This window comes from Stenotrophomonas sp. MH181796 (assembly GCF_009659995.1).
Lineage (GTDB): Bacteria > Pseudomonadota > Gammaproteobacteria > Xanthomonadales > Xanthomonadaceae > Stenotrophomonas > Stenotrophomonas riyadhensis.
Genome location: NZ_RAHU01000008.1, coordinates 1 through 230686, shown reverse-complemented (window position 1 = coordinate 230686; position 230686 = coordinate 1). Strand labels below are relative to the sequence as shown.

At 66.6% G+C, this 230686-nt stretch carries 196 protein-coding genes and 1 pseudogene (1 of these 197 cut by a window edge); 86 read left to right on the top strand and 111 right to left on the bottom strand.

Annotated elements, in window-relative coordinates:
• The 3 genes from D5301_RS20325 to D5301_RS20315 all read left to right on the top strand — a co-directional run.
• A protein-coding gene (locus D5301_RS20325; RefSeq protein ID WP_153856702.1) for a uroporphyrinogen-III synthase crosses the window boundary here: on the top strand, positions 1–661 show its 3' portion. The gene continues 149 nt to the left of window position 1, outside the view; 661 of the gene's 810 nt are visible here — the last part of the coding sequence; its start codon lies beyond the left edge, outside the window; it ends in the stop codon at positions 659–661.
• Positions 662–765: 104 nt separating this feature from the next.
• The gene (locus tag D5301_RS20320) at positions 766–1743 is read left to right on the top strand and encodes a uroporphyrinogen-III C-methyltransferase (protein WP_110710702.1); all 978 of its coding nucleotides are present in this window, start codon (positions 766–768) and stop codon (positions 1741–1743) included.
• A 6-nt stretch (positions 1744–1749) separates the two neighbouring features.
• Positions 1750–3045 carry a heme biosynthesis HemY N-terminal domain-containing protein gene (locus D5301_RS20315; RefSeq protein WP_110710701.1) on the top strand — a complete coding sequence of 432 codons (1296 nt, stop codon included), beginning with the start codon at positions 1750–1752 and terminating at the stop codon, positions 3043–3045.
• A 118-nt stretch (positions 3046–3163) separates the two neighbouring features.
• Here the strand turns inward: D5301_RS20315 and D5301_RS20310 are convergent, their stop codons facing one another.
• Positions 3164–4459 (bottom strand): acetyl-CoA C-acetyltransferase, encoded by a 1296-nt coding sequence (locus D5301_RS20310; protein WP_153856701.1) that lies wholly within the window; start codon positions 4457–4459, stop codon positions 3164–3166.
• Positions 4460–4552: 93 nt separating this feature from the next.
• Between D5301_RS20310 and D5301_RS20305 the strand changes: the two genes are divergently transcribed.
• Positions 4553–5440 carry a hypothetical protein gene (locus tag D5301_RS20305; protein WP_110710700.1) on the top strand — a complete coding sequence of 296 codons (888 nt, stop codon included), beginning with the start codon at positions 4553–4555 and terminating at the stop codon, positions 5438–5440.
• Positions 5441–5764: 324 nt separating this feature from the next.
• Positions 5765–6013, top strand: coding sequence for a hypothetical protein (locus tag D5301_RS20300; RefSeq protein ID WP_153856700.1), 249 nt, complete (start codon positions 5765–5767; stop codon positions 6011–6013).
• Positions 6014–6343: 330 nt separating this feature from the next.
• On the opposite strand, the gene D5301_RS20295 is transcribed toward D5301_RS20300, so the two are convergent.
• The 4 genes from D5301_RS20295 to D5301_RS20280 form a co-directional block, all read right to left on the bottom strand.
• The gene (locus D5301_RS20295; RefSeq protein WP_110710699.1) at positions 6344–6970 is read right to left on the bottom strand and encodes a superoxide dismutase family protein; all 627 of its coding nucleotides are present in this window, start codon (positions 6968–6970) and stop codon (positions 6344–6346) included.
• A 32-nt stretch (positions 6971–7002) separates the two neighbouring features.
• Positions 7003–7572 (bottom strand): superoxide dismutase family protein, encoded by a 570-nt coding sequence (locus D5301_RS20290; RefSeq protein WP_110710698.1) that lies wholly within the window; start codon positions 7570–7572, stop codon positions 7003–7005.
• 93 nt (positions 7573–7665) lie between these two features.
• Positions 7666–9114, bottom strand: coding sequence for a nitrogen regulation protein NR(I) (gene ntrC / locus D5301_RS20285; protein WP_153856699.1), 1449 nt, complete (start codon positions 9112–9114; stop codon positions 7666–7668).
• Complete coding sequence (locus tag D5301_RS20280) at positions 9107–10168, bottom strand: ATP-binding protein (RefSeq protein WP_110710696.1); 1062 nt, start codon at positions 10166–10168, stop codon at positions 9107–9109. Before D5301_RS20280 ends, ntrC begins: the two co-directional genes overlap by 8 nt.
• Before the next feature lie 385 nt (positions 10169–10553).
• On the opposite strand from D5301_RS20280, the gene D5301_RS20275 reads away from it, so the two are divergent.
• The 3 genes from D5301_RS20275 to D5301_RS20265 all read left to right on the top strand — a co-directional run bounded on the left by D5301_RS20275 (position 10554) and on the right by D5301_RS20265 (position 14498).
• Positions 10554–12380: an ATP-binding protein gene (locus tag D5301_RS20275; RefSeq protein WP_065195982.1), complete on the top strand. Its 1827-nt coding sequence runs from the start codon at positions 10554–10556 to the stop codon at positions 12378–12380.
• A gap of 226 nt (positions 12381–12606) precedes the next feature.
• Positions 12607–13128, top strand: a complete 522-nt coding sequence (locus D5301_RS20270; protein ID WP_075675693.1) for a hypothetical protein — start codon at positions 12607–12609, stop codon at positions 13126–13128.
• Positions 13125–14498 carry a hypothetical protein gene (locus tag D5301_RS20265; RefSeq protein ID WP_139319637.1) on the top strand — a complete coding sequence of 458 codons (1374 nt, stop codon included), beginning with the start codon at positions 13125–13127 and terminating at the stop codon, positions 14496–14498. Before D5301_RS20270 ends, D5301_RS20265 begins: the two co-directional genes overlap by 4 nt.
• Positions 14499–14572: 74 nt before the next feature.
• On the opposite strand, the gene D5301_RS20260 is transcribed toward D5301_RS20265, so the two are convergent.
• Together D5301_RS20260 and D5301_RS20255 are read right to left on the bottom strand one after the other, a co-directional pair.
• Positions 14573–15280 carry an AbiV family abortive infection protein gene (locus D5301_RS20260; protein ID WP_075675695.1) on the bottom strand — a complete coding sequence of 236 codons (708 nt, stop codon included), beginning with the start codon at positions 15278–15280 and terminating at the stop codon, positions 14573–14575.
• Between the two features lie 342 nt (positions 15281–15622).
• The gene (locus D5301_RS20255) at positions 15623–15916 is read right to left on the bottom strand and encodes a metalloregulator ArsR/SmtB family transcription factor (protein ID WP_049441866.1); all 294 of its coding nucleotides are present in this window, start codon (positions 15914–15916) and stop codon (positions 15623–15625) included.
• 171 nt (positions 15917–16087) lie between these two features.
• Here D5301_RS20255 and D5301_RS20250 point away from each other — a divergent pair, with 171 nt between their 5' ends.
• The 8 genes from D5301_RS20250 to D5301_RS20220 all read left to right on the top strand — a co-directional run bounded on the left by D5301_RS20250 (position 16088) and on the right by D5301_RS20220 (position 21048).
• Positions 16088–17029, top strand: a complete 942-nt coding sequence (locus D5301_RS20250) for an MBL fold metallo-hydrolase (RefSeq protein WP_228756464.1) — start codon at positions 16088–16090, stop codon at positions 17027–17029.
• Positions 17026–17466, top strand: coding sequence for a hypothetical protein (locus tag D5301_RS20245; RefSeq protein WP_005420838.1), 441 nt, complete (start codon positions 17026–17028; stop codon positions 17464–17466). The genes D5301_RS20250 and D5301_RS20245 overlap by 4 nt, the downstream gene beginning before the upstream one ends.
• Positions 17463–17894, top strand: coding sequence for a YeeE/YedE family protein (locus D5301_RS20240; protein WP_075675696.1), 432 nt, complete (start codon positions 17463–17465; stop codon positions 17892–17894). Before D5301_RS20245 ends, D5301_RS20240 begins: the two co-directional genes overlap by 4 nt.
• Complete coding sequence (locus tag D5301_RS20235) at positions 17891–18328, top strand: TIGR01244 family sulfur transferase (protein ID WP_075675697.1); 438 nt, start codon at positions 17891–17893, stop codon at positions 18326–18328. The genes D5301_RS20240 and D5301_RS20235 overlap by 4 nt, the downstream gene beginning before the upstream one ends.
• Before the next feature lie 18 nt (positions 18329–18346).
• Positions 18347–19108, top strand: a complete 762-nt coding sequence (locus D5301_RS20230) for a sulfite exporter TauE/SafE family protein (RefSeq protein ID WP_083663114.1) — start codon at positions 18347–18349, stop codon at positions 19106–19108.
• Positions 19109–19112: 4 nt separating this feature from the next.
• Complete coding sequence (locus D5301_RS24305) at positions 19113–19454, top strand: hypothetical protein (protein WP_228756463.1); 342 nt, start codon at positions 19113–19115, stop codon at positions 19452–19454.
• A gap of 26 nt (positions 19455–19480) precedes the next feature.
• Positions 19481–19654: a TonB-dependent receptor gene (locus D5301_RS24515; RefSeq protein ID WP_232463067.1), complete on the top strand. Its 174-nt coding sequence runs from the start codon at positions 19481–19483 to the stop codon at positions 19652–19654.
• 371 nt (positions 19655–20025) lie between these two features.
• The gene (locus tag D5301_RS20220) at positions 20026–21048 is read left to right on the top strand and encodes a serine hydrolase domain-containing protein (RefSeq protein ID WP_269767708.1); all 1023 of its coding nucleotides are present in this window, start codon (positions 20026–20028) and stop codon (positions 21046–21048) included.
• Positions 21049–21139: 91 nt separating this feature from the next.
• Here D5301_RS20220 and D5301_RS20215 read toward each other — a convergent pair whose 3' ends face one another.
• The 3 genes from D5301_RS20215 to D5301_RS20205 form a co-directional block, all read right to left on the bottom strand.
• A complete protein-coding gene (locus D5301_RS20215; protein WP_083663081.1) occupies positions 21140–22384 on the bottom strand; it encodes a DUF2254 domain-containing protein in 1245 nt (414 codons plus the stop codon).
• A 122-nt stretch (positions 22385–22506) separates the two neighbouring features.
• Positions 22507–24486 (bottom strand): choline BCCT transporter BetT, encoded by a 1980-nt coding sequence (gene betT, locus D5301_RS20210; RefSeq protein ID WP_049468424.1) that lies wholly within the window; start codon positions 24484–24486, stop codon positions 22507–22509.
• A 51-nt stretch (positions 24487–24537) separates the two neighbouring features.
• Entirely contained in the window at positions 24538–25635 is a 1098-nt protein-coding gene (locus D5301_RS20205) for a hypothetical protein (RefSeq protein ID WP_075675700.1), read from the bottom strand.
• Positions 25636–25887: 252 nt separating this feature from the next.
• Between D5301_RS20205 and D5301_RS20200 the strand changes: the two genes are divergently transcribed.
• Positions 25888–26256: an H-NS histone family protein gene (locus D5301_RS20200; RefSeq protein WP_075675701.1), complete on the top strand. Its 369-nt coding sequence runs from the start codon at positions 25888–25890 to the stop codon at positions 26254–26256.
• A gap of 674 nt (positions 26257–26930) precedes the next feature.
• Here the strand turns inward: D5301_RS20200 and D5301_RS20195 are convergent.
• The 15 genes from D5301_RS20195 to glnA form a co-directional block, all read right to left on the bottom strand.
• Complete coding sequence (locus D5301_RS20195; RefSeq protein ID WP_139319639.1) at positions 26931–28160, bottom strand: hypothetical protein; 1230 nt, start codon at positions 28158–28160, stop codon at positions 26931–26933.
• 112 nt (positions 28161–28272) lie between these two features.
• Positions 28273–29211 carry an AAA family ATPase gene (locus D5301_RS20190; protein WP_228756461.1) on the bottom strand — a complete coding sequence of 313 codons (939 nt, stop codon included), beginning with the start codon at positions 29209–29211 and terminating at the stop codon, positions 28273–28275.
• A gap of 320 nt (positions 29212–29531) precedes the next feature.
• Complete coding sequence (locus D5301_RS20185; RefSeq protein WP_049441968.1) at positions 29532–30533, bottom strand: AAA family ATPase; 1002 nt, start codon at positions 30531–30533, stop codon at positions 29532–29534.
• Complete coding sequence (locus D5301_RS20180) at positions 30533–32953, bottom strand: DDE-type integrase/transposase/recombinase (RefSeq protein ID WP_075675703.1); 2421 nt, start codon at positions 32951–32953, stop codon at positions 30533–30535. The genes D5301_RS20185 and D5301_RS20180 overlap by 1 nt, the downstream gene beginning before the upstream one ends.
• 1563 nt (positions 32954–34516) lie before the next feature.
• Positions 34517–35095, bottom strand: coding sequence for a histidine phosphatase family protein (locus D5301_RS20175; RefSeq protein ID WP_075675705.1), 579 nt, complete (start codon positions 35093–35095; stop codon positions 34517–34519).
• Positions 35096–35410: 315 nt separating this feature from the next.
• The gene (locus D5301_RS20170; protein ID WP_049435403.1) at positions 35411–35725 is read right to left on the bottom strand and encodes a hypothetical protein; all 315 of its coding nucleotides are present in this window, start codon (positions 35723–35725) and stop codon (positions 35411–35413) included.
• 108 nt (positions 35726–35833) lie between these two features.
• Positions 35834–37000, bottom strand: coding sequence for an MltA domain-containing protein (locus D5301_RS20165; protein ID WP_110714237.1), 1167 nt, complete (start codon positions 36998–37000; stop codon positions 35834–35836).
• Between the two features lie 67 nt (positions 37001–37067).
• Positions 37068–37814, bottom strand: coding sequence for an N-acetylmuramoyl-L-alanine amidase (locus D5301_RS20160; protein WP_110710695.1), 747 nt, complete (start codon positions 37812–37814; stop codon positions 37068–37070).
• Between the two features lie 122 nt (positions 37815–37936).
• Positions 37937–38245 carry a hypothetical protein gene (locus tag D5301_RS20155; RefSeq protein WP_153856697.1) on the bottom strand — a complete coding sequence of 103 codons (309 nt, stop codon included), beginning with the start codon at positions 38243–38245 and terminating at the stop codon, positions 37937–37939.
• A 163-nt stretch (positions 38246–38408) separates the two neighbouring features.
• Complete coding sequence (locus tag D5301_RS20150; protein ID WP_075675710.1) at positions 38409–38915, bottom strand: hypothetical protein; 507 nt, start codon at positions 38913–38915, stop codon at positions 38409–38411.
• A gap of 51 nt (positions 38916–38966) precedes the next feature.
• Complete coding sequence (locus D5301_RS20145) at positions 38967–39383, bottom strand: DUF1629 domain-containing protein (protein ID WP_324187365.1); 417 nt, start codon at positions 39381–39383, stop codon at positions 38967–38969.
• A gap of 54 nt (positions 39384–39437) precedes the next feature.
• Positions 39438–39950, bottom strand: a complete 513-nt coding sequence (locus D5301_RS20140; RefSeq protein ID WP_153856696.1) for a hypothetical protein — start codon at positions 39948–39950, stop codon at positions 39438–39440.
• A 173-nt stretch (positions 39951–40123) separates the two neighbouring features.
• Positions 40124–41554 carry an ammonium transporter gene (gene amt / locus D5301_RS20135; RefSeq protein WP_153856695.1) on the bottom strand — a complete coding sequence of 477 codons (1431 nt, stop codon included), beginning with the start codon at positions 41552–41554 and terminating at the stop codon, positions 40124–40126.
• Positions 41555–41575: 21 nt separating this feature from the next.
• A complete protein-coding gene (locus D5301_RS20130) occupies positions 41576–41914 on the bottom strand; it encodes a P-II family nitrogen regulator (RefSeq protein WP_004134334.1) in 339 nt (112 codons plus the stop codon).
• A 350-nt stretch (positions 41915–42264) separates the two neighbouring features.
• A complete protein-coding gene (gene glnA, locus D5301_RS20125; RefSeq protein WP_004153533.1) occupies positions 42265–43674 on the bottom strand; it encodes a type I glutamate--ammonia ligase in 1410 nt (469 codons plus the stop codon).
• 224 nt (positions 43675–43898) lie between these two features.
• On the opposite strand from glnA, the gene D5301_RS20120 reads away from it, so the two are divergent.
• From D5301_RS20120 to D5301_RS20110, 3 genes are all read left to right on the top strand, one after another.
• Positions 43899–44693, top strand: coding sequence for an undecaprenyl-diphosphate phosphatase (locus D5301_RS20120; RefSeq protein WP_110710690.1), 795 nt, complete (start codon positions 43899–43901; stop codon positions 44691–44693).
• Between the two features lie 73 nt (positions 44694–44766).
• Positions 44767–45594 (top strand): META and DUF4377 domain-containing protein, encoded by an 828-nt coding sequence (locus D5301_RS20115; RefSeq protein ID WP_110710689.1) that lies wholly within the window; start codon positions 44767–44769, stop codon positions 45592–45594.
• Positions 45595–45729: 135 nt separating this feature from the next.
• On the top strand, positions 45730–46263 hold the full coding sequence (locus tag D5301_RS20110) for an NADPH-dependent FMN reductase (RefSeq protein ID WP_110710688.1): 534 nt from the start codon (positions 45730–45732) through the stop codon (positions 46261–46263).
• A 64-nt stretch (positions 46264–46327) separates the two neighbouring features.
• Here the strand turns inward: D5301_RS20110 and D5301_RS20105 are convergent, their stop codons facing one another.
• The 9 genes from D5301_RS20105 to D5301_RS20065 form a co-directional block, all read right to left on the bottom strand.
• On the bottom strand, positions 46328–46936 hold the full coding sequence (locus tag D5301_RS20105; protein WP_110710687.1) for a YbhB/YbcL family Raf kinase inhibitor-like protein: 609 nt from the start codon (positions 46934–46936) through the stop codon (positions 46328–46330).
• Positions 46937–46946: 10 nt separating this feature from the next.
• Positions 46947–49016, bottom strand: coding sequence for a tetratricopeptide repeat protein (locus D5301_RS20100; protein WP_110710686.1), 2070 nt, complete (start codon positions 49014–49016; stop codon positions 46947–46949).
• 56 nt (positions 49017–49072) lie between these two features.
• Positions 49073–50062, bottom strand: a complete 990-nt coding sequence (locus tag D5301_RS20095) for an alpha/beta fold hydrolase (protein ID WP_180855027.1) — start codon at positions 50060–50062, stop codon at positions 49073–49075.
• A gap of 52 nt (positions 50063–50114) precedes the next feature.
• Complete coding sequence (locus D5301_RS20090; protein ID WP_110710684.1) at positions 50115–50906, bottom strand: lysophospholipid acyltransferase family protein; 792 nt, start codon at positions 50904–50906, stop codon at positions 50115–50117.
• A gap of 119 nt (positions 50907–51025) precedes the next feature.
• Positions 51026–51460, bottom strand: a complete 435-nt coding sequence (locus D5301_RS20085; protein WP_010487227.1) for a hotdog fold thioesterase — start codon at positions 51458–51460, stop codon at positions 51026–51028.
• Positions 51461–51470: 10 nt separating this feature from the next.
• The gene (locus D5301_RS20080) at positions 51471–53522 is read right to left on the bottom strand and encodes a phospholipase D family protein (protein WP_324187361.1); all 2052 of its coding nucleotides are present in this window, start codon (positions 53520–53522) and stop codon (positions 51471–51473) included.
• Positions 53519–54136, bottom strand: a complete 618-nt coding sequence (locus tag D5301_RS20075; RefSeq protein ID WP_153856694.1) for a YceI family protein — start codon at positions 54134–54136, stop codon at positions 53519–53521. The genes D5301_RS20080 and D5301_RS20075 overlap by 4 nt, the downstream gene beginning before the upstream one ends.
• Before the next feature lie 4 nt (positions 54137–54140).
• A complete protein-coding gene (locus D5301_RS20070; RefSeq protein ID WP_110710681.1) occupies positions 54141–54617 on the bottom strand; it encodes a histidine phosphatase family protein in 477 nt (158 codons plus the stop codon).
• A 49-nt stretch (positions 54618–54666) separates the two neighbouring features.
• The gene (locus tag D5301_RS20065) at positions 54667–55296 is read right to left on the bottom strand and encodes a ParA family protein (protein ID WP_005420986.1); all 630 of its coding nucleotides are present in this window, start codon (positions 55294–55296) and stop codon (positions 54667–54669) included.
• 123 nt (positions 55297–55419) lie between these two features.
• On the opposite strand from D5301_RS20065, the gene D5301_RS20060 reads away from it, so the two are divergent.
• Positions 55420–56904: an AAA family ATPase gene (locus D5301_RS20060; RefSeq protein ID WP_153856693.1), complete on the top strand. Its 1485-nt coding sequence runs from the start codon at positions 55420–55422 to the stop codon at positions 56902–56904.
• Positions 56905–57459: 555 nt separating this feature from the next.
• Here D5301_RS20060 and D5301_RS20055 read toward each other — a convergent pair.
• Entirely contained in the window at positions 57460–58095 is a 636-nt protein-coding gene (locus D5301_RS20055; RefSeq protein ID WP_153856692.1) for a tetratricopeptide repeat protein, read from the bottom strand.
• A gap of 168 nt (positions 58096–58263) precedes the next feature.
• Here D5301_RS20055 and D5301_RS20050 point away from each other — a divergent pair, with 168 nt between their 5' ends.
• A complete protein-coding gene (locus tag D5301_RS20050; RefSeq protein ID WP_153856691.1) occupies positions 58264–61950 on the top strand; it encodes an indolepyruvate ferredoxin oxidoreductase family protein in 3687 nt (1228 codons plus the stop codon).
• Positions 61951–62023: 73 nt separating this feature from the next.
• Here D5301_RS20050 and D5301_RS20045 read toward each other — a convergent pair whose 3' ends face one another.
• Complete coding sequence (locus D5301_RS20045) at positions 62024–62638, bottom strand: DUF938 domain-containing protein (RefSeq protein WP_153856690.1); 615 nt, start codon at positions 62636–62638, stop codon at positions 62024–62026.
• Between the two features lie 791 nt (positions 62639–63429).
• Between D5301_RS20045 and D5301_RS20040 the strand changes: the two genes are divergently transcribed.
• The 10 genes from D5301_RS20040 (at position 63430) to D5301_RS19995 (ending at position 78196) form a co-directional block, all read left to right on the top strand.
• Positions 63430–65061: a TldD/PmbA family protein gene (locus tag D5301_RS20040; protein ID WP_180855265.1), complete on the top strand. Its 1632-nt coding sequence runs from the start codon at positions 63430–63432 to the stop codon at positions 65059–65061.
• 30 nt (positions 65062–65091) lie between these two features.
• Positions 65092–66726 carry a TldD/PmbA family protein gene (locus D5301_RS20035; protein WP_110710676.1) on the top strand — a complete coding sequence of 545 codons (1635 nt, stop codon included), beginning with the start codon at positions 65092–65094 and terminating at the stop codon, positions 66724–66726.
• 21 nt (positions 66727–66747) lie between these two features.
• A complete protein-coding gene (locus tag D5301_RS20030) occupies positions 66748–68082 on the top strand; it encodes a TldD/PmbA family protein (RefSeq protein ID WP_153856689.1) in 1335 nt (444 codons plus the stop codon).
• Complete coding sequence (locus D5301_RS20025; RefSeq protein WP_049398588.1) at positions 68082–68789, top strand: DUF4159 domain-containing protein; 708 nt, start codon at positions 68082–68084, stop codon at positions 68787–68789. The genes D5301_RS20030 and D5301_RS20025 overlap by 1 nt, the downstream gene beginning before the upstream one ends.
• A 16-nt stretch (positions 68790–68805) precedes the next feature.
• Positions 68806–69789, top strand: coding sequence for a MoxR family ATPase (locus D5301_RS20020; protein WP_153856688.1), 984 nt, complete (start codon positions 68806–68808; stop codon positions 69787–69789).
• A gap of 7 nt (positions 69790–69796) precedes the next feature.
• A complete protein-coding gene (locus D5301_RS20015; protein WP_248858634.1) occupies positions 69797–70693 on the top strand; it encodes a DUF58 domain-containing protein in 897 nt (298 codons plus the stop codon).
• Positions 70690–71811, top strand: coding sequence for a BatA domain-containing protein (locus tag D5301_RS20010; protein WP_153856687.1), 1122 nt, complete (start codon positions 70690–70692; stop codon positions 71809–71811). The genes D5301_RS20015 and D5301_RS20010 overlap by 4 nt, the downstream gene beginning before the upstream one ends.
• Positions 71808–73976: a hypothetical protein gene (locus D5301_RS20005; RefSeq protein WP_153856686.1), complete on the top strand. Its 2169-nt coding sequence runs from the start codon at positions 71808–71810 to the stop codon at positions 73974–73976. Before D5301_RS20010 ends, D5301_RS20005 begins: the two co-directional genes overlap by 4 nt.
• Positions 73973–75814 (top strand): hypothetical protein, encoded by a 1842-nt coding sequence (locus D5301_RS20000; RefSeq protein ID WP_153856685.1) that lies wholly within the window; start codon positions 73973–73975, stop codon positions 75812–75814. The genes D5301_RS20005 and D5301_RS20000 overlap by 4 nt, the downstream gene beginning before the upstream one ends.
• A gap of 249 nt (positions 75815–76063) precedes the next feature.
• On the top strand, positions 76064–78196 hold the full coding sequence (locus tag D5301_RS19995) for an IgaA/UmoB family intracellular growth attenuator (RefSeq protein WP_153856684.1): 2133 nt from the start codon (positions 76064–76066) through the stop codon (positions 78194–78196).
• Positions 78197–78205: 9 nt separating this feature from the next.
• Here D5301_RS19995 and D5301_RS19990 read toward each other — a convergent pair whose 3' ends face one another.
• Positions 78206–78724, bottom strand: coding sequence for a hypothetical protein (locus D5301_RS19990; protein WP_153856683.1), 519 nt, complete (start codon positions 78722–78724; stop codon positions 78206–78208).
• Positions 78725–78936: 212 nt separating this feature from the next.
• On the opposite strand from D5301_RS19990, the gene D5301_RS19985 reads away from it, so the two are divergent.
• Genes D5301_RS19985 through D5301_RS19975 form a run of 3 tightly spaced genes read left to right on the top strand, consistent with a single transcriptional unit; the run spans position 78937 to position 82816 of the window.
• Complete coding sequence (locus D5301_RS19985) at positions 78937–81426, top strand: DEAD/DEAH box helicase (RefSeq protein WP_153856682.1); 2490 nt, start codon at positions 78937–78939, stop codon at positions 81424–81426.
• A complete protein-coding gene (locus D5301_RS19980) occupies positions 81423–82442 on the top strand; it encodes a ribonuclease H-like domain-containing protein (RefSeq protein ID WP_324187360.1) in 1020 nt (339 codons plus the stop codon). The genes D5301_RS19985 and D5301_RS19980 overlap by 4 nt, the downstream gene beginning before the upstream one ends.
• Positions 82443–82501: 59 nt before the next feature.
• Positions 82502–82816, top strand: a complete 315-nt coding sequence (locus D5301_RS19975) for an I78 family peptidase inhibitor (RefSeq protein ID WP_153856681.1) — start codon at positions 82502–82504, stop codon at positions 82814–82816.
• Between the two features lie 67 nt (positions 82817–82883).
• Here the strand turns inward: D5301_RS19975 and D5301_RS19970 are convergent, their stop codons facing one another.
• From D5301_RS19970 to D5301_RS19950, 5 genes are all read right to left on the bottom strand, one after another.
• The gene (locus D5301_RS19970; RefSeq protein WP_153856680.1) at positions 82884–84848 is read right to left on the bottom strand and encodes a M56 family metallopeptidase; all 1965 of its coding nucleotides are present in this window, start codon (positions 84846–84848) and stop codon (positions 82884–82886) included.
• 3 nt (positions 84849–84851) lie between these two features.
• A complete protein-coding gene (locus tag D5301_RS19965; RefSeq protein WP_153856679.1) occupies positions 84852–85238 on the bottom strand; it encodes a BlaI/MecI/CopY family transcriptional regulator in 387 nt (128 codons plus the stop codon).
• A 105-nt stretch (positions 85239–85343) separates the two neighbouring features.
• Entirely contained in the window at positions 85344–87599 is a 2256-nt protein-coding gene (locus tag D5301_RS19960) for a TonB-dependent receptor (protein ID WP_153856678.1), read from the bottom strand.
• Between the two features lie 17 nt (positions 87600–87616).
• Positions 87617–88837 carry an MFS transporter gene (locus D5301_RS19955; RefSeq protein ID WP_153856677.1) on the bottom strand — a complete coding sequence of 407 codons (1221 nt, stop codon included), beginning with the start codon at positions 88835–88837 and terminating at the stop codon, positions 87617–87619.
• Entirely contained in the window at positions 88827–89219 is a 393-nt protein-coding gene (locus tag D5301_RS19950; RefSeq protein WP_223224697.1) for a hypothetical protein, read from the bottom strand. The genes D5301_RS19955 and D5301_RS19950 overlap by 11 nt, the downstream gene beginning before the upstream one ends.
• A gap of 127 nt (positions 89220–89346) precedes the next feature.
• On the opposite strand from D5301_RS19950, the gene D5301_RS19945 reads away from it, so the two are divergent.
• Positions 89347–90294 (top strand): AraC family transcriptional regulator, encoded by a 948-nt coding sequence (locus D5301_RS19945; RefSeq protein ID WP_110710663.1) that lies wholly within the window; start codon positions 89347–89349, stop codon positions 90292–90294.
• A 145-nt stretch (positions 90295–90439) separates the two neighbouring features.
• Positions 90440–91507 carry a serine hydrolase domain-containing protein gene (locus D5301_RS19940; protein ID WP_153856676.1) on the top strand — a complete coding sequence of 356 codons (1068 nt, stop codon included), beginning with the start codon at positions 90440–90442 and terminating at the stop codon, positions 91505–91507.
• Positions 91508–91540: 33 nt separating this feature from the next.
• Here D5301_RS19940 and D5301_RS19935 read toward each other — a convergent pair whose 3' ends face one another.
• Positions 91541–92647, bottom strand: a complete 1107-nt coding sequence (locus D5301_RS19935; RefSeq protein WP_153856675.1) for an SDR family oxidoreductase — start codon at positions 92645–92647, stop codon at positions 91541–91543.
• A 215-nt stretch (positions 92648–92862) separates the two neighbouring features.
• Here D5301_RS19935 and D5301_RS19930 point away from each other — a divergent pair, with 215 nt between their 5' ends.
• Complete coding sequence (locus D5301_RS19930) at positions 92863–93171, top strand: hypothetical protein (protein ID WP_099552786.1); 309 nt, start codon at positions 92863–92865, stop codon at positions 93169–93171.
• Here the strand turns inward: D5301_RS19930 and D5301_RS19925 are convergent.
• On the bottom strand, positions 93149–94204 hold the full coding sequence (locus D5301_RS19925; RefSeq protein WP_153856674.1) for a DNA topoisomerase IB: 1056 nt from the start codon (positions 94202–94204) through the stop codon (positions 93149–93151). The two genes, D5301_RS19930 and D5301_RS19925, sit on opposite strands and share 23 nt — an antisense overlap.
• A gap of 111 nt (positions 94205–94315) precedes the next feature.
• Between D5301_RS19925 and D5301_RS19920 the strand changes: the two genes are divergently transcribed.
• The 3 genes from D5301_RS19920 (at position 94316) to D5301_RS19910 (ending at position 100842) form a co-directional block, all read left to right on the top strand.
• Complete coding sequence (locus D5301_RS19920) at positions 94316–94705, top strand: I78 family peptidase inhibitor (protein WP_153856673.1); 390 nt, start codon at positions 94316–94318, stop codon at positions 94703–94705.
• Positions 94706–94880: 175 nt separating this feature from the next.
• A complete protein-coding gene (gltB, locus tag D5301_RS19915) occupies positions 94881–99335 on the top strand; it encodes a glutamate synthase large subunit (RefSeq protein WP_153856672.1) in 4455 nt (1484 codons plus the stop codon).
• 61 nt (positions 99336–99396) lie between these two features.
• Positions 99397–100842 carry an FAD-dependent oxidoreductase gene (locus tag D5301_RS19910; RefSeq protein ID WP_110710660.1) on the top strand — a complete coding sequence of 482 codons (1446 nt, stop codon included), beginning with the start codon at positions 99397–99399 and terminating at the stop codon, positions 100840–100842.
• On the opposite strand, the gene D5301_RS19905 is transcribed toward D5301_RS19910, so the two are convergent.
• On the bottom strand, positions 100828–103233 hold the full coding sequence (locus tag D5301_RS19905) for an ATP-binding protein (RefSeq protein WP_164162284.1): 2406 nt from the start codon (positions 103231–103233) through the stop codon (positions 100828–100830). The two genes, D5301_RS19910 and D5301_RS19905, sit on opposite strands and share 15 nt — an antisense overlap.
• Before the next feature lie 168 nt (positions 103234–103401).
• On the opposite strand from D5301_RS19905, the gene D5301_RS19900 reads away from it, so the two are divergent.
• The gene (locus D5301_RS19900) at positions 103402–104268 is read left to right on the top strand and encodes a methylglyoxal synthase (protein WP_110710659.1); all 867 of its coding nucleotides are present in this window, start codon (positions 103402–103404) and stop codon (positions 104266–104268) included.
• Positions 104269–104597: 329 nt separating this feature from the next.
• Here the strand turns inward: D5301_RS19900 and D5301_RS19895 are convergent, their stop codons facing one another.
• The 3 genes from D5301_RS19895 to ttcA are packed head-to-tail and all read right to left on the bottom strand — an operon-like array spanning position 104598 to position 107299.
• Positions 104598–105377, bottom strand: a complete 780-nt coding sequence (locus tag D5301_RS19895; RefSeq protein ID WP_110710658.1) for a SprT family zinc-dependent metalloprotease — start codon at positions 105375–105377, stop codon at positions 104598–104600.
• A 59-nt stretch (positions 105378–105436) separates the two neighbouring features.
• Positions 105437–106342, bottom strand: coding sequence for a recombination-associated protein RdgC (locus D5301_RS19890; RefSeq protein ID WP_005411825.1), 906 nt, complete (start codon positions 106340–106342; stop codon positions 105437–105439).
• Positions 106343–106378: 36 nt separating this feature from the next.
• On the bottom strand, positions 106379–107299 hold the full coding sequence (gene ttcA / locus D5301_RS19885; protein ID WP_180846548.1) for a tRNA 2-thiocytidine(32) synthetase TtcA: 921 nt from the start codon (positions 107297–107299) through the stop codon (positions 106379–106381).
• Positions 107300–107390: 91 nt separating this feature from the next.
• Here ttcA and D5301_RS19880 point away from each other — a divergent pair, with 91 nt between their 5' ends.
• Entirely contained in the window at positions 107391–107594 is a 204-nt protein-coding gene (locus D5301_RS19880; RefSeq protein WP_004153435.1) for a YdcH family protein, read from the top strand.
• 88 nt (positions 107595–107682) lie between these two features.
• Here the strand turns inward: D5301_RS19880 and plsB are convergent, their stop codons facing one another.
• The 4 genes from plsB to D5301_RS19860 all read right to left on the bottom strand — a co-directional run bounded on the left by plsB (position 107683) and on the right by D5301_RS19860 (position 113380).
• The gene (gene plsB / locus D5301_RS19875) at positions 107683–110319 is read right to left on the bottom strand and encodes a glycerol-3-phosphate 1-O-acyltransferase PlsB (RefSeq protein WP_153856670.1); all 2637 of its coding nucleotides are present in this window, start codon (positions 110317–110319) and stop codon (positions 107683–107685) included.
• A complete protein-coding gene (locus tag D5301_RS19870) occupies positions 110319–111272 on the bottom strand; it encodes a hypothetical protein (protein WP_153856669.1) in 954 nt (317 codons plus the stop codon). Before D5301_RS19870 ends, plsB begins: the two co-directional genes overlap by 1 nt.
• Before the next feature lie 462 nt (positions 111273–111734).
• Positions 111735–112460, bottom strand: coding sequence for an orotidine-5'-phosphate decarboxylase (gene pyrF / locus D5301_RS19865; RefSeq protein WP_075675752.1), 726 nt, complete (start codon positions 112458–112460; stop codon positions 111735–111737).
• Positions 112457–113380 (bottom strand): 5'-nucleotidase, lipoprotein e(P4) family, encoded by a 924-nt coding sequence (locus D5301_RS19860; RefSeq protein WP_126930504.1) that lies wholly within the window; start codon positions 113378–113380, stop codon positions 112457–112459. Before D5301_RS19860 ends, pyrF begins: the two co-directional genes overlap by 4 nt.
• A gap of 101 nt (positions 113381–113481) precedes the next feature.
• Here D5301_RS19860 and D5301_RS19855 point away from each other — a divergent pair, with 101 nt between their 5' ends.
• Entirely contained in the window at positions 113482–114135 is a 654-nt protein-coding gene (locus D5301_RS19855) for a DUF480 domain-containing protein (RefSeq protein WP_153856668.1), read from the top strand.
• Positions 114136–114210: 75 nt separating this feature from the next.
• Here D5301_RS19855 and D5301_RS19850 read toward each other — a convergent pair whose 3' ends face one another.
• From D5301_RS19850 to D5301_RS19840, 3 genes are all read right to left on the bottom strand, one after another.
• A complete protein-coding gene (locus D5301_RS19850) occupies positions 114211–114528 on the bottom strand; it encodes a hypothetical protein (protein ID WP_024958820.1) in 318 nt (105 codons plus the stop codon).
• A 159-nt stretch (positions 114529–114687) separates the two neighbouring features.
• Positions 114688–115227, bottom strand: a complete 540-nt coding sequence (locus tag D5301_RS19845) for a GNAT family N-acetyltransferase (RefSeq protein ID WP_164162857.1) — start codon at positions 115225–115227, stop codon at positions 114688–114690.
• Positions 115228–115575: 348 nt separating this feature from the next.
• Entirely contained in the window at positions 115576–117552 is a 1977-nt protein-coding gene (locus D5301_RS19840; RefSeq protein ID WP_110710649.1) for a UvrD-helicase domain-containing protein, read from the bottom strand.
• Between the two features lie 101 nt (positions 117553–117653).
• Between D5301_RS19840 and D5301_RS19835 the strand changes: the two genes are divergently transcribed.
• Positions 117654–118274, top strand: a complete 621-nt coding sequence (locus D5301_RS19835) for a thymidine kinase (RefSeq protein ID WP_153856666.1) — start codon at positions 117654–117656, stop codon at positions 118272–118274.
• A 522-nt stretch (positions 118275–118796) separates the two neighbouring features.
• On the opposite strand, the gene D5301_RS19830 is transcribed toward D5301_RS19835, so the two are convergent.
• The 5 genes from D5301_RS19830 to D5301_RS19810 all read right to left on the bottom strand — a co-directional run bounded on the left by D5301_RS19830 (position 118797) and on the right by D5301_RS19810 (position 123620).
• The gene (locus tag D5301_RS19830; RefSeq protein WP_012509627.1) at positions 118797–120401 is read right to left on the bottom strand and encodes a glucan biosynthesis protein D; all 1605 of its coding nucleotides are present in this window, start codon (positions 120399–120401) and stop codon (positions 118797–118799) included.
• A gap of 104 nt (positions 120402–120505) precedes the next feature.
• Positions 120506–121318 carry a bifunctional DNA-formamidopyrimidine glycosylase/DNA-(apurinic or apyrimidinic site) lyase gene (mutM, locus tag D5301_RS19825; protein ID WP_153856665.1) on the bottom strand — a complete coding sequence of 271 codons (813 nt, stop codon included), beginning with the start codon at positions 121316–121318 and terminating at the stop codon, positions 120506–120508.
• 52 nt (positions 121319–121370) lie between these two features.
• Positions 121371–122021, bottom strand: a complete 651-nt coding sequence (locus tag D5301_RS19820; RefSeq protein WP_153856664.1) for a hypothetical protein — start codon at positions 122019–122021, stop codon at positions 121371–121373.
• A gap of 67 nt (positions 122022–122088) precedes the next feature.
• Entirely contained in the window at positions 122089–122421 is a 333-nt protein-coding gene (locus D5301_RS19815; RefSeq protein ID WP_248858571.1) for an EF-hand domain-containing protein, read from the bottom strand.
• Complete coding sequence (locus D5301_RS19810) at positions 122418–123620, bottom strand: fatty acid desaturase (RefSeq protein ID WP_153856663.1); 1203 nt, start codon at positions 123618–123620, stop codon at positions 122418–122420. The genes D5301_RS19815 and D5301_RS19810 overlap by 4 nt, the downstream gene beginning before the upstream one ends.
• 151 nt (positions 123621–123771) lie before the next feature.
• On the opposite strand from D5301_RS19810, the gene D5301_RS19805 reads away from it, so the two are divergent.
• Positions 123772–124593, top strand: coding sequence for an ATP-binding cassette domain-containing protein (locus D5301_RS19805; protein ID WP_110710645.1), 822 nt, complete (start codon positions 123772–123774; stop codon positions 124591–124593).
• 128 nt (positions 124594–124721) lie between these two features.
• Here D5301_RS19805 and D5301_RS19800 read toward each other — a convergent pair whose 3' ends face one another.
• Both D5301_RS19800 and D5301_RS19795 read right to left on the bottom strand, forming a co-directional pair.
• The gene (locus D5301_RS19800) at positions 124722–125924 is read right to left on the bottom strand and encodes a DUF4785 domain-containing protein (protein ID WP_153856662.1); all 1203 of its coding nucleotides are present in this window, start codon (positions 125922–125924) and stop codon (positions 124722–124724) included.
• Between the two features lie 11 nt (positions 125925–125935).
• Entirely contained in the window at positions 125936–126814 is an 879-nt protein-coding gene (locus tag D5301_RS19795) for a hypothetical protein (protein ID WP_153856661.1), read from the bottom strand.
• A gap of 261 nt (positions 126815–127075) precedes the next feature.
• Here D5301_RS19795 and D5301_RS19790 point away from each other — a divergent pair, with 261 nt between their 5' ends.
• On the top strand, positions 127076–127915 hold the full coding sequence (locus D5301_RS19790) for a phosphatase PAP2 family protein (RefSeq protein ID WP_153856660.1): 840 nt from the start codon (positions 127076–127078) through the stop codon (positions 127913–127915).
• A gap of 189 nt (positions 127916–128104) precedes the next feature.
• Here the strand turns inward: D5301_RS19790 and D5301_RS19785 are convergent, their stop codons facing one another.
• Positions 128105–130375, bottom strand: a complete 2271-nt coding sequence (locus tag D5301_RS19785) for a TonB-dependent receptor (protein WP_153856659.1) — start codon at positions 130373–130375, stop codon at positions 128105–128107.
• Between the two features lie 158 nt (positions 130376–130533).
• Here D5301_RS19785 and D5301_RS19780 point away from each other — a divergent pair, with 158 nt between their 5' ends.
• Both D5301_RS19780 and D5301_RS19775 read left to right on the top strand, forming a co-directional pair.
• The gene (locus tag D5301_RS19780; RefSeq protein WP_153856658.1) at positions 130534–131547 is read left to right on the top strand and encodes a TIGR00266 family protein; all 1014 of its coding nucleotides are present in this window, start codon (positions 130534–130536) and stop codon (positions 131545–131547) included.
• A 183-nt stretch (positions 131548–131730) separates the two neighbouring features.
• Entirely contained in the window at positions 131731–132723 is a 993-nt protein-coding gene (locus D5301_RS19775; RefSeq protein ID WP_019337382.1) for a patatin-like phospholipase family protein, read from the top strand.
• A 39-nt stretch (positions 132724–132762) separates the two neighbouring features.
• Here D5301_RS19775 and D5301_RS19770 read toward each other — a convergent pair whose 3' ends face one another.
• Together D5301_RS19770 and D5301_RS19765 are read right to left on the bottom strand one after the other, a co-directional pair.
• Complete coding sequence (locus D5301_RS19770) at positions 132763–134763, bottom strand: hypothetical protein (RefSeq protein WP_153856657.1); 2001 nt, start codon at positions 134761–134763, stop codon at positions 132763–132765.
• An 87-nt stretch (positions 134764–134850) separates the two neighbouring features.
• On the bottom strand, positions 134851–135333 hold the full coding sequence (locus D5301_RS19765) for an Lrp/AsnC family transcriptional regulator (RefSeq protein ID WP_004153377.1): 483 nt from the start codon (positions 135331–135333) through the stop codon (positions 134851–134853).
• A gap of 125 nt (positions 135334–135458) precedes the next feature.
• Between D5301_RS19765 and phhA the strand changes: the two genes are divergently transcribed.
• Complete coding sequence (gene phhA, locus D5301_RS19760) at positions 135459–136352, top strand: phenylalanine 4-monooxygenase (protein WP_110710638.1); 894 nt, start codon at positions 135459–135461, stop codon at positions 136350–136352.
• 110 nt (positions 136353–136462) lie between these two features.
• Here phhA and D5301_RS19755 read toward each other — a convergent pair whose 3' ends face one another.
• Complete coding sequence (locus D5301_RS19755; protein ID WP_153856656.1) at positions 136463–137515, bottom strand: LacI family DNA-binding transcriptional regulator; 1053 nt, start codon at positions 137513–137515, stop codon at positions 136463–136465.
• Between the two features lie 239 nt (positions 137516–137754).
• Here D5301_RS19755 and D5301_RS19750 point away from each other — a divergent pair, with 239 nt between their 5' ends.
• The 4 genes from D5301_RS19750 (at position 137755) to D5301_RS19735 (ending at position 140745) form a co-directional block, all read left to right on the top strand.
• The gene (locus D5301_RS19750; RefSeq protein ID WP_088023016.1) at positions 137755–138345 is read left to right on the top strand and encodes a cysteine dioxygenase family protein; all 591 of its coding nucleotides are present in this window, start codon (positions 137755–137757) and stop codon (positions 138343–138345) included.
• A gap of 116 nt (positions 138346–138461) precedes the next feature.
• On the top strand, positions 138462–139100 hold the full coding sequence (eda, locus tag D5301_RS19745) for a bifunctional 4-hydroxy-2-oxoglutarate aldolase/2-dehydro-3-deoxy-phosphogluconate aldolase (protein ID WP_057501592.1): 639 nt from the start codon (positions 138462–138464) through the stop codon (positions 139098–139100).
• A 96-nt stretch (positions 139101–139196) separates the two neighbouring features.
• Positions 139197–140225, top strand: coding sequence for an alcohol dehydrogenase AdhP (adhP, locus tag D5301_RS19740; protein WP_153856655.1), 1029 nt, complete (start codon positions 139197–139199; stop codon positions 140223–140225).
• A 127-nt stretch (positions 140226–140352) separates the two neighbouring features.
• Complete coding sequence (locus tag D5301_RS19735; protein WP_153856773.1) at positions 140353–140745, top strand: hypothetical protein; 393 nt, start codon at positions 140353–140355, stop codon at positions 140743–140745.
• A gap of 71 nt (positions 140746–140816) precedes the next feature.
• Here the strand turns inward: D5301_RS19735 and ligD are convergent, their stop codons facing one another.
• From ligD to D5301_RS19720, 3 genes are all read right to left on the bottom strand, one after another.
• Complete coding sequence (gene ligD, locus D5301_RS19730) at positions 140817–143303, bottom strand: DNA ligase D (protein WP_110710634.1); 2487 nt, start codon at positions 143301–143303, stop codon at positions 140817–140819.
• A 3-nt stretch (positions 143304–143306) separates the two neighbouring features.
• Positions 143307–144212, bottom strand: a complete 906-nt coding sequence (locus tag D5301_RS19725) for a Ku protein (protein WP_110710633.1) — start codon at positions 144210–144212, stop codon at positions 143307–143309.
• 164 nt (positions 144213–144376) lie between these two features.
• The gene (locus tag D5301_RS19720; RefSeq protein WP_032954739.1) at positions 144377–144775 is read right to left on the bottom strand and encodes a hypothetical protein; all 399 of its coding nucleotides are present in this window, start codon (positions 144773–144775) and stop codon (positions 144377–144379) included.
• A 146-nt stretch (positions 144776–144921) separates the two neighbouring features.
• On the opposite strand from D5301_RS19720, the gene D5301_RS19715 reads away from it, so the two are divergent.
• Entirely contained in the window at positions 144922–145266 is a 345-nt protein-coding gene (locus tag D5301_RS19715) for a hypothetical protein (RefSeq protein WP_110710632.1), read from the top strand.
• Between the two features lie 605 nt (positions 145267–145871).
• Here D5301_RS19715 and D5301_RS19710 read toward each other — a convergent pair.
• Entirely contained in the window at positions 145872–147962 is a 2091-nt protein-coding gene (locus tag D5301_RS19710) for a TonB-dependent receptor (RefSeq protein WP_153856654.1), read from the bottom strand.
• A gap of 171 nt (positions 147963–148133) precedes the next feature.
• On the opposite strand from D5301_RS19710, the gene D5301_RS19705 reads away from it, so the two are divergent.
• The 3 genes from D5301_RS19705 (at position 148134) to D5301_RS19695 (ending at position 151434) form a co-directional block, all read left to right on the top strand.
• On the top strand, positions 148134–149336 hold the full coding sequence (locus tag D5301_RS19705) for an amino acid aminotransferase (RefSeq protein ID WP_088022996.1): 1203 nt from the start codon (positions 148134–148136) through the stop codon (positions 149334–149336).
• A gap of 265 nt (positions 149337–149601) precedes the next feature.
• Positions 149602–150618, top strand: a complete 1017-nt coding sequence (locus D5301_RS19700; protein WP_014035428.1) for a class 1 fructose-bisphosphatase — start codon at positions 149602–149604, stop codon at positions 150616–150618.
• Between the two features lie 108 nt (positions 150619–150726).
• Positions 150727–151434 carry a 2OG-Fe(II) oxygenase gene (locus tag D5301_RS19695; protein ID WP_153856652.1) on the top strand — a complete coding sequence of 236 codons (708 nt, stop codon included), beginning with the start codon at positions 150727–150729 and terminating at the stop codon, positions 151432–151434.
• 357 nt (positions 151435–151791) lie between these two features.
• Here the strand turns inward: D5301_RS19695 and D5301_RS19690 are convergent, their stop codons facing one another.
• Positions 151792–152388 (bottom strand): hypothetical protein, encoded by a 597-nt coding sequence (locus D5301_RS19690; RefSeq protein WP_228756459.1) that lies wholly within the window; start codon positions 152386–152388, stop codon positions 151792–151794.
• A 315-nt stretch (positions 152389–152703) separates the two neighbouring features.
• Between D5301_RS19690 and D5301_RS19685 the strand changes: the two genes are divergently transcribed.
• Positions 152704–153009, top strand: a complete 306-nt coding sequence (locus D5301_RS19685) for a hypothetical protein (RefSeq protein WP_153856651.1) — start codon at positions 152704–152706, stop codon at positions 153007–153009.
• Positions 153010–153157: 148 nt separating this feature from the next.
• Here D5301_RS19685 and D5301_RS19680 read toward each other — a convergent pair whose 3' ends face one another.
• From D5301_RS19680 to dnaA, 15 genes are all read right to left on the bottom strand, one after another.
• A complete protein-coding gene (locus D5301_RS19680; RefSeq protein ID WP_153856650.1) occupies positions 153158–154249 on the bottom strand; it encodes a PA0069 family radical SAM protein in 1092 nt (363 codons plus the stop codon).
• A gap of 142 nt (positions 154250–154391) precedes the next feature.
• Positions 154392–155135: a pyridoxine 5'-phosphate synthase gene (locus D5301_RS19675; protein WP_153856649.1), complete on the bottom strand. Its 744-nt coding sequence runs from the start codon at positions 155133–155135 to the stop codon at positions 154392–154394.
• 9 nt (positions 155136–155144) lie between these two features.
• The gene (locus D5301_RS19670; protein WP_153856648.1) at positions 155145–155414 is read right to left on the bottom strand and encodes a hypothetical protein; all 270 of its coding nucleotides are present in this window, start codon (positions 155412–155414) and stop codon (positions 155145–155147) included.
• Positions 155415–155454: 40 nt separating this feature from the next.
• Positions 155455–156915 (bottom strand): cardiolipin synthase, encoded by a 1461-nt coding sequence (gene cls, locus D5301_RS19665; protein ID WP_153856647.1) that lies wholly within the window; start codon positions 156913–156915, stop codon positions 155455–155457.
• Between the two features lie 160 nt (positions 156916–157075).
• Positions 157076–157489 carry a biopolymer transporter ExbD gene (locus D5301_RS19660; protein ID WP_005411740.1) on the bottom strand — a complete coding sequence of 138 codons (414 nt, stop codon included), beginning with the start codon at positions 157487–157489 and terminating at the stop codon, positions 157076–157078.
• A 3-nt stretch (positions 157490–157492) separates the two neighbouring features.
• Positions 157493–157918 carry a biopolymer transporter ExbD gene (locus D5301_RS19655; RefSeq protein ID WP_005411739.1) on the bottom strand — a complete coding sequence of 142 codons (426 nt, stop codon included), beginning with the start codon at positions 157916–157918 and terminating at the stop codon, positions 157493–157495.
• Between the two features lie 62 nt (positions 157919–157980).
• A complete protein-coding gene (exbB, locus tag D5301_RS19650; protein ID WP_153856646.1) occupies positions 157981–158742 on the bottom strand; it encodes a TonB-system energizer ExbB in 762 nt (253 codons plus the stop codon).
• 94 nt (positions 158743–158836) lie between these two features.
• Positions 158837–159394: an energy transducer TonB gene (locus D5301_RS19645; RefSeq protein ID WP_176433112.1), complete on the bottom strand. Its 558-nt coding sequence runs from the start codon at positions 159392–159394 to the stop codon at positions 158837–158839.
• 254 nt (positions 159395–159648) lie between these two features.
• The gene (locus D5301_RS19640; RefSeq protein WP_049447424.1) at positions 159649–160836 is read right to left on the bottom strand and encodes a tetratricopeptide repeat protein; all 1188 of its coding nucleotides are present in this window, start codon (positions 160834–160836) and stop codon (positions 159649–159651) included.
• A gap of 132 nt (positions 160837–160968) precedes the next feature.
• Positions 160969–161775 carry a M48 family metallopeptidase gene (locus tag D5301_RS19635; RefSeq protein WP_153856645.1) on the bottom strand — a complete coding sequence of 269 codons (807 nt, stop codon included), beginning with the start codon at positions 161773–161775 and terminating at the stop codon, positions 160969–160971.
• Positions 161776–161846: 71 nt separating this feature from the next.
• Complete coding sequence (locus D5301_RS19630) at positions 161847–162692, bottom strand: CPBP family intramembrane glutamic endopeptidase (RefSeq protein WP_153856644.1); 846 nt, start codon at positions 162690–162692, stop codon at positions 161847–161849.
• Positions 162693–162759: 67 nt separating this feature from the next.
• Positions 162760–165219: a DNA topoisomerase (ATP-hydrolyzing) subunit B gene (gyrB, locus tag D5301_RS19625; RefSeq protein ID WP_110710622.1), complete on the bottom strand. Its 2460-nt coding sequence runs from the start codon at positions 165217–165219 to the stop codon at positions 162760–162762.
• Between the two features lie 112 nt (positions 165220–165331).
• Positions 165332–166426 carry a DNA replication/repair protein RecF gene (gene recF, locus D5301_RS19620; protein ID WP_153856643.1) on the bottom strand — a complete coding sequence of 365 codons (1095 nt, stop codon included), beginning with the start codon at positions 166424–166426 and terminating at the stop codon, positions 165332–165334.
• A 994-nt stretch (positions 166427–167420) separates the two neighbouring features.
• Positions 167421–168521 carry a DNA polymerase III subunit beta gene (dnaN, locus tag D5301_RS19615; protein ID WP_005411731.1) on the bottom strand — a complete coding sequence of 367 codons (1101 nt, stop codon included), beginning with the start codon at positions 168519–168521 and terminating at the stop codon, positions 167421–167423.
• 275 nt (positions 168522–168796) lie between these two features.
• Positions 168797–170128, bottom strand: coding sequence for a chromosomal replication initiator protein DnaA (dnaA, locus tag D5301_RS19610; protein ID WP_005411730.1), 1332 nt, complete (start codon positions 170126–170128; stop codon positions 168797–168799).
• A gap of 255 nt (positions 170129–170383) precedes the next feature.
• On the opposite strand from dnaA, the gene rpmH reads away from it, so the two are divergent.
• The 6 genes from rpmH to D5301_RS19580 all read left to right on the top strand — a co-directional run bounded on the left by rpmH (position 170384) and on the right by D5301_RS19580 (position 178243).
• Complete coding sequence (rpmH, locus tag D5301_RS19605) at positions 170384–170524, top strand: 50S ribosomal protein L34 (protein ID WP_005411729.1); 141 nt, start codon at positions 170384–170386, stop codon at positions 170522–170524.
• 5 nt (positions 170525–170529) lie between these two features.
• Positions 170530–171024 (top strand): ribonuclease P protein component, encoded by a 495-nt coding sequence (gene rnpA / locus D5301_RS19600; RefSeq protein ID WP_080355007.1) that lies wholly within the window; start codon positions 170530–170532, stop codon positions 171022–171024.
• Complete coding sequence (gene yidC / locus D5301_RS19595; RefSeq protein ID WP_153856642.1) at positions 171024–172739, top strand: membrane protein insertase YidC; 1716 nt, start codon at positions 171024–171026, stop codon at positions 172737–172739. The genes rnpA and yidC overlap by 1 nt, the downstream gene beginning before the upstream one ends.
• Positions 172740–172854: 115 nt before the next feature.
• A complete protein-coding gene (locus D5301_RS19590; RefSeq protein ID WP_153856641.1) occupies positions 172855–175527 on the top strand; it encodes a polysaccharide deacetylase family protein in 2673 nt (890 codons plus the stop codon).
• A gap of 3 nt (positions 175528–175530) precedes the next feature.
• Complete coding sequence (gene mnmE / locus D5301_RS19585; RefSeq protein ID WP_153856640.1) at positions 175531–176880, top strand: tRNA uridine-5-carboxymethylaminomethyl(34) synthesis GTPase MnmE; 1350 nt, start codon at positions 175531–175533, stop codon at positions 176878–176880.
• Between the two features lie 247 nt (positions 176881–177127).
• Positions 177128–178243, top strand: a complete 1116-nt coding sequence (locus tag D5301_RS19580) for a glycerophosphodiester phosphodiesterase (protein ID WP_110714226.1) — start codon at positions 177128–177130, stop codon at positions 178241–178243.
• A gap of 110 nt (positions 178244–178353) precedes the next feature.
• Here D5301_RS19580 and D5301_RS19575 read toward each other — a convergent pair whose 3' ends face one another.
• Together D5301_RS19575 and D5301_RS19570 are read right to left on the bottom strand one after the other, a co-directional pair.
• Entirely contained in the window at positions 178354–179124 is a 771-nt protein-coding gene (locus D5301_RS19575) for a rhomboid family intramembrane serine protease (RefSeq protein ID WP_153856638.1), read from the bottom strand.
• Positions 179125–179230: 106 nt separating this feature from the next.
• Positions 179231–180193, bottom strand: coding sequence for a TerC family protein (locus D5301_RS19570; protein ID WP_010487446.1), 963 nt, complete (start codon positions 180191–180193; stop codon positions 179231–179233).
• A gap of 349 nt (positions 180194–180542) precedes the next feature.
• Here D5301_RS19570 and D5301_RS19565 point away from each other — a divergent pair, with 349 nt between their 5' ends.
• The 3 genes from D5301_RS19565 to D5301_RS19555 all read left to right on the top strand — a co-directional run bounded on the left by D5301_RS19565 (position 180543) and on the right by D5301_RS19555 (position 182876).
• Positions 180543–181712 carry a class I SAM-dependent rRNA methyltransferase gene (locus D5301_RS19565; RefSeq protein ID WP_032128500.1) on the top strand — a complete coding sequence of 390 codons (1170 nt, stop codon included), beginning with the start codon at positions 180543–180545 and terminating at the stop codon, positions 181710–181712.
• Positions 181713–181833: 121 nt separating this feature from the next.
• Positions 181834–182514 carry a YafY family protein gene (locus D5301_RS19560; protein ID WP_153856637.1) on the top strand — a complete coding sequence of 227 codons (681 nt, stop codon included), beginning with the start codon at positions 181834–181836 and terminating at the stop codon, positions 182512–182514.
• Positions 182515–182573: 59 nt separating this feature from the next.
• Positions 182574–182876, top strand: coding sequence for an antibiotic biosynthesis monooxygenase (locus tag D5301_RS19555; RefSeq protein WP_153856636.1), 303 nt, complete (start codon positions 182574–182576; stop codon positions 182874–182876).
• A gap of 18 nt (positions 182877–182894) precedes the next feature.
• Here the strand turns inward: D5301_RS19555 and D5301_RS19550 are convergent, their stop codons facing one another.
• Positions 182895–183773 (bottom strand): hypothetical protein, encoded by an 879-nt coding sequence (locus D5301_RS19550; protein WP_153856635.1) that lies wholly within the window; start codon positions 183771–183773, stop codon positions 182895–182897.
• Positions 183770–184579 (bottom strand): protein klaA, encoded by an 810-nt coding sequence (locus tag D5301_RS19545; RefSeq protein ID WP_153856634.1) that lies wholly within the window; start codon positions 184577–184579, stop codon positions 183770–183772. The genes D5301_RS19550 and D5301_RS19545 overlap by 4 nt, the downstream gene beginning before the upstream one ends.
• A gap of 154 nt (positions 184580–184733) precedes the next feature.
• On the opposite strand from D5301_RS19545, the gene D5301_RS19540 reads away from it, so the two are divergent.
• Positions 184734–185975: a dipeptidase gene (locus D5301_RS19540; RefSeq protein ID WP_153856633.1), complete on the top strand. Its 1242-nt coding sequence runs from the start codon at positions 184734–184736 to the stop codon at positions 185973–185975.
• A 92-nt stretch (positions 185976–186067) separates the two neighbouring features.
• Here D5301_RS19540 and D5301_RS19535 read toward each other — a convergent pair whose 3' ends face one another.
• The 5 genes from D5301_RS19535 to D5301_RS19515 form a co-directional block, all read right to left on the bottom strand.
• Positions 186068–187495, bottom strand: a complete 1428-nt coding sequence (locus D5301_RS19535) for an amino acid permease (RefSeq protein ID WP_153856632.1) — start codon at positions 187493–187495, stop codon at positions 186068–186070.
• 177 nt (positions 187496–187672) lie between these two features.
• A complete protein-coding gene (locus D5301_RS19530) occupies positions 187673–188362 on the bottom strand; it encodes a suppressor of fused domain protein (protein ID WP_153856771.1) in 690 nt (229 codons plus the stop codon).
• 5 nt (positions 188363–188367) lie between these two features.
• Positions 188368–188796: a hypothetical protein gene (locus tag D5301_RS19525; RefSeq protein WP_153856631.1), complete on the bottom strand. Its 429-nt coding sequence runs from the start codon at positions 188794–188796 to the stop codon at positions 188368–188370.
• Positions 188793–189422 carry a leucine efflux protein LeuE gene (gene leuE / locus D5301_RS19520; protein WP_005411716.1) on the bottom strand — a complete coding sequence of 210 codons (630 nt, stop codon included), beginning with the start codon at positions 189420–189422 and terminating at the stop codon, positions 188793–188795. The genes D5301_RS19525 and leuE overlap by 4 nt, the downstream gene beginning before the upstream one ends.
• Positions 189423–189437: 15 nt before the next feature.
• Positions 189438–190409 carry a LysR family transcriptional regulator gene (locus D5301_RS19515; protein WP_110714220.1) on the bottom strand — a complete coding sequence of 324 codons (972 nt, stop codon included), beginning with the start codon at positions 190407–190409 and terminating at the stop codon, positions 189438–189440.
• A 91-nt stretch (positions 190410–190500) separates the two neighbouring features.
• Here D5301_RS19515 and D5301_RS19510 point away from each other — a divergent pair, with 91 nt between their 5' ends.
• On the top strand, positions 190501–191508 hold the full coding sequence (locus D5301_RS19510; protein ID WP_153856630.1) for a zinc-binding alcohol dehydrogenase family protein: 1008 nt from the start codon (positions 190501–190503) through the stop codon (positions 191506–191508).
• Positions 191509–191575: 67 nt separating this feature from the next.
• On the opposite strand, the gene D5301_RS19505 is transcribed toward D5301_RS19510, so the two are convergent.
• Positions 191576–192181, bottom strand: a complete 606-nt coding sequence (locus tag D5301_RS19505; RefSeq protein WP_153856629.1) for a glutathione S-transferase N-terminal domain-containing protein — start codon at positions 192179–192181, stop codon at positions 191576–191578.
• A 45-nt stretch (positions 192182–192226) separates the two neighbouring features.
• Here D5301_RS19505 and rmuC point away from each other — a divergent pair, with 45 nt between their 5' ends.
• The 3 genes from rmuC (at position 192227) to D5301_RS19490 (ending at position 194930) form a co-directional block, all read left to right on the top strand.
• A complete protein-coding gene (gene rmuC / locus D5301_RS19500) occupies positions 192227–193777 on the top strand; it encodes a DNA recombination protein RmuC (RefSeq protein WP_110714217.1) in 1551 nt (516 codons plus the stop codon).
• A 71-nt stretch (positions 193778–193848) separates the two neighbouring features.
• Positions 193849–194247, top strand: a complete 399-nt coding sequence (locus D5301_RS19495; RefSeq protein ID WP_153856628.1) for a hypothetical protein — start codon at positions 193849–193851, stop codon at positions 194245–194247.
• Between the two features lie 137 nt (positions 194248–194384).
• A complete protein-coding gene (locus tag D5301_RS19490; RefSeq protein WP_324187359.1) occupies positions 194385–194930 on the top strand; it encodes a glutathione peroxidase in 546 nt (181 codons plus the stop codon).
• Between the two features lie 107 nt (positions 194931–195037).
• Here D5301_RS19490 and D5301_RS19485 read toward each other — a convergent pair whose 3' ends face one another.
• The 6 genes from D5301_RS19485 to D5301_RS19460 are packed head-to-tail and all read right to left on the bottom strand — an operon-like array spanning position 195038 to position 199137.
• Positions 195038–196054 carry a VacJ family lipoprotein gene (locus tag D5301_RS19485; RefSeq protein WP_153856627.1) on the bottom strand — a complete coding sequence of 339 codons (1017 nt, stop codon included), beginning with the start codon at positions 196052–196054 and terminating at the stop codon, positions 195038–195040.
• Between the two features lies 1 nt (position 196055).
• Positions 196056–196367 carry an STAS domain-containing protein gene (locus D5301_RS19480; RefSeq protein WP_008266246.1) on the bottom strand — a complete coding sequence of 104 codons (312 nt, stop codon included), beginning with the start codon at positions 196365–196367 and terminating at the stop codon, positions 196056–196058.
• Positions 196357–197019 carry an ABC transporter substrate-binding protein gene (locus D5301_RS19475; protein ID WP_088028135.1) on the bottom strand — a complete coding sequence of 221 codons (663 nt, stop codon included), beginning with the start codon at positions 197017–197019 and terminating at the stop codon, positions 196357–196359. Before D5301_RS19475 ends, D5301_RS19480 begins: the two co-directional genes overlap by 11 nt.
• The gene (gene mlaD, locus D5301_RS19470; protein ID WP_153856626.1) at positions 197016–197540 is read right to left on the bottom strand and encodes an outer membrane lipid asymmetry maintenance protein MlaD; all 525 of its coding nucleotides are present in this window, start codon (positions 197538–197540) and stop codon (positions 197016–197018) included. The genes D5301_RS19475 and mlaD overlap by 4 nt, the downstream gene beginning before the upstream one ends.
• Before the next feature lie 59 nt (positions 197541–197599).
• Entirely contained in the window at positions 197600–198349 is a 750-nt protein-coding gene (locus D5301_RS19465; RefSeq protein WP_005414955.1) for an MlaE family lipid ABC transporter permease subunit, read from the bottom strand.
• Entirely contained in the window at positions 198349–199137 is a 789-nt protein-coding gene (locus D5301_RS19460) for an ATP-binding cassette domain-containing protein (RefSeq protein ID WP_153856625.1), read from the bottom strand. Before D5301_RS19460 ends, D5301_RS19465 begins: the two co-directional genes overlap by 1 nt.
• 189 nt (positions 199138–199326) lie before the next feature.
• Between D5301_RS19460 and recC the strand changes: the two genes are divergently transcribed.
• Genes recC through recD form a run of 3 tightly spaced genes read left to right on the top strand, consistent with a single transcriptional unit; the run spans position 199327 to position 208228 of the window.
• On the top strand, positions 199327–202674 hold the full coding sequence (gene recC / locus D5301_RS19455) for an exodeoxyribonuclease V subunit gamma (protein WP_153856624.1): 3348 nt from the start codon (positions 199327–199329) through the stop codon (positions 202672–202674).
• Positions 202671–206351, top strand: coding sequence for an exodeoxyribonuclease V subunit beta (gene recB / locus D5301_RS19450; protein WP_153856623.1), 3681 nt, complete (start codon positions 202671–202673; stop codon positions 206349–206351). The genes recC and recB overlap by 4 nt, the downstream gene beginning before the upstream one ends.
• Positions 206348–208228, top strand: coding sequence for an exodeoxyribonuclease V subunit alpha (recD, locus tag D5301_RS19445; protein ID WP_153856622.1), 1881 nt, complete (start codon positions 206348–206350; stop codon positions 208226–208228). Before recB ends, recD begins: the two co-directional genes overlap by 4 nt.
• Positions 208229–208334: 106 nt before the next feature.
• Here the strand turns inward: recD and D5301_RS19440 are convergent, their stop codons facing one another.
• From D5301_RS19440 to D5301_RS19415, 6 genes are all read right to left on the bottom strand, one after another.
• Positions 208335–208733 (bottom strand): hypothetical protein, encoded by a 399-nt coding sequence (locus tag D5301_RS19440; protein WP_153856621.1) that lies wholly within the window; start codon positions 208731–208733, stop codon positions 208335–208337.
• 93 nt (positions 208734–208826) lie between these two features.
• A complete protein-coding gene (locus D5301_RS19435; RefSeq protein WP_153856620.1) occupies positions 208827–210866 on the bottom strand; it encodes an FUSC family protein in 2040 nt (679 codons plus the stop codon).
• Between the two features lie 3 nt (positions 210867–210869).
• Positions 210870–212330 carry an efflux transporter outer membrane subunit gene (locus tag D5301_RS19430; RefSeq protein WP_324187358.1) on the bottom strand — a complete coding sequence of 487 codons (1461 nt, stop codon included), beginning with the start codon at positions 212328–212330 and terminating at the stop codon, positions 210870–210872.
• Positions 212327–213244 (bottom strand): HlyD family secretion protein, encoded by a 918-nt coding sequence (locus D5301_RS19425; protein WP_324187357.1) that lies wholly within the window; start codon positions 213242–213244, stop codon positions 212327–212329. The genes D5301_RS19430 and D5301_RS19425 overlap by 4 nt, the downstream gene beginning before the upstream one ends.
• Positions 213241–213450, bottom strand: a complete 210-nt coding sequence (locus D5301_RS19420; protein WP_010487502.1) for a DUF1656 domain-containing protein — start codon at positions 213448–213450, stop codon at positions 213241–213243. Before D5301_RS19420 ends, D5301_RS19425 begins: the two co-directional genes overlap by 4 nt.
• 108 nt (positions 213451–213558) lie before the next feature.
• Positions 213559–214014, bottom strand: coding sequence for a MarR family transcriptional regulator (locus D5301_RS19415; RefSeq protein WP_012481667.1), 456 nt, complete (start codon positions 214012–214014; stop codon positions 213559–213561).
• Between the two features lie 598 nt (positions 214015–214612).
• Between D5301_RS19415 and folE the strand changes: the two genes are divergently transcribed.
• The 4 genes from folE (at position 214613) to D5301_RS19395 (ending at position 220891) form a co-directional block, all read left to right on the top strand.
• Positions 214613–215224, top strand: a complete 612-nt coding sequence (gene folE, locus D5301_RS19410; protein WP_004141296.1) for a GTP cyclohydrolase I FolE — start codon at positions 214613–214615, stop codon at positions 215222–215224.
• A gap of 112 nt (positions 215225–215336) precedes the next feature.
• The gene (locus D5301_RS19405; RefSeq protein WP_107380760.1) at positions 215337–216806 is read left to right on the top strand and encodes a DUF3375 domain-containing protein; all 1470 of its coding nucleotides are present in this window, start codon (positions 215337–215339) and stop codon (positions 216804–216806) included.
• Positions 216793–217494 (top strand): DUF4194 domain-containing protein, encoded by a 702-nt coding sequence (locus D5301_RS19400; protein WP_153856618.1) that lies wholly within the window; start codon positions 216793–216795, stop codon positions 217492–217494. Before D5301_RS19405 ends, D5301_RS19400 begins: the two co-directional genes overlap by 14 nt.
• 16 nt (positions 217495–217510) lie before the next feature.
• The gene (locus D5301_RS19395) at positions 217511–220891 is read left to right on the top strand and encodes an SbcC/MukB-like Walker B domain-containing protein (protein ID WP_049446864.1); all 3381 of its coding nucleotides are present in this window, start codon (positions 217511–217513) and stop codon (positions 220889–220891) included.
• Positions 220892–220987: 96 nt separating this feature from the next.
• Here the strand turns inward: D5301_RS19395 and D5301_RS19390 are convergent, their stop codons facing one another.
• Positions 220988–221767 carry a TSUP family transporter gene (locus D5301_RS19390; protein WP_164162829.1) on the bottom strand — a complete coding sequence of 260 codons (780 nt, stop codon included), beginning with the start codon at positions 221765–221767 and terminating at the stop codon, positions 220988–220990.
• A 102-nt stretch (positions 221768–221869) separates the two neighbouring features.
• Here D5301_RS19390 and D5301_RS19385 point away from each other — a divergent pair.
• Positions 221870–222262, top strand: a pseudogene (locus tag D5301_RS19385) (YchJ family protein).
• A 3-nt stretch (positions 222263–222265) separates the two neighbouring features.
• On the opposite strand, the gene D5301_RS19380 reads toward D5301_RS19385, so the two are convergent.
• Positions 222266–223546, bottom strand: coding sequence for a GGDEF domain-containing protein (locus D5301_RS19380; protein ID WP_153856616.1), 1281 nt, complete (start codon positions 223544–223546; stop codon positions 222266–222268).
• A gap of 149 nt (positions 223547–223695) precedes the next feature.
• On the opposite strand from D5301_RS19380, the gene egtB reads away from it, so the two are divergent.
• From egtB to D5301_RS19355, 5 genes are all read left to right on the top strand, one after another.
• Positions 223696–224967, top strand: coding sequence for an ergothioneine biosynthesis protein EgtB (gene egtB / locus D5301_RS19375; protein ID WP_153856615.1), 1272 nt, complete (start codon positions 223696–223698; stop codon positions 224965–224967).
• The gene (gene egtD / locus D5301_RS19370; protein WP_153856614.1) at positions 224964–225938 is read left to right on the top strand and encodes an L-histidine N(alpha)-methyltransferase; all 975 of its coding nucleotides are present in this window, start codon (positions 224964–224966) and stop codon (positions 225936–225938) included. The genes egtB and egtD overlap by 4 nt, the downstream gene beginning before the upstream one ends.
• A gap of 84 nt (positions 225939–226022) precedes the next feature.
• Positions 226023–227291, top strand: coding sequence for a lytic murein transglycosylase (locus D5301_RS19365; RefSeq protein WP_153856613.1), 1269 nt, complete (start codon positions 226023–226025; stop codon positions 227289–227291).
• 40 nt (positions 227292–227331) lie between these two features.
• Positions 227332–228198, top strand: a complete 867-nt coding sequence (locus D5301_RS19360) for a D-hexose-6-phosphate mutarotase (protein WP_153856612.1) — start codon at positions 227332–227334, stop codon at positions 228196–228198.
• A gap of 51 nt (positions 228199–228249) precedes the next feature.
• Entirely contained in the window at positions 228250–229023 is a 774-nt protein-coding gene (locus tag D5301_RS19355) for a DUF2628 domain-containing protein (RefSeq protein ID WP_110714199.1), read from the top strand.
• Between the two features lie 6 nt (positions 229024–229029).
• On the opposite strand, the gene D5301_RS19350 is transcribed toward D5301_RS19355, so the two are convergent.
• Positions 229030–230217 carry a benzoate/H(+) symporter BenE family transporter gene (locus D5301_RS19350; RefSeq protein ID WP_110714198.1) on the bottom strand — a complete coding sequence of 396 codons (1188 nt, stop codon included), beginning with the start codon at positions 230215–230217 and terminating at the stop codon, positions 229030–229032.
• Between the last annotated feature and the right edge of the window lie 469 nt (positions 230218–230686).

The following is a 230686-nucleotide window of genomic DNA, read 5'->3' as shown; positions in this document are numbered from 1 at the left end:
GTGGCGGTTGCAGCGCCTGCACGGCACGCCAGTGGTGCGCCAGCTGCAACGCGCGCTGAACTGCGATCGGGTGGTGTTCACCAGCCCGGCCGCCGTTGCCGCGGCCGCTTCCCTGCTGCCGCTGGCCGAGGCGCAGCGCAGCCCGTGGCTGACCGTGGGCGAAGGCACCGCGCGCGCATTGCAGGCGCACGGCATCACCGATGTGCACGCACCGCAGCGGATGGACAGCGAAGGCCTGCTGGCGCTGCCGGTACTGGCGCACGTGCAGGGCCTGCGGATCGGCCTGGTCACCGCCCCCGGTGGCCGCGGACTGATTGCCGCGCAGCTGCAGGCGGCGGGCGCCACGATCGAACGCGCCGACGTCTACCAGCGCCGCCTGCTGCGCCTGCCGCCCCGCACGCTGGCTCGATTGGCGCATTCCGCGCAGCCGTGGGTACTGGCGGTGAGCAGTGGCGAAGCGCTGCAGCATTTCTGGCAGCAGCTTCCGCCCGCATTGCGGCAGCGATTGCAGGCGCGCGCGGCTGCGGTGGTGGCCAGTGATCGCCTCGGCGAACAGGCCCGGGCACTCGGCCTGCAACACGTTGTGCGTGCGGCCGGCCCCACCACCGCGCAGCTGGTGGCGGCTGCACACGCCACGCTCACCGTCCCGGCAGCGACCTGAACAGGGACGTGGGTCACGCTTGCCGCTGCCGTCGGCAACAGTGATGCTGTGCACAACGCGGCCTGCCGGCCCTCGACCGGCGACGTTGCCGACAAGGAAGCCCGATGAACGACACTCCGCCCGTTTCCCCGCCCCGTCGACCCGTGCGCTGGCTGCTGCCGCTGGCCGGTGTGGTCGTGCTTGGCGTGGGCGGCTATGCCGGCTGGTACGTCTGGCAGCAGCAACAAAGCGAACAGGCGGCGCAGGCACAGACCACCGCCGTGCAGCTGCAGGGCCTGGAGGCCACGCTGGACGCGCTGCGCCGCGACCAGCGCGCCAGCAGCCAGCGCCTGCAGGACGCAGCCGCCACCAACCGCGTGCTGCGCGACGAGATGCTGGGCCTTTCCCAGCGCAGTGCATTGCTGGAAGAGAACCTGGCCAAGCTGGCCGACAGCGCCAACCAGGGCCGCCAGGCGGTACAGCGCGATGAAGCCGAACTGCTGTTGACCCAGGCGGCGCAGCGCTTGAACTACGCCGATGACGTGGAAGGCGCGCGCCGCCTGTATGCACAGGCCGCCACCGCACTGGCCGATCTGCCTGACAGCGACGGCCTGAACCTGCGCCAGGCACTGGTACAGGAACGCGATGCACTGGATGCGCTGGGCACCGGCCCGCGCGTGCAATCGCTGCAGCGGTTGGATGCGCTGGCCAAGGCCTTGCAGGGCCTGCCCTCGCAGGTGAGCGGCAGCGCTGCGACCAACACCGCCAGACCGTGGTGGCAGTCCACGCTGGCACCGTTCGTGGACATCACCCCGAGCCGCCAGAATGGCCCGCTGACCGCCGCCGAACGCCGCAACGCCGACGACGCGCTGCAGCTGGAACTGACCCTGGCGCGCGCCGCGATCGAACGCGGCGACCGCACCGGCCGCGATACCGCACTGGAACGCGTGGAGCACTGGGCGCAGCGGCGCTGGCCGGATTCACCGGCCCTGCGCGCGCAACGTGCTGAACTGAAGGCCTTGCGCGAGCTTCCGCTGCAGGCCAGCAACAGCATTCTTGGCAGCACCCTGCAGCAACTGCGCACCCAGACCGACCGGAGGTAATCCCGCATGAAACCCCTGCAATCCCTGGTCGTGCTGTTGCTGGCCGTGGCCATCGGCGTGGTGGCCGCGCAATGGCTCGGCGCCGATGACCTCAACCGCTTCGGCGAAGTGACCCTGCGCTACGGCGGCTACGACTACCACAGCAACCTGCCGAAGGTGGCGCTGCTGTCGGTGATCGCGGTGCTGGTGCTGTGGCTGCTGTGGAGCCTGATCGCCGCACCGTTCCGTGCCTGGGGCCGCTACCGCCGCAAGCAGGGCCGGGTGCGCCTGATCGACGGCCTGCAGGCCTATGAGCATGGCCAGTGGCAGCGTGCGGAGAAGCTGCTGGACGGCGCCGCCAAGGATCCGGAAGTGAGTGCGGTGGCGCTGGCCAATGCCGTGCGCAGTGCACAGGCACGTGCCGATGGCCCCGCTGGCGAGGCGCTGCTGCAGCGCCTGGGTGAGAGCGATGCCACCCTGCAGGCGCTGCTGCGTGCAGAACAGCTGCTGGCGCGCGATCTGCCGGTGGATGCGATCAACGCGCTGGACGTAGCCGCGATCCAGCCGCTGCCGCCGCGTGGTCTGTGGCTGCGTACCGAAGCGCTGGCACAGGCCGGCCGCGCCCACGAGGCCTATGGCCAGCTGGGTGCACTGCGCCAGAGCAAGGTGCTGCCGGCCGACGCCAACAGCGAACTGGAAGCACGCCTGGCCGCACAGGCGCTGCTGGAAGCAGCCGACGTCAATGCGCTGGCCGCGCAATGGGAAGCCACGCCGAAGGCACTGCGACCGACCCCGGACGTGGTGGGTGCGTATGCCAGCCGTGCGGTGGCCCTGAACTGGGATGAGCCGGCGCTGCTGGCACTGGAACACGCTCTGGACCAGCGCTGGGACGATGAGCTGGTGGCCTTGTATGGCCGTCTGCCCGCCGAGCGCCTGGCGACGCGCCAAGCCAACCTGGCGCGCTGGCGCAACGTGCACGACAGCTCGGCCGCGCTGCGCCTGGCACAAGGCCGCGTGGCACTGGGCCAGCAGCAGTGGGATGCCGCCGATGCGTTCCTGCACGAAGCCATTGCCGCGGGCGCGGGTGCACCGGCATGGGAAGCGCTGGGTGAACTGTTTGCGCAGCGTGGCGATCATGCGCTTGCCGCGCAGTGCCTGGCCAATGCGCTGCGCCTGCAGCGCGGCGAGGACAGCGTGGAGCTGGTGCGCGGCACTGAAGCGCCGCTGCGTGCCACGGTGGAGGAGCAGCCGGTTACGGTGCAGCCGCCGGTGTATGACGCCAACGAAGAGCGCGACGAGTTCGGCAATCCGCGGTTGCCGTGAAGCGTGCCGACCCACGGTCGGCACCCACCGGAGCAAGAAAAAACGCCGCCCATCGGGCGGCGTTTTCATCTGTGGAACCCGGTAGTCGCCAACCTTGGTTGGCGCGCGGTCGCAGCGATCAGCGCTCGACGATCGCCACTACGCCCATGCCGCCGGCGGTGCAGATCGACACCAGCGCGCGGCCACCGCCGCGTTCGGCCAGCTGCTTGGCTGCGGTAGCGATCACGCGCGCGCCGGTGGCGGCAAACGGGTGGCCGGTGGCCAGCGACGAACCCAGCAGGTTGATCTTGTCCGGGTCGATGCGGCCCAGCGGTGCATCCAGGCCCAGGCGGGTGCGGCAGTAGTCCTCGCTCTCCCACGCACGCAGGGTGCACAGCACCTGCGCGGCAAAGGCTTCGTGGATCTCGTAGATGTCGAAGTCCTGCAGGGTCAGGCCGTTGCGCTTGAGCATCTCCGGCACCGCCACGGTCGGCGCCATCAGCAGGCCTTCGCCATGCACGAAGTCCACCGCAGAGACATGCGCATCGCGCAGGTAGGCCTGCGGCTCATGGCCGTGTGCACGCGCCCACTCTTCGCTGGCCAGCAGCACCGCGGCGGCACCGTCGGTCAGCGGGGTGGAGTTGGCGGCGGTGAGCGTGCCGCGGCCGGAGACCTTGTCGAACGCCGGCTTCAGCGTCGCCAGCTTTTCCAGCGAGGTATCCGGGCGCAGCATGTTGTCACGCTCGACGCCACGGAACGGTGCGATCAGGTCGTTGAAGAAGCCGCGCTCATAGGCCGCGGCCAGCTTCTTGTGCGACGACACCGCCCACTCGTCCTGCGAGTCACGCGAGATGTTCCATTCCTTGGCCATGTCCTCGCAGTGGTCGCCCATGCTCTTGCCGGTGCGCGGCTCGGCCACGCCCGGGAACTCGGGCTTGAGCTCGGAGAACTTGAAGCCAGCGGTCAGCGCGCGGATCTTGTCGCCAGTGCTCTTGGCACGGTTGGCGGCCAGCAGGCGCGCGCGCAGCTTCTTGCCGTAGACGATCGGCACGTCGGAGGTGGTATCCGAACCGCCACCGATACCCGATTCGATCTGGCCCAGCGCGATCTTGTTGGCGACAGTGATGATGCTGTCCAGCGAGGTGCCGCAGGCGCGCTGCAGGGTGATGCCCGGGGTCAACGGCGACAGGCCGGAAGACAGCGTGGCTTCACGGCCCAGGTTCCAGTCGCTGGAGTGCTTGATCACCGCACCCATCGCCACTTCACCCAGCTGCTGGCCATGCAGGCCGAAACGTTCGACCAGCGCGCCCAGCGTACGGACCGACATGCCGAGGTTGCCGACATCCGAATACGCGGTGTTCTGGCGGCAGAACGGAATGCGGACGCCACCGAGGATGGCGACGGGACGAGCGTTGGGCATGGAGATACCTGGCATGGATGAGGGTGTCTGCAACATGGCCTGCACGACGGAGCAGGCATAATGGAGCCAAGTGTAGCTGCCGCCCTGTGATGGGCCAACCGTGGAACCATGAGCAAACCCGACCCCGCGATGAATGCCCTTGGCGTGCTGGCCCTGGAACTGGCCGGCGGCGAAATCCCCCGCCAGGCGGTGCTCAGCGCTGAACAGGCCGGTGAACTGGCCGAACGCGTCGGCCGTGACCTTTCCAAGCTGGTGCCGCAGGTGGCCGAGCTGGACCTGGTGTTCGCCGCCGCCCATTTCGACCCGGCCGAAGTACTGCGCCCGGGCTGGCCGATCCATCGCCGCCTGGAAGAACTGCAGATGCGTGCCCCGGGCCGTAACCAGGGCCCGCGCCTGCTGGCCTTCGGTACCGATGCCAACGGTGACGTGCCGCTGCCGTTCCAGGCCGATGCCAGCCTGGTGGGCGGTGGCCTGCGCGTGGTGCCGTTCCTGCTGACCGGCAGCGACGTGGCCACCACCAACGCAGTGGCCAATGCGCTGGAAGAAACACTGCTGGCCAACGGCATGGCGCATGCCGATACCGCATTGATGGCGCAGAACACCTTCGGTGCGCGCATCGAGCATGCGCGCTATTTCACCGTGAACGACCTGGCCGCGATGATGTCGATGCAGTACGACAACCAGGGCCTGGCCGCGCTGTGGCCGCTGATCGAGACCGCGATCATGGCCCCGGGCGAGGACGAATGGCTCAACGCCGCGCCCGAGCCGCTGCTGCGCTACACGCACGGCGAGGCACGCATGGCGCTGTTCGATCCGGCCGGCTGGTGCGCCCACTACAACCACGGCAAGAACGACTGTGACCGCCTGAAGGGCATCTACGAGCAGTTCCTGATGCGCCAGCGGCAGATGGCCGCGGTGCTGGAAGCGCACGGCGTGCCGGTGCTGTTCGTGCACTGCGAGGCCGGGCAGGACGCGCGCGAGTTGCTGGCGCGCTGATCCGGGTGGCCTGTTGGTAGTGCCGGCCGCTGGCCGGCAACGTCCGGATCTGCGATTGCCGGCCAGCGGCCGGCACTACCGATCAGGAAAAACGCCGGCTTGCGCCGGCGTTTTCCATTTCCAGCAGAAATGGCCGCAGTGCTGTTCGTGCACTGCGAGGCCGGGCAGGACGCGCGCGAGTTGCTGGCGCGCTGATGCGGGTGGCCTGTTGGTAGTGCCGGCCGCTGGCCGGCAACCTCCGGATCTGCGATTGCCGGCCAGCGGCCGGCACTACCGATCAGGAAAAACGCCGGCTTGCGCCGGCGTTTTCCGTTTCCAGCAGAAATGGCCGCAGTGCTGTTCGTGCACTGCGAGGCCGGCCAGGACGCGCGCGCTGCTGGCGCGCTGAAGACGGGTAGTGCCGGCCGCTGGCCGGCAACGTCCGGATCTGCGATTGCCGGCCAGCGGCCGGCACTACCGATCAGGAAAAACGCCGGCTTGCGCCGGCGTTTTCCATTTCCAGCAGAAATGGCCGCAGTGCTGTTCGTGCACTGCGAGGCCGGGCAGGACGCGCGCGAGTTGCTGGCGCGCTGATGCGGGTGGCCTGTTGGTAGTGCCGGCCGCTGGCCGGCAACCTCCGGATCTGCGATTGCCGGCCAGCGGCCGGCACTACCGATCAGGAAAAACGCCGGCTTGCGCCGGCGTTTTCCATTTCCAGCAGAAATGGCCGCAGTGCTGTTCGTGCACTGCGAGGCCGGGCAGGACGCGCGCGAGTTGCTGGCGCGCTGATGCGGGTGGCCTGTTGGTAGTGCCGGCCGCTGGCCGGCAACCTCCGGATCTGCGATTGCCGGCCAGCGGCCGGCACTACCGATCAGGAAAAACGCCGGCTTGCGCCGGCGTTTTCCATTTCCAGCAGGAGCGCTCTTACGGCGCCTTCTGGATCACTGCGCAGGCCAGGCGCGCGCCGGCGTTGCCGGTCGGTTGGGTCTTGTAGTCGTCCGCATCGGCGTGGACGATCAGGCCGCGGCCGATGATGTCGAAGTCATCGCCCTTGCCGATGTTGACGTTGCTCGACACCGGGCCGTCGATGGTGGCCACGCCCTTGTCGTCGGCCTTGATGTTGGGCATGTCGCCGCCGTGGTGCGGATCGGTGGCCACATTGCCATGATCCTGGTGACCCGGGTTGAAGTGGCCGCCGGCGCTCATGCCGTCCGGCGCGCTGCAGTCGCCCTTTTCGTGGATGTGGAAGCCGTGCTCGCTGCCCGGCTTCAGGCCACTGATCTGGCCGGTCACGTGGACCTTGCCGTCGACCACCTTGAAGGTAACGCTGCCCTTGGCCTCGTTGCCCTGGGTCGGTGCCAGCTCGGCGGTGGCCGACGCATCGGCCGCCGGGGCGGCAGCAGGTGCCGGGGTTGCAGCCGGTTCGGTGGTTGCACCCTCGGCCGGCGCGGCCGGCGGGGTTTCAGTCTGCGGAGCGGCCGGCTGCTGGCCGCAGGCCGCCAGGCCCAGCGCGGCGATGGCCGCAAACAGCGAAGTGTGGATCAGACGCATTGGAATCTCTCCCTGGATGAAGCCTGCGGTGATCAGCGGACAACCCGGATCACGCCACAGGCGATGCGGACACCGGCATTGCCGGCGGGCTGGCTGCGATAGTCGTCGGCGTTGGCATGCACGACCAGTGCACGTCCGGCGATATCGGTGGCGGCGCCTCCGCCAAGGGTAACGCCCTTGAGGTGGATATCGACGTTGGCGCGGCCCTGGGCATCGGCACGCAGGTTGTCCATGTCGCCCAGGTGGTGCTTGCCGGTGCCGGCGCGACCATGCGCGGCGCCACCGGGGTTGAAGTGGTTGCCGGCACTGCTGGCATCCACCGCGCTGCAGTCGCCGCGCTCGTGGATGTGGAAACCGGCCTGCTGCATCGGCTGCAGGCCACCGATCAGGCCGGTGATGTGGATGCCACCGGGCTCCACCATCAGCGCGATGCGGCCACTGACGATGCTGGCCGAGGCCGGCGACAGGTTGGCCTCGCCCTGTTTCGCGGCGCTGACCACGGTCGGCGGCGGCGGGGTGGGCCCGGCCTTCTTCGGTGCGCTGCCACAGGCAGAGAGCAGCACGGCGGCGGACAACGGCAGGATGGCAAAGGACAGACGCATCGAAGACTCCTTGCAGGTGACACTACGGACGGCATCGTCCATGAACGATCAACGGTTCGGCAAGCGGGCGCGAGGATCGCGTGCAGGGACCGTTCAATGGCCCCCGCGGCGGCGCCCGGCGCCCAGCTTGCGGGTAAGGGTATTGCGACCGAGACCCAGGCGGGCAGCGGCTTCGGCACGGCGGCCGTGGGTGATCTGCAGCGCGGCCTCCAGCAGGGCATGGTCGACCCGCTCGCGCACCTGCGCGTGCAGCCCTTCCACGCCTTCGGCCAGCTGACGGCGCGCCCATTCGGCCAGCAGCGCTTCCCACTGGCCCGGATCGGCTGCGCTGGCACTGTTGCGGCGGCCCCGCGCGCGGTTCAGCGCGGTATCGACATCGGCCACGCCGATGGTGTCGGCGGCGGCCAGCGCAGCCATCCGCCAGCACACGTTCTCCAGCTCGCGCACGTTGCCCGGCCAGTCGTGTTCGCGCAGCGCCTGCAGGGCCGCAGCGGTGAGGCGCTTCGGCGGCGTATCCAGCTTGCGCGCGGCGGCCGCCAGGAACGTGCTGGCCAATTGCGCGATGTCCTCGCGGCGCTCGCGCAGCGGCGGCAGCTGCAGGCGCACCACGTCCAGGCGGTGCAGCAGATCGGCGCGGAACTTGCCCTGCGCGACCAGGCCTTCCAGGTCCTGGTGGGTGGCGGCCACCACGCGCACATCGACGCGGATCAGTTCACGGCCACCGACGCGGAAGAACTCGCCCTGCGCCAGCACGCGCAGCAGGCGGGTCTGCAGTGGCAACGGCATGTCACCGATCTCATCCAGGAACAGCGTGCCGCCGTTGGCCTGCTCGAAGCGGCCGATATGGCGGCGTTGCGCACCGGTGAAGGCACCCGCTTCGTGGCCGAACAGCTCACTTTCCAGCAGTTCGGCCGGAATCGCGGCGGTATTGAGCGCGACGAACGGGCCCTGCGCACGCGGCGATTCGCGATGCAGCGCATTGGCCACCAGTTCCTTGCCGGTGCCGGTCTCGCCGGTGATCAGCACCGCCAACGGCGCCTGCGCCAGGCGGCCGATGGCACGGAACAGCGCGCGCATCGGCGGGGTATCGCCCACCAGTTGCGGCGGCTGGTCGCTGGGAGTTTCAGCTGCGGGGCTGGGGGCAGCCAATGCCGGCGCCACCGCCGGCAGCACACGCTGCGCCAGCGCCACCGCGTCGTCCAGGTCGAACGGTTTGGACAGGAATTCATGCGCGCCACCGCGGAACGCACCGGCCGTGCTGGCCACATCGGTGTAGGCCGACATCACCACCACCGGCAGCTGTGGCAGCGCGGCCTTGAGCTTGTCCAACAGCACCAGGCCATCGTCGCCGGGCATGCGCACATCGGTGAACAGCAGCGCCGGCGGCGGGCCTTCGCTCAACGCCTGCAGGGCGGGAGCGGCACTGTCGAAATCGACGACCTGGTAGCCGGCTTCGCGCAGCGCGGTACACAGCACGAAGCGCACGGCACGATCGTCATCGACCACCCAGATGCGCTGTGCGACGGTGGAAGGTTCAGACATCGCGCGGGGCCTCCTCGGCCGGGGCGGCGCCGCTGATGATCGGCAGCAGCAGGGTGAACACGGTATGGCCCGGGCGCGAACGGTAGGTCAGCGTACCGCGATGCTCGCGCGCGACCTGCTGGGCCAGCGCCAGGCCCAGGCCAGTGCCTTCGGCGCGGCCACTGACCAAGGGCAGGAACAGGTGCTCGGCCAGCTCCTCGGGCACGCCACGGCCGTCGTCGGCGATCTCCAGGCGCAGCGCCAGCGTGTGCAGCTGCTCGGCGATGCGCACGCCATGCTCCACGCGGGTGCGCAGGGTGATGCTGCCGGCGCCGGCCTGGATCGCATTGCGCACCAGGTTCCACACCGCCTGGGTGAGGCGGTCGGCGTCGCCGTGGAATTCGGGAATGCTGGGGTCGTAGTCGCGCTGCAGGCGTACCGCCCAGCCGGCCTCGTTCTCGGCCAGGCGCAGCACGCGTTCCAGCGCGGCGTGGATGTTCAGTTCGGCATGCGGTGCAGCCGGGGCCGGCGACAGCAGCTGGTCGAGCAGGCCGTTGAGGCGCTCGATCTCGGAGCCGATCAGTTCGATCAGCTCACGTTCGCTGGCGTCGCGCTGGGCCGCGCGGCGGGCCAGCAACTGGGCCGCGCCCTTCAGCCCGGCCAGCGGGTTGCGCAGCTCGTGGGCCAAGCCCTTCAACGCCGCACTGAGCGCGCTGGGCAGGGCCTGGGTCGGGTCCAGCCCGGGGAATTCATCGACCGGATGCGCCTCCAGCAGCCAGCCGCCATCGTCGCGGCGGCTCATCCAGCCCTCGGCGAAGCGCGGCGCCTCGCCGGGCACCGCCAGCGCCAGCCGGTTCAGGCGCAGGCTGTCGCGCTCATCGCGAGCCAGGAAATGGGCCAGTGCCTCGCCCTGCACTTCCAGTGCGGCCAGCGGCCGCCCCAGCAGGCGCCGGACGCTGACGCCCAGCCAGCGGGCGAAGGCCGGATTGCAGCCGGCGATGCAGCCATCGGCCCCGGCCCAGGCCAGCGGCGTGCCGAGGGCATCGAGGGACGGTGGGGGCGCGGGGTCGGACATTGCACCAATGTAGTGCAAAACGCGGATCCGGGGTCGGATCCCTTTCCGTCAGGAAAGTGGACGCTTTGGCAAAGTCAGTGCTGTAGGCACCAACTATGGCGAATCGCATGAGTACGAACTATGCCGAACTGTAGTTTCAGGGTGGGTTCCCAGATTCGACAGTTCAGGGAACTGCGGAACCAGCTGAGAGCGTACGCCTGTTTGGCCAGCCAAGAACGCATTCGTGAGAATGAAGCGTTAAGACTAGCGGGCCATCTTAGGTGCCGAAGGCTAGCGCCCTTGCTCAGGCCCTCAGATTGCCTCGGTTGCCGCTTCCGCAGCCTCGAGGCACTATCTAGTGGCGGCTGGCTTGGCTGCATGGAAGGCGCTCAGGGGGAGCGAAGATATGCGCTTGGAAGCAATCAGCATTACCAACTTTCGTTGCTATGGGGATGAGATCCGGGTCGAACTGGACGACTTGACTACTTTTGTCGGCCGGAATGACATCGGCAAGTCAGCGATTCTGGAAGCGCTAGAAATATTCTTCAACGCAGACGTGGTGGCCATGGAGCAGGGAGATGCTCATGTTCACAGCGTAGACAAGACCGTTTCGATCACGTGTGAGTTCTCGGAGCTTCCGCCAACACTGACGTTAGACGCGGGGGCAGATACCACGTTGGCCGATGAGTATCTTTTGACCTTGGACGGCCGGCTGAAAATTCGTAAAACCTACGACTGCACCAGCAAGAAGCCATCCGCAGAAGTGCTGGTGCTTGCGTTTCACCCCACTGCGGCCAATTACGACAACCTGCTGGAATTGAAGGAGAAGGAGCTCCAGAAGAGGGTGAAAGATCTTGGCTTGGCGGTTGCATTGAAGGGCAACCCTGGCATGCGCCGCGCACTTTGGGCGGCCGCTGGCGACCTCAAGCTTCAAGAGGTCGCAATCGCGGTCGGCAAGTCCAAGGAGGACGTCAAACGTATCTGGGACCAGATTGAGCCTCACTTGCCGATGTTCGCTCTCTTCCAAAGTGATCGGAGCAGTCGGGACTCGGACAGCGAGGTCCAAAGCCCGATGAAGGCAGCCGTCGCTGCTGCCATTGCAGAGGTCCAAGATGACATTGCTCGAATCCAAACAAAGGTTCGCGAGAAGGCCGAAGAGATTGCGAAGAACACGCACAGAGCTTTGACCACGATCGATCCCAACCTTGCCAGCGAACTTACACCAGAGTTCAGCCCTCCCACCGCCGCCAAGTGGCAGGGACTGTTTTCGCTCGGCTTGAGCACCGACGATGGCATACCGTTGAACAAGCGAGGCAGCGGCGTCAGGCGGCTTGTGCTGGTGAGCTTCTTCAAAGCCGAAGCGGAGCGACGGCTCAAAACCAGCACCAAGCGCAGCATCATCTACGCGATCGAGGAGCCAGAGACGGCTCAGCACCCCAGCAACCAACGGATTCTCATCGACTCCTTCAAGGTGTTGTCAGAAGACCCCGGCTGTCAGGTCATATTGACCACTCACAGTCCCGGATTTGCCTCGGCGCTACCCCAGCAGAGCATTCGTTACATCTCTCGCCACTCCGACACGAAGAAGCCGCAGGTTGAGTCGGGGGTCGACGTGTTCGGTAAGGTGGCTGAAGCATTGGGCGTAACGCCTGACAGCCGGGTCCAGGTACTAGTGTGCGTCGAAGGTCCAACCGATGTACTAGCCTTGAAAGCCCTTTCCAAAGCGCTCCACGAGGTCGACTCCAACCTGCCAAATCTTTCATCCGATGAACGACTTGCATTTGTTGTCCTAGGCGGTGGAACGCTGGAGCACTGGGTCAATCACCACTACCTGCGGGGCCTAGGCAAGCAGGAGGTGCACATCTACGACGGCGATGTCCCGGCATATGCCCTAAGCGCGCAGCAGGTCAATGACCGTGGGGACGGGTCATGGGCTGTCGTCACAACCAAGCATGAGATTGAGAGCTACTTGCACAAGGACGCAATTGCGCTCGCGTTCGGATTTGAGATTGAAGTCACTGATCACCCCATGGCGGGCAAAGCTGTTCCAAAGGTCTTCGGGGAGGCTTTTGTCGCCCACGCTGGCGTAGGCAGTCCGCTTAAAGACTCCAACGCCAAGAGAAAGTTGGCTCAGCATGCGTTCCCTTGCATGACAGCAGCCATGTTGGAAGAGCGTGATCCCGATGGCGAAGTTCGTGGTTGGATGCGTCGGCTAGGCGAGATGTTGGCTTAAATGCCCCTTTGGGTCGGAAACTGGCCTTCGTTACCCCCGATAAGAGTCCGTAGATCCAGAATTGGATATCTGCTCCCCAAGCCTAAGCTTTGGCAAATGCCCCCTTCCGGCCAGAAGCGGACACGCGGTGAGGGCGGGCCTGTCTACTGCATCCTGTCAAATTCAGTGTGGTGTGGTGTTGGCCGGTTAAGCCGCTAGACTTGTCACGTCTATGGAGGGGAGGGCTATGGCTGGCTTAGTCGAAATCTTGGTTCTTATACTCCTTAGTGTGGTGCTGTTCTATGTCGTGGCGTCCAGGGAGCGGGTCATCCGAGAACTGCGCGATCAGGCAAGTCAGCAGGGCAGGGATATCGCCGCGTTGCGACAGGTGATGGATGCAGTTGCGGATAGGGTGCTTCTCAGCCGCGAGCAACGTCGCGTCAAGTGGTTTGACGAACTGCCACCTCTCGCATTGGAAGACTTCAAATCACTCACTACGGGAGCCGAGCGCGAGCTGATCTTGGCGTGCGGGGGGGGCGATGACGCTGAAGTCCTAGGCTTGCACTACCGGCATGCCCACCTTGAATTTCGTTCGGATGGGGAAAAGGATGCGGTTGCCCACGGTTTCGCCCGCGAATGGGCGAAGGCTGAGACCGACCGTCCTGTTAAGATCTATTTGAACCAGTACGCGCTGACTTCCAAGATTGTTGGATTGAATCAAGATGGCTTCGTTAAGATCGCGCCGTACCGTGCGCGGCTTCCCGAATGAGTACATTGTCCGTTGATGAAGAGCTGGCGCTATTGCTAGCCGAACTTGAGAGAGCGAACGGCGGAAGCGTCGATTTCGATTGGAGCGAGGAGTTCGACTTCCCGAGCTTTGTAACAACAACCAATGGTCAGCAGTGTCACTTCACTCGATCAGCGCTCGCAAGCCTGCACAGGTTGGCGAGGTTGCTCCATAAAAGTAGAAGTCCGTCGGCCACACGAATTGAACTTCCAGAATTCACCAAACAATTGCGGCGCGTGACTGCAAATGCGTTCGCTGATGGTCTTTTGAGTCGCGACGACGAGCAGTTATTGCGCGCAAGCAAGCGAGTACTGAAGAATATTTTAGACACGAGCATCGAAACTGCAGCAGGACGCGTTACGCACTATTTTCCAGCATGGACGACGGGTTTCGTAGCGAATAAGTATTTCTCACTTGGCCCACTTATCATCACCGATATTCGAGGCTGGCTGAAGTTGGTGGAGATATACTCCGGCATTGACGATGAAGTCCTCGATCCGACTTGGAAGGACGCTCTCCTTGGTAGTGCGCCTCGACCGAGCGCAAGTCGCACAACAAATTTATTGCATGAAATCGAGGAGGCGCTCGGCACCTGTGACGCAGTGATCGTCGTCCCCGTGGTCGGCTTTGAGATGGAGTACTCCCGCAAGTTGGCCAGGATCGTCAGCAAGACCTGTCTCGACGCCGTTTCTCTGTTGCATCAGAGTATCGAGGTGTTCCAGCGCCAGAGTCTTTACGATGAACGTTTGAGTCCATTGGACAGTCGTACGCTGTTTGAGGTTGACGGATATCTGGAAATCTCAGGCAAGATGAATCTGCGCCATAAAATGGGACCACGCCAAAATTCGTTCGTGACAGAGGAGGTCAACAGCCATCGGAGGGCTATTGAAAAGGTAGTGGACGGCCTGTTGAGCGAACGCACTGCAACGCATCCAAAGTTGTCTGCACGATGGGCGACGGCACTCAACTGGTTTGCCGAGGGATGCAGAGAGCCTGACGATGCGGTAGCGCTGGCGAAGATCGGTACGGCTCTCGATGTCCTCTCGTACGTCGGTAAGAAGGAAGGCATTATTCAAATGGCATGCAATTTCATCAATGCCGAACGAGGCAGTGTCGTTACGTCCGGGGCGCTCAGCATGACTATGGAGGGTCTCATCAAGCGCATTTACGAATATGGACGCTCTCAAGTGCTGCATGGCAACCATGTTGACCGTCTCAAGTCATTTGCAGACGATCGGCGTGTCGCTTCTCAGTTGACTGGGCACGTGCTGCGTGAAGCCTTGATCCGCTTTGGGAAGTACGAAGGTGCAGACGCCGATGATGCGTTTCGGGCAATGCCGTCGCGAGACTAATGATCTTCTTCTAGAAGTGAGTTGCGATTTCGCACATGCCTCTCGATGAAAGAAGCCACTCATCCTATTAAGAACTAGCTCCCAGTTTCGGGGTGTTTTTCAAGCTGCAGGCGCATCTGTTCAACAATGGTCTCGATGATGGCCTCATCGTTCAACTGGCCCTTAAAGTCCATTGCCTCAGTATTGTCTAAGAAAGCTCTTGCCACCATCGCGAATCGCCCTGGATCCGCCTCGATTCGCTTTAGTAAGCGAATAAAACCCTCCCCTCGGCGGAGGAAGTCCGCATTTAAGTACATGCATGCAGAGGCAATTTCCTCGTTAATAGTATTAATTGGAGCGCTGAAAGAGCCGTCCTTATAGTCTACGTACAACCCTGTGTTTTTTATTTCGTTCATTTCCTTGTGAAATTTGTCCTGGAACTTTTTGAATTCCGCGCGGGCGGCATCCCAGTCGCGACACTCGCGTGCAGATCGTTCTTCGTCCGTTGGCTCTGCGTTGTACGCGTTTGCGTGGTTCTTTACTTTGTGGTCGCGAAAGCTCCTCGTGAGCTGAGCCTCATTGAAGTCGTTCCCTGTGAGGATCGATACAACCGCGCCACCTAAAATGTCCACTTTAGAACACTCCTCCATCGAAATTTGGTGGAGTGTAGCGGCGCGGGCGAAGGCACCGCTTTTCCCAAGAGTCTGTGCCTCCGAGTACAGAGCGATAGCATTCGTGTGGATCAATTCCGCGCCCACGATCAAGCTCTGCATGCGCGACATCGTGTCCTTAGCAACGGTCATGTTCTAATCTTTTAGGTTGGCAAGTCGCTTGGCGACTGAATAGTACATGAGTGGCTCCTCGCGCAAGAGAGGAAGATAAGCAGGTGTCCCAACAAAGCAAGAAGCTTTGGCGCACATAAAGCTGTGCAATAAATCGCACAGGATGCAGTGCGCAGCCCCCTCTCGGGGTGTCTGCTTTCGGCCATAAGCAGACATCCACCCCATCCCTGATAAACATCCCTAGGCCGCAGCAGACCTCGAGCCTGCTGCGGTCAATTGGTTTTGGGGCAGACTACGCCAATGGCCTAAATTCCCCTAGGTCAGTGAGTCTAGCTCGTCCCTTCTAGGACGCCTTAGGCCACTTCAAGTTGATGCATCGTCCGCACAGAAAATCCCATGCATCGCGCCCAGCAGTGCTGCAACGCGCGGGTCTGCCATGCGGTAGATGATCGACCGCGATTCCCGCCGGGTCGCTACAAGCTTTCGTTGGCGGAGTTCGGCCAGTTGCTGGGAGAGCGCCGGCTGTCGAATGCCAGTTGCGTCCTCAAGTCCGCCCACCGTCATTTCACCTTGCGCGAGCTGGCATAGCAGCAACAGGCGCGAGGGGGTGGCCATGAAGCGCAGCAACTCGGCCACTTCGGGCACGCGCTCCTTCATCGTGGCTAGGTCAGACGGGCTGAATGGGGGGCTGGTCACAGGCAATGGCAACTTGGGCGGCTGAGGTGATGCGAACACCATGGGTAACCCGTTCAATCTAGCATGTTTCAATAGTTGCACATATTACGTAACTATGTAATTCTCAGGCCACGAAGCCTCCTGGAGCCAGTCATGATCCCATCCGTAGAGACAGACGCCCCCCTGGAGCAGGCTGTGCGCCTAGTCAGCGATGCGCGTGCCGGCCTGCTTCCCTCGCCTTCCGTGAAGACGTTCTTCGATCCTGCTACGTTCACTGCCAGCCACGTCGTACGCGATCCAACGTCTTCAGCGTGCGCCATCATCGACAGTGTCCTGGACTTCGACATGGCCGCAGGCCGCACGTCCACGTCCTCCGCATCGGCGTTGGTGGACTACGTACGTGCCGAGCGCCTGCAGGTTCAATGGTTGCTGGAAACCCACGCGCATGCCGACCACCTGTTCGCGGCTCCATGGCTGCAGGAGCAGGTGGGAGGCGCGCTGGCTATTGGCGAACACATCACCGCAGTCCAGGAAACCTTCGGCAAGGTCTTCAACGCCGGCACTGCATTCAAGCGGGATGGCAGCCAGTTCGATCGCCTGTTCGCCGACGGTGCCTCCTTCCGCATCGGTAATCTGCAGGCGATGTCGCTGCACGTGCCAGGCCATACCCCCGCTTGTCTGGCGTACGTGATCGGCGACGCCGTATTTCCTGGAGACACGCTGTTCATGCCGGACTACGGCACCGCCCGATGCGACTTTCCAGGTGGCTCGGCGCGCCAGTTGTATCGCTCGATCCAGCGCCTGCTGTCCCTGCCCGACGCCGCCCGCGTATTCCTGTGCCATGACTACAAAGCCACCGGCCGGGACCATTTCGCATGGGAAACAACCATCGGTGCCGAAAGGACAACAAACATGCATGTGCACGAGGGCGTGAGTGAAGCCATGTTCGTGGAACTGCGGGAGGCTCGTGATGCCACGCTTCCGATGCCACGGCTGATCCTGCCGTCAGTGCAGGTCAACATGTGCGCCGGCCATCTGCCCGAACCCGAAGAAAACGGCGTGCGCTACCTCAAGCTGCCGGTGGACCTGCTATGACGCTCTCTCATCTGGCCTGGTATTGGCCGCTCGCTGGCGGTGCCATGATCGGAACAGCGGCCGGAGCCTATCTACTCCTTCTCGGGCGCGTTGCTGGCATCTCGGGTCTGCTTGCCAGGACACTGGGCATGCCGGGTGACGGCGGACGCAGCAGTGCTGCCCTGTTCCTGGCGGGACTTGCCCTGGCGTCAGGCTTGGCAATGGTGGCCAGGCCCATACCCCTGCCGGCGCTCTCCGCAAACGGAGCAGTGGTATTGGTGATTGCCGGACTGCTGGTGGGTTACGGAACTCGCCTTGGCGCTGGCTGTACCAGTGGGCACGGTGTCTGCGGACTAGGCCGGGCATCGCCGCGTTCGGTGGTGGCGACCTGCGTGTTCATGCTCGTGGGCATGGCCACGGCAACCCTGGTACAGATTGCGACCGGAGGCCCGGCATGATCCGTCCTGCCGCGTTCCTGTGCGGCGCACTCTTCGGATTGGGCCTGGTCGTATCCGATATGGCCAACCCAGCCCGCGTGCTTGCTTTCCTGGATGTGAGCGACGCCTGGGACCCCTCCCTGGCCCTGGTCATGCTGGGCGCACTGATTCCTTCCGGCGCAGCCTACCTGTGGATACGCGCCCGAGGAACACCACTGCTTGCCGCATCGCTGCACATTCCCACCCTTCGCATCATCGATCGGCGCCTGGTCATTGGTGCGGCGATATTCGGCCTGGGTTGGGGACTGGCTGGCGTGTGCCCCGGCCCAGCCATTGCGTTGCTGGGAACCGGCCAGCCCTTCGCGATCATCTTCGCCACGGCAATGATCGCTGGTGTGCTCCTGCATGGCCTCATTCATCGCCCCACTACAACTACGGGACAACCATGAACCTCAAGCCACTATCTGCCAGCCTCAAGGTGTCCGGCCAGCTCCTGCCAGGGAATATTGAAGCCCTGAAGGAGCAGGGCATTGCGAGCGTGATCTGCAACCGGCCCGACGACGAACAGCCGGAGCAGCCCAGTCACCATGCGCTGCAGGCTGCCTGCCACCAGGCGGGCATGCAGTTTGCCTATCTCCCGGTGGTGCCTGGCGTCATTACCGATGATCAGGTGAAGACCTTTGCCAAGTTGATCGACGCGCTGCCGCGCCCTGTTGCCGCCTACTGCAGAACCGGCACCCGTGCTGCGATGCTTTGGGCGCTGTCGGAAGTCGTTCACAATGGAGCGGCGTTTGCCGACGTCCTGTCTGTTGCTTCGGACGCAGGCTATGACCTTTCCTCCATCGCAACACGGCTGCAGCAAGGACCGGCGTCCGGCGGCTGACATATGGAAACGCTATCTCTGCTGCAGTGGGTGCTGGGCGGCCTGTCTGGCGTCCTGGTCGGCTTCGTCCTCGGGGTGGTTGGCGGGGGCGGATCCATCCTGGCGGTACCACTGATGCTCTACGTGGTCGGAGTGGAAGATCCGCATGTGGCTATCGGCACCAGCGCCCTGGCAGTGGCGGTCAATGCGGTGTCGAATCTGGTGATACATGCCCGTAGAGGGAATGTTCGTTGGCCCTGTGCCTCGGTCTTCGCCCTGGCGGGGATCGCGGGCGCCTACCTGGGTTCCAGCTTGGGCAAGGCGTTCGACGGCAAGAGGCTGTTGGCGCTGTTTGCTGTGGTCATGATCATTGTCGGCATCGCCATGCTTCGCAGGCGCAACACGCTTGGCTTCGCGGACGCTCGGCTCGGCAGACGCAACGCGGCCGCACTGATTGGGCTGGGCGCCACCGCCGGCGGGCTTTCCGGCTTCTTTGGAATTGGCGGAGGGTTCCTCATCGTGCCCGCACTGGTGGCCGCGACGGGAATGCCGATCATCGCCGCCGTCGGAAGCTCGCTCGTCGCCGTCGCCGCATTTGGCATGACCACCGCATTGAACTACGCGCATGCAGGTCTGATCAACTGGAAGCTCGCGGCAGTCTTCGTCGTTGCCGGAATGGCTGGCGGTACTGCAGGAGCAGCAACTTCGACGAAGCTTGCCAGCTATCGTGGAGCCCTGAACACGGTATTTGCAGTACTGATCTTCATTACTGCCGCATACATGCTGTGGAAGGTGAGCTGACCGGATGTATGCCAGCCCCCGCCAAGGCCTACGTTGGGTCACCTTCACCGAGGGCGGCGCGCAGCAGGAGCAGTTCAACGATGAAACCCAGCGCGGCCCGATCCTCAATGCCACCTGGCGGCCGGACACCGCGCTGGCCGAGCTGGTGGTGAATGCTGGTGTGGATGGCCAATGGCAGGACAACATCGTCCAGCGCTACCGCACCGTGCAGCGCCAGCGCCAGCGCCAGGCTACCCTGCGCGACTGGGACTTCGATCTGGATACGCGCGGTGCGTACGTGCAGGCGGTGATATACCCGATCGACCGGCTCAAGCTGGTACCGGCGCCCTGCGCTGGACGTCGCTGAAGTCCGTCGAGAACAGCAATATCGGCGTGGCCAACGGCAAGACCCTCAGCCATGTGTCTCCCCACTTCGGGGCAACGTACGATCTCGCTCCCGGCATCGCCCTGTTTGCGGGCTACTCGACCGCCTTCCGTGCACCGTTCGGCTTCATCGGTCTTGCAACGCCGGAGCCTGAAACGTCCACCAACGTGGAAGGGGCCTGAAGCTGTCACTGCTTGGGCGTGGACTTTCCGGCGCCGTTACGGTATTCCGGCAGAAGCGCGAAGACGTGGCGGTATCCGAGACTGTCGAGCTGCATCCGCGTTTTCAAGGTTGGTTGGCCTCGCGGCTAAGCTCCCGATCTTGAGCTCCCAGCCGGCCCGACGACGTGGGACCGCCTCATCGCGTGCACAGCGAATGCCATCCGTAGAGACGGGGAAAGTCGGCGCGTTGGAAAGGGTCCGTCAATAGTCGTGGCTGTCATTGTCCCTATATCATCGCCACCTACGGAGCCAACAACTCATCGCCGATGCCGAACGCCCCGACACGACGCCGCCTCTGTACCGCCCTGCTCACCGCAGGTGCTGGGCTGATTGTGCCTGGCGTCCGAGCAAGCAGGCGACTGTCTGGGAGCCGCCAGTCGTTGACGGCCCTGCTTGAGGCTGAGCACCAGCCGGGAATGGCTGCAGTCGTCGTGGAGCGAGGACGGGTCGCCGAAACAGGCACTGCGGGACTGCGCAGGGATGCCAGCGCCGCGCGGGTCGATCGGCATACCGTGTTCGAAATCGGCTCTATCACCAAAGTATTCACTGCCCTGCTGGTGTTCCGGCTCCGGCAGTGGGGCTGGCTTGATACGGACGCCCCTATAGGACGCTACTTGGATGCACTACCAGTGGCATGGGAGCCCATTGCACTGTCGCGCCTGCTGAGCCATACATCCGGCATTCCGAACTACCTGAACGAGCGCAACTTTCTCGAATTGATGCCGATGGATCCTGCGCCTAGAGAACTATTGGCAATGGTCGGGAAAGCGCCCCTCGAGTTCGCCCCAGGAACACGATTCGCTTATTCGAATACGAACTACATACTTCTCGGCCTTGCCATTGAGCGGGTGACGGGCATGGACTACTGGCAGTTTCTGCAGGACGAAATCCTGGGGCCGCTGGACATGCGCGATGCCGGGCCCCGTCGCACCGGCGACCGCCGCAGCATTGCCCAAGGACACCTCTACCAGGATGGACATTGGCTCGATCCGCCCCTCACCGCACCGGGCTCCGCCTGGGCTGCTGGAGGGCTGCTCGCCAGCATCGACGACATGGCACGTTTCGCCGTAGCGCTGGACCGGGGCGATCTGCTGCCCCATACATTGCTGCGTGAGATGTGGCGCGGCACACGCCTTGCCGACGGTACCACAGCCAGCTGGGGCGCTGGCTGGGAGTTGGCTGAGGACGGCGACGTGGTGGGGCATGGCGGCGGGACGGCAGGCTTTACGGGATACATCCGACACGTTCGTTCGCTGCGGCGAACCGTCGTAGTGCTTGTCAATCGCGCTGGAGACATCGGCCCGCAGGGCATCGCTGAGCGCCTGGACTTAGGGTTGCGCGCAAGCAAGGGCTGAACCGCCCGGGTACCAACTCACGCTCGCTAGCAAGCCCAATTCAACCAGCTGCCACAGGTTGTCCCCAGCTTGAGAGTACCTCGCAGCAGGATCATCGCTCCAACGCCGCGGCTTGAATTGCCCTTCGATCAAGTTCGAATTCGAGTGCTTGGATAGCTCGGGACAGTGCTGTACGGGCGTGCTCTCCTGCCGCGTTCACAACGGCGGGGTCTGCTGACCGTGCTAGCGCCCCGAATGCCTTCTGCAGCCGGATGTTGACCTCCAGCGAGCCGGCCGCATCCCTGGAGATTGGTGTGAATGCATCCTCGAACATGTCGCGGACATCGAGGCACTGCACGTGCACATGCGGATAGAGCACATCACACGTCTCAGCGTCCCCGGTGTGGCTGGCCCATGCACAGAGCAGCCTGACACAGGTCCCGATGACGTCGATGCAGGTGCCAGGGTCGTTCACCGCAGGTGACATGGCTCGCTGGGCAATTTCCGCAAGCACGACCAGCCCGAACCGTGGGTCATTCTCGATGGAGCGCGTGTCACTGAAGGAAATGGCTGAGATCACTTCACTCTGCACTTCCGGAAGCGGGCTCCCTTCGATGGCTATCAAGGGACGGGCTGGGGTCGCGAACGTACCCGGCTGGCAGAGCAGATGAACGCGCAGATCATGTTCCCGTGCAATGCCGTCGATCCGGGCGACGTCCACATGTTCAACGTACGCAACCTGATCGCCAACCAGCAGTACCGCCCCCTCCCCTACCGGGACCGCACTGGCTCCGCCGAGTCGAGGCTCCTCGGCGCGGCGCTTCATTGCCGCTTTGGTCGCCCGCTCCACCAGATCGATGGTTTCGCCAACGCGGCCAAAGCGTGAGAACTGCTCGATAGCCCTGAGCAACGTCACTGTGATGACGATGATGACCGCGATGGTTGCCCCGAACAGCACAAGCCGGCCGCTGTCTCCGTAGATGCCGGTGCTGAGCGCGATGAGGCCCACGATCGAGAACAGGAAGGCACCAATGAAGGTGGCCAGCGCACCTTGGGCCCGGGTGTCTTCGATCAGCAGGCGGGCCGCGCGCGGGGTGGCGCTGCTCGACGCGGACCCGTAGGCCGAGACCATGGTGGACAGCGAGAAGGTGGTGACCGTCAGCATCGACGCGGCAAGTATGCCAAGAATGTTACCGACGGAATCGGCGCCGATCCGTGCGGCAAGGCCGGTGGGAATGAGGAACTTCAGGAACGCGCCGGCCAACGCCGTGATGATGCCCAGGGCGCCATACAGGGTCGAGCGGAACCACATCCGCTTTGTAACTTTGCTGGCTGCAAGCCTCAATCTGGTGAGCACGGGCAACTTCCTGGGCAGTTGCGCCATCAATAACACGGTCGGGCGCCGAGGACACGTCAACGCAGGGTCACGCCCGGCCCAAGGCAGATGCCGCTCCTCCGGGCGGCATCTGTGTACGGATTCTACGAGCGCACCTTGTCCAGGAACTGACGGTGGCGCTCGTACTGATCGAGCACATCGTGGATAAGCTGAACCTTGGTCCACCCCATGACGTCGTAGTCCTGCCCGCCCTCCCGCAGATAGACCTCCGCTCGGTAATGACGGGTACCCTCGCTGACCGGTCGACGGGGATCCTGCAGGGCGAACGTCGGCGGCTCATAGGGCTGGGGCCGTACGGAGTAGAAGAAGTCCATCTCCTCGCCATGGCCAACCTGCAGCCACGCACGACCATCCTCCCCCTTGGAGACCTGGACCGGAAGATCCTGCTTGCGCAGCTCAGCCGCAACCTCTTCCAATGCAGGAATGACGCGCTGCTCGATGAAGCCGGTCACCTCGATCTTCAACGGGTTGTGCGCCAGCAGGCGCAGGCGCGCCCGCCAATCCTCGCTGGTGCCCGGCAGGATACGTGCCTCCCGCAGGATCGAGCGCTTGGTCGCATCGAGATGCATGGCCTTCAGCAGTCCCCAGCACATCAGGATCATGACGATCGTAAATGGCAACGCGCTGGCAATGGTGGCTGCCTGCAACGACTCCAGCCCGCCGGCCACCAACAGGGCAATTGCCAGGCCGCCGACCAGCAGCGCCCAGAAGATCCGCTGCCAGACCGGCGATTCCTCCTCACCCTTCGAGGTGAGCATGTCGATTACCAGGGCGCCGGAGTCCGCTGAGGTTACGAAAAACAGCGCAACCAGGATGACAGCAAGCGAAGAGGTCAGCATGGTCAGGGGCAGGTGTTCCAGGAACTCGAAAAGCGCCATCGAGCTGTCGGTTGAGACCGCCTGCACCAACTGCTGGATGCCCTCTGCCCGCACCATGTGCAACGCGGTGTTGCCGTAGATGGTCATCCACAGGAATGTGAAGCCAAGCGGCACAAGCAACACCCCTACCACGAACTCACGGACGGTGCGTCCACGTGAGATGCGCGCGATGAACATGCCAACGAAGGGCGACCACGCAATCCACCAGCCCCAGTAGAACAGCGTCCAGCCACCCAGCCAACCGGTGGGTTCGTAGGCATAAAGGTTGAAAGTCATCGAGAACAGCTGGGAAACGTACATGCCGGTGTTCTGCACCAGTGCCTGCATCAGGTGCACGGTGGGTCCACAGACCAGGACGAAGGCCAGCAGCGCCGCCGCCAGGATCATGTTGAGCTCGGACAACCTGCGTACGCCGCTGTCCAGGCCAGCCACGACCGATCCGGTGGCCACCAGTGTGATGACGGTGATCAAGCCAACCTGGGCGAGCGTACTGACCTCCAGGCCGAACAGGTAGTTCAGGCCGGCGTTGATCTGCATGACGCCCAGTCCCAGCGAGGTGGCCAGGCCGAAGATGGTACCCAGCGCGGCAAACGTGTCTACGGCATGTCCCAACGGGCCGTGGATACGGTCGCCGATGAGCGGATACAGCGCGGAGCGGACACGCAGCGGGAGATTGTGTCGGTACGCAAAGTACGCCAGCGACAGCGCTACCACCGCGTAGATCGCCCATGCGTGGATGCCCCAGTGGAAGAAGGTGATGCGCATCGCCTGGCGGGCAGCGGCGGCGGACTCAGGCGAACCAACCGGCGGCGTGGCGTAGTGCATGATGGGCTCGGCAACGCCAAAGAACATCAGACCGATGCCCATGCCGGCAGCGAACAACATTGCGAACCAGGAACCGTAGCTGTAGTCCGGCGTACTGTGGTCAGGGCCGAGCTTGATGCGGCCGTAACTGCTGATGGCGACGCCGACGACAAAGACCAGGAAGCCGGCTACTGCAAGGATGGTGAACCAACCTGCATCGTTGGCGGCCCATGACTTGGCCGCGGTGAACCACCGCGTGGCCATTTCGGGCGCGAAGGCGGCAAGCGCGAGCAGCGCGATGACGATGGCTGCCGTGGGAATGAACACCTGCGGAAGGATCCGCTGGCGAACGGGGGGATGTTGCGGAGCCGTGCTCTGCATGGATACCTCCGTGTTATTGGGTGGAAGAACCTGCGGCTTGCGCGAGGCCGATCAGAAGTAGAAGCCGATATTGAGGTTCAGCCGCGAATGCCAGCTGGAAGGCCCTCCTTCGTCGATGCCGATACCATCACCACCAGCAAACCACATGTTGCGGCCAGCGATCCAGTCGACATAGGTGAGCATGATGCCTTTCTGCAGGCTGCAACCGGTCACGTTCTGCCACGAATCACGAAGCCCCGCGCGGTGCCCGACCGGGCGGGTCATGCTGAGGTTGTTATAGCAGGTGATGTCATCCAGCCAGCCCTTCTGGCCGAACGAATAGGCGATGTTGGCGCTTGGCACATCCGCCTGCGCTGCAACCTGGAAGGGGGATTGGAACGCCGACAGTGCGATGCGATCTCCGGGCACGTCATACCGGTACCGCGCCCACTGCAGCTGCGCGGTCCAACCATCGCGCTGCCACTGTGCATGGAGGGCCGCGCCCTGATGACCGTAGTGACGCCGTGTCTGAGTGTTCTGCACCTTGCCAGCAAACGCTGATGCGCCCAGCAACAGTTCGCCGCCGCCCCAGTCGCGCGCGCTCTCCACGCGTGCATGCAGTCGTTGCCGCTCGCGATACGGCAACGCCTCGGTCTGCGCGACATCAAAGGAGTAGCGATCGTAGCGAGCCCCGGACCCGTATTCGTCTCCGGAGAACCAGCCAAGATGCCAAGTTGTGCTGCCGCTGCGGTGAATCACTATAAGGCCCGGATCGTAATCATCCTCGACGCCCAGGTAGTAGCCGGAGCCGAACCAGAAACTCTGCGAAACGGTAGGGAGCAGCCCGAACGGGACTTGCTGGATACCTACCTTCAGCTGGGTAGCATCGGAGAACTGCCAGCCCGCGTACGCGTGATGCACGGCGTCGAAACCATCGTACCAGCGGTACTGGGCAGAGAAGGAAAACGGTCCGGTTCCAGCGTCAAGATCTGCGCGCAGCAGTTCAAGCTGCAGGCGGCTGGTCGGCCCGTAGTCGAGCCAGCCATAGTTGAACCTGACGGCGCCTCCTGGATCAAAGTAAGGATCTCTATGGAGGTTATCCTCAGAAGCATCTGCAGCCAGCGAAGTTCCCGCCAACGCGGCAGCGACAATGAAGGGAATTGATCTCACGGTTATGCGCCTTGCCTCCCTGATCTGCTACGGAAAGCACTTGAGTCTAACGTCGATTCATCCAATGCCTCAAACTGGCGTTCTCAAAGAACTCTTGGCGACGCCACGTGAAAATCATGTGCAGTGAGAGAGTAGCTAACACGATCCACTTTTTAGTAGTCGATCCTGTGATTGAGCGACTCATAGTGGATGTGGAGTGACACGCAATGTCATTTGAGAATAGGCTAGGGCCTCGACACCGGGGAAGAATTCATGACTATTGATATCAGCGGCCTTTCTGCCAAGGAACTTCGCTCACTGATTGCTCAGGCGGAGAAGCAGCAGTCCAAAGTGCTGTCACGCCCTAAGGCCACAGCGATGCGCGCCAAGATCAACAAGTACGTCAAGGATCATGGATACACGATAGAGGAACTCTACGGCGCTTCAGTGATCGTGCCCTCCGAAACCGCCAAGAAGCGAGGTGATCGGAGGTCTGCCAAATCGACAGTGCCCAACACCGCCCCCAAGTACCGCAATCCTGCAGTGCGCGGCCAGACGTGGTCCGGTCGAGGGCGGCAACCGCGATGGATAGCCGAGCTGGTAGCAAGCGGAAAATCACTGAATGACTTCCTGATCAAGTAGTGATAGCGGGGCAGCCGTACACCGGTACCGCAGCAAGTCCTGAGAATCATTAGTCATCAGATCGAACAGGATGCTGGTGCGCGGAATGCCCTGCCAGGTTGGCGATCAAAGATTTCAGCTAGTCGCAGTTGATGTGACAGCGGGCGAACAGCAGGCGCTCCCCTTGCCTTTGGAGAGTGCGCTCAGGCAGCAATGATTGCAGTATCCGCTTCTGGCCAGAAGCGGACCTGGATCAGGGCCAATGCGGCCGGGATAGCTTCGGGCCGCTGCGATCCTAGGCAACTCGGTCACTTCACCAGGTTCCAAGAGACGCCGGTGTCGAGCGGTACAGCCTACTAGCGTCAGCGAAAGCAACGGCGTTAGGTCAAAGTTGCGTCGGATCCGAAGGATTAGAGCCCTCATGGCAAACCCTCGTCATGTGAACTCTCGCTAGAATCAGCTAAACCTCCGGGGCGGCAATGGCCAGTAGAAGTCAGCTTCGCCAAGCAATCATTGAAGCTCAGGCTTCGCTACGCTTGGAGGGCCTGCCCATCGGAGATCGAGATGATGACATCTATGCCGCAGCCATTGATGGTTCGCTCCGTAGACCGTTGCGCGATCTGGTCTTGAAGCGTATTCGCGCCGAGTTGGGGCTGGCTCACGAGACGAATGAAAATTGACAGAGGCCGCGAGGGCTAGGCGACGCTATGTCGTCGCCGGCCACCAGACGGCTGTTTTCGTAAGCGGTTTTCACTTAGCGCCTTCAGCACGTTTCGTGCTCCGAGCATCACCGAGAATCCCACATCCAGCGACACATTGCATCGCTGGCCGATTTGCTTGGCTGCCTGCTGAAGTTTGCGGTGGGATCCCGCTTGGTCTGCATCTCCTTCAACCATCTGTAGCGCAAGATCCATTGCCCTGTTCAAGTGAACTCTTTGACTGTACGGACCTTGCTCTTCGTATCTCAATTTGTACTCCTCGTAGACGTCAAGGTGCATCTCTCGTAGCAACTGCCTATTGAGCCTGAAGCGTCTAAGTACAACTTTCATCTGCGGCACATAGTGGTCTTTCTCGGATGCTTTCAGAACATCTGAAAAGCATTTGGCACATCGCTCGAGCCGCTCCGCATGCCTCCCAACAGGTAGCTTTAACGTTGCATAGCTAAACCAAAGATCCAACAGCGGCTCGGAAGCCGCCGCATCCGGGCTTAGCAAGATGTCGCGTGCTGAGATGGACTGGAGAGCGCAGAGATTGACAATGGCACGAATGGTCGTCCGACCCCTGCTCAAGTTCTTGGTAGCGCGGTAGAATTCCGCCTTGAGAGCGTTAGGATATGCCCGCCTCATCGGATGGCCGTCAACGAGCAGTTTCACGAATCGAACATAGTTTTCGAAGGGAATCTGGGGTTGTGAGGGCGTCGCGCAAAGTTCGATTATGGATGCAAGCTGCTGCTGACCCCATGCCTCGTCGCCAGTAATCGCTGCGGCGGCGCCATCACCGGAAAGCGATTGCTTGCATTTGTGGCATCTTCTGCGCCGCTGGTAGTCTGTTGAGCTCGGCTGGTCCGCGCCACACCTTGAACAGGTGGTTTCGAGCTTGCATTTATGCAGGTCACACTCAGCTTGAATGTCGACGATCCACGATAGCGGCTCATATGAGAGATCATCGTCCCAATCGCGGTAGCACACTGGGCACCAGCGGCGGCGCGTTGTGTCTCGGCCTCCTCCGTAGGTTGCCAGTACGTCCTCCAAAACCCAGAATGTGCCGCACTGCAGGTCGTCCTGGGCGGTCAGCATCTTGAGCGTGCTGATACGGTGACTGAAGTCACGGCTGGGACCGCAATACTTGCCCGAGCCCATGACTTGTCCTCTACGCCCACCAGCAATAGCTGGACCGACTATCGACATCATATTGGCCATGGTCACGCCGACTGTCCACGCTTGCCGTAGAACGTAGTGCTCCAAGGATTCAACTCGCGACGTTCCCACACCCTTCAATTGAAGTGGAGGCAAGGACGACCAGGTAAATCGGTGAATGCTAGACTTCACGGCACACCTCCCCATAAGAGGAGGCCCAACTAGACTTGAGTTGTTTCGCTCTGGCTGTGACGCTTCCAGCTTCCATTGCATCCTCGAATTCCTCGATATCTCGCCAAAGGTTGGCAAGATCGTTGTCTGAATAGTAGGAGGCCTCTATGTGACGTTTAAGGATCCGCTCGCTTCCTTCCTGCTTGGCCGCATCCGCAGCTCGCGACAGAAGTTGAGCCACCTCTCCATAGACACCTCCCGTCGCGACCAGTAGATCCGCCGCCATTCGAATCAATAGGTCCTGTTTAGAGAAATTGTGCCTTTCGCTTAGCGACATAAGGAGGCGCAAGAATGGAGCCCGGTCCTCCTTTCTTCTAACGCTATATGGCGGAACCCATATAGACGTCACACTTCGGCGAAGCTCGGATCCGATCGACCAGAGTTGAACTGCCCTGTGGATTCCGCTCATTATCAGCATCGACCCGGCGGACTCTGCTAACGTCATCAAGTGCAATGCATGGTCTGCAGGTGACTTGTCTTTGTGATTCACCAGAAGCGCTGATATTTGATCGATAGCGACATACTTGCAGTCACGCGCAATCATGGACCGCCTCACAGACGACCAACACTCCGCTTCGGTGAGCCTGAGTTGATACCGTCCAAGTTGAAGGTCTCTGTCGCGCACTTCGGCTTGAATGTCCGAAGGGGGAATTGACCGAGGTGATCTGCCCTCCAGCGCCCAAGTCAGAGTCGGCGCGTTAAGCTCTTGCAACAACTCGCGGGCGAGATATCGCGAACTGAAGTATGCTCCAACTGGCAAGCACGCAAACGTCTCGATGGCAGGAACTTTTCCCTTTTCCCACAGGTTTGGATTCCCAAACATCTCACGCATAACGCTCCGACGCATCGTGGTCTTCCCTACACCGGACGGACCGATGACGTAGACCATATGCCCCGGTCTGTGATTGTCTAGGGCTGCCCTCAGTCGATCTCGCGGCCGTCTGTATGCTGAGTGCTGGAGAAGTTCCATCAGAAATCCTCCGCTTTGTCGAGCGCTTCTACACCTTCCTGCGAAGGGCCTATATCTTGGCCCTCGTGACTGGTGGATTCCGCTAGCTCTGCCAGGTGGGAGAGGAGTGCAATCGCAATGATTAATGCAGCCGCGAACCGCCTCCTGGCGTGCAGTTTTCGCGCGAGATCGTCGCGCCGCCGCCTTGCATCGGCGCCCCACCGGAACTGATTTGAGTCGGTAGTCACCATTTCCTTCCCTCAGGTTGGAGATCCCCAGCGCGCCTTCACATGTTCTGATCGCTCAGTGACACTGCCGGCAACCATGCTCATCTCAAAGGCGTCGATGTCCCGCCATAGATTCCTAAGATCCTCACTTCCGTAGTAGGAGATCTCGATGTGTCGCTTGAGAATTCTGTTGCATCCCTCCTGCTTCGCAGCAATATCTGCCCGCCCCAGTAGTTCGACCACCTCAGCGAATACGCCGCCGGTAGCGGCAAGGATATCGTTGGCCATCCGGATTAGCAGATCATCCTGTGATAGCCCGTAGCGAGTGGCCAATGACTTGAGCAAACGAAGGAACGGCAGTTTGTCATCCCGACGCTTATCGCTATATGGAGGCACCCAAACAGTTGTGACTCGGCGTCGCAACTCGGAGTTGACCGACCACAACTGCGTGGCTTTGTGCACCCCAGTCATAACGAACATCACGCCTGTGGCTTCAGCTATCGCCATCAGATGGAGGGTGTGGTCAGCGGGGGACTTGTCTCTGTGGTTGACTAGTAGCGCTGTGACCTGATCGATTGATACGTACTTGCAACTACGCGCTCTCAGGCTTCGCTGCACCATCCCCCAGTACTCGCCTTCTGTCTGTCTTGTTCGCGCTAAGGACGCCCACTCCGATGTTGCTGCGGCGAGCTCGCGTCGTATTCGCAGTTTTGCATCCTCCCCGAGATAGCTTCCGTCCAGTAGCCACGCCAACGTGGGCGCGTGCAACTCTTGCAGAATAGAGACAGCGAGCTGACGCGAACTGAAGTACGCGCCGTGAGGAAGTGTGGCGAATGTCTCGACCAGGGGTATCCGCCCACAATCCCAGCATGCTGGATTGCCAAACATCTCCTGCATTACCGAGCGCCTCATCGTGGTCTTGCCCACGCCCGATGGCCCAATAATGAACACCATATGTCCTGGCCTATGACGGTCGAGCGCCATTCGCAATCGCTTGCGTGGGCCCTCGTAGGCTGGGTGCTGAACCATCTTCATCAGTAGTCCTCCCGTTCATCGAACGGAACGATGTCCTGTGCGATCGCGGGTGGCACTGGTTCGATATCTAGCCTCTCATCGCTGCCGGTCATTGGAACCGGGGCAAGGTGCTCTGTTGCGGGCCTTGCCGCTTGGGCTTGCACTCGGCGTGAATGACGCGCACGGGCAACTTCCTCTTTTCTTTTTGCCGATTGTGAGCGCAACGAGGGTGCCCAGAGCAGATGAAACAATCGCTCCTGATCCGACAAAAGCGCATCGCTTTGCACTTTGTTGTGGAAGGCCTTGAACCAATTTCCGTGAACCTTCACGTAGATCACATTTGGGTCACAGCAGTCGCTACGAACTTCACTGGCATCCTCAGTTCGCAGCTCTTGTAGGAGCTCGTCGCTGGTGAACCAGCCATCGATGGTACGTACACCACGCTGCCGATCGATTCGCTTCTTGATCTCCACCTTGATCGAAGTTCTGATCAGGAATCCGTCATTCCATTCGCACGGTGTGCCTAGAGCGCCATAGGCTGCAAGCGCGTCAGCCCTTCTCTCGATCGGCGTTGTATCATCCGGGCCCGGCGTCATCGGAAGGTCGTGATAGACGAAGTTCAGGAATTCTTCGTGTACGCGGACAAAGTCCGTTCTGGCATTGTTTCGGCTCTTGAACTTGCCGTCGACCTTACGTCCCATCTGGTCGGGCCGCGTGCTTCCTTGGAATCGCTGTGCTACTTGTTCGTTGACCTGCTTGATGGCGTTCTCGGCAATGCCATTCCAGGCACTACCAGCCGTTGGTGAGAACCTTAGACTGATCTCGCCATGGCAGAAGTCCTGTAGCCAGCGGGAGGTGTTCTCCGGCCCTCTGTCCAGATGGATCAACTTGGGTAGGAAGCCCTGTCTTTTGACGTACTCACGCATGAGCAATGCCAATGCGTCGGTTCTTGCTGAGCCAAATACCAATGCATGAGCCATCGGATAGCCCGTTGCTCCATCTATGCCGATGTAGAACTTTGCTTTGCTTGCTGGGAAGCAGTGAATCAGGTTCGGCGCGCAGCGAACATCTAGATCCGACGCATCCACGTGCAGTGTGTGGCCATATCCGATCGGAGGCAGCGAGCGATGGCGAGGATCGGTGCGTGTACGCGTCGCGTGGTAGGCGCGAAAGCCGCCCGTGGATAGGGCATGGCGCGTTGGGCTCTCGCTTCTTCGTCTGGCATCCAGTCGGCCCCTACCGCAAGGCTCAACTCCTAACCGAAGGCACTCCTCTTCGAACACATAGAGCAAGTCCTTCGGTCTATGTACCCTCCCGGTGTTCCAGTGCAGCGCGATGACGGTCTCTATGGCTTGCTCGTGTTCCGGAAGCAGGCGCGATGCTCGGTTTCCGCTAAAGGCATATTTGGTAAGACAAGCCGAAAGCGCGGATCTTCCTTCGGCAACAGCCTTTCGAACCTGTCGCTGTAGAGCGCCCATCCGTCGTGTTGCGGGCAGACTTCCGGCCTCAATCAGCGCAAGCCTACTGAGTCGCTGGCGTGCCCGCTGGAGGTCGGTAGCGGTTGCGACCAGCAATGGATCGTCCACAGCTGGTTGCGACTGACCTTTGACAATGGCTCCAAACAGTAGCCCGTCCGCCTCTTTGGCCTGCTCCTTCGTGCCATACAGATGGAAGCGGTCAGTCCTAGCCACGGGAGTGCTCTGCAATGGACCGAAGGCCGCCGATCTTCCCAGCATCCAAAGCGCTAGGCGCGGTGTGAATCCGGGCACCTCGGCGAGGAGACTGTCCAGCAGTACGGGGCGCTTGGCGATTATCCGAGCTGCCTTGGATACTGCGGTAGTTTCATGTTGCTGAAGGGCATCACCGGCTACCGCGTAGCACGCTTCAAGGTTCTGGAGGTACACACCGGTTGGAGTGGGCGGTACCCAGACTCTGAACACCAGGCCATGCTGCTGTGCCCATTGGGCGTAGGGCAAATAGGTCCATACCGCGTCCTGCTTGACCCAAAGGGAGTCCGGAAGCCCCAGTTGGCTCTCCAGCCACGATAGCGGCTTGCACTCCACTAGCTCTACGTGGTCCCTGCGAAATACAAGAAAATCCACATGTGCAGTGCTGATGTGATTGCGCCCGGACGCCGTGGTGCGCTGCACGCGGCGGCATGGTACTTGTACGTAGTAGCCCAGCACCTCGGGGTCAAGCTCAAGCTCATAGGCAAAGACCAGCTCGCACGTATGGCTTTCAACTGTTCGCGCACCACCGTTCCGGATTGAGTTATGCCTAACGCGAACGTTTCTTAGCGCCGCCTTGCCTACAGTCTTTGTTCCGCTGCCGGCAACCATGCTCTCGATCTGCCGGATACTGAGCTCACTTGCCTTTATGCGGGTGTAAAGCTGGTGACGGTCTTCAAACGATAGGCCATCAGATTGAGCGTCTGTGGACATGCCGATTCCTCATGCGCACCCCACGGGACCACCGTCCAGAATGCCTGGGCGAGCCTTACCAGGCGAGTCGGACATAGGTGCCCGTGGCAGGCCTGCGCAGGCTTGACAGGGGAGTCAGGGAAGGGGAAAGTATCGGCAAGACCTGCAAAGTCGCCGATCTGAGAACCCGTGAGTCCTACCTCACGGGTTTTTTCTTTCCAACTTCCGGCAAGGGAAGTTCAGATTGGGCTAGGTCATGGGCTGCCTGCCTCCCTCGGAGATTGAGGTGCCTGAGATCGAAGGTATGCGCTGACATCGGCGGCGTGAGCGAACCATCCGCGACGACCTTGTGGACGAAACAGCGTCACTGGCAAACGACCTGTGGCGCTTGCCCGCCTAAGTGCTGCCGGGCTATTGAACCCGAGCAGTCGCGACAGGTCTTTGGCCGGCACCAGCCCGCCATAGGTTTGCGCCACCCAAGCCACAGACAATGCATCCGGCTCTTTACTTGGTAGGCTCACGTAAGCTCCAGTGATGCTAAGTTCCAGGTAACCCTAGCGCTCTACCGTAGCCTTTTCATCCAGAGAAATTGCCCTTCCAACGTCTAGTTTTTTTGGAGGTTTCCGATGGGGGAGTTACACGAAGCTTGCCTAGCACTCCAAGCGATGCAGTGCTCCAGTTTAGGTCGCCCTGCTTCTGATGCATCGGACAGGCTGCACTCCAGGATTGTCTGGAATACATGGTCTATGGTGGAAGGCGGTGAGGAAGAGCTGAGGGCACGCTATGTTCTTCGGCGCCACAGCCTAGATGGTCCGTTAATGATGCGCAGCGATGAGTTCAGTGCATATCGGCAGGGATTGCGGTCACTATCACCCAGGCGGCGCAAACACCTTGCCCTGCAGCATCCCCAGCTTGAGGAGGTGGTTAAGTGGCCCTTTGCAGCCCTCAGCCATCGAGAGTGGGATATGAGGACAGTTGTTGGCTGGAATCGCCTATTTACGTCCAGCGCCGGACTACTCGGAGACCGCTATTCATTCCCGGGCGATAGGACCAGTACTGATGAGAACCGCGTGCCTGTGATGGCATATGACCTGGATGGCCTTTACCAACGAGGTGACATCTATGGCTTTCTCATGCTGACGTGCACGTATCGGCTGTTCCACTTGCAGCGGTTGGCTGATCGCCAGTGGTATGCGGCAAGCCACATGATACGAGCACTATCTGGAGCATGCAGAGATCCCAGAGTGCGCCCATACGCTCATGAGTTGATCACACAGACGAAGCAACTTCTTCGCCTGCTGCCGGACACGAGCTTTCCAATTCACGTGAATGACGACGTGATCTGGGATCAGATCCGGAACGACGTCCACGAGCCCTCCTACTTGATGAGGCGGGCTGCTGAAAGGCGTGGCGTTCACATCCCTGAGCCTGTGAGCCCAATCATCTCCTACCGATACCAAAAGTGCGCCCCTCATCAGCAGCCTTTGCTGTTCGCGCGTAACGGGTAGTCTTCTGATCCGACCAGGCCAAAGATCTGCGGCCGGGGAGCGGGGCCGGGAGGTTGGCAGTATCCGCGATCGCCTTCTATTCGAAAGATACCCTCTGGCAATGGGCTATAGGCTGATCCAAATCCAGCTTTCGAAATGCGCCCATCGCTGCAGCGTTCACCACTGAGGGAGCCTTGCTCCCGCAAATCCAGCGCATCGCCTGCATCAATTGGCCGTGGCTAAACACGACCACCTGCTCATGCGCGGAATAGGATTTAAGAATGCGCAGCGCTCGCGCAGCGCGGGCAACTAGCTGGGCAAATGACTCGGCACCAGGTCCATCCACATAGTTTGGATCGCAACGGGACCAGTAGTCCTCTACCCACTTCTTGCGGTCTGCTGCCGAGGTGCCCACGCACCGCTCAGGCGACAGATAAGTGAACTCGTGGACCCCCAGGGGCGCAACGACCATCTTGAAGCGTTCGGCGAGTGGTTGTGATGTCTGTCTAGCCCGGAGGAATGGTGAGGTAAAGATGCGGTCAGGCGCAGCCGACCAGGTCATTGCCAATGCGCGAGCCTGCTCCTCCCCTGCGGCAGTAAGGGCAATGGATTCGGGATCGGCGGTTGCAAATCCCGCATTAGCCATGCTTTGCGCATGCCTAACTACCACTAGCATATTCCCTCTCCCCCTGTTCTGTTTGTCTTCTGGGCAGGTGCCTGCCGCCCGTCTCGGATGCACCCTGACTCCGACGCATAGACCCTCTTAAGCCAGTACCTAGTGCTGTTAGGCCGCCTCGCATTGTCGCAATGGTTCTGGACCATTGTCTGCTGCGGCGGGCTACGCTCGTTTGCCTCGCACGACACAATCTTTGCCACTCAACGGGGGGCAAAGCATGGTCCAAACCCTAACAGGCTGCACAGACTTTGTGGTTCCGGTGGGCACCTACTTTGGTGATGGGATCAAAAGGGCTCTGACCCCGGCCGGGCAGCGTTACACCGGGTAGCCGGTGGCTTCCCGGGCCTTCTTCCAGGCGCTTTCGAATTCGCGCGCGCTGATCTCGTCGTCTTCGTCGAAATCCAGGAACGACACCGGCTGGTCGGCCAGCAGGAAGCGGTCGTCGCTGTGGGCATGCTCGTCGGCCCAGACCATCTTGGTGCCGTAGATCTCCACCTGGCGCACGATCTTCTCGCCACGGGCTTCCATCAGCACGTTGCCCTTGCCCAGGCCCGATTCGGCCCAGTGCTTGTAGTACTTCTTCGCGGCGGATTTCGCGCCGGATTTTGCGTTGTGCTTTGCGTAGGTCATTGCAGGGGTCCTGGCCGCAGCGGCGGCCGGAGAGTTCGGAATGGCGCCATTATCAGGCATCCGGGGTCGGAGCCCTTCCCTGCGGAAAGGGATCCGCCCCCTGTCGGTTCAGTTCGGCAAGGCCACGCCCTTCGGCCACAGCATCCAGATGTTGCCCTTCTGCTTCATGTCACCGGCCAGCTTGCCGGCGGCATCGCCGCTGCCCCAGTACAGGTCGGCGCGCACTTCGCCGGCAATGGCGCCGCCGGTGTCCTGCGCGGCCACCGGGCGCACCACCGGGCTGCCGTCGGGGCGCGTGGTGGACAGCCACAGCAGGCTGCCCAGCGGCACCACGGTGCGGTCCACCGCCACGCTGTAACCCGCGGTGAGCGGCACGTTCAGTGAACCACGTGGACCCTCCGGGCTGTCCGGGTTGCGCACGAAGAACACGTAGCTGGGATTGCTGCGCAGCAGTTCCGGCACGCGCGCGGGATGGGCCCGGGCCCAGGCGCGGATCGCATCCATGGTGACGTCTTCCTTCTTCAGCTGGCCCTGGTCCACCAGCCAGCGACCGATGGCGCGGTAGGGGTGGCCATTCTGCTCGGCATAGGCCAGCCGTACCTGCGTGCCGTCGCCCAGGCGCACCCTGCCCGACCCCTGGATCTGCAGCAGCTGCAGGTCCATCGGGTCGGTCAGCCAGGCCAGTACCGGGGCCTTGGCGCCCTTGGCCGCGATGGTGCCGGCGTCGTCATAGGGCTTGAGCACCTTGCCCTCGACGCGCCCGCGCAGACGCTTGCCCTTCAGCTCCGGGTAGACGCTCTCCAACTGCACCACGATCAGATCATCCGGCGTGCCGTATACCGGCACCGTCGCCTTGTCGGTACGGGTAAGACTGCCGGGGTAGATCGGCTCGTAGTAGCCGGTAATGAGCCCGTCGGCCTGGTGGCCGCCGGCACGCAGTGCATAGACATCCAAATCGCGCTGCAGGAACTGGCGGATCGCCGCCGGGTCCTTGTCCGAAACCGTCGCGGCGGTGGCGCAGGGTTTTGCCCAGACCGCATCGTTCTTCAGGCGCGTGCAGCTGCTGCGCCACGCAACGAAGCCGGCCTGCAGATCGCTGTCGGAGACCGGTGGCAGTGCACTCCATGCGGCCTTGGCATAGGTGGCCGCGGGCGGCGTGACCGGCGTCGGCACTTCGGTTCCGGTGCGGGGAGCGGTGGTGGAGCAGCCGGCGAGCACGGCCGCTGCCAGCAGGATGCAGTGCCTGCGCTTGAAGAAGGTGGCGGAATCGATCATGTCGCCATGGTGGAGTGCCGGCCGCTGGGCGGCAACCCAGCGCGGGGTCAAGCGTTCATGCGCCGGATCAGGGCGTCTGCAGCAGCAGGGAATGCAGGATGCGGGCGTCTTCGGCATCCAGCGTCTTCGGCAGGTCGTCGCGGCCACGGAAGCGGCGGTGGAAGGCGGCGACGGTGGCGTCCCGGTTGTCGAGCGGATAGCCGAAGCGGGCCAGCGCATTCCACGCGTCGAAGCCTTCCGGCGCCGCGCCGTCGGCCGCGCGCGGCCAGACGCCGAAACCGGCCTCGGCCAGCTGCTGCCACGGGAAGAACCGGCTCGGGTCCTGCTTGCGCGTCGGCGCCAGGTCGGCATGGCCGATCACCTGGCGCGGTGGGATGTTCAACCGGGTGGTGAGATCGCGCAACAGCACGATCAGCGATTCGATCTGCGCCGCACTGAACGGGCTGCGGCCATCGTTGTCGAGCTCGATGCCGATCGAGGCGGAGTTGAGATCGGTGATGGTGCCCCAACGCCCGGCGCCGGCGTGCCAAGCACGGCGCTCATCGGCAACCAGCTGATAGCGATGGCCATCGGCACCGATCAGGTAGTGCGCGCTGACCGGCCCACCGCTGTTGGCGGTACGCAGCGTATGCAGGCTTTGCTGCACCGATTTCTGTTCGGTGTGGTGGATGACGATGATGACGGGCGTGCGCGCGTTCTGGTTCGGCGATGGCACCCAGGTGGCGAGCGGGTTGTGCTGCACGGGCGCGGTGGCGGTGCAGGCCGAAAGGGCCAGGGCCAGCAGTGTGGGAGCCAGGAGGCGGGGGCTGATCATGGGCAGATTCTAACCACGGATCGAGTCTATCGTTCGAGGCCATGTGCCGGACGACGCCACCGATGGTCGCGCTGTCCACACAGGGACAGCAGGACCTGGTCAGGCCAACGCCGGCGTGCCGCTCAACTTCGAAAGAACGACAGGTTGTACAGGAACAGGCCCCAGACCGCGATCGCGAGTGGGATCTCGCAGAACGCGGAGCGGTGCCGCAACGCCATCCGGATGAACATCACCACGGTCAGCATGGGCTGCCCGAAGAAGCAGACCCAGAAGAGTGCTTCTACACCCGGCACAGTGGACAGCTCGTAGATTCCGAGGGAGTTGTCGGTGTTCCGATTGAAAGTGACCGCCCCCCAAAGGGCGAGCAGGGAAAGCCAGGCCAGTGCACTGGCGCTTGATAGAAACAAGGTCCGTCTACCTGCGACACTCATTTTCGTCCCCATTCGGGTTGATCGAACCTGTACCGATCAATGACCGATGCACATGCTGCCTGGAGCAGACTTCCACGATCCGCTACTCATGCCCGCCATGTCGCTCCTTCGTGCAGCGCACATGCGCGGGAACATCAGGGTGCCGGAGCCACGCAGCTGTCATTCAGTACTCCGGTCCAGTATCCATCTCCGGTTCGAAGCAGCCCCCAACCTGGGTGAACAATCGGATCGCCTCTTCATCCTCGGCCTCGTACTCGATGGCGAACGGCATGGGCGGACGATGCTTCTTCCGCGGATTCATGCTTCGAAACACTGCATAGCCCTCAAGCACAGCCAGTATCTGGGGTCGCGTCAACAAGACAACGTCCTGAGAGTTCCATCGCGAATGCACCAGGAAGAAATCGGCCGCCCGCAGGACAGCATGTCCCTCTCCATAGTGGACGCATGCGCTGCCCTCGTCACCGTTTGTGGGCGCAGCAAAGGCACTGCGGGTCCGCAGTTCGCTTCCGCGCCCGAGATGACCGAAGTCTCCATCCAGCCACGCTGCGATTTCACCGACACCCCGTCCCTGCCCATGGTGTACCACCGGCGCGTCACCGATCTTCTCTTCGCTGGATGGAACGTGGCAATCGCCGGTCCAGTAGGGAAAGAGAACTGCCTGGATAGTCATTCGAAACCCATTCCCTGCTGCCGCAACGGAAACCCCTGTCCCACTTCCGGTCTACCCGACCTGCTCGAAGATCACGTCAGTCACGCCAGCCCACTCAAGGCGTGACTTCACTTCCCCACTGACGATCAGTGCGGCACCGAATCCGCCAATCCTGAAAATATGCCACGAGCCCACTTTCCCGCCACCCAGAGCCAGCTTCGCAAACGCGCGATACTGCCCTGCGAGATCAGGTCTCACGGGATCATCCCGCTCGAATCTCCCGAATTCGGAGCGTGATTCGCCGACACAGTCGACGCAGGTTTCGACAATCAATACAAAGTAGCTTCCCCGCGTGCGCTGGCCTTCAATCACGACAGGTTCCATTGCGGCATTCGCATGGAGCCCGTCGACTTCTGGCGGACCTTCCAGTGCGCTACGGCACCGGGCACTCACGATGGCAACGGGACAGGACACCCTGATCCAGAGCATAGCTTGAAGGAAAAAGGCATCTTCTGCGAGCAACCGTTCACACGTGGAAGTGCTTCAGCCGATGGGAAATACCGGCCCACGGCTCCAGGGTACTCCGGCATCGGAGAACATCCGTTCGATCTCATCGTAGAATCCTGGATGAAAGGTCGTCTCATCGCTCGACTGCGAACGCAGGTAACGCGAGACCAGATCCAGGCACAGCTCCGTCGCTTCCATGTAGGTATCCAGCCACAGCACCTGCCCCTCGTCGGAAAGCTGATCCGGACGGACAACCGAGAGCTTGTGGCAGAAGGCATCGATGCTGGGAAGCCCCAGATCTGCCAGCAGGTCGTGGTAGGTCAGCCGCCACAGACCGGAGGAAAGGCAGCGATAGGTGAGCTCCACGGCGAAGCTCCAGCGTTCTCGATCTGCTGCGCCAGCCGCGCCGTCCACAAACGCATGCGGACTGTAGTCGCCCAGGGTCAGCAGGTAGACATACCATTCGATGTCTTCCATCACTGCTGCGGAAGTCGCCTGGATCACACCTGCTCCGTTCTGTAGTCCATCGAAGTCGTTGGTGGCGAACACGCACACCTGCAGACAGCCATTGGAGCAGGAACGGTAGAGCCACGCCATGCGTGGCTGAGTCGCCGACAGTGCCAAGCAAGCGTGGCACCTACCAGAGCAGTAGAAGTGCCGACCAACGGTCGGCACCCACCGTGGCGGCGGCAGGCGGCCCCGCAGGGCCGCCCGCCGATACCTCAGGCCTCGTAGGCGGATTCGCCGTGCGAGGTCACATCCAGGCCGGTGCGCTCCGCTTCCTCGGTGACGCGCAGGCCGACCACGCTGCGCACCACCAGCAGGATCAGCGTGGTCACCACCGCCGACCAGACCACGGTCAGGCCGACGCTGACCACCTGCACCCAGACCTGATGGGCGATATCCAGATCGGCCTTGGTGCCGCCCAGCGACTGCGCACTGAACACGCCAGTGAGAATCGCGCCGACGATGCCGCCGACACCATGCACACCGAACACGTCGGCGGTGTCGTCCACCTTCAGCAGGCGCTTCAAACCGGTCACGCCCCACACGCAGACCACGCCGGCGACGAAGCCGATGATGATCGCGCCGAGCGGGCCGACGGTGCCGCAGGCCGGGGTGATGCCGACCAGGCCGGCCACCGCGCCCGAGGCTGCGCCCAGTGCCGACGGCTTGCCCTTGCTGATCGCCTCCACCAGCGTCCAACCGAGCACGGCAGCGGCCGTGGCCAGCACGGTGTTGAGGAAGGCCAGCGAGGCGACGGTATCGGCGGCGGCGGCGGAGCCGGCGTTGAAGCCGAACCAGCCGACCCACAGCAGCATCGCGCCGATATAGGTGAACGGCACGTTGTGCGGCTTCAGCGCGGTCTGGCCATAGCCCAGGCGCTTGCCGACGAACCATGCGGCCACCAGGCCAGCCACGCCCGCATTGATGTGGACCACGGTGCCACCGGCGAAGTCGATCGCGCCCAGTTCACCCAAATAGCCGCCGCCCCAGACGATATGCGCCATCGGGATGTAGCTGAGAGTGAACCACAGCGCCGAGAACAGCAGCACCGCACGGAACTTGATGCGCTCGGCGAAGGCACCGACGATCAGCGCGGTGGTGATGCCGGCGAAGGTCGACTGGAAGGCGACGAACAGATAGTCCGGCAGGCCCTTGATCGGCGTGTTGCCCACCGAATCGGGGGTGAAGCCCTTGAGGAAGGCGAATTCGGTGAACGAGCCGAAGAACGGGTTGCCGGCGCTGAACACCGCGCTGTAGCCATAGGCCACCCACAGCAGCAGCACCAGCGAGAACACCACCAGGATCTGGCTGAGCACCGACAGCACGTTCTTCGAACGCACCAGGCCGCCGTAGAACAACGCCAGCCCCGGCACCACCATCAACAGCACCAGCAGGGTGGACGTCAGCATCCACGCCACGTCGCCGCGGTCATAGGCGGCGGCCGCTTCGGCCACGGCCGGTGCAGCGGCTGCCGCTGCAGGATCCTGCAGTGGTTCGACCGCCACGCTTTCGCTCGGCAGCGGCGACACCTGGACCTGCGCGTGGGCATTGCCCGGCCACGCACCGGCGGCCAGCGCGCTGAGCAGCATCAACAGGCACACGAAGTGGAACCGGGCTTGCCACCCGGTGAGAAGGCGCATCTTCATGGGGGAGTCTCCGGAAGGGGGTTACAGCGCGTCGGCACCGATTTCGCCGGTGCGGATGCGGATGACCTGTTCGACGGCGGTGACGAAGATCTTGCCGTCACCGATCTTGCCGGTGCCTGCCGACGACTGGATCGCTTCGATCACCGCGTCGGCACGCTCATCGGTGACCACGGTTTCGATCTTGATCTTGGGCAGGAAGTCGACGACGTACTCGGCGCCGCGATACAGCTCGGTGTGGCCCTTCTGGCGACCGAAGCCTTTCACTTCGGTCACGGTGATGCCCGACACGCCTGCGTCGGACAGGGCCTCGCGGACCTCGTCGAGCTTGAACGGCCGGATGATGGCGGAGATCAGTTTCATGCGCATGTCCCGAGGGTGGATGGGGCCAGCGCGCCAGCGCGCGTTGGCATCAGGCAACCAGCGGCCATCAGGGTGATGGCCGTGGCTGTTGCACCGGACACGTACAGGGCCGGGACGGCCGTGCCTCTCTCCTTGCACGACCGACGCGGGAGGGAGGGCGGCCCTGGTCGCGTATCCGGTCTTTCTCTTGCCCCTGGATCAGGGATCCTTGACGTGGGGTCAGAGCCCTTTCACGCATGAAAGGGATCCGACCCCATGCAACAACCCCGATCTGACCGCGGCTCCCCAGCCGCGAGAACGGAAGCGATGGCGGAGGGTGGGAAGGGGAAGCCCACCGCCATCGCTACCGGTCAGCTGGCGTAGTACAGCTGGTATTCCAGCGGGTGGGTGGCCGCGCGGAACTTGGTCACTTCCTGCATCTTCAGCGCGATGTAGCCGTCGATGAAGTCATCGCTCATCACGCCGCCGGCCTTCAGGAACTCGCGGTCCTTGTCCAGCGCTTCCAGCGCCTGGTCCAGCGAGGAGCAGACCTGCGGGATCAGCTTCTCTTCTTCCGGCGGCAGGTCGTACAGGTCCTTGTCGCTCGGTGCGCCCGGGTCGATCTGGTTCTTGATGCCGTCCAGGCCGGCCATCATCAGCGCGGTGAAGGTGAGGTAGCCGGACTGGATCGGATCCGGGAAGCGCATTTCGATGCGGCGTGCCTTCGGGTTGGACACCCACGGAATGCGGCACGAAGCCGAACGGTTGCGGGCCGAGTAGGCCAGCATCACCGGTGCTTCGTAGCCCGGCACCAGGCGCTTGTAGCTGTTGGTGCCCGAGTTGGCGAAGGCGTTGATGGCCTTGGCGTGCTTGAAGATGCCGCCGATGTACCACAGCGCCAGCTGGCTCAGGCCGCCGTAGCCGTCACCGGAGAACAGGTTGGTGCCGCCCTTGGACAGCGACTGGTGCACGTGCATGCCGCTGCCGTTGTCGCCGACGATCGGCTTGGGCATGAAGGTGACGGTCTTGCCGTTGCGGTGCGCGACGTTCTTGATCACGTACTTCATGCGCAGCAGTTCGTCGGCCTTCTGCACCAGGGTGCTGAACTTGGTGCCGATCTCGCACTGGCCGGCGGTGGCCACTTCGTGGTGCTGCACTTCCACTTCGATGCCGACCTGTTCCAGGGTCTTGCACATCTCGGCGCGCAGGTCGTGCAGGGTGTCGGTCGGCGGCACCGGGAAGTAACCGCCCTTCACGCCCGGACGGTAGCCGCTGTTGGCGCCGTCGTACTTGGCGCCGCTGTTCCACGCCGCTTCTTCCGAGTCGACCTGGAAGAAGGTGTGGCCCATTTCATTGGCGAAGCGGACCGAGTCGAAGATGAAGAATTCCGGCTCCGGGCCGAAGAACGCGGTTTCGGCGATGCCGGAGGACTTCAGGTAGGCCTCGGCGCGCTTGGCGATGCCGCGCGGGCAACGGCCGTACGGCTGCATGGTGGCCGGATCGAGGATGTCGCAGCTGATCACGATGGTCGGATCGGCGTAGAACGGATCGACGTAGGCGCTGGCGGTATCCGGCAGCAGCACCATGTCCGATTCGGCGATGCCCTTCCAGCCGGCGATCGAGCTGCCATCAAACATCTTGCCTTCTTCGAACAGCGACGGCTCGACGATGCTGACCGGGAAGGTCACGTGCTGCTCGACACCACGCATGTCGACGAAGCGCAGGTCGACGAACTCGATCTGGTTGTCCTTGATCAGCTTTTCTACGTTTTCCACGGACATCGGTACGACCTCGGATGGGGATGAATGCCTGCTGAGGTACAGCAACGACCGTGCCAACTTTTTGCGGCCCGCAAGTCATTGATTTGAAAAAGAGCGCCCCGGACCGGTGCAGAACGGCGCGCACCAAACGGGTGCACCCATCACCCGACGCACCCGTTTGGTGCAGCAGGGATCGTCTATCCTCTCGACCTTCTTTCTTCCTGCCGCGCGTGCCCGCACCGTCCATGTCCGACCTGCTCTCCGCCCTGCTGCTGGGCATCCTCGAAGGCTTGACCGAATTCCTGCCGATCTCCAGTACCGGCCACCTGCTCATCGCCCAGCACTGGCTGGGTGCCCGCTCGGACTTCTTCAACATCGTCATCCAGGCCGGCGCGATCGTGGCCGTGGTGCTGGTGTTCCGCCAACGCCTGCTGCAGCTGGCCACCGGCTTCAACCAGCGCGAGAACCGCGAGTACGTGTTCAAACTGGGCGCCGCTTTCCTGGTCACCGCCGTGGTCGGCCTGGTGGTGCGCAAGGCGGGCTGGTCGCTGCCGGAGACGGTCAGCCCGGTGGCCTGGGCGCTGATCATCGGTGGCGTCTGGATGCTGCTGGTGGAGGCCTACACCGCGCGCCTGCCCGACCGCGACCAGGTGACCTGGACAGTGGCGATCGGCGTCGGCCTGGCGCAGGTGGTGGCCGGCGTGTTCCCCGGCACTTCGCGCTCGGCCTCGGCGATCTTCCTGGCCATGCTGCTGGGCCTGAGCCGCCGCGCCGCCGCCGCCGAGTTCGTGTTCCTGGTCGGCATTCCCACCATGTTCGCCGCCAGCGCCTACACCTTCCTGGAAATGGCCAAGGCCGGGCAGCTGGGCAGCGAGAACTGGACCGACGTGGGCGTGGCCTTCCTTGCCGCGGCCGTCACCGGCTTCGTCGTAGTGAAGTGGCTGATGGGCTACATCAAGTCGCACAGGTTCACCGCCTTCGCTATCTACCGCATCGCGCTGGGCGCGGCGCTGCTGCTGTGGTTGCCCTCCGGCAGCTGAACAGCGCCGGGGCACGGCAACCCCATTGCCGGCCCCACCCCGTTTCCCCCACGGTTCCCCAAGGAGAATCACCATGAACCGCAAGCTCACCCTGCTCCTCCCGCTGGCCCTGCTGGCCGCCTGCAGCCAGACTCCGGCCCCGGCCGGCAACGGCGGCGACGATGTGGCCCCGGCCGCGGCCAAGGCAGCAGACCAGCAGACGCTGGCGCACCTGGATGCGCAGCGCCTGCAGAGCCAGCACTGGCTGCTGCAGCAGGCCACCGGCGCCGACGGCAAGCGCATCGACGCGCTGTTCGCCCGCGAAGACAAGCCGGTCACCCTGGACTTCGCTGATGGCCGCCTGTCGGTCAGCAACGCCTGCAACCACATGGGTGGCGGCTACACCCTGGCCGACGGCAAGCTGACGGTCGGTGCGATGGCCTCGACCCTGATGGCCTGCACCGACAAGGCGCTGATGGCGCTGGACGAGGCCGTGTCGAGCCGCCTGCAGGGCGAGCTGAAGGCCGAGCAGGATGCCGATGGCAAGCTGACCCTGACCAACGCGAAGGGCGACGTGCTGGTGTTCAACCCGGAACCGACCGCTGAAACCCGCTACGGCGGCGCCGGCGAAACCGTGTTCCTGGAAGTGGCCGCCAAGACCGAGAAGTGCTCGCACCCGCTGATCCCGGACTACCAGTGCCTGCAGGTGCGTGAAGTGAAGTTCGACGACAAGGGCCTGAAGCAGGGTGAGCCGGGCAAGTTCGAGAACTTCTACGGCAACATCGAGGGTTACACCCACGAGGACGGCGTGCGCAACGTGGTGCGCGTGAAGCGCTACGACGTGAAGAACCCGCCGGCCGACGCGCCGTCGCAGGCGTACGTGCTGGACATGGTGGTCGAGTCGGCCATCGAGAAGAAGTAAGACGACAGAAGGGCGGCCGAAAGGCCGCCCTTCTTCGTTGTGTAGAGTCGAGCATGGCTCGACTCTGCAGAAGCAAAGCCGGTCAGCGGCCGGCTCTACCAGGAGGACGCGAACCCGCGTGCTAGCCTTGCGGCGATGAAGATTCTCGCCATCTCCGGCAGCGTGCGCCGGCAATCGACCAACACGGCGCTGCTGCGGGCGTTGCAGGCCATCGCACCGACGGGCATGGAGCTGGAGGTCTACACCGGCATTGGCGATCTGCCCGTGTTCTCGCCCGACCTCGAAGGCGCCGATGAGCCGGGCAGCGTCACCGACTTCAAGGCGGCGATCGCGCAGAGCGACGGCGTGCTGGTGTGCAGCCCGGAGTACGTGCGCGGCATTCCCGGCGGGCTGAAGAACGCCATCGACTGGCTGGTCTCCGGTGACCAGATCGTGGGCCGGCCGATCGCGCTGGTGCACGCCTCGCATCGTGGCGAGGACATGCTGCAGGCACTGCGCGCGGTGCTGTCGACGGTGAGTGCGGCGTTCAATGCCGGACTGTTCCTGCGCGTGCCGGTGCTGGGGCTGGAGCCGCAGCAGGTGGCGGATGTGCTGCGTTCGCAGGCGCATCGCGCCGAGGCCGATGCGTTTCTGGCGGGGTTTGCGGGGTATTGCCGTTCGTCTTTGTAGCGTCGAGCATGGCTCGACTCTACAGAAGCAACGCCGGCCAGCGGCCGGCGCTACCGGGTTGCGGTTACAGCGCGGGGTTCAGCGTGTAGGTGCCGTGCAGGGTGGCTTCGGCCAGGACGTGGCCGTGCGACGCGCGGTAGGCATCGGCGGCGGTGAAGCGCGGCGGCAGGTCCAGCGTCGCCACGTCCAGCGCGAACACGCGGAAGAAATAGCGGTGCACGCGCTCGTCGTTGAACGGCGGATACGGGCCGTCGTAGCCCAGGTAATCGCCGGCCATGTCCGGGTTGCCGGCAAACCAGCCGGTGAAGTCGTTCAGGCCCTGGCGGCTGCCGGCCGGACCCGCAGGCGCGGGCTTGCCCTTCACCACGAAGCCATCGCTGCAGCTGCCGGCGGCGATCTCCTGCACCGAGGCCGGGATATCGGCCATCACCCAGTGCACGAAATCGCAGCGCGGCTGGTCGCGCGGTACGGTCATGTCGGTGCGGCCCACTGTCTCTGGCACGGTCGGCACATCCGGGTCCACGCACACCAGCAGGAACGAGCGGGTGCCATCGGGCACGCTGCTCCATGCCAGGTGCGGGTTGCGGTCCGGGGCGAAGCCGGCGGCATCGCCGGCGGCAAACTCACGGTCGATCGGTGCGCCGTTGGTCAGGCTGTTGCTGCTCAGCTGCATTGCACTCTCCTCATTCTTCCGGGTAGCCCAGGCGCACCGCAACCGGGGTGAGCTGGGCGAAGGCGGCGCTCATCACGTCGCGGTAGTTGCGCCAATGGCCCGGCGGGAAGCGCGGTGCGCCCAGCTGTGCAGCCGGCGGCATCGGCCGCTCGAACAGGCGGCCCAGCAGTTCGGCCATCGCGTGCGGATCGTTGCCGATCTGATCGATGCGCAGCAGCACGTGCGGGTACAGGTCTTCCTCGTGCAGCGTGGCGATCTGGGTCAGTGCGCGCGTCAGCCATTCGCCGGCTTCGGCCAGCGAGGTCATCGCCAGCGGTGCGGCGGCACCGTAGGCCACCCAGTCCAGCAGCATGTCGCGCGGATCACGCAGCACCAGCAGCAGGCGCCCCTGCGGCAGTTGCGGGCGCAGCGCCCACAGCAGGGCGTTGTCCCACCACAGCAGCCAGTCGATCACGGTGTCGCTCTGCAAGCCGCGCGCCGGCAGCTGCTCGCGCCAGCGCTGCACCAGCCGCTCCGGGGTCAGTACGCCCGAGGCCAGGTCCTGCAGCGTGTGGTAATTCTGGAACGCATCATCGGGCGCGTGGTTGGTGTAGCGATCACTGCGCAGCACCGGGCTGGCAGCGGCCAGGCCAGTCGCCACGCGTTCCACGCCCGAACCCGGCGCACCCCACAGGAAGATCGGCGCAGAGCTGGCGTCGCCCTCGATGCTGCCCTTGTCAGGCCAGCTCGGCGGCGACTTGGCCTGCGGCGGCAATGGCAGGCGCTGTGGCGCCTGGTCAGCCTGCAGCGCCAGCCACGTCTGCAGCGCCTGTTCCGGTTGGCCAGCGCGATCCTGGATTTCACCCAGCCAGGTACGCAGGTCGGCACGATGAGCTTCCGGCGCCATTTCAATCAACGCCTGCACGCGGGCGACTGCGGCAGCCGGATCACGCTGCAGCAGGCCTTCGACCAGGCGGGTCTCACCACTCACGCGCCCCGGCTCCAGGCTGACGATGCGCTCGGCGATGGCTTCAGCCTGCTCGCGCTCGCCCACCATGTCATGCAGGCGCAGGCGTGCTTCAAGTGCCGGCAGGTGGCCCGGCATGGCGTCCATCCAGCGTTCGACCGTCGCCGCGGCGGTGGGGCTGCCCACTTCTTCCACCGACAGGCGCGCCAGCCACAGATCGTGCAGCTGCGGATGCTGCTCCAGGGCGGCGTCAAGGCGCGCGCGCGCCTCGTCTTCGCGGCCCAGGCGCTGCCAGGACATCAGCAGCAGCTGCAGCACCTGGCGGTCATCGGGGATCGATTCCAGCAGCGGCAGCAGGTGGTCCAGCGCCTGCAGCGGCTGGCCGCCGCGCAGCGCCAGTTCACCGGCCAGGCGACGCATCGACGGTGTATCCATGCCTTCCTGCTGCAGAGCGATCTGCATCGCTTCGGCAGCCGCCTCCACGTTGCCCTGGCGCAGCGCCAGCTGCACCACGAGGCCATGCAGCGAGCTGATGGCCGGGTTCAGTTCCAGCACGCGGCGGAACGCCTGCTCGGCGAACGCCAGCATGTCCTTGCCCAGGTAGGCGAAGCCCAGTGCATAGAGCACGCGGGTGTCATTCGGCTGCGCCTGGTTGGCGGCCGACAACAGCGTCAGCGCGCGGTCCGGGTCATCGCGGCGCAGCGCGATCATGCCGTCGATGGTCAGCAGTTCCGGGTGGTCCGGCTCAACGCGCGAGGCCAGCGTGGACAGGCGCTGGGCTTCATCGAAGTCGTTGCGGCCGATCGCCAGGTGGGCCTGCATCAGGTAGGCGGAGAAGGAGTTCGGGTCGAGCCCGGTGGTGCGTGCCAGCGCTTCGTCAGCGCCCTGGTACTGGCGCAGGGCGAGCAGCAGGCCAGCGTGCTGCAGGTGCAGCTGGGCATCATCGGGGGCCAGCTGCAACGCTTGCTGCAGCGCCTCCATCGCGTCCTCGGCCTTGCCCTGCTGCTGCAGCGCAAGCGCCAGCCAGCGGTGGGCGTCGGCCAGGCCGGGTTCGTCACGGGTCCACGCCTGGGCCAGCTGCACGGCCTGGTCGGCCTGGTTCTGGCGCAACGCTTGGATGATCTGGTCTTGCATGGCAGTCCGCTTCAAGTGCAAACCCGCATTGTAGCGGGCTGCGCGCCGCTGCCGGTTCAGGCCTGCAGGACACGCTGCAGGCGTTGCGCAACCCAGCGCTCGGAGAAGCCGTCGCCCCGCCAGTTCTCGATGAATCCGCAGTGGCCGCCCCAACACGCGGTTTCCAGGCGCGCCTGGCGCGGCAGCTGCCAGTCACTGAAGGTCGCGTACGGAATCACCGGGTCATCCTGCGCCATCAGGATGTCGGCCGGCACCTGCAGGGTGGACAGGCGGTCGCCGGCAATCGAGTAGCCATCGAAATAGGCCTGCAGTGAGCCGAAGCTGGTGTGGCGCTCGACCAGCCATGCCGTCAGCGCGCGGATGTCCAGCTTCAGCACGCGGTCGTCGCAGTCGCTCAGCTCGGGGAACAGGTCGCGCTTGCGGCGCAGCGAACCGGCCCATTTGCGGCGGAAGTACCAGTCATACATCGCCGGGCCGTTCTCGATGCTGTCCATCGTCAGCGCCGGGTCCAGCACTGGGCATACGGACGCCACCCGCAGCAGCGGTACGCCAGCGGCCGGCGCGCGCAGGGCCAGCCGCAGCACGAAGTTGCCGCCCAGCGAATACCCGGCGGCGACCAGCGGCAGCTGCGGCCAGCGCTGGGCGATATCGCCGGCGGCATGCACCACTTCGTCGATCAGGTTGGAATGGAAGATGCCGGGGTTGAGATGATGGGTGTTGCCGTGGTCGCGGAAGTTCAGGCGCACCACGTCGAAGCCCTGTTCCAGCATGCGCGCGGCCGCCATGCGCATGTAGCTGGATTCGGCACTGCCTTCCCAGCCATGCAGCAGCAGGGCCATGCCTTTCGGTTCGCGGCCTTCGACATGGCTGTGCCAGCCCTGCAGGCGCACGCCGTCGCCGCCATCGAGGATCAGCTCCTCGCTGACCGCACCCGTGGCGGCCAGCAGCAGCAGGCCACGCTGCAGGCGCATGCGGCTGGAACTGAGCATCGACTGCAGGTGCGGATTGCGCAGCCAGCGCGGCGGCTGATAGTCAGCCGCGTGCAGCGTCGGCGTACCGGCGTCCAGGACAGGTGGCGGGATCAGGGCCACCGCACCCTCACTGCGTGCTCATGGCCGCCACGATGCGCGCGCGCGAGGTTTCCGCGATGCGCCGACGGCCTTCCAGGTCCTGGGCACCGATCGGCGCCAGGAAGTGCACTTCCGCACGTCGCGCCGGCTCACCGAGCAGGCGCAGGAAATTGGCGAAGAAACTCTCGCCCGGACCGAATGCGACGATGGTCTGCGCATTGCCATGCACGCCATACACCAGTGCTACCGGCTGCACCGGAACACCGGTTTCGACCGCGGCCTGGAAGATGCGGGCATGGAACGGCCCCACTTCGTGGCCACCGCGGGTGCGGCCCTCGGGGAACACGCCGACGGCTCTGCCGGCACGCAGGCGATCGGCCATCACCTGCATCACGCCACCCAGCGATTCGGTATTGCCGCGCTGGTGGAAGATGGTCTGCCCGCGCGCAGCGAGCCAACCGACCAGTGGCCAGCTGGCGATTTCGCGCTTGGCGACGAAACCCATCATGCGCTGGCTGTGCAGGATGCAGATATCCACCCAGCTGACATGGTTGGCGACGAACAGCACGGCGCCGGGCAGCGGCTTGCCGATCTGCACCAGGCGGAAGCCGAAGATCCACATCAGCCCACCCTGCCACCAGTTCACCACCTTGGCGCCGAAGGTCGCTTCGCCCACGCGCAGTTCGCCCCACGGCGGAAGCATGCCGATCAGGATGAGCGGCAGGAACACGGTGATGTGGACCAACAGCAGCGGTACGCGGTACAGGTAACGGCACACACGCGCCACGCCGCCGCGGGGGGCCGGAGTGGGGGAAGTCATCCGCGCACGATACCGGAGGGCCGTCATCGCTGCCAGCCGATTTAGGCCATAAGACCGATCGACCGGGGCAATCGATGGGGAACGCTGGGTTCTGCCACCGTCAACGAGCCTCCAGGGGCTCAGCCGTGGCCGGCCGCCACCACGGCCAGGGTCAGCCGCGAGATGCATACCAGCCGGCCCTGCTCATCCTCGATACGGATCTCCCACAGCTGGGTGCTGCGGCCCACGTGCAGCGCGCGGGCAGTACCGGTGACCGTGCCCGAGCGTACTGCGCGTACGTGATTGGCGTTGATTTCCAGGCCCACGCAGATCTGCTTGGCCGTATCCACGCACAGGTTTCCGGCACTGCTGCCCAGGGTCTCGGCCAGCACCACCGAGGCACCGCCATGCAGGATGCCGTACGGCTGGCGGGTGCGCTCATCCACCGGCATGGTGGCCTGCAGCCAGTCCTCGCCCGCAGCGCTGAAGACGATGCCCAGGGATTCAATCGCCGTGTTGCGGCTGAGCGCGTTGAGCTGCTCGATGGAAACGGCTTCGCGGAATACCTGGGTCATGCGGGCACCTTCAGAGGATGGGAACGAGGCCGGCGCCGAATGCAGTCAGCATGCGCACCAGCAGCCACTTCGGGCCGACGTTGACTTCGGGGAAGTCGCCGACGGCGACGTAGCAGTTGTGGAACGCCGGGTCCTGCCGGGGCAGCGGCTGCGGACAGTCGGGGCCCGGCTTGAATTCGTAGTCGGTGGCGTAACGCCACGGCCAGAAGTCGAGGATCGGCAACGCTTCGGAGGCCTTGCCGACACTGTAGTTCAGGCCCGACAGCACCGGCGGCTTGGCCCGCGGCGCCACCGTCCACGAGTTCTGCGGATGGGTATCGCGCAGGATGCTCTCGGCCAGCTGCTCGGCAAACACCGGGTCGTCGATGATCACCGCGCCTTCGGTGTTGTAGTTCTCGCTGCGCGGATCGAAGTTGTGGGTGCCGACCACGCCGATGCGGCGATCGACCACCAGCGACTTGGCATGCAGGCCCATGCGCGCGCCCTTGCGGGTGACCGGCAACGGCTTGTTGACCGCCTTGCTGCCGAGGAAGGACGGCCGCGTCTCGGTGCGCAGCAGGCGGGTTTCCACCTCGCTGCCGGCGGCACGGCGACGTTCGCGCGCGTTCTGGTAGGCGCTACCAGTACGCGGATGATTCACCGGCACCTGCTTGCGGGGCGCGGCCAGATCTCCGTCGCTGCCACCACCGGCATTGCTGCCAGCGGCGCTGCCGCCGATCAGCGGATTGCGCCCGCCGTCGTCGTCGCCTCCGGGCGCGGCGATCGGGTCGGGCAGCAGGTTGCGGTAGTCGACCGGTGCATCCAGCGGGAACGGCTTGTATTCGAAGATGTTGAAGCCCAGTTCGCGCATGTTGCGCCGCTTGTACTTGTACGACAGCGCATACACGATCGGGTTGTCGGTGGCCGCCAGGCTGTTGCTGGACACCACCACGCGCGGCGGCTGCGGGCGCTTGCGCAGCTCGCGGAACAGCTTCTGCGCCGGCTTGGACAGCACCAGGTACGGCGTCTGCAGGATCACTTCCTTCTGCGCACCGGCAATGAGTGCATCCAGCTGCGGCTCGGTCACGTGCTGGCCGGCCAGCGGCGCATCGGCCTTCTCTCGGCGATGCTTGCGCGGCAGGTCGGCCACATAGCGCACCGAGGCCACCGGCAGCGCGGTGTCCACGAAGGAACGCGTGACGAACTCGGTGTCGTTGGCTTCGGCGCTGACCCGCTGCACCCGTTCCGGGCGCCGGAAGGTGGCCTGCGGCAGGGTCGGCACGCCTTCACGCAACAGCGTGCGGCCAACATCGTTCAGGCGTTCGGCCGGTACGCTGCGCTTGGCGCGCCAGAAGGCATCGAAGTTGGCCGCCATCGCCCGCGCCTCCGGCCCCGCAATCATGACGTCGCGGTCGCGGAAGTTGTATTCGCGGTCCCAGTCGTAATAGTCGTCCTGGTAGTTGCGGCCACCCACCACACCGATCGCATCGTCGATCACCAGCAGCTTGTTGTGCATGCGCTGGTTGAAGCGACGGAAGCAGCACAGCACGCTGCCGGCGTAGTCGAAGTAGTTCAGCCGGGCCTTGCCGAAGGTCGGGTTGTAGACCCGCAGCTGGAAGTTCTCGTGGGCACCGGACAATGCACCGAGGATCTGCAGGTCGGAGATCGCCGACAGCTGATCGATCAGCACCCGCACCTTCACCCCGCGCCGCGAGGCGGCCAGCAGTTCATCGATGACCAGGCGGGCGCTGTCGTCCTTGTCGAAGATATAGGTCTGCAGGTCGATGCTGCGGGTGGCGCTGCGCAGCAGGTTCAGGCGTGCGACAAGGGCCCCCTCGCCCTCGTCCAGCAGGGTGGCGTAGTGGCGCGGCCGCCCGGGGGTGGATTCGGTGAACGCCCGGCCGGCCAGCGCCCGCAGCGGTGAATCCTGTGCGCAGCGGTCGGCGCGCTGGCAATCCACCTGGGTCGAGCGCGCCTGCACGGCGATCGCTTCGGCGCGGTCACGCTCGGCATGGGACAGCGATGCACAACCGCTGCCCAGCAACACGGTTGCCAGCGCCAGTACACGCAGCAGGAGGTTCACGGTTTCGGCGCCTCGCTCAGGCGCGCTCGCAATACGAAGGTCACTCGGTCACTCAAGGCAAGCTGCCAGCTGTCCATTCCATACCGGCCTCGCTGCACGGTACCGCGGCTGACGACGTCGCAATCATAGCCGGGTCGGGCACACTCCGCTTTCTCGACCTTCAGTGTCTCGGGATGGCTGATCCCGCGCAGGGTCAGCCGCCCGTTGATGTCGCCCCCGTCTTCCACGGTCTCCGGCCAGTACGGCAGCGAGTCGAACTCGACCACGGGGTGGCGGCCCGCGTCGAAGAACTCCTCGCCGCGCATCCAGCCGGTGTAGCGCGCCTTGCCGGGGATCTCGACCGAGCGCGTGAACATCTTCAGGTGCACCTGGTGACGGCCATCGGAGAGGATCTCGATGCGGCCTTCGAAGTGTGGGAACAGGCCTTCGATGCGCTGCCCGAAGCGGGTGCGCACCTCGAAACCGATCTGCGAGCGTTGGGTATCCAGGCGCAGGACCCGGTGCGCTTCGGCGACCACCGGCGGCAAGGGCGTTGGCGGTGGCGCCGCAGCCCAGGCCGGTCCGAATGCCAGCAGCACGGGCAGCAGGAAGCGGCTGCGCCGCGCCAGGCTCATTGGATCACGGCCACCAGAACGCGTTCAGGCTGGCCACACCCGGCTCGATCGAGGCCTCGCGCGGGAAGCCGAGCACGGCGATGCCGGCCGGCGGCATGCCACGGTAGTCGCTGCTGGTGCCCTCGGTCATCAGCGCCACCAGGCGCTCCAGGCCCGGGTTGTGGCCGACGACCAGCACCCGGTCGAGGTCACGGCGGTCGTCCACCAGCGCCGCCAGGGTGCCGGGGGTGGCCTCATAGATACGGTCTTCCAGGCGCTTCTCCACGTAGCCGATGGTGCCGAGCACGGCCTCCAGGGTCTCGCGGGTGCGCCGTGCCGGCGAGCACAGCACGCAGTCCGGCAGCAGGTTGTTTTCCTTCAGCCACTTGCCGGCGGCTTCGGCTTCGGCCAGGCCTACCGGCGACAATGGCCGGTCGAGGTCGGCCTGGCCGGGGGTGGCCGGTTCGGCATGGGCATGGCGCAGCAGGATCAGTTCACGCATCGCGGGTTTCCATGAAGAAGAGGATGCAGCAGAAAGAGTGAGGCAGGCATCAAAGCTTGAGCCAGGACAGCAACGGTTCCCAGTCGGCCTGGTGTTCGCGTACCTGGGCGGAGCGGTAATCGAACAGGCTGCGACCCAGGCCGGTCATGACCACGTAGCTCTGGCTGTCACGCAGCTGCGCGACCACCGGGTACGGCCATTCGGCCAGCATCTGCAGCGCCTGCTGCGAGGTCTGGGTCCAGGGCTTGGTGCGGTTCAGGACCAGCCCCACCGGCAGCTTGCGGCTGTGTACCCGTGGGTTCTGGGCCAGGCTGTTGAGGAAGCCGACGATCGCTTCAATGTCCAGCGCAGACGGCAGCACCGGCACCACCACCGCGTCGGCAGCGTCAAGGAAATGGGGGATATCGTCGGCCAACGCACCGGCGGGTGCGTCGATGATGACGGTGTCGGTGCCGTCGGGCAGCTTCTGCGCCCACTGCTTCTTCCGGTACACGTCGATGGGGAGCACCGCGCTTTCCAGCCCGGCACGCCGTTGCGCCCAGCGGGTGCTGGAGCCCTGCGGGTCGGCATCGGCAATCACCGTGGCCTTGCCCTGCAATGCCGCGTACGCGGCCAGGTGGGTGGCGACGGTGGTCTTGCCCACCCCGCCCTTGGAACCGGCCACCAGGATCGTCTTCATGCCAGCCTCGCTTCCGGGTACGTGCCCCGAGCGTACACCGGCGGTGGTGACGGGAGGTAGCACCGTGCTGAACCTGTGGCCATCGCCTTTGCTATCGTGGCGCCCCCGAAGGATCGAACCGGCATGAGCGAACTGCAGGACCTGAGCGCACTGATCCGCGCCAATACCCCCCTGATCGTGATCGAGACCCAGGACGAGGGTCGCATCGTCGAGCTGTTCCGGCAGACGCTGATGCACGTGTGGCGGGCGCTGCACCGCTGGTCGATCACCGAGGGCCTGCGCCGCATCGACCTGGACAGCGAGGACCCGCCGGTCGGGCCACCCGATGCCAGCGCGGCCCTGCAGATGATCCGCCAGGCCGACCAGCGCGGCGTCTACCTGCTGCTCGATTTCCATCCCTACCTGGGCTATGCCAGCCACCAGCGCGCCCTTCGCGACCTGATCCAGCGCCGCCACAGCGAGCCGCATGTGCTGGTGCTGATCGGTGCCAAGGTGGAGCTGCCGGCCGAGCTGGAAGCGCTGGCGGTGCGCTTCAACCCGCGCCTGCCCGATGCCAATGCCCTGCTGAAGATGCTGCGCGAGGAGGCTGACGCCTATGCGCGCGAGCATGGCGGCCGACGGGTGGAAGTCGACAGCGAGGCGGTGAAGAAGATCCTGAAGAACCTGCAGGGCCTGAGCCTGGTCGATGCCCGGCGCATCGCGCGCCAGCTGATCTACGCCGACGGCGCACTGCGCGACGACGACCTGCCGCAGCTGGCGCGGCTGAAGTTCGAGCTGCTCAACCGCAGCGGCCACCTGTTCTTCGAACATGACAGCGCGCGCTTCGGCGATGTGGCCGGCGCCAACCGGCTCAAGCGCTGGATCAACCAGCGGCGGGTCGCGTTCATCGCCGGCTCGGCGCCGGCCGGGCTGGATCCGCCGCGCGGCATGCTGTTGCTGGGTGTGCAGGGCTGCGGCAAGTCGATGCTGGCCAAGGCCACCGCCGCCGGCTTCGGCGTGCCCCTGCTGCGCCTGGACGTGGGCGCGCTGTACAACAAGTACCACGGCGAGACCGAAGCCAACCTGCGCCAGGCACTGGCCTCGGCCGAACAACTCGCGCCCTGCGTGCTGTGGATGGACGAGATCGAGAAGGGCCTGGCCAGCGGTGGCGAGGATGGCGGCGTGTCACGCCGCGTGCTCGGTTACCTGCTGACCTGGATGGCCGAACGCAAGGCGCCGGTGTTCATCGTCGCCACCGCCAACCAGGTGCACGAACTGCCGGCCGAGCTGCTGCGCAAGGGCCGCTTCGACGAGATCTTCTTCGTCGACCTGCCTTCGCCTGACGTGCGCGTGGAACTGCTGCGGCTGCACCTGGGCCGGCGCCAGCTCAACGCCGACGACTTCGCACTGCCCGCGCTGGCGGCGGCCGCGAATGGCTTCTCCGGCGCCGAGATCGAGCAGGCGATCGTGGCTGGCCTGTATGCGGCACACGCCGAAGGCCGGCCGCTGGACACCGAGCTGCTGATGAACGAGATCCGCGCCACCCGACCGCTGTCGGTGCTGATGGCCGAGCAAGTGGAGGCACTGCGGGCGTGGGCGTCGGAGCGGACGGTGTCCGCGGACGACTGAGGGGTTTCCAGCGAACGGCGCAGCCCCTCGTGGCTGGTCGCTCAAAGCAACAGCCGTGGTTGGCCGGGTGGGTAGGCTGCGCAGGGGACGCTGCAAGTACGTCCATGTAAGCTCGGTCGCCGCATCCATGCGGCTCACGCCCCTGCGCAGCCTACCCACCCGGCCCCTGACAGTCTCCGGGGGCGATCAGCCACGTGGAAGAAAGAAGAAGAGCAAAAGCGCTTGGCCGGCCGCTCTTTGTAGAGCCGAGCCCACACTCGGCTGCTCTTCGATCAGATATCGAATAGTCGATTCCGTTACAGATTCATCCACGCATGGCGTGGATCTACCGTGTCGACCAAGGTCGACACCTACCAACAGCTGCCGGAATCTGTCGAAGGCGGGGCACTGTGGGTTTGCGGGGTGTGAGCCGCATGGATGCGGCGACCAAGCCCCCAGGACGGGTTTACGGCGGCCCCGCAAACCCACAGTGCCCCGCCATCCCGCAGGAAGCCCGCTGTTGCTTCAGCTGTTGCCTCTGCGGGTGCCGGGTGCAACCCGGCCGAACCCCTTCCCTCAGGGCCAGGCAGGCGGTGCGGCCGCCCAGGCCTGCTGCACCTCGGCCAGCGACGCGCGCTCATCCTCGCGCCATTGCGGCAGCAGCTGCGCATGGTGGGCACTGGAGCTCCACTGCGTCGGCTCGGTACGCACGGCAGCCGCATACCACTGCACCGCCTCCTGCTTCTGTCCCAGCCGCCACAGCGCCAATGCATAAGTCGGTGGCACCCAGCTCGGCTTCGTGCGCGCATTGCCGGCCGAGGCCAGCCACTGTTCCAGCGCCGCCTCCGGCTTGCCCTGGCGCAGCAGGTCCCAACCGTAGTTCCAGCGCACGCTGCGGCCACTGCTGCTCTGTGCCGGTGCCTCTTTCATGGCCTCGCCATACAGCTGCTCGGCCAGTTCGCCACGGCCCTGCGCGCCGGCCACCGATGCCAGCTGCACCGTCGCTTCCACCGCACGCCGGCCGCGTTCACGCAGCTTGACCAGCTGCGCCACCAGATCATCGCCCTCGCCCTGCACCGCCACCATCGGCGTGGCGGCCGGATCGTTGTCGAAGTAGAACTCCTGTGGTGCCGGCACGGCCGGCGCAGCCCACACCGTGGCCGCTCCCGAGGCCAGCAGCACGCTGGCCAGGATCTTTCCTGGAACTGACATCCCTTCTCCCCAGGCCGCAACTGCAGCCTCCCTCTCTCTCCCCGATCCTAACCCCAGCACCGCCGCGGGCGCGAGTGCCGGGGCCTCGCGGCCCCGCTGCTACAATTCGCGCCTTTCCCGCCGCGTGCCTGCACGCGGCCGGTGCCAGCCGATCCTACCGGGCCAGCCATGACCAGTACCGCGCAACTCACTTCGCCCTCTTCCGCCGACCTGCTCGACCGTGATTACACGCTCGACCACAAGTACACCCGCAGCGAGGGGCGGATCTACCTGAGTGGCGTGCAGGCGCTGGTGCGGCTGCCATTGATGCAGCGGCTGCGCGACGCGCACGAAGGCATCGACAGCGCCGGCTTCGTCAGTGGCTACCGTGGCAGCCCGCTGGGTGGCTTCGACCTGGAACTGTGGCGCGCACGCAAGCACCTGGACGCGGCCAAGGTGAAGTTCACCCCGGGCCTGAACGAGGACCTGGGCGCCACCATGGTGTGGGGCACCCAGCAGACCAACCTGTTCCCGGGCGCCAACGTGCAGGGCGTGTTCGGCATGTGGTACGGCAAGGGCCCGGGCGTGGACCGCTGCGGCGACGTGTTCAAGCATGCCAATGCCGCCGGTACCTCGCGCTACGGCGGCGTGCTGGCCCTGGCCGCCGACGACCATGCCTGCCGCAGCTCGACGCTGCCGCACGGCAGCGAGGACGAATTCGTCAGCGCGATGATGCCGGTGCTGAACCCGGCCGGCGTGCAGGACATCCTCGACATGGGCCTGCTCGGCTGGGCGATGAGCCGCTATACCGGCCGCTGGGTCGGCTTCAAGACCATTGCCGAAACGGTGGAGTCGTCGGCGTCGGTCGAGGTCGATCCGATGGCGCGCCGCATCGTGCTGCCGGAAGACTTCGAGATGCCGTCGGGCGGCCTCAACATCCGCTGGCCGGACCCGCCGCTGGACCAGGAAATGCGCCTGCACCGCTATGCGGTGAAGGCGGCGCAGGCATTCGCCCGCGCCAATGGCATCGACAAGGTGGTGATGGATGCGCCGCGCGCGCGGCTGGGCATCGTCACCACCGGCAAGAGCTACCTGGACGTGCTGCAGGCACTGGAATACCTGGGCCTGGATGAAGCCGCGTGCGCCGACATCGGCATCCGCGTGTACAAGGTCGGCATGACCTGGCCGCTGGAACCGCAGGGCATCGCGCGCTTCGCGCAGGGCCTGGAAGACATCATCGTGGTGGAGGAGAAGCGTGCCTTCATCGAGCGCCAGATGAAGGAACAGTTCTTCAACTGGCCGGCCAGCTGGGGCCAGCGCCCGTCGATCGTCGGCAAGTACGACGAGAGCGGCGAATGGATCCTGCCGTCCACCGGCGAACTGACCCCGGCCACCATCGCCGGCGTGATCGGCCGCCGCATCCAGAAGTTCTTCAACAACGAATCGATCGAGCAGCGCCTGCAGTGGATGCAGGAAAAGGAAGCCGAGCTTGCGCTGCCGCGCGCCAGCTTCCCGCGCGTACCGCACTACTGCTCGGGCTGCCCGCACAACACCTCCACCCAGGTGCCGGAAGGCTCGCGTGCGCTGGCCGGCATCGGTTGCCATTACATGGTGACCTGGATGGACCGCAGCACCGACACCTTCACCCACATGGGTGGCGAAGGCGTGACCTGGGCCGGGCAGGCGCCGTTCACCGACACCCCGCACGTGTTCCAGAACCTGGGCGACGGCACCTATTTCCACAGCGGCTCGCTGGCGATCCGCCAGGCAGTCGCCGCCGGCGTCAACATCACCTACAAGATCCTCTACAACGACGCGGTGGCGATGACCGGCGGCCAGCCGGTGGACGGCCCGCTGAGCGTGCCCGACATCGCAAAGCAGATGCGCGCCGAAGGCATCCACACCATCGTGGTGTTGTCGGACAACATCGGCAAGTGGACCGGCCAACGCAAGCACTTCCCCAGCGATGTCGAGTTCCACGACCGCAGCGAGCTGGACGAAGTGCAGAAGCGCCTGCGCGAAGTGAAGGGTGTTTCGATCCTGATCTACGAGCAGACCTGCGCCACCGAGAAGCGCCGCCGCCGCAAGCGCGGCAAGCTGGAAGACCCGCAGAAGCGCGTGCTGATCAATTCGCTGGTCTGCGAAGGCTGCGGTGACTGCGGCAAGAAGAGCTTCTGCGTGTCGGTGCTGCCGAAGGAAACCGAGTTCGGGCGCAAGCGCGAGATCGACCAGTCCAACTGCAACAAGGACTATTCGTGCGTGAACGGCTTCTGCCCAAGCTTCGTCACCGTGCACGGCGGCCAGCCGCGCAAGGGCAGCAAGCGCGATGCCTCCACCCTGCTGGACAATCTGCCGGCGCCGACCCTCCGCGGCACGCTGGAACAGCCCTGGAACATCCTGATCACCGGTGTCGGCGGTACCGGCGTGGTGACCATCGGCGCGCTGCTGGGCATGGCCGGCCACCTGGAAGGCAAGGGCGCGACCGTGCTCGACCAGACCGGCCTGGCACAGAAGGGCGGCGCGGTGACCACGCACATCCGCATTGCCCGTCGCCCTGAAGACATCCACGCCGTGCGCATCGCCGCTGGCGAAGCCGACCTGGTGGTGGGCTGCGACATGGTGGTGGTCAACGACTACTGGGCGCTGTCGAAGGTGCGCGCCGGCCGTTCGCAGGTGGTGCTGAACACCTACGAAGCGATGCCCGGTACCTTCACCACCCGCCCGGACATGCAGTTCCCCGCCGCCGACATCGTGGCCGGTGTGCGCGTGGCACTGGGCGGCCAGGAGCCGCTGCTGCTGGATGCGACCCAGCTGGCCACCGCGCTGCTCGGCGATGCGATCGCCGCCAACCTGTTCATCCTCGGCTACGCGTGGCAGCAGGGCCTGGTGCCGCTGTCGTTCGAGTCACTGATGCGCGCCATCGAGCTCAACGGCGCCGCCGTGGCGATGAACCAGCAGGCCTTCGCCTGGGGCCGCCTGGCCGTAGTCGATCCGCAGGCCGTGCAGCAGGCCGCCGGCCTGGTGCGCAACCGCCACACCGATACCGAATCCACCCCGGGCCCGCTGCATCCGCTGCCGCCGGGCGAGTGGGAAGGCAACGAATGGGGCGCCACCGCCGCACCGCGCAACACCGGCGACGAACGCGAACTGCGCGGCCTGCCTTCGCACAGTGGCGACGTGGCGTTCCTGCCGCTGGACGACGCCCGCCTGTCGCGCTCGCTGGATGAAATGATCGAACGCCGCGCCGCCTTCCTGGTCGAGTACCAGGACGACGCCTACGCCAACCGTTATCGCAGCCTGGTCGAGCGCGTGCGCGCCGCCGAAGCCGAGCGCATCGGCGGTTCCACTGCGCTGACCGAGACGGTGGCCCGCTACCTGTTCAAGCTGATGGCGTACAAGGACGAGTACGAAGTGGCCCGCCTGTACACCAGCGGCGACTTCCAGCGCCGCCTGCAGCAGCAGTTCGAGGGCGATTACCAGCTGCGTTTCCACCTGGCACCGCCGCTGTTCGCCAAGAAGGACGAGCAGGGCCGGTTGCTGAAGAAGGAGTACGGCCCGTGGATGTTCAAGGCCTTCGGCCTGCTGGCCAGGCTGAAGTTCCTGCGCGGCGGCCGCTTCGACGTGTTCGGGCGCACCGCGGAGCGCCGCATGGAGCGCAGGCTGATCGGCGATTACGAGGCCACCGTGCAGCTGCTGCTGGACGGGCTGGATGACGACCGCCTGGCGCTGGCGGTGGAGATTGCCAGCGTCCCCGAGCACATCCGCGGCTTCGGCCACGTCAAGGAAGCGCATTTCGAGCAGGCCAAGGCGCGCGAAGCCGCCCTGCTGGCGCAGTGGCGCAATCCGAAGGCGCTGCACATCGTGCAGGTGGCTTGAAGGTAGTGCCGGCCGCTGGCCGGCATCCATCCAGGCAATCGGTTGCCGGCCAGCGGCCGGCACTACCGGCGATTCAGCCCAACCGCCACAGCAGCAGCCGGTTGTTGGCCGGCATCGCCACGTCACCCAGGCGGGTGAATCCGTGGTCGGCGGCCAGCGCCTGCACCGCTTCGCTATCGCGGATGCCGCTGCGCGGGTCGCGCGTCTTCAGCCAGGCATCGAACTGCGCGTTGCTGTCGCTGGTGTAGCGGCCGCCGTAGTTGAACGGGCCGTACACCGCCAGCAGCGCGCCATGCCGCAGCACCGATGGCAGCGCGGCGAACAGCGCCTGCACATGCTCCCAGCCCATGATGTGCAACGTGTTGGCACTGAATGCGGCGTCGAACGTGCTGCCCTGCGGCAGGCTCAGGCCGGGCGCCGGCGGCAGTTCCACCTGCAGCGGCATCGGCGCCAGCAGGTTCAGCAGCGCCGCCTCCGCGCGCCAGGCCTCGATGCCGGGCAGATGGTCAGGATGATCGCTGGGCTGCCAGCGCAGCCACGGCCAGCGCTCGGCGAAGAACGCCGCGTGCTGTCCGGTGCCGCTGCCGATCTCCAGCAGCCGGTGGCGGTCACCCATCCACGGGTCGAGTGCGGCGGCGATCGGTTCGCGGTTGCGCTCGCAGGCTTCTGAATACGGCTTGCTCGACATCAGGACGGTGTCCAGGCGGGGTCGGCCCCATTGTGCACGAGGGGGTGTTGCTCGGCAGGGCTGCGCCCTGCACCCGCCGAAGCCGAAGCGGGAGCCAGAGCAACGTCAAAAGCTGGCATTCCGTGGGATGGCAGGGTGGGTCCGGTTGCGGGGGACGCCGTAAACCCGTCCTTGGGGGCTTGGCCGCGGCATCCATGCCGCGGACACCCCCGCAACCGGACCCACCCCGCCTTCGACAGTTTCCAGCGATCTGTTGGAACGGCTCTTGGGGTCAGATCCGTTTTCCGCAGGAAAACGGATCTGACCCCGGATTTATTTCGATATCTGACAGATTGTGTCGGCCAAGGTCGACACCTACCAACAGCCGCGCGGACAACCATCGCAGTTCCCAACAGCCGCGGAGATCTGTCGAAGGTGGGGCGGTGTGGGTGGGCAGGACCGTTGGCGCCATGGATGGCGCCATCGAGCCCCCAGGGGTGAGGGCGCTTTGCTTGCGAAGCAGTGCTTCGCAAGCGCCCGAACGCCCAGCCGCCAGCGGCTGGGCCGGACCGCGGAGCGGGGTTTACGGCGTGTCCTGCCCACCCACACCGCCCCGCCAACCCACGGAATGCCCGCTGTTGCTGTTGCTGTTGCTTTGGCCTCTGCAGGTGCAGGGCTGCAAGCCCTGCCGAAACCCACCCAACCATGACTGCAGTCACTTGCCCGGACGCGCCGCGCTGGCGAAAGTCGAGTGGTTGACGTGATCGGCTCGGCCCGTTGCCGGCCGCACGCAAGCGAGAGAGAGAAACGCTGTGCAACGACGTGAGTTCCTGGCTTTTTCCGGTCTGGGCCTGGCGGGCCTGCTGCTGCCGCATTCCCGTGCCATCGCCGCCGAGCAGCTGCTCGCCCCGGTCGACACCCTCCAGCGCAGGCGCCTGGCGGACGTGGCGCTCGCCGCCGCACGCACGGCCAAGGCCAGCTACTGCGATGTGCGCATCGGCCGCTACCTCAACCAGTCGGTCATCACCCGCGAGCACCAGGTCGGCAATGTGACCAACCGCGAATCGTCCGGTGTCGGCGTCCGGGTGATCGTCAACGGGGCCTGGGGCTTCGCTGCCACCCACCAGCAGACCGAGGCCGCCGTGCGTGCTGCGGTCGAACAGGCGGCGGCCATCGCCCGCGCCAACGCCGGCATCCAGACCCGGCCGGTGCAGCTGGCGCCGACGCCCTCGGTGGGTGAGGTGCGCTGGCAGACCCCGGTCCGCAGGAACGCGATGGCGGTGCCGATCCAGGACAAGGTCGAGCTGCTGCTGGCGCTCAACGCCGCCGCGCTGAATGCGGGTGCCGACTACATCAATTCCACCCTGTTCCTGGTCAATGAACAGAAGTACTTCGCGTCCAGCGACGGCTCGTTCATCGACCAGGACATCCACCGCATCTGGCTGCCGTTCACCGCCACCGCCATCGACAAGGCCAGCGGCAGGTTCCGCACCCGTGCCGGGCTGTCCTCGCCGATGGGCATGGGCTATGAGTTCCTCGATGGCGATGCGCGCGGCAAGGTGCACCTGCCCGGTGGCATTACTGCCTACCGCGATTCCTACGACCCGGTCGAGGACGCCATTGCCGCCGCCCGCCACGCGCGCGAGAAGCTGAAGGCGCCGTCGGTGAAGCCGGGCAAGTACGACCTGGTGCTGGATCCGTCCAACCTGTTCCTGACCATCCACGAGAACGTCGGCCACCCGCTGGAGCTGGACCGCGTGCTCGGCTACGAAGCCAACTACGCCGGCACCAGCTTCGCCACGCTGGACAAGCGCGATGCCGGTTTCCGCTGGGGCAGCGACATCGTCACCTTCTTCGCCGACAAGACCCAGCCGGGCAGCCTCGGTGCGGTCGGCTACGACGACGAAGGCGTGAAGACCCAGCGCTGGGATCTGGTGCGCGACGGCATCCTGGTCGACTACCAGGCCACCCGCGATGAGGCCCATATCCTCGGCCGCGATGCATCGCATGGCTGCAGTTACGCCGATTCCTGGTCCAGCGTGCAGTTCCAGCGCATGGCCAATGTCTCACTGGCGCCGGGCAAGCAGCCGCTCAGCGTCGAGGACATGATCAAGGACGTGGAGAACGGCATCTACATCCACGGCCGCGGTTCGTATTCGATCGACCAGCAGCGCTACAACGCGCAGTTCGGTGGCCAGCTGTACTACCAGATCAAGGACGGAAAGATCGCCGGCATGGTCGAGGATGCGGCCTACCAGATCCGCACGCCGGAATTCTGGAATGCCTGCACCGCCATCTGCGATGAACGCGACTTCCGCCTGGGCGGTTCGTTCTTCGACGGCAAGGGCCAGCCCGGCCAGGTCTCGGCGGTCTCGCACGGTTCGTCCACCACCCGCTTCAACGGCATCAACATCATCAACACCGCGCGCAGTCTCGGCGCTTGAGCCACCCATCCTTCGACATGGAGAGCAGCCTTGCAAAGACGTGACTTCCTGGCCCTGACCGGGCTTACCGCGGGCGGGCTGATCGTGCCCTCCTTCTTCGGCAAGGCGATTGCCGCCGAACAACTGCAGAGCACGCTGGACCTGGGGCTGAAGAAGCGCCTGGCCGACGCCGCCCTGCAGGCCGCACGCAGCGCCGGTGCCACCTACTGCGACGTGCGCATTGGCCGCTACCTGCGCCAGTTCGTGATCACCCGCGAGGACAAGGTGCAGAACGTGGTGAACACCGAGTCCACCGGCGTGGGCATCCGCGTGATCGTCAATGGCGCCTGGGGCTTCGCCGCCACCAATGCGCTGGGCACCGCCGACGTGGCCAGGGCCGCGCAGCAGGCCGCGGCGATCGCCAAGGCCAATGCCGGCGTGCAGACCGCTCCCGTACAGCTGGCCAAGGCGCCGGGCGTGGGTGAGGTGAGCTGGCGCACGCCGATCCGCAAGAATGCAATGGAGGTGCCGATCAAGGACAAGGTCGGCCTGCTGCTGGACGTCAACGCCGCAGCGATGGGCGCCGGCGCCAGCTTCGTCAATTCGATGCTGTTCCTGGTCAACGAGCAGAAGTACTTCGCGTCCACCGATGGTTCCTACATCGACCAGGACGTGCACCGCATCTGGGCACCGATGACGGTCACCGCCATCGACAAGTCCAGCGGCAAGTTCCGCACCCGCTCGGGCCTGTCCTCGCCGATGGGCCTGGGCTACGAGTACCTGGATGGCGCCGCCGCCGGCAAGGTGGTCAGCCCCAATGGCGTGGTCAACTACAGTTCTTCCTACGACATGAAGGAAGACGCCATCGCCGCGGCCAAGCAGGCGCAGGAGAAGCTGAAGGCACCGTCGGTGAAGCCGGGCAAGTACGACCTGGTGCTCGACCCATCGCACACCTGGCTGACCATCCACGAATCGATCGGCCACCCGCTGGAACTGGACCGCGTGCTCGGCTACGAAGCCAACTACGCCGGCACCAGCTTCGCCACCCTGGACAAGCGCGAACAGCATTTCCAGTACGGCAGCGAGCTGGTCAACATCTTCGCCGACAAGACGCAGCCGGGCAGCCTCGGCGCGGTGGCATACGACGACGAAGGCGTGAAGTGCAAGCGCTGGGACCTGATCAGCAACGGCAAGCTGGTGGACTACCAGACCATCCGCGACCAGGCCCACATCCTCGGCAAGACCGAGTCCGACGGCTGCTGCTATGCAGATTCGTGGTCCAGCGTGCAGTTCCAGCGCATGGCCAACGTGTCGATGGCACCGGGCAAGAAGCCGCTGAGCGTGCCCGACCTGATCAAGGACGTGGAGAACGGCATCTACATCATCGGTGACGGTTCGTTCTCGATCGACCAGCAGCGCTACAACGCGCAGTTCGGCGGCCAGCTGTTCTACGAGATCAAGAACGGCCAGATCACCCGCATGCTGGAAGACGTGGCCTACCAGATCCGCACGCCGGAGTTCTGGAACGCCTGCACCGCCGTGGCCGACGAGCGTGACTACCGCCTGGGCGGTTCGTTCTTCGACGGCAAGGGCCAGCCGGGCCAGGTCTCGGCGGTCTCGCACGGTTCGTCCACCGCGCGCTTCAACGGCATCAACGTCATCAACACCGCACGCAGCCTCGGCTGACCGGTCAGGAGCCCTTACACCATGAGTATCTTCACCGAAGCCCAGGCCAAGGCCATCCTCGACAAGGTCATCGCCCTGTCCAAGGCCGACGAGTGCACCGCCGTGCTGGCCGGCGCGATCAGCGGCAACATCCGTTTCGCACTGAACAACGTCTCCACCAGCGGCATCGTCGACAACACCGAGCTGGCGGTCACCGTCGCCTTCGGCAAGCGCGTCGGTACCGCATCGATCAACGAGTTCGACGATGCCGCGCTGGAGCGCGTGGTGCGCCGTGCCGAAGACCTGGCCCGCCTGGCCCCGGAGAACCCGGAGTTCATGCCGGCCATCGGCAAGCAGAGCTACCGCGCCAGCCCGACCTTCAGCGAATCCACCGCAGCGATCGATCCGGCGTTCCGCGCCAAGGTCGCCGCCGATTCGATCGCCCCGTGCCGTGGCCACGGCCTGATCGCCGCCGGCTTCCTCGAGGACGGCCAGGGCTTCCAGGCCACCGCCAACAGCAATGGCAACTTCGCCTACCAGCGCACCACCAACTTCGATTACACCTGCACCGTGCGCACCGAAGATGGCCGCGGTTCGGGCTGGGTCGGCCGCAACCTGAAGGATGCGGCGGACTTCAAGGCCGACCAGGACGTCCGCATCGCCATGCGCAAGGCCACTGAATCGGCCGAAGCCAAGGCGCTGGAGCCGGGCAAGTACACGGTGATCCTGGAGCCGGCCGCGGCCGCGGGCCTGATCAGCTTCATGATGAACTTCTTCAGCGCACGCTCGGCCGATGAAGGCCGCAGCTTCCTGTCGAAGAAGGGCGGTGGCAACAAGCTGGGCGAGCAGGTCTACGACCCGCGCGTGACCATGATCGCCGACCCGTGGCATCCGGACGCGCCGGTGCTGCCGTGGGACGGCGAAGGCATGCCGCGCGAGCGCATGGCCATCATCGAGAACGGCAAGATCGCCAACCTGGACTACTCGCGCTTCTGGGCACAGAAGCAGGGCAAGACCGCCAAGGCAACGCCGGGCAACCTGCTGATGAGTGGTGGCGACAAGAGCACCGCCGAGCTGGTGCGCGGCACCCAGAAGGGCATCCTGGTCACTCGTACCTGGTACATCCGCATGGTGGATCCGCAGACCGTGCTGCTGACCGGCCTGACCCGTGACGGCACCTTCTACATCGAGAACGGCCAGATCAAGCACCCGGTGAAGAACTTCCGCTTCAACGAATCGCCGGTGATCATGCTCAACAACATCGAAGAGCTGGGCAAGCCGGTGCGCGTGGCCGGTGATGAATCCAGCTACGTGATGATGATCCCGCCGATGAAGCTGCGCGATTTCACCTTCACCTCGCTGTCCGACGCGGTCTGATGGATCGCCGGGCCTGCCTGCGCTGGTTGGCCGCTGCCGCTTCGGCGGCGGCGCTGCCAGCCTGGGCGCAGTCAGGCCCGCGCAGTTCGCGCTACGACTTCTGGTTCACCCGCCTGCAGTACGACTCCGGCGACTGGGACGTGGACGCGCGCATGCCGTCCAACCTGATCACCTCGCTGATCGACTACACCTCATTGCGGGTGGATCCGCAGGAGCATGTTGTCGCACTGGCCGACCCACGCATGCTGGAAGCGCCGTTCTGCTACCTGGCCGGACACACCTTGGTGGAGTTCAACGCCGCCGAGCGGCAGAACTTCGTGCGCTACGTGCGCAATGGCGGCTTCGTCTTCGTCGACGACTGCAACCACGATATCGACGGCCTGTTCGCCACCTCGTTCGAGGCGCAGATGGGTCGCCTGTTCGGTCCGAAGGCACTGCAGAAGCTGCCCAACAGCCATCCGCTGTACCGCAGTTTCTTCCGCTTCCCCGATGGCCCGCCCGCCACCAGCTTCGAACTCAACGGCTGGGGCGACGACCTGGTGCACGACTACCTGAAGGGCATCGAGGTCGATGGCCGCCTGGGCCTGCTCTACAGCAACAAGGACTACGGCTGCGAGTGGGACTACGACTGGCGCAACAAGCGCTTCCTGGCCGAAGACAACACCCGCTTCGGCGTCAACATCGTGATGTACGCGTTGAACAATTGATAGGACCTGCACGCCCATGACCTCCCCCGACCTCGATTCCCTGCTGCCGCGCCTGCACGATCTGCGCGCCGCGCTTGCACGCGCAGTGGTGGGCCAGAACACCGTGGTCGAACAGCTACTGATCGGCCTGCTGGCCGGCGGCCACTGCCTGCTGGAAGGCGCCCCGGGACTGGGCAAGACCCTGCTGGTGCGCTCGCTCGGGCAGGCGCTGGAACTGCAGTTCCGGCGCGTGCAGTTCACCCCCGACCTGATGCCCAGCGACATCCTCGGTACCGAGCTGCTGGAGGAAGACCACGGCACCGGCCATCGCCATTTCCGCTTCCAGCAGGGCCCGATCTTCACCCACCTGCTGCTGGCCGACGAACTCAACCGTACCCCGCCCAAGACCCAGGCCGCGCTGCTGGAAGCGATGCAGGAGCGCACGGTCAGCTACGCCGGCACCACCTACGCATTGCCCGCACCGTTCTTCGTGCTGGCGACGCAGAACCCGATCGAGCAGGCCGGTACCTACCCGCTGCCGGAAGCACAGCTGGACCGCTTCCTGCTGCACGTTCTGGTGGATTACCCCAGCGAAGACGAGGAACGGCAGATTCTGGAACAGACCACCGGCGGCGCCACCGACGCGGTGCCGAAGGTGATGGATGCCGAGGCCGTGATCGCCCTGCAGGCCGCAGTACGCCAGGTGCATGTCAGCCCGGATGTGCTGGCCTGGATCACCCGCCTGGTGCGCGCCAGCCGCCCCGGCGAAGGCGCACCGGCGGCGATCAACCAGTGGGTGAAATGGGGCGCCGGCCCGCGCGCCGGGCAGTCGCTGGTGCTGGCGGCGAAAGCACGCGCACTGCTGCAGGGCCGCTTCGCCGCCACCCGCGAGGATGTGCAGGCACTCGCCACGCCGGTGATGCGTCATCGCCTGCTGCTGTCGTTCGCCGCCGAGGCCGAGCAGAAGCGTGCCGACGACGTGGTCGCCGCCCTGCTGCAGGCCGTGCCGTTCCCGGGTTGAGCCACGCGTGAACGCAGGTGCCCCGCTGACGTTGCCACCGGAACTGCGTGCGCGCCTGCGCACGCTGCGGTTGCGGCCGCGCCTGGCCAGCGGCGCAAGCGGCATCGGCCAGCACGCCAGCCGCAGCCGCGGTGCCGGTCTCGAATTCGCCCAGTACCGTGCCTACGAGCCGGGCGACGAACTGCGCCAGATCGACTGGAAGCTGTACGCCCGCTCGGATCGTTTCTTCGTGCGCGAATCCGAACGCGAAAGCCCGATCACGGTCTGGCTGCTGCTCGATGCCACTGCTTCCGCCGGCCAGGCCGATCGCGCGGCACCGCAGCGCACGCGCCTGGACCACATGCGCGGCGTGGCCGCGTGCGTGGTGGAGCTGGCCCTGCAGCAGGGCGACCGTTTCGGCCTACTGGCGATCAATGGCGATGGCCTGCAGCTGGTGCCCGCAGCGAACGGCGCACGCCAGCGTGATCGCGTGCATCTGCAACTGCATGCCCTGCAGGCACGCGGTGGCTGGCCTGCGGCCGATCGCCTGCGTCCCCTGTGGGAGCGCGTACGCCCGGGCGACCTGCTGCTGGCAATCGGTGATGGTTTCGACGAGGCCGGCATCACGCTGCTGGAGCAACTGGCCAGCGCACGCCGCGAAGTGGCACTGCTGCAGATCCTGACCGCCGACGAGCGCGACTTCCCGTTCGACGCCGGCCATCGCTTCCGCGACCCCGAGACCGGCGAGGAACTGCTGGGCGATGGTGCGGCGATCCGCGCCGACTACCTGCAGCGCTTCGCCGACGCACGCAGTGCGCTGCAGTCGCGCCTGCAAGCCAGCGGCATCGCCAGTGCCACCGGCTGGCTCGACCAACCGTTGGACCAGCCGCTGCAGGCACTGTTTGCCCGTGGGGGCGGCGGATGAACCTGCTGTTCCCGCTCGGCCTGGCTGCGCTCGCCGCATGGCTGCTGCCGCTGCTGATCCACCTCGCCCGCCGCCATCCGTACACACCGCTGGATTTCGCCGCGCTGCGCTGGCTGCGTGCACAGATCCGGCCGCGCCAGCGCATCCGCTTCGATGACTGGCCATTGCTGCTGGTGCGCCTGCTGTTGCTGGCCGCGCTCGCCTTGCTGCTGGCACGACCCGCATTGACCGGGCCCGCGCCAGCCCCCGCTGCGTGGACGGTCGTTGCTCCAGGGCTGGACGCGACCGCACTACGCGGGACCGCCGAAGCGGGCAACTGGCATTGGCTGGCGCCCGGTTTCCCGGCCATTGATCAAGTGCCACCTGCGTCCACGGCCTCCCTGCCCAGCCTGCTGCGCGAACTGGATGCACAACTGCCCCCGGGCACCGCATTGACCGTGCACGTTCCCGATCCCCTGCCCGGCCTGGACGGCGCACGCCTGCAGCTGTCGCGCGACGTGCGATGGCACACGCAGCCGATGCCGGCCACTGCGCAACCGAGTGCCGCGACGTCGCCGCGCCTACGCGTGCACAGCGATGCTTCGGCCACTGCCCAGCACTGGTTGAACGCACTGCAACGCGCGTGGGGTGTGCAGGCACCGCCCTCGCCCTTGGCCGGGGATGCTGTGCCCGAGCGCGGCGAAATCGGCGTGTGGAGCCGCAGCGATGCACTGCCAGCACACTGGCAGGCGTGGCTGCGCGATGGCGGTCGTGTCATGACTGCCGGCAAGCCTGCTGCCAGCGCCAGCATCCTGCTGCGCGACGCCCAAGGCGCACCGCTGCTGTGGCAGCAACGCATCGGCCACGGCTATGTGCTGGCGCTGCCGGGTGACTGGAATGCCGCCAGCAACGCTGCGCTGCGCGATCCGCAGTTGCCGCGTGCCCTGCTGCTGGCGCTGCAGCCGCCCACGGCTCCGCGCCTGGGCGATGCACGTGACCAGGCACCGCGCCGAACCGCATTGCCTGCTGCAACACCGCCGCTGCGAGAGCCGACGCCTTGGCTGTTGCTGGCCATCGTGCTGCTGTTCGCGCTGGAACGCTGGATGGCCAGCAGTAGCCGACGCAGGGGGCCCGCATGAACACCCTGCAGCACGCCTGGCAACGCGCGCGCCGCCGCCATGCGCTCGTCACCCTGCTGCTGGGCCTGCCGTGGGCGCTGGCCGCAACGGTGCTGGCGCTGCGCCTGGCGGGCTTCGACATCGCCTGCGTGGTCGGCACGATCGGCCTGCTCGCCTGCGCGGCCCTCGCCACTGCACGCGCCCGCCGGCTGGACCGCCAGTGGCTGCAGCGCCAGCTCGATGGCAGCGGCGCCAGCGAGGACAGTGCCGACCTGCTGTTCGCCGATAGCGCCACGCTCAATCCGCTGCAGCAGCGCCAGCGCGCGCATGTGCAGGCCACGCTGGAGCGCGCGATGCCGGAACTGCGTCCGCGCTGGCCGCGTGGGGCGTTGGCGCTGTGCTGGATCGCTGGCCTGGCCATCGTTGTGCTGGCACTCGGCTGGCCACGTTCGAATCCCGGTTCCGCGCCTGCCCGCACGTCGGCGCCTGGCAGCACCGCCGCCGCGGGCCCGCTGCACCTGCAGTCCACCCGCCTTCGCATCGACGCGCCGGCCTATACCGGCCAGGCCACGCTCACCCAGAATGCCTTGGACGCCAAGGTCGCCGCCGACAGCCGGCTGTCCTGGTCCCTGCGCTTCGACCGCGCACCGGACAAGGCATGGCTGCAGTTCCACGATGGTCGCCGGTTGCCACTGAGCGAGCACGATGGCCAGTGGCAGGCGCAGGATGTGGCACGCACGCCGGTGCTGTACCGCGTGGTGAGCGAACCGGCACTGGCAGAGACCCGCCTGCATCGGCTGGATGTAGTGGCTGACCGCGCACCCAGCGTGCGCGTGCTGGAGCCCGCGGCCAGCCTGGTACTGGGCACGCCCGGGCAACGGCAGTGGGCATTGCGCTTCGAGGCCAGCGACGATTACGGCGTGGCCGTGCAGGCAACGCTGTCGATCACCACCACCCAGGGCAGCGGTGAGAACATCACCTTCGTCCGCCGCAGCGTCAGCCTCACCGGCAATGGCGAGCCGACCGCACGGCGCTTCGCGCATACGCTGGATCTGGCTGCATTGGGCGCGCAGCCGGGCAACGATGTGATCGCCCAGCTGGAAGTGCGCGACAACCACACACCCACGCCGCAGACCGGGCGCAGCAGCAGCGTGATCCTGCGCCTGCCCAGCGCCGAGGTCGCGCTCGGTGCGGAGCTGGAAGGCCGCATCAAGAAGACCCTGCCTGCGTACTTCCGCAGCCAGCGGCAGATCATCATCGATGCTGAAGCCTTGATCCGGCAGCGTCGCAGTCTGGCTGCGGAAGGCTTCGTGAAGCGCAGCGATGCGATCGGTGTCGACCAGCGCATCCTGCGCCTGCGCTATGGCCAGTTCCTGGGCGAGGAAAGCGAAGGTGCGCCGAAGCCACCGCCGACCAGCGACCTGCCCACCAGCGATACGCCGGCCGCAGACGACCACGATCACGATCACGACCATGGCGCCGGGGCCGGGGCCGGAGCGCACGATGAGCATGGCCACGATCACGGCGGCAAGGCGTCCAATGCCGATACGCCACCGGTGTTCGGCAGCGACACCGACGTGCTCTCCGAATACGGCCACACCCATGACCACGCCGAGGCGACCACCCTGCTCGATCCGCAGACCCGCGCCACGCTGAAGGCCGCGCTGGACCAGATGTGGTCGGCCGAAGGCGAGCTGCGCCAGGGCCGACCGGAGCAGGCGTTGCCCTTCGCCTACAAGGCACTGGGCTTCATCAAGCAGGTGCAGCAGGCCGAGCGCATCTATCTGGCCCGTGTCGGACCGGAGCTGCCACCGATCGATGAGGGCCGCCGCCTCGGCGGTGACCGTGCCGGGCTGGCCAGTCGTGAACTGCCGCTGGCCGCCCGCACCCTGCCCGATCCAGCCATCGTCGAAGCCTGGCAGCGCCTCGGCGATGACACCGACGCGCCGGATCTGGATGCGCTCGCGGCCTGGCAGCAGCGCAACGCCGCCTACCTGCCCGATGCACTCGATCTGGCTGCGGCCATCGAGCAGCTGCGCATCGAGCCCGGTTGCCACGACTGTCGCCAGCGCCTGCGCGCACAGTTGTGGCGGGCGCTGCAGCGTCCGCTGCCGCAGGCGATGCGGCGCAGTGCCGCCGATGCGATGGGCCAGCGCTACCTCGACGCGCTGGAGGCGCAGCCATGAACGCCTCCGCTGTGAACCTGTGGATTGCGCTGGCCCTCGCCCTGATCGTGGTCATCGCCAGCGTGCGCCAGCTGCGAGGAAACACCGCGCACCCCGGCCGCCGGTGGATCGTGATCGCACTGCAGATCATCGTCGCCGCGCTGCTGTATTTCTGCCTGGTGCCGCCCACCCGCCAGCAACCTGCAGGCGGGCTGGTGGTGCTCGGAACCGATGCCGGCAAGGCCGGCGCGCTCCCGGCCAGCGAAGGCCCGCTGTTGCTGTTGCCGGAAGCTGCCGATGTGGCCGGCGCACAGCGCGTTCCCGACCTGGCCACCGCGCTGCGCCAGCATCCGGCGTCCACGCTGACCCTGGTCGGTGCGGGCCTGGTCGCGCGTGACCGCGACGCGGTGCTGCCACCGGATGTACGTTGGCAGGCCGCACCGGAGCCGCGCGGCTGGATCGTCCTGCAACCCCCTGCCGATGCCGCACCCGGTGCTCGTTTCGACGTGCACGCACAGGCGCGTGGTGCTGCAAAGGCGAAAGCCGAACTGCTCGACCCGGCGGGCAGCGTGGTTGATCGCACGGCGGTTGCCGAAGACGGCCGCGTGCAGCTCAGCGGCATCGCCCGCGCCGAAGGCCGCAGCGTGTTCCAGCTGCGCCTGCTCGATACCGAAGGCCATGTGGTGGACAGCGCGCCGGTGCCGCAGCAGACCCTGCCGGCCGCCCCCATACGGCTGCTGGTGCGTGCCAGTGCGCCGGGCCCGGAGTTGAAGTACCTGCGCCGCTGGGCCGCCGATGCCGGCATCCGCGTGCAGGTGCAGGCCGATACCGGCGCTGGGCTCAGCGTGGGTGATGGCGCGGTTTCGCTCGATGCTGCAACACTGGCACGCAGCGACCTGCTGCTGCTGGACGAACGCAGCCTGGCAGCGTTGAGTGCAGGCCAGCTGGCTACCGTGCGCCAGGCGCTGCGCGAGGGACTCGGCGTGCTGGTGCGCAGTGCAGGCGCACCTTCGGCCAGCGCGCGCCAGCGACTGCGCGATCTGGGCCTGCCAGTGCTGGGCGATGGCAGCAGCCACCTCCTTGAACTTCCCGGCGATGGCGAAAGCACGATCCTCGCCGCACGACGCGGCCCGCTCGCCGCCGGCACGTTGCCGACCGGCTACGGTGAGGAGGCCGACCGCCGTTCGCACAGTGCCACCCTGCCCGCGCTGGAAGCCCTGGCGCTGCAGGTGCCGGGCAGCAGCGCGCTGCTGCAGGATCGTGCTGGCAACGCCATCGGCGGCTGGCGCGCGGCTGGCAAGGGCCGCATCGGCCTGCTGCCGATGACCGACAGCTGGCGCTGGGTGCTGGCCGGGCGCGACGACCGCCACGGCGAACTGTGGAGCAGCGTGGTGGCCACGCTGGCGCGTGCACAGGGCAGCGCTGATGCGCTGTGGTCACCGCAGCCGATCAGCTGGGCAGGCGAACGGCAGACGCTGTGCGGCGTGCAGGCGCCGCTGCAGGTCTTCAACGAAGGTGGCGACGGAGTACCGCTGGTCGTCGATGGCGCGACCTCGACCCTGCGCTGCGCCGGCTGGTGGCCACGTGACGCAGGCTGGCAGCGCCTGCAGCATGGCGACAGCATCGTCTGGCGCTATGTGTTCGACCCAAGAGCCGCGACCGTGCTGCATCGGCAGGCAATGATCGATGCGACGACTCAGGCGTTGGTCTCCAGCACGCCGGCGAACGCATTGGTGATGCAACCCGTGCCAGGATCGCGCTGGCCGTGGTGGCTGGCGTTCGTGCTGTGCGCCTCGCTGCTGTGGTGGCTGGAACGGCGGCGCATGCACGCCCCTCGATTGACGCAACCAGCACCGTAGGGCAGGCGACGGCAGGTAGCCCCCTCCTCGATAGTCCGCCTCTGCGCATATCAACAACAGGCGTGCCCGGATCGGGCAGTGCCGGAACCGCTGGGTTTGCCCTGTACCGGCCACCCAAGGCAGACTGGTACGCGGACGGACAGCTCCATTGGAGGGAGCCATGATCGACACGATGTCGTGTGCATCACGCACATTCCCATTCCCATCCCCTGCCATCGCGTATCGTCAGCCTTCGGCCGGGGTGCGCCGATGAGCGTCTTCATCATCGTCAAGATCATCCTGCTGCTCGTGGCGCTGGTGGCTTGGCTGAACTACCAGTCGCGGCGCAAGGACAACCAGAATGCGCTGGCCGCCCTGCGCCGCACCCAGGTCGTCCGTGAACTGCAGGACGACGAAGCGCTGGCCCTGGAGTCCCTCCGCGTCGCCCACGGCCTCGCGTGGGAAACCGGTGTGCGTCGCCTGCGTGGCCGCTTCAGCCGCCACGGCATCATCGCCAACGGCGTCGAAACACTCCACGACACCCTCGGGGGCGTGGACGTGCTGCTGCCCTACGATGCGCCCTTGTTCCTGGCCGAGGACAACGACGCCGACGTTGTGCTGACGGAGCGCCAGGCCATCGTGGTGCGGCTCAATGATTTTTCCGTTGTCGAAGGACGCAGCCGCAGCCTGCACGACGGCCGCGGCGACGGGCTCCCGCCTGGTGCCCCGCCACTGCCCGCGCCCCCGTCGCTGGCCGCCCAGCCGGTCACGACACTGGAAGAGCGTGCCGAGACCTTCGAGGAAGCGCAGCTGCGGCGGCGGCCCGCGTTCGGATGGCTGCCCGCTGGCTTCTGGATCGTCGCGCTTTCACTGCTGTTGACGGCCACCATCGCCGACCTGGGAGATGCGTTGCCGCTGGTCATGCTGCTGGCCATTGCGGCGGCCCTGGCCGGTATCGTGTGCCAGCTCCGCCCGCCGCTGCGCAAGATCCGGCCTGGCCGGGTCCGTCGCGTAGAGGGCGTCCTGCATCGGCTGGAGATGCCCAATCCGATGAATGCCGCGCTGCGGCTGCAACGCTTCTTCGTCGGCGACAGCCTGCAGGTACAGGTCCCGGTGCACTGGCAGCAGTGCGGGCGCCTTCCGCTGCAGCAGACCGTGCAGCTGGACATCGCCCAGGACACCGGCGACGTCCTGTCGATCGGCCCGCACTGGTCGCGGGTGGATGAACAGCGCCGTTTCCCGCCGATCCGCTGGGGCGGCACTCTGCTGCTCCTGGTGATCGCGCTGCTGGGGGCGGTGACCGCACTGCTGGCCGGTGACGGCGACGACCTCCGCCTGGCCTGGCATGGGCTGCAGGGCACCCAGACGCGGACTGACAGCCGTGCCGACAGCGTGCTGCAGGATCCTCCGCAGCCCGGTGACCGCGTGCGGCTCAGTGGAGAAGGCCAATGCGAACTCGCGTTGACCCCGCTGGCCGATACCGGCACGGAGGTGGTGCTTCCGGACTGCGCGCGGATGCGCTGGGGCGCCACCACGGTGGTGCTGCCTGCGCTGGCGGTGCCCGACCCGCTGCTGTCGCTGTATCGCGGCAGTTTCGTCGATGCGCAGAAAGACGGCTATTCGACGATGCTGCGCATGCTGATGATGCAGCAGATCAGCGATCCCTATCAGCAGGCGCTGATGGCCGCGCGCGGCGAGCAGCAGATAGTGACGGCGCTCGGCCGCATGATCGATACGGTCGAAGCCGCCTGCGCGGTCGGCCTGCGTGACTGCGCAGGGTTGCAGCAGTCCATCGTTCGCGCGCTCGGTGCATCGGTGGAGGTGGACGGCCAGGACACTGCACTGGACGACTGGCCGAAACTGGCCCAGCACATGCGCCGGCTGGCCACGGAGGGCGAGGACGGTATGTACATGACCGGCAGCGACCTCGCCGCACTGCGTGGAATCGCCCGCGAGCATGCCGGTGCCGCCATCGCCACCCGATTGGCAGCGCTCACACCGCAGTTGATCAGCCTGCAGCGCGGCGGCGTGGTGCTGGAAACCCCCGATGACCTGCGTGACGGAGCGCAGCACGCACCGCGGGACCCCGTGCGTTCCGACACCCTGCTCGATCACTGGCAGGAGGCAGGGGCGGTGGTCGCAACCCCTGTACCGTTCTCGTTGCAGGGGCTCGTGCTGTCCACCCGGCAGGACGCAGGCGGTCTGCGCCTGCGTGTGGAACCCGGCGCCTCCGATGACCGCATCCAGCGTGCAGTGGCCAGCAGCCTGATGCTGCTGCTGTCACTGACGCTGATCGTGGTGCAGGCGGCCCTGCTGGCGCGGGGCATCCTGCGCGCCCGCGCCCGGCGACGCGCGCTGGACGCCGACCTGCAGTCACGCCCGGCACCGGGCCAACCGGCCTGAGCGGCGCGGCTACTTCACCGGCGGCGCGTCGCCAGCATTCTGTTCCTGGGAGAACAGCAGCGCGCGCCGCTGCTGCTCCGCACTGAGTTCCGGCGGTGGCCGCGCCACGGCGGCCTGGATCTGCGAAGGTCCACCCGTGAGCTTGTTCACGCCCTTGGCGGCCGCCATGACCCCCTTGACCACACCCATCATGATGTAGCCGCCACTCATGCTGACCTGCTCCGGCGACGGCGGTTCGCTCCAGTCGCGGCTGAAACGGTTGTCGCCGAACTTCACCGGGTTCTTGAAGCGGTACAGGTCCAGCGGCTCGTCTTCAGGCTTGAGCGCACGCACTTCGCCGAGAGTGGTGACGTTGTCCTGCGGCAGTGCGGTGGAAACCGGCGTGGTGGTTGCCGCCGGCGCATCTGCAGGAGGCTTGGGCGCCGGGTCGGGCACCACTACCGGCGTGGACTGCTGTGCCTGCGCGATGCCAGCCAGCAGCATGCCGGCCAGGACTGCTCCCTGCGTTCCACGTCGTGCCACAGCCATCCACCCTGTTGGTTGCGTCCAGCACCCAAGGATACGGATGCAGGCTTCAGATTTCGTTGCTGCGTCGGTGGCTGTTCAGCCAGGGGAGATGCTTTGATGACATGGCCTGCGCGCACTGAACGGTTCACTCCATCCCATGATCGTGTCTCACATCCTGAGACGTCTTTGTGGTGCCATGTGACCCCTCGTAAAACGTCCCGGCTCCATCTTCCATGGCTTACGAACTCGCCAAGCGCACCGCCGATGCCGAGCAGAAGCTCGCCACCCGCGATGGCCTGCCCGCCCGTGACGGCGCCCTGCTCAGCGCGCGCCTGCAGCGCCGCTACCAGGACCGCATTACCGGCAGCTTTGCCCTTCCCGGCCGGGAAGGCCGCTATGCGCCCATTCCCGATTCGGTTCCGCCGGCCCTGGCTGCCGCGCTGAAGGCGCGGGGCATCGAGCAGCTCTACAGCCACCAGGCCGAAGCCTGGGAGGCCAGCCAGCGCGGCGAGCACGTGGCCATCGTCACCCCCACCGCCAGCGGCAAGTCGCTGTGCTACACCCTGCCGGTGGTCAGCGCGGCGATGCAGGACAAGGCCAAGGCGCTGTACCTGTTCCCGACCAAGGCGCTGGCCCAGGACCAGGTGGCCGAGCTGCTGGAGCTCAACCGCGCCGGCGATCTGGGGGTGAAGGCCTTCACCTTCGATGGCGATACCCCCGGCGATGCACGCCAGGCGATCCGCCTGCACGGCGACATCGTGGTCTCCAACCCGGACATGCTGCACCAGGCGATCCTGCCGCATCACACCAAGTGGGCGCAGTTCTTCGAGAACCTGCGCTACATCGTCATCGACGAGGTGCATACCTACCGCGGCGTGTTCGGCAGCCACGTCACCAACGTGCTGCGCCGGCTCAAGCGCATCTGCGCGTTCTACGGCGTGCAACCGCAGTTCATCCTGTGCTCGGCCACCATCGGCAACCCGCAGGCGCATGCCGAGGCACTGATCGAGGCACCGGTCACCGCCATCACCGAGTCCGGCGCGCCCAGCGGCCCCAAGCAGGTGCTGCTGTGGAACCCGCCGGTGATCAATCCGGACCTGGGCCTGCGCGCCTCGGCGCGCTCGCAGAGCAACCGCATCGCACGCATTGCGATCAAATCCGGGCTGAAGACCCTGGTGTTCGCGCAGACACGCTTGATGGTCGAGGTGCTGACCAAGTACCTGAAGGACATCTTCGACCACGACCCGCGCAAGCCGCCGCGCATCCGCGCCTACCGTGGCGGCTATCTGCCCACCGAGCGCCGCGAGACCGAGCGTGCGATGCGCGCCGGCACCATCGACGGCATCGTCAGCACCTCGGCGCTGGAACTGGGCGTGGATATCGGCAGCCTGGACGTGGTGATCCTCAACGGTTATCCGGGCAGCGTGGCCGCCACCTGGCAGCGCTTCGGCCGCGCCGGCCGCCGCCAGCAGCCGGCGCTGGGGGTGATGGTGGCCAGCTCGCAACCACTGGACCAGTACGTGGTGCGCCATCCGGATTTCTTCGCCGAGGCCTCGCCCGAACACGCACGCATTGCGCCGGACCAGCCGCTGATCCTGTTCGACCACATCCGCTGCGCAGCCTTCGAGCTGCCGTTCCGGGTCGGCGATGGCTTCGGCCCGATCGACCCGGAAGTGTTCCTGGAAGCGCTGGCCGAAACCGAGGTGATCCACCGCGAGGGCGAACGCTGGGAATGGATCGCCGACAGTTATCCGGCCAACGCGGTCAGTCTGCGTGCGGTGGCCGATGGCAACTTCGTGGTGGTCGATCGCAGCGATGGCCGCCAGCAGATCATCGCCGAAGTGGATTACTCCGCCGCCGCGCTCACCCTGTACGAGGGCGCCATCCACATGGTGCAGTCCACCCCGTACCAGGTGGAGACGCTCGACTGGGACGGCCGCAAGGCCTATGTCACCCGCACGCATGTGGATTACTACACCGACAGCATCGACTGCACCAAGCTCAAGGTACTGGACCGCTTCGACGGCGGCGTGGCCGGCCGTGGTGATTCGCATCATGGCGAAGTACACGTGGTACGCCGCGTGGCTGGCTACAAGAAGATCCGCTACTACACCCACGAGAACATCGGCTACGGGCCGGTGAACCTGCCCGACCAGGAACTGCATACCACTGCGGTGTGGTGGCAGCTGCCGCAGGCACTGTTGCTGCGCGCCTTCGCCAGCAAGCAGGATGCGCTGGATGGCTTCCTTGGCGCCGCCTATGCGCTGCACATCGTCGCCACCGTGGCGGTGATGGCCGATGCGCGCGACCTGCAGAAGTCGGTCGGCAACGGCGATGGTTCCTGGTTCGCGATCGCCGACCAGAGCGGCCGTGGCCAGCTGCGCGGCAGCGAGGGCGATCCCGGCGTCGTCGAGCTGCTGCAGGAATTCGTGCCCACCGTGTATCTGTACGACAACTTCCCCGGCGGCGTCGGCCTGAGCGAACCGCTGTGGCAGCGCCAGGCCGAGCTGGTGCAGCGCGCGCGCGAACTGGTGCAGCGCTGCGACTGCAAGGCCGGTTGCCCGGCCTGTGTCGGCCCGGTGCTGGCCGCGCAGGAAGAGGAGGACACCTCGCCGCGTGCGCTGGCGCTGCGCGTGCTGGATCTGTTCGATGCCGAGGCCTGCCAGCACGTACGCGACGTGGTGGTGACCGCGCGCGACCCGATGGAGCTGCTGGCCCCGTGAGCCTGAGCCTGGACAAGCTGCGCCTGCTGCGGAAGCAGGCCGGTGACCCGAAAGCAGTCACGCCGGTGACGCCCGAGCCGCCAGCGCCGGCCCCGGTAGCCGCCAACGATGCACAGCAGCCACCGGCCGAGCGTTCGGTGTTCGCCTGGGTCGAGCAGGAGATCCGCCACAAGCCGACCGGCGCTGCTGCGCCCGTGACAGCCGCCGCACCGCTGCGTCGGCCGGAAGTGGGCAGCCTGCATCGCCTGCTCGGCCTGCGTTCGCGGGGTGGAGCCGCGCCGGCACGCGCCAGCGCGCAGGATCGCCAGCTGCCCGGTGAGGAGATCGCACCGGGCCTGTTCCTGATCGAATCGCTGCAGCCGCAGCCCATTCCGGCACAGCCGCTGTCGCTGGATTTCGCCCGCCGCGAAGGCGAACACGTATCCCCGCGCGACCTGCTGTTCTTCGATACCGAAACCACCGGTCTGGCCGGCGGCACCGGCACCCGCGCCTTCATGATCGGCGCCGCCGACTGGCATGTGTGCCCGCAACGCGGCGAAGGCCTGCGCATCCGCCAGCTGCTGATGGCGACGATGGCCGCCGAGGACGCGATGCTGGCCACCTTCGCCCGCTGGCTGCAGCCCTCCACCGTGTTCTGCAGCTACAACGGCCGCAGTTACGATGCGCCGCTGCTGAAGGCGCGCTACCGGCTGGCCCGCCAGCGTTGCCCGATCAGCGCGCTGGATCACGTCGACCTGCTCTATCCGACCCGCCGCCGCTATCGCGGCACGTGGGAGAACTGCAAGCTGTCCACCATCGAACGCCAGCTGCTGCGCGTGGTGCGCGAAGACGACCTGCCCGGTTCTGAAGCGCCGGGCGCATGGCTGCGTTTCCTGCGCGGCGGCGACGCCGTGAACCTGCGCCGGGTAGCCGACCACAACCACCAGGACGTAGTGACCCTGGCCCTGCTGCTGCAACGGTTGGTACGCGAGGAGCAACGCGAGCGCGAGACGCTTTGGTTGGGCAGTAAGCGTTGACGCGGCCTGACGGTGGCAGCGGTGACACTGCCGCCACCATCCACGCCTGGAGCCCGACGATGCGCCTCAATCCCCTGGTCCTGCTCGCCATCCTACCCTTGGCCGCCTGCAGTCACGCTGGCAGCAGCACCTCTCACGATCCCGCGCCAGCACCCGTGGCCGATGCCGCGCACGAATGCAGGCCGGAGGCGCTGGAAGCCTTCACCGGCAAGACCGCCGACGAAGCCACGATCAAGAAACTGGTGGCTGACAGCGGCGCGCGCGGTGCACGGGTGGTCAAACCCGGCATGGCGGTGACCATGGACTTCCGCCAGGACCGCGTGACCGTGCAGGTGGATGCGCAGAACCGCATCGAACGCGCCAGCTGCGGTTGATCGCCTCAGGGGAGTGCCGGCCGCTGGCCGGCACCCCACCTTGCCGGCCAGCGGCCGGCACTACCGCTCAGAGTCGCTCGGCCTTGCCGCTGGCCAGTGCGCGCGCGATCACCTGCTGTGCCTGCTGCGATGCCTGCGCATGCACGCGCGCCTGGCGCTCGCCCAACGCGGCCTGTTGGCTGCCCAGTGCCGCCTGTCGGTTGGCCAGTTCAGACTGCTGTCTGGCCAGGCGCTGCATGTCACGGGTACGGCCGGACTGCGCGGCCTCGCTACGGGCTTCCTGCATCGCACGACGTGCCTCGGCGGCGGCCTCACGTGCAGCCTCTCGCGCCACGGCCATATCGCTGGTCGCGCCGCGCGCCGCCTTCGCCGCTTCCGCCGCCGCCTCGCGGTTGATGTCATGCGCGGCCATCGCGCTGCGCGCGGCCTCGGCAGCGGCCAGTGCGATGCGGCGTGCCTCCTCGCTCTGCAGACGCCCCATCTCGCCCATCTGCTTGCCGAGTTCGCCCTGCTCGCGACCCAGCGCACTCTGCTGGCGGCCCAGTTCGCTCTGCTGGCGGCCCAGATCGGCCGCGCCGCTGTAGGCACGCTGCAGGGTCTGGATCATCATCGGGTCACGCACCACGTAGCGCTTGTCGCCCTGGCGGAACCACAGCGCCGGACCCTTGCCGAGCTGCCTGCGGGCCACCGTCACGTCGTCCATGCCGCCGTTGGCGAAGGTCGAATCGCCATCGACCAGCACGAAGGCCTCCCGGGGCGACTTGCCCAGATCGAGGCGACCGTAGGTCGTGATGGAGGTGGTGGTCGTGCCGTCATGGTCCTCATCCATGCCAGAGGCATCGTCGAGGTAGGCCACGTCGGCATCATCAGGACCGGACGGTTCTTCCACATCAGCCGGCTCGATCGGCGGCGCGGGCGCCACCGGCACGGCCGGAATGCGCGCGGACGAAGGCGGTGCGGGCGGCGCTTTCGGAGCCTTCGGCGGCGGCGGTACCACCGCCTTCGGTGCCGGTGGCACTGGCGCAGCGACCAGCCGCATCGGTGCCACGCCCACCAGCACCACGACGGCGGTCAGTGCCATCGCCAGAATGCGCGGGCAGGCCCGGCGCGGCTGCAGCGAGAGCAGGCGACGCTTGAGGCTGGTGGTGTTCGGTGCAGCACTCGCCACGCCCAGATGCGGCTGCGGTGCCACGCCCAGCTGCAGCAGCAGGCGACCATAAGCCTGGCGGCTGGCGCCGTGCTGGCCGACCACGGCCGCATCCACTGCTTCCTCGCGGGCCTGTGCGTATTCGCGCACCGACAGGCGCAGCAGCGGGTGGAAGAAGAACAGGTGCTGGGCCAGTGCGGGCAGCAGGCCCCACTGCAGGTCACGCCGCTGCAGGTGCTGCAGTTCGTGGGTCAGTGCCAGGTCCAGCGCATCACCCTGCAGGGCGTTGTCGCCGGCCGGCAGCAGCAGCACCGGGCGGAACGGTCCAACCAGCTGCGGTGCGTCCACCTGCGTGCTCATCCACAGCCGCGGCGCAGGGCGCACGCCGTGTGCGTCGGAGGCCAGCTGCAGGGCCTGCACCAGCGCTTCGTCCTGGCAGGGATAGGCGGCGGCCAGCAGCGCCCGGCAGCGGCGCCACTCACCGAAGGTACGCAGGGCCATCAGCAGCACGCCGGATACCCACAGCGCAGCCAGTGCAACGGCCCACCACGCCACTGCCGGCACCTCCGCTGCAGGCATCGGCATCGTCGCCAGCAGCTGCGCCGAGGCTTCCGGCGCCAGCGGGTAGACCAGATCTGCGGCAACGTCGGTGGCGGTCATCGCCACCGCCTGCGGTGCCGGCAGCCAGGCCAGCTGCAGCGGTTGGCTCCAGAACAGGCCGAGCACGGCCTGCAGCGACACCAGCCACCACAGGCGGCAGCGGGTGGCCGCCGACAGCGACGGCAGCGCGCGGCACACGCCGTACACCAGGGCCACCAGCAGCACGGTCTGCAGGCTGGTCCAGCCCAGCCGTTCCAGCAACGGGATCAGCATCGTGGTGTCCATGGCTCAGCCCTCGTGGCGACGCGATTGGAGTTGGGCGACCAGCGCTTCCAGCTCGGCCAGCTCGTTGTCGCTGACCTGCTGGCGCTGCGACAGGTAGGCCACGAACGGTGACACCGAGCCCTGCAGGGTGTTGTCGACGAACTGGGCCACCGCACCCTGCAGCACGCTTTCCGGGCCACGCGTGGCCTGGTAGCGGTAGACGCCGTCCTGCTGCTGGCGACGAAGATACCCCTTCGCCCGCAGCCGCTCCATCATCGTCAGCACGGTGGACCGGGCTAGGCCACGGGCCTCGCCGTAGCCACTGGCGACCTCGCCGACGCTGGCCGGTGCATGTTCATCGATGTACTGCAGCAGGGCCAGTTCCTGGTCCCCGATCGTCTTGCCACGCATGACACCACTCCCTTGACTACACGTGTCGCCACTTTCAGTGTGACGACAACTGTAGTCAACCCCCCGGAAGTCATGGGCCGACGAACGGTAGGGGGGGCGTGCCCCTCAGTACTCCACCCGATACCCGATCGAGAAGGTCCGCCCTGCCGCCGGCAGGCTGGACATCTTCCCGTAGGTCGCCTCGGCCTGCTGGCCATAGACCGTGCGGTAGTCACGATCGGCCAGGTTGTAGATGCCGACACTGAAGCGGCCGCCTGCCAGCGGCAGCTCGCCGATCAGGTCGAACACCGCATAGCCGTGGACCTTCGCCGCCGGGGTAGCGCGGATGCTGGGACTGATCGCTGCGAGTGGTGCATCGCGCCAGGCACGATCGGTCCCGCCCACCACTTGTCCCTGCAAGCGCAGCAGGCTGTCATTGGCGAAGCGCCACTGCCCATGCACACCCGCCTTCAAGGGTGAAACGCGGAACGCATTGAGCTCACGCCAACGTCCGGCAGCATCGCGGTACTGGCCCCGGGTGCTGGCAAGGCTTGCGCCCAGCTCCAGCTGCGCCGTCGGTGTGTAGCGCAGGTTGGCCTCCACGCCCCACACGCGCTCATCGGTGTCGGCCACCGACACGCTGTAGTCGCGGTTGAACTGCACGGTCTTGTCCGAGCGGTTGTAGAACGCGGTCACCGCGCTCTGCAGCGATGCATCGCTGCGGCGCCAGCCCAGCTCATAGCTGTCGACCTTGATCGGGCCGACGTTGCGGCTGTCGATGACGAAGCTTGCCGGTACATCGCGCAGCATGCGCTGGGTGTCCGGCAGGCTGAAGCCCTGCGAGACGTTGGCGAACAGCTGTTGCGATGCATCCAGCCGGTACACCACGCCGGCATTGAACAGGGTCTGCGAGTGGCGCACGCGGCCGCCCCGCAGCAGGTGCGGCTGATACCCGGCAACGGCATCGGCGGTGATCGCTTCGGTGTAGGGAAGCGAGTCTTCTACGCGGTTGCGCAGGATCTGGTGGCGCACGCCGGCCTGCATGCTGAAGCGCTCACTCAGCGAATGGTCGGCCTGCAGGAACAGGCCAGTGGTATCCACGCGCACGTCCGGCCCCATCGCGTACTGCGCGGTGGGCTGGTAATCGAGACCGTTGCTGGCGATGAAGCGGTTGATGTCATACATCTGCCCGCGCTGGCTGTCCTGCTCGCGCTCGTGGTCCACGCCGTACGACAGCTGCAGGCTGCGGCCCGCCACGTCGAAACCCTTGTGCAGCGCCGTGCGCAGGCCCCACACATCGATATCGGTATTGGACTGCATCGCCACATAGGCGAAGCCACCGCGCAGTGCCGGGTGCACCAGCGTCGACACCGACGGGAACCAGCGTCCCTGCTCGTTGCGGTAATAGGCTTCCACGCTCAGTTCCTGCCCGCCCAGTACATCGCGGTTGCGGTACTGCGCATTCACTCCCTGGTGCCGGGTACGCGGCTGCGCCTCCAGCAGCAGGCCGGGCAGCGCCTGGTGGCTGGGCGTGAATGCTGGGTTGAACAGCGCAGCCAGGCGCGGGCCATAGTCGGGGCCATGATCACTGTCCTGCTGATCGTCGAACCAGCGCACGCCCACGCTCAACTGCTGGCTGTCCGTTGGGGTCCAGTCGAAGCGCGCATTGAGTTCGCGGGTCTCGGTGTCCTGCCGATCGGTCTGCGCGATCTCCGGACCGATACGGCGGCCATGCGCATCCAGCGATGCGCCCTGCCGGCCATAGGCGAAGCCGAACGCGCCACTGAACTGATCGCCGCGCACGGTCATGGTCTGCGCGGCGTTCCAGGCCAGCGTGTCACTGGACAGATGCGAGGGACTGCGCAGGCCGAACTGGCTTGCCAGCTGGACCGGCTGATCGCCGGGCTGCAGGGTGATGATGTTGATGATGCCGCCACTGGCGCCGGCGCCATACAGCGCGGTGGCGCCGGAGATCACCTCGATGCGCTCGATCATGGTCGGCGAGATGCTGTTGAGCTGGCGCGACCCATCGCGTGCGCCGGTCAACGGCACGCCATCGATCATCACCTGCACGCTGCGGCCACGCATGGTCATGCCGTAGTTGCTGGTGGTCCCGCTGGCCGGCGCCAGCGACGGCACCAGCTGGCCGAGGATGTCGGCGGTGCTGCGCCCGGCGGTGATCTGCTGGGCAATCTGCTCGCGCTCGATGGCATACACGGTGCCGGCGATCTCGGCTACGCTGCGTGCGCCTCGCACGGCGGTGACACTCACCGCATCCAGTTGCCGGGTGCCAGCCGTAGCGGACGTATTCTGTGCCGCCAGCGGGCCACTGATGGCCAACGCCAGCATCGCCAGCGGAAGGGTTGCTGCGGTCTGCCGCATGGTGTCCTCGTTACGTATCAGGGGGAGTTCGTGGGTGCTGCGAAGCGGCGCATCAGCGGCCGGCACAGCAGCAACCCGAGCGCCGAAACTGCCGCCAGCGCGATGTAGTAGATGGGGTAGCCCAGGCCCTTGGCGAGGAAGCCAGACAACGCGCCGCCGATGAAATTGACCAGCAGTTCGAAGCACACGAGCAGGGTGAAATCAGTGCCGGCCTGGGCACGCGAACTGACCCGCATGAACAGGGCATACAGGCTGGTCATCGCCACATAGCGCAGCGCCAGCAGCGCGATCACCAGCGCGCCCAGGCCCCACCGTGACGTCGCCATCGCACCGCTGTAAAGCATCAACGCCAGCAGTACATACAACACGGTGCGCCACCAGCCAGCGTGCATCAGCAACTGCTCGGCCCGGCGCTGCTTGAGCAGCCAGGCGGCGGCCACCGCAGCCAGCATGCCGGTACCGGCACCACCCACCGAGATCAGCAGCCCGATCTCGGTCAGGCTGAACTGCTGGTCGACCAGCAGCGGATTGATCATCGCCATTGCGGGTGCTTCCACCAACCGATACAGCACGATCAGCAGCAGCGCCCAGCGCAGTTCGCGACGACGCAGCGCACGCAGGATGCTCGGCTGCGGCGCGTCGGGCCTGGCCGGCGTTTCGTTGATCTGCTGCACTGCCAGCAGGGTCAGTGCGCTCATTGCCGCCAGGCTCAGCAGGGCCACGCTCCAGCCGCGGGTTTCATACAGCCACAGCACACCGGCGCCACCGATCATGCTGCCCAGGGCCACGCCCACGCTCTGCGCCATGCTGCCCAGCCGGTGCTCGGCCGGCGCCAGCGCCTCCACGGTATAGCCGTCGATGGCGATGTCCTGGGTGGCGGCAATGGTCGAGATCCACATGCCGACCAGCACGAACACGACCAGGCCATGATCCAGGCCGGTGAACGCCAGCACCAGGATGCCGGCCAGCAGCAACAGCTGGGTCAGCCACAGCCAGCTGCGGCGGCGACCGAGGGCCGGCAGATGCCAGCGGTCCACCAGCGGCGCCCACAGGAACTTCAGCGCCCACGGCAGGTAAAGCAGCGACAACATGCCGATCCAGCGCAGATCCACGCCCTGGCTGCGCAGGATGGCCGGCACCGCCACGTTGTAGAAATACAGGGGCAAGGCATGCGCCATGTACAGCGCGACGATCACGCCCAGGCCGAACGGCGAAGCGGCGGCGCGCTCAGTGCGCATCAGCCTGCTCCAGGTGCTCGCCAATCCAGCGCATGCCCGCGCCGGCATCGGCGGTGACGAAGTACGGCACGGCCCAGGCCGCATGCAGCGCCGGAGTGTCCAGCCGCTGCTGCTCGGCGGCATCGCTGGCGATGCGCACCAGGCCCCGGCAGTACTGCCGGAAGGCGGCCTTGTACTGCTTGTACCAGACCGCCTGCAGGGCACGGTAGTCGTCGCAGAAGGTGGCACCGGGCGCGGTGCTGGCAACGAAGTAGAAGGGGCGGTGGGCATCGATCAGCGCCTGCACGCGGTCCAGCCAGTACCGGATCTGGTGCGCATCCACCGCGCCATGGAAGACGGCACGCAGCACCACCGCCTCGTTGATCACCAGACCCATCGCCATCGACCTTCTTGCTGAACAGGGGAAAGGGGCAGCGAGCCCCCGCAAATGAGAATAATTTGCAATACCATTGAAAGTTTAGGCGCGACGAAAGAAAATTTAGGCACGACAGCATTCGCGGGTGCCTTGCATGCAGGTCTATTCCTGCGCCGAACTGATGAGCGCCGCCCACGCGCTGGGCGGCCGGGTCGACTTTGAATCGGGCCTCCCCGATGCGCTGCCGGTGCTGGCCGGCTGGCAGCAGGTGCAGTCGATGGACAGCGGCCTGGTGCTCTACCTCAGCCGCAGCCAGGACATGGTCGGCGGCCGCAGCCAGAACTGCCTGCCTGCGGGTATCACCGCCAGTTTCCTGCTGCAGGGGCAGGCCGAAGTGGTCATCGCCAACCAGCGCTTGCAGATGGACAGCCGCCGGGACGGGAGCCCGGCGATGCTGGTCCACCTTCGTGAGGAGGAAGCGTTCCAGCGCCATTGGCAGGCGGGTCGTGAGGAAACCAAGGTCAGCCTGCACCTCGGCCAGGACTGGTTGTCGCGCCAGCTCGATGGCATTGCATCGGCCGGACTCACCCGCCTGCGACTGAGCCACGCACGCAACCAGGCGTGGCAACCGCCTGCGCCACTGCTGCGGCGGGCCGCAGCGTTGTTCGGGGCGGAAACGGCGGAGCCGCCTCTGCTGGCCAGCCTGCAACGCGAGAGCTTTGCGCTGGAAGTCGCGGCCAGCGTGGTTCGATCCGTGATCGCCGAACGCGAGGCGCCTGCCCCCAGCGCGCATCTGCGGCGTTGCGTGGACCAGTTGCAACAGTGGCTGCAGAGCGGCGAGGCCGATGGCCTGACCATCAACCAGATGGCGCGCAGGCTGGGTACGAACGCCGTCGACCTGCAAAGCACCTTCCAGCAGCTGCACGGCAGCAGCATCGCCGCCTGGCTGCGTGCTCTGCGCCTGCAACGGGCACACGATGCCCTGCTGCAACGACGGGTGTCAGTGGACGTGGCGGCCAGCCTGGCCGGGTACGCCCATACCAGCAGCTTCAGTGCCGCGTTCAAGCGGCAGTTCGGAAGGTCTCCTTCCCGGATCCGCTAGCCGCAGCAGGCACGCCCCGCGCACACAACCAGTACCTGCCTCGCAGCGCAGGTACTGCTTAAACCTTTTACGCACCCGCTGCATCCGATCCTCGACGCCCCCGCCGGAATTCCGCATGTTCCGCCCAACGCTTCGAGTCGTGCTCATGCTCATCAGTGCCCTGCCCTTCACAGCCATCTCCGCCAGCCAGGACCAGGCCAACGACCAGACCCGCCGCCTGATCCGCCAGATCATGCTGGAGCAGCGCATTCCCGGGCTGCAGGTCGCCGTGGTCAAGCAAGGGCAGATCGTGCTCTCCGAAGCCTATGGCCTGGCCAATGTCGAGAACGGTGTGCTCGCCTCGCGCGACACCCGCTTCCCGCTCAATTCGGCCACCAAGGCGTTCACCGGCGTGGCTGCCGCACAGCTGGCACAACAGGGGCAACTGGATCTGGACGCGCCCGCCTCGCGTTACCTGGATGGTCTTCCGGCCACATGGAGGGAGGTGCGCGTGCGTCAGTTGCTGGCACACACCTCGGGACTGCCGGACATCCTGGATGCAGGCGGACTGCTGGGAGGGGGCTCCGAAGCGCAGGCATGGACGGCAGTCACCGCGCACCCCATCGAAGCAGCGCCCGGGCAGCGCTTTGCCTACAACCAGACCAACTATGTGCTGCTGGCACGGATCATCGCGCAGCAATCGGGCATGTCCTACGAACGCTTCCTCGCCAGCGGTCAGTTCGGCAGCGCGCGCATGGCCCGCACCACCTTCGGCGACAGCTATGACCTGATTCCGGATGTGGCGACGATGTACAGCCTGGCCCCGCGTGCCACCGACGCAGCCGATGCACCGCCGCGCCTGTCGCACTGGTTCTACGACATTCCGCCTTCACTGTGGGCCGGTGGTGGCATCCTCACCACCGCCGATGACACCGCGCGCTGGCTGGTTGCGTTGACCGACGGGCGCCTGCTTCGGGATGCACCTCGGAAGAGGATGTGGACCGCAGAGCGCCTCACCGATGGCCGTGCTGGACCATGGGCGGGCGGCTGGCCGGTGCTGCGCGCATCGCCCGACCTGCAGGTGGCCGGTATCGGCGGCGCGCGCTCGGCCTTCGTCGTGTATCCCGACCGCGACGTCGCGGTGGTGGTGCTGACCAATCTGGTCGGCGCCAATCCGCAGCTGTTCATTCCACGCATTGCCGATCTCTATGCGCCTGCGGTGACCGTGCCCTGAGGCTGCCGGCCAGCGGCCGGCACTACCGTCGGCTCAGCCCCGCGGCCCACCCATCACCGGCAGGATCACCCCGCTGATGTAACTGGCACAGACCGGCGAGGCCAGGAACACATACGCGGGCGACAGCTCTTCGGGCTGTGCAGGCCGGCCCATATCGCTGTCCTTGCCGAACTCGGCGACATCCTCGGCCTGCTTGTCGGCCGGGTTCAGCGGCGTCCACACCGGTCCCGGCGCCACGCAGTTGACCCGGATGCCACGTGGCAGCAGCTGGCTGGCCAGCGACTTGGTGAACGCATGGATCGCGCCCTTGGTGGCGGAGTAGTCGATCAGCGCCTTGCTGCCGAAAATGCCGGTTTCCGAGCCCGTGTTGATGATGCTTGCGCCGTCGCCCAGATGCGGCAGTACCGCGCGCGCCATCTGGATGTAACCGCCGATGTTGGTCTGCAGGGTTTCCTGCAGATGCGCATCTTCCAGGTCTTCCAGCCGTTCGCAGTGCAGCTGGAACGCGGCATTGTTGACCAGGATGTCGATGCCGCCGAACGCCTTGGCCACCTGCTTGACCGCCTTGTTGCAGAAGCGCGGATCACGCACATCGCCGGCGATCACCACGCAGCGGCCGCCTTCGCGCTCCACGTGCTGGCGGGTGATGTCCGCGTCCTCGGCCTCGTCCAGATGCAGTACTGCCACATCGGCGCCTTCGCGTGCGAACAGCACCGCCACTGCACGGCCGATGCCGGAATCGCCACCGGTGACGATTGCACGCATGCCCTGCAGCTTGCCGCTGCCGGCGTAGTCCGGTGCAAGAAAACGCGGCGCCAGCTCCAGTTCGTGTTCATGCCCAGGCTTGGCCAGCTGCTGCGCCGGCATCGCCTCTGGTTGACGGCGTGCGCCGGCCTGGGTCGCGGTCTTCTTTGTTGCCTTCTTGGCCGCGCGGGCGTCCTTGGCCTTCTCCTGGTCCTGCAGGCGCCGTTGCCGTGCTGCGACGCGCGCTGCCCGCGGATCGCTGGCAGCCGCCTTGCGGGTTGCGGTCTTCACCACGCGCGGGCGGTCGGGGTCGGCGACGGTCTTGGTTGCGGTGCTGCCTTTGCGCACCTTCGGCGATGCCTTGCGGCGGACGGGGGTCTTCTTGGCGGTGGCCATGCAGGTCTCCTCGGGGGGGAATGGGGTTGCCGGCCAGCGGCCGGCACTACCGGGCGCGGGCGCCGCACTACCGGGGCGGCATCCGCCGCGCCTGCAGTGTCTCCACCTATGCTGTTGGCGGCAGTGAGCGCACCGTGTCCACGATGTGCACGGTATTCATTCCGCCACCACGTGCGCCGTCGCACGCTGCACGCAACCACACAAGGAACGCCTCCATGAAACATGCCATCGCCACCGCCGCCGTCTGCTTCGCCCTCGCCGCCTGCAGCAGCACACCGATGGCCCAGGTGCAGCCGATCGACGGCGTGATTTCCGGCCAGTGCCATAGCGACATGGTGCGTGGCGCACTCGGCCTGGCCGCCTCGGATGCCACCGTGGCCCGCGCCCGCGTGGACAGCGACAGCCTGCATGTACGGGTGCTGCGTCACGACGGTCCGCGGGTGCCACCGGCGCACGAAGGCGGTGACCGCCTGACCATCGAGAAGGGCCGCACCAACAACATCACCGCGATCTACTGCGGCTGAGCCGGCGCGCCCTGCGCATCACGCGCAGGGTGGCCTGTTCCCACTGGCGCGGCCCGCGCAGGCCGGCCAGCTTCGCCAGTTCGCCGCGCTCCCAGCCGGCGAACACGCACGGATCGATGTAGGCCTTGCGGCATACCGCCGGGGTATTGCCCAGCAGCGCCGCCACCTCGCACACCACCGCGCGCTGCGCCTGCGCCAGCGCGCGCTGGCTGGCCGGTTCCGGCAGCTCGGTGGCGGCGAACGCCTGCACCGCGGCCACGGTACCGCCCCAGGTGCGGAAATCCTTGGCGGTGAAGTCCTCGCCCATCACCTCGCGCAGATAGTCGTTCACTGCACCGGAATCCACCGGCTGCAGCGCACCTTCATCGTCGCGGTACTGGAACAACGCCTGCCCGGACAACTGCTGCAGGCGCCGTACCAGCAGTCCCAGCCTGCGATCGCCCACGGTCACGTCCTGCAGCTGGCCGGACTTGCCACGGAAGCGCATGCGTACCCGGCCGCCACGCAGCAGCTCCAGATGGCGGTTGCGCAGCGTGGTCAGTCCGAACGAACGGTTCTGCTGGGCGTAGGTCTCGTTGCCGACCCGCACCAGGGTGTCGGCCAACAGCGCGACCACCACCGCCAGCACCTTCTCGCGCGGGAAGCCTGGCCGCTTGAGGTCACGCGACAGGCGCCTGCGCAGCATGGGCAAGGCCTCGCCAAACGCGATGATGCGGTCGAACTTGCCGGCGTCGCGCTCCTTGGCCCAGTCGGCGTGGTAGCGGTACTGCTTGCGCCCGCGCGCATCGCGCCCTGTGGCCTGCAGGTGGCCATTGGCGTGGGTACAGATCCACACCGCGGTATAGGCCGGCGGGATCGCCAGCGCACGGATGCGTTGCAGGGTGGTGGCGTCGCGTATCGCGTGGCCATCGGCATCGCGGTAACTGAAACCCTTGCCGGCGCGGCGGCGGCTGATGCCCGGCTGGGTATCGTCGACATAGCGCAGGCCAGCCGCGCGCGCGGCCTGTCGTTCGGGGGTGGAGGGGGTTGGCATGCCAGTAGTGTCGCCGTCGACATGCCGCGATCCTGTCGATAACACAAGACAAACACGTGAGGGCCGGTTCGCCGCTATGCTCGGGTCTTCACAACCCCTTCCGGAGTCATGATGTCGTTCCCGATTCGCGCCCGTTCGCTCTCCGCCCTGTTGCTGCCGGCCGTGCTGGCGCTGACCGCCTGCCAGGCACCGGCGCTGGACGAACAGGATTCGGCCACCGCCCATGCCCAGCAGGCGGCCGAGGCCGCCAAGGCACCGGCCGACGACACCGGCAAGGCCACCGAGGCACCGCCGGTCGGCACCTGCGACGCCAGCCAGGTGCAGAGCCTGGTCGGCCAGGCCTACACCGACGCGCTCGGCAAGCAGGCGCAGGAAGACGCCGGCGCCAGCCAGGTGCGCGTGCTCAAGCCCAACGACGTGGCCACGATGGAGTTCCTCGGCGACCGCCTGAACATCGAAGTGGACGACAAGGGCGCCGTCAGTGGCGCGCGCTGCGGCTGAGTCAGACCCCGCGCCGGCACACGGGTGCCGGCGCTTTCTGTTGCACCTGCAACCGTGTATTGCGGCGTTGCAGCAACCTGTGATCTAGTCGAGGCATCCGGTGGCCTCACGATGCGCTCCAGGGATTGAGCGGGCTTGAGTGTCCCCGTTCAATTCATTCCGCATCGAGGTAGAGATGGCCCCCCGCAACCGCCAAGGGCTTTACGACCCGCGCTCCGAGCGCGATGCCTGTGGATTTGGCATGGTCGCCCAGCTCGACGATCAACCATCGCGCCTGTTGGTTGATACCGCCATCGCCGCGCTTTCGCGCATGACCCACCGTGGCGGTGTCGCCGCCGATGGCCTGACCGGTGATGGCTGCGGCCTGCTGCTGCGCCGCCCGGATGCGTTCCTGAAACTGCTCGCCAGTGAAGCCGGCATCAGCGTCGCCGCACGTTTCGCCGCCGGCGTGGTGTTCCTGCCGCACGACGCCGATGCCGCGCAGGCATGCCGCGCGCAGCTGCAGGCGCAGGTGGAGGCCGTAGGTTGCAAGGTCGCCGGCTGGCGCGAGGTGCCCACCGATGACAGCGTCTGCGGCCAGCTCGCGCGCGACACGCTGCCGCGCATCGAGCAGGTGTTCGTGGACGCGGGCATCGGCCAGGATGATGCCGGCTTCGCGCTGGCGCTGTTCCTGGCCCGCCGCCGCAGCGAACAGCAGCTGCGCGAACACGCCGACTTCTACGTCACCACCCTCACCCCGGATGCGATCAGCTACAAGGGCATGGTGCTGCCGGACAAGCTCAGCCGCTTCTTCCCGGACCTGCAGCGCCGCGAGCTGGCCTCCAGCGCGATCGTGTTCCACCAGCGCTTCTCCACCAACACGCTGCCGCGCTGGCCGCTGGCGCACCCGTTCCGCATGCTCGCCCACAACGGCGAGATCAACACCATCGAAGGCAACCGGCGTTGGGCGCAGGCGCGCAGCAAGGTGTGGAAGACGCCGCGCTTCGACATCGCCGAGTTCGACCCGGTCATCTCCATGCATGGCTCGGACTCGCAGAGCCTGGACAACATGCTGGAGCTGATGGTCGCCGGAGGCATGGAGCTGATCCAGGCGCTGCGCATCCTGGTGCCGCCGGCCACGCAATCACTGGAATTCAAGGATCCGGACCTGGCCGCGTTCTACGAATTCCACGGCCTGAACAGCGAACCGTGGGATGGCCCGGCCGGCATCGTCGCCTGCGACAGCCGCTATGCGGTGTGTACGCTGGACCGCAACGGCCTGCGCCCGGCGCGCTGGATGCTGACCGCCGACCGCCACTTCCTGGTCGCCTCCGAAGCGGGCGTGTGGGAAGTGCCGACCGAGCGCGTGGTGCGCAAGGGCAAGCTCGGCCCGGGCGAGATGATCGCCATCGATCTCAAGCGCGGCGACCTGCTCGACTCCGATGCGGTGGACCGCATCAACCGTGGCCGCGCGCCGTACAAGCAGTGGCTGCAACAGGGCGTGACCTACCTGCAGACCGAACTGATCGATCCATCGCTGGTGGAAGAGCCCTTCGACGAAGGCACCCTGCGCAGCTACCACAAGCTGTACCAGCTCAGCAGCGAGGAAGTGGAACAGGTGCTGCGGCCGCTGGCCGAAACCGAACAGGAAGCCACCGGCTCGATGGGCGACGACACGCCGATGGCAGTGCTGAGCCAGCGCAGCCGCCCGCTGTATGACTACTTCCGCCAGGCCTTTGCGCAGGTCACCAACCCGCCGATCGATCCGCTGCGCGAAGACTGTGCGATGTCGCTGTCCACCCAGCTCGGCAGGGAGACCAACATCTTCCATGCCGGCCCGGAGACGGTGAACCACGTCATCCTCAACTCGCCGGTACTGAGCCAGCGCAAGCTGCGCCAGCTGCTGAAGATGGACCAGTACGTGCAGGCCAACCGCCTGCTCGACCTGTCCTACGGCGAGGACGAAGGCCTGCGCGCCGGCATCGAGCGCATCTGCGCCGAAGCCGAACAGGCCGCCCGCGAGGGCATGGTGATGCTGCTGTTGTCCGACCGCTACCCGGTGGCCGGGCGGCCGATGGTGCATGCGCTGCTGGCCACCAGTGCCGTCCACCACCACCTCTCGCGGCTGGGCCTGCGCTGCGACGTGAATCTCATCGTCGAGACCGGCACCGCGCGCGACCCGCACCACATGGCCTGCCTGCTCGGCTTCGGCGCCACCGCGGTGTATCCGTACCTGGCCTACCAGACCCTGTTCGACCTGGGCCGCCGCGGCATCCTCAAGCTGAGCAAGGGGGGTGAGCAGTCGCAGATCGGCCGCCGCTATCGCAAGGGCGTGTACAAGGGCCTGTCCAAGATCATCTCGAAGATGGGCATCTGTACCGTGGCCAGCTATCGCGGCGCGCAGCTGTTCGAGATCATCGGCCTGGAACCGGAGGTCGTGGACCTGTGCTTCCCGGATACCGCTTCGCGCATCGGCGGTGCCGGTTTCGCGCGCCTGGATGCCGACGCACGCGAGCTGTGCGCGCAGGCCTGGGACGCGCAGCAGGACGTGGATGTCGGCGGCCTGCTGAAGTACGTGCACGGCGGCGAGTACCACATGTACAACCCGGACGTGGTCACCACCCTGCAGCGCGCGGCGCGCAGCGGTGACCCGCGTGCCTGGCAGCAGTACTGCGATGCCGTGCATGCGCGCCCGCCGTCTGCACTGCGCGACCTGCTGCAGCTGGTACCGGCCGCCTCGCCGACGCCGATCGATGACGTGGCACCGGCCAGCGAACTGTTTCCGCGCTTCGATACCGCGGCGATCAGTCTCGGTGCGCTGTCACCGGAAGCACACGAGGCACTGGCGATTGCGATGAACCGCCTCGGTGGCCGCAGCAATTCCGGCGAAGGCGGCGAAGACCCCGCACGCTATGGCACCGCCAAGCGCAGCAAGATCAAGCAGGTGGCCTCGGGCCGCTTCGGCGTCACCGCCGAATACCTGGTCAATGCCGAGGTACTGCAGATCAAGGTCGCGCAGGGTGCCAAGCCCGGCGAAGGTGGCCAGCTGCCCGGCCACAAGGTCAACGAACTGATCGCGCGGCTGCGCTATGCGCGTCCGGGCATCGGCCTGATTTCGCCGCCGCCGCACCACGACATCTATTCGATCGAGGACCTGGCGCAGCTGATCTACGACCTCAAGCAGGTCAACCCGACCGCGCTGGTGTCGGTGAAGCTGGTCAGCCATGCCGGCGTCGGCACGATTGCCGCGGGCGTGGTCAAGGCCGGTGCGGACCTGATCACCATCTCCGGCCATGACGGCGGCACCGGCGCGTCGCCGGTCAGCTCGATCCGCTATGCCGGCGTACCGTGGGAACTGGGCGTGGCCGAAGCGCACCAGGCGCTGCTGGCCAACGACCTGCGCGGGCGTACCCTGCTGCAGACCGACGGCGGCCTGAAGACCGGCCTGGACGTGGTCAAGGCCGCGCTGCTGGGTGCGGACAGTTTCGGCTTCGGCACCGCACCGATGATCGTGCTGGGCTGCAAGTACCTGCGCATCTGCCACCTCAACAACTGCGCCACCGGCGTGGCCACCCAGGACGAGCGCCTGCGCGAGAACCACTTCACCGGCCAGCCCGAGCGCGTGGAGAACTTCTTCCGCCTGCTGGCCGAGGAAGTACGTGGCTGGCTGTCGTACCTGGGCGCGCGTTCGCTGGAAGAGATCGTCGGCCGTACCGACCTGCTGCGGCAGATCGACGCCGCGCCGCGCGACGGCGTGCGCGTGGACCTGTCACGCCTGCTGGCCGATGCCCGCTACGAGGGCAGTCACTGTGCCGCGCAGCGCCTGTACGAATCGCCGGACAGCCTGGCCACGCAGATGGACGGCCTGCTGGCCCCGGCCATCGAACACAAGCGCGGTGGCGAACATCGCTTCCTGATCCACAACACCGACCGCAGCATCGGCACCCGCCTGGCCGGTGCGGTGGCACGCGCACACGGTAACCAGGGCATGGCCGAGGCGCCGCTGGAACTGCGTTTCCGCGGCAGTGCCGGGCAGAGCTTCGGCGCGTTCAACGTCGGTGGCCTGCACCTGGAAGTGGAAGGCGAAGCCAACGACTACGTCGGCAAGGGCATGGCCGGCGGCCGACTGGTGGTGCGTCCACCGCGTGGCGCCCGCTTCGAGGCACGCAGCACCGCGATCATCGGCAACACCTGCCTGTACGGTGCCACCGGCGGTGAACTGTTCGCTGCCGGTCGTGCCGGCGAACGTTTCGCCGTGCGCAATTCCGGCGCGCTGGCGGTGGTGGAAGGCGCCGGTGACCACTGCTGCGAGTACATGACTGATGGCGTGGTGCTGGTGCTGGGCAAGGTCGGCCTGAACTTCGGTGCCGGTTTCACCGGCGGGCTGGCCTACGTGCTGGACGTCGACCGCGATTTCGTCGACCGCTACAACCACGAGCTGATCGACATCCATCGCGTGTCCGCCGAAGGCTTCGAGAACTACCGCCAGCACCTGCACCGCCTGATCGGCCGCCATCGCGAACTGACCGGCAGCATCTGGGCGCAGCAGATCCTGGACGAGTTCCGCGACTACATCGGCAAGTTCTGGCTGGTCAAACCCAAGGCCGCCAGCATCGAGTCGCTGACCGAAACCCTGCGACGCGCCGCGTGATGTTTTCCGGTAGTGCCGGCCGCTGGCCGGCAACGTTCCCCCTTGCATTCCAGAGCCCGCCATGAGCCGCAAGCACGCCTTCCAGTTCCTCGACCTGCCCCGCACCATGCCGCAGCGCATCCCGGTGGAACTGCGCACGTCCGGCGACTGGGGCGAGCTGTACGGCAAGTTCGGCAAGGAGGATGCCCAGTACCAGGCCGGCCGCTGCCTGGATTGCGGCAACCCGTACTGCAGCTGGAAGTGCCCGGTGCACAACGCCATCCCCCAGTGGCTGCAGCTGGTGCAGGAGAACCGCATCCATGAGGCGGCCACGCTGTGCCACAGCACCAACCCGCTGCCGGAAGTGTGCGGCCGCGTGTGCCCGCAGGACCGCCTGTGCGAAGGCAGCTGCACGCTGGAGGAGTTCGGTGCGGTCACCATCGGCGCGGTGGAGAAGTACATCGTCGATACCGCACTGGCCAGTGGCTGGCGCCCGGACCTGGGCGCGGTACAGCCGACCCGCCACAGCGTGGCGGTGATCGGTGCGGGCCCGGCCGGGCTGGCCTGTGCCGACCGCCTGGCCCGCGCCGGCATCGCCGCCGTGGTCTATGACCGCTATGAGCAGATCGGCGGCCTGCTGCAGTTCGGCATTCCCAGCTTCAAGCTGGACAAGGACGTGATCCATCGCCGCCGCGAAGTGCTGGAGGGCATGGGCGTGCAGTTCCGCCTCGGCGTGGAGATCGGCCGTGACCTCAGCGTGCAGCAGTTGCTGGAGACCCACGATGCGGTGTTCGTCGGCACCGGCGCCTACCGCTACACCGACGGTGGCCTCGACGGCCAGGACCTGAAGGGCGTGCTGCCGGCCCTGCCGTTCCTGGTGCAGAACAGCCGCATCGTTGGCGGCGATGACCCGAAGGGTCGGCCGATTGCCGGCTGGGAAGACACCATCGCCCTGCCCGACCTCAACGGCAAGCGCGTGGTGGTGCTCGGTGGTGGCGATACCGGCATGGACTGCGTGCGCAGCGCGGTGCGCCTGGGCGCGGCCAAGGTCACCTGCGCCTATCGCCGCGACGAAGCCAACATGCCTGGCAGCGCGCGCGAAGTAGCCAATGCACGCGAGGAAGGCGTGCGCTTCCTGTTCAACCGCCAGCCGCTGTCGATCGAAGCCGGCGCCGACGATGAAGTGATCGGCGTGACCGTGGTGGAAACCCGGCTGGGCGAGCCCGATGCCAATGGCCGCCAGAACGCGGTGCCGATCGACGGCAGTGAATCGCTGCTGGAGGCGGATGTGGTGATCATCGCCTTCGGCTTCTCGCCCAGCGTGCCGGCGTGGCTGGCCGAACTGGGCGTGGAAGGCCAGTCCAATGGCCGCATCGTGGCCGGTGGCAAGGACCGCCTGCCGTTCCAGACCGCGCATCCGCGCCTGTTCGCCGGTGGTGATGCGGTGCGCGGCGCCGACCTGGTGGTGACCGCCGTGGCCGAAGGCCGCGACGCCGCTGCCAGCATCGTGCGGCTACTGAGCCGCTGAATCCGGCGCAAGCAGCACGGTCAACAGCGCACGCAGTTCCTGGGTTTCCACCGGCTTGGCCAGGAAGTGGTCGATGCCGGCGGCACGACAGGCCTCGCGGGTGCGATCCAGCACGCTGGCAGTGAGGGCGATGATCGGCACCTGCGCACGCGTCGGGCAAGCGTCGGCGCGGATCGCCCGTGCCAGCGCGAAGCCGTCCATGTGCGGCATGTGGCAGTCGGTGATGACCAGGTCGAACGATTGCGCCCGCCAGGCCTCCAGGGCCTGCCGTCCATCCTCGCAGGCATGCACCTGCAGTCCCAGGTCGCACAGGCGCTGCTCCAGCAGGAGCAGGTTGGTGGGATGGTCATCGGCCACCAGTACCCGGGCCGGTGACAGCCGCCGCGTTGCCACGATCGGCAGAGGCAGTGGCTCCACGGGCAACGCACAGGCAGCCAGCTCCAGCTCCATCCTTACCGTGGTGCCCTCGCCTGGCGTACTGCACAGTTGCAGGTCCGCGCCCATCGACTCGGCCAGCTCGCGGCAGATCGCCAGGCCCAGGCCGCTGCCGCCGAAGCGGCGCGTTGTGGATGCCTCGGCCTGGGTGTAAGCGGCAAACACGGCCTGCTGCCGTTCCGGACTGATGCCCACACCGCTGTCACTCACCTGCAGGCGCAGGCGCTGGCCGCCATCGAACGGCCGCAGCACCTGCACCCGCAGTTCCACGCCTCCGTGCTCGGTGAACTTGAGCGCGTTGCCGGCAAGGTTGAACAGGATCTGGCGCAGGCGCAGGCCGTCGGCAAGCGATCCAACCTGCAACGCCGGATCCAGCTCGGCGCGCAGGTACAGACCACGGCTGGCCGCCACCGGCATCAACAGCTGCTGCACCGCCCGCACCAGTGCCCCCAGGTCCGTGGGCCGCAGCTGCAGCGGTGCAACCTGCAATCGCTGGCTGTGCAGCACATCGTCGAGAATCTGCCGCAGCATCCGCGCTGCATCACCGACCGTCGCCAGCACCTGCTGCTGGCCCGGGTCCAGCGCGCTGCCGGCCAATCGTTCGAGCATGCCCAGCAGGGTGCTCATCGGCGTGCGGATCTCGTGGCTCATCGTGGCCAGGAAGTGGGTCTTGGCCTGCGCTGCCTGCTCGGCCTCCCGGCGCGCTTCGGCCAGTGCGCGGGTGCGCGACTGGGCTTCGCTGACGTCGATCCAGTAGCCACTCCATTCGACATCGCCGTCATCGCAGGACAGCGGCCGCCCATGTGAGCGCACCCAACGCCAGCCCTGTGGCGATCGCGTGCGGAAGGTGACGTCGATCGGGCCACGCGCCAGCGCGGCGGCATCGACCGCGTCCATCAGCCGATTGCGATCATCAGGGTGGACCGCTGCCAGCAGGCGCTGCTGGTCGATCAGTGCGGTTTCCACGCTGATCCCGAACAAGGTCTGCACGTCACCTGCAATCTGCGGAAAACTGTAATAGCCCGCGGCGGAGCGTCGTGCCTGGTAGACCACGGCAGGCAGATTCGAGGTTACCTCCTGCAGGCGTTGCGCGGCTACGCGGCGGCGCGCGCTTTCACGATGCACGCGCCAATAGCCGAAGGCGTATACCAATGCGAGCGCCAGCAGGATCAGCGAGGCCGGTACCAGCCAGCGCAAGGGTGACGATGGCGACTGGCTGCGTGGCACGGCCGGCAACCAGGCTGCACGGATCGCCTCGCGCTGCGAATCACTCAGCTGCGACACGGCGTGGTCGAACCCGCGGATGACATCGGCACAGGCGGGCACGGTGGCCAGCACCAGCGCGTCGTCGATTCCCGCCGGTGCCGCGACCACCAGCGGGTCTCCCTGGTAGCGGCGCAACGCGGCCTCGACCTCGCCGAGATTGGCGATCACCGCGTCGACCAGGCCGGTGCCCAGCAGCGACAGCGCGTGGTCCATCGGTGCGGGGGGCAGCAGTTGCGCACCGGGCGCCTGCTCGGCCAGCGGCGCAGCCAGCGGCAGTGGGTCGGGACTGGCCACGGTGCGCCCGCGCAGCGCCTCAAGTCCGATGACCGGTGGCGCATCCCGGCGCCGCACGATCACCTGCGGCAGCTGCAGGTAGGGCGCGCTGGCCACCCAGCCGACGGGCACCTGTGAGCGTGGCCACCCCAGCAGTGCCTGGGTGCCGTGGGGCAATGCCCCCTCGGCCACCGCAACGCCCGGCAACGGCTGCATCTGCAGCGGACGCTGTGCTTCCAGCAGTGCCAGGTACCCTGCGCTGAGCCCACGCGCCTGGCCCTGCTCACTGGAGGACAACGGTGCGCGGTCGGCAGGCCACGCGATGCGCAGTGGCGACTCACAGCCAGCGGCGGCGGCAGTCGCAGGCAGCAGCAGGCAGGCCATGACCACAGCGGCAGGCAGGCCAGCGACGTTCACGATGGGCATCCTCATTTCGCGGGCGGAAGTACACGGCCGCGCAGCGGTACCGCTGCCTGCCACGCTAGCGACGTGTGGACAGGCCGCAATGAAGAAAGTTGTAAAAGCATCCGGAAAGGGGAATGCCGACATACACTGCCGCCTTCACCCGTATCAGCGGAGCTTTCGATGCGCATCGGCCTGGCTGCCAACCGTCTCCACCACCACGACGCGCGCGCCGCCCTGTTCCGCTGGCTGCGTGTCAGCGAACCCGGCCTGCGCGAACTGGGGGTGTCACTGCATGCGGTCGGGCGCACCCACGATGCGATCGAACGGCAGGGATTCCTGGCCGGCTATGGCGGCCTGCACCGCTATCCCTATGGCCGCGAGGGTGGCTTGATGAAACTGGTGGCCGAGGTGGTCGGGATGGGCCCGGAGCGGACACTGGATGGTGCGATCTATCTGATCGATCCGGTCGATCCGTCCTCGGTGTTTCCGGAAGCCACGGCATTGAAACGGCAGTGCGTGATCCACGGCAAGCCGTTCATTTCGACTGTGGCCACCGCACGCGACTGGGTGGAGGTGGAGCGCATCCATGCTGGACTGGCTGCCGATGCTGGCGCCGACGACCTGCATGCGTTCGAAGGACAGACGCTGGCGCTGATCGCGCACGACGCGATGAAGCCGGCGATGCTGGCCTTCGCCGACGAGCACTTCGATGTGCTGGCACGGTTCGGCGAGCGCGTGGCGACCGGCACCACTGGCCAGCGCTTGAACGAACTGGCCTGGGGCCGCGGCTGGCCCAGTGATGCGCCGTGGGTGACGCGCTACCAGAGCGGCCCGATGGGGGGTGATGCGCAGATTGCCGACCGGGTGCTGGAGGGGCGTTGCCAGCGCGCGATCTTCTTCGAGGATCCACACGTGGCGCGCCAGCATGAGGCGGATATCCAGCTGCTGGAGCGCGCGGTGACGACGGTGACCGATCAGGCGGTGTGCATTACAGCGCCGCGGGTGGCGGCGCGGTGGGCGACGGCGGCGGCGTTGCGGGCGGGGTGAGGGTTTCGGCCAACGGCTGAGCCCCTCGTGGTGGGTGGGGCCTGCGCGGTCATGAGGTTGGCCGGGACGGGTGGAATTGCGGGGGACGCCGTGAACCCATCCATGGGGGCTTGGCCGCGGCATCCATGCCGCGGACACCCCCGCAATCCCACCCATCCCGTCCTTCGACAGTTTCCGGTGTGCCCACCACGGAAGAAAGAAAGAAGAGCAGGAGCGAAAGCGGGTCGCGCGCTGCGCGCGCTTTTGTAGAGCCGAGCCATGCTCGGCTGCTGTTGATCGCGAGGGCTGAATATCCGCGCTGCGCGCGTTAGCCGAGCATAGGCTCGGCTCTACAACAGCTGGCGGAGCATAGCTTTCAAGCGGCGCCCTTCGAGCTGGAAGTAATCGCGCTGTTCGCGCCAGGCGGGGAAGCGCTGTTCCACTTCGTGCCAGAACGCGGGTGAGTGATTCGGCTGGATCAGGTGGCAGAGTTCGTGCACCAGCACGTACTCGAACGCGGCCGAACGGCCGAGTACGAGTGCCAGGTCCAGTGCCATGCTGCCATCCGGCGCAAGTGAGCCCCATTGCGAGGACATCACCTTCAGGCGCAGGCGGCTGGGTGCGCGCGGCAGGGTGGGCAGGTACTTCGGCAGCCAGCGGCCGACGTCGGCGCGGGTCTGTGCTTCGTAGAACTCGCGCAGCAGGCGACGCAGGGTGGCGTCACCACCACGGGTCGGCCACTGCACGCAGGCACCATGCGCGTCGATCTCCAGGCGCGCGTAGCGGCCTTCCTGCCAGCGCAGCGGCAACAGTTCGCCGCGCAGTGGCAGCACGCCGTCTTCGCCCGGCCGCAGCGGTGCCGGCAGGCCCTGGCCCTGGTACTGGCGCAGCTGCAATGCCAGCCAGTCGCGGTGCTGTTCCAGGAAGCGTTCGCCCATCACCAGGCTTGCGCGCGGTGGCAGGGTCAAGCGTGCGCCGCGTTCGTCCACGCTCAGCTTGATGCGGCGCGCGCGTGGATCACGCACGCGCAGTACCTCGATCTCGGCATCCTCCAGGCGCAGGCGAACGGTGTCGCGCTGTACGGTGGCGGGCGGGGTCGGGCTGATCAGGCGGCGCAGCAGACGGCTCATGCGCCCAGCATAGCGCCGCTTCGGGCCGCCGGATGACCGGCGGCCGTCGGGCTGCCTGTTCAGTCAGCCTTGCTGAGCTTGAAGGCTTCTTCCAGCAACAGGAACAGGCGGCGGATCTCGGCACTCTGCAGGGCGAAGCGGGCATCGAACTCGGCGCGGCGGCCGTCTTCGTCGGCATGCTCCAGCTGGTCCAGGGCGCCGTCGAGGAACTTCAGCTTGCGCACGATCAGGTCGTCGCCGATGACGAAGGACAGGTTGTCCTCGAAGATCAGCGCCAGCTTGGTCACCTGCTTGCCGGCGTCCAGGTGCTTGTCGATCTCGTCGCAGCGCAGTTCCTGGTGCTGGCACTTGACCACCGCACCGCCCTCCACCGGGTCCTTCATCTCGCATTCTTCGCCCAGGCTCAGCCCGGTCGGCAGCGGCTCGCCGGCGATCCAGCCGGTCAGGATCGAACGCGGTGCGACTTCGGCGTTCAGCGGCATCGCCGGGAAGCTGCCGAGCAGGCCGCGGATGTCGGACATGAAGTACTCGCCGGTCTTGCGGCTGGAGGTATCCACCGCGACGTAGCCGTGCTGCAGGTCGATGAAGGCGTCGTTGCGCGAGGACTTCACGAAGGCACGCGGCAGCAGTTCATGCAGCAGGTCGTCCTTCATGCGCTTGCGTTCGCGGCCACCCGGGCGGCGGCCTTCCTTCTCCTCGATCTCCTCCAGCTTGCGCTCAAGCAGGTCGTTGACCACGGCCGCCGGCAGGATCTTGTCCTCGCCGCCCACGGTCAGCCACAGGTGTTCGGCGATGCGGTGGGAGAGCAGTTCCTTCTCCTCGCGGCCGAACGGCGAGATGAAGCCGCGCGAATTCATTTCCAGCGCGCCGACCGGCTTCAGCAGGGCGTGCGGCAGCAGGGTATCGACTTCGGAAAAATCGGTGGTGGTCGGGAAACGGAAGAACGTCAGGTTGCGAAAGAACATGGAATTCCGGATGGCAAAGAGGAAGGGCGACGGACCTTAGACGGTGGGCGTCTCGGGATCTGCGTCGGCGTCGGCCGGGGAGCCGGCCAGCCAGGCATGGGCATCGGGCAGCGGCGCGTCGTCGCGACGGCCCAGCGCCATGAAGTCGAACAGGGTGGTGTCGGCCAGCTGCGAGGGCCGAACTTCGCCCATGGCACGCGCGATCTGCTCGATGCGGCCCGGGTGGTCCTTTTCCCACTGCTTCAGCATCAGGCCGACCTGGCGGCGCTGCAGGTTCTCCTGGCTGCCGCACAGGTTGCAGGGAATGATCGGGAACTGGCGTGCCTGTGCGTACTCGACGATGTCGCTTTCGCGCACGTAGGCCAGCGGCCGGATCACCACGTGTTTGCCATCATCGCTGCGCAGCTTCGGCGGCATGCCCGACAGCTTGGCGTGGTGGAACAGGTTCATGAAGAACGTGGCCACCATGTCGTCGCGGTGGTGGCCCAGCGCGATCTTGGTGAAGCCGTGGGTCTCGGCGTAGTTGTACAGCGCGCCACGACGCAGCCGCGAGCACAGCGAACACATGGTCTTGCCTTCCGGAATGACCCGGCTGACCACCGAATAGGTGTCCTGCTCGATGATGTGGTACGGCACGCCCAGGCCTGCCAGGTATTCCGGCAGTACGTGCTCGGGGAAGTCCGGCTGCTTCTGGTCCAGGTTCACCGCCACCAGCTCGAACGGCACCGGCGCCTTCTTCTGCAGCTGCAGCAGCACGTCCAGCAGGGTGTAGCTGTCCTTGCCGCCGGACAGGCAGACCATGACCTTGTCGCCGGCCTCGATCATGCCGAAGTCGGCAATCGCCTCGCCGACCTGGCGGCGCAGGCGCTTGGCCAGCTTGTGCTGCTCGCGCTCGGCCACGCGCGGATCGCGGACGGCACGCGGCTGGGGATCGGGAAGGGAAATCACGGCACTCATGGGCTCCATTCTAACGGCTCGGAGCGGCCACGGCCGGGGGTCGGGATTCCCCTCTCCCGGCAGTCATCAACGCTGTGTATGCTCGGAGGCTGTGGACACCTACAGCCCCGCCGAGATCGTCGAGCACCTCGCCGCCCTGCGCGCCGAGCACCGCCTGCTGGATGAACAGATCACCCGCATGGCGGCCAATGGCGAGGATGAACTGGAATCCAAGCGCCTGAAGCGGCGCAAGCTGCAGCTGAAGGACTGCATCGCCAGGCTGGAAAGCCTGCAGATTCCCGACGAGCCGGCCTAAAGACGGCCCTCGTGGGTGCCAACCTTGGTTGGCACGGCTGGAAGGTGTGGACCAAGGTCCACACCCACCGCATCGCCCGGCGCTGCCTTCAATCCTGCGGCGCAGGCTCGTCCGGGCGTGCCGCTTCCGGGCTGACCCGTTCGATGGTGTGGCGCAGCTCGCGGCCCAGGATGAACTTGGCATCCTTGGCCCAGGCATCGAGGCGTTCGTCGAACAGCAGCTTGCTGTTCTCGTCCGGCCACACCAGGCGCAGCTCGCGCAGCTTCTGGATGAAGCCGCGGAACAGGGACTTGTCGAAGAACTCCGGTGCCGCCGGTGCATACAGCAGGCTCAGCCGCTGCGCCGCTTGCTGGCACAGGCTTTCCAGCTCGGCAGCGCCGAGCACGCCGGGGCCGTTCTTCACCAGCACCGAGATGGCGATGTAATAGCGCTCGAACGCCTGCTGCAGCGAATGGCCGATCGCACGCAGGCGGAATACCTCGTCGGTCTGCCCGGTATTGCGCGCGAGGATGCCGCCGTCGTCATCGTTGACGTTCTGCAGCAGGCCTTCGCGCACGAACACATCAATGGTCCGGTCGATGCGCAGGGCGAACTCGTCCTCGCTCCACGGCAGGAACAGCTCGGCCTGCAGGAACGGGTACACCGTACGGCCCAGCTGGACCAGGCCGGTGCGGCTCATGCGGCGGTTGTTCTGGAAGCAGCAGGCCACCCACGACGAGGCGGTGAACAGGTGCACCACGTTGTTGCGGAAGTAGCTGAGCAGCACCGCGGTATCGCCGCTGACGCTGAGCACGTCGCCCAGCGGGTGCTTGATGCGGGTGAGGACGTTGATTTCCTCGGCGTGGGCGATGATCCGCTCCGGCGAGTGCGGGGTCACCGTCACCCGGTCCGAATACGGCATCTCGACCAGCAGGGTCTTGCACAGCTCGATCTGCGCGATCAGGTCGGCCTCGCCCATCGCGTGCTTCGGCGTGGACAGCAGGGCCAGCGCCAGCAGGTTGATCGGGTTGACGTCGGCGGCGCCGTTGATGCGCACCTGGATGCGTTCGGCCAGCGTATCCACCGTGGTCGACAGCCACGCCGGCTTCTCGTCCTCCGAGACCGCCTCGCCCTTCCACTCCGGCGCCTTCTCGGCCAGCACGTCGTTCAGCGCGATCGGTTCGCCGAAGTTCACCACCACCTGGCCGTAGTTCTGCTTGAGCACCTTGGGGATGCCCCACAGCAGCGACCAGATCGATTCCTTTTCCTTCGGCCGGCCGGACAGTTCGTCCAGGTAGCTGCCGCCCTCCATCAGCTTCTCGTAGCCGATGTAGATGGGCTGGAACAGCACCGGCTTGCGCGGCTGGCGCAGGAACGCGCGCAGCGTCATCGAGATCATGCCGCCCTTGGGCTGCAGCAGGCGCCCGGTACGCGAGCGGCCGCCTTCGACGAAGTACTCCAGCGAGTAGCCACCGGCCACCAGCTGCGCGACGTATTCGCTGAGCACCGCCGAGTACAGCGCGTTGCCACGGATCGAGCGGCGGATGAAGAACGCACCGCCCTTACGCAGGAGGGTGCCGACCACCGGCAGGTTCAGGTTGATGCCCGCCACGATGTGCGGCGGCACGATGCCACGGTCGTACAGCAGGTACGACAGCAGCAGGTAGTCCATGTGGCTGCGGTGGCTGGGCACGTAGACCACTTCATGGCCCGGCGCGGCGGCCTTGAACTTGTCCAGGTGGTGCACCAGCACGCCCGCATAGATGCGGTTCCACACGTGGCTGAGCATGAAGCTGGCCGAACGCACCACCGGGCTGGAATAGTCCGCGGCGATTTCCCAGGCGTAGGCGTGCGCCTTCTTCCAGGCATCGGCCGGCTTCGAATTGTCGCGCTTGGCCTGTGCGGCGATCGCTTCGCGCACCGGTTCGGCCGCCAGCACCTGGTCGACCAGCAGGCGCCGCGTCGACAGGTCGGGGCCGATCACCGATTCACGGATGCGGCGGAAATGGGTACGCAGCACGCGCTGCAGCTTGCGCACCGTGCGCTCCGGCTCCAGGCCTTCGTCCACGGTGCTGCGCAGCGAGATCGGCGGGGCAAAGCGGACGATGGTGCTGCGGCCGTTGAGCAGCACCGCCAGCAGGCGGCGGAAGCGGCCGACCAGCGCCCAGTTTTCCGAGAACAGCACGGCGAACCAGCCGCTCTGCTTGTCCGGCGCGCGACCGACGAAGATCGACACCGGCACTAGGTGCACGTCCAGGTCATCGCGCACGCGATGGGCCTGCAGCACCTTGGCCAGCGAATCGGAGTGGGTCTTGGCGCCGCGCTGCTCGGGAATCAGCGAGTTGCTGGAGCTGCGCCGCGACAGCGCCAGGTAGGCGCGCTTGCGGCCGGTCGGGTCACCGGCCAGCGGCACCAGCGGCGACGGCAGGCCGGCCTGGCGGCAGGCCTTGTCCAGGATCAGCGCATTGGACAGGCCGTAGTCTTCCAGCACGTACATGACCGGGCGGCCATCGTTGTACTGGCCCGGGTCTTCCGGCTCGATCTTCAGCGACAGCCACGGCTCGACCAGACGGCCGAGCAGCCGAGCCCACAGCGGGCGGCGGCCGGCCGGACGCGCGTGCGCGGGCGGCGGTACCGGGTTCGGGCCGGTACCGGTCGAGGGGGACGCCGGCATCGTATCGGCGGGCGTCGACTGGGATTCTTCGCCGGGGAACGGCAGCGGGTTCTGTTTCGACATCGGCGCCATTATGGCTTAGGCGGCAGTGTTGCCGCTTCCCCACCCTCGGGCGGGGTCTCGGCCGGTGCCGGCGCCGCTGCGGCACGGGCCGCGTCGGCCTTGCGCAGCAGGGCATCGGTGTCGGCCAGGGTGCGGGTCAGGTACCAATGGCCCTCGCGCCGGCTCAGCGGCAGCTGCAGGCTCATCTCGCGCCCCGCCAGATCGTAGTGCAGGCGCACCAGCGCGTTGTCGCCTTCCACCGACAGCAGCTCGCCCCGCACGCTGCGCAGCGCGTCATCCACGCCCAGCCCGTAACTGCCCAGCACCGCCTTGAGGGTGTGGATGAACGGCGCCAGCTGCTGCAGGCTGCCTTCCATGCCCGCGGCCTGCAGGCCGGCCTCGTCATCGAAGCCGACCTTGCCGGCGGCGCCCACCAGCGCGGCGATCGTGCTGCGTGCACGCGCACGGTCACTGATCGGCGCGCCCTGCGCCCAGCTGGCGAGGGTTTCGACCAGGGCGATGTAATGGGCCTGCTGGCCGGGCGTATAGCCCTTCTGGTGGCGCAGGTACTGCACGCCGAAGTTGCCCATCGACTGCGCGGCCTGGCGTACGGCGCTGGCCTGGCCAGCCAGCTGGCGATCGAAGCTGCGCTGCAGTTCAGCACCGGCATTGGGCTTGCGCAGTGCGGCCAGCATCGGCAGCAGCTGGTCGCCCAGTGGCAGTTCAGTCAGCGGCCACTGGCTATGGCCCTCGGCCCAGGCCTGCTGCAGGCGCTGGTACTGGCTGGGGGGAACCGACAGCTTTGCATAGCCGACCAGATCGTCCTCGGCCAGGCGCAGGGCCATCGCCTGCACCGCCGCGACCGGCTCGGCCGCCGGCTTGGCCGGATCGTTGACCGATTCACGGCAGGCGGCCACGGCCAGCAACAGCATGGCTGCCAGCCCCCATCCACGCGCAGACCTTCCTCGCACTGCCACGCTCATTCACTCGGACTCCCCGGACCGGTCCGCATCTTGCGGCCTGCGACGTGACAGCGGCAAGCCGCGCGGTCACGGTTTCCAACCAATGGGGTCAGATCCCTTCTGCCGCAGGCATAAGGGATCTGACCCCAGAACCGCCACCGGCATAAAAAAAGAGCCGGGATCACGGGGATCTCAGGCTCTTCAAGCCGGCACGAGGCCGGAGGACAGTGTTGTGGCACATGTCCGGTCCGAGGACCGGATGGCGGCGATCCTACGCTGCCGCTCAAGTTAAGGCAACACTTCACGTAGTATTGTATAAATTATTGATTTTATTGATTTACATGGCATCTGATAGTGATGTCCATGACATCTACGGCAGGTTTTGCGGCGATTCGGGCACAACCGCTCCCCGGGTCAGATGCAGAAACGCCATCCCGCGCGGGTCGGGATGGCGTTCGAGCCTGCAGCCCTGGCAGCGGAATCTCAGCGCGCAGCCAGCGCGGAGGCGATTTCCTGCTGGATTGCCCGCGCCGCAGCCTGCGGATCGGCGGCCAGGCGGATCGGGCGGCCGACCACGATGGCATCGGCGCCATCGGCAAAGGCCTGGGCTACGCCAACGGTACGCTTCTGGTCATCGCCGACCGGGCCGCCGGGGCGGATGCCCGGGCAGACGATCGAGAACCCGGCGCCGGTAGCGGCGCGGATCGGGCCGGCTTCCTGCCCCGAGGCGATCACGCCATCGATGCCGGCGGCCTGGGCAGCCAGCGCGCGCTCAACCACAACGTCGACCGGTTCACGATCGATGCCCATCTGCGCCAGGTCCGGGCGGCCCATCGAGGTCAGCACGGTCACCGCCAGCAAGCGCATGTCACTGCTGTTGGCGGCGGCGCAGGCTTCCATCATCGCCGGATGCCAGCCGTGGATGGTGGCGTAGCTGACCGGCCACTGCGACAGGCGCTTGATCACCGCCGCGGCGGTGGCCGGGATGTCGAAGAACTTCAGGTCGACGAACACGCGCTTGTCGCGGCGGGCCAGCGCATCGAGCACCTGGAAGTACTCGCCGGAGGCGAGCAGTTCCATGCCGATCTTGTAGAACGCCACGCTGTCGCCGAGGCGATCGACCCACTCCAGCGCCTGCACGCGATCAGGCACGTCCAGCGCGAAGATCAGGCGCTCGTCATCGCGCAGCGGCAGCGGCGCGCGGCTCACGGTGCGTAGTCCAGGGCGGCGCGCTTGGCGTCGTGGCGGGCCTGGCGCGACTGGCTGTAGTCGTTGTTGAACTGCGCCGGCTCGAAGCCGCCGTAGGTCGGGTTCGGCAGCATCCACCAGCGCTCGCCGAACCAGTCGTGGTACTGCTGCAGCAGGGCGTCACGGCCTTCATTGGTGTTGGCGGTCACTTCCACGAAGTCGCCCAGCTGGTCGCCGAACTGCATCAGCACGCGGTACTTCTGCCCGGCCAGGCGGCGGCGGCAGTTCTTCTCGCTGCCGGCCTGCTCACAGCCTTCGACCACGGTACCCAGGCCCAGGAACACGCTGTCATCGGCCACCGGCAGGCCTTGCTCGCGCAGGTTGGCCAGGGTTGCGTCCTTCAGGTGCACGGCGCGGTTGGAGATGTACAGCAGGGTCACGCCCTTGGCGTTGGCGGCCTTGGCGAAATCAACCACGCCCGGAATGGCCTTGGCCTTCTTTTCGGCCACCCACTGGTCCCAGGTCAGCTCGTCGTATTCCTTGCCGTCGCGGACCAGGCGCGCCTGGTAGGGCGAGTTGTCCAGCACGGTCTCATCCACGTCCAGCACCACGGCCGGCTTCAGGCCCTTGGCCTCGTTGCCGCGTTCTTCCGGCACCAGCGCATCCCAGTGGGCTTCCTTCAGCGCGGCATCCAGGTGGTCGGCGGCGGCACGGTAGGTCTGCTCGGTGATCGCCTTGTACTCCTGCGCACGCTGCATCCACAGCACCGCATTGAGGTTGTCGTTGGCAGTGGCATCGAGCGCGCCATCGGCCTTGGCAGCGGCGGCCGGGGCCTCCGGCGCAGTGGCTTCGGCGGCAGGCGCATCCACGCGCTTGCAGGCGGACAGGCCCAGCGCCGCGGTGGCGAGCAGGGTCAGGGACAGGGAAACAGGACGACGCATGGATTCACCGGCAATCAGATATACCGGCGCATTTTACCGGCAAAGCCGGCCCGGGGACGGCTATGCTTGGCGGTTGACCCGTTGCCCTTCCGGAGGCCGCCATGACCGATTCCGTCCAGACCCCCGACGTCCCCCTGCTCGACGCCGTGCAGGCCCGCCTGCTGGGCTGTCTGGTGGAGAAGGAGGCGACCACCCCGGACACCTACCCGCTGACGGTCAACGCCGCCCAGTCGGCCGCCAACCAGAAGACCGCCCGCGAGCCGGTGATGAACGTCGATGCCGGGAGCGTGCAGCACGCGCTGCGCCAACTGGAGACACTGGGCCTGGCCCGCCAGCACTTCTCTTCGCGTGCCGACCGCTACGAGCACCGCCTGCAGGCCGCGCTGGACCTGACCCGGCAGCAGACCGTGCTGCTGGCGATGCTGCTGCTGCGTGGGCCGCAGACCCTGGGCGAACTGGTCACGCGCAGCGAGCGCCTGCACCGCTTCGCCGACGCCGACGAAGCCCGCCACGCCATCGAGCGCCTGCAGCAGCGCGCGCTGCTGGTGGTGTTGCCGCGCGCCAGCGGCCAGCGCGAAGACCGCTACATGCACCTGCTGTGCGGTGAAGTGGATGGCGCGGCGCTTGCGGCCAGGTACGCCAGCAGCGGCGGTGGCAGCGATGCGGCCGATCCAGGCCTGGCCGAGCGCGTGGCCCAGCTGGAAGCGGCCGTGGCCGAGCTGCAGGCGCAGCTGGCCGAACTGCGCGGTAACTGAGGCGCAGCCGCAGGGTAGTGCCGGCCACCGGCCGGCACCCCCTCGGGACCAATCCGCCCGGGACCGATCGGCGGTTCAGCAGCCTCCCACTCTCAGGAAGCCATCGCAGTTCGCAAGCGCGCGCACGCCCCATTCCTCCATCGTGTACTGATTGGTCAGCTGGCTGCCGTTGTTGCGCACACACCTGACATCGACGTAGCACTGCGTGCCGGGTCGTCCATCAATACGGTTGACATGGCAACTGCGGCTGGCTGATGACGCGTTCCACGCGCCCTGGCAGGCCTGCGTGCTCGAGTGCGGTGAAAGGTCACTCATCTGGGGAAGCGTGAACGCAGATGCAGACGCGGATACCACGCTCAACAGCATCGTCGTGACCAAAGGCATGAGCTTCATGAGAACTCCTGGAGTTTCCGGGTTTCGGGAATGACCACAGCGCTGCCCAACGCAGCAGGTGGGTCATCCTCATGAAACCCGGAAGCATCGGCGGCGAACCGGACGACTCGCCGGTTTATCGCCAAATGCAAGAATCCTCATTCGGCTTGTCCAGATGCGTCATGCCCCCCCGATGGGTACCGCCACCGCACCCGGCGTGGCATACAGCCGGCTCGGGCTGTCCACGCCCGGCAGCTGGATCACCCCACGCTCCTCCATGCCCAGCCCCAGCAGGATCTTCCCGGACACCATATTGTCCAAGTCGGTAATGCCATACAGATCGTGCAGGCCCAGCTCCGCGCGCGCATAGGCAAACACCGCCCGCGCCGCCTCACCGGCGTAGCCCTGCCCGGCGAATTCCGACAGCACCGCATAGCCGATATCCGGCCCCGGCAGGCCATCCCGCCGCACCAGCCCGGCATTGCCCAGCCAGGCACCATCGGCCAGCCGCTCGATGGCATACATGCCATAGCCATGCAGCGCATAGGCCGGCAGTACCCGCATCGCCGCGTAGTCGCGCGCCTCCTGCTGCGTACGCACGCCTCGATCACCGATGAAGCGCACGAAGCCCGGATCATTCAACAGCGCCAGCATCGGCGCCGCATCGCGATCAGGTTCAATCGCACGCAGGCGCAGGCGTTCACTTTCGATGGGATGCACGCGCAGACCTCCAGCCGAAACCCCGATTCTGCCTCAGCCCCCGGCTGCTGCTGTTGCTTTTGATTTTCTTTTTTCTTTTCCGTGGCTGGCGCGCACGGAACCTGTCAGAGGCCGGGCGGGTGGGCTGGGCGGGACCGTCCGCGGCATGGGCCCGAGGCATGCCTCGGGCGGGTTGGGCAGGACGCCCAACCCCGGTCTTGCCGTGTGCGCAGGACAGCGCACACGAGCAAGCCGCGGCCGAGCCCCCAAGGACGGGTTTACGGCGTGTCCCGCCCAGCCCACCCGCCTGGCCCGCTCACGAATGCACTGCGGACGACGCCAGCCACGAGGGGCTGCGCCGTTCGCCGGTCAATCGAACAGCGCCTCGATCGCCGCCAGCCCCGCACTCGCCCGTTCCTTCTTGCGCACCGCATCCGCCACCGGATCGGCGCCATCACGCTGGATCTCCTCGGCCGGAATCTCCTCGAAGAACCGGCTCGGCTTCAGCCGCACGTGCTCGCCGAACTTGCGGGTCAGCTTGCTGTAGCTCATCCACAGCTGGATCTTGGCGCGGGTGATGCCCACGTACAGCAGGCGCCGCTCTTCCTGCAGGTTGCCCTCGTCCAGGCTGACCTGGTGCGGCAGCACGCCATCCTCGCAGCCGACGATGAACACGTACGGGAATTCCAGGCCCTTGGAAGCATGCATGGTCATCATGCGCACCTGGTTGCCGCCCTCGTCCTTGTCGCTGCGCGACAGCAGCGCCAGCTGGCCCGCCAGGTCGGCGGCGGTAGCACCACGTGGGCCACCCTCGAACCACTGCGCCAGTTCCTCGATGTTGTTGGCGCGACGCTGGTAGCTGGCCTCTTCCTTGGCCTGCTGGCGCAGCTCGCTGAGCAGGCCGGATTCCTTGGCGACCTTGCGGATCATGTCGCCGGAAGTGACCTGCCGGGTCTGTGCACGCAGGTCACGCAGGATGTCGGTGAAGCGCGCCAGGCTGTTGGCCGCGCGCGGCGGCAACTGCTGCAGGGCGCCGATCGCCTCGGCGGCCTGTGCCATCGGCATGTCCTTTTCCTGCGCCAGCTCGGCCAGCTTGGCCAGCGTGCCGGCACCGACGTCGCGCTTGGGCGACTGCACCGCACGCATGAACGCGGTGTCGTCGTCGGGGTTCACCAGCAGCCGCAACCAGGCCAGCGTGTCCTTCACTTCCTGGCGTTCCAGGAACATGGTGCCGCCGGTCAGGTGATACGGGATGCGCAGCAGCTGCATCGCCTTTTCCAGCGGGCGCGACTGGAAGTTGCCGCGGAACAGGATGCAGAAATCACTCCACGGCACATTGCGCGACTGCGCCACGAAGGCGATCTCGGCAGCGACCTTTTCCGCTTCGTGCTCGCTGTTGCGGCACTCCCACACGCGGATGCGCTCGCCGTCGGCCTGGTCGCTCCACAGCTTCTTCAGATGCTCGTGCGGATTGTTGGCGATCAGCGCATTGGCCGCGCGCAGCACGCGGTTGGAGCAGCGGTAGTTCTGCTCCAGCTTGATGATCTCCAGCGTGGGATAGTCGCGCCCCATCTGCTGCAGGTTTTCCGGATTGGCGCCGCGCCAGGCATAGATCGACTGGTCATCGTCACCCACGCAGGTGAAGTTGCCCTTGTCGCCGGCCAGCTGCTTGAGCAGCCGGTACTGCGCATCGTTGGTGTCCTGGCATTCGTCCACCAGCAGGTAGCCGATGCGCTCACGCCAGGCCAGCGCGATCTCCGGGTTCTCCTCCAGGATCTGCACGGGCAAACGGATCAGGTCGTCGAAGTCGACTGCATTGAACGCGGTCAACCGCAGCTGGTAACGCTCGTAGACACTGGCCGCTTCCTTCTCGCGATTGCTGCGCGCGGCGGCCATCGCCTGTTCGGGCGACAGGCCGGCGTTCTTCGCGCGCGACACCAGGTTCTTCATGTCCTCGATGTCATCGGGCTTGGCCCCGTACATCAGGTCCTTGATCTGCGCGGCGGCATCGTCGGCATCGAAGATCGAGAAGCCGCGCTTGAGGCCCACCGCGGCGTGCTCGATCTGCAGGAACTTCAGGCCCAGCGCATGGAAGGTACAGATGGTCACCTCGTCGGCGTCCTGCTCGCGCAGGCGCTTGGCCACGCGCTCGCGCATTTCCTTGGCCGACTTGTTGGTGAAGGTGATCGCCGCGATGCGGCGCGCCGGATAGCGGCCGCAGCCGATCAGGTGGGCGATCTTTTCCACGATCACGCGCGTCTTGCCGCTGCCCGCGCCGGCGAGCACCAGCAACGGACCTTCGATGTGCAGGACGGCGGCGGCTTGGGGGGGATTGAGACCGTGCATGGGATGGGGATTGTAGCGGGGCCGGGTGACGACCACAGCCGGTCGCCGGTGGGGTTGCTGAACGGCTTCGGCGAAGCGGGGCTGCGGCGTACAATCCGTCGATGGCCAAGCTCTACTTCTACTATTCGGCAATGAATGCCGGCAAGACCACCACCCTGCTGCAGAGCGCCCACAACTACCGCGAGCGCGGCATGCGGGTGGCGATCCTGACCCCGCGCCTGGACGATCGTGCCGGCGCCGGCGTGGTCGCCTCGCGGATCGGCCTGCGTGCGGACGGCATGGCCTTCGACCGCGATACCGACCTGCAGCGCTGGGTCGAGCAGGATCTGGCAGCCAACGGCCCGATGGGCTGCGTGCTGGTGGACGAGGCGCAGTTCCTGACCCGCGCCCAGGTCTGGCAGCTCAGCGAAGTGGTCGACCAGCTGCGCATTCCGGTGTTGTGCTACGGCCTGCGCACCGACTTCCGCGGCGAGCTGTTCGAAGGCAGCCAGTACCTGCTGGCCTGGGCCGACGAGATGCAGGAGATCAAGACCGTCTGCCACAGCGGCAAGAAGGCGACGATGACGGTGCGCGTGGACGAGCATGGGCACGCGGTACAGGACGGCCCGCAGGTGGAGATCGGTGGCAACGACCGCTACGTGTCGGTCAGCCGCGCCGAGTTCAAGAAGATCACCCGCGGCGAAGGCCGGATCGATCCGGCACAGGCGCCCCTGCCGCTGTAAAGGGTGTTCGGCAGGGCTGCGCCCTGCACCTGCCGAGGCCGGAGCCAGAGCCACGGCAAAAGCGGGCTATCCGTGGGATGGCGGGGCACTGTGGGTTTGCGGGGACGCCGTAAACCCGTCCATGGGGGCTTGGTCGCGGCATCCATGCCGCTCACACCCCGCAAACCCACAGTGCCCCACCTTCGACAGGTCCCCACGGCTGTTGGTAGGTGTCGACCTTGGTCGACACATCTGTCAGATATCGAATGAAATTCCGGGGTCAGATCCGTTTTCCTTCGGAAAACGGATCTGACCCCAAGAGCAATTCCCACAGATCGCGGAGATCTGTCGAAGGCGGGGTGGGTCCGGTGGCGGGAGTGTCCGCGGCATGGACGCCGCGGCCAAGCCCCCAGGGATGGGTTTACGGCGTCTCCCGCCACCGGACCCACCCCGCCATCCCACGGGATACCAGCTTTCGCTGTTGCTGTTGCTGTTGCGTTGAGCAGGTGCAGGGCTGCAAGCCCTGCAAACCCAACACCCCTCTTAGTACAGCGTGCGCTCCGGCGCGCCCGCCGGCGGCGGCGTGTACTGGTACAGCCAGGTCTCGGTGAGGGTCTTGCCGCCACTGCGCAGGAACAGGCGGATGTCGATCTGCTCGGTGCTGCCTTCCGGCGGCACCAGGTCGAACATCGCGCGGTAGCCGTTGATCTCGCGCAACGGACGCGCCGACACGATCTCGACCCGGCCGCGGCTGGCTTCCACCACCGCCTCGACCTCACCCTTGTCGATCAGCCTGGCCAGTTCGCCGCCTTCGAAGTCCACCGCGAAGCGCCAGCTGAAGTACTCGCGCTTCTTGCCGACCACGCCACCCAGGCCGGTGCGGCTGGCCACGCAGTGCGCCAGCGGCGGCCGTGCCGGCGGTTCGGCGCCCCAGTACAGACGGTAGCCGACCAGCAGCTCCTGGCCCGGCTGCGGCTTTTCCTTCGGGTTCCAGAACGCCACGATGTTGTCGAAGGTCTCGTCCACGGTGGGAATCTCCACCAGCTGCACCGAGCCTTCGCCCCATTCGCCCTTCGGCTCCACCCACAGGCAGGGGCGCTTCTCGTAGAACACGCCGTCGTCCTGGTAATGGTCGAAGTTGCGGTCGCGCTGCAGCAGGCCGAAACCACGCGGGTTGCGGTCGACGAACATGTTGAAGCGCAGGTTGCGCGGGTTCAGCAGCGGCCGCCAGATCCACTCGCCGGCACCGGTCCACAGCGACAGGCCGTCGGTATCGTGGATCTCCGGGCGCCAGTCCCATGCCATGCGGCGGTCGTTCTCGCCCACCTGGTACATGCTGGTGCACGGCGCGATGCCCAGCCGCTCGATCGCCTTGCGCGGGTACAACGCGCTGTCGATGTCCATCAGCAGCACGTCGCCATTGGTGATGGCGAAGCGGTACGCACCGGCCACGCTGGGCGAATCCAGCAGGCCGTAGACCACGATCGTCTCCGAATCGGCCGACGGCTGTTCCAGGTAGTAGGCGATGAAGTCCGGGAATTCCTCCGGCTTGCCCATGCCGGTGTCGATCGCCAGGCCGCGCGCGGACTGGCCGTACTGGCCCTCCTTGCCGACCGCGCGGAAGTAGCTGGCGCCGAGGAAAGCGGCGAAGTCGCGGTCGGTGTCCTTGCGGGTGTTCAGGCGGAAGCCGGCGAAGCCGAGGTCGGCCGGCAGCTCGCCGTCCTTGATGCCGCTCTTGCCGTAGTTGAACGCCGCGCCGTCATACGCCAGCTCCTGCGCCTTGCCGTCGACCACGTCGAACATGCGCACCGGCGAATGGAAGTACAGGCCCAGATGGAAGAACTTGGCCTGGAACTTGCCCGGCTGGTCAGCCCACAGCGCATGGTCCTGGCGATAGCCGATCGACTGGTACTGGTCCCAGTCCAGTCCCTCCAGGCGGCCCGGCAGCACCCGCTTGTGGCTCTTGTAGGGCGCCTGGGCCAGCGCGCGCGCCTGGCCCTTCAGGGTGGCGAAGTCGAACGGCTGTGGCTGGCCGAGGCGGCGCAGGCCCATCTGGCCGCTCTTGCTGGCCGCGCATGCGGGCAGGGACGGCAGGCCGAATGCAGCCAGGGCGAGGGAGGCATTGCGGATGAAGTCGCGTCGTTGCATGCAGGCGCGTCAGGCACAGAGGGAAGGTCGGCCATCATAGGCAGACAAACGTTAACGGGCAGCGGAGACGTGCCCTGCCCGTTCAGCTGCCGCTGGCCGCCGGCTCAGCGCTGGCAGTGGCTGCACCAGACGCTGGCACGCTGGCCGATGATGGCGTGCTTCAGCGCGCGGCCACAGTTCGGGCAGGGCAGGCCGTCGCGGCCGTACACCAGCAGTTCCTGCTCGAAGTAGCCCGGCGCGCCGTCAGGGCTGATGAAGTCGCGCAGCGTGGTGCCGCCACGGGTGATGGCGTAGCCCAGGATCTCCTTCACCGCGTCGGCCAGCCGCTGGTAGCGCCCGCGCGAGATCTTCCCGGCCTCGCGCAGCGGGCTGATGCCGGCCTTGAACAGGCTCTCGGCGGCGTAGATGTTGCCCACCCCCACCACCACCGCCTGGTCCATCAGGAACGTCTTCACCGGCGCGCTGCGGCCACGGCTGCGGGCGAACAGGTAGTCGCCGTCGAACGCGTCGTCCAGTGGCTCCGGGCCCAGCCCCTGCAACAGCGGGTGGATCTCGCCGGCCGGCTGCCAGAGCAGGCTGCCGAAGCGGCGCGGGTCGTTGAAGCGCAGCAGGCGGCCGTTGTCCAGGCTGATGTCGACGTGGTCGTGGGCGCGCACCGGCGTATCACCGGGCAGCACACGCAGGCTGCCGGACATGCCCAGGTGCAGCACCGCGCTGCCGATGGCGGTATCCAGCAGCAGGTACTTGGCGCGCCGGCGGATCTCCTCGATGCGCTGTCCCGGCAGCAGCTCGGCCACTTCCGGCGGGATCGGCCAGCGCAGATCGGCGCGGCGCAGGATCACGCCATGCACGCGACGGCCCTGCAGGTGCGGCGCCAGGCCGCGGCGGGTGGTTTCTACTTCGGGCAGTTCAGGCATGGGTTGATTCTACGCGGGGCCAGGCGAAGCCGCCGGTTGGGGCCGGGGCGAGCTACGGCACCAGGCCGGCCGCTTCCACCAGGAAGGCGCCCTCGACCAGTGCGCCACGTCCGCCCAGGCGCCAGAACGCCAGATAGGGCGCGAAGTCGACGGCTGCCGGGGAGAGCGGTTGGGCGATATACCAGCCCAGGTAGAGGTCCGAAGCGATGTGGTACAGCGCCTCGTCCAGCGCGGCAACCTGTGGGGTATCCAGCGTGCGCGACTCGCGCACCACATCACAGACGACATCATGCAGATAGGCGGCGGGGCCCGATTCGCGCCAGGCCGCCTGCAGCTGACCGGCGGTGGCTGCCACCACGGGTACGTCGCGCAAGGTCGCCTGCAGCCCGGGCTCACCGGCCCTCCCGGCCACCCTCGCCAGCTCATCCAGCCAGGTCCGCGCGGCGGCCGCCACGGCCTGCGCATCGCCCGCGATGGCCGGCTGCAGGTACAGGTGCTCGCCCCAGCGGCCTGCGCCAAGCACGTCCAGCGCGCGCGACTGCAGCGCATCGGCATGCGGGAAACGGGCGAATATCGCCGCCAGCGTGTCCGGGTCAGTCACACCCTGCAGCAGGCCGGAAAAGTACCAGTCCTCCTGCTCGCTGCGGCCAGCGCAGAATTCAAGCCATTCGGCGAACAGCTCCTCGTCGATCCGATCATCCATGGGGGCTCCTGCGGAAACATGTGGCCGCGATGATCGCCCGGCGGGCCGCGCGTGGGCCAGCCTGCACTCAGCGCGGTGGCGCCGACAGCTCGCGTGCATCCAGATAGCCATCACCGTTGGCATCCTGCTTATGGAAGCGCTGCACGATCACCTGCCGCTGCTGCTCGCGGCTGATCGCCCTGCCCTTGCCACCGGGCAGCTCATCGGCGCTCAGCACGCCATCGCCATTGCGGTCCATGCGGTCGAAGGCGTACAGCATCCACTGCACGTACTCGGCCTCGCTGACCTTGCCGTCGCCATCGCTGTCCATCCGCTGCAGGTAGCTGGTGGTATCGGTGACCTGGGCCAGCGCCGCGCCCGGCAGCAGCGCGGCCAACACAAGCCCGTACCCTGCCCTCACGCGCCCACCAGGCTGTAGCCCTTCAACCGTGCGGCATAGGCCTGCAACGCCGCGATGCCGCTTTCCTCGGCCTCGCGGCACCACGCCTGCAACTGATGCAGGCGCTCGGCGGCATCGTGGCCGCGGGCCTCGAGCAGCGCCGCCAGCCGCGCGCGGTACTCGACCAGTGTGCGGATACGCGGGCGCTGCGCCACCCATTCGCTGAGCTGGGCACGACTGTCCGGCTTCAGCCAGCGGCCATCGTTGACCAGGCCACGGCGCAGCCGGCGCGGCAGCAGGCGGCGCAGCTTGGCCCCGGCCTGCACGGCTTCCTCGCGCAGGGCCGGCATGAACACATTGCGCTGGTAATCGGTCATCGCCTGGAAGCGGTGCGACAGCAGCGCCTTCAGGGTTTCGGCATCGGGCACCGCGATGTTCGGGCGCACGTCCATGGCTGGCGCCACCCGCAGCACCTTGGCCAGGCGCAGCGCCTGCAGCAGGCGGATCGCGCTCCAGCCAATGTCGAATTCCCAGCGCCGCATCGCGAAGCGCGCCGAACTGGGGAAGGCATGATGGTTGTTGTGCAGCTCCTCGCCACCGATCCAGAACCCCCACGGCGTGAGGTTGGTGGAGGTATCGGCCGACTCGTAGTTGCGGTAGCCCCACCAGTGACCCAGGCCATTGACCACGCCCGCGGCCCAGAACGGAATCCACGCCATCTGGATCGCCCACAGGGCCACGCCGGGCAGGCCGAACAGCACGCTGTTGATCACCAGCAGCAGCACCGGGCCGAGCGTGGCGTGCGGGGTATACAGGTGGCGCTCGATCACATCGTCCGGGGTGCCGCGCCCGTACTGCTCGATGTCCGCGCGCATGCCGCGCGCTTCCCGGTACAGCTCCACGCCATGCCAGAACACCGTGCCGATGCCGCGGGTGACCGGGCTGTGCGGGTCATCTTCGGTCTCTACCTTGGCATGGTGCTTGCGGTGGATGGCCACCCACTCGCGGGTGATCATCGAGGTGGTCAGCCACAACCAGAAACGGAACACGTGGGCCAGCGCCGGGTGGAAATCGACCCCGCGATGGGCCTGGCTGCGGTGCAGGTACAGGGTCACCGAGAAGATGGTGATCTGGGTGAAGACCAGCAGCACGCCCAGCATGGCCCACCAGCCCAGGCCGAGCACACCACCGGTCAACAGGGACATCAGGGCATCTGGCATGGCGGCTCTCCGGATCGACGCGGGGATGGCAGACATGATGGGCGCTTGCGTTGCAAACTGCATCCCTGCGGCGGTGATTGCCACCGCCTTCCGTGGCACCGTTCACAGTTGGGGACCTGAGTTGTCGAGCCTTGATCCACGCGCCAGCGCCATGACCGCCGCCCCGCCCCTGGCGGAGCTGCCCCCCTTGATCGAACTGGACCGCGCCACCGTGGTACGCGGCCAGGTGAAGGTGCTGCACGGGCTCAGCCTGCGCATCGCACAGGGCCAGCACACCGCCCTGCTCGGCCCCAACGGCTGCGGCAAGTCCACCTTCATCAAGCTGATCACCCGCGAGCTGTACCCGCTGGCCCAGGGCGACGGTTCGGTGGCGGTGAAGGTGCTGGGCCAGAACCGCTGGCAGGTGGATCGCCTGCGCTCGCAGCTGGGCATCGTCACCGGCGACCTCAGCAGCAACCTCTCCGACATGCCCGGGCTGACCGTGGAGCAGGCCGTGCTGTCCGGCTTCTTCGCCAGCTACGTGGTGCCGGCGTTCCGCGAGGTAACCGCCGACATGCGTGCACGCGTTGGCGAGACACTGGCGATGACCGGCGCGCTGTCGCTACGCGAACGCGCCTATGCCGAGTTGTCGGCCGGCGAGACCCGCCGCGTGCTGATCGCCCGCGCGCTGGTCAACCGGCCGCAGGCCCTGCTGCTGGATGAACCCTCCACCGGGCTGGACCTGGTCGCCCGCGAGCAGCTGGTGGCGACCATGCGGGTGCTGGCACAGCAGGGCATCACCCTGGTGCTGGTGACCCACCACATCGAAGAGATCATTCCCGAGATCGAGCGGGTGGTGCTGCTGCGCGACGGCCGCGTACTGGCCGATGGCACCCGCGCCGAACTGCTGCGCAATGAACCGCTGTCCGCGGTATTCGGTGGCGCGATCACGGTGGTCGAGCAGGAAGGGCGGCTGACTGCGTACGCGGGGTAATCGAGATGCCATTGTAGAGCCGAGCCCACGCTCGGCTGCTCGTGATCACGGCAAACGGCAGCCGAGCATGGGCTCGGCTCTACAGGATCCAATGCAGCGGGCCGGAACCCGGCCCGCTGTACGCAACCTCAGAACCGCAACGCCAGCGCGCGTGACTCGATCGGTGCCATCCGGCTCTGGTCCTGCAGCTGCAGGTCGCGCAGCTCGTACGGCGCACCGAAGCCGGCTGGCAATGCGGCCTGGTCGAACGGCAGCACCAGCTGGCCTGCGCCCGGGCCATCGAACCACGCGGCCGCATGTGCCTGTGCGACCGGCTTCAACTGGCCATCGCGGGCGGTGGCATACAGCGTGCCCCGCGCCTCATAGCGTCCGGCCGCTGCCACCTGCAGCGGCAGCGCCACCTGGCGGCTGGCCGGGTCCGGTGCCGCCTGGCCACTGAAACGGGCAGTCGGCCGTGCCACCGCAAAGGCCACCTTGCCATCGCGCAGCACACCATCGGCCTGGGCGAACACCTGCAGCTCCCATAGCCCCTGCACGCTGCCGACATCGGCGGGGATCCGCACCTGCGCGCGCAGGCTGCCATCGGTGGTGCGCAGCAACCGCTGCGGCCAGCTGCGGCCATCCGGTGCGACCAGCAGGGCTTCACCGCCGAGGCCGCCACGACGCGATGCCAGCTGCGCGGTGGTGGCGCCGTCTTCCAGCAGGCGCGCCTGCAGCTGCACGTTGCCACCGGCCAGCACCTGCGCCTGGTTGGCCTGCACTTCCAGCCGCAGCGGGCTGTTCGGCTCCAGCACCTGCACCACGTAGCGGCCCTGTGCCTGCGCGCTCTGCAGCGTGTACGCACCGACTGCACTGGTCGCGCCGGTGCGCAGCATGCTGCTGCCATCACCCACCGGCATGCCGGCCTCCTGCAGTGCGCGCGCATCGACACTGCGCGCCACGCTGCTACGGCCGGCCGGGTCGCGCACCTGCAGGGTGTTGGCCGGCAGCGCGCGGGCACCGTCGGCCGGGCTCAGCTGGATCACCGCATCCGGTGCCGTCAGCGGCAGGTCCAGGCCGCGCTGCAGCTGCGTGCCATCGACCTGCTGCCAGTAGCTGCGGCTGACCGAGGCATACGGCGTGGCCGCCTGCAGCGGCTGTGCCGGGTCCAGCGCCCAGGCAAAGGCCAGTGGCGCGTGTTCGCTTTCATCGGTGGGCAGCGGTGCGGCCACCAGGGCGGCAGGCACCTGGTCGCCCGCACGGGCGGCCTGCAGCGGCTGCGCGGCCTGCGCGGCGGAAAGGGACAGCACTGTCAGCACGGCGCTGGCCAGCAGGGTGGAATGGATCGTCATGGTCATCTCCCTCACTGGGCCAGGTCGGTGCGCAGGATCGTGCCGAGGCCGAAGCACTCGCGGCGGCTCTGGTTGTGGCTGAGCGGCTCGGCATCCTTGGTGCGCTGTTTGTCGGTGAACCAGGTGGTGCCGGCGGCCTTCTGGCTGCTGCACTCCAGGAAGCCATCGGAGCAGGACGACAGCCAGTTCTGGGTGAACTCCAGGCCGACATTGGCGGCGTAGCCACCGCAGTAGCTGTTGCTGTCCCACACCGCCGATTCCACGTCGCTGCCGACCACGGCGCGGAACGGCTTGGGCAGCGCCGGGCGACCGGCGGTGCCGTACAGGTTCTGCGCGTTGTAGGTGGCCATGCTCGCCACCTGCTGCTGGCGAACGGCGTCGTTCTTGTAGCCCAGCAGCCAGCCCAGCGAGGTTTCGAAGGTGTTGCCGTTGAGCACCGCATCGGCCAACGGCGTGCCTGCCGAAGACGGTGCCAGTGCGTTGACCTTGCGCACCGTGCGGATGATCTTCGGATAGCGGCTGTCGTAGGTCGGGTTGGACAGGATCCAGCGCATCACGTTGCCGCCGTTGGAGTGGGTGATCACCACCAGCTGGGTGATGCCACGGCTGTCGATGAAGCTGGTCAGCTGGTTGGCCAGGCAACCGGCGGCTTCCGGCTTCCACATGTACTGGGTGAAGTCGCAGTTGATGACGGCGTAGTTGCTGCTGTTCGGCAGGCCCTGGCGCACGGTGTCGATGATCGCCGGCTGCCAGTAGTCCTGGGTCGCGTTGGTCTGCGCGCCAGTGCCGTGCACGAAGGCCACGCCGACCACATCGGCGGCCTGCGTCGGCGCGATTGCCAGCCCGAGGAGCAGGGCCTGGACGGTACTTCCTGTTGCGGTGCTGCGCATCGCTTCTCTCCCTCTGTCAGCGGATCCCCCCGACCCGGCTGGAACTGGACGGCCCTGGCGCTGGCCGTTGTGCCGATGCTCGCGGTGCAGTCGCGTGAAAGTCCGTGCGCTGCGCCCGGATTCAGGAGACTGACGTCAATCGATGACGCTTTTCATATCGCCGGGATGACCATGCCGGGTCTGGCCGTATGACCGATGGCCACTGCGGTGCCGCATACGGGCTGCGATCATGACGCGGTGTTTTTCCTCCGGAGCCCGTCCATGTCGCTGCTTTCCCACCCTGCCCGCCCGCTGCTCGGCCTTGCCGTCATCGCGGCCCTGGCCGGTTGTGCCGCCACCGCCACCAAGCCGACCGCCGTCGAAGCCAACATCACCACCAAGGCGGTGGGCTATCTCGACAAGAGCGCGGTACCGGCCAGCCTCGACCTGGTGCCGGCACCACCGGTCGCCGGTTCGGCCGCCCTCGCCCTGGACGAACAGGTCAGCCGTGAAGCCCGCGCGCTGCGTGGCAGCCCGCGCTTCGCCCAGGCCGGCGTCGATGCGGAGCTCGGCTTCCCCGAAGGGGCCAACCACTTCTCCTGCGCCGCTGACATCGACGTCGATGCGGTGAAGACCCCGGCGCTGTACCGACTGCTCGAGCGCAGCCGGATCGACGCCAGCGCCGCCACCAAGGCGGCCAAGAACCACTACCAGCGCCCGCGCCCGTTCATGGTCAACGGTGAACCGACCTGCTCGCCGAAGGACGAGGAAGGCCTGCGCAAGAACGGTTCCTACCCGTCCGGCCACACCTCAATCGGCTGGGCCTGGGCACTGATCCTGTCCGAGATCGCGCCGGACCGCGCCGATGCCATCCAGGCCCGTGGCCGCAACTACGGCGAGAGCCGCCTGGTCTGCAACGTGCACTGGCAGAGCGACATCCTCGAAGGCCGTTTCATGGGCGCCGCCGCCGTGGCCCGCCTGCACGACAACGCCGCGTTCAACAAGGACCTGCTGGCCGCACGCAAGGAAATCGCCGCCGCACGCAAGGCCGGCCTGCACTCCAGCCGTGATTGCGCCACCGAGAATGCGGTGCTGAAGGTGCGCCCGCAGAGCGCGCTGTAAGCGGTGATCCGGGGTCAGAGCCCTTCCCTTCGGAAAGGGATCTGACCCCAGCGCGGAATGCCGATGCCATCGGGGTCGGATCCCTTTCCGCTGGAAAGGGCTCTGACCCCATTCGGCAACCGGTGGGTGTAAAGCAGAAGGGCCGGCATTGCGCCGGCCCTTCTTCATTGCATCAACGCAGCCACCGCATCAGAACTTCGCGGTGAACTCCACGCCCCAGGTACGCGGCTCGTTGAGGAAGCCGGTCAGGTTGTTGAAGTCGATCGCACCGACCACGCGGGTCTGGTTGGTCAGGTTGCGGCCGAACACGGCCACGTCGTACTGGCCGTAATCCCAGTTGTAGCCCAGGCGCAGGCCGCCTTCCAGCGAACTACGGCCGCGGAATTCCGGCGACTCGTAGATGAAGAAGTTCACTGCGCTGCGGTAGGCCCAGTCGGTGTACGCGTACAGCTCGCTGCCATCGCTGAGCGGGAAGCCGACGCGCAGGGTCGCGTTGTGGATCCACTTCGGTGCCTGCGGCAGCGGGTTGCCGTTCACCAGCGCATAGGTCTGGCCGTTGATCACCGTGGTCGGGTCGGTGATGGTGCAGCCACCGCCACAGATCGCCACCGCCAGGTTCTTGTCCTTGATCTCGGTGTCGTTGTAGCTGCTGCCGAAGGTCAGCAGGACGTTGTCGGCCAGGTAGGCCTCCAGATCCAGCTCCACGCCCTGGCCGATGGTCTTGTCGGCGTTGAGCAGGGTGGCGGTGTTGTTGGTGCCGCCCACCGCGATCAGCTGCTGGCCGTCCACGTTGTAGCGGAACACGCTCAGGCCCAGGCGCGCGCGGCGCTCGAACAGGTCGGCCTTGATGCCGGCTTCGTACGAGATCACCTTCTCCGAATCGGCCTGCGACAGGCCCGGCGCGAAGGCCAGGCGGCCCTGGATCGACGGTGCGCGGAAGCCCTTGGCCACGCGGGCGTAGGCGTTGATATCGTCGGTCAACTTGTACACACCGCTGACATCCCAGCTGATGTCGTTGACGTCGGTGTTGGCCAGGTACGGGCCACTGACCGGGGTACCGAACGGAACGGCCTGCAGCACGCTGGCGCTGAAGTCCTTCTTGTCCTGCGTGTAGCGCACGCCGGCGCGCAGCTTGAAGCGGTCGGTGACATCGAAGTCACCCGAAGCGAACACCGCCCAGGCCTTGTTGCGCTGGTTCTGCACCACGTGGCCGGTCTGCGGATTGCCCGGGGTCAACGAGTCGTAGTTGAAGTTGTTGATGGTCACGTCTTCATCGAAATAGAAGACGCCGGCCTGCCAGTCGAAGCGGCCCCACTCGTTGGACTCGATGCGGAATTCCTGCGTCCACTGGCGATGGTGCGGCAGGCCGTCAGCCGACTCCGAGGAGAATGGAATCAGACCCGGGCCGTAGTTGCCGGCGCCAAGGAACGCCGCACCGTAGCCACCGTCGATGTCGCCACGGTTGAGCGATTCGGCGGTTTCATAACCGGTGATCGAGTGCAGCGTCACCGAGCCGAGGTTCCACTGCAGGCGCGCGCTGCCGCCCCAGGTTTTCAGGTCGGAGAAGTTGACGCCATCGTTGGCCACCTTGTCGCGATCGAAGTTCTCGACCAGCGAATTGCCACCCTTCTGGATGATGTTGGCGCGGAACAGGCGCGCAGTGCCGTTGAGCTTGCGCTTGTGCAGGTTGAACAGCGCTTCGAAGTCGTCGCCTTCGTACAGGAACTGCACGCGGCCGGCGGCTTCGTCATAGCCTTCGAAGCCGCTGTTGGGGGCACCGACGCGGGTGTTGTCGACCCAGTCGTCGCGGCGCTGGTAGATCGCCGAGACACGTGCCGACCAGCGGTCGGTCAACGGACCGCCGTAGGCGCCCTGCACATTCCAACTGTTGTAGCTGCCGTAGCCGACGCGGATGTAGCCATCGGCATCCTGCGACGGACGTGCCGAGTCGAACTTCACCACGCCGGCCGGCGTGTTGCGGCCGAACAGCGTGCCCTGCGGACCGCGCAGCACTTCCACGTTGGCCAGGTCGAACAGCGGGAAGCCCTTCAGCAGCGGGCTTTCCTGCACCACGTCGTCGTACACCAGCGACACCGGCTGCGAGGCATTGAGGTCGAAGTCGGTGTTGCCCAGGCCGCGGATGTAGAAGCGCGGGAAGGCACGACCGTAGGACGACTCGATGTTGAGGCTGGGCACGCGTGCGGCCAGGAAGCGGATGTCATCGCCGGCCGAGCCGAGCACATCCAGCTTCTCGCCCTGGATCGCGGAGACCGCGACCGGCACGTCCTTGGCGTTCTCGACGCGGCGCTGCGCGGTCACCTGCAGGGCGTCGAGGGCAACCGGATCCTTGGCAGCGGGGGTTTCCTGGGCGGCTGCTACCAGCGGCAGCAGGGCGGAAAGAGCGGCAACGAGGGGGCGCGCGACCGGAAATCGGCCACGGGAAGTGCGGGTCGGGGACATGGCGGTAGGCTGTGTTTGGAGGGGTGGTAAAACGGCGCTACCAGATAATTGTTGCAATACAGCACCTGCCCCGCAAATGCCGGCCGTTCATGGCCGCGCCTCCCGGCGCCCGGTGCACTCGCTAGACTCGGGTTTTCCAGCCCCGCGGAGCCGTCCCAATGACCCAGTGGTACTTCCATGCCTCCGCCCAGGCCGAGCGCGTCGGTCCGCTCGATGACGAAGCCGCGCGCCGCTATGCGCAGGCCAACCCGCGCGCCCTGGCCTGGTGCCAGGGCATGAGCGGGTGGACGTCGATTGCCGAGGTGCCCGAACTGCAGTCCGCGGCCCCGGGCATGCCGAACACCCCACCGCCAGTCCCCGCCGCCGCCAGCGGCCGTGCCGACGACATCGAATTCCGCATCGTCGGCCATGAAATGCAGTTCGTGGAGATCGAGCTCGACCCCGGCGAAAGCGCCATCGCCGAGGCGGGGGCGCTGATGTTCAAGGACGCCACGGTGCAGATGGACACCGTGTTCGGCGCTGCCAACGGCGACCAGGGCGGCTTCATGGGCAAGGTGATGGCCGCCGGCAAGCGCGTGCTGACCGGCGAGAGCCTGTTCGCCACCGTCTACACCCAGAGCGGCCATGGCAAGGGCAAGGTCGCCTTCGCCGCGCCCTACCCCGGCACCGTACTGGCAATGAAGCTGGACCAGCATGGCGGCCGCCTGATCTGCCAGAAGGACAGCTTCCTGGCCGGCGCGCGCGGCGTGCAGATCGGCGTGCAGTTCCAGCGCAAGATCATGACCGGCTTGTTCGGCGGCGAAGGCTTCATCATGCAGAAGCTGGAAGGCGACGGCTGGGTGTTCATCCATGCCGGCGGTTGCGTGGTGGAGCGCGAGCTGGCGGCCGGCGAGCGCCTGGACGTGGATACCGGCTGCGTGGTGGCCTACCATCCGACCGTGGACATGGACGTACGCCGGGTCACCGGCATCAAGAGCATGCTGTTCGGTGGCGAAGGCGTGTTCCTGGCCACGCTCACCGGTCCGGGCAAGGTCTGGCTGCAGTCGCTGCCGTTCTCGCGTCTGGCCGGCCGCATGTGGATGGCCGCGCCGCAGGGCGGTGGCCAGAACCGCGGCGAAGGCTCGGTACTGGGCGGCCTGGGCCGGATGCTGGACGGCGACAACCGGTTCTGACCGGACCGGTGGTGCCGGCCGCTGGCCGGCAGCCCCATGGACCGTTGCCAGTTTCCCAATGATTGCCGGCCAGCGGCCGGCACTACCTTTATGAATGGGCGATGTTTCCCACCCTGCCCGCCCCGCCACGGCTTCGGTATGCTGGCGCCCTTTCCTGAATCCGGCGCCGCGAGCGCACTGCCGATGAGCCTGTTCCGCCCCCGCATGCTGCTGTCCGTCGCCCTGATCGGCCTGCTGGCCGGCTGCGGTGGCGATCCGGTCCGTCCCACGCCGCCGCCGGCACCCACCGTGGTGCCGCAGGCCAAGCCGGTGAAGATCGGCATCGCCCTCGGAGGCGGCGCGGCCAAGGGCTTCGCCCACATCGGCGTGATCAAGATGCTGGAGGCCAATGGCTTCGAGCCGGCCGTGGTATCCGGCACCAGCGCCGGCAGCGTGGTCGGTGCGCTGTATGCCAGCGGCATGGACGCGTTCCAGATGCAGAGCAAGGCGGTGGCACTGGACGAAGCCAGCATCCGCGACGTGCGCCTGTTCTCCGGCGGCCTGGTGCAGGGCCAGAAGCTGCAGGACTACGTCAACGAGCAGGTTGCCAACCGTCCTGCCGAGCGCCTGAAGAAGCCGTTCGCCGCCGTCGCCACCCAGCTGGAGACCGGCGAGCGTGCGATCTTCGTGCGCGGCAACGTCGGCCAGGCGGTGCGCGCGTCGAGCAGCATTCCCGGTGTGTTCGAGCCAGTGAAGATCGGCGGTCGCAACTACATCGATGGCGGCGTGGTCAGCCCGGTGCCGGTGGATGCCGCACGCCAGCTCGGCGCCGACTTCGTGATCGCCGTGGACATCTCCAGCAAGGCCAGCGGCAAGGCGCCGACCGACATGCTGGGCATCGTCAACCAGTCCATCTCGATCATGGGCCAGCGCTTGGGCGAGCAGGAACTGGCGCGCGCCGACATCGTCATCCGCCCGAAGGTACTGGACATCGGCGCCGCCGATTTCAGCCAGCGTGGCACCGCAATCCTGGAAGGCGAAAAAGCCGCGATGGCGGCGATGCCGCAGATCCGCGCGAAAATCCAGCAGCTGCAGCGCGCACGTGCCGCGGCGGCCGCACCGGCACCGGTGGCCGCGCCGAAGTGCGAGGAAGCCTCGCGCCTGGGCAAGCTGATGGGCCGCAAGGACAAGTGCTGACCTGAGCCAGCGTGTCGCTGCCGGACAGCGACGCGCGTGCTAGCGCGCGGGCCGGTAACCGCTGGCCTGCTGCCGCTCGCGCCTGCGCATCTGGCGGGCCTGCTCCTGCAGTGTCGCCGTGTGCTGCAGCTGTTCCATGCCATCGGCCGGCACGTGCAGCTGGCGTCGCGCACGGGTCAGCGCCAGATAGACCGCGCGCACCGGGTTGTGCCAGATGCGCCCGCCCTGCCCCGCACTGAAGCAACCGGGCGACAGCGAGACCACGTCGAACTGCAGGTTCTTCGCGTGCTCGGCCAGGCACAGCGCCACCCGCCCTTCAGCGGGCGTGTCCTGGTCATCGAGCGCCTGCAGCAGTGACTGCACCCGATCGGCGGACCCGAACAGTTCAACCAGCGCGCCGTGCCCTTCGTCGGCCTGCGTGGCCAGGAAGCGCTTCCATTCCTGGTCCGATGCGCTGTCGCGGCGCCGGCGCCACGCATCCAGTGGCCGTTGCAGCACGCCGCGCAGCGCACGCAGCGATGCCGGATGCAGGTAGGGCCGCAGCCCGAGCGCGTGCAGCTGTGCCGCATCCAGGGCCAGATCGGCGACGCTGCCATGGATGCGCAGGCCCTCGCTCGGCACCTGCGCCCAGTCGCGGTAATGCAGCACACCGGTGGCGCGGTCGGTGGCACCGACGAACGGCCCACTGTCCTGGCCCAGTCCATCCAGTGCCAGGGTCTGGTTGACCAGGCCCTCGACCTGGTTGCCCTGGCGCACCGACTGGTGCATTTCCAGCACCTTCGACGCGGCCCAGCGCGGCACCGTACCGGTCAGGCACTGGTGCGGATCACCCAGGCTGACCACGCCAGGCGCATGGCCGGCCAGCAACTGCTTCCACGACGGGCTCAGGTCATGCGCCTCGTCCACCAGCAGCATGCCCATGTCCTGCGGGGGGGTAACGCCGCGCAGCGCCAGCCACTTGCCGATGTGCGCCGGGCTGAGACTCAGCAGCGTGCCCCGCTGCAGCTCGGCGTCGAACATGCAGCGCCAGACGTGCTCGGCGGCAGCCATGTACGGCGACACATCGAGCATCGCAGCGGGCACCGAACGGTCGAAATGCTGGAACGCCAAGCCCGTTGCCGACGACGCGCACCAACGGTTGATGGCCTCGAACGCGGTCAGCAGCACCTGCTCCGGGCTGCGCCCACCGATGCCCTGCAGGCCGATGCGGCCGGCAATCTCGCGCGGCGTACGGGTGCTGCGCCGGTAGCTGGCAACGAAGCCACCGGTCTGGCCGCTGCGCGCGGCGTGCTGCGCCACGCGGTTGGCGAACTCGATCTGGGTCAGCAGGCGCACCGCAGTGCTGGCCGGCACGCGGGCGCGGAAGGCTTCCACCTGCCCGCGCGAAGGCGCCATGTAGGTGTAGCGGCCCGGCCGCGCCTCCATCAGCGCCAGCACCAGGTGGCCCTTTCCGGTGCCGGCATAGCCATCGAGGTCGATCAGCTCATCGGGGTTGGCGGCGATGGCGCGCAGCACGCGGGCCTGCTCGGAGGTATACAGGCCATGGTGCTCGACCGACCGCGCATCCGCGGCGACAACCTCATCCTGCGTGGCCTCGTCGTCGTCACTGGAAAATGTGGCGGGAAAGCGGATCTCATGTTCGACCAGGGTTTCCTGGCAGGCCTGCTGCAGGGCCAGGCCCGGGTACTCCCGTGGCGACTGCGCGATGACGTCCTGCAGGATCTCCGCCGGCGCCAGCAGCACGCCGTGGGCGGCCAATGCGGTCAGCCAGGCATCCAGCTCCGGCTGGCCACCGCCACCGGGGCCAGCCAGTTGTGCAGCTGCGCCTTCGTTGCCGGCAAACAACGCGCAGGCATCATGCAGCAGGCGCTCGATCTCGGCTGCTGGATGCAGGCGCGTCCGGCACAGCTGCGCGGCCATCAGTCCGGCCTGCTCCACTGCGGTCTGCGGTGGCGTGCCATGGGCAACGTAGCGCGCCAGCGACTTGCGCTGCAGCGGCAGGAACGTGGTGGTGGGCAGCGGGTGCTGGAGTTCGGACATGCGTGGAACCGGAAAGGAACGCTGCGACGCGCGCAGGGCGGAGATGCTCGGCTACCCGCCCGGCGCCGTCAAATCGCGGCGGCGCGTTCATTCCAGCTGCGACAGCGGCAATGCCTGGAAGCCCTTCACCGTGCGCAGCACGAAGCTGGAATTGGCATCGGCCACGCCACCGGCGTTGAGCAGCCGGTCCAGCAGGAAGTGCGAGAAGTGCTCCAGGTCGCGCACGTAGACGTGCAGCAGGTAGTCCATGTCGCCGGTCAGTGCATGGCAGGCCACCACTTCATCCCAGCCCTGCACGCTGTCCACGAAGTGGCCGATGGCGGCCTGGTCGTGCTTTTCCAGCTGCACGCGCACGAAGGCCTGCAGGCCCAGGCGCAGCTGGCGCGGTTCCAGCCGCGCGCCATAGCCGACGATCACGCCCTCGCTTTCCAACCGCTGCAGACGACGCAGGCAGGCCGAGGGCGAGAGGTTCACCCGTGTCGCCAGCTCGGCGTTGGTGGCGCGCCCATCCCGCTGGATTTCAGCCAGCAGACGTATATCCGTGCGATCGAACTGGACTTCTCCGGCCATTATTGCCCCGCAACATGGTGAGTACGCAAGGATATTGCGCCAACAAGGCCAATCGGCGCAACTTTTGCAACCCTGTTGCGCGCGCCCTGCCCTAGCATCGTGGGTATCCCGTCAAGGAGTGCCCCATGGACCTCGCCCAGCCCCGCCGCGTCGAACACCAGCAGACCGACAAGGGCTACGTGCCGGTGTATACCACCGCGCTCGTCGAGCAGCCGTGGGACACCTACAGCGCCGACGACCACGCCACCTGGAGCACGCTGTACCAGCGCCAGCGCGAACTGCTGGTCGGCCGCGCCTGCCAGGAATTCCTGGATGCACAGGACGAGATGGGCATGAACGCGCACATGATTCCGCGCTTCGACCAGCTCAACGAAGTACTGGGCGCGGCCACCGGCTGGACCCTGGTCGGCGTCGAAGGCCTGCTGCCGGAACTGGATTTCTTCGACCACCTGGCCAACCGCCGATTCCCGGTGACCTGGTGGATCCGTCGCCCGGACCAGATCGATTACATCGCCGAACCGGACCTGTTCCACGATCTGTTCGGCCATGTGCCGCTGCTGATGAACCCGGTGTTCGCCGACTACATGGAGGCGTACGGCCGTGGCGGTGTCAAAGCCCATGCGATCGGCCCGGACGCCCTGCAGAACCTGACCCGCCTGTACTGGTACACGGTGGAGTTCGGCCTGATCGATACACCCGACGGCCTGCGCATCTACGGTGCCGGCATCGTGTCGTCGAAGGGCGAATCGCTGTACTCGCTGGAATCGGCCGCGCCCAACCGCATCGGTTTCGACCTGCAGCGGATCATGCGCACGAAGTACCGCATCGACACCTTCCAGAAGACCTACTTCGTCATCGACAGCTTCGAACAGCTGATGCAGGCGACGTCACCGGACTTCACCCCGATCTACGCGGCACTGTCTGACCAGGCGCATCTGCCGGCAGGCGATGTGCAGGGCGATGACCGCGTGTTCCAGAAGGGCACCGGCGAAGGCTGGGCCGACGGCGGCGACGTGTAAGCCCACGGCGCACAGCACCTCGCACTGAAAAGAAAACGGCGCACCTGGATGCGCCGTTTTCGTTGCTGCCTGCCTGCACCGTCACGGCAGTACAGGCGAGGGCAGGGCGATCAGGCGTCCACGGCCCGGCAGGAACCGCGCACCATCAATTGCGGATGCACGCTGGTTGCGGTCGGCGCATCCGGCACGTCGGCCTGCACCAGCATCGCCGCCGCCACGCGGCCGATGTCGGACACATGGCGACGCACCGAGGTCAGCGGCGGCCACAGCCGCGACGCCAGCGGGCTGTCGTCGTAGCTGACGATCGACAACTGCTGCGGCACCGCGATACCCGCACGCAACGCCACCTGGTACACGCCGGCGGCCATTTCGTCGTTGCCGGCAAAGATCGCACTGGGCCGTTGTCCGCCCATCAGCAGCCGTTCGGCGGCATGCACGCCCGACTCGAACGTATCGCCCGCTTCCAGCACGCGCTCACCCGGCAGGGTCAGGCCCACCTGGGCCAGCCGGTCGAGGAAGCCATGGGTGCGCTCGCGTGCGGTACGGCGATCGCCCGGACCGGCAATCACTGCGATATCGCGGTGGCCGAGCGAGAGCAGGTAGCCCGCTGCCGCGGCTGCACCGTCGCGATCGTGGGTGACCACCGCCTGTGCCTCGTCATCCGACACATGCGCGTTGATGCGGACGTAGCGGCATTCGATGCCGTCGAGCATCTCCGTCAACGCGGCTGACTCGGAGGCACGCGGGCCCAGGATCACGCCGTGCAGCTTCTGCTGCTGCACGAAGCGCCGCACGCCGTGCGCACAGTCCGGAGACTGGCTGTCGCAGGGATGCACCACCAGCTCATAGCCGGTGCCGCGCAGCGCTTCCAGCGCGCCATGCTGCAGATCGACGATGCATTGGGCGCCCGGGTCGTCATACACCAGGCCGATCAGGAAGGAGCGGCGGAACGCGAGGCCGCGCGCCAGCGGGTCGGGCACGTAACCGACCTCGCGCATCAACGCCTCGACCTTGTCGCGGGTGTCTTTGCGCACCAGCGGCGAGTTGTTGATGATTCTTGAAACCGTTTTCTTGGAAACTCCCGACAGTCGTGCGATGTCGTTGATCGTGGCAGCCTTCTTCGATGCCGGCAACGCGGCATCGCTAATAATTCGCACTGACATGTATAGAACCAGGTAAGTCGGAGAAGTCTAGCCTTGCGCCCGGTGGGCGCGAAGTTGCGGAATGTCGCAGCGGATGTGGATCGTGTCGTGTTCGACCGGCCCGGCTGCGTGAGGTTCCATTGTGATCGCTCTACTGGATGTGCATCTGAACCGTTCTTCCGCGCGTGTTCACCCTGAATGCGGACGCGACGCGCGCGAACGCCAACATTCCCTTAACCAGGCTCCGCTACAGTCGGGGCATGGACCTGCAGACCTCTCCGTTTCCGGCGTTCCGTGGCCGCGACCGGTTGATCGCCGCAGTCGACGCGGCGATGACCTCCGGTGATGCCGAACGCATCACCGCCGACCTGCAGCTGGCGCTGCAGGAAGCCATCGCGGACAGCCGCATCGAATTGCCCGAGTGCGTGCACCGTCCGGTCAGTGATCATTACGCGCGACGCCCGCTGTACCACAGCCGCGAACACGGCTACAGCGTGATTGCCATGAGCTGGGGCCCAGGGCAGGGCACGCCGCTGCACGACCACGATGCCATGTGGTGTGTGGAGGGAGTGTGGTCAGGCGAGCTGGAGATCACCCGCTATGAACTGCTGGAGTGCGCCGGCGAGCGCTGGCGTTTCCGCCGCCACGCCGTGCTGCGCGGGGGCTGCGGCAGTGCCGGCAGCCTGATTCCGCCGCACGAGTACCACACCCTGCGCAACGCCAGCGACGAAGCACTGGCGATCTCGGTACACGTGTACGAGGCACAGATGGAGCGCTCGGCGGTGTTCGATCCGCTCGGTGGCGACTGGTACCAGCGCCGCATCCAGGCATTGCAGGCCGACCCGGCCTGAGCCGGGGGCAGGGCGGGGCACCACCAGCACCGTCGTGAGCCACGTGGCATCATGCGCCGCTGCGCTGCCGGACCCGGCGGCGATCCGCGATGCCCGGTCGGGCAAGGAGCAAGACGATGTCCAGCGCTGATCCGCGCCTGCGCGCGCTGTTGAAGCTGGCACCGGTGATTCCGGTGTACACCCCCGAAGATGTGAATGAAGCGGTCGAAGTGGCCCAGGCGCTGTTCCGCGGTGGCCTGCCGGTGATCGAAGTGACACTGCGCACGCCGCAGGCGCTGGATGCGATCAAGGCGATGGTCGAGGCCGTGCCCGATGCCGTGATCGGCGCCGGCACGGTACTCAATGCCGCGCAGATGCAGGCAGCGAAGCAGGCCGGTGCGCGTTTCGCCGTATCCCCGGGTGCGACACCGGCGCTGTATGCCGCCGCACGCGATGCCGACCTGCCGTACCTGCCCGGTGCCGCCACCGCCTCGGACCTGATCCTGGGCCTGGAGCACGGCCACGACACCTTCAAGTTCTTCCCGGCGGTGCAGGCCGGTGGCGCTGCGCTGCTGGCGGCCTGGCACGGCCCGTTCGCCGATGTGCGCTTCTGCCCGACCGGCGGCATCAGCGCGCAGACTGCGCCGCAGTTCCTGCACCTGCCCAACGTGCTGTGCGTGGGCGGCTCGTGGCTGACCACCCCGGCGCTGCTGCAGACCCGCGACTGGGATGCGATCGAGCGCCTGGCCCGCGAGGCGTCAGTGCTGGCCAGCTGAACCTGCTGCACGAATCGTCAAAGGTTTGATCGTGATCAAAGCGCCGGCCTCGTGCCGGCGTCATTCTGTGGGCAAGCGCACTACGGAGATCCGAACATGAATTCAACCATGAAGGCCGCTGTCGTGCGTGAGTTCGGCAAGCCACTGGTGATCGAGGAAGTCTCGGTACCGCGCCCGGGGGCGGGCGAGGTGCTGGTCAAGATCGAGGCCTGTGGCGTCTGCCACACCGACCTGCACGCCGCCGAGGGCGACTGGCCGGCGAAACCGAACCCGCCGTTCATCCCCGGCCACGAGGGCGTGGGGCACGTCGTGGCCGTGGGAGGCGGGGTAGGGCACGTCAAGGAAGGCGACAGGGTCGGCATCCCCTGGTTGTACTCGGCCTGTGGCCATTGCGAACACTGCCTGGGTGGGTGGGAAACGCTGTGCGAAACGCAGCGCAACACCGGTTACTCGGTCAACGGCGGCTTCGCCGAGTACGCACTGGCCGATGCCAACTATGTCGGCCTGCTTCCGAAGGACGTAGGCTTCGTCGAGATCGCGCCGGTGCTGTGCGCCGGCGTGACCGTCTACAAGGGCCTGAAGGTCACCGACACCAGACCCGGTGACTGGGTGGTGATTTCCGGCATCGGTGGCCTCGGCCACATGGCCGTGCAGTACGCACGCGCGATGGGCCTGAACGTAGCCGCGGTGGACGTGGACGACAACAAGCTGGCGTTGGCCCGGCAGCTCGGCGCGCAGATCACCGTCAACGCGCGCACCACCGACCCGGCCGCATTCCTGAAGAAGGAGATCGGCGGCGCGCACGGTGCGCTGGTCACTGCGGTGTCACCGAAGGCGTTCGAGCAGGCACTGGGCATGGTGCGCCGTGGCGGCACGGTCTCGCTCAACGGCCTGCCGCCGGGCAACTTCCCGCTGGACATCTTCGGCATGGTGCTCAACGGCATCACCGTGCGCGGCTCGATCGTCGGCACCCGGCTGGACCTGCAGGAGTCGCTGCAGTTCGCCGCCGAAGGCAAGGTCGCGGCCACGGTCAGCACCGACCGCCTGGAAAACATCAACGACGTGTTCGCGCGCATGCACGCGGGCACCATCGAAGGCCGCGTGGTGCTCGACTTCGCCGCCTGACCGCCTGTGCATGGCCGCCGTCGCTCCGTCCCCCTCTCCCACGGACGCGGCGGCCATGCCTATCCCTGGACGGTGCCGACCGCTGGCCGGCAACCCCAGGCACTTCGCGCAGCCGTACAATGCGCGCATGCCCGGCCTGCTCAAGACCTTTTTCCTGTCCATCGTCGCCCTGATCGGCGGCGTGCTGTCGCTTGCGCTGGTCAGCAGCGTCGCCAGCTGGCTGCCCCCGCTGCTGGGCCTGTCGCCGGGCGACAACAGCGTGCAGTTGGGATGGGACCTGGCCTTCAGTGTGCTGGGCGGCATCGCCGGCATTTCCTTCGCCACCTACTACGCACCGTGCTGGCCGCGTTCGCATGGGTTCTCGATCTGGTCACTGATCACGCTCGGCTGCGGCTACGCGATGTGGACCGCAGGCGCGGATTTCCCGCTGTGGTTCGTCATTTCGCTGCTGGCGTCACTGCCGCTGCAGCTGCTGGCCGGCTGGTGGTTCGGCCGCCGCGCGTCGCGCGATCCGCGCTGAGCGCATCCAGGTAGTGCCGGCCGCTGGCCGGCAACCCCGGCCACGCTACAGGTGCCGGCCAGCGGCCGGCACTACCGCTTCAGCGACGGCAGCGTCTGCTTCAATCGCGCGATGCCCTGCCATGGGTCACCCTTCAGCCGCTTCGCACGCGCCAGCGCCTTGGCCATCGGAAACGCGTCAGCCGCGCTCACCCGCGCCAGTTCTTCCCAGCGCAGCGGCACCGCCACGCCGCCAGAATCGCGTGCACGCAGCGACCACGAGCACACGCTGGTGGCGCCTCGGGTGTTGCGCAGCCAGTCGATGAAGATGACGCCATTGCGCTTGGCCTTGCTCATCGTCGCCACGTAGCGGTCCGGCGCCTGCTCCGCCATCGCCTGTGCGAACGCCTCGCAGAATGCCTTGGCTTCGTCCCAGCCAGCCTTGGGCTGCAGTGGCACCACCACGTGCACCCCCTTGCCGCCAGACAGGCGTACGAAGCTCTCCAGACCCACCTGCTGCAGGCGGTCACGCACATCGCGTGCACCGGCTTTCACCTGTGCCCAGCTGACGCCGTCACCAGGGTCGAGATCGAACACCAGTCGATCCGGATGCTCCGGGTCGGCCACGGTCGCACCCCAGGGATGCAGCTCCAGCGTGTTCATCTGCACCAGTTGCAGCAGGCCCCGCGCATCGTCGATGTAGACGTAATCCTCGCGGCCGCTCTTCTGCAGGAGGGGCACCGCATGTACCGCATCGCCCAGGCCGGGGCCATGATGCTTCTGGAAGAAGCAGGCCTTGCCCACGCCGTCCGGGCAGCGCAGCAATGACAGCGGACGTCCGCCAAGTTCGGGCAGGATCCAGCGCGCCATGCGCTGGTAGTAGTCGGCCACGTCGCCCTTGCTCAGTTTCTGCTTTGGAAACACCACCCGCTCAGGATGGGTGATCTGGACCTCACCTCCGGGTTCGGCATCTGCGGTGCTCATTCCCAGGTCCTCCTCCTGCTTGTCGCTGCGCAGCCGCTTGAAACTGGCCTGGCGCAGCAGGCCTTCCTTGCCCCAGCCACGGAACGCCACCTCCGCCACCGTCACCGGTTTCACCCAGCGTACGCTGGCGGCGCGGAACGGCACATGCGCCGGCAGCTGCAGCACCGGCGTCTTCACTGCCAAAGGCTGCAGTGCCTTGAGCAGCGCGCGCAGGCGCTCGTCGTCGAAGCCGGTACCCACGCGGCCCACATAGCGCAGCCCGGCCTTGTCCGGCGTGGCCAGAAGCAGCGAGCCGAATCCCACCCGGGAACCCTTGGGTGCCGTATAGCCGACGATCACGAACTCGTCGGTGTCTTCGTGCTTCACCTTCACCCAGCTGCGCGCGCGGGTGTTTACGTACGGCGCATCCACCTGCTTGCTGACGATGCCTTCGAAGCCGGCATCGCCGCTGGCATCGAACACCTGCGGCCCATGGTCGACCACGTGTTCGCTGAAGGCCAGTGTGCCGGGCGCCGGCCCGATGAGATCCTTCAGCAGCGCCTTGCGTTCCAGCAACGGCGCACGACTGATGTCCACGCCGGCCACACCCGGAAGATCGAACACGATGTAACGCAACGGTTGCTTCGAGCTTCCATCGATCACGCGCTGCAGTGCTGCGAAATCGCTGCGTCCTTCCTTGTCCAGAACCACCAGCTCGCCATCCAGGCGCGCATCGCGCACCGGCAGCGCCAGCACGGCCTGCGCGACCTCGGGAAAATCGGCCGTCCAGTCCAGGCCGTTGCGCGAGCGGAGCTTCACCTCGCCATCGTGCAGATCGGCCAGCAGACGATAGCCGTCCCACTTGATCTCATGCAGCCAGCGCTCGCCGTCGGGGGCACTGTCGCGATGATCGGTCAACTGCGGTTTGAACCCAAGGGGATAGGGCGTATCACGTGCGCCGTGCAGTTGCAGCGCGCGTGCATGCCAACGCGCATCGGCCTTGCGCGTGGTCGTGCGTGCGACGGGTGCAGCACGCGCCGCCTTTGCTGTGGAACGCTTCTTCGCCGCAGGTGCTCGTTTCGGCGTGGGTGCCGTCAGCAGGTCATCCGCCTCCGCGTCGCGCGCTTCGCCATCATCGCGCTTGATCAGCAGCCACTGCACCTGACGCCCTTTCATTGCCGTACGCACCAGCTTCCAGCCACCGGCCAGGCGTTGCCCGTGCAGCACGAAGTCGATCTTTCCAGCCGCCAGCGCCTGCTGTGGATCAACTTCACAGGCCCAGGTGCCGTGATCGAAGACATCCACGTGGCCAGCGCCATAGTGGCCTTCAGGAATGTCTCCTTCGAAACCGGCGTAGGACAACGGGTGATCTTCCACCTCCACGGCCAGCCGCTTCTCACCGACGCGCAGCGAAGGCCCCTTGGGCACGGCCCAGCTCTTCAGTACGCCGTCCATTTCCAGGCGGAAGTCATAGTGACGCGAGCTTGCGTGATGCAGCTGGATGACGAAGGTCGGCCGCCGCTTCGGATCGCCGCGTGCGGGCGTGTCGTCAGGCTCCGGCGTCTGCCCGGCGCCACCACCCAGTCTGCGCTTGCGCCGGTACTGGTGCAGCGACATGGTTCAACCTGCCTTGCGCCGCGTGGTCTTCTTTACGGCCTTTTTGGCGGCCTTCTTCGCAGCCTTCTTCGCCGGTGCCTTGCGCATTGCCGTCTTCTTCGCCGGCGTGCGCTTGTTGGCGTCCAGGCTCTTCTGAAGCAACGCCATGAAATCCACCACATTGGTGGTGGCATCTTCACGCGGTGCGGGCTCGTCTTCCACCCGGGTAGTGCCGCCCTTGGATTTGATGCGCTTGTTCAATACCAGCTGCAGACGCTCGCGGAACTCATCGTGATAATCCGAAGGATCCCAGTCACCGGCCATTGATTCGATCAGCTGTTCGGCCATCGCCGTTTCCTTGCTGGTGATGCGATAGTCGGACAGTTTTCCGGTGGGCAGCTTGTAGTCCTCGGGATCCACCAGCTCCTGCGGATAGCGCAGGATCATCAGCACCAGCGCGTCCTCATGCGGCATCACCGCGCACAGGTATTCGCGCGTGCGCACCACCACCCGCGCGATGCCCACCTTGCCGGTACTGCGCAGCGTTTCGCGCAACAGCACATAGCCCTTTTCGGCCTTCTTGCCGGGCACCAGCAGATACGGTTTCTCGTAGTAGCGTGGGTCGATCTGCGCCGCATCCACGAACGATTCCACCTCCACCGCTTCGTGGCTTTCCGGCGCCGCCGAACGGATATCACCTTCCTCCAGCACGACATAACTGCCCTTGTCGTACTCATAGGCTTTGACGATGTCCCTCCAGGGCACTTCCTCGCCGGTGTCGGCGTTGACCCGTTCGAAACGGATCGGCTTGCGGTCGCGGGAGTCGAGCATGCGGAACTGCAGATCGACCTTGCGTTCGCCGGACATCAGTGACACCGGCACGTTGAGCAGGCCAAACGACAACGTGCCGGTCCAGATCGGGCGGGCCATGGGCGCACCTTTGGCGGGGCAGGGTGCCCAGCGTGGGCCGGAGAGCGTAAACCAGCCGTGTCCGTGCCGTGCACGTGGGTTCTACGGAAAGCGGTAGTGCCGGCCGCTGGCCGGCCGAGGCTCGCGGCCTGAAGTTTCCTGGGGTTGCCGGCCAGCGGCCGGCACTACTGCAGTAACGGCCTCACCGCCGCCGCCGGAATATGGTCCAGCGCGCGCCAGGCGTCTTCCACCACCGGCCGCGCCTGCGACCAGCTCAGCCGCGACTGCCCACGCATCTGTTCCCAGTGCTCGGCCAGTTCCTCGCAGGTATCGGCAGCGTCGCCACGCGGCCAGTCAGCGGCGTGCGTGGTCAGCGCGAAGGCATACACCGGGCACAGGTCACGCCAGTTGCGGTGGTTCTGCCCGCGACGCTCTTCGTAGTCGCTGAGCATGTACTGCAGGTAGTCCTGCGCCACCGCCTGCGGATCCTCATGGCGGCGCGTGCGGCGCTGCGCGGTGCGCTGGCCGAGCGGATCGAGCAGGGCGTTGAACACGGACGGTGCGGGTCGTTCAAGACGGGGCATGGCCGGCTCCTGCAGCGGGGGCGGGTGGGCAGGAATACGCGCGGTGGCGTTACCAGCGGGTGAGCGAGATGTTCATGACGCCAGGTTCGCGGCGGCTTTACCTGCAGGGCGATGTAGTGGGAGCCCCGAGCGCAGGTAGCCAGACCATGAGCCGAGAGACCTCCCGCGACCCGCTGCGCGCGAACCATCCGCCCATTCCCGGCGAGCAGCGCGGCAAGCGCGATGCCGACAACGCCGACTACCGCGGCACCGGCGCACCGTTCTTCGACGCCGAGCACGGTGACGACCACCTGCCGGTGAAGCATGTGGCTGAACAGGCCGCCCAGGACCGCAAGGACGGCGGTGACCGCCATCGTGGCGGCCAGGAAAGCCCGCTCAAGCGGCGTGAACGCAAGCAGCGCGCCAGCGACAACCAGGACGAGGCGCTGGAGGAGACGTTCCCGGCCAGCGACCCGACCTCGCCGTTCGTGCCGGCCAAGGCCCCCGACTGACGGGTAGTGCCGGCCGCTGGCCGGCAACCTCCTGACATCCTGCACGGCGCGATTCTGGCCAGGGCCCCCGACTGACCGGTAGTGCCGGCCGCTGGCCGGCAACCTCCTGACATCCTGCACGGCGCGATTCTGGCCAGGGCCCCCGACTGACCGGTAGTGCCGGCCGCTGGCCGGCAACCTCCTGACGTCCTGCACGGCGCGATTCTGGCCAGGGCCCCCGACTGACCGGTAGTGCCGGCCGCTGGCCGGCAACCTCCTGACATCCTGCACGGCGCGATTCTGGCCAGGGCCCCCGACTGACCGGTAGTGCCGGCCGCTGGCCGGCAACCTCCTGACGTCCTGCACGGCGCGATTCTGGCCAGGGCCCCCGACTGACCGGTAGTGCCGGCCGCTGGCCGGCAACCTCCTGACATCCTGCACGGCGCGATTCTGGCCAGGGCCCCCGACTGACCGGTAGTGCCGGCCGCTGGCCGGCAACCTCCTGACGTCCTGCACGGCGCGATTCTGGCCAGGGCCCCCGACTGACCGGTAGTGCCGGCCGCTGGCCGGCAACCTCTTGACGTCCCTGCACGGCGCGATGCCGGCCAGCGGCTGGCACTACCCCTTCAGCGCCACGACCATTGCAGGCCGACGTTGGCCCGCCGTCCCGGTCCCGGCTCGTAGAAGCGGCCATTGCCGTCATTGACGATCACCGAGCCGATGTAGGCCTGGTCCAGCACGTTCTCCAGCCGGGCGAAGGCGCGCAGCTCGCCACCCGGCAGCGTCCAGCGACGGCCGGCTTCCAGATGCAGCAGGGCGAAGCCGGGCGCACGTTCGGTCGCCACGTCGTTGACCACGGTATCGCTACTGGCGGAGGCCTCCAGCGCCCACTGCCAGTCGGCGGGGGACCACTGCAGCCTGGCGAAGGCCTGCTGGCGCGGTACCCCGGGAAGGCGGCTGCCGGCAGCAACCAGGGTGTTCGAGGTCAGGTACGGCGAACGCACCTGCGCCTGCAGCCAGGTCCACGCCAGCTGCAGCTCCAGCTGCTCGGCCAGCGGCTGTCGGTACTGCAGTTCCACACCCTGGCGGCGGGTGCGGCCGATGTTGCGATAGGTGCTGCGCCCGCCAGAATTGCTGGCAACTGCCAGCTCATCGTCGGTATCTGCGCGGAACAGGCTGATATCAAGCTGGGTTCCATCCTGTGCGCGCCACTTGCTGCCTACCTCCAGATTGCGGCTGCGCGCAGCGGCCAGATCCAGCGCCAAACCCGCCAGGCCATCGGCGCGATAGCCCAGCTCGTTGAAGGTGGGCGTCTCGAAGCCGCGGCCCACGGCGGCGTGCAGCCGCCACTGCGGGTTGGCCTCGAAGCTGACGCCTGCCACCGGCGTAGTCGCCTGGTAGCGGCGGCGGCCGCTGTCGTCCGGGTTGCGATCGGTGATGTAGCGGTCATTCGATTCGAATCGCACGGCGCTGTGGCGCAGCCCAGCCAGCAACGACCAGCGCGGGCTCCATTGCCACCAGGCCTGGGCGAACTGGTCCACGTTCTGCACCGTGTCGATCTGGTCGCGGCGCAGGCGCCCGCGCACGCCGAGGGCGCTGCCGATGAAGTTCTCGTAGCCGGTGCGGTGCTGGCGCTGGCGGTCTGCGCTGAGCCCGGCCACCAGGTCCAACGGTCGGCCAGCGAGGTCACCGTGCCAGCCCCAGCGCGCGTCCAGGCCGCCATAGCCGCCCTCCAGATCGATCACTCCGCCAGCGTGCAGCGGGTTCGCCTGGGCGGTCGGCGGAATCGGCAGGTATTGCGTCACCGTGCGCTGGCCGGCATAGCCCATCAGCTGCCAGCGCTGCGCGCCGGTTTCCCGGGTCCAGCGCAGACCGGCCTGCTGCTGGCGCACCGATTTGCGGGTGTTGTACTGGTGCGCCACCGCCGTGGCCTGGCGCGGATCCGCCGCCACCTGGGCACGGCTCAGGCCCAGCGGATCCTGCGCATCGGGGGCATCAAGCACATTGAGCAGCAGCTCCAACCGCCCACCGCCCAGATCACCACCGATGCGCGCATTGAGCGATTCGCGGCGCGCACGGCTGTGGTCGCGCCAGCCATCGGTGCGGAAGTGATTGGCGGCGATGTTGTAGTCCAACGCTTGGCCGGCACCCTTCAGCTGCGCGCCGACACTGAGCGTGGTGTCGGCGCCGGCGTTCACGCGCAACCGCCACGGGTCGCCGGCCTGGCCCTGCGCGCTCCACACCTGCAGCACGCCGCCGGAGGAATTGCCGTACAGCGCCGAGAACGGCCCGCGCAGTACCTCGATGCGTTCGGCGCCCAACAAGCTGGCGTGCGACAGCTGGCCCTGGCCATCGGGCATGGTCGCCGGCACCCCGTCGATCAACACCCGCACCCCGCGCACCCCAAAGGTCGAGCGCGCGCCGAAGCCACGGATCGACAGCTGCGTATCCTGGGCGAAGTTCTGCCGGTCGCGCGCCAGTAATCCCGGTACACCGGCCAGCGCCTCGGACAGCTGTGCGCCGGTGCCAGCACGGCTGGCGTCGATCCAGACCGTGTCCTGGCTGGCCGGCAGCGCGAACGGGTCGATGCCCGGCACCCGCGCAGCCTGCACCTGCACGGCGGGCAGGGCGGTGGGCGCAGGCTCGGCCATGGCCGCCAATGGCGACAGCAGCAGAGCGGACAACGGCAGGCAACGGCGGCGTGCGGCAGGATTCATGATTCAGGTTGATGGATCGGGCGGCAACGCACGCCATGGTACGGGGCGGCAGATGACGATGGCGGCGGCCAGCCCCGGCAGGCTTTGTTACGATGGGCTGTTTCCGGCCCCAAAGCCGTAAGCCGCGTGGCGCAATTCCTCCCCCTTTCCGTCTACCGAACGAGTACCGCCGTGTCCTTCTTTGCAAACGTGGAACTGGTCCCAGGCGACCCGATCCTGGGCCTGACCGAGGCGTACAACGCCGACAGCCGCCCGACCAAGGTCAACCTGGGTGTGGGCATCTACTACGACGAGAGCGGCCGCATTCCGCTGCTGCGCGCCGTCAAGCAGATCGAGCAGCAGCTCGCCGCTGAAGCCAAACCGCGCGGCTACCTGCCGATCGATGGCCTGCCGGCGTATACGCAGGCCACGCGCGAGCTGGTGTTCGGCAAGGACTCGCCGCTGCTGGCCGCCGGCCGCGTCACCACCGCACAGACCGTCGGTGGCAGCGGTGCGCTGCGCGTCGGCGCCGACGTGCTGAAGAAGCTGCTGCCGCACGCCACCGTTGCGCTGAGCAACCCCAGCTGGGAAAACCACCGCGCCGTGTTCAGCGCGGCCGGCTTCGAGGTGGTGGACTACACCTACTTCGACCCGACCACCCATGGCGTCAACTTCGACGGCCTGCTGGCCGACCTGGGCAAGCTGGACGCCGGCACCGTGGTGCTGCTGCACGCCTGCTGCCATAACCCCACCGGCGCCGACCTCACGGTCACCCAGTGGAAGCAGGTCGCGCAGCTGCTGAAGGAAAAGCAGCTGTTCCCCTTCATCGACATGGCCTACCAGGGCTTCGACAAGGGCATCGAGCAGGACGGCGCCGCCGTGCGCATCATCGCCGAAGCCGGCATCGACAGCTTCATCGTCGCCAACTCGTACTCCAAGTCGTTCTCGCTGTATGGCGAGCGCGTGGGTGCGCTGTCGATGGTGGCGCCGACCGCCGCTGACGCCAAGGCCGTGCAGTCGCAGGTCAAGCGCGTGATCCGCACCATCTACTCCAGCCCGTCCACCCACGGTGCCGCGCTGGTGGCAGGCGTGCTGACCAATCCGGAACTGCGCGCGATGTGGGAGCAGGAGCTGACCGAGATGCGCGAGCGCATCCATGCCCTGCGCCAGGGCCTGGTCGAGAAGTTGGCCGCCGCCGGTGCGCCGCAGTTCGGTTTCATCAACGAACAGGCCGGCATGTTCTCCTACTCCGGCCTGAGCCGTGAGCAGGTCGAACGCCTGCGCGACGAGTTCGGCATCTACGCCGTCGGCACCGGCCGCATCTGCGTGGCCGCGCTGAACCAGAACAACCTGGAATACGTCGCCAAGGCCGTGGCCACCGTCGCCAAGGGCTGAAGCAACGCTCCAGTCGCTTGAAGACAAAGGCGCCGAAAGGCGCCTTTGTCTTTGGATCCTGGTTCCTGTAGAGCCGAGCCTGCGCTCGGCTTGCGCGGTATGACGGACGAAGCGCAGCCGAGCGCGGGCTCGGCTCTACAGAGGCAGAGTGCCCCATTTCTACAGCGCAACGCATCTGGAAACGATTACGCCTTCCCGCGCTCACGCACGGCCCCACCATACGGGCGACAATAGGCGTTTTCCCGCTGCCGAGACCTGCCCGACCATGTCCCGTACTTCGTTGACCCGCTTCCTGATCCAGGAACAGCACGCCGGCCGCATCAATGCCGACCTGCGCCAGCTGATCGCGGTCGTCGCCCGCGCCTGCACCAGCATCTCCATCGCCGTCAGCAAGGGCGCCCTCGGTGGCGTGCTCGGCGACGCCGGTACCGGCAACGTGCAGGGTGAAGCGCAGAAGAAGCTGGACGTCATCAGCAACGAGATCCTGCTCGAGGCCAACGCCTGGGGCGGCCACCTCGCCGCCTGCGCCTCGGAGGAAATGGACCACAGCCAGCCGGTGCCGGACATCTATCCCCGCGGTGATTTCCTGCTGCTGTTCGATCCCCTCGATGGCAGCTCCAACATCGACGTCAACGTCTCCGTCGGCACCATCTTCTCCGTGCTGCGCTGCCCGACCAATGTCGAGCTGCCGGGCGATGACGCGTTCCTGCAGCCGGGCAGCAAGCAGATTGCCGCCGGCTACTGCATCTATGGGCCCAGCACCCAGCTGGTGCTGACCGTCGGCCATGGCACCCACGCCTTTACCCTGGACCGCGAGAAGGGCGAGTTCGTGCTCACCACCGAGAACATGCAGATTCCGGCGGCCACCCAGGAATTCGCCATCAACATGTCCAACCAGCGTCACTGGGAAGCGCCGATGCAGGCGTACGTCGGCGATCTGCTGGCGGGCAAGGAAGGCGCGCGCGGCAAGAACTTCAACATGCGCTGGATCGCCAGCATGGTGGCCGACGTGCATCGCATCCTGACCCGCGGCGGCATATTCATCTACCCGTGGGACAAGAAGGATCCGTCCAAGGCCGGCAAGCTGCGCCTGATGTACGAAGCCAACCCGATGGGCCTGCTGGTCGAACAGGCCGGTGGCGCTGCCTGGACCGGCCGCGAGCGCATCCTCGACATCCAGCCCGACCAGCTGCACCAGCGCGTGCCGGTGTTCCTCGGTTCGCGCGAGGAAGTGGCTGAAGCCGTGCGCTATCACCACGCACACGACGACGCGCAGGGCTGACGGCCGATCGCCTGACAGCGGTCATGGCCGTTCGATGACATGACCGTGGGGTGACACCGAGGGCGGCAAACGGCACCATCAAGCCGTTGCCGCCTAAGGAATGCACGCATGCACCAGCAGGGCCCGGTCGATTTCATCGAAGTCATCCACAACGCCGTCCCCAGCGAGGTCTGCGTGGCGATCGTTGAACGCCTGCGCGCCACGCGTGGCCTGCAGCCCGGTGCGGTGGGCAGTGGCGTGTTCCCGGAACTCAAGCACAGCAAGGATCTGCGCATCAGTGGCCTGGACGGCTGGCAGGATGTCGACCAGCAGCTGCAGATCGCGGTGTTCAACGGCCTGCTGACTTATCTACGCCGTTATCCACAGGCGTTGATTGCGCCGCTGATGTTGCAGATCCAGGACAGCAACGGCCAACCGCGACGCCTGTCTGCCGAGGACTTTCCCGACATGCCGCCGCAGCAGCTGGCCGATCTGGCCCGCACCTGCCTGCGCCCAGGCGCGATCAACCTGCAATGGTACGCGGCAGGCGAGGGCGGCTACCCGTACTGGCATTGCGAGCTGTACCCGAAGGATGCGCAGGCCGAGACCCTGCACCGGCACGTGCTGTGGACGCTGTACCTCAACGACGACTTCGAAGAGGGCGAAACCGAGTTCCTGTTCCAGGGGCGGAAGATCGCGCCGCGCACCGGCAGCCTGCTGATTGCGCCGACTGCGTTCACCCACACGCATCGTGGCAACCGGCCGCAGGGTGGGGACAAGTTCATCGCGACCAGCTGGATCCTGTTCCAGAGTGCGCAGAAGTTGTTTGGGGGGTGAGGCCGGGCCTGCTCGACGCTACCGTGGGCGGCGGCGATAGAGAATCATGCCCGCCACTGCACCGAACACCGCCACACCGAAGCCAGCGAGCTACTCTTCTCTAAGCGCGTCGCCCGACATCAGCTTGCCGGCCGTCAGCAACAGGACGTTCAAGGGGAGCATCCATAGGAACACGATGCCAAGCTAGTAGATGTTCTTCATTTCATGTGCGCGTGGGTTCGGATACATCGACTTGAATCACTAGGCGTATCTGTTCCGCATCCATGAACTGAACTCACCTCTCTCCAGTTCCCGCCGCTGGCGTTTGTCTACTCCGTAGCGTGCAGTGGTTGCCAGGTACAGATTGATGCCGCTCAACTATCTGGCGGGTCCAAAGGATCCCCAGAGATTGTCGTTGCCTCCTTGCCAGGCATTGAGCTTCTCGACAGGGACTTCCTTGAGTTGACAGGTGAACTGGAGATAGAAGGAACGGTCTTCTTTTCGATAGCTGTTCCACCCAACAGCCGTCACTTTGACTTCAATCCGACTATCGCCCTTGTGCGGCTGATGTAGTTCAACTTCCGCTGAATCGGACAGCCAGTAGTCGCCCTTATGCGCGAAGCCCGCGCCGCCACTTGTGAGACGTGCATCCACTACCTCTGGCGTCCCTTCCGGCGAAGGCGTGTACCCCTTCAGGCTGCCGGTGATCTTGGTGTATTGCTGGGAATCGATCACGCCCGGAGACTCCGAGAACAGGCGCAGCAGAAGGAGGGTGTCCGTGCCCTTGCGCACCCTCTGACCTGTATTTGCCACCCACAGACGCTGTTCGAACTCGTCCAGGCCGGCCGGCATGTGCGTGACGATCGTGGCCTGCGGAACGATGATGCATTCGTGAATGGAGCGAGCCTCCACCTGCACACTCGCAAGGTAGAGAAGGAGACCACTGGCGTGGAAGCAGTGAGTGCATTTCATCATGTTCAGCACATTCGTGCGGATTCAGTTGTGCGAACGTCTGGAGGGGTGTGCCTGTTCGAAGGGGGATGCCTCCGGATCATGCACTCCCGTCCATGCATCAAGCTGCTCCAGAGACAATGGCTGGGCTCTCAGATGCTCTGACACCGTGGTCGGTGCCTCGCACTCTCCCGGCCATTGCAGTGGGCTTACAGAGCGAAACATTGCGTCAACCTGGATCTCGGCGCCGGCGTCTCCGATGGAGACTACGCTCACCTGTCCTGCGACCACCACTCCGTAGCAGCCCGTCTTTCCGGCAAACGCACTGGACCCGCTGCTATGGAACATCCGTACTCGATCGCTTGGGACAGAGAACCGGTCGCCTGCTTTCGCATCAGCGGGGAGCTGGATGGTGAGCTTGCTGAAGCTGGAACGGTCGGTCCTCCACGACGAGCGGAATCGTCTCAGCCCGATCACTCGGCTGTCCCCGGCAACGATCTGGTGACAAGCGAAGAGCCGCTGGCGCGGCTCGACAGTGAGGCAGGCGGGGTCGCGCATGGCAGCGTCTTCAACCACAAACGCACGGGCAGCCTGTGCATCGGCACCACAGACAAACAGAAACGCACCACAGCTGAAGGCAGATAGACGCTTCATGGGCGAACCGATTCGTCGTCAAGCGAACGGCATCGCACTGTCGCAGATCGTAGGTCATCCATCTGCATCCCTCCCTGGCTTGCAGGCCATCCGGCCAAGCGGAGATTGTTGCCGGTAAGGCGGGCAGCGGTCCAGCGTCCTAGAACAGACTGCCCTGCGGCGATTCCTTGCGCGGCGGCAGCGGCTTCTGGAACCGGCTGCAATCCAGCTTCGGCCAATGGCTGTTCTGCGCATTGAAGCCCAACCGCTTGCGTGCCAGCTTGAAGCGGTTGTTCAACAGCTCCGCATACACGCCCTGGCCGCGAATGCGGGTGCCGAACTGGCTGTCGTAGTCCTTGCCGCCACGCAGCTGCTGGATGGTGCTCATCACGTGCGCGGCGCGATCGGGATGGTGCGTATCCAGCCAGTCGCGGAACAGCGGCGCCACTTCCAGCGGCAGGCGCAGCAGCACGTAGCCTGCGGTGCTGGCACCTGCGTCGTGCGCGGCCTCCAGCACGGCTTCCAGCTCGCTGTCGTTGATCCACGGAATCACCGGCGCCACCATCACGCCCACCGGAATGCCTGCTTCGTGCAGGCGTTTCATCGCGCGCAGCCGTGCATGTGGCGCTGATGCACGCGGCTCCAGCTTCGCGGAGAGATGCGGGTCCAGCGAGGTCACCGAGAAATGCACGCTGACCAGGTTCTCCGCGGCCAGCGGCGCGAGCAGATCGATGTCGCGCTCGACCAGTGCGTTCTTGGTGATCAGCGAGAACGGATGCTTGGTCTCCAGCATCACTTCGATCAGTTGGCGGGTCAGCTTGAACTTGCGTTCGATCGGCTGGTACGCATCGGTGTTGATGCCCAGCGCGATCGGCTGCGGCACGTAGCCCGGCTTCGACAGTTCCTTGCGCAGCAGTTGCGGCGCATTGGTCTTGGCGAACAGCTTGGTCTCGAAGTCCAGGCCCGGCGACAGGTTCAGATAGGCATGCGAGGGGCGCGCGAAGCAGTACGAGCATCCATGCTCGCAGCCGCGGTACGGATTCACCGACTGGCTGAAGCCGACGTCCGGCGAATTGTTGCGGGTGATGATGCTGCGCGCGGTTTCGGCACGCACCTCGGTGCGCAGGCGCGGGGCGAGGAATTCCTCGCTCTCGTCGACCGCCCAGCCGTCGTCCACCGCCTCGCTGACGGTGCTTTCAAAGCGCCCGGCAAGGTGGGACGTGGAACCTCGGCCCTTGATCGCGATACCCATTGCGGCAGGGTACGTCGAGGCTGTCTCATTGGCTGCGACGGCCGCCTGAAGGGTTCAGGACTGTGCTGAGCCGAGCATGGGCTCGGCTCTACAGTTGATGCAGGGACCTTGTAGAGCCGAGCCCATGCTCGGCTGCAATGCATCAAAGCAGCGCCAGGTACCCGCGCACCGTGGCATCCAGCCCGTCGTACAGCGCTTCGCCGATCAGCGCGTGGCCGATCGACACCTCCAGTACCTCTGGCACGTGGGCCAGAAACTCGCGGAGATTGTCCTGCGACAGGTCGTGGCCAGCATTGACGCCCAGGCCGACAGCCTGCGCTCGTCGAGCAGCAGTGGCGAACAACGCCAGCATTGCGTCGGCATCACCTGCCGCATGCGCCTCCGCATAGGGCCCGGTGTACAGCTCGATGCGGTCCGCACCCACTTCGGCCGCCTGCTCCAGCAGCGGGTTGCCAGCATCGACAAACAGGCTGACCCGGCACCCCATCCCCTTCAGCGCAGCCACCAGCGGACGCAGGCGCTCGGCATCGCGTTCGAAGTCGAAACCGTGGTCGGACGTGATCTGCCCATCACCATCGGGTACCAGGGTGGCCTGCGCCGGGCGGGTCTGCGCGCACAGCGGCAGCAGGCCGGGGTAGCCCTCTCGCGGCGGCGCGAACGGATTGCCTTCGATGTTGAACTCCACGCCTCGGGCGCGGGTCAGCGTGGACAGGGCCAGCACGTCCTCGGCGGTGATGTGGCGGCGGTCCGGTCGCGGGTGCACGGTGATGCCATGCGCACCGGCATCCAGGCAAGCCTGGGCGGCACGCACCACGTCCGGTTCGGCGCCGCCGCGCGAATTGCGCAGGACGGCGATCTTGTTGACGTTGACGCTGAGCTGGGTCATGGAACGGGACTACTTGGAAAGAGGGGACGGATCGTGGTCGGTGGCGTCATCATTGCGCCGGGCCTGGGCCTGCTCGCGCAGGCGACGCAGTTCCTCGGCATCGACCAGGGTGGCGGGGTCGCGCTGCAGGTCGCCGAAGCGGGCCACATAGCGGCCGCGTACCCAGGCCAGCAGGAAGGCGAGGGCGGCCAGCAGGCACAGGCTCATCAGCCCGGCGCTGGGCGTCTTCAGCGCGAAGGCGAAACAGCCCAGCGCCAGCAGCAGGTACAACCAGTACATAGTCGGGCTCCCCGGATGATCGCCGCAGTGTAGCGCTGCGTCAGAGCAGCGGCGAGGCCAGCCGCGCGAAGGCCTCCGGCAGGCGGTGCAGCCACAGCGAGCGGCCGGCCTGGTCATGCACGCGGGTGGCGCGGTCGAATTCGCCCTGCAGCAGTTCGGCCAGCGCGGCGACACGGTCACGGTCGCTGATCATCATCGACAGCTCGAAGTTGAGCCGGAAGCTGCGGTGGTCGAAGTTGGCGCTGCCAACGATGCAGACATCGTCGTCGGCGATGAACGCCTTGGTGTGCAGCATGCGCGGGCCGTACTCGTAGATCTTCACGCCAGCGTGCAGCAGCTCGTCGAAATAGGAGCGTGCGGCCTGGGTGACGAACCAGGAATCACTCATCTTCGGTACCAGCAGGCGCACGTCCAGTCCGCCCAGTGCGGCCGAGGTCAGTGCCATCCGCGCCGCTTCGCCGGGCACGAAATAGGGCGTCACCAGCCACACCCGCGCGTGCGCTTCCTGGATCGCCGCCACGTGCAGGCGGTGAATGGTTTCCCAGCCCGAGTCCGGGCCGGAGACCAGTACCTGCGCGTTGATCGCGCCATCGCCGCGCAGCGGCATGTCGGCCGGCCATAGACGAGCGACGTCCATCCGCGAGGGATCCTGTCCACTGGCGTACAGCCAGTCTTCGGCGAACACCAGCTGCAGGCTGCGTACCACGTGGCCGCGGATGCGCATGTGCAGGTCCCGATAGGCATCCGCCCTACGGCTCTCATCCTCGTCGTCGGTGATGTTGATGCCACCAGTGAACGCCAGACGGCCATCGATGATCACCAGCTTGCGATGCGTGCGCAGGTTCAACCAGGGGCGCTTGAAGGGCTTCAGCAGCTGCCGTGGGTGGAACCAGATCGCTTCGCCACCGGCGTCGAGCAGCGGCTGCAGGAAGCGGCGGGGCAGGGCCGAAGAACCCACCGCGTCGAGCAGCAGGCGCACCTGCACGCCGGCCCGCACACGTTCCACCAACGCGTCGCGCAGGGCGGTGCCGGCGTGGTCCGGGTTGAAGATGTAGTACTCCAGATGCACGTGGTCGCGCGCCTGCGCGACCGCTTCCAGCAAGGCGGCGTAGGTCGCCGCACCGTCCACCAGCCAGGTCACTTCGGTGGCGCTGCTCGGTGCCAGTCCTGTCGTGGCCTGGGCGATCTTCGCCAGCTCGGTGCAGTCGGCATCGGGCGGGCAGACATCGCTGTAGTGCTCCATGCCCGAGCGTGCACGGCCTCGACGCAGCCGTTGCCGCTTCACCTTCTGCGGCCCCAGCAGGTAGTAGATGAAGAGCCCGAGATAGGGCAGCAGTGCCAGCGACAGGATCCAGCTCAGCGTGGCCACTGGCTCGCGCTTCTGCAGCATGATCCAGCCCGCCAGCGCGAACAGGTACAGCAGGTAGGCCACCGCCAGGATCGTGCCGAGGTGGGCGATGCCGTCGAGCCAATGGCGCAGGGAGTCGAAGAGGGCGAGCATCCGCCGATCATAGCGGCGCATGCTGCCTGTTGGGGTCAGATCCCTTTTCCGCAGGAAAAGGGATCTGACCCCGATGGGACCCCTCGGACACAAAAAAAGACGCCCCTGTTTCCAGGGGCGTCTGCAGTCGCGTCATGACTGTTGTGTTGCGGTGTAGCGTTTACTGCTGCACAAAACCGATCTTCTTCATCTGAGCATTCTTCGCGGCGGCCAGAACCTTAGCCATCACGTCGTACTCGGAATCCGGGCTGGCGTCGATGCGCAGTTCCGGCTGGTTGGTCGGGTCACGCTGGACCTCCTGCTCCATCCGCTGCTGCAGCTCGCTGGTATTGATCGGGCTGTTGTTCCACGAGACCTGGTTGCTGGCGTCGATCTTCAGTTCGATCGGCGGCGGCGGTTCGACCAGCTGCGGCGGTGGGTTGAGCACGCGCTGCGGCAGGTCCACGGCGATCGGGTACGTCATGATCGGCGCGGTCACGATGAAGATGATCAGCAGAACCAGCATCACGTCCACGAGGGGCGTGACGTTGATGTCTGCCATGGGGCCCTTGCCACCACCACTACTGAATGCCATGGCTTATTGCCCCTTTTCTTTGGTCGCGACGAAGCCGACGTCCAGCATGCCCTGCTCCTGCGCGACCTTGGTCAGGTCGTTGATGACGCGCATCTTGGTGGTGCGGTCACCACGCAGGTTCAGCGGCGGCTGCGGGGTCTGCTGGGCGGCGGTCGCCAAGCGCGACTCGAGAGTCTGCTTGTTGATCTCTTCGTCGTTCCAGTAGATCGAGCCGTCTTCCTTGACTGCCAGGGTGATCGGTCCGGAACGCTTTTCAGCATCTTCCGGCTTCTGGATCAGGTTGGCTTCCGGCAGATCCACCTTGACCTTGTGGGACATCAGGGGCGCCGTGATGATGAAGATGATCAGCAGCACCAGCATCACGTCCACGAGGGGCGTAACGTTGATGTCGGCCATGGGGCCGCCGCTGTTACCACTACTGAAAGCCATAACGGGCTCCGTCTAGATCTTGGTGACTACTTACGTTCGTCGCAGGGTGACGCGCGCCGCAATTAGCGGACGCGCGAGCCGGTGGCGAAGAAGTCGTGCAGGTCGTGCGCGAAGGTATCGAACTTGCTGATGGTCGCGCTGTTGATCTTGCTGAAGAAGTTGAAGGCGAACACGGCCGGGATCGCGACGAACAGACCGATCGCGGTCATGATCAGCGCTTCACCCACCGGGCCGGCAACGGCGTCGATCGAAGCGGAGCCGGTGGCACCGATCTTGATCAGCGCGCCGTAGATGCCCCACACGGTACCCAGCAGACCGACGAACGGAGCGGTCGCGCCGACGGTGGCCAGCAGGGTCATGCCCGACTGCAGCTTGTTGCTTTCGCGGGTCACGGCCTGACGCAGGGCGCGGTCGACGAACTCCGAACGGCTCAGGTTCTCACCGACGCCGCCGGAAGCACCGCCTTCAGCGCGCTGGTGGTGGGCAGCAGCCTGGGCAGCGTCCAGGGCGATCTTCGAGAACGGCTCGGAAGCCGGCTGTTCTTCCATCGCACGGATGGCGTCCTGCGCGTTCGGGGTGTCCCAGAACAGGCTGACGACGCGATCAGCGGCGCTCTTCAGGCGGGTGGCACGGAAGATGTTGATGACGGTCCAGTACCAGGACATGGCCGACATGGCGATCAGGGTCAGCAGCACGACCCAGGAAACCGCGAAATCACCCGGCTTGGTGGTCATTTCGTGGATCAGGTGCTCGAAGCCCATCTGCGACAGGGCGTTGGACGGATTGCCCCCGGCAGCAGCGGCGATGAAAATTTCCTGCAGCATGACGCTTACCTTTGTTGTGTGTGGTGATAAAGGGTGTAGCTAAGCTAAACAATCGAACCGGGAGCGGGGGTGGCCAGGCGGCCACCCGGACGCATCAGTTCAGCGCAAAGTTGACCGGGACGCGAACGCGACCTGCCGCCTTCTTACCGCCAGATTCAGCGGCGTTGAAGCGCCACTTGCGAGCTGCTTCCATCGCAGCACGGTCCAGGTCGCGGTTACGGCTGGACTTTTCCACCGTGACATTGGTGACGTTGCCGCTGGCATCGACATCAATGATCAGGATCACTTCGCCCTGGATACCAGCGCGGAAGGCTGCCGGCGGGTAGCGCGGCGGATTCATGGCCTTCGACGAGATGTCCACGCTGGCCTCGATCGAGGTCGCAGGTGCCGGCGGCGCAGGCGGCGACGGCGGGGTGACGATATCGTTCGGACGCGGTTCCGGCACATCCACGACCGGCGCCTGCGGCGGCGGCGGGACCGGCGACGGCTTCGGCGGCGACAGATTCTTCACCGGCGGCGGCGGAGTATCGGTCGGCGGCGGCGGCGGCGGCGGCGGGGGCGGCGGCGGCGGCGCATCGACGATGGTCACCATGACGTTGCGCTCCTTCTCCGCAACGGCCTTGGGAGCCACGGCGGGAATGAGGAGCATCATGAAGGCGGCCAGATGCAGGGCAATTACAAACGCGATGCCGACGATGCGAGGCCAGCTCAGCCCCTTGTCATCGGGTTGTTCGTACCGGTGAACGACTAGTTGTTCCGTCATGCGCCAAGAGCTCAATAGTGGGGCCGGGATGCCGGGGGCGGAATCCCTGATCAGCGGTGCATGACACCGCAGGAACCTCCAAGCTTATACCAATCCTGAGCGCCTGCGCATCAACTGAGCAGGCATTCAGGCGTTATTCCTACTTACTTCAGGTTGATGATTTTTTTGGCATCAGCCTGGTTCTTCACACCCTTCGCCAGCGCCTGCTGGGCGGCCTGCTTGGCCTCCGGGATGCGACCTTCGGCATGCAGGACGCGTGCCAGGTTCAGGTAGGTCTCACCGTCCTTGGACAGCGGGGCAGCCTTCTGCCACGCATCGATCGCCTGCGGCACCTGGTCGGAGTAGTAGTAGGACTGGGCCAGCGCCAGGTAAACCTGGTAATCCGGCTTCAGGATGCCCTTCTGCAACCCTTCGTTGATGACCGCGATGACGTCCTTTTCCTTGTGCTCGGTGTTGGCATAGATCGAGTACAGCTGCTTGTACTCGCGCTCTTCGGTGAGCTGGCCGCTGCTGCGCAGCTTGTCCATCACCGCGGCCGCCTTGTCCATCTGGTCGGCCTGCATGTACATGCTGGCCAGGTTCAGCTGGGCCTTCTTGTCGTTCGGGTTCTTGGCGGCCAGGGCCTCGGCTTCCTTGACCGCTTCACCGGACTGGCCGGCTTCGGACAGGGCCGCCATCAGCAGCTGGTTCCAGTTGTCCTTCGGTTCGGTCGAGCCGGCGATGGCCTGCTTCAGCACCGGAATCGCTTCCTGGTAGCGCTCCAGCTGGTACAGCGCCTGGCCCTTGGCGATCAGCTCTTCCGGCTTGGTCGACTTGCTCTCGGCGAAGTACTTGTCGAGCGTCGCCAGGCCTTCGGCGGTCTTGTCTTCCTGCAGCTCCAGCTGGCCCAGCATCAGCATCGACTGGAAGTGGCCGTTGTTGTCCAGGCCGTTGAACTGCAGGACCTGCTTCAGGTAGGCGATCGCCGCAGCGGTGTCGTCGGTCTGGTACGCGGCCTGCGAGGCCAGCTGCGCAGCCAGCGACTTGTCGTACTCGTTCGCGGCGCTGTCGGCCAGGATCGCGTCGGCCTGGGTGCGGGTCTCCGGGAACTTTTCCTTGTTGTAGCTGTCGATCATTTTCTGCAGCTTGCTGCCGAGCTTGGCCGAAGCCTTGACCGTCGGCTCCTGGCGGGTCGCGTTCGGGTACAGCACCTCGGCCTTGGCCTGCTTGCCGCCGCGGTTGCCACGCTCGGACGAGCGCGAGGACTGCGCGAAGGCATCGGTGACCACGGCGCCGGTCAGGGCGGTCGCGACGAGGACGGAAAGCACAGCTTTGTGGTTACGGAAAATCATCGTTCACCTCGATCGAACCGCCGGTTAGCGGCAAAGTCGGACTGTCAGAAAAATCTGAGCCGCCAAACGTATCAGAAACAGATGGCGTGAGAAATCGTTTTATGTGCTGCAATACAGCATGAAACTGCGCACTCATCCGCACTTTGGCCGCAGCCCGGCCGCCTGCGCCTGCTGATAGACCGGCGTCAGGGCCGGTGCATCGCGTCGCAGTTCCTGGATCCGGTTGGCCGGGTCGGGGTGGGTGGACAGCCATTGTGGGCTGCGACCGCCACTGGCGGCCATCATGTTCTGCCACAGATCGACCGCCTGTGCCGGGTTGAAACCGGCCTGGGCCATCAGTCGCTGGCCGATCACGTCGGCCTCGCTCTCCTGGGTACGCGAGCCGGGCAGCAGGAAGGCGGTCTGCGCGCCCATCCCGCCAAGCTGGTTCACGGTGCTGGCCGCCCCCTCGCCGTAGGCGGCACCGGCGAGCGCGCCGAGCACGGCCAGCCCGGTCTGCGCGCCCATCTGGCGGGTGATGCGCTCTTCGTGGTGGCGGGCGATGACGTGGCCGATTTCATGGCCGATCACGGCAGCCAGCTGGTCCTGGTTCTTCGCGACGGTGAAGATGCCGGTGTTCACGCCGACCTTGCCGCCGGGCAGCGCGAAGGCATTGGGTTCCTTGTCCACGAACACCGCGGTCTCCCACCGTACGCCACGGTACTGAGGCGGCAGCTGTGCGACCAGCGCGTTGACCACGCACTGCACGTAGCCGTTCTGGCGCCCGTCGGTGCTGATCTTTTCCTTCTGCTTGGTTTCGGCGAACGCCTGTGCACCGAGCTGGTCCAGCTGCGCCTGCGATACGCCGCCCACCATCTGCCGGCGGCCGGTCGGGGAGGTCGTGGTCGCGCAGGCGCTGACCAGAGTGGTGATGACAAGGGCCAGCAGCAGGTGTTTCATGGAAGCTCCCCCGTGTTCATGTGCGCAGTGTGTAGCGTAACGGCTTAATCTTTCGTCAAGCGGACACGGCGTTACATTGACCCCAGGAACACCATCGCTGCAAGTGCGACAGCGTTGTTCAGCGCATGCGCGGTGATCGCCGCCCACAGCGTACCGGTGCGCTGGTAGAGCCAGCAGAACGCGGCGCCCATGCCGCCATAGACCAGCCACAGCTGGGCCATGCCCAGCAGTGAATTCTTGCTCAGGCCGGGCACTTCGTGGACCAGGGCGAAGGCCAGGCTGCTGAGGACGATGCCCAGCCAGGGGCGGCCTGCCTGCCACAGGCGCCCGAACAACACACGGCGGAACAGCAGTTCTTCGTAAGCCGGGGCGAGCACCACCGCGAACAGCACCAGGAACAGCGGGAAACGCGCGATCGCGTTCTGCATCAGTTCCACGTTGGTCGGTACCGGCTCGATGCCGAACTGCTTGGCCAGGAAGGCGATGCCGTTGCTGCCGAGCACGATCAGCGTGGCCACCAGCAGGGTCCAGCCCCAGGTCGAGGGACGCCGCAGTGCCTGGCGGGAGGCGAGGCGTTCGTCCGCATTGGCGGGACGGCGCCAGAAGTACAACAGCAGTGCGGCGCCTCCGGTAGCGATCAATGCCATCAGGATCTGCGCCAGGGCACCCGGCTGGCCAACCGCCGCGCCGACTGCGTCAGGCGACAGCACGCCGCCATTGGCCTCGGCATTGGCACGGCTGACCATGATCGCGCGGTAGAAACCCCAGAAAAGCCCGGTGACCAGGCTCAGGCCGAACAGGGTGATGGCGGCAATGCCCAGGTCGATGAAGAAGCCCGCCAACGGGGAGCCGGCACGCGGCGCGACCGAGGCCGGTGGAATCGGGGGCGGGGCGGAAACCGGGGCGGATGCGGACATCAGGTACCTGCGTTCAAGGGTCGAAGGCCGGCGCGCCTCCCCGCGCACCGGCCGTCACCAGATTGTGTCAGATATCCAGGTTGGCGACCTTCAGTGCATTGTCCTCGATGAAGTCGCGGCGCGGTTCGACCACATCGCCCATCAGGGTGCTGAAGATCTGATCGGCGGCGACGGCATCTTCGATGCGGACCTGCAGCAGCCGGCGCGTTTCCGGGTTCACAGTGGTGTCCCACAGCTGCTCCGGATTCATTTCACCCAGACCCTTGAATCGCTGGATCTGGCGGCCGCGCTTGGCCTCCTCGAGCAGCCAGTTCTGCGCCTTGGCAAAGCTGTCCACTTCGATCGACTTGGCGCCACGCGAGATGGTCGCGCCTTCGCGGACCAGGCCGTGCAGCAGCTTCGATGCCTGGTGGATCGCGCGCAGTTCACCGCTTTCGAAGGCCGACATCGGCAGCACCTGGATGTGCTGTTCGCCCATGTGGCGACGGGTCACCAGCACCGCTGCAGGGCGCTCGTCATTGGCTTCCTGCAGCTCCAGGCTGAAGCGCGGGCTGCCCAGGCTGCCCTGGTTGAGGCGCTTGGCCAGTGCATCCAGGCCTTCGCCTTCGCCAGCGCTGCGCAGGCTGTCCAGATCCATCGGCACGAAATCAACCAGGGCTTCGAGCAGGTTGCGGTCGTAGCGGTGCGCGTTGCGTTCGATGGAATCGAGGGCGGCAGCATAGGCCAGCAACAGCTTCTCCAGCGCCAGGCCTTCGATGCCCGGTTCGCCGGTGGCGGGCACCAGTGCGGCGTTTTCCACGGCGCTGCTGGCCAGGTAGCTGTCCAGGGCCGGGTCGTCCTTCAGGTACAGCTCCTGCTTGCCCTGCTTGATCTTGTACAGCGGCGGCAGGCCGATGTAGACGTAACCGCGCTCGATCAGCTCCGGCATCTGACGGTAGAAGAACGTCAGCAGCAGGGTGCGGATGTGGGCGCCGTCGACGTCGGCGTCGGTCATGATGATGATCTTGTGGTAACGCAGCTTGTCCGGGTTGTACTCGTCACGGCCAATGCCCGTGCCCAGCGCAGTGATCAGCGTACCGACCTGGTCGGAAGACAGCATGCGGTCGAAACGCGCGCGTTCCACGTTGAGGATCTTGCCGCGCAGCGGCAGCACCGCCTGGTTCTTGCGGTTGCGGCCCTGCTTGGCCGAGCCACCTGCCGAGTCACCCTCGACGATGAACAGTTCGGACAGCGCCGGATCCTTTTCCTGGCAGTCGGCCAGCTTGCCCGGCAGGCCGGCGATGTCCAGCGCGCCCTTGCGGCGGGTCAGGTCGCGGGCCTTGCGCGCCGCTTCACGTGCACGCGCGGCGTCGACGATCTTGCCGGCGATCGCCTTGGCTTCGTTCGGGTTCTCCTGCAGGAACTCTTCCAGACGCGCACCGAAGGCGTTTTCCACCGCCGGACGCACGTCGGAGCTGACCAGCTTTTCCTTGGTCTGGCTGGAGAAGCTCGGGTCCGGCACCTTCACCGACAGCACCGCGATCATGCCTTCGCGCATGTCGTCGCCGGTCAGGTTGATCTTGGCCTGCTTGGCGATGCCGTTCTGCTCGATGTAGTTGTTGAGCACACGGGTCAGCGCACCGCGGAAACCGGCCAGGTGGGTACCGCCGTCCTTCTGCGGAATGTTGTTGGTGAAGCAGTACATCGTCTCCTGGTAGGAGTCGGTCCACTGCAGCGCCACATCCACGACGATGCCGTTGTGCTCGCCGGTGACCGAGATGACGTTCGGGTGCAGCGGGGTCTTCAGCTGCGCCAGATGCTCCACGAAGCTGCGGATGCCGCCTTCGTAATGGAAATCATCGCGACGGCCATCGCCACGCTCGTCGGCAAGGACGATCTTGACGCCGGAATTCAGGAACGACAGTTCGCGCAGGCGGCGGGCCAGGATGTCGTAGTGGAATTCCACGTTGTCGTGGAAGGCGACGGTCGACGGCCAGAAGCGCACGGTGGTGCCACGCTTGGTGGTGGCTTCCAGCTTGGCCAGTGCGGTCACGGCTGCGCCGTTGCTGAATTCCTGCTGGTAGTGGGAGCCGTTCTGGAACACGTCCACCAGCAGCTTCTGCGACAGCGCGTTGACCACACTGACGCCGACGCCGTGCAGGCCGCCGGAAACCTTGTAGCTGTTGTCGTCAAACTTGCCGCCTGCGTGCAGGACGGTCATGACCACTTCCGCGGCGGACACTTCGCGACCGAGCTTGGCGCTCATCTGCTCGTGCTTGCCGGTCGGGATACCGCGGCCGTTGTCGGATACCGAAACCGAGCCGTCGGCGTGGATCGTCACTGCAACGTGGTCGGCGTGGCCGGCCAGCGCTTCGTCGATCGAGTTGTCGACGACCTCGAACACCATGTGGTGCAGACCGGTGCCGTCATGCACGTCGCCGATGTACATGCCGGGACGCTTGCGGACAGCCTCCAGGCCTTCCAGGGCGGTAATGCTGTTGGCGTCGTAATTGCCGTTGTTTGCCGGGGTGTTCTGTTCGTCGCTCATTGCGCTTGCCGTAGGCTCCGCAGGTCGGGCACCGCTTGGGGCGATGCGCCGAGAATGAAAGGATTCCAACCCGAATTATACCAGCCGGGGTCGAGCGGCCCTGGTGTGCCCACTATGGCACAGCCACGATCTGTGCATGTTCCACGTGGAACCGGGCGATGTGGGTCAGTTCTTCCAGCGCCGCCGGCGTTTCGGTGGCGGTGATGAAGATCTGTGCCGGTCCATTGAGCAGGCGCTCCAGAACCCGCGCCTGGTGGGTGCGATCCAGCTCCGAGGCCAGATCATCCAAGGCGATCACGGGCCATTCGCCGCGTTGTTCCGCATAGTCCTCGGCCTGGGCCAGCAGGCAGGCCAATGCCGTCAGCTTGGCCTGGCCGCGGGACAACGCATCACGACCCGGGATGCTGTGGAAATCCACACTCCAGTCCGCCCGGTGGGGGCCGACCGAGGTATACCCGGCCTGCCGGTCACGTTCCCTCGCGAGAAGCAGGGCATCCGCCAGGGGAAGCTCATGCCGCCGCCAACCGGGGCTCAGCTCCAATCCCTGGATACCAAGTTGCGGAGCCAGGCTCGCGGCCAGGGCCACGGTGCGCTGCTGCAGGCGTTCCAGGTAGTGCTGCCGACGGCTGGTCAGCGGTTCTCCGGCCTCGGCCAACTCATGATCCCAGGTATCGAGCATCCGCGACGGCCCGCCTTGCTTGAGCAGGGCGTTGCGCTGCTTCAGCGCCCGGGAGTAGCGGCGCCACAGGGACAGAAAATCCGGTTCCACGTGGAACAAGCCCCAATCGAGGAAGCGGCGGCGGGGTTCACCACCACCGCTGACCAACGCATGGCTACCGGGCTCGAAGGTCACTACCGCCAGCGCTGCGCAGAGATTGCCCAGCTGCGCGACATCTTCGCCGTCCAATCGTCCCTTCCAGTCCTGGCCACTGTGGCGCAGGCCAGCCTTGCGGCGGTGGGGCGGGTGATGGGCACGCTGTTCGTCCCATTCCACGAAGATTTCCAGCGCTTCCTGGCCCTGGCGTACCAATCCATCGCGGACCCGACCACGGAAGCTGCGCCCATACGCCATCAGGTGGAGGGCTTCCAGCACACTGGTCTTGCCGGCACCGTTGTCACCGGTCAGCAGGTTCAATCCTGGCTGGGGCGACAGGTCCACCGCACTGAAGCGACGCAGTTGGTGCAGGGCGAGGCGGCGGATAAGCATGGGGCGCGAAGGACCATCCGCACGGGGCGGTAGAGGGGGCAGGGAATCCATCAGCTTACTGCATCGGTCAAGCCGGACGGGCCCTCGGCGGCTGCCATGCCGGAGGGTGGAACGAAGCGGAGGTCCGGATCGCGTGTTCCACGTGGCGGCGCTTCAGCGAAGGGCACGATCTCCGGTCTGAAGCCCCTGGAAATCCTTCAAATCTGCAGCGGGAGGCAGGGTATGGACCCTCAGAATTCAACGATTCCACTCCCTGTGTCCGGACCCCGTGCGCGCCACGTTCCCGCAGTCGCCGTAAATGGCCCGCAGATTTCAAGAAATCTGCGATGCCGTCTCCTGGACGGTTCCACAGATTTCAAGGAATTCACGCCGTCCGTTTCACGCTGTCCACAGCGGCCATGTATGACTTATACACAAGGTATGGGCAATCTGTGGATAAAAAAGCCATTTTGACCAGGCTCTGAAACTATCCACAGGTTCCCCCCCAGCCTGAGGGGCCTCTATACAGGGGGTTTCAGGTGCATAAATACCTTTTAAATCATATAGATAAGGCATTTTTCCACGAGATCTGGCGCTACCATCATCACCATGCTTTAGATTTATACCCAGATTTAGAAGCTAGGCTCGGCCCGATCTGACCCGAACCAGAGCTGTGGACAGTGGCGTTTTCAGAAGCGGCAACGAAGATGCAGGACGTCCATTCCACCTGCTCGCTGATGGGCAAGCGGGGCACCGAAGCTTGATCCTGGAATCCGGCAAGCGCGGCAGAGCAATGCGGTTTGATTCTCTGACCATGGCCTGTTGCCCGGCTGCTTCAGTTCAAAGGTTTCAGAAGGATCGTTCGGAGACATCAAGCATCCCGTGACCGAGGACATCCACTCGGGCAGGATCCGTTTCAACGGGTTCGCGTTCGATGCTCCACGTGGAACCTGCAAAAAAAAACGCCCGGGAAGATCCCGGGCGTCGTTCGGTTCCACGTGGAACAGCGCAGCGGTCAGAGCCGCAGCGGCATCACCACGTGGCGCGACTTCTCGCTGCTGGATTCACGCACCAGCGCCGACGAGTTGGAGTCGCGCAGCTGGATGATGACTTCCTCGTCGCGCAGGGCGGAAAGGGCGTCCAGCAGGTAGTTCACGTTGAAGCCGATGGCCAGATCGCTGACCGTGGTGTCGGCTTCGATCTCTTCCTGGGCTTCTTCCTGTTCCGGGTTGTGTGCGCTGATCTTCAGGTTGCCCGGCGAGACTTCCACGCGGATGCCGCGGTACTTCTCGTTGGACAGGATCGCGGCGCGCTGCAGCGAGGCACGCAGTGCTTCGCGATCAACCTTCACTTCGCGGTCGGCACCGATCGGGATCACCGCTTCATAGTCCGGGAAACGGCCGTCGATCAGCTTCGAGGTGAAGGTGACATCGTCGCGCTTGACGCGGACGTGGCTGCGGCCGACTTCCAGCTCGATCTCGCGATCGCCGCTCTCCAGCAGGCGCTGCAGTTCGGTCACGCCCTTGCGCGGCACGATGATCTGGCGCTTGGAACCACTGGGCTTGGCCAGGTCGGTTTCACATAGCGCCAGGCGGTGGCCGTCGGTGGCGACGGTACGCAGGGCATCGCCGCGCAGATCGAACAGCAGGCCGTTGAGGTAGTAGCGCACGTCCTGCTGGGCCATCGCGAACGCGGTGCGCTCGATCAGTTCCTTCAGGGTCGCTTCGCCGATGGCCACGCGCTCGGTGGCTTCCACTTCGTCAACCGACGGGAAGTCGTTGGAGGGCAGGGTGGCCAGGGTGAAGCGGCTGCGGCCCGCTTGCACGGTGATCTTGTCACCGGTCTGCGAGACGGTGATCCGGCTGCCGTCGGGCAGAGCACGGATGATCTCGAACAGCTTGCGGGCGGGGATGGTGGTTTCGCCGTCCTGGGCATCTTCAACCGCGATCCGCGACACCATCTCCACTTCCAGGTCGGTACCGGTCAGCGACAGCTGGCCGTTCTGCACCTGGACCAGGAAATTGGCCAGAACCGGAAGGGTCTGGCGGCGTTCGACCACGTTGACGACCTGTGCCAACGGCTTGAGAAAGGCTTCGCGCTGCAGTGTGAAACGCATGTGGTTCCGTGCCCCTATGCTTTAAAAAATGTGGAATAAATCAAAAGCTTGGTGGTGCTGGTAGAGACAGAATCGCTGGAAAACAACGCTAAGTCTTTGTAAATAAAAGAGTTTCAGGCATCGAAACCCTCTGTATTACCGACCCCCAGGGGGTGGGGAAAGCTGTGGATAGATCTGGCGCCATTTCAGACGCCATTTTTATCCACAACGTGTCCCGCGCTTGCTACCGGATTCTGCACCGTTTTGTGCGATGACGCCTCATCGGCATCCGTGCATCATTCGCTCAGCTTCCGGATCAGCTTGTCCCAGTCCTCGCGGAGCTTGCCGTCGGTTTCCATCAGGGTCCGGATCTGGCGGCAGGCATGCAGCACCGTGGTGTGATCGCGACCGGCAAAGGCATCGCCGATCTCGGGCAGGCTGTGCTCGGTCAGTTCCTTGGTCAGGGCCATGGCGACCTGGCGCGGGCGGGCCAGCGAGCGGGTCCGACGCTTCGACAGCAGATCCTTGATCTGCAGGCCGTAGTAGTCGGCAACGGTTTTCTGGATGTTGGGAATGCTGATCGCCTGCTGCTGGGCGCGCAGCAGGTCGCGCAGGGTTTCCTGCGCGAATTCGGTGGTGATCGCGCGGCCGGTGAAATTGGCGCGGGCGGTCAGGGTATTGAGCGCACCTTCGAGGTCGCGCACGTTGGAGCGCATCTTCTTGGCGATCAGGAACGCAACATCATCGGGAATCTCGGCACCGCGCTCGCGTGCCTTGGCCAGCACGATCGCGGCGCGGGTCTCGAAGTCCGGCGGTTCGATCGCGACCGACAGGCCCCAGGCAAGCCGCGATTTCAGGCGCGCTTCCAGGCCCTCGACTTCGCGCGGATAGCGGTCGCAGGTCAGGATGATCTGCTGCTTGCCATCGAACAACGCGTTGAAGGTGTGGAAGAACTCTTCCTGGGTGCGGTCCTTGCCGGCGAAGAACTGGATGTCATCGATCAGCAGCGCGTCCACCTGCTGGAACTGGCGCTTGAACTGATCCATGGTCTTTTCCTGCAGGGCCCGGATCATCGCGCTGAAGAACTGTTCCGAACGCAAGTACAGCACCTTCGCACCGGGATTGGCCTGGCGCATGGCGTTGCCGGCGGCGAACATCAGGTGGGTCTTGCCCAGGCCGGTGCCTCCGTACAGCAGCAGCGGGTTGTGCGCGCGGTCGCCCGGCTTCTGCGCTGCCTGGAAGGCGGCGGCCAGGCCCAGCTGGTTGCTGCGGCCTTCAACGAAGTTGGCGAACGTGTAGTGATTGTCCAGGTTGCCGGCGAACGGCACCTGCGGTTCACTGGACACGTGCGCCGATGGCGTGGAAACCGGCGCGTTCTGCGCCTCCACGGGACGCGGGCGCGAGCCGATTTCAAGAAAAACGTCGCTGAAACCGGCGAAATGCGCCAGCAGTTCGCGGATCCGGGCCAGGTACAGCTCGCGGACCTGGTCGACGATGAAGGCATTCGGTGCATACAGCACCAGGCTGTCCACGCGCAGATCGGCCTGCAGCGGCTTCAACCAGGTATGAACGTCTTCCGGCGGGAACTCCGCTTCGAGGCGCTCGAGACTACGGGACCAAGCATCCATCAGCAATAATCGTCCGGTGGCCGGGGCATGGACGCGACAAGGCGCCCAAACACAGGCCGGAAAGGGGGGAAATGGATGGCTCAGACTACCACCGAGCGCCTGCCTTCGGAATGCTTGTCCCCTACTTATTCACAAAAACATCCACAGCTATTGCACAGCCCAGTGAATTCGCGTAGCTGCCAGGGGTTGACTTGGGGCGGGGTACCTCTCTAGAATTTCCGGTTCTTTCCGTCCCATTCATACGAGAGGCCCCCAATGGCCACGAAGCGCACCTACCAGCCCAGCAACCTCAAGCGTAAGCGCGACCACGGCTTCCGTGCCCGTATGAAGACCGCTGACGGCCGCAAGATCCTGTCGCGTCGCCGCGCCAAGGGCCGCAAAGTCCTGAGCGCCTGATTGCCATGCCGCACCTCGCGGCAGACGCAATCCCTTCGACAGTGAATACTGCAGACCCGCGCAAGCGATTCCCTCGCTCTGCGCGGGTGCGCACGCGTGCCGAATACTCAACGGTCTTCAACGGCGCCCGCCGTGTGTCCGATCCGCTGATGACCCTGCACTGGCTGCCGGCTGACCGGCCGGCCAGGCTGGGTCTGGCGGTTTCCCGCAAGGTTGATCCGAACGCCGTCGGGCGTAACCGGATCAAGCGCGTCCTGCGCGACATCCTGCGTCAGACACGTACCGACATCCAGCCAGGCGACTTTGTCGTCGTGGCTCGAAGTGCTGCGCGTTCCGCCAGCAACGACGAGATCCGCCAGGCCTTCCTGCGCCTGCTGCGTCGCCTGCGTGCATTGCCCACGCCGGGCGTGGACGGCACAATGCCGCCGCCTGATGGCATCGCAACTCCTTCTTTGACCGAGCCGGCATCGCGTCCCGGCCCCGCCGAGCCTGTCCGCTGATGAACCAGACCCGCGTATTCCTCATTTTTGCCTGGCTGATGGTGGCCGTGCTGCTGTGGATGGAGTGGAGCCGTGAAAAGGCTGCTCCGACCCCGGCACCGACGACCACGTCGGCCCCGGCCGCCGCACAGAGCGTTCCGGGCGCAACCCCGGGCGCCATCCCCAGCGCCCAGGTGCCGGGTGCCCCCGGCCAGGCCGCCGTGCAGGCCCAGGCCAGCGCCACGCCGGCCAGCCAGCGCGTGACCGTCACCACCGACGTGCTGCGCCTGGTGCTCGATGGCGGCCGCGTGCTCGATGCCGAGCTGCTGCAGTTCCCGCAGACCAAGGACGAAGGCAGCCCGCCGGTCCGCCTGCTGACCGAAGACCCCGCGCACCCGTACAGCGCGATCAGTGGCTGGGCCAGCGAAGACAAGAACACCCCGGTCCCCGGCGCCGACGGCTTCAAGCTGGTCGGTGACACCAAGGACTTCGTGCTGGCCAAGGGCCAGAACGAGCTGCAGATCCCGTTCGTGTGGACCGCCGACAACGGCGTGACCATCAAGCGCACGCTGACCGTCTCGCGCAACGAGTATGCCGTGCGCTTCAAGGATGAAGTCAGCAACGCCGGCGCCGCGCCGTGGAACGGCTACGTATACCGCACCCTGGACCGCACCCCGACCATCCTGTCGCGGAGCATGACCAACCCGGATTCCTTCAGCTTCAACGGTGCCACCTGGTACGACAACGACAAGAAGTACCAGCGTCGTGCGTTCAAGGACTACCTGGAAGACGGCACGCTGAACCAGAACATCACCGGCGGCTGGCTGGCGATGCTGCAGCACCACTTCTTCACCGCCTGGATCCCGCAGAAGGACCAGACCGCACACTACGTGCTGTCGCAGGTGGCCGGTCGTGACCTGATCGAAGCGCGTGGCCCGGCCTTCACCCTGGCCCCGGGCCAGTCCACCAGCACCGAAGCCCGCCTGTGGGTCGGCCCGAAGCTGGTCAACCTGATTGCCAAGGAAGACGTGCCGGGCCTGGACCGCGTGGTCGACTACAGCCGCTTCTCGATGATGGCGGTGATCGGCCAGGGCCTGTTCTGGGTGCTGAACCAGGTGCACAAGCTGGTCGGCAACTGGGGCTGGGCGATCGTCGGCCTGGTGGTGCTGCTGAAGCTGGTGCTGTACCCGCTGTCGGCGACCCAGTACAAGAGCGGTGCCAAGATGCGCCGCTTCCAGCCGCGCATCGCGCAGCTGAAGGAACGCTATGGCGATGACCGCCAGAAGTTCCAGACCGCGATGATGGAGCTGTACAAGAAGGAAAAGATCAATCCGATGGGCGGCTGCCTGCCGATCCTCATCCAGATGCCGATCTTCTTCGCCCTGTACTGGGTGCTGGTGGAATCGGTCGAACTGCGCCAGGCGCCCTGGTTCGGCTGGATCCAGGACCTGACCGCACGCGACCCGTACTTCATCCTGCCGGTGATCAACGTGGCAGTGATGTGGTTCACCCAGAAGCTGACCCCGGCACCGGGCATGGACCCGATGCAGCAGAAGATGATGCAGTTCATGCCGCTGGTGTTCGGCGTCATGATGGCCTTCATGCCGTCCGGCCTGGTCCTGTACTGGGTGGTCAACGGCGGCCTGGGCCTGCTGCAGCAGTGGTGGATGACCAAGCGCCATGGCGGCGAGCCGGTCCCGGCCACCACCGCGCCGGCCCCGGTCAAAAAGAAGTAATCGGTAGAGCCGGCCGCTGGCCGGCTGACCCCAGCAGAAGCCCGCCGCAAGGCGGGCTTTTCGCATGCGGCGTTAGAATCGCCGGCACACCGTTCCTCCCACCTTCGAGTCCACCATGCCGCGTGCGTCGTCGTTCCGCCTGTTCCTGCCCTCGCTGTTGTTGACGCTGGTTGTTGCCGGCTGCGGCGACAAGGACGCGAAGGCGCCGACGACCACGGTCACCCAGCCCAGCGCGCAGGCTGCGGCCGCCGCCGATCCGGCCGCGGCACCGCTGCTGGCTGCGCTGCAGAAGCAGCTCGACGGCTACCGCCGGATCATCGTGCTGCTGGCCGATGAGGACCAGCAGTCGGCCGCCGACCGCGGCACCTCCACGCGCGTGGGACAGCAGCTGTTCCACGATGGCCTGGAACAACGCTCGGCGATCGCCGCGCAGTTCGACACCCTGCTGCGCGGTACCAGCCCGCAGCGCTTCGCCACCCTCGGCACCGTGCTGGACTACATCGAGTCGGCGCCGGAACTGTTCGACGCTGACCGCCTGGCCTTCCGCGAAGTGCTGCGTGATCTGCATGAGCGCATTGGCACGGATTCGTCGCTGCCGGCGGTGAAGCTGCATCAGCGCGTCGGCGAGGACCTGGAGGCGCTCGACGAGATCGAGCGCAACTACAACCAGGAACTGACCCGCATCTTCAGCCGCTTCGAGCGCACCCGTGCCATCGAGCTGAAGCGTGAGAAGTGGGACGACTACATCGCCCACCTGCACAAGGACTACAGCCGCGAAGCGATCCTGCGCGACTATGGCGTGATCGAGCCGTACCCGATGTCGATGAAGGACAGCGACCGCGAGATCTTCGGCCGCGACCTGCCGGCCAAGACCGTGGTGCTGACCTTCGACGATGGCCCGCACAAGGCCTACACCGATGAAGTGGTGGCCATCCTCAAGCGCTATGACGTGCCGGGCGTGTTCTTCGAGGTAGGTCGCAACCTGGGCAAGGTCGAGGCCGACGGCAAGGTCAGCCTTGGCCCGATGGCGAAGATCAGCCGCAACCTGATGGAAGACGGCTATGCGGTCGGCAACCACAGCCTGACCCACGCCCAGCTGTCGCGCACCACCGGGGATGCGCTGCGCCAACAGGTACTCGACACCGACACGCTGCTGAAGGACGTCGACAGCAAGCGCGCGCCGCTGTTCCGCTTCCCGTATGGTGCGCGCAACGCCGAAGGCCTGCAGCTGCTCAACGAAGCCGGGCTGAAGTCGATCATGTGGAACATCGACTCGATGGACTGGGCCGACCCGGTGCCGGAGTCGATCGTGCAGCGCGTGCTCGACCAGGTGAACAAGGAACAGCGCGGCATCATCCTGTTCCACGACATCCACGACCGTGCGGTGAAGGCGCTGCCGCAGATCCTCGACCGGCTGATCGCCGATGGCTACCAGTTCGCCGGCTGGAATGGCCGCGAGTTCACCGTTGCCCGCGCGCGCAAGGGCGAGGCCAGTGCCGCCACCGTCACCACCGGCTACGAGAAGTCCTGGGCGATCGTGGTCGGCATCGACACCTACGCCAAATGGCCGAAGCTGGAGTACGCCAGCCACGATGCGCAGGCGGTGGCCGATACCCTGACCGGGCAGTTCGGCTTCCCGTCCTCGCAGGTGATCGTGCTGAAGAACGAGCAGGCCACCCGCAACAACATCCTGGCCGCTTTCCACGACCGCCTGGCCGACGACCGCACCGGCAAGAACGATCGCGTCTTCGTGTTCTTCGCCGGCCATGGCGCGACCCGCCAGCTCGCCTCCGGGCGCGACCTTGGCTACATCATCCCGGTCGATTCGGATCCGAAGGAATTCGCCACCGACGCGATCGCGATGACCGACATCCAGAACATCGCCGAAAGCATGCAGGCCAAGCATGTGATGTTCGTGATGGATGCCTGCTACAGCGGCCTCGGCCTGACCCGTGGCGGCCCGTCGTCGTCGTCGTTCCTGCGCGAGAACGCGCGTCGCAGCGCGCGGCAGATGCTGACCGCCGGCGGTGCCGACCAGCAGGTGGCCGATGCCGGCCCGAATGGTCACTCGGTGTTTACCTGGGTGTTGCTGCAGGCGTTGGCCGGCAAGGGCGACCTCAACGGCGATGGCCTGATCACCGGTACCGAACTGGCCGCCTACGTGGCGCCGGCGGTCTCGGCGGTCTCGCACCAGACGCCGGCCTTCGGCAGCCTGCCCGGTTCGCAGGGCGGCGAGTTCGTGTTCCAGGTGCCGGACAGCCAGGAATTCCTCAACGCCGATACGCGCCAGCTGACCGCCGATGCGATCGCGCTGAACAACAAGGTGGATGCGGCCAGTGAGGCCAAGGGCAGTCAGGCACCGGTGACCGTGGCCGACCTGCAGGGTGGCAAGGCCAAGCTGGTGGTGCCCACCGCCGGCCCGGCATCCGACCGCCAGCGCGCGCAGCAGGCCAACGACCGCGGCCTGCAGCTGTACCGCGAGAAGCAGTACGACGAGGCGGCCGCGCAGTTCACCGAGGCGCTGAAGCTGCGCCCGGACTTCGCCCAGGCCGCCAACAACCTCGGTTTCGTCTACTACCGCCAGCAGCGCTATGCCGAAGCCGCGCGCTGGCTGGAGAACACGCTGAAGATCGACCCGTCGCGTGCGGTGGCCTATCTCAACCTGGGCGATGCCTACTTCAACGCGGGCGACAAGGCCAAGGCCAAACAGGCCTACACCACCTACCTTGCGCTGCAGCCGCAGGGCAGTGGCGCGGCGCAGGCACGTGCGCAGCTGGGGAAGCTCTGAGCGATGAACGACGCGATCCGTACCGACACCATCGTGGCCATCGCCAGTGCGCCCGGCGCCGGCGGTGTCGGCCTGCTGCGCCTGTCCGGCCCGCGCGCTGCAGCGATTGCCAATGCGCTGGGCGCACCTGCATTGCGTCCGCGCCACGCGCACTACGCGCGCCTGCGTGATGCCGACGGCGAGGTCATCGACGATGGCATCGTGCTGTGGTTCCCGGCACCGAACAGCTTCACCGGCGAAGAGGTGGTGGAACTGCAGGGCCATGGCAGCCCCGTGCTGCTGCAGCAACTGGTCGCGCGCTGCATCGCGCTCGGTGCACGCCAAGCGCGCCCGGGCGAGTTCAGCGAACGTGCGTTCCTCAACGGCAAGCTCGACCTGGCCCAGGCCGAGGCCATCGCCGACCTGATCGCGGCGGGCGACAACCGTGCCGCGCGCGCTGCACGCCGTTCGCTGGACGGCGTGTTCTCGCGCCGCATCGAGGCCGTGGTCGAACAGTTGGTGCTGCTGCGCATCCATGTGGAAGCGGCCATCGACTTCGCCGACGAACCGCTGGATACCCTGGGTGGCGCACAGGTGCGCCGTGGCCTGGAACAGGCGCGCGGCGATCTTGCTCTGCTGCGGCGGGATGCCGAACGTGGCCGTCGCCTGCGCGACGGCCTGCATGCGGTGCTGATCGGTCCGCCGAACGCGGGCAAGAGTTCATTGCTCAATGCGCTGGCCGGCAGCGAGCGCGCCATCGTTACCGACATCGCCGGCACCACCCGCGACACGCTGCGCGAGACCATCCGCCTGGACGGCCTGGAGCTGACCCTGGTCGACACTGCGGGCCTGCGCGACGGCGGCGACGCCATCGAACGCGAAGGCATGCGCCGCGCGCACGTGGAAATCGAGCGCACCGACCTGGCGCTGATCGTGCTGGATGCGCGCGATCCGGCGGCCGGCGAAGCGGCGCTGGGCGATGCCGTGGCGGCGGTGCCGCACAAGGTCTACATCCACAACAAGTCGGATCTGCTGACGGCGCTGCCGACGCTGGACGATCCGGACCGCGTGTTCGTTTCCGCCGCCACCGGCGCCGGACTCGAAGATCTTCACGCGCGCCTGCGCTCGATTGCGTCGGCCGGGGCAGGCGAGCAGGTGGACGGCGAGTTCTCCGCGCGCACCCGCCACGTCGATGCGATCGAGCGCGCGCAGGAACATGCGCAGCGCGCCGATGGTGAGCTGGCGCATGAGCACCTGGAACTGGCCGCCGAGGAACTACGGCTGGCGCATGACGCGCTGGGCGAGATCACCGGGCAGATGAGTGCCGATGACCTGCTGGGAAGGATCTTCTCCAGTTTCTGCATCGGCAAGTAAGGCTGGGGCCAGATCCCCGAAGGGGCTCCGACCCCGTCATCGATCAACCGCGTGGCTCATGCTCTGGCAGGTGCCAACCTTCGCTCTGGTAGGTGCCAACCTTGGTTGGCACAGGGCGTCCGGGGTCATGGACGCCGGCTGGCAGAGCGCCGACCAAGGTCGGCGACTACCGGATCCATGGGGTCCCCCGCCTGTCACATTGCCGCCGCATACTGACGCCCATCACATACCGCTTGGGGAAGTCGCAGTGAAGTCGTGGGGTTGTGCGTTGCTGTTGTCGCTGGCCGTGGCACCATCGGTGGCCATGAGTGCTGAATCCTCCACCCCGGCCGCACACAAGGTGTCGGTCTACGGCCATCGCGGGGCAAGCGCACTGCTGCCCGAGCACACCCTGGCCTCGTATGCGCAGGCCATCGCCGATGGCGCCGACTACATCGAACCGGACCTGGTGATGACCAAGGACGGGGTGATGGTGGCCCGCCACGAGAACGAGATCAGTGGCACCACCGATGTCGCCTCGCATCCCGAATTCGCCAGCCGCCGCACCAGCAAGGTCATCGACGGGCAGAAGGTCGATGGCTGGTTCACCGAAGACTTCACCCTGGCCGAGCTGAAGACGCTGTACGCACGTGAGCGCCTGCCGGAACTGCGCAGCACCGCCTACGATGGCCAGTTCCGCATTGCCAGCCTCGACGAGATCCTTGCCTTCCTGGTGCAGCAGGCCGGCCGTGCCAACCGCGGCATCGGCCTGGTGCCGGAGATCAAGCATCCGACCTACTTCCAGTCGATCGGCCTGCCGATGGAAGACAAGCTCCTGACCGCGCTGCGCGGCAACGCCTATACCAACGTCGGGCCGGTCACCATCCAGTCGTTCGAGACCGCCAACCTGCGCTACCTGCGCGGCAAGATCGGGCGGGGCAGCAACATCCGCCTGCTGCAGCTGCTGTGGAAGGGCGATACCCAGCCGGCCGACATCGCCAAGGCCGGCGGCACGCTGACCTATGCGCAGATGATGACCCCGGCCGGATTGAAGGACATTGCCGTCTATGCGGACAGCATCGGTCCGGAGCTGCGCTCGATCATTCCGCTGGACGCCAAGGGCGCACTGGGGACACCGACCACGCTGGTACAGGACGCACATGCAGTGGGCCTGATGGTGATTCCGTATACCTTCCGCCCGGAGAACCACTTCCAGGCCAGCAACCTGCGCAAGGGTGCCGACAACGCGCGCAATGCCGAGGGTTCGGTCGCGGAGATGCGCGCCTATCTGGCCACTGGCATCGATGCGTTCTTCACCGATGACCCGGCGCTGGGCCGGCAGGCGGTGGATGGCATGGGCACGGCGGGGAATGCGGCGAACTGACGGGCTCTGGTAGATGCCAACCTTGGTTGGCACACGCCAGGAGTGCCGACCAAGGTCGGCCACTACCGGTTCATGAGGTTGCCGGCCAGCGGCCGGCACTACCGGTCACCTCAACCGCGGGGGTCTTCCGGCCGACGGAACGGGATCACCACGTAGTCCTGGCCCTCGCGCGGCTGCCACAGCACCGGCACGCGCTGTGGTGACGGCGGTTCCAGCTCGTCGTCGGCCAGCGGCTCGACCTCGTCCTCTTCATCTTCCCAGCTGTAGCGCGGGCGCGGTGGCAGCGGGTCGGCGTTGCGGAACAGCAGCGCGGCGATGATGCCGGCGAAGGCGCCGCCCATGTGCGACTGCCAGGACACGCCGTCGGCGTGCGGCAGGATGGTCATCAGCATGCCGCCGTAGAACAGCATGCCGATCAGGCCGGTGGCGATCGCCGCACGGTCACGGCGCAGCAGGCCGAGGCTGGCCAGCAGGAACATCAGGCCATGGGTGACGCCACTGGCGCCCAGGTGCACGCTGCCCGGATTGCCCAGCATCCACGCGCCGATGCCCGAGCCCAGCCACAGCAGGGGCAGGGCGCGCACGGTGGCTTTTGGGTAGACGCTGCCGGCCAGCGTGCCGAGGATCAGGATCGCGATGCTGTTGGCGGCGATGTGCTCGACCGAGGCATGCAGCATCGGGCCGCCGATCAGGCCGAGCAGGCCCTTGGCTTCCAGCGGCGCGACCGCCCACGGTCGCCAGGCGAACGTGCCCTGCAGGGCGAACACGGCCACCAGCACCAGCACGGCGGCCAGGCTGACATTGAACGCCCGAAGGATGCGTGAGCGGTCATTGCGGGGCGCCGGCGCGTCGCCGGCGGGCAGGGGCGCGTTGTTGTTCATACCTCAGCAATGGCGGTGGTTGGTGCGAAACCAAGGCCACCGCGGCGGGAGAGTGGAAACGGCCGGCGGGACAATCCCACCGGCCGTGCCATCCAGCGGGTCGGGCTCAGGCCTGGCCTTCGCCTTCCTTCGGCGGGTACTTCAGGCTCAGCACCACGGTCGCGGCGATGATCACCGCCACCACGCCCAGCGACACCGGGGTCGGGATCTTGAACAGGTCGATGATCATCATCTTGATGCCGATGAAGCCCAGCACCAGCGCCAGGCCATACGGCAGCAGGTGGAAGCGGTCGGCCATGCCGGCCAGCAGGAAGAACATCGCGCGCAGGCCCAGCACCGCGAACACGTTGGAGGTGAGCACGATGAACGGGTCGGTGGTGATCGCGAAGATCGCCGGGATGCTGTCCACCGCGAAGATCACGTCGGTGACCGCGATCAGGATCAGCACCGCGAACAGCGGAGTGAACCAGCGCACGCCATCACGCTTCACGCTCAGCGCATTGCCCGCGTAATCCGGCAGCAGGCGCAGGTGCTTGCGCATCCAGCGCAGGGCCGGGTTGGTCTCCAGGTCCGGCTCCTGGCCGGCGGCGAACCACATCTTCCAGCCGGTGAAGAGCAGGAAGGCACCGAACACGTAGAGCAGCCAATGGAACTGGCTGATCAGCACGCTGCCGGCGAAGATCATGATCGTACGCAGCACGATCGCGCCCAGGATGCCGATGATCAGCACCTTCTGGCGCTGCTCCTCCGGCACTGCGAAGTAGCTCATGATCATCAGGAAGACAAAGATGTTGTCGACCGCCAGCGCCTTCTCGACCAGATAGCCGGTCAGGAACTCGAGGCCGACCTTGTTGGCCACCACCTGGCCGGCGGTCTCATTCAGGTAGTACCAGAGGCCCGCATTGAACAGCAGGGCCAGCGCGACCCAGCCGATGGACCACCACAGGGCCTCCTTGAAGGTGACCTTGTGCGGCCCACCATGGCGCATCAACACGAGGTCGACCAGCAGGGCGATGACCACCACCGCTGCGAAGCCGCCCCACAACCACACGTTACCGATCGTCTGCATTGGGAATGTCCGTTGGAAAGATGAATGCCAGGCCGGACGGCGAGGATCTGCAACGGAGGATCGGGAGGGGGATCCAGGGACAGAGCTTCGCCAGTACGGCGAAGGTCTCGCTCGCAGTTCCAGTCGGCTGGAACTGCCGTTGCACCGGAGCCTGCGGGCTCGAAATGACGGCGACAACGTCTGGGAGCTACTCCCCTTCTGGCGCCGATTCTGCGGCCTGGCCGGGCTGCCGTCAAATGCCGGGCGGCCGGGGCCCCCGCCCTGGTAGATGCCAACCTTGGTTGGCATGCCGGCCGGGGTCAGAGCCCCTGCGGGGATCTGACCCCGGTGCCCGGTTTACAATAGGTGGATGAATACCCCCCTTCCGATTGTCCGCCTCAAGAATGCGTGGCGTTCCAGCCACCCGTGGATCTTCCAGAAACTGGTCGAGAAGCCGACCGTCCGGCCCAAGCCCGGTTCCATCGTCGACGTGGTCGGCATCGATGGCGAGTTCATTGGCCGCGGGTTCTACAACGGGCACTCGCGCATTGCCGTGCGCATCCTCGAAACCGACCAGAACGTGCCGGTGGATGCCGGCTGGTTCTCGCGCAAGATCGCCCAGGCGGTGTCGCTGCGCCGTGAGGTGCTGAAGCTCGATGCGGTGTCCGACGCCTGGCGCGTGGTGCACAGCGAAGGCGACGGCCTGTCCGGCCTGGTGGTCGATCGTTACGGCGACCTGGTGGTGGTCGAATTCTTCGCCGCCGGCATGTTCCGCCACCGCGAGTGGATCTACGACGCCCTGCGCGAGCAGTTCCCGGGCTGCCGCTTCCACAGCTTCGCCGACGAGCACGTGCAGAAGCAGGAAAGCTTCGACTTCCACGGCAACACCACCACCGAAGCGGCGGTGATCACCGAGTACGGCATCAAGTTCCGCGCTGACCCGGCCGGTGCGCACAAGACCGGCTTCTTTGCCGACCAGCGCGAGAACCGCGAGTGGCTGAGCCAGCAGGTGGAAGGCAAGAGCGTGCTCGACCTGTGCTGCAACACCGGCGGTTTCGCCGTGTACGCAGCGGCGCGTGGTGCCACTGAAGTGGTCGGCATCGACATCGATGAAGACGTCATCCAGATCGCCAAGGGCAATTCGCGCCTGAACAACGTGCGCCCGAAGTTCGTCCAGTCCGACATCTTCCCGTGGCTGCGCGACGCCGCCAACCGCGGTGAGCAGTACGACGTGGTGATCCTGGACCCGGCGAAGATGACCCGCGACCGCGACCAGGTGATCACTGCGCTGAAGAAGTACCTGGACATGAACAAGCTGGCACTGGGCGTGGTCAAGCCCGGTGGCCTGTTCGCCACGTTCTCCTGCACCGGCCTGGTGGCCGAGGACCAGTTCCTCGACATGCTGCGCCGCGCGGCCTATTTCTCCGGCCGCACGATCCAGATCCTGAAGGTGGCCGGCGCCGGTCCGGATCATCCGTTCATGGCCCACGTGCAGGAATCGCGTTACCTCAAGGCCGTGTTCTGCCGCGTGGTGGACTGACTCCAACCTGTAGAGTCGAGCCCTGCTCGACTCGCGCGGTGCTTGGCCAGATCAGATCAGCCGAGCATGGCTCGGCTCCACAAGACCGAGGCCGCCGTGCCTGCATCGCCAGGAAAGGCCCATGCGCAAAGCCGACCGCCTGTTCCAGCTGGTCAACCTGATCCGCGTACGCCAGCCGGTGACCGCCGCCGTGCTGGCGGCGGAGCTGGGCCTGTCGGTGCGCAGCATCTACCGCTACATCGATGACCTGTCCGTGGCCGGTATTCCGGTCTACGGCGAGGCGGGCATCGGCTACCGGCTCGACCCGGGTTTCGAACTGCCCCCGCTGAGCCTGGATGCGGCCGAGGCCGAGGCACTGCAGCTGGCCGTGGAAATGCTGGCGTGCAGTGGCGCTGGCCACCTGCAACCGGCGGCGCGTTCGCTGCTGCACAAGCTGCAGGCGGCGATGCCCGAGCGTGCTGCCAGCCCGCGCACCGCTCGCGCGCTGCGCGCGGTGCCGGTTTCGCTGCCGTACTGGCAGCCCTTGCATATCGCCATCGCCGCCGGCCGCAGCGTGCATCTGCGCTATCGCACGCTGCAGGGCGCGCCGAGTGATCGCATCGTGTACCCGCTGGGCCTGTTCCATTGGGGCCAGCACTGGACGCTGGGCAGCTGGTGCGGGCTTCGCCAGGACTACCGCGATTTCCGCCTGGACCAGATCGAAGCCCTGGCCGAAGCGGATGGCCTGGCCCTGCCTGCGCAGGTCGGCCTGGAGGCCTATCTGCGCCACCAGCAGCGAGCCTGGACGCTGCGCGGCCACTGACACCCCGGTGGCAGCAGGGGGAGCACAGACTGCGCGCTCCTCCACCAACGGGCTTCACCATGCACCCTGCTTCTTCCGTCCTCGAACTGGCCGTGTTCACCGTCAAACCGCACGCGCGCGCCGACATGCCGATGCTGCGCGAGCAGTTGCGCACGGCCATTGCGCAGTTTCCCGGCCTGATCGACTACCAGCCGTTCTCGCCGATGGACGGCGACGACCGTTTCGTCGACATCGCCCACTGGCAGGACCTGGCCAGCGCACAGGCAGCGGCACAGGCCTTCGCCGGTGGTGATGCGCGTTTTGCACCGTACATGGCTGCCATTGATGAGCTGCAGCTGATGCAGCATTTCCTGCCCGGTTGATCACCGGCGGCGCGCGCCTCAGGGCTGCGCGCCCGCCTGCGCCGGTGGCGCCTGCAACTGCTGCAGCAGGCCGTTGATCACCCGGGCCCGGCCGCGCACGTGATAGCCCAGGGTGGTCAGGCCGATGCCAGCGATGACCAGCAGCAGCAGTGACCAGGCGATCGCTGTGCCGATGAAGTGCAGCGCGCCCATGCGCAGCCAATGGTCACGCAGCCACGCTTGGCTGCGCACCGAATAGGGGACCTTGGCTTTGGCTTCAAAGCGCGCACGGATGACATCGGGCACCGCGATACCGATGTCCTCGCCGCGGGCGATGGCCTGGCCGATATCGTTCAAGGGGATGCTGGGTCTTGCCAGCGAGCGCTGCGCCTGCAGGTAGCCCTGCCATTGCGGGCTGAGTGTCGTGAAACCCGGGCTGTCGATGAGCTTGCCGAGCTGGCTGCTGTCGAGCTTCGTGCCATCGCCAGCGTCAGCCCGGCTGAAGTCGGGACTGACGATTCCGTTGCCGAACAGCAAGCCGACCAGCAACGAGCCACCAATCACGAACGAGAAGGTGAAGTGGCGTACGCCGCGGTTGAGCAGCACCCTGCGCAGGCCGAATCCCATCCAGAACAGCAACCCGCCAAAGAGGATCAGGCTGGCCAGCAGCAGCATGGCAGACGTGCCGGGATCAGTACCGTAGCCGGCCGGCACGTGTGCCGAGGGCGGACTGCCGGTCAGCCCCTGCAGGAATATCATGGACAGCAGCGCCGTGGCCGGCAGCACCGCCAGACACGCCAGACCCAGGGTGCGTGCGAACGAACCCCGGCGATACAGCGCGCGCAGCCCGGGAACGGCTTCGACCCGCGGCTGCAGTTCCGCCGGTACCCTCAGTGGGTCGGGCCGGGACGTGATCATGCCGGTTCTCCGGAAGTGCGCAGCAGCTGCTGCAGGGCCTGTTTCAACTGGTCCTGTGCCTGCGAGGCGCGGGCGACCATCTGCGGGCTGGCGTTGTCGTTGTTGTGCAGGGCGAGGATGGTCTGGCGCCAGATCGGCAGCAGGATCTGCACCGTCTCGCTGTAGCGGTCCAGCAGTTCGATGGCGTGGTTGCGCGCCAGCTGCACCTGGATCCGGCTCATCGAATGGCTGGCCAGCAGTGCGGTGAGGTTGGCGATGCGGCGCTGCAGGCGCTCCACCGGTCGATCCAGCACCATCGGATCGTCACTGGCACCACTGCCCGGGGGCAGTTCCTGCAGGAACTGCACGCCCGCATCGATGTAGATCTGCAAGTGGGCGCCCTGCACGTCATGCAGCTCCAGCTGTGCGTTCAACCGATCGACGCTGCCGCGCACCGCGATCGCCTGGCGCTCGATCTCGGCCAGGACGTCACCGTTTCCCCCCAGCGCGATGCGTCGACGCAGGCGCTGCTCGATGTCGGCACCAGTGAACCGGTCCCACCAGCCAGCGCGTTCCAGCAGTGCATTGGGGTCATGCTCGGAGAGGCGGCTGACCAGTTCAGCCAGCGCCTTGGCCAACGCGTTGGCACTACCGTCCTGCCAAGCGGGCTCCGCACTGGCGCTGGCCAGTTCGGCCGGGCCATAGCGACCGATGTCGATGCGCCCGGCGAACAGGACCGGCAGCACATCGCGCTTGAGCTGTTCGACGCAGGGCCCGGCGGCAACCGGGTGTTCGCTGGGGAGTGGTGGAGGGACAGGATGCGGCATCAAGGTTCCGTTCCAGGGGCAATGCAGCGCGGGGCCGTCAGTGCCGTTAGCGGCTGCCGCCGAGTGTAATGGAGCACGCGTGCTGTCGTCCGGCACTACCCCGGGCCACCCTCACGGCGCTATGGTCGGCGTCTCCCAACATCGGTGGATGCCCATGCCTTCGTTGCGTCGCTTGTCCGTCGTGCTTGCCCTGGCGCTGTGCGCGCCACTGTCCGCCCACGCCATCGAGTTCAGCGCGCAGGAGCTGGCCCGTGCCAAGGCCCTGCAGCAGCGCCTGGTGACCCTGGACAGCCATCTGGATACGCCGGCCAACTTCGGTCGCAGCGGCTTCGACATCGAACAGCGGCATGACCGAAACGCGCTTTCGCAGGTGGACTACCCGCGCATGGTCGAGGGCGCGCTGGACGGCGGCTTCTGGGCGATCTACACCGATCAGGGCGATCGCAGCCCCGCCGCGCACCTCGCGGAGCGTGACCATGGCCTGCAGCGGCTGCTGGAGATCCGCGAGATGCTGGCCGCCACCCCCGAGCGCTTCGCGTTGGCATTGACGGCGGATGACGCGGCGCGGATCAAGGCCGCCGGCAAGCGCGTGGTCTACATCAGCATGGAAAACGCCAGCCCGCTGGTGGAAGACCCGAGCCTGCTTTCGTTCTACCACCGCGCTGGCCTGCGACTGCTCAGCACCGTGCACTTCGCCAACAACGAGTTCGCCGATTCGGCCACCGATCCGAAGGGCGCCGAGTGGAAAGGCCTGAGCCCGGCGGGCAAGGACCTGGTGCGGCAAGCAGCGAAGCTGGGCATCGTGATCGACCAGTCGCATGCGTCCGACGCGGTGTTCGACGACCTGCTGGCGATGATGCCGGTGCCGTTCGTGCTGTCGCACAGCTCGGCCAAGGCGGTCTACGACCACCCGCGAAATCTTGATGACGCGCGGCTGCGCAAGCTGGCCAAGGCCGGTGGCGTGATCCAGGTGAACGCCTATGGCGGCTACCTGATCGACACCGCGAAGACGCCCGAGCGCAAGCAGGCCGAAGAAGCGCTGAGCAAGCAGCTGGGCGGCTGGGAAGGAATGGGCATCGAGCAGGGCGTTGCCCTGCTGAAGGCCGAGCAGGCGCTGGACCACGAGCATCCGGTGCGCCATGCCAGCCTGGACGATTTCTTCGCCCACTTCGAGCACATCCTCAAGGTGGTCGGCCCCGAACACGTGGGCATCGGCCTGGACTGGGATGGCGGCGGTGGCCTGAGTGACCTGCCCGATGTCAGCCAGCTGCCGAAGATCACTGCGTGGCTGCTGCGCAAGGGCTATACCGAGAAGCAGATTGCCGGCATCTGGGGCGACAACCTGCTGCGGGTGATGCGCCAGGCGCAGGACTACGCCGCAAAGCAGGGCGGTTGACCGCCCTGGGGTAGTGCCGGCCGCTGGCCGGCACTGGCCGTATCAACAGGATGCGAGGTGCCGGCCAGCGGCCGGCACTACCGGTGAACCGGTTATTTCGCGATCAGCGCGTGGCGACGGCTGTACAGGAAGTACAGCACCAGGCCGGCCAGGTTCCACAACAGGAAATACAGCTGGGTGGTGTGCGGCAGGCTGATGAACAGATAGATGCAGCCCAGCGCGGCCAACGGGCCGACCACGAAGGCCAGCGGCGTACGGAAGGTACGTTCGCGGTTCGGCTCGCGCAGGCGCAGCACCACCAGGCAGATGCCCACGGCGGTGAACGCGGCCAGGGTGCCGGCATTGGCCAGGGCGGCGATCTCGTCCAGGCGGGCCACGCCGGCCAGCGCCGACACCACCACCGCGGTGAACAGCGTGGTCGCCACCGGCGTGCCGGTACGTGCGTTGACCTTGGACAGGCTGCGCGGCAGCAGGCCATCGCGGCTCATCACGAAGAAGATGCGGCTCTGGCCGTACAGGAAGGCCAGCAGCACCGTCGGCAGCGCGATGATCGCGATCACGCCGATCACCATCGCGGCGGTCGGATGGCCCAGCTGGCGCATGATCAGGGCCAGCGGCTCGGCACTATGGCCGAACACCGCGTAGCTCATCGCACCGACGGCCGCGAGCGCGACCAGCACGTAGACGATGGTGCAGCCGATCATCGAACCGATGATGCCGATCGACAGGTCGCGGCCCGGGTTCTTGGTTTCCTCGGCAGCAGTGGAGATCGCATCGAAGCCATAGAACGCGAAGAAGATGATCGCCGCTGCCGCCATCACGCCGTGTTCGACGCCATCGGGGCCGATCGACTTGGCGAAACCGTACGGCATGAACGGCTGCAGGTTGTTGCTGTCGAACGCGGGCAGGGCCACCGCCACGAAGATGGCCAGCGCGATCAGCTTGAACACCACCAGGATGGCGTTGAGGGTGGCGCTTTCCTTGGTGCCGGCCATCAGCATCCCGGCCACCAGCCAGGTGATGATGATCGCGGGCAGGTTGATCATGCCGCCTTCCACGTGCGGACCGGCCGCCAGCCACGCGGGCAGGTGCACGTTCCAGCCGAACTGGGTGTGGACCCATTCGAGGAAGCCGACGAAGTAGCCGGACCAGCCCACCGCCACGGTACTCACCACCAGCGAGTACTCCAGGATCAGGCTCCAGCCCACCACCCAGGCGAACACCTCGCCCAGCGCGCTGTAGCTGTAGGTGTAGGCACTGCCGGCGGCCGGCATCATCGTCGACAGCTCGGCGTAGGACAGTGCCGCACAGGCGCAGACCGCACCGGCGATGGCGAAGGAGATCAGCACGGCCGGGCCGGCCAGGTTGGCACCGACACCGATCAGCGTGTAGATGCCGGTGCCAACGATGGCACCGATGCCCAGCGCGATCAGGTGCGGCCAGCTGAGCGTCGGGATCAGACGCCTGCCGGCTTCGTGGACGGTGACGGAATCTAGGGACTTGCGCCGGAACAGGGACATGCAGGCCTCGGAAGGGGTGACTAAGAACGACAAGTTCCCGAGTGTGACCGAACGCAGCGCAGCATTACCACTGACGGGGGTCATGCGAGGGTCAGATGCGTCACCGGCGCGGCTGTACTCCGAGCATTCTGCCGGAATCGGCACAAATGCTGGCAGGATTCGAAATGATTCGATCCCTCAAGGCGAGCCGGGAGGCGCTTGAAGCGTGAGAGCAGGGGCCAGATCGATGCTGACCCGCTGCGAATCAACCACTGGCGCCGCACCTTGGGTTCTCAACTGGCCCACCAGTACTTCGAAGCCCTGCGCGCGGCCGAACGCGTGCTCGTCCAGGGTCAACGGCAGCAGCTGCAGGAAGTCGAATCGTCCCGATGGCAGTTGCTGGGGTCCCGGGAAATGCAACGACGGAACGAAGACGGCCGCCTGCAGCATGCTCCCTGCGTGATCCACCGGCCCCCCCAGCTTCAGCCGGTCCCATGGCGCCAACGGATTGCCGGGCATGCGTGAGTGGCACAGCAGCAGGTGGTACGCGGTGAACCAGCGCAAGGTGGTCAGTGCCCAGGTCGCTTCGTCCTGCGTCTCAAGCATCAGTTCGATGCCCAACCCCGAATCGCCATCTTCGTGCCGCCCTTCCCAGGGGTTGGACAGGCCGGAGCTGACATAGATCCAGTGCCTTCGATCACCGTGCGGAGGGCAGGCATTGACGCCGACATGCAGCCAGCGCGGGTCGATCTGGTCCTGCTTGAAGACGTTGCGCAGCAGATCCATGTCGATCGGATAGATCCCCGGCCCGGTATCGCCGAACAACCGCCGGTACAGCGTCTCCTCCCGATATTCCCAGCTGCGCTCCAGCAGGGTATCGTCGTCCATGGTGCTCACTCGGCCACCTTGCCGGGCCAGCGGCAGCCGTCTTCCTGCCAGGCCTCGACGTCATCGTGGAAGGTGGTGCGACGTCCGTCGCGGCTACGCTCGTAGCTCAGGTCCAGCACCAGCGCGCCCTGCGTGCTCAGCAGGTAGCGGCCGTTGAGGCGCCCGTTGATGCGCTCTTCCCAGACGCTGTCGAACTGGTAGGGGCGGTCTTCGGCCAGCACCGTGGTCTCCATTGAAACCCGGCGCAGCAGCAGGCGTTCGCGCTGCCCGGCATAGCGAACGTCGGCCTGGCCGTCATCCAGCCAACGCCATTCCAGATGGATGACGTCATTGCGGCCGCCGCTCAGGCAGCGATGATCCTGTGCGGTGGCCGCCGGGGCGGTCGTGTTGGCCAGAAGCAGCAGGGCGCCCATCGCCGTCGGCCAGGGTTTCATCCGTTCAGCCCCAACCGGATGCCGAACCCCACCAGGAACAGGCCTGCCACACGGCGCAGCGCATCGCTGATCCGTGGGTGCTGGATCAGGCGGCGACGGGCCAGGTTGCCCACGCCGATCAGCATCGAGCAATAGGCGATGCTGACCACCAGAATGATGCCGGCCAGCGCAGCGAAGGTGGCGATGCCCTGGTGTGCCTTCGGATCGATGAACAACGGCAGGAAGGCCATGTAGAACAGGATCGCCTTCGGGTTGAGCAGGCTGACCAGGATCGCCTGCTGGAAGTAGCGGCCCGGCTGCATGCGGATCGGGCCGGCGTCGCCGCCCTCGTGCTTCGGTGTGCGCAGCAGGCTGATGCCCACCCACACCAGGTAGGCTGCGCCGAGGTACTGCACCGCGTGGAACACCAGCGGATTAGCCTTCAGCAGTGCGGCCACACCGGCCAGCGCCAGCCACATCAGGATCTGATCGCCGACCAGCAGGCCGGCCAGCGCGGTATAGCCACCACGCACGCCGCCACGGCCGGTGGCGGTGAGCAGCGTGAAGGTACCGGGGCCGGGCAGGGCGAGAAACACCAGCACAGCGACCAGAAACGTCCACAGGTCCTGGATGCCCATCCACGGCATGGCGGCGTTCTCTTGTTACGGGGGGCCGCCATTGTCGGCCAGTGCTGCCGTTGGCGACAGGGGGCGGGTGAGGCCAGTGGGCATGCCAGACAGCAGCGGTTGCAGGTGCTGGCGCAGTTGCGCGTGCAGCTGCCGCACGGCCGGTGAGAACTGCTTGCGGTGCGGGCACACCAGCTGCAGCGGAATGCTGCTGCCAACACCGTCGAGCAGCAGCTGCAGGCGCCCGGCCTGCACGTCCTCGCGCAGGTCCAGCCAGGACTTGTAGGTGATGCCTTCGCCGGCCACGGCCCAGCGCCGGACGACGTCGGCATCGTCGCAGACCAGCGGACCGCGCACCGGGATCACGTTGCGACGCCCTTCGACCTCGAATGACCAGCGATCGTAGGCGCGGCCGTTGAGTTGATAGACCAGGCAGTCGTGCTCGCGCAGATCCTCCAGGCGGGTGGGCGTGCCACGCCGCTGCAGGTAATCGGGCGAGGCTGCGAGTACGCGCCGGTTGCCTTCCAGCAGCGGCAGGGCGACGTAGCTGGCGTCGTCGAAGTGGCCGATGCGGATGGCCACATCGACCGGATCGCGGAACACATCGGCCACCTCGTCGGACAGGCGCAGGTGCAGGCGCAGCCGCGGGTGCGCAGCGCGGAAGGCGCTCAGCCAGGGCAGCAGCAGGTTGCGGCCGAGGTCCGAGGGGGCCGACAGCTGCAGGGTGCCGTGCAGCTCGGTGTCCTCTCCCTGCACGCGCGCCTGGCCCTCACGCAGGGTGGACAGCACGTCCTGCGCGTACGGCAGGTACAGCGCGCCCTCGCCGGTGAGGCGCAGGCTGCGGGTGGTGCGCACGAACAGGCGCAGATCCAGCTCGCGTTCCAGCCGCGCCACCGCCGCGGCGACCTGCCCGGGCAGCAGATCGGCCTCGCGCGCCGCCTGCGAGAAGCTGCCCAGTGCGGCAGTGCGGACGAACAGCTGCAGATCGTCGAAGCGGATCATCTTCATTGCCAGAGTGAAAGTGCTGCCCGATTCTGCGCCTTTCTGTGGGAGCGCGTGCGGCGCAACCTGTCGCCTCCTTCCCCACTGGACCGCTGCCATGCGCGCCATTGCCTACACCCAAGCCGGCCTGCCGATCGATGATGCCCAGGCCCTGATCGACATCGAACTGGAGCTGCCGCTGCCCGGCCCGCGTGACCTGCGCGTGGCGGTACGTGCGGTGGCGGTGAACCCGGTCGACACCAAGGTCCGTCGCGGCGTGGCCACCGATGGCCCGCGCGTGCTGGGCTGGGATGCGGTCGGCATCGTCGACGCGGTGGGCAGCGAGGTGACCCTGTTCCAGCCCGGCGATGCGGTCTACTACGCCGGCGTCATCGATCGCCCGGGCAGCAACGCCGAGTACCAGCTGGTGGACGAACGCAGCGTCGGCCGCAAGCCGGCCAGTCTGGATGACGCCGCCGCCGCCGCGCTGCCACTGACCGCGATCACCGCCTGGGAGCTGTTGTTCGACCGCCTGAGAATTCCCGAGGGCGGGGGCGAAGGCCAGACCCTGCTGGTGATCGGCGCTGCCGGCGGTGTCGGTTCGATCCTGGTGCAGCTGGCGCGGAAGCTGACGAAACTGACGGTGATCGGCACCGCCTCGCGTCCGGATACCCAGGACTGGGCCTACGCAATGGGTGCACACCATGTGATCGACCACAGCCTGCCGCTGGCTGAGGGCCTGGCGCGGCTCGGCATCAGCGAGGTACAGCACGTGGCCAGCCTGACCCACTCCGACCAGCACTACGCGCAGATCGTGGAACTGCTGGCGCCGCAGGGCCAGCTGGGCCTGATCGATGATCCCGGCCAGGTCGATGTGATGGCGCTCAAGCGCAAGGCCCTGTCCCTGCACTGGGAATCGATGTTCACCCGGCCGCTGTACAGGACCGCCGACATGCAGCGCCAGCACGACCTGTTGAACCGGGTGGCCGAGCTGATCGACATGGGCGTGCTGCAGACCACCCTGGGCGAGCACTTCGGGCGCATCGACGCGGCCAACCTGCGGCGTGCCCACGCGCTGCTGGAGAGCCACCGCGCCAAGGGCAAGATCGTGCTGGAAGGCTGGTAACGCAGGTTGTTCCCGCGCACTCGGGGTCAGATCCCTTTCCCGTTGGGAAAGGGATCTGACCTCTGCCTCAGGCCACGCCGTTGTCGACGTGTTCGGCGAAACCGGGCTGCTGGCGCAGGCGTTCGAACCACGCCGCGAGGTGTGGCAGCACGGGCTTGTGGCCGGGCGTGCTGCGCCAGCGTTGGGTCGATAGCCCGAGCACGATGTCGGCCAGAGTGAAGGTGTTGCCCGCCACATGGCCGCTGGTAGCGGCCAGCTGTGCATCAAGCACACCCATCAGCCGGTTCCACTGCGCCAGGCTGGCCTCGGCGCGGGCGTCATCCGGATAGTCCGGATGCTGGCGCACGCGCGCCATGAATACATGGCGCCAGGCGCTGTTGAGGTCGCTGGCCTGCCAGTCCATCCATTGCTCCACCCGTGCACGGGCCTGCGCCGTGGCGGGCAGCAGGTCCTCGCGTCCGCCGCGTGTGGCCAGGTAGCGGCAGATGCTGTTGGACTCCCACAGCACGAAGTCGCCATCGCGCAGCACCGGCACCTGCCGGTTCGGGTTCAGCGTGGCCAGCATGTCCGGCAGTGGCGCAGGCTCGTGCTGTACATGCAGGTCCAGCCCGGCACACAGCCACAGCACCTTGCGCACATTGATGGAGGTGGGCTTTCCGTACAGAGCGAGCATGGTCCTGACGCAGCAGCTGAGACTCGGCCAGCCTACACTTGCCCCATGCAAACCGAATATCTGCTCATTGGTGGCCTGCTATTGGCCGTGCTCATCCTGCAACTGGTCGCCCTGCTGCGCCGCCCGCCGCATGACCGCCTGGAACAGGCCGTGCGCGAGGAGGCGCGCGCCGGGCGCAGCGAGCTGCGCGAACAGCTCGATGGCTTCGCCCGCGCGCTGACCGATCTGTCCACCCGCACCGACCAGCGTCTGGACCTGCTGCGCGAAGCGCTGGGCGAAGATGCCCGCAAGGCGCGCGCAGAAGCGGCCGAGAGCCAGCAGCGGGGCGCCGCGTTGATGGGGCAGCGGCTGCAGGAACTGCGCGGCCAGCTGGAGACCTTCGGCCAGCAGCAGGAAGCGCGCATCCATGCGTTTGGCCAGCAGCTGCAGGAGCTCACCGGGCGTACCGATACCCAGCTCGGCGCGCTGCGCCAGACCCTGGTGGACGATGCACGCAAGGGCCGCGAGGAAGGCGCGCAATCGCAGCAGCGCCTGACCGAGAACCTGGGCCTGCGCCTGCAGGAGCTGACCCAGCGCAACGAGCAACGCATCGCCGAGATGCGTGCCACGCTGGAAGAACAGCTGCGCGCGCTGCAGAACGACAATGCGCAGAAGCTGGAGCAGATGCGCCACACCGTGGACGAGAAGCTGCAGTCGACGCTGGAAACGCGGCTGGGCAACTCCTTCAAGTTGGTTTCCGAGCGCCTGGAGCAGGTCCAGCGCGGCCTCGGCGAGATGCAGCAGCTGGCCACCGGCGTCGGCGACCTCAAGCGCGTGCTGACCAACGTCAAGAACCGCGGCAGCTGGGGTGAAGTGCAACTGGAGAACATCCTCGAGCAGACGCTCACCCAGGAGCAGTATGCGCGTGCGGTGAAGGTGCGCCCGGATAGTGGCGAGATGGTCGATATCGCGGTGCGCCTGCCGGGCCGCAGCAGCGACGATACGCCGGTATGGCTGCCGATCGACTCCAAGTTCCCGCGTGAAGACTACGAGCGCCTGCTGGACGCGCAGGAACAGGGCGACGCCGAGGGCGTACGCCTGCAGGGCATCCAGCTTGAACGCGCGGTGCGCGTGCAGGCCAAATCAATCTGCGACAAGTACATTGCGCCGCCGCACACCACCGACTTCGCGGTGATGTTCCTGCCCACCGAAGGCCTGTATGCCGAAGTGATCCGGCGCCCGGGCCTGGTCGATCTGCTGCAGCGGGAGCACCGCGTGGTGGTGGCCGGGCCGACTACGGTCACCGCGCTGCTCAACAGCCTGCAGATGGGCTTCCGCACGCTGGCCATCGAGCAGCGTTCCAGCGAGGTTTGGAGCCTGCTGGGCGCGGTGAAGAGTGAGTTCGGCAAGTTTGCCGGCATTCTCGAGAAGGCCGAGAAGCAGATCACCACGGTTGGCCGCAGCATCGGCGAGGCCAGCCGCAAGACGCGCACCATCGAACGCCGCCTGCGCGGCGTGGAGTCGCTGGCGTCGGAACAGGCGCAGTCGCTGCTCGGCGATCTTGCCGAGGGGGATGCGGCGGGCGAGGACGAAGGCAGTGACGGCGACGAGGCCTGAGCCACGCTGACACGCCGCCTGCATCGCCGATGCGTATGCTGGCGGCCTGTCCGCCTCGATCAGGTATCGTCATGCACCTGCGCCGCTTCACCAGCCTTGTCCTGACCGCGCTGCTTGCCGCCTGCAGCAGCGCACCACCGGCTGCCGATACGACCGCGGCACCTGCCGCAGGCACCAGCCCCGAAGCCACCGAGGCCTACCGCGAAGCACGTGACGTCGACTGCCAGGCCGCCGGCGGCACCCTGCAGCGGCTCGGCCGCCTGCAGCGCGAGCAGTGCGTGATTCCCTATGCCGACGCCGGCAAGGCCTGCAGCCGCAAAAGCGACTGCACCGGCCAGTGCCTGGCCACGGGCGAAGTGGCCGCCGGCAGTCCGGCCACCGGTACCTGCCAGCGCGACGCCAGCCAGAACTTCGGTTGCCGCCAGCGCATCGAGGATGGAAAGGCGCTGGGCACGATCTGCGTGGATTGATCGTAGTGCCGGCCGCTGGCCGGCAACCTCATGAACCCTTGCGAACGGTCGCATGATTGCCGGCCAGCGGCCGGCACTACCGGCATCGCGCGGCGCTATGCTGGTGGGCCATTCCCCGCTGTTGCCGGAGCCCCCGCGTGAGCACTTCGATCCAGGACATTTCCCTCACCACCATCGACGGCCAGCCGTCCTCGCTTGCCGACTACCAGGGCAAGGTGCTGCTGCTGGTCAACGTCGCCTCCAAGTGTGGCCTGACCCCGCAGTACGAAGGCCTGCAGGCGCTGTATGCGGAAAAGCACGCACAGGGCCTGGAAGTGCTGGGCTTCCCCGCCAACAACTTCCTCGGCCAGGAACCGGGCAGCGAGGCGGAGATCCAGCAGTTCTGCCAGCTCACCTACGACGTCAGCTTCCCGCTGTTCTCCAAGATCAGCGTGGCCGGTGACGACACCCACCCGCTGTACCAGCAGCTGACCGCCGCGCAGCCGCAGTCGATCGGCGAAGGCCCGCTGCGCGAGCGCCTGGCCAGCAAGGAGATCCCGATCCACGCAGCACCGGCGGTGCTGTGGAACTTCGAGAAGTTCCTGGTTGGCCGCGACGGCAAGGTCATCGCGCGTTTCGCCCCGGACGTGGCTGCCGATGACGCGCGCCTGCGCGAGGCCATCGAGGCAGCGCTGGCCGCCTGATCGGTCGGGGTCGGATCCCTTTCCTAGGGAAAGGGCTCCGACCCCATTCAGGGCCACAAAAGAAAAACCCCGCCGAGGCGGGGTTTTTCATGCGCTGCAGGCCGGACTCAGTGCGTCCACTGCGGCATCGGCATCGCATCGACCGGGATCGGCGAATTGGCATCGTCGTGGCCACGGTCGCGCTTGCTGCGCAGATCGTTCTCGATCTGGTAGTTGCGGCGCTGCATCCACGCATCGCGTACCAGCGAGTATTCGTCCACGGCGGTGTCACGCAGGTCGTCGATCGCCAGCAGCTGTGCGCGGGTGTCGACCAGCTGCAGGCCCTGCAGGCCGATGCGGATCTTGTCCTCTTCGATGCGGCGGATCGGCGACAGCGGAATGTCACCGGCCAGGCCGAACACATCGCGCACGGTGCGAGGGCCGAAGAACGGCAGTTCCACGTAACGCGAACGACGCCAGCCCCAGGCACCCAGGGTCTGGCCGAAGTCCTCATTGCGACGCGGCACCATCGCCTTGCTGGCCGGATCGAACAGGCCGCCGATACCCAGCGTGCTGTTCATCAGGAAGCGGCCAAGGCTGTCCCAGGCATCGGCACCGCGGCCCTGCAGCAGCTGGTTGGTGATCGTCACCGGTGCGCGCAGGTTGCTGAAGAAGTTGCTGACGCCGGTGCGCGCGAAGCGTGGCACCACGTGGGTATAGGCGGTGGCCAGCGGACGGGCGATACCACGGTCGACCGCGTTGTTGAAGGTGTGCACCTTGCGGTTGAACGGTTCCCACGGGTCGTAGGCCGCTGCACTGCCGGTGTTGCCGGGACCACCGTAGAGGGCATCGAAGTCGTCGTCACCGCCGGGTGCGGTGGCGGCTGCGGTCTTCGCCGCGTCAGCCTCGGCACTGACCGCCGCAGGGGCGGGTGCAGATGCAGTGGCGGCCGGCGGATTGGCCACCGGGGCGACCGGTGCAGCGTCAACCGTGCCGGTGTCGGCGACCACGGCCGGGGCCTCGGTTGCGGCACTGGCCGGGACCACGGTGCTGGCCGCCGGCGCATCGCTGCGCGCGGGCTTGCCGGCACAGGCGGTCAGGGCGGTGGCCAGGACGATCAGGGGGAGAGTGCGTACGACGTTCATGTCAGCTCGCAGCAGAAGTAGCGTTGAAATCCAGGTCGGGCGACAGCCGGTAGGCCGCGCTCAGCTCGTTGTAACCGGCCGGTGCGCCGGAGATCGCCAGCGGATGGCCGGCCTTGCGTGCACGTGCCGCCAGTTCGGCCAGCAGGGCCAGGCCGGCGCTGTCCACGCGCTCGACCTCGCCCAGTTCCAGTCGTGCCAGCTGTGCCGGCAGCGCCTGCAGCTGTGGCCACAGCGCGATCACCGCGGCACGGTCGAGCACCCCGCGCAGGCGCAGGGTGTCGCCTTCTAGCAATGCCAGTGCGTTACTTGCCATTGCCCGCGGGCCCGGCCTGCATGCTGCCGCTGTGCAGCTCGGTGGCCACCTGCTTGATGCCCTTCTGGCGCAGCGGAGTGTCGAACTGGTTGCGGAAGGTCTGCACGTAGGAGATGCCTTCGATGTTGACGTCGAAGATCTTCCACTGGCCGTTCACGTTGCGCATCCAGTACTCGACCGGGGTCGGCTCGTTGCCGGCGCGGACCAGCTCGGTGCTTACGCGCACGCCGCGGTTGCCCGGCAGCGGGCTTTCACCCTTCAGGCGGAAGCTCGGCTTGCCCTGGATGTTGAGCAGGGTCGAGCCGTAGCGCTGCATCAGGCTGTCGGCCATGGCATCGGCGAACAGCTTGATGTCGGCGTCGGAGGCGCCACGGGCGTGCGGGCCCAGCACCAGGCGCGCGGCGTAGTCGCGATCGAAGGTGCGGGTCAGCTCGCTGTCGATGTAGCTGCGCAGGCTGGCCGGGTTGCTGGTGAACTCGCTCTTGCGCTGCTGCAGCGTGGACAGGATGCGGCTGCTGGCATCGATCACCACCTTGCCGGCCTGGCCCTGCGTCGCGGCAGCGGCGGGAGCGGCGGCCTGTGCCTGGGCCAGGAACGGAGTGGCTGCCAGCAGCGCCGAGGCGAGCAGGGCCGGGATCAGTTTCATCTTCATGGTTGCGGTTCCGTTGCAGGCGCCTGCGCGCCATCGTTGGGCTTCTGAGCAGCGCCGCCACCGGCGCCGCCACTGAACATGTACTTGCCGACCAGCTGGATCAGGTCCACCGCCGGCTGGGTGAAGACGATCTCGTCGCCGGCCTTCAGCACCTCCGGATCACCGCCCGGCTGCAGACCGATATAGCTCTCGCCGAGCAAACCACTGGTGAAGATGCCGGCCGAGGTATCCGCCGGCAGGTCCTTGACCTTGCTGTCCATGCGCAGGGTGACGATGGACTCGAACTTCACCGGGTCCAGGTCGATCGCGGCGACCTGGCCGACAGTGACGCCGCCGATCTTCACCGGCGCCTGCTTGCGCAGCTGGCCGACCTGGGAGAAGCGTGCCTTCAGCTCGTAGCCTTCGCTGCCCCAGCTCCAGCGCTGGTTGGTCGAGGCCACGGCCAGCACCATCAGCGAGGCCAGGGCCAGCAACAGGAACGCGCCGACGGAAAATTCGAGTCTGGGACCGCGGATGGCCATGTGGATTACCTGATCGAGTCGTTGTGGCCGCGCGCGCCTGCGCACCGCCGGTGGAGGGGTTAGGTGAACAACATTGCCGACAGCACGAAGTTGAACATCAGCACCAGCAGCGAAGCATTGACCACCGCACGGGTGGTCGCCACCGAAGTGCCTTCAATGGTGGGCTCGGCGTGGAAACCCACATAGGCGGCAACCAGCGCGGCAGTGCCGCCGAAGATCGCCGACTTCAGCATTGCCACGCCGAAGTCGTCCCAGAAGTCCACGCTGTTGCGCAGCGCCGACCAGAACACGCCGTTGTCCAGGCCCAGCACGTGCACCGCTTCGAAGTAGCTGGCACTGATCGCCAGCGAACAGAAGATGCCGGTCAGCAGCGGCACGGTCAGCACCGCCGCCCAGAAGCGCGGCGCCACCGCCTTGGCCACCGGGTCGATCGCCATCAGCTCAAGCGCCTTGATCTGGTCGGTGGCACGCATCAGGCCGAGTTCGGCGGCGATCGAACTGCCGGCGCGGCCGATGAACAGCAGCGCGGTCAGCACCGGCGCCAGCTCGCGGTACAGCGACAGCCCGAGCAGGGTCGACAGCGCGTCGGCCGCACCGAAGGTGGTCAGCGTGCGGTAGCCCTGCAGGGTCAGCACCAGGCCGACGAAGGCACCGCCGACGGCGATGATCGGCAACGAGCGCGCACCGATCTTGTAGATCTCGCGGGTCAGCTCGGCCAGGAAATCACGGGTTGGCAGCGAACCGCGCAGCACGGTCAGCGAGAACAGGCCGGCGCGACCCAGCGAGCGGGTGGCTTGGACGAACGGCATCAGGCGACCCTCGCGCGCGGCGCGGCATCGAACGGGATGGGGCCATCGGGCTGGCCGTGCAGGAACTGCCGCAGCAGCGGGTCCTGGCTGGACTGCAGCGCCTCGGGCGTGCCCTGGAACACGATGCCGCCATTGGCGATCGCGATCACCTGGTCGCAGATCGGCAGGGTCTCGTGCACGTGGTGGCTGACGATGATGCTGGTCAGGCCCAGGCTGTGGTTGAGGCGCTGGATCAGGCTCATGATCACGCCGGAGGCGATCGGGTCCAGCCCGGTCAGCGGCTCGTCGTAGATCATCAGCGGCGGGTCCAGTGCCAGTGCGCGGGCCAGCGCCACGCGGCGTGCCATGCCACCGGACAACTCGCGCGGCCAGGCGTCGGCGGCGGCCAGCAGGCCCACCGAATGCAGCTTCATCTGCACCAGCCGGCGCAGCACGGCGGCCGGCAGGCGGGTGTGCGTGCGCAGCGGCAGCGCGACGTTCTCCGCCACGGTCAGGTCGGTCAGCAGCCCATTGCCCTGCAGCAGCACGCCCACGCTCTTGCGCATTTCAAGCAGCGCGGCGCTGTCATGCGGGATCGGTTTGCCGAACAGGGTGACCTCGCCAGCGACCGGGCGCAGTTCGCCGGTCAGCGCCGCCAGCAGGGTCGACTTGCCGCTGCCGGATGGACCGAGCACGGCGGTGATGCTGCCCTTGGGCACCTGCAGCGACACGTCGCGCAGGATCGTGCGCCCGCTCCGGTCGATGCGGACGTTGGATAACTGCACCAGACTGGAGGTGGAAGCCGACATGGGCACCATTAACGTTTTTTAGACATCGAAGGATCGGGCCAGCCGGCTGAACATAAGCAGACTGGACGGTGCAGTATTGTTGCACGACACGTCCTGGCGCAGGCCGGGACAATCGGCCGGCATCCCGGAACAATCCGTACCGCTGGCGGGCCAACCATTGAATACTGCCTGCCGTCCTGCACACTGTGCATGATGAGTGACCCAGGCAGCGATTTCCGCCTCTACCATTCCAATTCCCTGGACGTGCTGGCCGCGCTGCTGGCACGCAACGTGCGCGCGCCCGTACCTGGGCAGCCACTGCTGGCGCCGGAAGTGGTGCTGATCCCGCAGGTGGCGATGCGCCGCTGGCTGCAAGCGACACTGGCCGCGGAATTCGGCGTCGCCGCCAACCTCGAATTCCTGACCCCGGGCGAGTTCGTGGCCCGCGCACTGAAGGCCAACGTCAGCGGCGAGCAGGACGACCTGGACGCGGCCGGCCTGCACTGGAAGCTGTACCAGGCCCTGTGCGACCCGGCGTTGCTGGCGCAGCCACCGATGCGCGCGCTGCAGTCCTATCTTGCCGGCGATGACGCATTGAAGCCGTGGGCGCTGGCCGGCGAGCTGGCCTCGGTGTTCGAGAAGTACCAGGCATGGCGCCGCGATTGGCTGCTGCGCTGGGCGGCCGGTGCCGATCCGGCCGATCCGCAGGCGATCCTGTGGCGCACCATCACCCACGGCCACGACTATCGCGCGCGCCGCATCCAGGAATACCTGGAGCGTTTCGAAGGGGCCGGCCAGCCGTTGCCACAGGGCTTGCCGCCGCGCATGTCTGCGTTCGCGACGCTCAACATCTCGCCCGACGTGCTGCGGGTGATGGCCACCCAGGCGCGGGTGGGCGAGCTGCACTTCTATATGCCCACCCCGGTGCAGTCGTACTGGGGTGACCTGCAGACACTGGCCGAGCGCCTGCGCAGCGGCGCGCCCGATCCCTTCGGCGAAGCAGCCGGCGAAAACCGCCTGCTGGAAGCCTGGGGCGCAGCCGGCCGCGACTTCATGGCGGTGCTGGGCAGCTACGAGGTGGTGCACCCTGCTGGCGAGATCGCCGCCTATTCCGATCCGGAGGAGGACACCCGCCCGACCCTGGATGAAGGCGGCCTGTCCGACAGCCTGCTGCATCGCCTGCAGCGTGACCTGTTCCACCGCCGCGCACTGCCCTCCGGCGAGCTGCGTGACGGGCTGCGCAGCGACGATCCCAGCCTGCAGGTACACGCCTGCCATACCCGCCTGCGCGAACTGCAGGTGCTGCACGACCAGCTGCGCAGCCTGCTGCAGGACCCGCGCTTCGACCCGCCGCTGCAGGCGCGCGAGATCGCGGTGCTGGCGCCGGACATCGATCCCTACGTGCCATACCTGGAGGCGGTGTTCGGCGGACGTGGGGGTGAGGAGGAGCACATCCCCTATGCGCTGGCCGACAGCAGCCCGCTGGCCGGTGAACCGCTGGCCGATGTGTTCGTGCACCTGCTGGGCCTGCCGGTCTCGCGCTTTGGCTTGAACGAAGTGCTGGACCTGCTGGCCAGTGCACCGCTGGCCGAAGCGGCCGGTCTGGAAGCGGTGGACTTCGACCGCTTGCATGGCTGGTTGCAGCAGGCGGGCGCACGCTGGGGCCTGGATGCGAAGCACCGCAACCAGCACCAGGCACCGGCCGACGACGCCTACACCTGGCAGTTCGCGCTGGACCGCCTGGTGCTCGGTCACGCGACCGGCAGCGAGGCCGATCTGGCCGGTGTCGCACCGTGGATCGAGCTGGAGGGCGGCGCATTGGAAGCGCTGGACCGGCTGCTGCGCCTGTTGCGCGTATTGGCGGTCTACCAGCGCCGCCTCGGTGAGCTGCTGACCCCGGCGCAGTGGCGGCAACGCCTGCTGTCGCTGCTGGACGCGCTGCTGCCGACTGCGCCCAGCTCGCCCAACAGCCAGCGCGCCCTGGAGCGCCTGCGCAAGCTACTCAACCAGTTCGCCGATGATGCCGCCAAGGCCGGTTTCGCGGACGGGGTGCCGCCGGAGGTGGTGCGCGCGCACTTCGCCGGCGCGCTGGGCGAGGCGGATACGCGCGCACCGCTGCTGACGGGTGGCATCAGCTTCGGCCGCATGGTGCCGATGCGCCTGCTGCCGTTCCGGGTGATCTGCGTGCTCGGTCTCAATGATGGCGATTTCCCGCGCCGTGACCCGGCGGCCGGTCTCAACCAGCTCACCGCCGAGCTGGACACGCCGCGCCGCCGTCCGGGCGACCGCTCCACCCGCGAAGACGATCGTTTCCTGTTCCTGCAGCTGTTCGCCGCCGCGCAGGAGGTGTTCTACCTCAGCTACCTCGGTGCCGATCCGCGCGATGGCAGCGTGCGCGAGCCGTCGGTGCTGGTCAGTGAACTGATCGATGCCGCCGCCACGTATCACCTCGATCCGCCTGCGGTGGTCCGCGACTTCACCGTGCGCCACGCACTGCAGCCGTTCTCGCCAGCCGCGTTCGGTGACGGCGATCCACGCCGCTTCAGCTATCGCCGCCAATGGCATCCGGCCGCCGGTCGCCTCACCGGCCAGCGTGGGGGCCTGCAGCCGTGGTTCGATGCCCCCTTGCCGCCGCCGCTCGACGATGCGGTGGAAGACGACGTCGCACTCGATACCCTGCGCCGCTTCCTGTGCGACCCGGCCGGGCAGTTCCTCGCACAGTCGCTGGGCCTGCGCCTGGCCGACGATGTCGAGGACGTCGATGACCTGGAACCGCTGGTGCTGTCCTCGCGCGGGCCGGAGAAGCGCAGCGTACAGGCGGCGGTGGTGCGCGCCACGCTCAGCGGCGATACCGAGCCGTTGTACCCGCGGCTGCGCGCGCGTGGCCTGCTGCCGTCGGGCCCATTGGGCGAGCGCCAGTTCGAGGTGGAGCAGTTGAAGACCCGTCCGTATGCCAGTGCGTTGCTGGGCTGGATGCAGGGCGAACCGCTGGAAAGCCGTCGCTACGAAGTGGACATCGACGGCGTGCGCCTGCATGGCCGCGTGGCCGATCGGCATCCCGAGGGCCTGGTGCGCCTGCGCGCCGGTACCCTCAATGGCAATGCGGTGATCCGCCAGGGCCTGGACTGGCTGCTGGCCAACGCCGCCGGCGATGCGCTGCCGCTGGTGCAGTTCCACGATGGCGGTGACGCCGGTCCCGGCCCGCATGTGCTGCCGGCACTGAGCGCTCCCGCTGCACGCGCCGCACTGCGTGCACTGCTGCAGCTGCGCCAGCGTGGCCTGCGCGAGCCGCTGCGCTTTGCCCCGTACACCGGCTGGGTGCTGTACAACGCGCCGGCAGAAAAACAACGCAGCGAAGGCTGGAAGCAGTGGCATGGCAGCGACCGCAGCTGGGGCGAATCCAGCAGCGACGCCTGGCAGCTGCTGTTGCGCGGTGCCGACCCGTTTGCCACCGACGCCAGCTATGCCGACCTGCTGCGCAACAGCCAGCTGGTCTTCAGTGCGGTGCGTGAAGGCCGCGCCCTTGGCGCCGACACCAGCCAGGAGGGCAGCGCATGACCCCCGCCATCGCAGATGAGGAAACCCAGCGCATGGCGGGCGATCCCTACCTGGCCCTGCCGCTGGATGGCATCCGCCTGATCGAGGCCAGCGCCGGTACCGGCAAGACCTTCACCCTGGCGACGCTGTTCACCCGCCTGGTGGTGGAGCAGGGCCTGCGCATCGGCCAGATCCTGGCGGTGACCTTCACCGACGCTGCCACCCAGGAACTGCGCAAGCGCATCCGTGAGCGCCTGGCGTTGGCCGCGCGCCTGGTCGATCTGGAACCGGCCGAGGGTGAAGCACCCGACGCGAGACTGACCCGCGACGTGCTGCAGCGTCATCTGCAGGGCGGCTCCGAGAGCGCCGCTGCATTGAAGCGCCGCCTGCAGGTGGCTGCCGACGAAATCGACCTGGCGTCCATCTTCACCATCCACGGCTTCTGCACCCGCGTGCTGCGCGAGCATGCGCTGGAAAGCGGCCACACCTTTGATCCGCCGGAACTGCTGGCCAGCGATCGTGAACTGCTGGAGGAGCTGGCCGCTGATCTGTGGCGGGTGCATGCCAATGACCCGGCCACATTGGAGCCGCTGACCTGGTTGTGGTCCAACCCGGACGCGCTGGCCGCCGATCTGCGCGCGCTGCTGGGCACGCCGCCACTGCACCCGTTGCCACAGCCGGTGACGTTGGCTGATCCACACGCGGCGCTGCAGAGCGCGGCCGAGGCACTGTCCGCAAGCGTGCGCGAACATGGCGAGCAGTTCTTCATCGACCTCTGCGATGCCGTCGACAACAAGTGGATCAATGGCGTGTCCTACAAGCTGGGCTGGCTGCACCCTCTGGGCCGCCAGCTGCTGGCCTGGGCCGAGCACGCCGACCCGCGCGAGCTGCTGGCCGGCGAGCGCCTGCCGGCGCTGCTGCCGGAGGTGCTGGCCGACAAGACCAACAAGAAGTTCCCCGACCGCACGCCGTCGTCGCCATTGCAGGCGCCGTTGGCGCGCTATGTCGCGCTGCTGGCCGAACGCGATGCCTGGTTGCGTGGTACCGCGCTGAATTTCCTGCACACGCTTCGCGCCGAAGCCACGCAGCGCCTGCAGGCGCTGAAGCGCGCGCGCCGGGTACAGACATACGACGATCTGATCGATGGCGTAGCGCTCGCCCTGGAAGGCCCGCAGCGGCTGATGCTGGTCAAGCAACTGCGTGCGCAGTACCGCATCGCGCTGGTCGATGAGTTCCAGGACACCGACGATCGCCAGTGGGGCATCTTCCACACCGTGTTCGGCGATTCGCCGGAGGTGCGCGAACTCGGCCTGGCGCCGGCGCTGTTCCTGATCGGCGACCCCAAGCAGGCGATCTACGGTTTCCGCGGCGGTGATATCCACACCTACCTGAAGGCCAAGCAGGTGGCGCAGCAGGCGCCGGTGCTGGACCAGAACTTCCGCTCGCGACCGGCTGTATTGCGCGCGTTGCAGGCGCTGTACGACAACGGTGGCGAAGACGCCTTCCTCGAGCGCGACATCCAGTTCGAGCCGGTGCGGCCCGGTGGCGTGCGCATCGACGAGGACTACCAGCGCGACGGCCATGCCGCCACGGCACTTACCCTGCGCGTGCTGCGCAGTGGCGGTGACAAGGCGATGAGCGCCGACGCCTCGCGTGAGGCCGCGACCCAGGCCTGCGTGGCTGCGATTCACCAGATCCTGGTCGAGGCGCGTGCGGGCAATGCCGTGTTGCGTGGGCGCCCGGTGCAGCCCGGTGACATCGCGGTGCTGGTGCGCTCGCATCGCGAGGCGACGCTGGTGCAGCGCGCGCTGGCCGCGGTCGGCATTCCCGCCGTGGCGGCCGGCAAGCAGAGCCTGTTCGCCACCAGCGAAGCGCGTGATCTGCGCGCGCTGCTGCTGGCGCTGCTGCAACCGGCCGACGAAGGCCGCTTGCGTGCGGTGCTGGCCACCGTGCTGCTTGGCAAGCGGGCAAGTGCGATCGCCGCGATGGAGCGCGAGGGCGACCTGCAACGCGAGTTCCAGGCGCAGCTGCTGCACTGGCGCGAGCGTTGGCAGCGCGGTGGACCGTTCGCGGTGATCGCCGATGTCTGTGCTGCGCAGGGCGAACGTCTGCTGGCGCTGATCGATGGCGAGCGCCGCCTGACCAATTACCTGCAGCTGGGTGAACTCCTGCAGGAAGCCTCGGCGCAGGCGCTGGGCATGCATGGCCTGCTGGACTGGCTGCAGGGGCAGATGGCCAGCGCCGACCAGGATGACGAGCAGCAGCTGCTGCGCCTGGAATCGGATGCGCGCCGCGTGCAGATCATCACCCTGCACAAGAGCAAGGGCCTGGAGTACCCGCTGGTGTTCCTGCCCTTCGTCGGCATCGACGGCGGCGCACCGAACACCGCCTCGCACTGCACCGTGCACGTCGGCGGCCAGCGCCAGCTGCACTGGAAGCTGGACAAGGATGAGGCCTGGGAAGCGGCCAGCAGCCAACGTGAGCGCGAGCAGCGCGCCGAGGATGCGCGCCTGCTGTATGTCGGCCTGACCCGTGCCGAACACGCGTTGTGGATCGCCGTGGGTGATCTGGCCGGGCTCGGCAGGACACGGCTGGCGCCGTTGCTGGGCGACCTGCAGGCGCTGCGCGCGCATGCCGACGTGCACATCGATGACAGCGAGACAGCGGCCGCGCTGCCGCAGCTGGCGGCCGAAGTGGAAGGTGACCTTCCGGCGGTGCGTGCCCTGACCCGGCGCGTCCCGCACGACTGGTGGGTGTACAGCTTCACCCAGCTGGCGCATGCCGATGCGGGCGCTGACAGTGATATCGAAGCCGCCGCTACCGAGCTGCCGGCGCCCGCCGCCGATGAACCCGCGGGCCCGGAACTGCCGCTGGAACCGGCACTGCCGGAACCCGCTGCGGCGGCCGAAGACAGCACACCTGTCGACCCGCGCTTCATGGGCAGTCGCTTCGGCAACGTGCTGCACGAAGCGATGGAGAACGTCGACTTCGCCGCATGGGGTGACTGGCAGCCAGGCCTGCAAGCCCCTGAGGGCCAGGCCGAGGTGCTGCGCAAGGCACTGCACGACGAAGGCTATGCCGACGTCGATCTGGACGATGGCGTGGCCGTACTGGTGCCGCTGGTCGGCCACACGCTTACCGTGCCGCTACCCGAAGGCGGCGCGCTGCACAGCCTGGGTGAAGGCGAGCGTCGCGCGGAAATCGACTTCCATTTCGCCATCGAGCCGACCACGGTGCCGGCGCTGCTGCAGGTGCTGCATGCGCACGGTGTTTCCAGCACGCGACGCGGCTTCGGCCAGCGCCGCCGGTTGGAAGGGCTGATGACCGGCATGATCGACCTGACCTACGTGCGCGACGGGCGCTGGTACGTGCTCGACTACAAGTCCAACCGCCTGCCCGGTTACAGCCCGGACCTGCTGGCCATTGCCATGCGCCACAGCGAGTACGACCTGCAGGCACTGATCTACACCGTGGCCCTGCATCGCTGGCTGCGTTTCCGCCTGGGTGCGGCCTACGACTACGAGCGCGACATGGGCGGCATCCGCTACCTGTTCTGCCGCGGCCTGGATGCCGCCGGCAACGGTGTGCATGTGGACCGCTTTCCGTTGGCGCTGGTGGATGCCCTGGATGCGTTGTTCGCCGGTGGCGAACAGGCCCAGGCCGAACTGGCCGCGCGTGCCCGTGGAGCCAGTGCATGAGCCTGCTGAAGGAACTGCACCAGAAGGGCCTGCTGCGCACCCTCGACCATGCACTGGCGACCAGCCTGCAGCGGCTGCGCGACGACACGCCCGAGAGCGTGGCGTTGGCGGCCGCGCTTGCGTCGCTGGCGGTATCGCAAGGCCATGCTGCGTTCGATCCGGCGCAACCGCAGCGGTTGCTGGAAGGCGTATCCGAGTGGCCTGCCGCACAGGACTGGCTGGCACAGTTGCGCGCATCGCCGTGGGTCGCGACACCCGAGCAGGCCGATGCCATCGCCGAGGATGCGCCGCTGGTGCTGGAAAACGGCCTGCTCTACCTGCGCCGCTACCGCGAGTACGAGCGTCAGCTGGCGGCCGGCCTGCAGCGTATCGGCCGGCATCCGCTGCCGGCGCCGGATATGGCGGCGCTGGCACCGTTGTTCGCGCAGCTGTTCCCGCAGGCATCGGGCAGCGAGGATCACCAGGCACGCGCTGCCGGCGTGACCCTGCGCCATCCGCTGGCACTGGTCACCGGCGGCCCCGGCACCGGCAAGACCACCACCATCGCGCGCCTGTTGCTGCTGCTGGCCGCGCAGGCCGGGCACGCCGGCCAGCCGCTGCCTGAGGTGGCATTGGCCGCGCCCACCGGGCGCGCCGCCGAGCGCATGGCCGAGAGCCTGCGTGTGGCTGTGCAACGCCTGCAGGAACAAGGACTGGACCCGGCGCTGTGCGCGGCGCTGCCCAGTACCGGCACCACCCTGCATCGCCTGCTCGGGGTGATTCCTGATTCACCGCGCTTCCGTCACCACGCCGACAATCCGCTGCCGGTGGACGTGGTCGTAGTCGACGAAGCCTCGATGATCGATCTGCCGATGATGGCCAAGCTGGTCGATGCGATCGCCAGTGGCACCCGGCTGATCCTGCTCGGCGACCCCGATCAGCTGCCGTCGGTGGAGGCGGGCGACGTGCTCAGCGCGATCCTGCGTGCAAGCGGTGATGGCATCGGCACCCGCGCCGACGATGCGCAGGCGCTGTATGGCCTGCTGGCGCCGGCCACCTTGCAGCCACAGGCCGCACCACGCGCCTTCGCCGGCCGTCGCGTACAGCTGCAGCGCGGCTACCGGCAGAGCAATGCGCTGGACCTGGCACCGCTGGCCCATGCCGTGCGCGAGGGCGACAGCAGCACCGCGCTGCAGCTGCTGCGCAGTGGTGAACTGGCCGGCGTGCATTTCCACGAAGGCGAAGCCGATCCGCTGCGTGGCCAGCGCGAGCACCTGCTGGGCCATTGGCGTGCACTGGCCGACGCCGCCGATCCGGTACGGGCGCTGCAGCAGGCCGGGCGCCTGCGCGTGCTGACCGCACTGCGCGAAGGCCCGCAGGGCGCACGCGGGCTCAACAGCCGCATTGAACAGCTGCTGGCCGGCAATGCGCCGGGCTATTTCCAGGGCCGGCTGCTGCTGGTCACCGAGAACAGCTACCGTCATCGCCTGTTCAACGGCGATATCGGCATCTGCCTGCGCGATGGCAGCGGCGCGATGGTGGCCTGGTTCCCAGGAGATACCGTTGACCAGCCGCGCGCCTTCCACCCGGCGGCACTGCCCGCGCACGAAAGCGCCTTCGCGATGACCGTGCACAAGGCGCAGGGTTCGGAGTTCGACGAAGTGTGGCTGCAGCTGCCGCGCCAGGACAGCCGCGTGCTGTCACGCGAACTGGTCTACACCGGCCTGACCCGCGCCCGCCAGGTGCTGCATGTGGCCGGCAGCGCCGATGTGCTGCAGGCCGCATTGAAGCGCCACGCCAGCCGCTTGGGTGGTCTGGCCTGGCGGCTGGGTGCGGAAGCAGTGGCCGAAGCACCGGCGCGCATTGAACAGCCCACGGTGCAGGGCACGTTGTTCTGAAACGGGGTCGGATCCCGTTCCCAACGGGAGCGGGCTCTGACCCTCGTCGCCGAGGCACGCATGCTCCGGGTCAGAGCCCTCCCTCCGGGAGGGATACGACCCTACGTCATTCAGCGATCAGTACCAACCCATCCGGGAACACGATGGCCGCTTCATCAGCACTCACGTCGAAGAAGCCCACGCCGTGCTTCTCGGCCAGATCCTGCACGCGGCAATGCGCGCGCTCGGCCACCGAATAGGCGAATGCACCGTAGATCACCTGACTACCGATGCTGTACTCGGTCACCTCGGCACGATCATCGTCGTCATTGCTCAACGGCCCGTTCATCGGCGGGAACTCCTGCGCCATCTCCGCGAACCACGCCTGCAACGCGGGACTGCTGACGGCCGGGTCGTCGTACTCGTGGCGCTCGTTCCACTGCGTCTGCTTCTCAAACCAGGCGATGAAGGCCGCCGCCTCGCGCGGGGCCGCACTGGCCTCGAACACCATCATGTCGTAACTCATTGGAGCTTCCTGTGCTGAGCGGGGGTCAGAGCCTTCGCCGGGGGCGAAGGATCCGACCCCTGCGCGGAGTCTGTGGACGCACAGGGTAGCGCGCTACGGCTGCGTCGCCGCACTCATCGCCAGCCCCGGTGCCAATGCCTTGGCCTCCGGGAACAGCGCGAAGCGCAGGCCGATCAGGCCCATCAGCGCCTCGTCGCGCGCCTTGCAGGCGGCCACGCTGCCGACCCGGCCCAGCGAGGTATCCAGCCGCTCGCGCAGCGCTTCGGCGGCCACAATCGGTTTGCGCGCAGCGATCTGCCGGCGGTAGTGCACGGCGATCTCTTCCAGGATGTGCTCGACTGCTTCGCGGCTGCGTTCGGGCAGTTCCAGCCGTGCGCGACGCAACTGCAGGATGTTCAGGCCGATGCGCGCCTCGTTGAGCATATCCACCGAGGCGATGTCGCTGCCCTCGGGCGTCGCTGCCAGGCGCGGTGCGAGCAGGCCCAGCAGGTCGAGCATGCGTGCGGCGAAGCGCTGGCGGTCCTGCTGGCCACGGCCTTCGGCGGCCTCGGCCAGCGTGGTCCAGCCCTGCCGCACCAGGCGGCGTGCGGTCCACTCGGCACCCACCGAACGGAACAGGCGGGTCATCACCACCGCAAAGCCAATGCCGATGAACATCGCGATCGACGAGTTGAGGAAGGTCTGGATGTTGGCGCTGTAGGTGTTCTGCAAGCTCAGCAGCGCTGCCAGGTTCACCGTCAGCGGCAGCGCGAACAGCGCGCTCTTCGGATGGTGCAGCATCAAGCCCAGCGGCAGGAACACCACTGCCAGCACCAGCGCCAGCAGGCCGAAGTCGTGCACCGCCGGGAACACACCGAACAGATACACACCGGCCACCACCGAGGCGACCATCGCCCACACCAGGAACGACACCATGCTCGGTGCCGGGTCGTCCTGCGCGGCGAAGAATGCAGCGGTCACCGCGGCCATCATCGCGCCGTTGCCACCACCTTCCCAACCCAGCGCGATCCACAGCACGCAGTAGCTCATCAGCGCCACGCCGGCACTGAGCGCGGAGAACAGCGCCATGCCGTAGTCGACGTGCTTGTCGGCGGCCACGCGTTCGGTGCGGATGCGGTAGTGCGCGCGGTCCAGCGGCGCGGTGCCGTGGTCGATCGCGTGCTGCAGCGTGCGGCAGTCCTGCCACAGGTCCACCAGTTCCTCCAGGCGCAGCAGCAGGCTGGCCAGCTGCAGGTGCTGCAGGTCGCGGTCCACCTGCGGCTTCAGTGCGCTGATGCGCGCGCGCAGGCGGGCGTACTCGCTGGCGTTGGTCGGCCCGTCCAGCCAGTCGTGGATGTCATCGACCAGCGCCGGCAGCCCTTCCGGCAGGGCCTGGCCATCGCTGCGCAACGCGCTCAGGCGGTCGGCAATCGAGGACAGCACCGGCAACAGCAGCAGCATGCGCTCGCGCAGGCGCTCCATCGACACCGCCGAACCGGCATGGCGCGGATCATCGCGGCGCAGGAACTCGATCAGCGCCTCGAACTGCACCAGGTCGGCGGCCAGCCGGTTGCGCGGCGCATGCGCGCGGCCACGTTCAAGGATCTGCCGGCACCACTGCGCGGCGTCCTCCATCCAGTTGCCGATGCGCGCCCGCAGCATCGGGCGTACCGAGGCCGGGAACAGCAGCGACGCGAACAGCACCGCCACCACCGTGCCGAGGATGATCTCCTCGCTGCGTGCCACCACCGTGTCGAAGATGGTTTCCGGCGAGGTCACGGCCGGGAAGCCGATGAAGGCGGTGGTGTAGCCGGCCAGCAGGAAGGCGTAGCCGCGCGGCCCGCGGTTGAGCAGGGCCATGAACAGGCAGCCGGCCAGCCAGATCGACATCGCCGCGCTCAGCACCAGCGGCGTCTCCACCAGCGCCGGCAGCACCAGCAGGGTGGCCAGGCCGGCCACCAGGGTGCCGACGATGCGGTACACGCCCTTGGCCCGGGTCGGGCCCAGCAGCGGCTGGCTGACGATGTACACCGTGCCCATCGCCCAGTACGGGCGCGACAGGTTGCCGGCCATGGCGATGTACAGCGCGGCCACCGCGGCCAGGTAGGTCTTGATCGAGAACAGCCAGGCCTGGCGGTCGGTCAGCGCGTTCATGGCTTACTTCGCTGCGGTCGAGGCGTTGGGCGCGGCGGCGCTGGCCTGCCAGCCACCACCCAGCACCAGGAACAGGTGGATCTGGTCGCGCGAGACCTGCGCTTCGGCGGCCGCCAGGGTGGCGTCGCTGGTGGCCAGGCTGCGGTCGGCATCCAGGCTGGACAGGTACGGCGTGCGGCCGCCCTGGTACAGCCGGTGGTTCTGCTCGGCGGCCAGTGCGGCCTGCTCCTGCGCGATGCGCAGCGACTGTAGCCGGCGCAGGTCCTGCGCGTAGCGGTCCAGCGCGGTCTGGGTCTCGCGCAGCGCCTGCAGCACGGTGTGGTCGAACTCGGCCAGGGCTGCATCGGCACCGGCTTCGGCGGCGTGGATGCGCGCGTGGGTGCCGGACGACGGCAACGTCCACGAGATCAGCGGGCCGATCGACCACTGCTGGGTCATCGGCGTGCCGAAGTCCTCCAGCAGGCCGGCGGCACCGAGCGAGGCACCCAGGCGGATGTCGGGGTACAGCTCGGCGGTGGCGACACCAATCCGTGCCGTGGCCGAGGCCAGCTTGCGTTCGGCCTGGCGCACGTCCGGGCGACGCTGCAGCAGCGCACGGCCATCACCGACCGGCAGCGGCTGCGCCAGGGCGGGGGCGTGCGCGCAGTCGATCACACCGGCCGGCAGCTGGCCCGGGGTCTGCCCGAGCAGGGCGGCCAGCGAATAGGCGGCCGCCGAACGCTGCGCCTGCAGCGGCGGCAATGCAGCTTCCAGCAGCGCCACCTGGGCATTGGCGCGGGCCAGCTCCGGCGGCGTGCCGCGGCCGGCCGCGATCAGGCGCTCGGTGACCGTGCGGCTGCGCTGCTGCAGCTGCAGCGAATGCTCGGCCACGTGCAGTTCGTGGTTGGCATGGCAGATTTCCAGGTAGCTGTCGGCCACCTGGGCGACCACGCTGACCTGGGCCAGATCGCGCGCTGCGGCGACCGACTGTTCGTCGGCTCGCGCCGCTTCGGCGCCGCGCTTGAGCTTGCCGAACAGGTCGAACTGGTAGCTGACCGCGAACTTGCCATCGGCCAGGTTGATCACCGGCAGCTCGTGCTCCTGCAGGAACGATTCGGCCGACAGCTGTGCGCGGCTGACCCCGGCCTCGGCCTCATACTCGAAGCCGCCAGCGTCCAGTGCCTGCTCGTACACCGCTGCGGCGCGACGCAGGTGCGCATCGGCGGCCTTCAGTTCCACGTTGTCCCGCAGCGCCTGGGTGATCAGGCCATCCAGCACCGGGTCGTTGTACAGCGACCACCAGCGGTCGGGCAGCGCCTGGTTGGCGGCCACCTGCGGGTTCTGCGTATCGATGAAGGCCGCATTGGCCTGCGGGCGCTTGAACGCCGAGCCTTCCGGCAATGCATAGTCCGGGCCGACGGTCCTGCACGCGGCCAGGCTGGCCAGCGCGACGATCAGGCCGAGACGGGGAAGGGCGGCGTTCACAGGCCCGCCTGTGTCGGCGCGGCGCCGGCCTTGTCGTTGTGCGGGTGGCGGCCGGTGTCCACGGTCACCGTGGCGGTGCGGCCGGCGATCAGTTCGACGCCCTTGGGCACCTCGTCGATGGCGATGCGCACCGGAATGCGCTGGGCCAGCCGCACCCAGTCGAAGGCCGGGGTCACGTTCGGCAGCAGGGTGCTGCCATTGCTGCGGTAGCGGTCCTCGATGCCGGCGGCGATGCTCTCGACATGGCCGCGCAGCGGGGTCGATTCACCCATCAGGCGGATGTCCACGCGCTGCCCCGGCGCCACGCCGCGCAGTCGGGTTTCCTCGAAGTAGCCATCGATGCGGAACGAGCCGGTATCCAGCAGCGCCAGCACCGGCTTGCCGGCCACCACGTAGTCGCCCACGCGCATGGTGCGGTCGTTGACGCGGCCATCGGCCGGTGCGCGCACCTCGGTGCGGCCCAGGTTGAGCTCGGCCAGGTCGACCGCGGCCTGCGCGGTGGCCAGCGCGGCCTGTGCGGCCTGCAGCTTGGCGCGGCGCACTTCGGCGTCCTCGGCGGCGACCAGGTCCTGCAGGCTGCGGTCACGGCCGATCTCGCGGCGCAGCTGTGCCACCGAGGCCTGGCGCTCGCCCAGGCTGGCCTTGGCCTGCTCCAGCGCGATGCGGTAACGGGCACGGTCGACCACGAACAGCAGGTCACCCTTCTTCACCGCCTGGTTGTCGGCCACCTGCACCGTTTCCACCAGCCCGGATACGTCCGGCGCCACCTGCACCACGTCGGCGCCGACATGGGCATCGCGGGTCCACGGCTCATCCATGTAATAGACCCACAGCTGGCGCAGCACCAGCAGGGCGACGATCACGGCTGCGCTGGTGAGCAGCACCGGCAGGGTCTTCTTCACGATCTTGTTCACGATTGCATCCAACGCAGGAGGTGGAACAGCAGGCCAAGCACGATCCCGTACAGGGCCAGGTTGAACAGCGCCGGGTGCCATACATGGCGATAGGCGCCGGCACGCTGCAGCAGCGCGTGCAGGCCGCTGTTGACCAGATAGGCCAACAACATCAACCCGAGCAGGGTCGGGACGAACACTCCGTGGAGACTGAATTCACCGGGCATCGGTAGGGGCGGGGGCGAGGTGGGGGAGGGGAGGAACAACGAAACAACAGCAACGGGCAAAAGCCGCTGGCGTGTGCACGGCAGCGGCGGTATTCGGGGGCAGCGGTCTTACGTGATGCGGTCGGCGGCCTCGGCCAGCAGGCGCCATGCCTTCAGCACGGCGTGCAGTTCATCCATGGAAAGCTCGCCGAACACGTCTTGGCGCAGGCCGATCAACTGGTCTTCCAGCTCGCTGACCAGCGCGTGTCCCGCGTCGGTCAGCCACAGCAGGTTGGCGCGGCGGTCGCTGGCGTCGCTCTCGCGGCGGACCAGGTCGCTGGCACACAGCTTGTCCAGCAGGCGGACCAGGGAAGGCCCTTCCATGCCCAGCTGCTGGGCCAGCGCCACCTGGCGGATGCCACCGCCGGAGCGGCCGATCATCAGCAGGGGCATGGTGCAGGCGGTGGAGATGCCGTAGCTGCCGAGCCGGCTGTCGGCCAGGCGCTGCCACTGCCGCCCTGCGTACAGCAGGCCGGAGCTGAGCTGCATCTGCAGCACGGTGCGCTCGTCGAGGGGTCGGTCCATAAGAGATAGATAGGATACTACTAATTTCATTCCTATCAATGGGTTTTTATGAATGGGCGGGTGTAGTGAGGAAAGCGTTGCGCCTGCCTGGTGTCGGGTGGGGCAGCGGGGGCCGGACGGTGCAGGACACGCCGTGAACCCATCCTTGGGGGCTCGGCCGCGGCATCCATGCCGCGGACGGTCCTGCCCCGCCCGACCCCCGCTGCCTGCCCATCACCCCGCGGGCGCGGTGGGTTGGCTCTTTAAAGGCAGAAGCAGAAGCAGTGCGGACCAACGGTCCGCACCCACCAATGCCGCAGCGCGCGGTGCTTCCGGAGCCATGAACCCCAGCTTTTGCCCCCGCTTTCGGGCGGTCCGGCCGCGCCCGCAGGAAACCGTCAAGGAGGGGGAGAGGGGGCTGCGCAGGACCGTTGGCGCCATGGATGGCGCCATCGAGCCCCCAGGGATGGGTTCACGGCGTGTCCTGCGCAGTCCCCTCTCCCCCTCCAAAGCGATAGCAACGACGCGCCAACAACGACCCCCGATGAACCGTCCCAACAGGACGACCCACCCCCCGGTCGGGTACGATGCTCGCCCCCCGTTCGGGACGCTGTACGCAATGAGCAAGAACAACGAAAAGGCCGCCCCGCAGGGCGACGTGACCCAGGACCAGGCCGAGGATGCCGTGCGCACCCTGCTGCGCTGGGCCGGTGAGGACCCGTCCCGTGAAGGCCTGCTGGATACCCCCCGCCGTGTCGCCGAAGCCTATGGCGACTGGTTCAGCGGTTACCGCGACGACCCCCGCGCCTACATGGAGCGGACCTTCGAGGAAGTGGCCGGCTACGACGAACTGATCGTCCTGCGCGACATCGAGTACGAAAGCCACTGCGAGCACCACATGGCGCCGATCATCGGCCGCGTGCACGTCGGCTACCTGCCGGCCGGCAAGGTGGTGGGCATCAGCAAGCTGGCCCGCGTCGTCGAAGCCTATGCCCGCCGTTTCCAGGTGCAGGAGAAGATGACCGCGCAGATCGCCCAGTGCATCCAGGATGTGCTGCAGCCGATCGGTGTCGGCGTGGTCGTCGAAGGCGCCCACGAGTGCATGACCACCCGCGGCATCCACAAGCGCGGCGTCAGCATGGTCACCTCGAAGATGCTGGGCAGCTTCCGCGACGACGCGCGGACCCGCGCCGAGTTCCTGCGCTTCATCGAAGTGGGCGGCAAGCGCTGAGCCGCTTGCCCGCACCCCGCCGGCCGCTGCGGGCCGGCATGCCCACGGCTGCCCGCGCGGCCGCCGTGCGTGGCGGCTCGTCCCTGTCAGCCCAACAGACCTCTTTCGCTGCATGAAGCATCGCGAACGCATCTCCCGTTACCGCCATCTGCGCGAACAGCCCCAGTGGAAGCTGCTCGCCGCCGACCACGCTCCGGAAATCATCGGCCTGCTGCAGGGGCTGCTGATGGACGGCGAGCGTACGCTGTCGTCGTCGGTGCTCAACGAGCGCCTGCAACGTGCGCTGGACCAGCTCAACGGCGACGAACTGTCGCGCGACCTGCCGCGTACCGCGCAGGCCTACATCGCGCACTGGCTGGCCCAGGGCTGGCTCGAACGCCGCCTGCCCGAAGGTGCCGACCAGGAGCAGTACGAGCTGTCGACCGCAGCGCTGCAGGCGATCCGCTTCGCCGATGGCCTGGAGCAGGCCCGCGTGGCTGCCACCGAAAGCCGCCTGGCGCTGGTCATCGAACAGCTCTCGCAGCTGGCCGCGCAGACCGAATCCGATCCGGACGCGCGCCTGTCGGCGTTGCGCGACGAGCGCGACCGCATCGACGCCGAGATCGCCCGCGTCGGCGCTGGCCGCGTGATCGCGCTGGATGGCAAGCGCGCGCTGGAACGTGCGCGCCAGATCATCGGCCTGGCCGACGAGCTGACCGAGGACTTCCGCCGCGTGCGCGACGACTTCGAGCAGCTCAACCGCGATTTCCGCGAGCGCATCATCGACGACGAGGGCGAGCGTGGCGACGTGCTGTCGCAGTTGTTCGAAGGCGTGGATGTGATCGGCGAGAGCGATGCCGGCCGCAGCTTCCAGGCGTTCTGGCGACTGCTCAACGACGCCGAACAGAGCGCACAGCTTGATGCTGCGCTGGAAGCGGTGCTGGCGCGTGGCTTTGCGCGCCGCCTGGACCGCAACGAGCGCAACTTCCTGCGCGGCTTCACCAGCACCATGCTCGAGCGCGGTGGCCAGGTGCACGATGTGCTGCAGAACTTCGCGCGCAGCCTGCGCGGCTTCGTGCAGAGCCGTGGCTACCTGGAACAGCGCCGCCTCAACCAGCTGCTGAAGCAGGCGCAGTCCGAAGCACTGGCCCTGCGCGACGAGTTCCCCGCACAGCGCGGCATCGGCCGTGACCTGCAGCTGACCACCAGCCGCCTGCGCTCGTGGTCGCAGTGGAGGCTGCACGATCCACGCAGCGCCCAGGTCGATGGCAACGTCGAGTACAACGACGCGGCCGCGATCAGCCTGGAGAGTGTCGGCGACCTGGTCGCTTCGTCCGAAATCGACTTCCGCACCCTGCGCCGCGACCTGCACGACCTGCTCGATGCACAGCCGCGGCTCAGCATCGCCCAGGCGCTGTCGCAGCGTGAAGCGCCGCAGGGCCTGGGCAGCGTCATCGGCTACCTGTCGCTGGGCACGCGCTTCGGCAACGTGATCGCCGGCGAGCAGGAGCTTGCCGAATGGCGTGGTGGCGACGGCCAGGTCCGTCGCGCCCGCATCCCGCTGGTTTGGTTCACCCAGGAGAGACGCCATGAGCTGGCATGAAGATCCCATCGACGCACCGCAGGCCGACGTGGCGGACGACGCCTACGAAGCCGAACCGGTGGCGGCCGTGGCACAGCCCCGCCGTGGCAACGACGTGTACTACCTCGGTGATACCGGGCGCCTGCCGCTGGATGCGCGCCGCGCGCTGTGCCAGCTGCTGATCGGCCCCAGCATCGACCAGCTGCGCCACGCCAAGCTGTGGCCGGCGCTGATCCGCAGCGAGGCGGCCATCCGCTCGTCGCTGGCCGACCTGTTCCTGGAACTGGTGCTCGACCGCGACAGCGGCGTGGCGTTCACCCGCCAGGCCGATACCGAAGACGTTGATGCGCCGGTACTGTTGCGCACCTCGCCGCTGACCTTCATCGATTCGGTGCTGCTGCTGTACCTGCGCCAGCAGCTGGCCGAGGCCGATGCGCGCGGCAACCGCGCGGTGGTCGCAGACGCCGAGATGGCCGAAGCGCTGGCCATCTACGAAAAGAACCTGTCCACCGACCGCGCCGGCTTCAACCGCCGCGTCGCCTCGGCGGTGCAGAAGATGAAGGACAACCACATCCTGACCCGCCTCAGCGGCCAGGAAGACCGCCACGAAGTCTCGCCGGCGCTGAAGCTGCTGTTCTCCGCCGAAGACGTGTCCCAGCTTTCGGCGGTCTACCGCCAGCTGCGCGAAACCCCGGCCGCCGAGGCCTGAGAGACCCGACCATCGCATGGCTATCTCCAAGCACACTCCCGCCCTGTTCAACGAAGGCCTGCCGGACCCGCGCCTGCAGCAGTTCCGCATGCGCCGCCTGCAGGTGCACAACTGGGGCACCTTCAACGGCCTGACCGAAGTACCCATCGCCGAGCGCGGCTTCCTGTTCGTCGGCCGTTCCGGCTCGGGCAAGTCGACCCTGCTCGATGCCATGTCCGCGCTGCTGACGCCGCCGGCCATCGTCGACTTCAATGCGGCTGCGCGTGAAGCCGAGCGCAGTGGCCGCGACCGCAACCTGGTGTCCTATGTGCGTGGCGCCTGGGCCGACCAGCAGGACAGCGGCACCGGCGAAATCGCCACCCAGTACCTGCGCAAGGGCGCGACCTGGACCGCACTGGTGCTGGAATACCGCGCCGGCGATGGCCGCGTGGTCAGCCTGGTGCGCCTGCTGTGGATCTCCGGCAATGGCACCTCGGCCGGCGACGTGCGCAAGCACTACATGATCGCCGAGCGCCCGTTCGACATCGCCAAGGATCTCGGCGGCTTCGACCTGGACCTGCGCAAGCTCAAGCAGAAGCTGTCCGACCTGCACCACTTCGACACCTTCTCCGGCTATGCCGAGCGCTTCCGCGACCTGCTCGGCATCGACAACGAAATGGCGCTGCGCCTGCTGCACAAGACGCAGTCGGCGAAGAACCTGGGCGACCTCAACGTCTTCCTGCGCGACTTCATGCTCGACACGCCGAAGACCTTCGACGCCGCCGAGCGCCTGGTCAGCGACTTCGCCGAGCTCGATGGCGCGCACCAGGCCGTGGTCACCGCGCGCCGCCAGGTGGAAACCCTGCTGCCGGCACGCGCCTACTACAACGACCTGAAGGAAATGCACCGCCAGCGCGGCGACGACGAAGCACTGAAGCTCGGCGTCGACAGCTTCCGCGAAAGCCGCCGCCAGGCGCTGATCGAAGCACGCCTGCGCGAGATGGACGTGCGTGACCGTGGCCTGCTCGGCGAAGAGGCCCAGCGCCGCGCCGCGCTGGACAACCACACCGAGCGCCTGGCCGAACTGGAACTGCAGCGCCGCCAGCAGGGCGGTGAACGCATCGAGGAACTGGAACGCGAGCAGGGCCGCGCCGAAGCCGAGCGCGACCGCCGCAAGGCCAAGCGAGACCAGGCCCAGGAAGCGGCGCAACAGCTGCAGGCCGAACTGCCCGACGATGCCCATGGCTTCGCCGAGCTGGTCGAGCGTGCGCAGAACGAACTGCAGGACCGCCAGCGTGCCTCGGCGGCACTGGACGATGCGATCAGCGATCGCCTCGGCGGCAAGCGCGATGACGAGCGCCGCTTCGGTGAAGTGCGCAGCGAACTTGAAGCGATGCAGCGCACCCCCTCCAACATCCCGGCGCCGATGCAGAAGCTGCGTGCGCGCCTGGCCGAGGAAACCGGCATCGCCGAAGCGGCGCTGCCGTTCGTCGGCGAGCTGATCCAGGTCCGCTCGGAAGAGCAGGGCTGGCAGGGCGCCATCGAACGCGTGCTGGGTGGCTTCGCGCTGTCGCTGCTGGTCGATGACAAGCACTACAACGACGTCGCCGAGTGGGTGAACCGTACCCATCTGGGCATGCGCTTCACCTACTACCGCGTGCGCCGCAACGATGATGCGTTCGCGCGCGAGCCGTCAGCGAAGTCGCTGCTGCACAAGCTGGAGCTGCGCGAGCACGTGTTCGAAAGCTGGCTGCGCCGCGAGCTCGGCAAGCGCTTCGACTACGAGTGCGTGGATGCCAAGCAGCTGCGCAACGTCGACCGCGGCATCACCCGAGAAGGCCAGGTCAAGCATCCGGGCGACCGCTTCGAGAAGGACGACCGCAGTGCGGTGGGCGACCGTCGTCGCTGGATCCTGGGCTTCAACAACCACGACAAGGTGGGCGCCTTCGAGCGCGAAGCACAGGAACTGGCCAAGCGCATCGCCAGCTGCGAGACCGACATCGCACGCCTGCGCGGCCAGCGCGACCGCGACAATGAGCGCCGCCTGGCCTGCCACGAGCTGGTCAGCATCAGCTGGAACGAGATCGACATCGCTGCCCCGCAGCAGCGCCTGAGCGATATCGAAGCGACCCTGCGCGACCTGCGCGAAGGCAACGCCGACCTCGCCAAGCTGGCCAAGCAGATCGACGCCGTGCGCGCCGACATCGAACAATCCCGCCGCACCTATGAAGACGTCCGTGTCGAGCGTGGCCAGCTGGTCAAGGAACGTGATCGCCTCGACCGCGCCCGCCAGCAGAGCCGTGCGCTGGTGCTGCCGAGCCTGGCCCAGGAGCAGGAAGCCGGGCTGGCCGAGCGCCTGCAGGAGCAGGGCCCGCTCAGCCTGGAAACGCTGGAAGCGCACATGCGCCAGGTCAGCAACGCGCTGAACGAGCAGCTGTCGTCCTCGCAGCAGGACCTCAACCGCATCGAGAACCAGCTGATCGGCTGCTTCCGTCGCTTCATCCAGCAATGGCCGGAGGAATCGGGCGACTTCACCGTTTCGGTGGCCTCGGCCGAGGACTTCCTCGCCCGCCTCGAGCGCCTGGAACGCGATGGCCTGCCGCAGCACGAAGAGCGCTTCTTCGACCTGCTGCAGAACCAGAGCAAGAACAACCTGCTGGCCCTGCAGCGCCACAGCGCCGAGGCCCGCAAGTCGATCGGCCAGCGCCTGGACGAAGTGAACGCCAGCCTGGAACAGGTGCCGTTCAACCGTGGCACGCTGCTGACCATCGAACTGAGCGACCGCCGCCTGCCGGAAGTCGGCGAGTTCCACCTGCAGCTGCGCGAGGTGCTGTCGCAGCAGCAGACCGAGCAGCGCGAGCTGGCCGAATCGCAGTTCACCGTGCTGCGCCAGCTGGTCAACCGCCTCGGTTCGCAGGAAGGTGAGGACAAGCGCTGGCGCGAGCTGGTGCTGGACGTGCGCATGCACGTGGAGTTCATCGGCGTCGAGCTGGATGCGGAAACGCGCCAGCAGGTCGAGATCTACCGCAGCGGTGCCGGCAAGTCCGGCGGCCAGCGCCAGAAGCTGGCCACCACCTGCCTGGCTGCGGCACTGCGCTACCAGCTCGGCGGTGCCGACAGCCAGCTGCCCAGCTACGCCGCCGTCGTGCTCGACGAAGCCTTCGACAAGGCCGACAACGAGTTCACCGCACTGGCGATGAACATCTTCGACAACTTCGGCTTCCAGATGGTGGTCGCCACCCCGCTGAAGTCGGTGATGACGCTGGAACCGTTCATCGGTGGTGCCTGCTTCGTCGAAATCAGCGGTCGCCACGACTCCGGCGTGCTGCTGATCGAGTACGACGAAGAAGGCAAGCGCCTGAAGCTGCCCGAGCGCAGCCGCCAGCAGGCCAACGAACCGGAAGAAGCCGAGGCCTGATCCGGCCGGTTGAATGGGAATGCCGGCCAGCGGCCGGCACTACCCGTGGGCGGGGTTCATGACCCGGTAGTGCCGGCCGCTGGCCGGCAACCGCGTTCACGCTCCGCGGAACGTATCCCACGCCATCCGCGCGATCAGCACCACCACCAGCCCCACGAACAGCTTGCGGATGAACGGCGTACCGCCCTTCAGCGCCAGCCGCGTGCCCACCACCGAGCCGATGATGTTGGCCGCCGCCATCGGCAGCGCGAACAGCCACAGGATGTTGCCGGTCGGCACGAAGAACGAGATCGCTGCAACATTCGTCGCCAGGTTCACCACCTTCGACGCCGCCGAGGCGCGCAGGAAATCCAGGCCGAAGAAGCGCACGAACAGGAAGATCAGGAAGCTGCCGGTGCCCGGCCCGAAGAAGCCATCGTAGAAGCCGATCGCTGCACCGATCGCCAGCGCGATCACCAGCTCGCGGCGGCCGATTTCCTGCGGCCGGTGCAGCGCGCCGAAGTCCTTTTTCCACAACGTGTAGGCCAGCATCGCGATCAGCAGCACCAGCACCAGTGGGCGCACCGCGTCCTTGGGCAGCAGGCTCACCGCAGTGGCCCCGGCGAAGGAGAAGACGAAGGCGGTGCCGGCCGCGAACAGCACCGGCTTCCACGGGAAGCGCACGTTGCGCGCATAGCGCCAGGCAGCCGCACCGGTGCCGAACATCGAACTGAACTTGTTGGTACCAAACAGCATCGCCGGCGTCTGCTGCGGCAGCACCGTGAACAGGCCGGGCAGCTGCACCAGGCCACCGCCACCCACGGCGGCATCCACAAGACCGGCGATGAAGGCGATCACCACCAGCCACCACAACTCAGGGGGAACCAGTTCCAGCACGGCGATCAATCAAGGTGGGGGCGCGACAGCATACGCCTGTCCTGCTTCAGCTGGCCCGTGCCGCGCGTGGATCAATCCGCGCAACCCGGCGACAATGCCGGCATGAGCCGAAAACCCGCCGATCCCTGTCCCTGTGGCCTGCCCGCCGACTATGCTGCCTGCTGCGGCCGTTTCCATGCCGGTGAGGCCGCGCCCGATGCCGAGCGCCTGATGCGTTCGCGTTACAGCGCCTACGTGCGCGGTCTGGCCGACTACCTGCGCCAGAGCTGGCATCCGGACACGCGTCCGGCCGAGTTGTCGCTGGATGATGCGCCCGGCTAGCGTACCCATTGGCTGGGCCTGACCGTACACGAGCACACCGTCACCGGTACCGACAGCGCCGACGTCCGCTTCACCGCGCGCTATCGCGTCGGCGGCGGCAGTGCGGTCAAGATGACCGAACACAGCCGCTTCCAGCGCATCGACGGCCGCTGGTACTACCTCGACGCGGTCTGAGCCTCAGCCGCCACGCATGGCCAGCACGCGCTGGCCGGCATGCGCGTGCACCTGGTTGCGACCCCCGTCCTTGGCCACGTACAGCGCCTGGTCGGCGGCCTTGACCACCGCCATCGGGCGCGGATCCACATGGCTGTCGGCCAGGCCGATGCTCACCGTCACCTGTACCACCTGGCCGCTGCCACCGCGTCCGCGCTGCTGGCGGCCGGCTTCGTCATCGCGGCTGCGGGTGCTGCGGTCGCGCAGCTGCATGCGGGTCTCCTCGATGCTCTGCCGCAGCGCCTCCACGGCATCCATGCAGGCCGCCGCCGGGCGGTCCAGGAACACCACCGCGAACTCCTCACCGCCATAGCGGAACGCCCGCCCACCGTCGCCAACCTTCGCCAGGCGCGAGGCCACCAGGCGCAGCACATCGTCGCCGGTGTCATGGCCGTGGGTATCGTTGAACGATTTGAAGTGGTCCACGTCCACCATCGCGATGCTGTAGGTGCCGCGTGCCCGCTGCAGGGTCTCGTTGAATGCCCGGCGTCCGGGCAGGCCGGTCAGCTCATCGCGGAAGGCCATGTGGAAGGACTCCTGCAGCATCGCACCCAGCATCAGCAGCAGGGCGGCACTGCTCAGCGCCGGCAGCAGCACCGGGTGCAGGAACACCCGTGGCAGCATCCACCACAGGCACAGCAGGGCCAGCAGCATCGCCGTATGCAGTGGGCGCGGGTGCCGCCACGCCTGCCAGCCCAGCGCAGCGGTGGCCAGCAGCAACAGCACTGCCGGCAACTGCGCGAGCGCGTTCCAATCGGCCGGGATCCACGCCCAGTGGCGGTTCGACAGCAGATCGTGCATGCCACGTGGCTGCTGCGCGGCCAACAGCAGGAAGATCATCAACGCGGTGCCGCTGGCAATGCCGCGCAGCAGCAGGTCCTGGCGTCGGCGCCCGCGCTCCGGCCACAACGCCAGCCCGGCGAACAACAGCGGCAACCAGGCCGAGATGGCATGGAAGCGCAGCGGCGTCAGCGCGGCGACATGGCCACTGCGCAGGTAGCCAGCGACGTCCTGGTGCAGCAGCGCGAACATCACCGCCACGACCAGCAGCAGGCACAGCGTGCGCACCTGGTGGTAGAGCAGGGCCAGACCGGCACCGAGGCAGGCCAGCAGCCACGGCAGGACGCGCTGCGCCGGGCTGGCCACGTCCGCGGTATCCAATGCGGTCCACACCACCACGGCAACCAGCACGGCGGGCAGCACGAACAGGTAATGCGCAGGCTGGCGGAGCGGATGCAGGGGCAAGCAGGAATTCCAGCGCGGTGACGACGCGGCCGCAGCACTGCCGTTAGCGGCGTGCGTGCCTGCATCTTGAATGCGGGGGCCCATCCATGTGAACAAAGTGACGCCGAACCATGACATCGCACTCACCGCCCTGCGCCGATGCTGCCCACATGGACAGCGTACCCGCCGCCGTCGCTGCCCCGCAGCACGATCTCGCCCGCCAGTTCGCCCATGTACGGACGCGCAGCCTGCAGCTGGCCGCGCCGCTCAGTGCCGAGGACGCCATGCTGCAGAGCATGGCTGACGCCAGCCCGAGCAAATGGCACCTGGCCCACACCACCTGGTTCTTCGAACGCTTCGTGCTGGCGGGTTTCGCCACCGTGCCAGCGCATGACCCGGCCTGGGACTACCTGTTCAACAGCTACTACAAGAGCATCGGCCCGGCGCATGCGCGGCCACAGCGCGGGTTGCTGTCGCGGCCCTCGCTGCAGCAGGTGCGCGACTACCGCCAGCAGGTCGATGCACAGGTGCAATCGCGGTTGGCGGCGGGCGATCTCGATGAGCAGGCGCTGCAGCACCTGCAGTTGGGCCTGCAGCACGAACAGCAGCACCAGGAGCTGCTGCTCACCGACATCAAGCATGCGTTCTGGTGCAACCCGCTGCAGCCACCGTATCGCGAGGATCTGCGGCCCGTCGCCGGCGTCGCCACTGCGCAGGGCTGGGTCGAATCACCCGAGCGCATCGTCACCGTCGGCGCCGCAGCCTGGCCGCAGCACACCGCGTTCGCCTACGACAACGAAGCGCCAGAGCACCGCGTGCTGCTCCCCGCGCATGCATTGGCCGAGCGTCCCTTCAGCAATGCCGAGTACCGCGCCTTCATCGACGCCGGCGGCTACCGTGAACCGCGCTGGTGGCTCAGTGAAGGCTGGGCATTGCGTGAAGCCGAGGACTGGCGGCATCCGCTGTACTGGGATGACGCCCTGCAGCGCGAGTACACCCTGGGCGGTTGGCGCGAACTGGATCCGCACGCGCCGGTCTGCCACCTCAGCTACTACGAGGCCGATGCCTGCGCCCGCTGGGCCGGCGCGCGCCTGCCCAGCGAGTACGAGTGGGAAGCCGCTGCCGCGTCGCAGCCGCTGCGGGGACATTTCGCCGATGACGACCGGCTGCACCCGCAGGCAGCGCAGGGCAGTGGAATGCGGCAGCTGTTCGGCGATGTATGGGAATGGACCCACAGCGCGTATGGCGCCTACCCGGGCTTCCGCCCCTTCGCCGGCAACCTCGGTGAGTACAACGGCAAGTTCATGTGCGGGCAGTGGGTGCTGCGTGGTGGCAGCTGCGCCACGCCCCGCGGCCATGTGCGCGCCAGCTACCGCAACTTCTTCATGCCGCCGGCGCGCTGGCAGTTTTCCGGACTGCGCCTGGCCAGGGACCTCACATGAGCACCGTGCATGACGCGCTGCAGGCATTGACCGATCTCACCCCCGGGCGCCAGCAGATCCTCTCCGACGTGGTGGCCGGGTTGTCGCGCACGCCCCGGCAGCTGCCGTCCAAGTACTTCTACGATGCGCGTGGCTCGCGCCTGTTCGAGCAGATCACCCAGACTCCCGAGTACTACCCCACGCGGACCGAGTTGGCCCTGCTGGCGCGTGTGCTGCCGGACATCGCCCGGACCGTTGGACCACGCCTGCACGTGGTGGAGCTGGGCAGCGGCAGCGGACGCAAGACCGCGCAGCTGTTGGCCGGACTGCACGACCCTGTGGCCTACACGCCGATCGAGATCTCGCGGGCCGCGCTGCTGTCCAGCATCGACCATCTGGCACCGGCGCTGCCCGAGGTGGAGATGCTGCCGGTCTGTGCCGACTTCACCCGCCCCGTGGCCGTGCCCATGCCTGAACGCGAACCCGCGCGACGGCTGCTGTTCTTCCCCGGTTCCACGTTGGGCAACTTTGAAGGCGAAGACGCGGTCGCACTGCTGCGGGCGATGCGCCAGACCATGGGCCGCGACGGCCTGGCCCTGGTCGGCATCGACCTGCACAAGGACCCGGCGCTGATCGAAGCGGCCTACAACGATGCGCAGGGCGTCACTGCCGCATTCACCCTCAACCTGCTGGCCCGGCTCAACCGCGAGATCGGCAGCGACTTCGACCTCGACGGCTTCCGCCACCGTGCCCGCTACAGCATCGCGCGGCTGCGCATCGAAACCGATCTGGTCAGCCGCTGGGCGCAGGATGTGCATCTGGATGGCCGCAGCTTCCACGTTGCCGCCGACGAACCGATCCGCGTGGAGTACAGCCACAAGTACACCGACGGCAGCTTCGAAGCGCTGCTGCAGCAGGCGGGCCTGCAGGTCATGCAGCGCTGGGACGCCGACAGTCCCGCCTATGGCCTGCGCCTGCTGCGCACCGCCTAGGGCGGACGGCCAGCGGGTGCCGCTTCAGGTTCAGCGACGCCGGTGCCCCTAAGATGGCCGTGCAACGGCAACACGGAGGACGCCATGCCCATTCTGACCACGCTCGGCCTGGCGGCCGCTCTCGCCTCGCCCCCCGCGTTGCCTGCAGCACCGGATGCCAGCGTCGATCCGGCCTTCAGCCGCTGCCTGACGGACCTGCAGGCCACGGCCGCCAGCCAGGGCATCAGTGCCGATCGCTTCAATGAAATCACCGCTGGGCTCACCCCGGACCCCAGTGTGCTTGGCCTGCTCGATGCGCAGCCGGAATTCACCACACCGATCTGGGACTACCTGGCCGCGCTGGTCGATCGCCAGCGCGTGGCTGATGGTCGCGCCATGCTGGAGCAGCATCGCGACCTGCTCGATCGGGTGTCGGCGCAGTACGGTGTCGATGCCGCCACCATCGTCGCGGTCTGGGGCGTGGAGAGCGACTACGGCCGCGTGTTCGGCAAACGTCCCCTGCTGCAGTCACTGGCCACGCTGTCCTGCGCCGGCCGTCGCCAGCCGTTCTTCCGCGGTGAACTGCTGGCGCTGCTCAAGCTGATCGACCGCGGAGACCTGCAGGCACAGGGGCTCACCGGTTCCTGGGCCGGTGCCTTCGGGCACACCCAGTTCATGCCCAGCACCTATGCACGCATTGCCGTGGACGGGGATGGCGATGGCCGCCGCGATCTGGTCGGCAGCATTCCCGATGCACTGGCCTCCACTGCCAACTACCTCAAGCGCGCCGGCTGGCGCAGTGGCGAGCCGTGGGGCATGGAAGTTCGCGTTCCCGCTGGCTTCAACGCCAGCCAGGCCGGACGTACCCAGCGTCGTGCCCTGGCCGACTGGCGTGCGCAGGGCGTGACCGCGCTGGACGGCAGCGTGCTGGCTCCGGCCAACCTGCCCGCCGACGCGCGCGCCGCCCTGCTGCTGCCGGCCGGCAACAAGGGCCCCGCGTTGCTGGTGTTCCGCAACTACGACGCGATCTACAGCTACAACGCGGCTGAAAGCTATGCGCTGGCGATCGCCACGCTGGCTGACCAGCTGCGTGGCGGCAGCGGGTTGGCCACCGCCTGGCCGACCGACGACCCGGGCCTGGGCCGCGATGAGCGCCGCCAGCTGCAGGCCCTGCTGCTGGCGCGTGGCTACGACATCGGCAGCGCCGACGGCATGATCGGTACTGCCACCCGTCGCGCGATCCAGTCCGAGCAGCAGCGCCTCGGCTGGGCCAATGCCGATGGGCGTGCCGGGCAACGCATTCTGCGTGCACTGCAGGAAGAGGCCGCTGCTGCAGCACCCAGCGCGCAGAAGGCCTTGCCCCAGGCACGCTGACCGCGACATCATCGCCGCGGTCTTCAAGGAGCGTCATCGCATGCAGTCGAATCCGGACATCAGCAGCGGCCTGTATCACGGGCTGGAGGCCTGGCACGTGCGCACCCCCAGCGCGACGGCGGTCATCAGCGTGTTCGGCGGACAGCTGCTGTCGTTCATTCCGCAGGGGCAGCCGGACCTGCTGTGGCTGTCGCCCACGCGCGCCGCACTGCCGACGCCGATCCGCGGTGGTGTGCCGGTGTGCTGGCCGTGGTTTGGCCGCCAGGGCCAGAACAATGATGTGCCCGCGCATGGCCTGGTGCGCACCGCGCGCTGGGAGCTGCAGCAGGTACAGCAGGGCGACGCGGGAGAGCTGGTGCTGCAGCTGGCGCCGCCACTGCCTGCCGATCTCGGCTTGTGCCTGCAGATGCAGCTGCGCATCGGCCACCAGCTGCACCAGCAGTTGACCACCGGGAACGCTGGAACAACGTCGGTGACCTTCACCCAGGCCCTGCACAGCTATTTCCGGGTAGGCGATGCCGAGCGCGTCGAGGTCGATGGTCTCGATGGCCTGCAGTATCTGGACAAGTACGAGGACTATGCACAGTCGCGCCAGCAGCAGGGGCCGTGGTCACTGCGTGATCCGCGTGATCCCGGCCGCAGTGATCGCATCTATACCGGTGCCAAGGGGCACTATGTACTGCGCGATCCGGTCCTGCAGCGGCGGATCGAGATCCGCAGCGAAGGCAGCCAGACGCTGGTGGCCTGGAATCCCGGTGCGGAGGCGGCAGCGAAAATGGCCGATGTCGGCGAGGGCTGGCGCGATTACGTCTGCCTGGAGGTGGCCAATGCCGGCCCCGACCAGATCACGCTTGCGCCGGGCGCGCGCCATCAATTGATACAGACCCTGGCCAGTACCCCGCTGTAGTGGGGGGCCGGCAGTCCCGTTTTGAAGAAGTGACCCGAAAGGATGGAGAACATGCAGGAAGCACAGTGGTGGTATGCCAACAGCAGGCAGAGCGAAGGACCGGTGGACCTGGCCGGCCTGCGTCGCCTGCAGCAGGACGGGACGGTGACGGCGCGCACGCTGCTCTGGTGCGAAGGCATGCCGTCGTGGCGGCCGTTGGCGGAGCTGGATCAGGCCGCAACGCAGGTCGAGGTGGCTCCGGTCCTGGATATCGACGCAGCGCCTGCGGCTGAGGGCATTGCGCCGAGTGTCGGCGATCCGTCCGATCCCTACCGTGCACCGGTTGCGGCACCGGAGACGGCCGCGGCGGCTGGGCTGGAGGGCGACATGGCGCTGTATGCCAGTGTGGTCGGTGGCAACTTCCCGATCTATCGCCAGCGTTGGCGGCTGGATCAGGGCATCGCCACGGGCAGTGGCACCTGGCACTGGCCGGCATTCCTGCTCGGCCTGATCTGGATGATGTATCGCAAGATGTACCGCCTGGCGGCGATGTGGGTTGGCCTGCTGCTGCTGGTCAGCGTGGTCGAGACCCTGCTGGATGTGCCGGATGGCCTGTCGCTGGTCATCACCTTCGCGCTCAGCATCACCACCGGGATCTTTGGCAACAGCTGGTACCTGGCACACTGCCAGCGCCTGATCGCCCAGGCCCGTACCGTGACCGGCGGCGATGATGCACGGCTGCGCAGCGAGCTGAGCGCACGCGGCGGCACCAGCGTGGTCGCCACGCTGATCGCCATCGTCATTGCGGTGGTGCTGAGCATCGTGGGTGCCGCATTGGCGGGGTAGGCCGGGTCAGCGGCCCTGACCCGGCCGCAGCACCAGCAGGCACAGCGCACCGGCCACCAGGCCCCAGAACGCCGAGCCGATGCCGGCCAGTGAGACGCCCGAGGCGGTCACCAGGAAGGTGACCAGTGCCGCCTCGCGGTCCCGCTCAAGCGCCAGCGCACTGGCCAGACTGTTGGCGATGGTGCCGAACAGCGCGATACCGGCCACACAGGCCACCAGTTCCTTCGGGAAGGCGGCGAACAGTGCCGCCACGGTGGCACCGAACAATCCGATGATGATGTAGAAGGCGCCTGCCGCCATGGCCGCGGTATAGCGTCGTGCCGGGTCCTCATGTGCATCGCGGCCCATGCAGATCGCGGCGGTGATCGCCGCCAGGTTCAGCGCATACGCACCGAACGGCGCCAGCAGGGTGTTGACCACACCGATCCAGCCGATCAGCGGTGATACCGGGGCGTCATAACCGGACGCACGCATCACTGCCACGCCCGGAATGTTCTGCGAGGCCATGGTGACCACGAACAGGGGCAGGGCGATGCCGGCCACGGCGGTCCAGGACAAGGACGGGGTCACCCATTGCGGCACCGCCAGTTGCAGCTGCACCTGCTGTGCGTGCAGCAGGCCACGGCTGGCCGCGACCGCGATGCCGACCAGCAGGGTGGCGATGACCGCATAGCGCGGGAACAGGCGGCGTCCGGCCAGCCAGGTGGCGAACATGGCCAGCGCCAGTACCAGCTGGGTGTTCATGGCCACGAACACGTCCAGACCGAAGCGCAGCAGCACCCCGGCCAGCATGCCGGCGGCCAGCGCCATCGGCACCCGCTGCATCAACCGGGCGAAGATGCCGGAGAAGCCAGCCAGCATGCCCAGTACCGCGGCGAGCAGGAATGCACCGGTGGCCTCGGAAAGCGATGCGCCGCCGGCACCGACCACCAGCATCGCCGCGCCCGGTGTCGACCATGCGGTCACCACCGGTACCCGATAGCGCAGTGACAGCCCGATGCAGGTGACACCCATGCCCAGTCCCAGTGCCCACATCCATGAGGCGATCTGCGCCTGGTCAGCACCGACGGCCTGTGCCGCCTGGAACACGATGACGGCCGAACTGGCGAAGCCGACCAGCACAGTAATGAAGCCGGCAACGAGGGCCGGTACTGAAAGGTCGCGCCACCACGCTTGCCGCACCTGCATGTTCATTGCCGTCTCTCCACCGTGCATCCGTGCATTGATAGCCCTTGTGGCGTTGACCGCGCAACGCGCGGTCAACGCCACAGTGATCTTCGAGCGTACGTCATGCGTGATGTTGCGTTGGTTCTGTCATCACCCTGCAAAAAAATGCTTGACGAAATCTGCAGGATCTCTAGAATTCGCTCCCTTGCTGCAGCGCACCGCTTCTTCGGAAACGGCACGCGAACAGCAACGCCACCACCGACGAACGAGATGATCGAACGAAGGTGTTGACGGACTCGAAAAGTCCGGCATAATAGGCGGCTCGCAACGACGAAAGACCCTCGGGTCCAACGACGAAGCAGCATCGGCAACAACGTCCACTCCGGTGAGACGGCCTTGAAAAAAGGTGTTGACGAAGCGGAAAAGCCGGCTATAATGGGCGGCTCGCTACGAAGAAAACTTCGCAGCACGCGGGAACGGCGCTGAGGCCACTTCC

Coding starts and splice junctions, on each gene's coding strand:
- D5301_RS20320 (WP_110710702.1), top strand. CDS start 766: ATGAACGACACTCCGCCCGTTTCCCCGCCCCGTCGACCCGTGCGCTGG.
- D5301_RS20315 (WP_110710701.1), top strand. CDS start 1,750: ATGAAACCCCTGCAATCCCTGGTCGTGCTGTTGCTGGCCGTGGCCATC.
- D5301_RS20310 (WP_153856701.1), bottom strand. CDS start 4,459: ATGCCAGGTATCTCCATGCCCAACGCTCGTCCCGTCGCCATCCTCGGT.
- D5301_RS20305 (WP_110710700.1), top strand. CDS start 4,553: ATGAGCAAACCCGACCCCGCGATGAATGCCCTTGGCGTGCTGGCCCTG.
- D5301_RS20300 (WP_153856700.1), top strand. CDS start 5,765: ATGGCCGCAGTGCTGTTCGTGCACTGCGAGGCCGGCCAGGACGCGCGC.
- D5301_RS20295 (WP_110710699.1), bottom strand. CDS start 6,970: ATGCGTCTGATCCACACTTCGCTGTTTGCGGCCATCGCCGCGCTGGGC.
- D5301_RS20290 (WP_110710698.1), bottom strand. CDS start 7,572: ATGCGTCTGTCCTTTGCCATCCTGCCGTTGTCCGCCGCCGTGCTGCTC.
- ntrC (WP_153856699.1), bottom strand. CDS start 9,114: ATGTCTGAACCTTCCACCGTCGCACAGCGCATCTGGGTGGTCGATGAC.
- D5301_RS20280 (WP_110710696.1), bottom strand. CDS start 10,168: ATGTCCGACCCCGCGCCCCCACCGTCCCTCGATGCCCTCGGCACGCCG.
- D5301_RS20275 (WP_065195982.1), top strand. CDS start 10,554: ATGCGCTTGGAAGCAATCAGCATTACCAACTTTCGTTGCTATGGGGAT.
- D5301_RS20270 (WP_075675693.1), top strand. CDS start 12,607: ATGGCTGGCTTAGTCGAAATCTTGGTTCTTATACTCCTTAGTGTGGTG.
- D5301_RS20265 (WP_139319637.1), top strand. CDS start 13,125: ATGAGTACATTGTCCGTTGATGAAGAGCTGGCGCTATTGCTAGCCGAA.
- D5301_RS20260 (WP_075675695.1), bottom strand. CDS start 15,280: ATGACCGTTGCTAAGGACACGATGTCGCGCATGCAGAGCTTGATCGTG.
- D5301_RS20255 (WP_049441866.1), bottom strand. CDS start 15,916: ATGAAGGAGCGCGTGCCCGAAGTGGCCGAGTTGCTGCGCTTCATGGCC.
- D5301_RS20250 (WP_228756464.1), top strand. CDS start 16,088: ATGATCCCATCCGTAGAGACAGACGCCCCCCTGGAGCAGGCTGTGCGC.
- D5301_RS20245 (WP_005420838.1), top strand. CDS start 17,026: ATGACGCTCTCTCATCTGGCCTGGTATTGGCCGCTCGCTGGCGGTGCC.
- D5301_RS20240 (WP_075675696.1), top strand. CDS start 17,463: ATGATCCGTCCTGCCGCGTTCCTGTGCGGCGCACTCTTCGGATTGGGC.
- D5301_RS20235 (WP_075675697.1), top strand. CDS start 17,891: ATGAACCTCAAGCCACTATCTGCCAGCCTCAAGGTGTCCGGCCAGCTC.
- D5301_RS24305 (WP_228756463.1), top strand. CDS start 19,113: ATGTATGCCAGCCCCCGCCAAGGCCTACGTTGGGTCACCTTCACCGAG.
- betT (WP_049468424.1), bottom strand. CDS start 24,486: ATGCAGAGCACGGCTCCGCAACATCCCCCCGTTCGCCAGCGGATCCTT.
- D5301_RS20200 (WP_075675701.1), top strand. CDS start 25,888: ATGACTATTGATATCAGCGGCCTTTCTGCCAAGGAACTTCGCTCACTG.
- D5301_RS20190 (WP_228756461.1), bottom strand. CDS start 29,211: ATGGTCTACGTCATCGGTCCGTCCGGTGTAGGGAAGACCACGATGCGT.
- D5301_RS20185 (WP_049441968.1), bottom strand. CDS start 30,533: ATGAAGATGGTTCAGCACCCAGCCTACGAGGGCCCACGCAAGCGATTG.
- D5301_RS20180 (WP_075675703.1), bottom strand. CDS start 32,953: ATGTCCACAGACGCTCAATCTGATGGCCTATCGTTTGAAGACCGTCAC.
- D5301_RS20175 (WP_075675705.1), bottom strand. CDS start 35,095: ATGCTAGTGGTAGTTAGGCATGCGCAAAGCATGGCTAATGCGGGATTT.
- D5301_RS20170 (WP_049435403.1), bottom strand. CDS start 35,725: ATGACCTACGCAAAGCACAACGCAAAATCCGGCGCGAAATCCGCCGCG.
- D5301_RS20165 (WP_110714237.1), bottom strand. CDS start 37,000: ATGATCGATTCCGCCACCTTCTTCAAGCGCAGGCACTGCATCCTGCTG.
- D5301_RS20160 (WP_110710695.1), bottom strand. CDS start 37,814: ATGATCAGCCCCCGCCTCCTGGCTCCCACACTGCTGGCCCTGGCCCTT.
- D5301_RS20155 (WP_153856697.1), bottom strand. CDS start 38,245: ATGAGTGTCGCAGGTAGACGGACCTTGTTTCTATCAAGCGCCAGTGCA.
- D5301_RS20150 (WP_075675710.1), bottom strand. CDS start 38,915: ATGACTATCCAGGCAGTTCTCTTTCCCTACTGGACCGGCGATTGCCAC.
- D5301_RS20145 (WP_324187365.1), bottom strand. CDS start 39,383: ATGCTCTGGATCAGGGTGTCCTGTCCCGTTGCCATCGTGAGTGCCCGG.
- amt (WP_153856695.1), bottom strand. CDS start 41,554: ATGAAGATGCGCCTTCTCACCGGGTGGCAAGCCCGGTTCCACTTCGTG.
- D5301_RS20130 (WP_004134334.1), bottom strand. CDS start 41,914: ATGAAACTGATCTCCGCCATCATCCGGCCGTTCAAGCTCGACGAGGTC.
- glnA (WP_004153533.1), bottom strand. CDS start 43,674: ATGTCCGTGGAAAACGTAGAAAAGCTGATCAAGGACAACCAGATCGAG.
- D5301_RS20120 (WP_110710690.1), top strand. CDS start 43,899: ATGTCCGACCTGCTCTCCGCCCTGCTGCTGGGCATCCTCGAAGGCTTG.
- D5301_RS20115 (WP_110710689.1), top strand. CDS start 44,767: ATGAACCGCAAGCTCACCCTGCTCCTCCCGCTGGCCCTGCTGGCCGCC.
- D5301_RS20110 (WP_110710688.1), top strand. CDS start 45,730: ATGAAGATTCTCGCCATCTCCGGCAGCGTGCGCCGGCAATCGACCAAC.
- D5301_RS20105 (WP_110710687.1), bottom strand. CDS start 46,936: ATGCAGCTGAGCAGCAACAGCCTGACCAACGGCGCACCGATCGACCGT.
- D5301_RS20100 (WP_110710686.1), bottom strand. CDS start 49,016: ATGCAAGACCAGATCATCCAAGCGTTGCGCCAGAACCAGGCCGACCAG.
- D5301_RS20090 (WP_110710684.1), bottom strand. CDS start 50,906: ATGACTTCCCCCACTCCGGCCCCCCGCGGCGGCGTGGCGCGTGTGTGC.
- D5301_RS20085 (WP_010487227.1), bottom strand. CDS start 51,460: ATGACCCAGGTATTCCGCGAAGCCGTTTCCATCGAGCAGCTCAACGCG.
- D5301_RS20075 (WP_153856694.1), bottom strand. CDS start 54,136: ATGAGCCTGGCGCGGCGCAGCCGCTTCCTGCTGCCCGTGCTGCTGGCA.
- D5301_RS20070 (WP_110710681.1), bottom strand. CDS start 54,617: ATGCGTGAACTGATCCTGCTGCGCCATGCCCATGCCGAACCGGCCACC.
- D5301_RS20065 (WP_005420986.1), bottom strand. CDS start 55,296: ATGAAGACGATCCTGGTGGCCGGTTCCAAGGGCGGGGTGGGCAAGACC.
- D5301_RS20060 (WP_153856693.1), top strand. CDS start 55,420: ATGAGCGAACTGCAGGACCTGAGCGCACTGATCCGCGCCAATACCCCC.
- D5301_RS20055 (WP_153856692.1), bottom strand. CDS start 58,095: ATGTCAGTTCCAGGAAAGATCCTGGCCAGCGTGCTGCTGGCCTCGGGA.
- D5301_RS20050 (WP_153856691.1), top strand. CDS start 58,264: ATGACCAGTACCGCGCAACTCACTTCGCCCTCTTCCGCCGACCTGCTC.
- D5301_RS20045 (WP_153856690.1), bottom strand. CDS start 62,638: ATGTCGAGCAAGCCGTATTCAGAAGCCTGCGAGCGCAACCGCGAACCG.
- D5301_RS20030 (WP_153856689.1), top strand. CDS start 66,748: ATGAGTATCTTCACCGAAGCCCAGGCCAAGGCCATCCTCGACAAGGTC.
- D5301_RS20025 (WP_049398588.1), top strand. CDS start 68,082: ATGGATCGCCGGGCCTGCCTGCGCTGGTTGGCCGCTGCCGCTTCGGCG.
- D5301_RS20020 (WP_153856688.1), top strand. CDS start 68,806: ATGACCTCCCCCGACCTCGATTCCCTGCTGCCGCGCCTGCACGATCTG.
- D5301_RS20010 (WP_153856687.1), top strand. CDS start 70,690: ATGAACCTGCTGTTCCCGCTCGGCCTGGCTGCGCTCGCCGCATGGCTG.
- D5301_RS20005 (WP_153856686.1), top strand. CDS start 71,808: ATGAACACCCTGCAGCACGCCTGGCAACGCGCGCGCCGCCGCCATGCG.
- D5301_RS20000 (WP_153856685.1), top strand. CDS start 73,973: ATGAACGCCTCCGCTGTGAACCTGTGGATTGCGCTGGCCCTCGCCCTG.
- D5301_RS19995 (WP_153856684.1), top strand. CDS start 76,064: ATGAGCGTCTTCATCATCGTCAAGATCATCCTGCTGCTCGTGGCGCTG.
- D5301_RS19990 (WP_153856683.1), bottom strand. CDS start 78,724: ATGGCTGTGGCACGACGTGGAACGCAGGGAGCAGTCCTGGCCGGCATG.
- D5301_RS19985 (WP_153856682.1), top strand. CDS start 78,937: ATGGCTTACGAACTCGCCAAGCGCACCGCCGATGCCGAGCAGAAGCTC.
- D5301_RS19975 (WP_153856681.1), top strand. CDS start 82,502: ATGCGCCTCAATCCCCTGGTCCTGCTCGCCATCCTACCCTTGGCCGCC.
- D5301_RS19970 (WP_153856680.1), bottom strand. CDS start 84,848: ATGGACACCACGATGCTGATCCCGTTGCTGGAACGGCTGGGCTGGACC.
- D5301_RS19965 (WP_153856679.1), bottom strand. CDS start 85,238: ATGCGTGGCAAGACGATCGGGGACCAGGAACTGGCCCTGCTGCAGTAC.
- D5301_RS19960 (WP_153856678.1), bottom strand. CDS start 87,599: ATGCGGCAGACCGCAGCAACCCTTCCGCTGGCGATGCTGGCGTTGGCC.
- D5301_RS19955 (WP_153856677.1), bottom strand. CDS start 88,837: ATGCGCACTGAGCGCGCCGCCGCTTCGCCGTTCGGCCTGGGCGTGATC.
- D5301_RS19950 (WP_223224697.1), bottom strand. CDS start 89,219: ATGGCGATGGGTCTGGTGATCAACGAGGCGGTGGTGCTGCGTGCCGTC.
- D5301_RS19945 (WP_110710663.1), top strand. CDS start 89,347: ATGCAGGTCTATTCCTGCGCCGAACTGATGAGCGCCGCCCACGCGCTG.
- D5301_RS19940 (WP_153856676.1), top strand. CDS start 90,440: ATGCTCATCAGTGCCCTGCCCTTCACAGCCATCTCCGCCAGCCAGGAC.
- D5301_RS19935 (WP_153856675.1), bottom strand. CDS start 92,647: ATGGCCACCGCCAAGAAGACCCCCGTCCGCCGCAAGGCATCGCCGAAG.
- D5301_RS19930 (WP_099552786.1), top strand. CDS start 92,863: ATGAAACATGCCATCGCCACCGCCGCCGTCTGCTTCGCCCTCGCCGCC.
- D5301_RS19925 (WP_153856674.1), bottom strand. CDS start 94,204: ATGCCAACCCCCTCCACCCCCGAACGACAGGCCGCGCGCGCGGCTGGC.
- D5301_RS19920 (WP_153856673.1), top strand. CDS start 94,316: ATGTCGTTCCCGATTCGCGCCCGTTCGCTCTCCGCCCTGTTGCTGCCG.
- gltB (WP_153856672.1), top strand. CDS start 94,881: ATGGCCCCCCGCAACCGCCAAGGGCTTTACGACCCGCGCTCCGAGCGC.
- D5301_RS19910 (WP_110710660.1), top strand. CDS start 99,397: ATGAGCCGCAAGCACGCCTTCCAGTTCCTCGACCTGCCCCGCACCATG.
- D5301_RS19900 (WP_110710659.1), top strand. CDS start 103,402: ATGCGCATCGGCCTGGCTGCCAACCGTCTCCACCACCACGACGCGCGC.
- D5301_RS19895 (WP_110710658.1), bottom strand. CDS start 105,377: ATGAGCCGTCTGCTGCGCCGCCTGATCAGCCCGACCCCGCCCGCCACC.
- D5301_RS19890 (WP_005411825.1), bottom strand. CDS start 106,342: ATGTTCTTTCGCAACCTGACGTTCTTCCGTTTCCCGACCACCACCGAT.
- ttcA (WP_180846548.1), bottom strand. CDS start 107,299: ATGAGTGCCGTGATTTCCCTTCCCGATCCCCAGCCGCGTGCCGTCCGC.
- plsB (WP_153856670.1), bottom strand. CDS start 110,319: ATGGCGCCGATGTCGAAACAGAACCCGCTGCCGTTCCCCGGCGAAGAA.
- D5301_RS19870 (WP_153856669.1), bottom strand. CDS start 111,272: ATGAGCGTGGCAGTGCGAGGAAGGTCTGCGCGTGGATGGGGGCTGGCA.
- D5301_RS19860 (WP_126930504.1), bottom strand. CDS start 113,380: ATGCGTCGTCCTGTTTCCCTGTCCCTGACCCTGCTCGCCACCGCGGCG.
- D5301_RS19855 (WP_153856668.1), top strand. CDS start 113,482: ATGACCGATTCCGTCCAGACCCCCGACGTCCCCCTGCTCGACGCCGTG.
- D5301_RS19850 (WP_024958820.1), bottom strand. CDS start 114,528: ATGAAGCTCATGCCTTTGGTCACGACGATGCTGTTGAGCGTGGTATCC.
- D5301_RS19840 (WP_110710649.1), bottom strand. CDS start 117,552: ATGCACGGTCTCAATCCCCCCCAAGCCGCCGCCGTCCTGCACATCGAA.
- D5301_RS19835 (WP_153856666.1), top strand. CDS start 117,654: ATGGCCAAGCTCTACTTCTACTATTCGGCAATGAATGCCGGCAAGACC.
- D5301_RS19830 (WP_012509627.1), bottom strand. CDS start 120,401: ATGCAACGACGCGACTTCATCCGCAATGCCTCCCTCGCCCTGGCTGCA.
- mutM (WP_153856665.1), bottom strand. CDS start 121,318: ATGCCTGAACTGCCCGAAGTAGAAACCACCCGCCGCGGCCTGGCGCCG.
- D5301_RS19820 (WP_153856664.1), bottom strand. CDS start 122,021: ATGGATGATCGGATCGACGAGGAGCTGTTCGCCGAATGGCTTGAATTC.
- D5301_RS19810 (WP_153856663.1), bottom strand. CDS start 123,620: ATGCCAGATGCCCTGATGTCCCTGTTGACCGGTGGTGTGCTCGGCCTG.
- D5301_RS19805 (WP_110710645.1), top strand. CDS start 123,772: ATGACCGCCGCCCCGCCCCTGGCGGAGCTGCCCCCCTTGATCGAACTG.
- D5301_RS19800 (WP_153856662.1), bottom strand. CDS start 125,924: ATGACGATCCATTCCACCCTGCTGGCCAGCGCCGTGCTGACAGTGCTG.
- D5301_RS19795 (WP_153856661.1), bottom strand. CDS start 126,814: ATGCGCAGCACCGCAACAGGAAGTACCGTCCAGGCCCTGCTCCTCGGG.
- D5301_RS19790 (WP_153856660.1), top strand. CDS start 127,076: ATGTCGCTGCTTTCCCACCCTGCCCGCCCGCTGCTCGGCCTTGCCGTC.
- D5301_RS19785 (WP_153856659.1), bottom strand. CDS start 130,375: ATGTCCCCGACCCGCACTTCCCGTGGCCGATTTCCGGTCGCGCGCCCC.
- D5301_RS19780 (WP_153856658.1), top strand. CDS start 130,534: ATGACCCAGTGGTACTTCCATGCCTCCGCCCAGGCCGAGCGCGTCGGT.
- D5301_RS19775 (WP_019337382.1), top strand. CDS start 131,731: ATGAGCCTGTTCCGCCCCCGCATGCTGCTGTCCGTCGCCCTGATCGGC.
- D5301_RS19770 (WP_153856657.1), bottom strand. CDS start 134,763: ATGTCCGAACTCCAGCACCCGCTGCCCACCACCACGTTCCTGCCGCTG.
- D5301_RS19765 (WP_004153377.1), bottom strand. CDS start 135,333: ATGGCCGGAGAAGTCCAGTTCGATCGCACGGATATACGTCTGCTGGCT.
- phhA (WP_110710638.1), top strand. CDS start 135,459: ATGGACCTCGCCCAGCCCCGCCGCGTCGAACACCAGCAGACCGACAAG.
- D5301_RS19755 (WP_153856656.1), bottom strand. CDS start 137,515: ATGTCAGTGCGAATTATTAGCGATGCCGCGTTGCCGGCATCGAAGAAG.
- D5301_RS19750 (WP_088023016.1), top strand. CDS start 137,755: ATGGACCTGCAGACCTCTCCGTTTCCGGCGTTCCGTGGCCGCGACCGG.
- eda (WP_057501592.1), top strand. CDS start 138,462: ATGTCCAGCGCTGATCCGCGCCTGCGCGCGCTGTTGAAGCTGGCACCG.
- adhP (WP_153856655.1), top strand. CDS start 139,197: ATGAATTCAACCATGAAGGCCGCTGTCGTGCGTGAGTTCGGCAAGCCA.
- D5301_RS19735 (WP_153856773.1), top strand. CDS start 140,353: ATGCCCGGCCTGCTCAAGACCTTTTTCCTGTCCATCGTCGCCCTGATC.
- ligD (WP_110710634.1), bottom strand. CDS start 143,303: ATGTCGCTGCACCAGTACCGGCGCAAGCGCAGACTGGGTGGTGGCGCC.
- D5301_RS19725 (WP_110710633.1), bottom strand. CDS start 144,212: ATGGCCCGCCCGATCTGGACCGGCACGTTGTCGTTTGGCCTGCTCAAC.
- D5301_RS19720 (WP_032954739.1), bottom strand. CDS start 144,775: ATGCCCCGTCTTGAACGACCCGCACCGTCCGTGTTCAACGCCCTGCTC.
- D5301_RS19715 (WP_110710632.1), top strand. CDS start 144,922: ATGAGCCGAGAGACCTCCCGCGACCCGCTGCGCGCGAACCATCCGCCC.
- D5301_RS19710 (WP_153856654.1), bottom strand. CDS start 147,962: ATGAATCCTGCCGCACGCCGCCGTTGCCTGCCGTTGTCCGCTCTGCTG.
- D5301_RS19700 (WP_014035428.1), top strand. CDS start 149,602: ATGTCCCGTACTTCGTTGACCCGCTTCCTGATCCAGGAACAGCACGCC.
- D5301_RS19695 (WP_153856652.1), top strand. CDS start 150,727: ATGCACCAGCAGGGCCCGGTCGATTTCATCGAAGTCATCCACAACGCC.
- D5301_RS19690 (WP_228756459.1), bottom strand. CDS start 152,388: ATGATGAAATGCACTCACTGCTTCCACGCCAGTGGTCTCCTTCTCTAC.
- D5301_RS19685 (WP_153856651.1), top strand. CDS start 152,704: ATGGAACATCCGTACTCGATCGCTTGGGACAGAGAACCGGTCGCCTGC.
- D5301_RS19680 (WP_153856650.1), bottom strand. CDS start 154,249: ATGGGTATCGCGATCAAGGGCCGAGGTTCCACGTCCCACCTTGCCGGG.
- D5301_RS19675 (WP_153856649.1), bottom strand. CDS start 155,135: ATGACCCAGCTCAGCGTCAACGTCAACAAGATCGCCGTCCTGCGCAAT.
- D5301_RS19670 (WP_153856648.1), bottom strand. CDS start 155,414: ATGTACTGGTTGTACCTGCTGCTGGCGCTGGGCTGTTTCGCCTTCGCG.
- cls (WP_153856647.1), bottom strand. CDS start 156,915: ATGCTCGCCCTCTTCGACTCCCTGCGCCATTGGCTCGACGGCATCGCC.
- D5301_RS19660 (WP_005411740.1), bottom strand. CDS start 157,489: ATGGCATTCAGTAGTGGTGGTGGCAAGGGCCCCATGGCAGACATCAAC.
- D5301_RS19655 (WP_005411739.1), bottom strand. CDS start 157,918: ATGGCTTTCAGTAGTGGTAACAGCGGCGGCCCCATGGCCGACATCAAC.
- exbB (WP_153856646.1), bottom strand. CDS start 158,742: ATGCTGCAGGAAATTTTCATCGCCGCTGCTGCCGGGGGCAATCCGTCC.
- D5301_RS19645 (WP_176433112.1), bottom strand. CDS start 159,394: ATGATGCTCCTCATTCCCGCCGTGGCTCCCAAGGCCGTTGCGGAGAAG.
- D5301_RS19640 (WP_049447424.1), bottom strand. CDS start 160,836: ATGATTTTCCGTAACCACAAAGCTGTGCTTTCCGTCCTCGTCGCGACC.
- D5301_RS19635 (WP_153856645.1), bottom strand. CDS start 161,775: ATGAAACACCTGCTGCTGGCCCTTGTCATCACCACTCTGGTCAGCGCC.
- D5301_RS19630 (WP_153856644.1), bottom strand. CDS start 162,692: ATGTCCGCATCCGCCCCGGTTTCCGCCCCGCCCCCGATTCCACCGGCC.
- gyrB (WP_110710622.1), bottom strand. CDS start 165,219: ATGAGCGACGAACAGAACACCCCGGCAAACAACGGCAATTACGACGCC.
- recF (WP_153856643.1), bottom strand. CDS start 166,426: ATGCTTATCCGCCGCCTCGCCCTGCACCAACTGCGTCGCTTCAGTGCG.
- dnaN (WP_005411731.1), bottom strand. CDS start 168,521: ATGCGTTTCACACTGCAGCGCGAAGCCTTTCTCAAGCCGTTGGCACAG.
- dnaA (WP_005411730.1), bottom strand. CDS start 170,128: ATGGATGCTTGGTCCCGTAGTCTCGAGCGCCTCGAAGCGGAGTTCCCG.
- rpmH (WP_005411729.1), top strand. CDS start 170,384: ATGGCCACGAAGCGCACCTACCAGCCCAGCAACCTCAAGCGTAAGCGC.
- rnpA (WP_080355007.1), top strand. CDS start 170,530: ATGCCGCACCTCGCGGCAGACGCAATCCCTTCGACAGTGAATACTGCA.
- yidC (WP_153856642.1), top strand. CDS start 171,024: ATGAACCAGACCCGCGTATTCCTCATTTTTGCCTGGCTGATGGTGGCC.
- D5301_RS19590 (WP_153856641.1), top strand. CDS start 172,855: ATGCCGCGTGCGTCGTCGTTCCGCCTGTTCCTGCCCTCGCTGTTGTTG.
- mnmE (WP_153856640.1), top strand. CDS start 175,531: ATGAACGACGCGATCCGTACCGACACCATCGTGGCCATCGCCAGTGCG.
- D5301_RS19575 (WP_153856638.1), bottom strand. CDS start 179,124: ATGAACAACAACGCGCCCCTGCCCGCCGGCGACGCGCCGGCGCCCCGC.
- D5301_RS19570 (WP_010487446.1), bottom strand. CDS start 180,193: ATGCAGACGATCGGTAACGTGTGGTTGTGGGGCGGCTTCGCAGCGGTG.
- D5301_RS19565 (WP_032128500.1), top strand. CDS start 180,543: ATGAATACCCCCCTTCCGATTGTCCGCCTCAAGAATGCGTGGCGTTCC.
- D5301_RS19560 (WP_153856637.1), top strand. CDS start 181,834: ATGCGCAAAGCCGACCGCCTGTTCCAGCTGGTCAACCTGATCCGCGTA.
- D5301_RS19555 (WP_153856636.1), top strand. CDS start 182,574: ATGCACCCTGCTTCTTCCGTCCTCGAACTGGCCGTGTTCACCGTCAAA.
- D5301_RS19550 (WP_153856635.1), bottom strand. CDS start 183,773: ATGATCACGTCCCGGCCCGACCCACTGAGGGTACCGGCGGAACTGCAG.
- D5301_RS19545 (WP_153856634.1), bottom strand. CDS start 184,579: ATGCCGCATCCTGTCCCTCCACCACTCCCCAGCGAACACCCGGTTGCC.
- D5301_RS19540 (WP_153856633.1), top strand. CDS start 184,734: ATGCCTTCGTTGCGTCGCTTGTCCGTCGTGCTTGCCCTGGCGCTGTGC.
- D5301_RS19535 (WP_153856632.1), bottom strand. CDS start 187,495: ATGTCCCTGTTCCGGCGCAAGTCCCTAGATTCCGTCACCGTCCACGAA.
- D5301_RS19530 (WP_153856771.1), bottom strand. CDS start 188,362: ATGGACGACGATACCCTGCTGGAGCGCAGCTGGGAATATCGGGAGGAG.
- D5301_RS19525 (WP_153856631.1), bottom strand. CDS start 188,796: ATGAAACCCTGGCCGACGGCGATGGGCGCCCTGCTGCTTCTGGCCAAC.
- leuE (WP_005411716.1), bottom strand. CDS start 189,422: ATGCCGTGGATGGGCATCCAGGACCTGTGGACGTTTCTGGTCGCTGTG.
- D5301_RS19515 (WP_110714220.1), bottom strand. CDS start 190,409: ATGAAGATGATCCGCTTCGACGATCTGCAGCTGTTCGTCCGCACTGCC.
- D5301_RS19510 (WP_153856630.1), top strand. CDS start 190,501: ATGCGCGCCATTGCCTACACCCAAGCCGGCCTGCCGATCGATGATGCC.
- D5301_RS19505 (WP_153856629.1), bottom strand. CDS start 192,181: ATGCTCGCTCTGTACGGAAAGCCCACCTCCATCAATGTGCGCAAGGTG.
- rmuC (WP_110714217.1), top strand. CDS start 192,227: ATGCAAACCGAATATCTGCTCATTGGTGGCCTGCTATTGGCCGTGCTC.
- D5301_RS19495 (WP_153856628.1), top strand. CDS start 193,849: ATGCACCTGCGCCGCTTCACCAGCCTTGTCCTGACCGCGCTGCTTGCC.
- D5301_RS19485 (WP_153856627.1), bottom strand. CDS start 196,054: ATGAACGTCGTACGCACTCTCCCCCTGATCGTCCTGGCCACCGCCCTG.
- D5301_RS19480 (WP_008266246.1), bottom strand. CDS start 196,367: ATGGCAAGTAACGCACTGGCATTGCTAGAAGGCGACACCCTGCGCCTG.
- D5301_RS19475 (WP_088028135.1), bottom strand. CDS start 197,019: ATGAAGATGAAACTGATCCCGGCCCTGCTCGCCTCGGCGCTGCTGGCA.
- mlaD (WP_153856626.1), bottom strand. CDS start 197,540: ATGGCCATCCGCGGTCCCAGACTCGAATTTTCCGTCGGCGCGTTCCTG.
- D5301_RS19465 (WP_005414955.1), bottom strand. CDS start 198,349: ATGCCGTTCGTCCAAGCCACCCGCTCGCTGGGTCGCGCCGGCCTGTTC.
- D5301_RS19460 (WP_153856625.1), bottom strand. CDS start 199,137: ATGTCGGCTTCCACCTCCAGTCTGGTGCAGTTATCCAACGTCCGCATC.
- recC (WP_153856624.1), top strand. CDS start 199,327: ATGATGAGTGACCCAGGCAGCGATTTCCGCCTCTACCATTCCAATTCC.
- recB (WP_153856623.1), top strand. CDS start 202,671: ATGACCCCCGCCATCGCAGATGAGGAAACCCAGCGCATGGCGGGCGAT.
- recD (WP_153856622.1), top strand. CDS start 206,348: ATGAGCCTGCTGAAGGAACTGCACCAGAAGGGCCTGCTGCGCACCCTC.
- D5301_RS19440 (WP_153856621.1), bottom strand. CDS start 208,733: ATGAGTTACGACATGATGGTGTTCGAGGCCAGTGCGGCCCCGCGCGAG.
- D5301_RS19435 (WP_153856620.1), bottom strand. CDS start 210,866: ATGAACGCGCTGACCGACCGCCAGGCCTGGCTGTTCTCGATCAAGACC.
- D5301_RS19420 (WP_010487502.1), bottom strand. CDS start 213,450: ATGCCCGGTGAATTCAGTCTCCACGGAGTGTTCGTCCCGACCCTGCTC.
- D5301_RS19415 (WP_012481667.1), bottom strand. CDS start 214,014: ATGGACCGACCCCTCGACGAGCGCACCGTGCTGCAGATGCAGCTCAGC.
- folE (WP_004141296.1), top strand. CDS start 214,613: ATGAGCAAGAACAACGAAAAGGCCGCCCCGCAGGGCGACGTGACCCAG.
- D5301_RS19405 (WP_107380760.1), top strand. CDS start 215,337: ATGAAGCATCGCGAACGCATCTCCCGTTACCGCCATCTGCGCGAACAG.
- D5301_RS19400 (WP_153856618.1), top strand. CDS start 216,793: ATGAGCTGGCATGAAGATCCCATCGACGCACCGCAGGCCGACGTGGCG.
- D5301_RS19395 (WP_049446864.1), top strand. CDS start 217,511: ATGGCTATCTCCAAGCACACTCCCGCCCTGTTCAACGAAGGCCTGCCG.
- egtB (WP_153856615.1), top strand. CDS start 223,696: ATGGACAGCGTACCCGCCGCCGTCGCTGCCCCGCAGCACGATCTCGCC.
- egtD (WP_153856614.1), top strand. CDS start 224,964: ATGAGCACCGTGCATGACGCGCTGCAGGCATTGACCGATCTCACCCCC.
- D5301_RS19365 (WP_153856613.1), top strand. CDS start 226,023: ATGCCCATTCTGACCACGCTCGGCCTGGCGGCCGCTCTCGCCTCGCCC.
- D5301_RS19360 (WP_153856612.1), top strand. CDS start 227,332: ATGCAGTCGAATCCGGACATCAGCAGCGGCCTGTATCACGGGCTGGAG.
- D5301_RS19355 (WP_110714199.1), top strand. CDS start 228,250: ATGCAGGAAGCACAGTGGTGGTATGCCAACAGCAGGCAGAGCGAAGGA.
- D5301_RS19350 (WP_110714198.1), bottom strand. CDS start 230,217: ATGAACATGCAGGTGCGGCAAGCGTGGTGGCGCGACCTTTCAGTACCG.